Raw genomic sequence first — 230,686 nt, 5'->3', positions numbered from 1 at the left:
TATCAACCGATTGGGGCAGTACTTTCATAATATTGTGCTGACTCAGGATTGGCATCCGGCAGAGCATATTTCCTTTGCAGACAATCATCCTGCCCAAGCAGCCTACGACACGATTCAGCTGGATTATGGTTCTCAAGTCCTCTGGCCGAGTCATTGTGTACAAGGAACAGAGGATGCTGAATTCCATCCGGAGCTGAACCTTCCACAAGCCCAAATGATTATCCGTAAAGGCTTTCATCAAAATATCGACAGTTACTCCGCCTTTATGGAAGCTGATCAAAAAACCAGTACCGGTCTGGCCGGCTATTTACGTGAGCGTGGTATTGATACCGTGTTTATCGTAGGCATTGCGACTGATTTCTGTGTGGCCTGGACTGCGATGGATGCGTGTAAACTCGGCTTTAAGGCCTATGTCATTGCGGATGCTACCAAAGGCATAGATCTGAATGGTTCGCTACAACATGCCTGGCAGGACATGCTGGCACAGGGCGTAAAACGGATTTATCTGAAAGATATTATTAATGCTGCCTAAGCGCTGACTTAAGGCGATTAGGGCCATTTGCCATTATGCAATGGTTGGTTTACTTTGAGGCATCCACAGATGCCTTGATTTCTTTTTCATGACACTTGGATTTCCCCATGTCAGCACTTCTTCAATTTAGCCAGTTTGTCCAAAAGACCTTTGCTCTGTGGGTCATTCTATTTTCAGCCATTGCTCTGATGCTGCCGGATCTTTTCGTCTGGTTACGTGCATACATTCCCTGGATGTTGGGTCTGATCATGTTTGGCATGGGTATGACCATGACACCAGGGGATTTTAAAAGTATCTTGCAAAGTCCTAAGGCCGTCGCGATTGGGGTCGTGGCTCAGTTTATGGTGATGCCAGGGTTAGCCTTTTTGCTCTGTCAGCTATTCCAGCTTCCTGCTGAAATCGCGATTGGTGTAATTCTGGTGGGCTGCTGTCCAGGTGGCACGGCATCCAATGTGATTACCTATATGGCCAAGGGCAATACAGCCCTTTCTGTAGCGTGTACTTCGGTATCAACTTTATTGGCACCGCTTTTGACTCCGGCAATTTTTTATCTGCTGGCCAGCCAATGGATTGAAATTAATGCCTTGTCCATGCTGATTTCGATTCTGCAAGTGGTGCTTTTTCCAATCATTTTAGGTTTGATTATCCGCGCCCTTCTAAAAACCAGGGTAGAAGGCTATATCCAGGTAATGCCAGTAATTTCGGTGATTGCCATTGTCGCAATTGTGGCGGCAATTATTGCCGGCAGCAAAACCCAGATTCTGGAATCTGGTTTAATGATTTTAGGGCTTGTGGCTTTACACAATGGAATGGGCTATTTACTGGGTTATTGGGCCAGTCGTATATTTCACTTGGCAGAAATTGACTGTCGTGCAGTATCCATTGAAGTGGGGATGCAGAATTCTGGTCTGGGTGTGGCCTTGGCTGCGACCCATTTTGCCGCGTCTCCCATTACTGCGGTTCCAAGTGCCATTTTCAGCCTATGGCATAATATTTCAGGACCTGCTTTAGCCACTTATTGGGCTGCCAGACAAACTGAAAAAACGGACACTTAATTGCAGTTTGATGACGGTGCCCAACGAGCCATAGCATGATTTTTTATACGGTGAAAAATTAAAATATTAATTTATATGGATTTATCGAGCTTTGTAACATAAGTGTCATGAAGTCTGCCTAAGATCGCCCCTCAATGATGTGAAACAACAGACTGTAATCAGCAGCATTGAGAGGGCATGGAACAATTTCAGCATTCGTCAGCGACCTATTTTAATCGGGAACTTTCCTTATTTGAATTTCAGCGTCGTGTCTTGGCACAAGCACTCGATCCGAATTTACCGATTTTAGAGCGCTTAAACTTCCTGATTATTTTTTCCCGTAACCTGGATGAGTTTTTTGAAATCAGGATTGCCGGGCTGATGAAACAGCAAGATCTGAATGCGACTACCCGGACGCCTGATGCTGTACCCACCGAGCTGATTCTACAAGAACTGTCCCAGTCCATTCATGCCACAGTGAACAAACAGTATGAGGTTCTGAATCATGCAATTTTGCCTGAACTCCAGGCGCAGGGGATTCAGTTTCTTCAATACCAGGATCTTCTGGAAAAACATAAGGCCTGGATTGCAGCCTTTTTTGCCAAAGAAGTGCAACCGGTACTGACCCCGATCAGTCTGGATCCTTCACATCCTTTTCCACGTTTGGTGAATAAAAGTCTGAACTTTATTATCAGCTTGGAAGGTAAAGATGCCTTTGGCCGTGAAATCGAGATGGCAATTGTGCCGGCACCACGTTCCTTACCCTGCCTGATTAAAATTCCGGAAGATGTCACCGGAAACAATACCACCCAGATCTTTCTGACTGCGATCATCCAGCAGCATATCAGTGATTTGTTTCCCGGCATGAAAGCGACCGGATGTTATGCCTTTCGGGTTACCCGCAATGCCGATCTGGTATTGTCGGAAGATGTCGATGATCTGGCGGTGGCTTTAAAAGATGAACTGTGTTCGCGCCGCTTTGGTCGTGCAGTACGTCTGGAAATTGAAAATGACTCTCCACAGAACATCATCGACTATTTGCTGGATGAATTTGATCTGACGGAACAGGAGCTGTACCGGATTGATGGACCGATCAATTTGTCCCGCCTGAGTACCAGCTTTGAGCGTCCGGAATTAAAGTATCCGCATTTTAGTCCGGTCATTCCGAAAATTTTCCGTAAACAGAAAAGTATTTTTGAAATTTTAAAGGCACAGGATGTGCTGCTGCATCATCCTTTTGATTCATTCCAGCCGGTGATTACTTTACTGCGCGAAGCGGCCAAGGACCCGGCGGTGCTGGCGATCAAGCAGACGCTATATCGCAGTGGTCCGGATTCGGAAATTGTTCAGGTGCTGGCAGAAGCCGCACGGAATGGCAAGGAAGTCACGGCCGTGATTGAATTGCGGGCGCGTTTCGATGAAGAATCCAATATTATGGTGGCCAATATCCTGCAAGAAGCCGGGGCAGTGGTGGTCTATGGCATCGTCGGTTATAAGACCCATGCCAAAATGATTCTGATCGTCCGGCGTGAAAATCAGGAACTACTGCGTTATGCGCATCTAGGTACCGGAAACTATCATGCCGGGAATGCCCGTATGTATACCGATTACGGCCTGATGACCACACAGCCGGATATCTGTGAAGATGTGCACCGCATGTTCCAGGAACTGACCGGCATGGGCAAAATGGCCAAACTGAAAGCCTTGCTGCATGCACCGTTTACCCTGCATAGCGAACTGCTGAAACTGATTGAGCAGGAAAAGGCATTTGCCCTAGCTGGAAAAGCCGCGCATATCATCATCAAAGTGAATGCGTTGACTGAACCGCAATTGATTGCTGCCCTCTATCAGGCGTCACAGGCCGGGGTGAAAATTGACCTCATTGTGCGTTCAATCTGCTGCCTGATTCCACAAGTCACCGGCATGTCAGAAAATATCCAGGTCCGTTCAATCGTTGGACGTTTCCTGGAACATACCCGGGTTTATTATTTTGAACATGGCGGCGCCAAGAAACTGTATTGTGCCAGTGCCGACTGGATGGGGCGCAACCTGTTTTCCAGGGTCGAAACCTGTTTCCCGGTGCTGGATCCAGAGCTGAAAAAACGGATTTATAAAGATGGCCTGATCAGCTATTTAAAAGATTGTCAAAATGCATGGGAGTTAGATGCCGAGGGTCAGTGGCATAAAGTCCCCTGTCAGGATCCGGCCCAGCCTTATAATGCCCAGCAATATCTGCTGGAACAAAAACAGTTAAAAATTTAAAGGGTAGTCCAAGACACGCTGGCGTATTTGTTTTGTACCCATCAAAAAGCCGGATATTGGATCCGGCTTTTTTTAATTGCAACATTCAGGGACATTTATGAGGCTTTGGATTGTTTGGATTTTAGAATTTCGGTTCTAAAAGTCTGTGCCAGCTCGGCGCTTTCAGCATCCATCCCATTCACCACAAAAGCATGACGGGTCAGGACATTGGTCGGATTGGGCATGCTGACCAGCTCAAAGTGGTCCGCGATTTGTTTCAACAGGGCATTAGGAACATGCAGTGCACTTTCCTTAGCGACCAGTTGCTGAACCAGACGTTCTGCGGCTTGAACTGAATTAAGCTGCATTTCTTCAACAGCTGAAGAAATCGCACTACGTGTCTGCAGGACAAAACGTTTTTCTTCACGATAACGCTTATACAGGACTTCCGAAAGTAACTGGAATACTGAACTGATCATGGTCAGACAGACGAGGGCATCTGGCTTGTCTGCCGCAATACTGATACTGGCACCTTTTTCATCAAACTTGTGCACGGTACAAATATCCGTGCTGTTCAGTTTGTAGTGCTGGATGCACAGTTCAGTGGCTTTGTTCAGGAAAATCTGGCACAAATTGAAATAAGGAACCGATACCGTTTTATTCACACTATCCAGCAACTGTTTTGGATCATAGAACTGAATGTTCAAGCTCAGGCTATCGGTATCCAGTACCACCGGTTTGCTGTCTTTTTCTTTCGGTTTGTTTTTCAGAGCTTGCTGTGCCTGGGCAATGGCGAGGGCGGCATTATGCTTTTCCTGTTCCAATGCCTGAGTCAAAGTCTGAATCTCGAATTTCAGTCGCGATTCATTATTGATACGTGCCAGATACTCGGTACGGCTTGGACGCGCTACCGCACGATAACCGACCCAAAGCAGACCATGAATAATAAAAGAAAACAGAATGGCAAGCCATTGAGTCCGCAGAATTTCACCAATACTTGGCTCAATCAGGGTGATTTCAATCACACCGACTTTTTTCTCGTTTTGTAGGGCATCACGGACAAAAACTTCCCCATTACGGGTCTTGGTCAGCCCACCAGTGGCTAAAACCTGACCATTCGCATCCAGGATGCGAATTGAAGCAACGCTTGGGTTAGTCGCATAACGGTTGGCCAGAAGTGCCAGAGAAACGCGGTTCGCCGGTTCAAGCTCCGCCAGGCTGTCTGTGACCAGTTGGCTCGTCATGAGCTGTCCCTGGTTGACACGGTTATCATTCAGTTGGTGAGTCGTTGCCAATACCAGTAAAAAGGTATGCAGAGCAAAACTTACAATCAGTAGGCTAGCAAATAGCCCTTGTCTAGGCGCATTCAACGTAAACTTCCAAGGCAATTCTGTTCAATTTCGATTATGATTCTAACAATAGTTGTAGCTCAGACCCGAGTCAATTCATGCGAGAAATCATTCTTATATCATTCTTAGGACCCGACCAGCCTAATCAATTTACACGATTAATGCAGGTTTTGTCCGCTCATTCCTTACAGATTCTAGATGTGGGGCAAGCGGTCATTCATAATCAACTGACCTTAGGTATTGTTGTATCGTCTGATGACCAAACTGCAACAGCATTAGCCATGAAGGAAATCCTGATTCTAGCACATGATATCGGGTTAACAGTGCGCTTTAAACCAATCTCTGCTGCTGAATATGAACAGTGGGTAAGAGAGGGCGGCCGCACGCGTTATATCGTAACGGCATTGGCCCCGGAATTAAATGCCTCTCATCTGCAAGCCGTGACCCAGATTGTGTCGAGTCAGGGCTTCAATATTGAAACCGTGACCCGTCTTTCTGGCCGTCCTGAGCTGGATGGTTCCAATACTGGCCCTAAACGTGCCTGTGTACAGTTTGGTCTGAAAGGCCAGATGCTGGATGCAGCAGCCATGCGTGCAGCCTGCTTAAGCCTGTCGAATAACCTGAATGTCGATGTGGCAGTACAAGAAGATAATGCTTACCGCCGTAATCGCCGTCTGGTCTGCTTTGACATGGACTCGACCCTGATCGAGCAGGAAGTGATTGATGAGCTGGCGATCGAAGCAGGTGTGGGTATTCAAGTCTCTGAAATTACTGAACGCGCGATGCAGGGCGAGCTGGACTTCCAGCAAAGTTTCCGTGCTCGTGTTGCTTTATTAAAAGGCATGGATGCATCGGTATTGCCAAAAATTGCAGAACGTCTGACCGTGACTGAAGGTGCAGAACGTCTGATTTCAACCCTGAAAGCACTGGGTTACCGTACTGCGATTCTGTCTGGCGGATTCCAGTATTTTGCAGAATATCTGCAAGCCAAACTAGGAATTGATGAAGTTCATGCCAACATTCTGGATGTGCAGAATGGCGTGGTGACAGGCGAAGTCAAAGGTCATATTGTGGATGGCGCACGCAAGGCTTTATTGCTCCGTGAAATTGCCGACAATATGGGAATTTCTCTGGAGCAGACCATCGCTGTGGGTGATGGTGCCAATGACCTACCAATGCTTTCAATTGCGGGTCTAGGGGTGGCTTTCCGTGCCAAACCTTTGGTTCGTCAGAATGCCAATCAGGCCATTTCCAGTGTGGGGCTGGATGGCGTGCTCTACCTGCTCGGTGTACATGATAAAGATCTGAGCCGCGCGTAATACATAGCTTTGCGGTAAAATCCAACGCGGCCTTAGGGTCGCGTTTTTTTATATTTTTAGCTTAACTTTTATCGAGGGACGGCGCAGCTTGTCTATAAATACCCCGATCATCTTAAACGGAAAATATTTTTTTTAAGTCGATGAAAGGGCATATGATTTTGTAATGACACGCCAACATCGACGCAGCAATTGATCCACAAATACTGTGAAAATAAAAAATGTAATGACAAAATAATATCGCGACAGAGTATGTCGTAACGGGAGAAAACAGGACTTTTTTTATGCAAAAAACTCAGCATAATGCATGCATAGAGATACAAATCAACACATTCCATTTTATTGATTTAACGAAATTCAATAGGTAGTACGGTTGCAATATCAAGCATACACACTATCCTTTTGGATGGAGGGGTTTATATGGTAACAGCGAATCTAGCAACTCTCGTAGGCTTTAGTTTAGTCGCCGCGGCTGTGCTTGCTGTTTTCTTCTCGCCTTATCGTCGCTGGTTAAGTTTTATGGCTGCGGGAATGCTGGCCTGGGGCCTGATCGAAGTGATTCGAGTAGGTACTCAAGCCTTGTTTGAGCTCCCGATGACATATAGCTATCTGACAGCTTTAACGGCCGTGATGGTCGTAGTGACCTTACTGTTATTGCGTGAAGATCGACGTGCAGAGCGTGCTTTGGCTAAACGCCGTTATATCGAACATACACCAGTGTATGAAGATGACCAGCAGCAGCTATCGAGCCGTTAAGTTCTCTAATATCAGCGAAATAATGCACCTGCGGGTGCATTTTTCGTTTAGAAATATGATACAAAGTCCTGCATCTGCCTAGCTTTGATCTATGCTAGGATATTTGTCAATTTTCGTACAATTAGAATAGGCATAATTCCATGAAACTGTCCTCCATTCCTGTGCTCAAACTTCCTCTGGTTGACCTCAGTACCGATCCACTTGATTTGCTGGTCGCAGGTCTTGCATTACGTATGAAGCAGTTAGCACGCACCAGTCCGAAATTTATTGAATTGGTACATGAACGCCAGTTCCGTATCCAGATCGGAACAGATGAGGGAATGGCACGTCAGATCGTTGTGAATAATGGTCATATCGATACCGTTTCAGGTGATGCAGAGAAAGCTGATTTTGTGCTGCAATTTGCTGATAGTGAACAGGGTGTAAAAACGTTACTTAAAGGTGATCCGACTGCATTCATGACCGGTATGCAAAGTGGCACGATTAAAATGGAAGGTGATTTTGGTCTGCTAGTCTGGTTTAACCAGGTTGCGAAAATGATTCCGCCTAAACTGCCAAAACCGGTCAAAGATAAAGTGAAAATGGCACGTCAGTTTATTAAAGAGAAAACTGGTAAATAACTCCTAATTCCCCTGCTTTAATTAAAGGAGGGGTTAGGGGAGGATTATCATATAAAAGCCCTCATTTAGAGGGCTTTTTTTCATTCTGAAACAATGACGGTTTATTCAACTTCCAGATTAAACGTTACCGGTCCATCATTGACCAGATGCACTTTCATATCAGCTGCAAAAATACCGGTTTGTACATTTTTGAACTGGCTCTGCGCATATTCAACCAGCTGTTCATACAAGGCCTTGGCATCGCTTGGCGGCATGGCTGGGCCAAAATCCGGACGTAAGCCTTTTTGGGTTTGCGCCATTAAAGTAAATTGGGACACCAGCAGTAAACCGCCATTGGCTTGACTGACATTCCAGCCCATCTTGCCTTGCTCATCATCAAAGAAGCGATATTTCAATATCTTATCAATCAGCTTTTTGCCTTTTTCCAGATTATCTTCTTTACCTAAGCCCAGAAAAACCAGAATACCTTTGCCAATTTCTCCGGTGGTTTCACCATCGACCACGACTTGGGCTTCCAGTACCCGTTGTAATAATGCACGCATAATCAATTTCAGTCAGATTTAAAAATGCCGCCATTGTAGCAAGATCAGACTCCTCTATTATTAAATTAATGTCTAAAAAACGGGCTTAATTTATTGATTACCATTGATAATATTTTAAACTATCTAAAAACACGATCGTAATAATAAAAATTATCTGTTTTATCTATTTTTTACTCTCAAGTATCTTAGCTGCATGCAGGAAAGGTATTAAATTGAGAGATTTAGAAATGTTTAAGCGTTCATTACTTGTTGCAATACTTGCAACGGTGACAGCTGTCCAAGCTGCGCCATTAACCAAAGATAACGGGGCACCAGTTGGCGACAACCAGAACTCGATCACTGCGGGTCCACAAGGTCCAACTTTGCTGCAAGATGTACAACTGGTTCAAAAACTGCAACGTTTTGGTCGTGAGCGTATTCCTGAACGTGTGGTTCACGCACGTGGTACAGGGGCCTATGGTGAATTCGTTACGACGAAAGATCTGTCTGATTTAACAATTGCTTCTTTATTCAAGGTCGGTACCAAAACTCCAGTTTTTGTGCGCATGTCTACCGTCATTCATGGCAAAGGTTCACCAGAAACTCTACGTGACCCGCACGGTTTCGCCATCAAATTCTATACTCAGGAAGGTAACTGGGACTTGGTCGGTAACCAGACGCCAGTCTTCTTTATCCGTGATGCGATTAAATTCCCGGATTTCATCCACGCGATGAAACCAAGCCCGGTCACAAATGTACAAGATGCCAACCGTGTGTTTGACTTCTTGTCTAGCCAGCCTTGGGCAACCAACATGCTGACTTATGTTTATGGCAAGCAAGGTGTCCCAACCAGCTACCGCGAACAGGACGGTTTCGGTGTACATGCCTACAAACTGTATAACGACAAAGGCGAATACAAGTACGTAAAATTCAACTTCCGCTCTAAACAGGGTGTGAAGGGCCTGAACGTCAAAGAAGCGGCTGTTCAACAAGGTAAAGATTTCAACCACTTGACCAACGATCTTTATAACAACATCTATGCAGGTAATTTCCCGAAATGGGATCTATATATTCAGGTGCTTGATCCTAAAGATCTGAACAGCTTTGATTTCGATCCGCTAGATCCAACCAAAATCTGGCCAACCAATCTGGTTCCAGAAGTAAAAGTCGGTACATTGACGCTGAACCGTATGCCGAAGAACTTCTTCAATGAAACTGAACAGGCTGCATTTGCACCAGGTAATCTGGTACCAGGTATCGAACCATCTGAAGACCGTTTGCTTCAAGGCCGTATCTTCTCTTATTCAGATACACAAATGTACCGTCTAGGTGTGAACCATCAGCAAATTCCGGTCAACCGTCCTGTGGTGAATGTGAACAACAACAACCAGGAAGGTCACATGAATGTGTCTGAACGTGACTCTGATGTGAACTACGAGCCAAGCCGTAAAGAGCCTAAACCGGCGACTGAAAAAGCGCGTGCAGTTGAAACTCCATTGACTGGTCATGTTCAGCAGATCGGTACCAAAGAGCAAAACTTCAAGCAAGCCGGTGAACTTTACCGCTCTTATACTGCCAAAGAGAAAGATGACCTGATCATGAACCTGGCGGCTGACCTGGGCAATGTCAAAGATTCAGAAACCAAGCACATTATGTTGTCTTACTTCTATAAGGCAGATGCGGACTACGGTATGCGTATGACCAAAGCTGTAAATGGCGACATCGCCATCGTTAAGGCCAAAGCTGCAAAATTAAAAGACTAATTCCGATTGGTCTTGAGGAACTGGTGACTAGGGCATAGCGCATCACCTCCAAAAAGTCCTGTAATACTCCAAACCTTTCCTGCACCCTAGGGGGAGTTTTACAGGCACTCCGTTTTTTATTTCATCTCAGGTCAATTGAGTCTTTCAAGACTTAAATTTTCCTTTCGATTTCTGTTGGAGTTCATCATGAAAGTTCTGCCATATGCATTTTTAGCCAGTATTCTTGCCTTTAGCTCCGCATTCGCAACTGCTGCTGAAGTGAAGAATGTCTCCCCTGCAAAAACTGCGGCAAGCGTTCAGATGACCTCACAACAGGAATTGATCGATCTGTTTTTTGCTGCTGCTAAAATCGGCAATAGCGAAGTGATCAATGAATTTTTAAAACATGGCTTTCCAGTCGATGTACGTAATCAAGATGGTTATACCCCATTGATGATGGCGACCTATTATGGCCATCAGGATATTGTGACCACCTTACTGGCCAAAGGGGCAGACCGCTGCGCCCGGGACAACCGTGGCAATACGGCCTTGATGGGCGCCTTGTTTAAAATGGAATTTGCCATTGCCAAACAGCTGCGTCAGGTAGACTGTGATGCCCAAGCCAAGAAAACCGGGCAAAAAACCACAGCTGAATTTGCCAAGGTGATCGGTCAGGAAAAGCAGCTACAGAAAATTATCAAGGAACAGGAAAACGGGCTGAAAGCAGTCAAATAACCGAGCAGGAAGCAGTTTATTTTCTTGAACTTTTGTCGATAATTCAGCTAGCTGTACGTAAATCCTGCAATATTGCCTAAACTTTTATGCTTTAATGCGGGATAAGCACAGCGATATTTCCCTTAGTTATGGCTCCAATTATCCACTCTTTGTTAGATACTGACTTGTATAAATTCACCATGCTACAAGTGGTATTACACAAGTTTCCGCAAACGCATAGTGTCTATCATTTCCGTTGTCGCAATCTGGAAGACACGGAATATCCACTGACGGACATTCTGGATGATTTGAATCACCAACTGGATTTGCTGTGTCAGCTCAAATTTAAAGAAGACGAATTACAATATTTACGCAGCCTGCGTTTTATCAAAAGCGATTTTGTGGATTATTTGGAACTATTCCAGCTTAAACGCCGTTTTATTAAGGCCACCATCGACAATGAAGGCCGCCTGGATATTACTATTGAAGGTCCCATGGTTCAGGCAATGATGTTTGAAATCTTTGTACTGGCCATTGTGAATGAACTGTATTTTAGCCGCATTCGTACACCTGAAGTGCTAGCCGAAGGTGAACGCCGTTTAAAAGCTAAAATTGAACTTTTAAAACAGTATGATGGCGCGCAGAACCCGAATGATCCACCATTCCTGGTCTCGGACTTTGGTACCCGTCGTCGTTATAGTTTTGATTGGCAAAAGCATGTCGTCGAAGAATTCAATAAAGCTGCACCGCACGTGTTCCGTGGGACCAGTAATGTGTATTTAGCCAAAGAGTTGGGTATTACCCCGATTGGCACCATGGCGCATGAATTTCTGCAAGCCTTTCAGGCGTTAGATGTGCGTCTGCGTAATTTCCAGAAAGCCGCCCTGGAAACTTGGGTACAAGAATATCGCGGTGACTTAGGAATTGCCTTGACTGATGTGGTCGGGATGGATGCTTTCCTGCGTGACTTTGACCTGTACTTTGCCAAACTGTTTGATGGCTTGCGCCATGACAGTGGTGATCCCTATGAATGGGGTGACAAAGCTTATGCGCATTATAAAAAGCTGAAAATTGACAGCAAAACCAAAATGCTAACTTTTAGTGATGGTCTGAATCTGGAAAAAGCCTGGAAATTGCATCAATACTTTAAAGATCGCTTCCAGGTCAGTTTTGGGATTGGAACCAATCTAACCAATGATATGGGACAGACACCGCTAAATATCGTATTGAAACTGGTGGAATGCAACCGTCAATCCGTGGCGAAAATTTCCGATAGTCCAGGAAAAACCATGACGGATAATGATACCTTCCTGGCGTATTTGCGTCAGGTGTTCAATATCTCAGAACCTGCCTAAAAATATCTGCTTTATTCAAAAAAACGCTTCAATCATGAGGCGGTTTTTTCTTAGAGGATGGTCTTTCTTGAATTAGCTTTAGCTAAAATTATGCTAAGGATCTAGATAAAAACAACATAATTGAAAAAATGAGCTGTGCTAAGATCAAAAGGATTTGACCGCAATGACAACTACTAAGATGACAGCTTCCGCCTTTGACTTTGGTCTGCTGATTGAAGCAGAAGATTGGGTTCCACATTTGGGACACGAAAAACTTCGAATTGTTGATTTAAGCCGGGCGTCGGTTTATGAACAATTGCATATTCCACATGCCTTACATCTGCAACCCAAGCTGCTGGTTCGTCAGGAGGAAACAGCCATGGGCCTGTTACCGGATGCGGAAGGGCTGGAAGCTTTAATTCGTTACCTGAACATTTCTCCTGACCATCATGTCGTGGCTTATGATGATGAAGGCGGTGCGTGGGCAGGGCGTCTGCTCTGGAACCTGCATTGTTTGGGCTTTGAAAATACCAGTTTACTCAATGGCGGTATCCATGCCTGGCTGGGTGCAGGACTACCGACTTCATCAGATCAGGAAACGTTTACACCTGTCGATCATCTGGTTCCGGTTAATCTTGAAAGAAAGGCTGAATTTCAGATCGATTATAATGAACTAAAACAACTCATTGAAAATGAAAATATTCAGGTATGGGATTGCCGTACAGAAGATGAATATACTGGCCTGCGTCTAGCCGCGCGACGCGGTGGTCACATCCCGGGCGCACGTCATTTTGAGTGGAGTACTGCCCTTAACCGGCAAAATCATTTAAAATTACATCCTTTACCACGTACTCAGCAGCGTCTGGAACAACTGGGATTTGATCTGGATCAACCAGTTGTGGTGTATTGTCAGTCCCATCACCGTTCAGGTCTGGCTTATATTCTGGGTCGCTTATTCGGCTGGAAAATTCGAGCCTATGATGGTGCGTGGAGTGAATGGGGCAACCGCCTCGATAGTCCAATCGCTACAGGAGAGGTGCCATCTTGAGCATCACATCGCGTCTAAAACAACAACTGTTTATCCAGGCCCAAAAAGTGGTGCCACAGCATCGCCTGTCCCGTGTGGTGGGAAAAATTGCAGCCAGCGAAAATCCGATTGTAAAAACAGCCGTGATCGCAGCGTTCAAGACCAAATACGGGATTGATATGTCGATTGCCGAGCAGACCAATGCCTTAAAATTCAAATCATTTAATGATTTCTTTACCCGTGGACTAAGAACCGGGGTGCGTGCGGTCGATGCTGATTCAACTGCGATCGTATCTCCGGCAGATGGCGCGATTTCCCAACTGGGTAAAATTGAAAATGGCGATGTGTTCCAAGCCAAAGGTCAGAAGTTTACGGTTGAAAACCTGATTGCTGATCCACAGCTGGCACAGCCATTCAAGAATGGTGAGTTTGCGACAGTGTATCTGTCACCACGTGACTATCACCGTGTCCATATGCCATTTTCCGGGACTCTGACTGAAACTTTATATGTACCGGGTGAACTGTTCTCAGTCAACCAGACCACGGCCGAAAATATTCCGGGCCTGTTTGCCCGTAATGAACGTATGGTATGTCTGTTTGATACCGAACTTGGTCGTATGGCAGTGGTTCTAGTTGGCGCGATGATTGTGGCTGGCATTGAAACTGTAGCGACTGGCAAAGTAAAACCCTCTGGCCGTATTGAGCTAAACCAGCATAATCTTTTCTTAGAAAAAGGTGCCGAGCTGGGCCGTTTTTACCTAGGTTCAACCGCTGTTATTCTGTTTGAAGAAAACAAGATGCAATGGGATGAGAAGTTTAAAGCCAATTCAACCGTATTGATGGGTGAGGCGCTAGGTAACACTATTTAAGTTCCCAAAGCCTCCCTTTTTTAAAGGGAGGTTGGAGGGATTAAATATTTGCTGACTCAGAATAAGTAAATTCCCCTCATTCCCCTTTTATTAAAGGGGGAGATTTTCTCTCCTTTTAGGAGAGGGAAAAAAAGCGCCATCTGGCGCTTTTTATATTTAAACCTTATCGTTTGACCACGATCGAATCAATACCACTATGCTGTAAGGTTTGCTGTGCAATAATCGCAGATTCTGCTGAATCATAAGGTCCAGACACGACACGATACCAAACCTTGCCATTTTCCACGCTGCGGACTACATCTGCAGATAAACCGTTGAGAATAATTTCTGCACGGCGGGCATCTGCCTGATCCGGGTCATCAAAACTACGAACTTGTAAAATATAGCTTGCAGAAGCAGGAGTTGGGGCTTCGGTTGCATCCAGACCTGGCTCAGTTGCTGTTTCTGATTCATCAACTTCAGGTCTTGGTGCCTCTACAATCACCACTGCTTCCTGATTTTTTGCTTCAGGAACCGCCTTTTCAGGAATCGGTGTCACTTGCTGCTGTGGCAACAGATCATAAAAACGGTAGTCTTTATTGGTATCTTCTTCTTGAGAATGCTCAGCCGTAGCCTGGTTTTTAGGTTTAACAGGTTCCCATGGCTTCCACAGCATGAGTGCCATTAAAAAACTTAACACGATTAAAATGATCACGAGTGTGCCGAGCCAGGTAGGAATAAGTGGCTTTTTGGGCTTATTCGGTCTTTCAGATACACCGCGCTGCGTTTTTCCAAACACTTGGGATTTCCTCTTATTTATCGGGGCAAATAGAAAAGGCATAACAGCAGTTATGCCCCTACTATAACTTCATCCTATGTGATCATGATAGAAAAGTCATTATCTAGATCACAAATCACACAGAATTTTAATTTATCTACATCTTCAAGCACATAGCTAACGTTACAAAATGTTTATTCAGCAGATAAACGGCAATGACTAGCATGCTTACTTTAAGCACAGCTCTCACCTTGCGAGCATGCAAAACAGTGTTTTGCTTACATGCTCACTTCGAGCAGAGCTCTTCGTCTTGCGTCAATGTAAAAGCAGTGCTTTACATTGACTCAGGCGCAGATACACCAAGCAGTTCCAGACCGTTACGCAGCACTTGGCGAACATTTACAGATAACAATAAACGTGCCTGAGTTAATTCTGCATCATCGCCCAGAACCTTGTTGTCGTTGTACCAGCCATGGAACAGCGCAGCCAGCTCTTTCAGGTAGTTACCAATCTGATGCGGTTCATAGCTGTTTGCAGCACGAACAACAATCTCTGGATAAGCTGCCAGTTTTGCCAGAATTTCAGTCTCCGCTTCCAGCTCAAGTTTGGCTGCCAGACCACGTGCAGTGGCTGCATCAAAGTTCACACCTGTAGAGGCTGCCTTTTCTAACATACGGCAGATCCGCGCATGCGCATACTGGATGTAATACACGGCATTGTCCTTGCTTTGAGATACGGCAAGATCAAGGTCGAAGTCAATGTGCTGTTCAGATTTACGCATGACATAGTAGAAACGCGCTGCATCATTCCCGACCTCTTTGCGCAGGTCACGTAAAGTCACGAACTGGCCTGAACGAGAGGACATCTGTACCATCTCGCCACCACGCCACAGGCTGACAAACTGAACCAGAAGTACAGTCAGTTTTTTCGAGTCATAGCCCAGAGCATCAATCGCGGCTTTTACACGTGCGATATAACCGTGGTGGTCTGAACCCCAGATATCTATAATATCGGTATAGCCACGTTGTAATTTGTTTAGGTGATACGCAATATCAGAGGCGAAATAAGTGGTTTGACCATTACGGCGTTTAACCACGCGGTCTTTTTCATCACCAAATTCAGTTGACTTGAACCAGATGTTGCCATCTTTTTCATACAGGAAGCCACGCTGATCTAGAGTTTGTAGCGCTTCATCAATTTTTTCAGTTAAAGTCGCTTCACTGAACCATTGATTGAAAGTCACCCCGAATTCACCGAGGTCATCTTTAATATCATCAAGAATGGCTTTTAACGCAGCCTGATGGAAGACGCGGTAACCTTCATTTAATAAAATTTGTGAGTTAAAGATCAGGCCATCAATGTGTTTTTCTTTATCACCTGAAACAACCACTTTATTGCCTTCAGCATCCGATTCGGCAGCATACTGTACGTCTTCAGGGACATCTTTATAAACGTCTGCAACAGGGCGAACATAGATATCGCCGTCTTTATCAATAATGCTTTGTGCGATTTCTTTGACGTAGTCACCTTGATAGGCATTTTTCGGGAACACCAGTTCCTGACCCGTCAACTCTAAATAACGTAAATAAGTTGAAGTCGCCAGAATATCCATCTGACGGCCAGCGTCATTGACATAATATTCACGGTCAACTTTGGCACCTGTCGCTTCAAGCAGATTTGCAACAGTCATACCATAAGCAGCGCCACGACCATGACCTACATGCAGGCTAGAAGTCGGGTTCGCAGAAACAAATTCAACCTGAACGCGTTTTTCCGCATTGGCCTGGGTACGACCATACGTTGCCTGTTGAGCCTGAATCTGATCCAGCACAGCAAAACGCTGGTCTGCATTTAAAAAGAAGTTAATAAAGCCTGGGCCTGCAATTTCTGCCTTGCTGATATCCGCCACTTCAGGCAGGGCAGCAAGGATTTTTTCTGCTAAATCACGCGGTTTCATACCCGCAGCTTTAGACGCGATCATGGCAATATTTGATGCAAAGTCACCGTGGCTGCGGTCTTTGGTACGCGTCAAATTACTTGTATTGTTCCAGTCAGAGGGGAGTACGTTTTGTGCCTGTAAAGTTTGCACTGCATGATCGAGAGCTGCTTGGATTGCCGTATTCATAATCAGTCGAAAATAGATATCGCAGAAAAACAGCAAATATAGCAAATTTCCGACTCTTTAGGTAAAACCATTTATGGGGAATAAAAAATATACGATTAACAGCCTATGGTTTCTATCCATCGGTCGGTCATCAATGAAGGATCACATGAGAAAGAGCAGAATAAATAAGTTGCAAACTTTGCTATAAAAAATGAATCATCCAGCAATCAAAATGGCCTATATTAGCCTGATTGAAACAATAAAAAGAGTCAGCATGGATTCAAAACAGCACCCGACCATCATCGGCAATATTCCCAAACTTCCAGCCAAATGGGCCTTGGTCATTGTGCCTTTTATCTTGTCCTGTCTGATGAGTGGGATTATTTCCATGATCAACATGCTGCGCAATCTGGGCTGGATTGAAGGCTTCATGGCGCTCTGGTTTCATAACTGGATGATTTCCTGGGCAATTGCTTTTCCAATTGTGGTAACGCTTTTGCCTTTTGTACGCAAATTTGCCGGATTGCTGGTCGATATGTCAGGAAATCAGCCACCCAAATAATTGTTTTCTATCAATGAGAATTAAGAAAGAAGTTTTAGAAGGTAAAAAACATTCGCTAACAGATGGGATCTCTAGCTAAAACACCAATTAAATCAGATGCTCGACTGCAGCGCGGATGATCCCAAGGATCAGACCAATACAGGCTCCGACCACGACACCATTGACCCGGATCATATGTAGGTCACCACCGACTTCGTTTTCAATCTTGTCGATCATCTCGGTCGAATCCCATTCATGAATACGTTCACTGATAAAACGAATCACTTTCTCACTGTACTGGTCACTTAAGTCTACAGCGATACCACTGAGACGTTTATTCAGTAACTCACGCACTGAGGTATTTGAAATAATATTCTCACCGACTTGCTGAATGGCAACTCGCAGATTCTCTGCAATCCCTGAATCCGACTTTTGCAAATCCGCCTTGATGGCATCGCATAAAATGACCACTGCACCACTGATAAAATTCAGCACTTGTGGACTGTCGAGCAGGGCATCTTTGGTTTCATTAAGTCGCTGGCTGGCCATACTTTCAGAATCTGCCAATTGCTGCATCAGTTCTTGAGCAGTTTCTTCAATTTTAAGCCGCCAAGGATGGTCGGGATCTGCCAACATGGCTTCCACCCGCTGAATCACGGAATCGATACTGCGCTGCTGCACATCAATGCCGATCCAGCTGGCGCCTTTGGCCAGTCTCCAGACCCCTATTTCCTTGAATAAAGTGCGGGTCAGCTCACGAGTCTGTTCGGGATGTGAGGTCATCCAGGCATGCACCACATCCAGGCCGCGTTGCAGCACATCCTGATGGAAATCATTTTTTAAAACAGCGCGTAACATTTCGCTGGCCAAGGTATTGATCTGGGTATTTTTGACCCATTGCACACTGTTGCTCTGAATAAATCCGGCGATCTGTTCCTGCCCGACAAATTCAAATACTTTAGGTACAGTCTGCTGAATCACTTGTGTGACTTGAGCATTATTCTGTGGATTGGCCAGCCAGCGGCCGGCAGCCAGACTTAAATCGGTACTGGCCAGGCTGCGCTGCACGATTTGCGGAGAAAGGAAATTTTCCTGCACAAAACGACCCATAGATTCGGCAATCCGGGCTTTATTGCGTGGAATAATTTCAGTATGGTCACGTAAAAATTTTGGAATCGGCAGCCGGCCAAAAGGATTACGGAACAGTACGGTAATTGCATACCAGTCTGCCAGACCACCGACCACACCCGCCTCAGCAGAGAGCATCAGGATATGAATCAGCCAGACATATTCAGGCAGCAGTTTGGCAGTAATCATCAGCGCCAGCCAAGCCAGTACTGCAACGACCAGTGCAATGGTCGCGAAGCGTTTACTGCGTTGTAAGCTTGATGACGGCTGCTCTTTCTGCATAAATCATCCTGTTATTGAGGCGTGGCCGGCTGTGGTTGTAGTACTTGGCCGGATGGACTTACTCCATATTTAGCGCCAAGTGATTGTAAAATCAAGCGGGCATCAAAGGCATCTTTCGGTTCCTGACCGGCTTTAAAGCACTCAATGGTATAAGCCACTTGAGCAGGATCTAAAGTAACAGTATAGGGCTGATCATAGAATGGATCAGGCCAGAATCCCGGATAGCGTCGGGAATAACCATAAGGACGATAATAGCCGTATGGATAGATGCTAGGCGCCGGATAGACAATTGCCTGACGCGGTGGTTGCTGGGTACGGTTACTAGGATCGTTCAATACCTGGAAAAACTGGAAGCCATTTTGTACCGTAGTTTGAGCGGCTTTCAGCAGGGTGATTTCTTCGGCCGTACCGAAACTCATATTAGGTCGCGCCTGAAAACTGATGCGGTAGGTGTTGGCGTTCAGTGGGGTGGTGCTGTACTGGCCGAGCTGGTCAAAGGTCAGCGGCTTAGACGGAGTCGTTGCACAGCCAGAAAGCAGGGCTGCCGTCGCAAGGGTCAGGGCAATGACAGTTTTTTTCATCTTCGTTCTCCTGATAGGATGATCCAGCGAATTACAGACCTTTAGAAGCTGCTATCTGGCTGGGTCAGGAAACTCAATTCTTCCTCGGTGGATTCACGACCCAGAATCTGGTTGCGATGTGGGTAGCGTCCGAAACGGTCAATAATGATTTTATGCTTAATTTCATATTCGAGGTTTTCTGGATTGCCGAGGCGCTGAAATAATTTTAGCGCAAATTCATGGATTAATTTAGATTCGCTATGCATGAAAGGCATATAAAGGAAGGAACGTTGATCCGGGCTCAGCTGCTTGTCCAGATCCTGGCTGATGGCTTCCTGAGCCAGTGCCAAAGCCAGACTGTCTTGGGCAAAAGCACCCGGCGTATCCCGAAAAATATTCCGTGAAAACTGGTCCAGAACAAGGATTTCTGCTAACCGGCCGTCAGCATTCTTACGCCATGACCATAGTTCAGCCTTACTCGCCTGTTTCAGAATATCGCCAAATTTTTCCTTCAAACTTTGGTCGAACTGGTCACTTTTGGCAAACCAGTTGGGTTGAGTCTCAGGACTAAACCAGAAATCTAAAATATCTTGATAATTCATAATGTTTACAATTTATTAGCATTTATTTGTCAATAAAATCACAAATTTCACATGTCTTATAGAGAAACTTTGTGTTAAAAATTTGCCTAACTAAAAATCAATGGTTTGCTTGAAAACTAGGCAGGGCAGCATGTGCTGTCTGGAAATCGCGGTATACTAAGCTAAACCGATGATTCTATTTTAATAGTTACCCCCCATTAAGCGAGATTGTAATGAGTCAACCTGAATCGACTGCCCATGATGTATTACCGGAATGGGTAGATTCGTCGCTCATCAAAGGAATGCTGCGCGGTATCGAGCGTGAGAGCTTGCGTATGCAAAGCAATGGTTTCCTGTCACAGGAACCGCATCCTCATGCCTTAGGTTCAGCTCTGACACATCCGCATATTACGACCGATTATTCTGAAGCCTTGATGGAGTTTATTACTCCACCGAAAGAGAGTATTACTGAAGCCCTCAACTATCTGACTGACATTCATGCCTTTGTACACCGTCATCTGAAAAATGATGAAAAGCTCTGGCCGATGTCTATGCCGTGCATGCTCGACAGTAAGGATGAAAATATCCCGCTGGCGCAATATGGCAGCTCCAATATTGGCTTATTTAAAACGCTGTATCGTCATGGTTTAGGCGTGCGTTATGGTCGCCGTATGCAGACCATTTCCGGGGTTCACTATAATCTGTCTTTCCCGGATCATTTCTTTATAGCGCTACAAGAACAGGAAACTGATGAAGAGCTGCGCGCTTTAAGCTTGCAGGATTATCGCAGCCATCGCTATATGGGGCTGATCCGTAACTTTATTCGTTTAACCCCGTTGGTGATTTTCCTGGTCGGCGCCAGTCCAGCAGTTTGCCAGTGTTTTATGACTGGACGCGATCACCATTTATTCCCGCTGGTACGCGGTACTTTATATACGCCTTATTCGACTGCATTACGGATGGGACGTTTTGGCTACCAGAATTCAGCACAGAAACAGCTGGGTATTCACTACAATAATCTGCAGGATTATCTGGAAGGTCTGCAAAAAGCGGTTAAAACACCGTACAAACAGTTTACCCGTCTGGGTCTGGATGATGCCAATGGTCAGCCAATTCAGATCAATGACCATGTGCTACAGATTGAAAATGAATACTACAGTCTGGTGCGTCCAAAGCAGGTACCTCAAGAAGGCGAAACTCCATCACAAGCCTTGCAAAATCGCGGGATTGGCTATGTCGAGCTGCGTGCTGTCGATGTCAATCCGTATAGCGCGATCGGGATCAATGAAGATACTGCCGGCTTCCTGGAAGTAGTGGCACTGTACTGCTTATTGCAAGACAGCCCGGCGCTGTTGGATGCCGAACAGGAAATCATTGACCAGAATCAGGCTGAAGTGGTCAACCGTGGTCGTGCCTATAACGCTGCGATTATGGAAAATGGCCAGCGCTATATGATTGAAGACTGGTGTAATCTGCATTTGCAACGTATGCAGCCACTGGCTCAATTGCTCGATCAGGCTTATGAAACTAATCTATATAACAATGCTATGCAAGCCATGCAGATCCGTGTTGATGAAGTTGATGCGACCTTGTCAGCCCTGATTGTCGGAGATATCCGTAGTCACAGCAGCATGTGGCAATTTGGCCAGCATTTGGCCCATCAGCATAGCAATCTCTATGAATCACATCGATTAAGCAAAGAAACACTTAAATATTTCAATGAATTGTCACAAAAGTCATTGCAGCAACAACAGCAGCTCGAGCAAGATAACACGATCAGTTTTACTGAATATTTAGCCCAATATCGATAATAAATAAGAGGATTAACCATGCAATGGGGTTATCGCTTCGTGAGTGGTGTGTTGTTTTTGGCATCTGTTGCCGGGATGGCATTTGCTTTGTATCTTGAGCATGGACAGGGGCTGAATCCTTGCCCATTGTGTGTGTTTCAACGAATCGGATTAATCGGACTGGGGATTATCTCCCTGATTGCTTTGCTGCATAATCCGAAATCCAATGCCATGAAGCGTGGTTATGCTTTCTTAGGCTCGCTCAGTATCTTATGGTCAGTCGGTGTCGCTGCACGGCATGTCTGGTTACAGAATCTGCCCCCAGATCGAGTGCCGAGCTGTGGCCCAGGTCTGGATTACTGGCTGGAAACTTTGCCGATGAAATCGGTATTACAGCAGGTACTGAATGGGTCAGGTGAATGTGCTGCCATTGACTGGACGTTCCTGGGGCAATCTTTACCGGTCTGGTCATTGGTGTTCTTCAGTATCTTATTGCTGATCAGCCTGTGGCAATTATTCCGCAAATATCAGACTGCGCCCGTCAAACGTCTAAGAGATAAATACTGATTTTCAAAATCTGAATCAAAAAAAGCCAGTCTACAGACTGGCTTTTTTTATTACTCTCTTAGAGGCGAACCAAATTTTTTACCTTCGATCAGGTCAGGGCAATGCCTTCAATACTGTCCAGATCGGTCACATATTCATGAATTTGCGTATAGGCTTCATCTTCCACACCTGGATAGAACCAGCGCACAATCTGTTCAGCTACCAGTGGATGATACTGAATTTCAAAATGATTTAGGCCATAGAAAATCGCCTTATGGGCATCAGGTACTTTCAGGTCAAAACGCGGATGGGAATGTTCGCCCAAGGCACTTTTGACACTGACCAGATAATCGCCGATCACATTAAGCGTTTTGTTGGTATGGTGTTCAAACTCGATCGTACCTGCCACCAGATAGGCATTGATATGCGCAGGAATCGGTGCAGGTTTACGGTTATCGTCCATAAAGCCAATCCGTACCGGATTATATTCCCAGTCATCATCCCGAACACTGCCATGACGTAAGTCCAGAATCCCGTTACTGCGAATATTCACCACATGTCCCACAATTTTCACTAAAGGAAAATGTCCAATTTTTTCCTGCAAGCTAAAACCAAAACGTTCCAATACCGCACCATGATGCGGTGAACCTAGACAGACCAGATTTTCCACCATCGGAATCCAGTCATAGACATTCTGTTTGCCATAGAATAGGGCACTGCGTGACACCAGACCGCCCATACTGTGTCCGATCAGATCAATACTGGTAATTCCCGGATTACGTTTGACCAGATCTTGCAAGGTATTGGCCAGACTGCGGCCATTGGCTGAAATGCGGCGTCCGGTATTATAGTTCAGGTACAGCATGGTGTTATGGTCGCGCTGAGCCAGCAATTTTTCCCCAATACCCGGGTATTTACGAGTTGACCAGTCCAGATGGTTCATGCACAGACCATGCACAAATAGGGTAATGCGTCCGGTTAGCTCACCTTGTTGCAGAGAACCATAATGATCGTAAATAAGCATCGGCAAGGCGAGAGGATTCTGATATTTCAGCAGATAATCGCCAATAATCCCGTTCAGGGCACTGACCATAAAATGCATGGTCGGGGTCAGGGGTTTATTATGTAATTTGGGAAATCTTTCAATAATGCGGCGCAGTCCAGGCGCGATCAGGGTATTGCCATAATGAAAGATCATGTCATAAGACATTTGATACAGACGTACGATATAAGGAATATTCTGGAAAGTTTTGGAATTTTTTTCACTCAGCCCGAATACGCTCATTAAAATTTCACGCTGAATCGATTTAATCAGCTCCTGTACTACATCACTAAAGCGCATGGTGACCAATTGTGCCAGGCCTTCCAGGACATCTGCCTGGCTAAGCGGAGTTCGGTCCCATCGACAATAGGTTTCATGCAATGGCGTTAAACTTGGCATTTGATCCTATCCTTTATATGAGCCGTAGACATCTTTCTTTTTTGAGCACTTCACGGTATAAATTCTTTTTTCAGTATTCTTGATTCTCAATTTATTCGGAATACTCTTAAAATAGCGAGAATTGCATAACATTAAAGGCTTTTTTGTCAGACAATTTAAGCAATTAAGTTAAGCGGTTATAAAATGAAGTGTATTTCACACTTTTAAATTAAATTTTGACATTTTGTTTGTTTTTTATTTATTGCCGATGAATATCATTTACCTGCATGGGTTCAAGAGTAGTAGCAGCTCGATTAAAGGCCAGTTATTGGAACAATACTGTGCCAAGTACCCGGATATTCAGGTGCATTTACCCGATTTGAACATGCCGCCGATGGCTGCAATTCAGAAGATTTCTAAATTGATCCAGTCGATGGATCAGGTGGCATTGGTCGGCAGTAGTCTTGGGGGATTCTATGCGACATATCTGGTCGCTCAAGCGCATGTGCCGGCTGTACTGATCAATCCGGCAATGCGACCATGGCAACTGTTTCGTGAACTGTTTGATGATGAATTGCCCCTGCAGGTTCATCCGAACTGGTGCCTGAATGACGCAGATCTTGGCCAGCTCGAAGCCATGGCACTACCAACTGCGCAAGATGCAGACAAAATATTAGTGCTGTTACAACAAGGCGATGAAGTTTTGGATTATCGTGAAGCACATCGCTATTATAGTTCAGCTCGTCCACCTGCACTGCTAATGACCGAGGCCAATGGCAGCCATGGCATGGATGATTTTGCGGAGAAAATTCCGCTGCTCTTACAGTTTTTATCCGACTGCATAAAAAAGGAAACCGAATAACGTGTCTCAATATACGGCTCAATCTCTTGAAGTTTTATCTGGTCTAGATCCGGTGCGTCGTCGTCCGGGCATGTATACCGATACCTCTCGTCCAAACCACTTGGCGCAGGAAGTGATTGATAATGCGGTCGATGAGGCACTCGCGGGACATGCCAATAAAGTCACGGTCACGGTGTATAAGGATGGTTCATTATCAGTTGAAGATAATGGCCGTGGTATGCCTGTCGATATTCACCCAGAATATGGTCAGAGCGGGATTGAAATTATCCTGACCAAACTGCATGCCGGTGGTAAGTTCAGTACCGATAATTATCAATTTTCTGGCGGTCTGCACGGGGTGGGGATCTCGGTCGTCAACGCGCTTTCTAGCCGCGTAGAAGTTGAAGTTCAGCGTCACGGCAACCTGTATAAAATGGCCTTTGAAAATGGTGAACCGACTGCACCGTTAGAAGTGTTAGAAGGTAAGGCACCGAAACGTGCCACAGGGACAACTGTTCATTTCTGGCCGGAAACCAAATATTTCGATTCTCCAAAATTCGCGCTTAAAGCCCTAAAACATAACTTAAAAGCTAAAGCGGTATTGGCTGCTGGTCTGCAAATTAACTATATCGACCAGATCAATGATGAAAAGATCACCTGGCAGTTTGAAAATGGTCTGGTCGACTATTTGATGGATGAGCTGGAAGACCGTGAAATCATTCCGGCTCCTGCTTTTGTGGCGACAGGTGACGCTGAGCGTGCCAGTGCAGAATTTGCCATCTGCTGGAATGTGGAAGGTGGAGAAAGTATTCAGGAATCCTACGTCAACCTGATTCCAACCGCCCAAGGTGGTACTCACGTGAATGGCTTACGTTCTGGCGTGACCGATGCCATGCGTGAGTTCTGCGAACTGCGTAGCCTGTTGCCACGGAATATGAAACTGTCTGCAGAAGATGTCTGGGACGGGGTGAACTACATCCTGTCACTGAAATTCCAGGAGCCACAATTCTCTGGTCAGACCAAGGAACGTTTATCCAGCCGTGAAGCTTCAGGCATTGTACAGAATATTGCCAAAGATGCGTTTGCACTGTGGCTGAACCAGAATTCAGACATCGCTATGCAACTGGCAGAAATGGCGATTTCCAAAGCAGGTCGCCGTCTAAAAGCGGCCAAGAAAGTTGAGCGTAAGAAAATTGTCGCTGGTCCAACTTTACCTGGGAAATTGTCAGATTGCGTCGGACATGATCTGGATCAGTCTGAACTGTTTATTGTGGAAGGGGACTCTGCGGGTGGTTCAGCCAAGCAGGCACGGGACAAGAATTTCCAGGCGATTATGCCGATTCGCGGAAAAATTTTAAATACCTGGGAAGTCTCTTCGGATGAAGTGCTGGCCTCTCAGGAAGTTCATAACATTGCAATCGCGATTGGCGTCGATCCAGGTTCAGATGACCTGTCTGAACTGCGTTATGGCAAGATCTGTATTCTTGCCGATGCCGACTCGGATGGCTTGCATATTGCGACTTTGTTATGTGCACTGTTCGTAAAACACTTCCCGATTCTGGTCGAAGAAGGGCATCTGTTTGTGGCGATGCCACCCTTATTCCGTATCGATGATGCTAAAGATGTGCACTATGCGCTGGATGAAGATGAACTGGAAGGCATCCTGAAAAAATGTAAAAACAAGAACCCGCAAATCACCCGATTCAAAGGTTTAGGTGAAATGAATGCCAGCCAGCTTCGCGAAACGACTTTAGATCCAAATACTCGTCGTCTGGTGCAACTGGATCTGGATGATGTGCACCTGACTTCAGGTTTACTGGATAAACTGCTAGCAAAAAAACGCGCCAGTGACCGTAAAGACTGGTTGGAACAGAAAGGTAATCTGGCAGATATCGTTGTGTAAACTGATTTGCTGCTAATACCTATTAAAAAGCCCGCAATCGCGGGCTTTTTTAACAACTCCATTTAGGACTCAACTTTTAAATAATGTCCATCTGCATAGACATTATGTCCAAAGCCACAACCTGAACTGCCACTGTCCTGTTTTAAAATCACCTGCTGCCCCTGTTTAGGATCAAAAGCAAAATTGAGGTTAATTTTGCAATCATCTGATCGATAGGCCGTTTGATTTTTATTAACAGGCATTGTGGTTTTAAATTCACCTATATTTGGACCATAAATCATGCTATTTAGTCCCATATATAACCCATTAAAATGAATCTGATAAGAATTTTTAATCCGTTTGACTTGAATGGTATTCCAGTGACCAAAGCCAGCATGCTGTATATAGATGCCAGCCAAGTTTTGAGTTTTTTGCGGGGGAGGAAGCTGTTTTAAATTAAATTGACTGCTTTTGGCCTGAGGAAAGACTGAAAACCAGGCCCGTGCCCATTGTGGCTTTCCTGATTTAAAATAGCTTAAGCCGACATTATTAAAAGCAGTGGTAATGGCATTTTCGGAAAAAGATACATCGCTATTTTCACTATGCATTGCACAAAAGGCAGACCAGGAAGCTTGCTGTTGAAATTGTCCTAGCGCATTTTGATACTGTTTCTGATCATAAAATTTTCTTCCCGAGTTGGCATAGCTTTTCACCTTGGCACATTCGGATCGGAGTTCAGTTTCAAAGTCTGAATTGGCGAAACTAAAACTACTCAGAGGGAGAATACTGATAAAGATAAGCCATTTATTCATAATTTTACTCAACTGACATTATTCTGGTTTTAATAGAAAATTTTATCTATCCGCAATTTTTCTAACAGATTATTGACCTGTTTATATTAAGTTTTACATAAAAAATAAAATATTTTGGTTTAGTTCAGGTTGAGTTGCATTAATACCAGATCGCGCCATTGTCCAAATTTCTGTCCAACTTCCGGCATATAACCGGTTTGTTTAAAGCCTAATTTCTCATGTAAGGCAATCGATGCCTGATTTTCATGGTCAATGGCACCGACCATAACATGGATTGCATTTTGCTGGGCATGTTCAATCAGCTTGAGCATCAGGGCTTTGCCCAGACCTTGCCCAATAAAATCTGCATGAAGAAAGACAGAATGTTCAACAGTGTGTTTAAAGCCCTGGATGGGCCGAAAAGTAGAATAATCCGCATAACCTGCAATTTGCTTGGATGCTGAATGTTCAGCCACCAATAAAGGAAATTGCTGAGCACTTAATTCACTTAGCATGTTCTGAAAATCCTGAATTGTCTTTGGCGTGCTATTCCAGGTTGAGGTTCCGTACAAGATTTCAGCATTGTAGATCGGGAGTAGATGTTCCAGATCTTGAATTTGAGCAGGACGAATAATAAAGCTCATAAGCAGATGCCAAAAAAGAAAGAGAATATCTAACCATAACCTGAATTTAGGCAATAAAAAAGCAGAACCGAAGTCCTGCTTTATTCATTCTAAAAACTTAGAAGTGGTATTTAACCAATGCGCTGACATCGTGTTGATCAACGTCAGTACCAAATTTGTTATTCCAAATAGAATGTTCAATACCGAGGTAAAGTTTAGTCTCAGGAGAGATATGCTTACCAACGTTCCATTTGTATTGTGAAGTCCAGTTCAATTCGCTTTTGTGATCAGGACCTTCAGCGGTTGACCAGTCCAGGAAAGCATCTGCCAGGAATTCTTCGCCACCAATTTTAAATGGAACTGCATAAGTGATCGTCATTTGATAATCATCTTTTTGCAGGTCATTGTCAGCTTTGTAGAAGTTAATATTTGCATAGCTAGTATATGGAATATTAAGTGCAAAACCGATCCCGTATAGGTAGTTATTAAAGTCACTCGCACCGCTATTGCCCTCCCAAGTGGTGGCAATAAGTACGTCTTTAATTGGGCCAAGTTCAAGCTTTTGACCAGTGACTGCACCTAAACTTAAACGCGGTGCAACTTCGAAGTAAGTTTCATTACCGAAGTCATTATTGGTACGGTCAGCAAAGGCGAAGATATCACCATATTTTAAACCAGCTGCATATTCAGCAGTAATGGTTGATTGATCAATTTTTTCATTACCCGCTGCAAATGGTGCTTTATAGTTTTCACCATATAAAGCTGACAAACTAAAATCTTGCCAAACTGCTGCCTGAGTGAAAGCTGCTGTTGAAGCTAATGCACAAAGTGCCGCGATTTGTGTAAATTTCATTTAAATATCTCCCCCGAGAAAGCAGCTTAAGGATACAGATTAATAAGTAAAAATAAAGTCAAAATTGATCGCTGACAGAAATATTTCATCGTCTTGAGCTGATGATAATTTGAGATATTGGGAGAAGAAGGTTTATAGGATATTTAAATGAAGTTAAGTTTTTATATTTAAATTAGATCTCTTGCGAAAGTCATTATTGCAAGTTTATCCGGTTTACGAGTGCAGCAATTAAGTTAATGCGTAAACCGAATCTTTTCCGTCTATTTTGATGGCGTTCACTTAATATTCTAAATGTTTTCAATTGACTATTGATGTGTTCGATCACAACTCGTATTTTTTCCAAGCATTTTATTGTACTTTTTCTCAGCATCAAATAAAGGTAACTTCTTCTTTTTCTTGATTGGCATCAATAACTTAAATCCCTCTTGTTATAATCCATAGTACCCTGAATCCGTCAGAACATATTCACAATGTTTAAACTTCTTAACCGTTTTTCTTGCCAGTTTAATATCATGCTGACTGCCATTTGATACATCGATCCCTATGATTTGTTTGCTCTGCGGATGATAAATCACTTGGGTTTTTAGTGTATGTTTCTTCTTTTTACCACTGTAGAACTTATTCTGGTTTTTTTTCGGGCGTTCTATTGAACATTCTGTCGCATCAATAATGACCCAGTTAAAGTGTTCGTCTGCTGTGGTAATACTTCGTTTTGGCAGTAAAACATCTCGATTTCATCAAAGCATCTTCAACCTTTTTAATGGTTCGACTCACATTACTTTCAGCGATATGGTAGTATGCCGCCAACTCTAGTTGAGTGCTGTAGTTGCGTAAGTAATTGAGCGTTAATAACAACTGATCCTCTATAGCTAAAGTATGAGGACGACCTGATTTCTTTTTAAGTGATTCTGCTTTTTCTAAAACATCGACCATTTCAGTAAAAACTTATCGAGGTACGCCAACCAAGCGTTTGAATTCAGAATCTGAAAAACGATTTAATTTCTGATATCTCATGAAATTTATATTGAGGTGGTTTTTACTTTCGCAAGAGGTCTATTAATTTTAAGAATAGAAACTCAATTTTGAAGCTAGTTAAAGTAAAGACATAGATCCTCTATGAACAGGGCAAAGACTGCTTTAATTTTGGGAAAGTCATGTGAATAGTATTTCGATTGTCCCAAATCTGGAAGGTCAATCATGATCCGGTAAGCAGTTGTCACGATCGGTTGTCCTTTTGCTAAAAAAATCAAAATATCACTTGCATATTTTCAACAGAGGACCGATATTCGAAGTAATAGGAACACGGTTCTGCAGACTCAAAAATGTGTTCATCATTCAATCTGGAGGGTTTTATCCAAAGCGATTTGAAGATGTGAAATGCAATATAAAACAGCAAGCTATACACGTGCCAAGATAAAAATTCTGCACTAAAAAGTTAAAATGATTTGAGGATGGTATTTTATGAACATTGAACTCCGTACCGATAAAAACATTCGCAATAGTGATCGTCTAATTACTTACGTTCGTACCGAATTAAATCAGGAATTCCAGCGCCACAGTGAGCGTATTACCCATTTCTCAGTGCATCTTAGCGATGAAAATGCCGCCAAAGGAGGCGATGACGATATTCGCTGCATGATCGAAGCACGTCCTGCCGGCTTGAAGCCAATTGTCGTGAACCATCATGGTCATAATATTGATACTGCCATTCATGGTGCTATTGACCGTTTAAAACGCAGTCTGGAACATGTGATTGAGAAAAAAGATAACGTACGTAGCACTCCGCTAAAACTTGCGGAAGAAGATACAGGTACAGATCTAGAACAATAAATAATTCGCAGATGAAAAAGGCCCTACGGGGCTTTTTTCAATTTTAGATAAAATAAACGAATGAGAACAAAACAAATCCTGCTTTATTCGGCATAATAGTGAAAAACGAATTTGAAGTGAGCTCCATCATGTTAACTGCGCAACAACAGCTTTTTGTGCAAGCACTCGAAGAACTTAATCTGGGTCAGGTCAAACAGCTTTTGGCAGATGGACTTAACCCGAATTTTATTGATCTGGAAAAAGGTCCAGTCATTTCCATCTGGTCGGATGGTCTGTTCAAATGGTGGGAAGAAGTGTGCGAAGCTTATGAAGCGGGTAGTCCATTAACTGCCGAAGAAAAACAGCAACGTCTGGATGTACATTTACAGATTCTGGAAGCGCTGATTCAGGCCAAAGTCAATTTGCATCTCTGGGATGCTGAAGAGGTTTATGGCCCGCTTTGGGATGCGGCCAGTGCAGCCTGTGTACCTGCAGTGCAGCGCCTATTAGAAGAAAAAGTCAATCCAAACAGCAAGGATGAAGAAGGTTTAACCATCCTGTCATCGATTAGTGATTTATTCTTTGATTGTGATTTTGATGAAATTAACTGGGCAGAAGCACTGGAAGAAGAAAAACAGACCCTAGAATTATTGCGTAGTCATGGCGCAAAAATGACCAAGGAATTACATTAAATTTTAAGAAAGAGCTCCAGCAAGATGAAGACAACTTTAAGAATATTGGGTTTGATGGCACTGATGGGTGTGAGTGCACAGCTTTGTGCAGCGGTAGAGTTTGACCGACCAGGTGAAGGTCTGGGCACCAGTACAGTTCCAGTGGGTCAGTTAGCTTGGGAACAGGGTTTACCGAGTTTCTCCTATAGCGAAGCGACTGCGGATGGAAGCAAGCTGAAAAAAACCACTTTAAATGCCGACGTCTTGTTGCGTACCGGTTTGACTGATGATCTGGAATTACGTTTAGGCTGGGCCGGTCCGGCTTGGTCACAAACCAAGTTCAATGGCCAGACTGAAGAGGATGACGGTCTAGGCGATGTCAGTATTGGCCTGAAAAAAGCCATTGATCTGGATGATGAAAAACTCAGTATGGCGCTGATGGCTGAAGCCATTATTGCCACAGGTAATGCTAATTTTAGCAATGAAGAAGATATTTACAGCCTGAGCTCAGCAGTTGCTTATCAATATAATGATTTGGTGAATACTGCACTGACCATGCGTTATGAATGGCAGGATAGCAACTGGGCGATTACTGCGATTCCGACTTTAGGCTATCAGATTGCTGATCGCTGGTCAGGTTATTCAGAACTGATTTATCGCAAAGCCGAAAGTCAGGATAATGAATATGCGCTAGGCACTGGCGTTATGTATGTATTGAATGATCAGGTACAGCTTGATGCCAGTGTCGGGGTGGATCTGGAAGGTCAGAATAAAGGTTACTTCTCAGGCTTGGGCGTATCGTTCCTATTCTAAGCTGCTCTTATTTCGATATGACCAAAGTACTACGATTTAAGATCGGGAGAAAAGTATTTTCTCCAGTCTTATTGGGCACAGTGTTGCTTAGCAATATTGCTCAGGCAGAAGCACCTTTGCTTTCGCCTGAGCAGGCTTTCCCTCTGAGTATCAGTTCAGTCACTCAGCAACAGGCTGAACTTAGCTGGGAAATTCCGCAAAACTATTATCTTTATCAGCATAAGGTAGAGCTAAAGCAGGGAAGTCAGCCGATGACCTTGCAATTACCACCCGCTGAAGATCTATATGATGAAAACTATGGTCATACCCAGGTTTATTATCAGCAATTAAAAGTTCAGATTCCGACACAGGCGGGTCAAACTTATCAGGTCAGCTGGCAAGGCTGTGCCAAAGACAGGCTTTGTTATCCTCCTCAAACCATTGAATTCAAGACTGACTTATCCGGTCTGGTGCAATCTGAATCTACTAGCTCGGGTAATAAAAGGTTACTAGATCTAAGCAGCTCTTCCTCGCAACACAACCGGATTATGGCAAATTCTGCTGATGATCTAGAATCAGGAAATACAGACAGCAAAATCGTCGAAGTCATTTCTACACGATCCAGCAGCGACTCGGCACAAGATCAGCAATGGTCTGCACGTCTCGCTGAAAGTTCGCTAGCTTATGGATTACTATTGTTTTTTGGCTTGGGCATTTTGCTGGCATTTACGCCATGCTCTTTGCCGATGCTGCCAATTCTGACTTCACTGATTGTTCGTGATAGCAAAGGCATCAAGGCTTGGATGATTGCCCTAAGCTTTGTAAGCAGTATGGCCACAGTCTATGCGGTACTGGGCTTGATCGCGTCTTCAGCCGGACTCAACTTTCAGCGCTGGTTACAGCAACCTGCCACCCTGATGGCATTTAGTGCACTATTTGTGGTATTTGCCCTCAACCTGTTTGGCCTGTTTGAAATTAAAATGCCACAGCGTCTGACACAGCGTCTGGACCGGGTTCAGGCGATGCAGCAAGGGGGAACTCTGGTCAGCGCTGCGGTCATGGGATCTGTTTCTGCCTTGCTGGTCGGGCCTTGTATGACGGCACCATTAGCCGGTGCATTATTATTTATTTCCCAGACCCAGAACCAATGGCAAGGCGCAGTGCTCCTATTTACTTTAGGTTTCGGTATGGGTACCCCGTTGCTGCTGGCCAGTATTATGGGGGCACGCATTCTACCCCGAGCCGGGCACTGGATGAATCAGGTGAAAGTGCTTTTTGCTTTCATCATGCTGGCTCTGGCCTTGTATTTTATCCGTCCGTTGATTTCAGAAGCTGCATTGCAGTGGCTGTCGCTAGGGCTGGGCTTAAGCTTTGTTGCCTATGTTCTGGCACGATTATTCTGGAAAAATACCGGACTGCGCTGGCTTTATATCATCTGTTTGGCTATCGCCGTGCCTTATATTACATATAGTCAGTATCAGCATAGTCAGCGCTTTTTTGTTGAAACTGCCCAACAACAGGCGAGTTGGCATATAGCAAAAACAGCTACTGAATTTGAACAGTTACTGGCTACAGTACCGAAAGGGCAGAAGGTCATTATTGATGTCTATGCTGATTGGTGTGTGGCCTGTCAGCCGATTGAACATAAAGTATTAAAGGCAGCTGCTGTTCAGCAGGCCTTAGCCCCTTATTTTCTGATCAAGCTTGATCTTAGTCAGTATGATGCTACCCATCAGACTTTACTTAACCGATGGGAAATTCTGGGACCACCGACTTATTTATTTCTCGATACTCAGCAGCAGGAAATTCGCAGCTTACGTTTGACAGGTGCATTTAGTGGAGCAGAGTTATTGGCACAGCTACAGCGTTTAGAACAGCTCTAACATTCACTTTAAAACTTTTCTGATACATGCTTTAAAGTGAATAAAGCCGAAAATATCAGGCCGGTTGAACTTTTAGAGGTTCAAGATAAGATTTCACCTGATTCCGTCCACCGGCTTTGGCCTGATAAAGGGCCTGATCGGCCTGGCTCAGGAGTTGCTGCGGGCGTAATTTTGGTTTTGAAATAGCAATACCAAAGCTGGCAGTCACCGGAATTAACTGTCCTTCATCACTAAAAATCTGTAGTTGCCGGATCGCGCTTCGGCAACGCTCTGCAACCTGCTGAGCTTTTTCCAGGCTGGAATTATTCAGGACCAGAATAAATTCTTCACCACCGAACCTTCCGACGACATCACTTTCACGTAATTGCTGGTTCAGTACCGCACTGACTTGTACCAGTGTTTCATCGCCCTTGTGATGTCCATAGTAGTCATTGATCTTTTTAAAATGATCCAGATCCAGCAGCAGCACCAGGGCATAGTTAAAAGTCGCAGTACTATTTAACTGATCCAGACACTAATTAATGCTGCGGCGATTAAACAAGTTGGTCAAGGGATCAATCTGGCTGAGATGGTTAATCAGCTGTTCACGATAGCGCCATTGACTGAGTAAAATATCAAATAAAATCATGCAGAAAGCAAGAATCGGCAGGATAAAATACAGCATTGATAATAGCCAGAAGCTATTATGGAAAAACTGGTCCTGAATATTAAAGAGTGGTGAATAAGGCAGTTGTTGGTTAAAGCTTAAATAGGCACAAGTCACCAGAAACAGTGAGGCCGGAATCAGCATGCTATAGATCAGTCTCCGGTGAAACAGGACCAGTCCTACCGTCATCAGGCAGACATAGGCAATTGTGGCTCCGGACTAATCATGCCTACGATATACGCATCCCGACACAGGGAAACCACAAAGATACCCACTGCCAGATAGGGAAAATATCGTTCTATTAGCGCATTACCCTGAAATTTATAACAGGGATAAATCAAAAGAACCAGCGCCAGTAAAAACAGGCCATTCATGTGAACCTGGGAACGAACAACGTCAATATGGACATGCTGCCAGTATTGTGGATGTGACAGGACAAACAGATCCCAACTTAGCCAGCTTATATGTATGCCACAGCCAAGTGCCAGCATCAGGATACACTTTTTCAAAATCCCCCAGCTCATCACTACTTCATCTTCGATCAGATATTTCTTGAGTCGATGATTCTGGAATTTTTGTAATACTGCTGACATTCGCTTCATACAACAGGTCTGACCTTTATTGTTATTGCTAAGTTTTTAAAAGATAGAAAAAAAATATTGCTTTAATTATTTACAGAAATACAACATAAAATTAATTCATTGATAATCAGCAATATTTATCAAAAATTAAAAAAAAGGAGAAAAATTAAGTTGGGAATTTATTGTTCTAAATACGCAATGAAGTGTTTTATTTAAACCCATTATTTCATTATTTAAAATTTATTAAGCTATGTCTATTCCCGAACAATGAACGGACCAAATTAAGCAATGAAAATTTTACAGATCGATTCCAGTATTTTAGGTGATGCCTCTATTTCCCGTCAGTTGACTCAAGCTATTGTGGGACAGCTTCAACAGAAACATGGTGAAGCAGTTGAGCTCGAATATCTGGATTTGGCTGCACAGCCGATTCCACATTTAACTGCTGAAATTTTGATGGGTCAGAATCTTGAGCAGGCGGCTTTAGGTGAACAGATTTTACAGCAGTACTTACAGGCGGATATCGTGGTAGTTGGGGCCGCTATGTATAACTTCGGCCTACCTTCTACCTTAAAAGCCTGGATTGACCGCATTAGTGTGGCAGGGCGTACTTTTAAATATACAGAAAATGGCCCAGTGGGTCTGGCAGGTGAAAAGAAAGTCTATATTGCCAGTAGCCGTGGTGGTGTTTATGGCGAACAAAGCCCAGTCGATTTCCAGGAAGCTTTCCTGAAAACTGTATTTAACTTTACTGGCGTAACTGATGTGCACGTGATTCGTGCTGAAGGCGTCAATATGGGCGATGCTGCGAAACAGCAGGCAATTGAAACGGCGATGGCGCAGGTAAGCCAGATCTAAAAAGCGATAGAAAATTAATGAACAAAAAAGGTCAGTAATTGCTGACCTTTTTTATGGCTTCTTCTAAATTTCTAGTCTCGATCTAGACGATGAGCAAACTCTGAGAGATCCGCCAGCGCTTGTCGAGCCTCTTCAAACCAGGCACTAAACATCTGAAAATTATGCCACATGCCGGTATATAACTTGAATTCAACCTCGACACCCGCCTGTTCCGCTTTTTCCTTGAAGCGTGTGGCATCATCCAGCAGAATCTCTTTAGATCCCACCTGTACATGTATCGGCGGCAAACCACTGAGATCGGCAAAAAATGGGGAAATCTCTGGATCGCCACGATCCATTGCACTCGGTACATAATACTCAATCCCGGTTTTCAGGGTTTCAATCGACAGCAGAGCATCATGTTTCTGATTATAGCGTAGTGATTCACTGGTCAGGGTCAGATCAAGGAAAGGGGAAAGTAGAATTAGCCCACTCACTTGGGGCAGGCCTTCCTGCTGTAATTTGAGTGCCAATGCCAACGCCAGATTAGCACCACACGAATCTCCGGACAGAATAATATCCTTAGCCTGAATGCCCTGATCTAATAACAGATTATAGACATCAAATAGGGCCTCCAAAGGTTCAGGATAAGCAGATTCAGGAGCCAGAGGATAATCAATATGCAGTACCTGCATCTGGGTGCGAGCGGCAATCTGGGTCATAAAGGCACGATGGGTATTTAAGGAACCGAGATAAAAAGCACCACCATGAATATGGAAAATCAGCTGGCTGGATTCCTGCTGTGGTTTGATTTCCTCGGCATGTACACCTGCCAGCCGGAGCGAACGGATTTGTACGGACTTATCTTGCGGAAAAATCTTGCACATCTGCTCCAGTGCGACCCGTAAGGAGCTTGGAGGAAGATTGAACCGACTAGGCGCGCGGATGGTCGCTTTTAAAAGACTTTCTGTAATTAATTGTTTCGTCACGGGGCTCATCTTCATCTTCTTTCCATCTTTTTCTGCTTTTATTGATTATGTTGATTATTTACCAACAATGTTTACAAGGTTACACTAAATAGTCACAGGTAAAAATTGCAAAAATGTTGTGACTTTTTAATACTACATCGGTCTATCTCAGACTAGGGAAATGAAGAAAAATGAAAAAAATTACGCTAATGTTAGGACTACTCGGCTTATCTGCGCTGGCCAATGCTGCAGATCCTTTAAATGGTACCGTTTGGAAAACGATTGACGACGAAACCAAACAACCAAAGGCTATAGTAAAATTTACTGAGCAAAAAAATGGGACATTATCTGCAAGCATCCAATCGGTATTAACACCGGGTGAAGAAAATGCTTGTACAAAATGTGAAGGTCCGTATCACAATAAATCGCTGAAAGGTTTGACGATTGTGAAAGGCCTGAAAAATACAGGCGGAACCAGCTATGACAGTGGTTCGATCCTAGATCCAAAATCTGGTAAAACTTACAAATTGAAAGGCAACCTGACAGATGGTGGCAAGAAGCTTGAGCTACGCGGTTATATCGGCGTGTCTGCTTTAGGTCGTAACCAGACCTGGATTCGTGCCAAATAATGGATCAGAACCGTTCTCTAAAAACTACCATAAAAAAAGCCTGACCTCTGTCAGGCTTTTTTTATTCTTCCCATTTATCGAACGATTAGTTTTTTAACTCCCGATAAGCGGCTTCGTCAAAACCAGCGATAAAACCAGTTGCGGTCTGTAATACTGGACGTTTGATTAAGCTGGTATGAGTAGTTAAAGTGGTAATCAGATTATTTTCATTGGCAAGCGCATTTTCCTGCTCTTCAGTAGTAAGTTTACGCCAGGTGGTGCCTTTCTTATTCAGGACTACATCCTGACCCAAGGCATCCAGCCAGGTTTTGATAGTTTCAGCATCGATGCCCTGTTTTTTATAATCATGAAATTCGTAGGCCAGTCCCAATTCATTAAGTAAATCAAAAGCTTTCTTCATCGAACTACAATTTTTAATTCCGTAAATTTTTAACATAGCTGCCATCTAAAAAATTTAAATCATGAACTAGCTTAACCAAATTGGCAGCAGCAGACCATGCAAAAGCAAATGAAAAAAAGGAAAAAATTTTAAATAGCAGAAAAGTCATGTCATCAAAATGACATCAAGCAGCTTTAATATGAGCAGCAAGAAAAAGAACAATCTAAATAATAAGAAAAATAAAAATTTGGGAATGATAGAAATAGAAAACCCGCATTTAATCATCCTGATCATGCGGGTCTCAATCCAACGTCCAATGTCACATCCATGCAAAACAAGCTAAATCTATAGTCTGTTTTATTTTCGTCCTACGGCGTCCTGTCCTTATGTTGTCGTCCTGACATGTCCTTGTGCCGTAGCGCTATAATGCTATGTTATTACATTGAGATAAACCCAAAAAATACGTCATGTCATGTAAGAGATAAGCTTTAATTGAGTGAACAACTGTTCACTAAATTAAATGATGAGGCTTTATAATTTGTAGTCGATAATCACGGGAGCATGGTCGCTAAACCATTGTTCTTTATAGACCCAAGCATTCAAAGTGCGCTCTTTCCAGTCTGGAGAGCAGGCCTGATAATCAATCCGCCAACCGACGTTCTTGGCACGTGCTTGTCCACGGTTTGACCACCAGGAGTATAATTCGGCTTCTTTGCGGACTTCACGGAACGTATCGACATAACCCAGTTCATCATAGATATGATCAAGCCACGCACGTTCATGCGGTAAGCAGCCCGATGCTTTCTGGTTACCGGACCAGTTTTTAATATCGATACGTTTATGCACGATGTTGTAATCACCACAGACAATGATGGATTTGTCTTCATCGCGCCATTGTTTCAGGATCTTTTTATACTCTTCCAGAAAGTGATCTTTACGTGCCTGCGCTTCATCGCCCGAAGAACCTGAAGGTAAATACAGGGAACAGATATGCGCTGTTTTTTCCAGACCCAAGTCAAATTCTGCCGAGATAAAACGGCCTTGAGAATCAGCTAGTTCAAAACCCAGCCCATCGGTAATCGAAACAAAAGGCAGACGGCTGTAAATCGCTGTACCGGCATAACCTGGACGCTCGGCAGGGAACAGGTGAGTATACCAGCCTTCAGGCTTGAATTTGTCAGTCCACTGCGCATGGGTAATCCGGCTTTCCTGCATGCAGATCACATCGGCATCAGACTGTTCGATCCACTCTAGCAAGCCCTTGCTGACAGAGGAACGTAAACCGTTGACATTAATTGAAACGACACGAAGAATTTTTTGATCACCTGGATAGCTACTCTTTGGTATCATGCGCAAGTCTTACCCTTAATTAATGGATTTAGGAGCACCTCATGTCAACGCTAGCTCAGTTTAACCCGCAAGCTTTTATCGAACTCGCATTATCACGTGGTGTGCTTAAATTTGGTGAGTTTACTTTAAAATCAGGACGTGTGAGTCCTTATTTTTTTAATGCTGGCTTGCTCAATGACGGTGAAGCCTTGTCATTACTGGCTTCTGGCTATGCTGCAAAATTAACTGGATGTGACAATGTTGAAGTGATTTTTGGACCAGCATACAAAGGCATTCCTTTTGTAGCAGCTACAGCAGTGGCACTGTCTCAAAATCATGGCGTGAGCGTGCCGTGGGGCTTTAACCGTAAAGAAGCCAAAGATCACGGTGAAGGTGGTGTGCTGGTAGGTGCTTCAGTGGAAGGGAAAAAAGTCTGGATCATTGATGATGTGATCACAGCTGGTACTGCGATTCGTGAAGTGGTCACTATCCTGAAAAATGCTGGTGCACAAATTGCAGGTGTACTGGTTGCTCTTGACCGTCAGGAAAAAGGCCAAGGTGAATTATCCGCCATTCAGGAAGTGCAAAAAGAACTAGAAATCCCAGTACATGCACTGATTACCATGAAAGATTTAATGAATTACCTAGATGCAAAAGGCGATAATGATGCATTGGCGAAGATGGAAGCTTATCGTGTGAAATACGGAATCTAAGACCTGATTCACCAGATAAAAAGTAAAGTCTTAGTAATCTAAGGCTTTACTTTTTATGGGAAGAAAAATTCTGTTCAGGCGACTGTATTTGAAAGAAATAATAAGATAGAAATTTTGATCTAGATAAACTTTAAATTCGATAAGTTATATTATCTTCTTCAAAATTAAATTCTATCTAAATATTCTTCTCAATATATAAATCTTGATCAAAATTTTTCTATCAAAAAAGAACAATATTTTTAAAAGGAACTCATTAAAGCATGAATTAAACCTCATAAAGTCTCTTTACAAATAAAATGAATAAGATAGTTATGATCATTGTTTAAAAATTGTAATCCGTCTATATTAAAATAAACATTAAGTAATTAATTATAAGAATTTCATAATTTTAATTAATTTAAAATAAGAGTGCTAGGAATGGATTACTGGAACAGTGTTTTATTTGTATCGATTATAATGGTGGTAGGTTTAGCCATTATTGTCATGCTAGTGGGCTACAAGATGTGGAAAAACCTAGTGGTGACTTTACTAATCTCTACAACAATTGGTTTTCTGATTATATGTACTATTAACTTTATCTTTGGGGAAAATTTGCATTTGCCTTGGACTCCCGATCAGAGCTGGCATCATAAAATCACCTTGGAAATTGCCCTGATGAGTTTACTGATTGGTGGGGTCAGTACCTTTATTATTATGCTGGGAACCATGATTTCGAAAAATAATCGTTAAATTATAAAATTAGATGCATTTGCAAACAAGGTATTATTATTTTTTATTCAGGTTTTTAATCAATTTTATATCAAGATAAAATACTCAGGGTGAGTATATATACTGATTTGATTTAGAAGATATTAATCTTCGTGTATTTCACATTTTTTGCAGTCCAATAAGACGCCCAGTTTTTCTTTACGGCCTTGTTCGGTCATGACCCAAGGACGGTTTTGCCAAGGTGGATCATGCCGCACATGCTGACCATGACCACAGGCCAGTTCAGCGACCCAATGATTTTCTTCATCCAGATGAAAGCCGACAATTGCCTGCTGCATGATAAATGCTCTTGTTGATTAAAGTATTTAAGCATTTATACAAAATTAGTCATGCAAAATCACCATAAACAAAAGAAACTGCACAGGCTATACTCCTTGCTAATGTATTTTTAAGAAAGAGCACACAGACATGCGCGTACTTGTTGTGATGGATCCCATCGAAAATGTAAACCTGAAAAAAGATTCAACCATGGCCATGTTATGGGCAGCTGCACGCCGTGGACATGAACTCGGTTATGCATTACAGCAAGATTTATATATCGACCAAGGTAAGGCCTTTGGTCTGATCTCGCCTTTGCAGGTATTTGAAGACTATAACCATTACTACGAACTGGGTGAAAAGAAAAAAGAGTCGATTGCGGCTTATGACGTGGTGCTGATGCGTAAAGATCCGCCATTCGATATGAATTTTGTTTATACCACTTATATTCTGGAACAGGCAGAACGTGAAGGGGCATGGATTATCAACAAACCGCAAAGCCTGCGCGACTGCAATGAAAAGCTGTTTGCTACTCAGTTCCCGCATCTGCAAGTTCCGACTTTGGTAACGTCGCAACAAAGCCTGATCCGTGAATTTTTAAAAGAACATGTTGATGTGATTGTAAAACCATTGGATGGTATGGGCGGCACCGGAATTTTCCGTATCTATCAGGATGGTATTAATATCGGCTCAACCATTGAAGTTCTGACCAACAATGGTAACCAGCCGATTATGGCACAGCGTTATATTCCTGAAATTGTAGAAGGGGATAAGCGTATTCTGATGATCAATGGCGAACCAGTGCCATATTGTCTGGCCCGTATTCCGCAAAATGGTGAAGTGCGTGGCAATCTGGCAGCAGGTGGCTTAGGTCAAGCGCGTCCATTAACTGAGAATGATAGAGCCATTGCAGCGCAAGTGGGTCCTTATCTCAGAGAAAAAGGCTTGGTATTTGTTGGTCTGGATGTGATTGGTAATTATGTCACTGAGATTAACGTCACCAGTCCAACCTGTATCCGTGAAATTGATACCCAGTTTGGTACCTCCATTGCAGATGATCTGTTTGATGTACTGGAAGCCGGTCTGGATCAAGCCTAAGCTTTCAATAATAAAAAAGATCCTCATCCGAGGCTCTTTTTTATTGGGCATAACGCTTGAATAAAAACAAGGTCATTAAGATTCCTAATATGGAGAGGCTGGCGGTAACTGCCGCGATATAAGCCCAATTCTGTGTGGTCGAAACCAGTGCTGCGCTCAAAGGCGGCCCAAAAAATTGAGCACAGGCTGAAAGCTGTAAAACCAGACCCATACTGGCTGCTACGGCATTGGCGCGTGGGGCATGCTGCAAAGTAATAGCAAAAACAGTGGTCGGGATGATTCCACCAATGATAATCTGCCAGAATGAAGTATTTGATGGTGCTGGTTGAGTCGTCCTGTTGGGTGCACATGCTGCTGAATCTATTTGTAGATATCGTTTAATGATGCCTGCAATAATCAAGCATAGACTGCCGAGAATGGCCCAAATATTTTGCCAGTTCAGGTATTCGAGTAAAACAGGAATAATAAAAACAGCCAGACTGACACCCACGCCCATATAGGAACTCCAGAGTCCCATTTTAAAATTCAGTGTTTCAGGCTGGCTGATCCGTTTTACAATTGCAGCGCACACAAGGAAATAGTTAAAAATCCGATACTTTCGGTAAAGCGGAAGAAATATAAGGCTGTGGCATGCTGAATCCAGAGGCCAGCGATACTGCTCAGTCCTAAAATGATTAACGCCAGAATCAGGCAGCGCTTTAAACTCACTTTTTCCGAAAAAGCACCAATACAAAGGGCAAACAGCATCCCAGCCCCTTGCACTAAAGATAGAGAAAACCCGGTTTGTGTAAAACTTAAGCCTAAATCCTGTTGCAGAATGGGAATAACAGCAGACAGTTTACCGACATGCATGGCCGCCAGATAACCGGCTAAAATAATCCATAAGTCACGAATTGATATTTTTGACATCTATAATGCTTGAATCCATTTAAGGAATATGCAGATCAATTTGAAAAAATTTATTTAGATATAGGGATAACATAAAATTTTATTCAGATTTATATGATTTAGGCATAAGTTAATAGGATGAATTAAATGGAAAAACGGACAGTAAATAGTGAAAAATATATAGATTTAGGGGATAGCTAAAAAAAGATCAAATGAAAAATATTCAAAAATTATGCTGATATTTCACTTAAGTCTAAGGAAAAATGCAGACCTTATAATAAAACTAGTTTAAACTTCAAATTAGTATGAAAAAAACAATGAAACGCTTGTTGAAATAAGGTAAATAAACTTTCAAGGGCAAGCGTTTGTGATTACAATTGATGACTTAAATTAGACCTCCTGTTTCATTTTTAAAATTGAAGAATTAGACCGTGACCGACGCTCAGCAAAAACAGCCTAAACATGTCATGATGATGGCCGCAGGTACGGGTGGACATGTGTTTCCAGCGTTAGCCGTTGCAAAAGATTTACAACAACAAGGAATCGAAGTGTCCTGGTTGGCAACACCAGCAGGCATGGAAAACCGATTATTAAAAAACCATAATATTCCAATTTATCAAATCGATATTCAAGGTGTGCGTGGCAATGGTTTTGTGCGTAAAGCCTTGGCCCCCTTTAAAATTCTAAAAGCCACTCTTAGTGCCATGAAGCATATGAAACAGCTCAAAGTCGAAGCTGTTGCAGGCTTTGGCGGTTATGTGGCAGGACCGGGTGGTCTGGCAGCGCGGATCTTGGGTATTCCTGTGATTATTCACGAGCAGAATGCAGTCGCGGGTTTTACCAATACCCAGTTGTCACGGGTCGCTAAAATAGTATGTCAGGCTTTTCCTGATACTTTTCCGGCACAAAATAAAGTGGTGACCACTGGGAATCCGGTACGTAAAGAAATTACAGAAATTTTAAATCCGTCCTGGCGTTATCAGGAGCGGGAAAAAGCTGGCCAGCCGTTACGAATTCTGATTGTTGGTGGTTCACTTGGGGCACAAGCCTTAAATGAACGTGTGCCGGAAGCCTTGAAACAGTTGAATGTGCCGTTAAATGTTTATCACCAGTGTGGTCAAAATCATGCTGAAGCAACGCGCGCACGTTATGCAGACAAACCAGCCTCCTTGCAGGTTGAAGTTCAGCCTTTTATTGAAGATATGGCTCAAGCTTATAGCGATGCCGATCTGGTCATTTGCCGTGCCGGTGCACTAACGGTTACTGAAATTGCAACTGCTGGCGTAGCTGCAATTTTTGTACCGCTACCAAGTGCGGTTGATGACCATCAGACTGCGAATGCCAAATTCCTGGCCAATCAGCAGGCAGCCAAAATCTGCCCACAGCCCACCTTGACGCCAGACAGTTTAAAAACCTTATTAGAGCCGATGCTTGACCGTCAGGTATTGATGGAAATGGCGGTAAAAGCACGCCGTCAGGCTCAACCCGATGCGACCCAGCATGTGGTCCGTTTAATTCAAGAATTGTAATCCGAGTAAATTATGTCTCCAGTAACCCCAGCAGACCAAGCAAAGAAATTAATTAAAGTCCCGGAAATGCGCCGGATCAAGCATATCCATTTTGTAGGGATTGGTGGTGCAGGGATGTGTGGGATTGCAGAAGTACTGAAAAACCAGGGGTATAAAGTTTCTGGTTCAGACATCAAAGCCTCTAAAACTACGGCTCAATTAGAAGAAAATGGTATCAAGGTCTATATCGGCCATGCAGCCAGCAACATCAAAGGTGCCAATGTCATCGTGGTATCTACCGCGATTGATAAGGAAAACCCGGAAATCAAGGCAGCCCTTGAAACCCGTACACCGGTAGTCCGCCGTGCAGAAATGCTGGGTGAGCTGATGCGCTACCGTCACGGAATCGCGGTTGCAGGCACTCACGGTAAAACCACAACCACCAGTCTGATCACTTGTATGTTAGCAGAAGAAAATCTGGATCCAACTTATGTGATCGGCGGCTTGCTGAACCGTACTGGTGTGAATGCCGCTTTGGGTGCGAGCCGTTATATCGTGGCAGAAGCCGATGAGTCAGATGCATCATTCCTGTATCTAGAACCAATGGCTGCCGTGGTAACCAATATTGATGCTGACCATATGGATACTTATGGGGGTAGCTTCGATGTCTTGAAAGACACCTTTATCCAGTTCCTGCAAAAACTGCCATTCTATGGTTTGGCGGTTGTGTGTGGTGATGATGCCAATATCCGTGAAATCATGCCGCGTATTGGTCGTCCATTACTGACTTATGGTTTTAATGAAGACAATGACATTCGTGCTGTCGATGTTGTACAAGAAGGTATGCGCAGCCACTTTACCGTATTACGTAAAGATCGTGAGCCGCTACGTGTTACTGTAAATCAACCGGGTCTGCACAATGTACTCAATGCCTTGGCTGCAATTGGTATTGCGACAGATGAAGGCGTATCCGATGCAGCTATTTGCCGCGCACTGGAAGGCTTTAGTGGTGTAGGTCGTCGTTTCCAGGTACAAGGCCAATTCGAGCTTGAAGGCGGTGATGTGAAACTGGTCGATGACTATGGTCACCATCCAAAAGAAGTAGAAGCCACTATTAAAGCCGCTCGTGCCAGCCATCCAGATCGCCGTCTGGTGATGATGTTCCAGCCGCACCGTTTTAGCCGTACCCGTGACTGTTTTGATGACTTCGTAGAAGTGCTTTCACAAGTCGATCAACTGCTCTTACTTGAAGTGTATCCGGCAGGGGAAAAGCCAATTGTAGGTGCAGATAGCCGTGCATTGGCTCGTAGTATTCGTTTACGTGGGGAAGTTGAACCAATTCTGATTGATCCGGTCGAGGGGAACCTGAGCCAGGTGATGAAAAAGGTATTGCAAGCAAATGACTTGTTATTAACCCAAGGCGCAGGTAATGTTGGAGCAATCTCAATCGAACTTGCTCAAAATCATTTATATGTAAAGTAAAATAGTCATGTTATGACTAATTGAACAGATTCAAAAAGTTTAAGGATATAAACGTGTCAAATGCTTCAAAATTCGGAAAAGTTGCCGTATTGCTGGGTGGTAAATCTGCAGAGCGTGAGGTTTCGCTAGATAGTGGAACCGCCGTACTTGAGGCATTAGTGCGTTCTGGGATCAATGCAGAAGCGTTTGATCCACAAGAGCGTAGTGTTACCGAGCTGGTAAATTATGATCGTGCGTTTGTGGTATTGCATGGCCGTGGCGGTGAAGACGGCCAGATTCAGGGCGCGCTGGAATGGTTGAATATTCCATATACCGGTACAGGCGTACAGGGTTCTGCCATTGGTATGGATAAAGTCAAAACCAAACAGGTTTGGCAGGGTTCAGAATTACCTACTGCGCCATACCGGATCGTGACCAAAAACTCGAATGCTCAAGAAATTGTATCTGCTCTAGATTTGCCGCTGATCATTAAGCCTGTACACGAAGGCTCAAGTATTGGCATGAGTAAAGTTGAAAAAGTAGAAGACTTTGCCGATGCGATTGCCAAAGCGACTGAACATGATGCCGTGGTTATGGCAGAGAAATGGATCACAGGCCGTGAATTTACCATTGTGATTCTGAATGGTCAGGCTTTACCTGTCATTCGTCTGCAACCGCCAGAAGATGTGGCTTTCTATGACTATGAAGCTAAATATCAGCGTAATGATGTGGAATATGGCATTCCATGTGGCTTGAGCGAATCTGAAGAGAAAGAATTGCAAGCCTTGGCCCTACATGCTTTCCAGGCAGTGGGTGCAAGTGGTTGGGGCCGTATTGATGCAATGCAGGATGAGCAGGGCAAGTTCTGGTTACTGGAAGTGAATACAGTTCCGGGTATGACCAGTCACTCTCTGGTACCAAAAGCGGCTGCAGCAATTGGCTATAGTTTTGATACGCTCTGTGTAGCGATTCTGGAACAAACATTAAACGGTGCGGCATACTAAGTTATGGCTCAACTCCCAGCAACCATGCGCCGTAAACGTGCTGCGATTACCTCAATTCACGACAAGCCGCCGACACGCAAAGAGAAACTGACCAACCTGGGTGGTTGGGCCTTGTTGTGTGTCGCGCTGGTGGTGCTGGCTTTTGGGATTTTTGGCCTGTACAAGGTGATGACTGATGCTCAGGTAGCAGAGTTGAAAGTGGCAGGAACGCGTTCAGCAGCTGAAGAGCGCCAGGTCATACAGTACGTATCACCGATTGTGACTGAAAACTATTTCACTTCGGACCTGGAATCGATTCGTGACCGCGCACTGGAATTGTCTTGGGTGGACCGTGTGGTGGTATCTCGTGCCTGGCCAGACAAGATTCATGTCCGGGTAATGCCGCATCATGCTATTGCCCGATGGGGTACAGGACGACTGCTGAGTGATAGTGGCATTATTTTCACTGAAGTCAGTCCTAAAGATTATTCAGCTTTACCGTTGCTGCATGGACCCTCTACTCATGCAAATACCATGATGCGACGTTATAATGAAATCAACCAGTTATTTTTACCACAAGGTATTCGTTTAAAAGAATTATATTTAACTGAACGAATGACATGGTTTATGCAGTTTGATTCAGGTTTGCGTGTGATTGTCGATAAAGACCAGACCATGAGCAAATTGCAACGTTTGAGTCATCTGTCCTATAGCGACCTAAAACCGGTATGGTCAAAAATTTCAGCGATTGACCTGCGTTATCGTAATGGATTGGCGATTCAATGGAAAAATTCAATTCCGCCTAAAATTGTAAATGGTCAATTTATTGTAACCATTAATGACACGGGCGTTGAGAATAATGTAACAGTAAAGCCATAATGACCGGCTTTAAAAACTAGAGGCCTTATAAAGCCATAAATCTAACAAACACGTAATGGTAGTAGTTAATAATGAGTGAAGCTGTTCCCTCGGTTGTGGCGATTGACATTGGGACACACAAAGTTTCAGTTTTGATTGGTAAGGTACACGCGCCAGACAATATCCAAGTGATTGGGATGGCGACCGCTCGTAACCGAGGCATGAATAAAGGAAAAATTGTCAGTCTCGATAAAGTCATTACCGCCATTAAAAACGCCGTACAAGAAGCGGAAGATATGGCTGAATGTCGTGTGCATTCTGCGTGGATTTCGATCCCAAGTGCTGAATTAAAAAGCTTTTATGCCTCGGGTAGTACTACCATTGATAATAGTGAACATTCAATTACGACCAGTGAAGTGGTGCGGGCACTTGAGCTGGCCAAAGCCAGTCATGTCACCTCAGATCATTATCTGGTCAGTGCGGTGCCTTTGGGCTTCGAGCTGGATGATGCACCGGAATGGGTACTCAACCCGATCCGTATGTCGGCACATAGCATGACCGGGCATTATCATTTGATGATGTTACCGATCAGCACCATGCAGAATATTGACCGCGCTTTAAAAGGGGCCAATATTGGTGTGGAGAAAATGGTGGTGTCCTGTCTGGCTACCGCTGAAGCCAGCCTGCTCAAAGATGAAAAAGAATATGGCGTGTGTCTGGTGGATATCGGTGCGGGAACCACCAATGTCGCTGTTTATCTGGATGGCCGTCTGGCGCTAACCCATACCATCCAGCGTGGTGGTGAACATGTCACCCGTGATATTGCAGCGGTTTTACAGACGACCACAGAAGAAGCAGAACGTCTGAAATTGCTCTATGGCTGTGTTGATCTGAAAGTGGTTAAACCAGAGCATATGATTCAGTTCCAGGGCATTGATGGACCACAAACTATCAGCCGGATTGAACTGACTGAAATTATCATGGCACGTTATGAAGAAATCATGGGTCTGGTGCGTGATGAACTGGTGAACCATGGCGCAATGCAGGGCCTTTATCATGGTGTGGTGCTGACTGGTGATGCCAGTCAGATTGAAGGTATGGTCAGCTTTGTACGTCGTACCTTGGGTGTGTCCGCGCATCTGGGCAATCCGCCGGTACAGGTCTATGCGGATGAACAGCACCAAGCAGCTTTACGTCGTTCCCAGTACGCAACAGTGGCTGGTTTGCTGATGTTTAGCCAGAGTGATACCCAGGAAACCCTCGTTGAAACTGAAGACGGGGATAAGTTATCAGTTACACAGCGCATTAAACGGGCATGGTCAGGTTTTAACGAAACGTTAAAAGCGATCTTTTAAGCGATTTTTATTGTGAATATTGTTGGGAAGTTGTAGTTAATCGGGCTTGTACTTGACAAGTGCCTGCTTGAGCAGCATTCTTAAAAACAATTTTTATCAAGATTAAGGCAGTATACGGGCTTAGTGACTGCCAATTATGAATTAGGAATTTTATAGGTCATGGCCTCATTTGAATTTTTCGAAGAAGATCATAGCGATAGCAATGGTCAAGCCCGTTTCACTGTATTTGGTGTAGGTGGTGCGGGTGGTAATGCTGTACAGCATATGTTGCAGTCCGATATCCAGGGCGTAAAGTTCGTCTGTGCCAATACAGACAAACAGGCACTGGATCGCATGGAAGCCGAATTTAAAATTCAGCTGGGCGAGCAAAGTACACGTGGTCTGGGTGCTGGAGCAAATCCACAGGTCGGTCAAGCGGCAGCAGAAGAAAGCCGTGAACTGATCCGCCAGCAGCTTGAAGGTACCGATATGGTATTCGTTACTGCCGGTATGGGTGGCGGTACAGGTACCGGTGCTGCGCCAGTCGTTGCTGAAATTGCCAAAGAAATGGGCATCCTGACTGTTGGTGTCGTGACTACGCCATTCAACTTTGAAGGTAAACGCCGTTTGCAATCTGCCGAGAAGGGGATTGAAGCGCTAGAACAGCACGTAGATTCTCTGATCATCATTCCAAACCAGCGTCTATTGAAAGTCTTTCGTGATATTTCAATGAAGGATGCGTATAAAAAAGCGGATGATGTACTGTTGAATGCAGTACGTAGTATCTTTGATCTGGTGGTACGTCCTGGTCACATTAACCTTGACTTCGCCGATCTGAAAACTGCAATGAGTACGCGTGGTTATGCCATGATGGGTGTAGGCTTGGGGCGTGGTGAAAACCGTGCACGTCAGGCAGCAGAGCAGGCGATTCGCAGCCCATTATTGGATAATGTCACCATCATGAATGCTAAAGGTATTCTGATTAACGTGACTGGCGGTGATGACGTAACCTTCGGTGAAATTGAAGAAATTACTGATGTTGTAAACCAGATCGTGGATCTGGACGAAGGTCAGGTCTTCTACGGTACAGTATTTGATCCGGATGCTCGTGATGAAATTAGTGTAACGGTGATTGCGACTGGTTTGACTCGCCATGCTGCAGATTCGGTTGAGCCAACTAAACGCGCGAATGTACAGGCAGCACGTCCATCATCATCTCCGGCAGTAGTTGAAGATGATGATGTACCGGCAATTCAGCGTCAGCAAAATGAAGCAGGTGCAGCAGCTAATCCTGCAGCTTCAGTTTCTAGCCCACGCCCAACACCAATGAGCATCCAAGATTACCTTAAAAATCAACAGCGTAAGTAATATGTAACAGCATGTGTTTACTATGATTGCACAGAAAAGGTGGCTTCAGAGCCACCTTTTGTTTTTTATCAATGGCCAAATATGCTAACGTATAGCGGTTTTATTGGTGAACAGATGATAAAAAGCATGTTGAAACAACGTACCCTGCAACGTATCGTGAAAGCGAGCGGAATCGGTCTTCATAGTGGGCAGAAGGTTATGATTAACTTTGTGCCACACCACGCCGATGGGGGCATTGTGTTTCGTCGTATTGATCTGGCGCCACCTGTCGATATTCCTGCGGATGCCCTATTGATCCAGGAAGCCTTCATGTGTTCAAATCTGGTTCAGTCAAATGCCAAAGTCGGTACGATCGAGCATGTGATGAGCGCCATTGCGGGATTAGGTATTGATAACCTGATTATTGAAGTGTCAGCTTCAGAAGTTCCCATTATGGATGGCAGTGCCGGACCTTTCATTTATCTGCTCATGCAGGGCGGCTTGCAAGAACTAGATGCACCAAAGAAATTTATTAAAATTATTAAACCTGTTGAAGCCCTGATCGATGATAAACGGGCAATTTTTAGCCCACATGACGGCTTTCAGCTAAATTTCACTATTGATTTTGATCATCCTGCCTTCAAAAAAGAGCATCAGTCTGCCAGCATCGATTTTTCTACAGAAACCTTTGTTTATGAAGTCAGTGAAGCGCGTACATTTGGCTTTATGAAAGACCTTGACTACTTGAAAGCCAATAATCTGGCTTTGGGTGCAAGCTTGGAAAATGCGATCGGTGTAGATGAAACCGGCGTGGTCAATGAAGAAGGTTTGCGTTTCTCGGATGAGTTTGTACGTCACAAGATTCTGGATGCAGTAGGTGATTTATACCTGCTAGGCCACCAGATTATTGCCAAATTTGATGGCTACAAATCAGGGCATGCTTTGAATAACCAACTATTGCGTAACGTGAAAAGTGACCCAAGCAGCTATGAAATTGTAACATTTGATGACGTAACTCAATGTCCAATTAGTTATGTAACTGTGACATAAGTCCTTGTCTTTGTGTCTTTGCGTTATAACTTAGCCGCATCTAATGTGATACCTGTCACATAAAAACAACATTGGAATTTATTACATCTCATTGCAATGTTACTTTTTATTGCTTGCCAAACGTAGTAAAGCTTGGCTAAGCTTAGGGTCGCTTATAAAGTCAGCAGCACCGCGGAGTAATTCCTGTGTTTCTGGACTCAAGGCTCTTTCAGATTTTTCTGGAACCGGTTGAACAGGGGATGGATTCCTTAAGCAAACTTGGATTTTAGTGAGATCTTTTAATTCGTTTATTTGAGAGAGTTGTGAGATGTATTGCTTTTGAAGATAGGCCAATTGAGAAATCATGGCTTGGTTTTCACCGGTAATCGTTAACACACCATTTTGATAGCAGGCAACTTGCCATTGTTCGGGTTGAGGCAATAGCGGTTGTACGAGTTTCGTAAGCTTCTGCCATGCAGAAACTTGTGATGAGAGAAACGAAAAGTTTCCTGTTTTTATCTGTTTTCTTGTTTTTTGAAAAACGTTGACAGGTTCCGACATACATAATTCCTACATGTTTATGTCTTAATCTTATGCGCTTCTTAAAGTGGATATCAAGGAAGAGATCTTCAAGAAACTCGATTAGCAGTTTAGAGAGGTTTTTTATGCATATGCCTATGCGACGTATCCTATTGGCATTTTCTATTTCGGTTTCAGCTGCTTCAGTAGCTTTTGCAGATTTAGTGGATCTGAATCAACAAGATGCTACACCTGACCGTCTTGAGCAGTTAACACGTACTTTATCGCAGGGTTCTTATACCCATCCTGAAGATATTGATATTCCCGCACAAACCAAATTAAATGTTCAGCTACGTGAAAAACCGGTTGAACTGAATAATCAGACCATTGCCCAAAAATATGGCAATTCTTCATCCAGCAAAGTTGCATCTTCAAATAACCCTTATTCATGGCTAGTGGCTCATCCATTACCAGACATGAAACGTGTCAGCTCAAGTTTCGGTGGTCGTACCATGGGTGGCCGTGCTGAAAATCACTCAGGCCTGGATCTGGCTGCTGCAAGCGGTACACCGATCTACGCAACTGGTCCTGGTATCGTAACCAAATCGGGTTGGGGTACAGGTTATGGTCAGTATGTCGAAATTAACCATGGTAATGGATACCTTACTCGTTATGCCCATGCTTCACGCTTGATTGCACGTGTGGGAGATCAGGTGCAAGCCGGTGATCATATTGCGAATGTAGGTTGTACAGGTCGTTGTACAGGTCCTCATCTACACTATGAAGTAGTAAAAGACGGTCAACGTAAAAATCCTTCAACTTATTTAGCAATGTTACCTTAAACGTAGCTTTGCTCAAAATAACTGAAATACTTTAATGCGTCTGATACTTGATACTCATAAAATATCAATCAAACCGCTTTTAAGGCAATTAGGCTGAACATTTCTTCCAGGGAGTAGAGAAGGAGTTCGGTCTAATTGCTTTTAGATATTATATTATCACCGAGAATTATAACTGTCGTATAAAAAATCGCCATCATTGACTTCTTTTTGTTACTTTGTGTAATAAAGTGTCAATGGATATTTAGATAATAAATAGTACTCCAGAACCGCATTCAGCCAGAGCCATACCTGCATAAGCCGTAAATATGATACATATAAGTGATCAATTTGGCTTTCAGGAACTGTAGATTATGGCGTTTTATGGAGATACCGACGCTCAAGAAACCCAAGAATGGCAAGACGCTTTTGACTCCGTTTTGCAGCACATGGGAACCGAGCGCGCCGCCTTTTTACTTGAAAAACTTTATCAACGCGCAATTGCCAAACATGTTCCTATTCAGCGTTTAAATACTCCCTACTTAAACACTATTTCTGTAGAAGAACAACCTGCGATGCCGGGCGACCAGGATATGGAGCGCCGTATTCGCGCGCTGATCCGCTGGAATGCTTTGGCAATGGTGCTTCGCGCAAATAAAACCGGTGATGACTTAGGTGGTCACTTGGCCAGTTTTGCTTCATCTGCCACTTTATATGATGTGGGTTTTAACCATTTCTTCCGTGCCAATAACGACAGCTTCGGTGGCGACCTGATTTACTATCAAGGTCACTGTGCACCGGGGATTTATGCCCGCTCATTTTTAGAAGGCCGCTTAACTGAAGAGCATCTCAATAATTTCCGTCGTGAAGTCGGCGGTAAAGGCCTGCCTTCTTATCCTCATCCTTACTTGATGGCAGACTATTGGCAGTTCCCGACGGTATCGATGGGTCTCGGTCCAATCATGTCGATCTATCAGGCTCATATTCAAAAGTACCTGATGAACCGTGGCCTGATTAAGGAAGAAGACCGTAAAGTCTGGGCGTACCTGGGCGATGGCGAAATGGATGAGCCGGAAAGCTTGGGTGCGATCTCACTGGCGGGTCGTGAGAAGCTGGACAACCTGATCTGGGTGGTGAACTGTAACTTGCAGCGTCTGGATGGTCCGGTACGTGGTAATGGCAAGATCATTCAGGAACTTGAGTCATTATTCCGTGGTGCTGGCTGGCGCGTGATTAAAGTTGTCTGGGGTCGTCACTGGGATCCGCTACTGGATAAAGACAAATCTGGTGCACTCAAAGCGATTATGGAAGAAGCAGTGGATGGTGATTACCAGCGCTATCAGGTGAAAGGTGGTGCCTACGCACGCGCACATTTCTTTGGTAAATATCCAGAAGCAGAAGCTTTGGTCAAAGACCTGAGCGATGAAGATATCGATAATCTGAACCGTGGTGGTCATGATCCATACAAAGTCTTTGCTGCCTATGCAGAAGCGACCAAGGCCAAAGGTCAGCCAACGGTGATTCTGGCGAAAACCGTAAAAGGTTATGGTCTGTCTGATGAAATTGAAGCGGTGAACAAGACGCACCAAATCAAGAAAATGCAGCTAGAATCATTGAAATACGTACGTAATCGTTTCAACTTGCCTTTTACTGATGAACAACTGGAAGAAATTCCATTCTACCGCCCAAGCGAAAACTCGCCTGAAATTAAATATATGAAGGCACGCCGTGAGGCACTGGGTGGTTATCTGCCAGCACGTCGCAAAGAAAGCGAATCTTTACCGATTCCTGAGCTCTCTGTTTTTGATGCTGTGCTTAAAGGTTCAAACGGTAAAGAACAGTCCACCACCATGGTCATGGTCCGCTTAATCTCTGCCTTATTAAAAGAGAAAGCAATCAAGGACCGTGTGGTCCCGATTGTTCCGGATGAAGCACGTACCTTTGGTCTGGAAGGGATGTTCCGTCAATTGGGGATCTATGCAGCGCATGGTCAACAATATACCCCTGAAGATCAGGAACAGTTGATGCATTACCGTGAAGCCAAAGACGGTCATATGTTACAGGAAGGGATTAACGAAGCCGGTGCAATGAGTGCATGGGCAGCCTTGGCGACCAGTTATTCAACCAATAACTTGCCAATGATCCCGATGTACATGTACTACTCAATGTTCGGCTTCCAGCGTATCGGCGATATTGCTTGGGCAGCAGGTGATGCACAGGCGCAAGGTTTCTTGCTAGGTGCAACCGCTGGCCGTACTACCTTAAATGGTGAGGGCTTGCAGCATCAGGATGGTCATTCGCATATTCTGGCCAACACCATTCCAAACTGTGTCTCTTATGACCCGTGCTTTGGCTATGAGCTTGGCGTAATCGTGCATGATGGTCTGCAACGTATGTATGTGAATCAGGAGCGTGTGTTCTATTACCTGACTCTGATGAACGAAAACTATGAACATCCACCAATGCCACAAGATGCAGAAGAAGGCATCAAGCGTGGTATGTATCTGCTGGAAGAAGACGAAAAGGCGACGGTTCAGTTGATGGGTTCAGGCGTTATTCTGCGTGAAGTCATCAAGGCCGCAAAAATCCTGCGTGAGGAATATCAGATTCATGCCAATGTCTGGAGCGTGACCAGCTTTAACGAACTGGCTCGCGATGGTATGGCATGTGAAGAATATAACCGCCTGCATCCATTGGCTGAAGAAGCGAAAGAGCCATGGGTATCTCAGCAGTTACGTGACAAGGACGGTATTGTGGTATCGGCCACCGATCACATGCGCGCCTATAGTGAACAGATTCGTGCCTATCTTCCAGACAGTCGTCCGTTCGTAGCCTTGGGTACCGATGGTTATGGCCGTTCAGATACACGTGGCAATCTGCGTAGCTACTTTGGTGTCGATGCTGCGCATATTGTCGTGGCAACCCTGAAAAAACTGGCAGATGAAGGTGAAGTCGATGCACGTTTAGTGAAAGACGCGATCTCTAGCTTTGAGTTAGATACTGATCGTCCGGTGGCTTGGGCACCTCAGGCGACTCCTGAATTGCATCCAGTTGCTGACTACAAAGAGGAGAACTAATCATGCAAATTACGACTCCAGATATTGGTGTAGATAAGGCAACTGTGGCAGAAATCCTGGTGAAGGTGGGTGACACCATCGCTGTAGATGAAAGTATTGTGCTGCTGGAATCAGATAAAGCCTCTGTTGAAGTGCCAAGCACTTCAGCAGGTGTAGTTAAAAGCATCCTGATCAATCAGGGTGATGAAGTATCTGAAGGTATTGTCCTGATCGAACTGCAGGCTGAAGATGATGCCGGTACGGTAGAAAGTCAGGAAGCTGATGCTGCTGACAAAACTTCGGAAAATACCCCAACTGAATTGCCTGATGAGGAAATCCTGCAGGAAGTGGCGACACATCAGCCCAAAGCCTCTAGTCAAAATGAACAGTCCTCTCAATCGACTTCTACATCTACTGTAGAAGTGAAATTGCCGGATATTGGTGTAGAAAAGGCCCTGGTGGGTGAAATTCTGGTTCAGGTTGGCGATGAAGTTGAAGTTGATCAAAGCCTGGTCGTGGTTGAATCTGATAAAGCGACAGTTGAAGTACCAAGTACAGTTGCTGGTACTGTAGAGGCGATTCATATTCAGGAGGGCGATTCAGTCAAAGAAGGAGTGCTGATTCTGACAGTGAAAACTACAGATTCGGCACCAGCTGCTGAGCAAGCAGCGCCTCAAGCGGAAGAAAAGCCAAAAGCTCAAGCAACACCTGAAGTCAAAACTGAAACAGCACCACAACAGGCGGCATCCCCTGCAGGCGATATTGAAGTAAAAGTACCTGACTTGGGTGTAGACAAGGCAGCTGTAGCAGAAATTCTGGTACAGGTCGGTGATACGGTTGAAAAAGATCAGAGCATCATTGTGGTCGAGTCAGATAAAGCGACAGTAGAAGTGCCAAGCACGACTGCCGGAGTGATTAAGGCGATTCATGTTGAGCTGGGCCAGAATGTTTCTGAAGGCGTGGCACTGATTACGATTGAAGCTGAAGGACAAGCAGCACCTGCTGCTCCAGCGGAAAAATCAGAAGCACCTGCAGCTAAAGCTACGCCTGCACCAGCCGCAGCGCCAAAAGCTGACACTGCTGCTGTGACGCCTGAAATGCATAGTGCAGACAAGCTTAGCAAAGAGCAGAATGCTGCCAATGCCAAAGTTTATGCCGGTCCTGCTGTGCGTAAACTGGCTCGTGAACTGGGTGTGGTATTGGCAGAAGTGAAAGCTTCTGGCCCGCATGAGCGTCTAATGAAAGAAGACCTGTTTGCGTATGTGAAAGATCGTCTGACTGCACCGCAAACAACAGCTGCACCTGCGGCAGCTGCAGCTCCTGCAGGCTTGCCAAAACTGCCTGATTTCAGTGCTTTTGGTGGGGTAGAAGAGAAAGCTTTGACGCGTCTGCAACAGGTTTCGATTCCGCAGTTATCGCTAAATAACTATATCCCACAAGTGACCCAGTTTGATGCAGCCGATATCACTGAGCTGGAAGCTTGGCGTAATGAGTTGAAAGGCAACTTCAAGAAAGAAGGTATTGGCCTGACCATTATGGCTTTCATTATCAAGGCTGTGGCTTATCTTCTCAAAGAAGAGCGCGAGTTTGCCGGTCACCTGTCTGATGACGGTAAATCGGTATTGCTACGGAATGAGATCCATATGGGCATTGCGGTTGCGACACCAGATGGTCTGACTGTTCCTGTATTACGTAACCCGGACCAGAAGTCGATTAAGCAGATTGCTATTGAGCTGGGTGAGTTAAGCCAGAAAGCGCGTGACAAGAAATTGTCACCTAAAGATCTGCAAGGGGCGAATTTTACCATTACCAGCTTGGGTTCAATTGGTGGTACAGCATTTACGCCGTTGGTGAACTGGCCACAAGTGGCGATCCTGGGTATTTCTCCAGCAACTATGCAACCGGTATGGAATGGTGAGAGCTTTGATCCACGTCTGATGCTGCCATTGTCGTTATCTTATGATCATCGGGTAATTAATGGCGCAGATGCTGCACGCTTTACCAATAAGCTGACCAAGCTATTAAAGGATATTCGTACACTCTTGATCTGATTCATGAATGTATAAAAATAAAAACCCTGCTCCGGCAGGGTTTTTTATATGACAATTTGTAAATATAAACACGGTTGGCTATAATGGGCGTACTTCATTGGGGAGTAGCCGCCTTTTGCGCAATGCAGAAGGGTGATGGTCAACATATTTGCTCAACAGGGCATGGTCATCATAGCAAAGAACCAAATGAGCTTCTCGAAGCTTTCTTTTGTTGGCAAGACCTTTGATTTACCACTCTGCAGATATGGCTGGCAGGAGGGGTGAGTCATAGGTATGTAAATTGCTGGCCAGAGAAACACATCATGCTTTCTGCTTTTCTGATCTCATTAGCTGTTGTTGCCTTATCTGAAATGGGCGATAAAACGCAACTGCTTGCTTTATTACTTGCCGCACGTTTTCGTAAACCTGTTCCAATTCTCTTCGCAATCTTTTTGGCGACAGTCGTCAACCATGGCGTTTCCGCAGTCTTAGGTCAATGGATCACCACAGTGCTTAGCCCAACAGTCTTGCTGTGGATTGTATCGCTTGGTTTTATTGCGATGGCGGTGTGGATGTTAATTCCCGATGAATTGGATGATGAATCAGAAAGTATCAATAAATGGCAAAAATATGGGGTATTCGGTGCCACATTTGTGTTGTTTTTCTTGGCAGAAATCGGCGATAAAACTCAAATTGCAACAGTCGCTTTAGCCGCGCGCTTTGACAGTATTGGTTGGGTCACTTTGGGTACTACGATCGGTATTATGTTGGTAAATGCACCAGCGGTATTTATTGGTAATAAATTGGCAGAAAAATTACCAATTTCGCTCATTCATAAAATTGGCGCTTTGGTTTTCTTAATAATTGGTCTGGCAGCATTGGCACAACACTATTTATTTTGAGTGTTAAAGATATTGTAAATCCTGAGCTAATTGCTCGGGATTTTTTGCCTAAAAATGTGGCTTAATTAACTGATATTATAGATAATATTAATCTGATTTTTATTGTAAGTTTCTCTAAATAAATATATGTTATTCACCTATAGAATATACATTTTTTACATAAAAATTTTGGGGAATGGGCATGGCTTTTGAACGTACTACATCACAAGTACTTTATGATGATGGAACGCATAAATGCATCAGTTTTACCAGCTTGGTAAAAGGTGAAGGTGTACAGGCAAACCAATTCCTGATTATTGATAATGAGCGTGCTGCAGTACTTGATCCAGGTGGTGATTTGACCTATGTACCGTTGACCATGGAACTGAACCGCTATACCCGGTTAAGCAATCTGGATTATGTGATGGCATCGCATCAGGATCCGGACATTATTACGTCCATGCCGCGCTGGCTGGTCTATACCGAAGCCAAAGTCGTAGCTTCCAAGCTCTGGGCGCGTTTCTTACCGCATCTGAATTCAGCCTTTATGAGTGACCGTATGAAAGGTAACTGGCTGGATCGTCTGGTTGAATTGCCGGATCATGGTCAGATCATTCCACTCGGTCAATCCAGCATTATTGCCATTCCAGCACACTTTTTACATTCAGTCGGTAATTTCCAGTTTTATGACCCGATTGCCAAGATCCTGTTTTCTGGTGATATGGGCGCGTCAATGGTTGAGGATGCTTCAAAGCCACTGGAAAATTTTGCGGCGCACATTCCGAAAATGAAGGGATTTCACCAACGCTACATGTGCAATAACAAGGTGATTCGTTTATGGGTGCAGATGGTACGTACCATGGATGTCGACATGATTGTGCCGCAGCATGGAGCACCATTTGTGGGTAAAGAACAGATTAACCAGTTTCTGGACTGGATTGAAACACTGGAATGTGGCACTGATTTAATGGATGAAACTGTTTTTACTTGTCCTGAATAGTTCAAGAAAATTTTAAATTTTTTCTTGAGTAGAAAAACAACATTTTTTATATTTTCCACCTGCAAAAAATTGTTTTTGATGACGAGAATTTATAAGAAATGTTGTCTCAAGTTCCTACACAAGATGCATGTTTAAGTTGTGGCGCATGTTGCGCCTATTTCAGGGTTTCATTTTATTGGGCAGAGGGGATTCCCATGCCTGAGCACTATACTGAACCTGTCACTTCCGTCTATTCATGCATGGCGGGAACCAATCAAAAAAATCCGCATTGTATTGCGCTCGAAGGTAGCATTGGCGAACAGGTGAGTTGTGGCATGTACGAACTACGTAGCTCATCCTGTAAAGAAGTTCAGATTGCTGATGCCCAGTGCAATAAGGCACGGATGGCACACAATATGATTCCATTCATCCAGATTGAGCCGGATGAAGCCGAAAATGATGATAATTTCGAACGGGTGAGCTAAATCCAAACTCAAGATTTAAAAAGCAGGGTATGGACTCTGCTTTTTATGGGAGAAAAAATTAGTAGGGGATTTTGTAAACCGAATAAATATGATGACTGCTCTGGCATATTTAAATTGTTGATTGAATAGTCAAATTTACAGGTTTAGATATTCGGATTAAATCTAAGTCCAGATTTAGACAAAATAAATTTTGCAATTGCAATGAAATTTAGAGCTAAATTTGTTTATAATAGCGCACGGAAATTACCAGTGAGACTGTTATGTTGACCATCGTTCAAGACGCGTTAACCTTCGATGATGTCCTATTACTCCCTGCCTACTCTACTGTTCTCCCAAAAGATGTCTCTCTAAAGACACGCCTGACTCGCGGCATTAACCTGAATATCCCACTTGTTTCAGCAGCTATGGATACTGTGACTGAGTCACGTATGGCAATTGCGATGGCACAAAATGGCGGTATCGGTATTTTGCACAAGAATATGGATATTGCTGCCCAGGCCGCAGAAGTACGCCGTGTGAAAAAATTTGAAGCCGGTATGGTGAAAGATCCGATCACAGTTACCCCAGAAACTACAGTACGTGAACTGATCGCTGTGACTCAAGCGAATAACATCAGCGGTGTGCCCGTAGTTAAAGACGGTAAAGTGGTGGGTATCGTGACAGGCCGTGATACACGCTTTGAAACCAATCTGGAACAGCCGGTCAGTAATATCATGACAGGTCAAGACCGTCTGGTGACTGTGCGTGAAGGCGAATCGAAAGAAAACATTCAGGCCTTATTGCAAAAAAACCGTATTGAAAAAGTGATCGTTGTTGGCGAAAACAACGAATTAAAAGGCTTGATCACGGTGACTGATTTCCGTAAAGCGGAACTTTATCCAAATAGCTGTAAAGATGATTTAGGTCGTCTACGTGTAGGTGCAGCAGTCGGTACTGGCGCTGAAACACCAAGCCGTGTAGAAGCACTGGTTGATGCTGGTGTAGATGTGATTGTTGTGGACACTGCACATGGTCACTCTGCGGGTGTGATCGAGCGTGTACGCTGGGTGAAACAGAACTACCCACAAGTTCAAGTGATCGGCGGTAACATCGCCACTGGTGATGCTGCGCTTGCATTACTTGATGCGGGTGCGGACGCAGTGAAAGTAGGGATCGGTCCTGGCTCAATCTGTACGACTCGTATCGTGGCTGGTATTGGTATGCCACAAATCTCTGCAATTGATTCTGTTGCACGTGCATTGAAAGAACAGATTCCATTGATTGCTGATGGTGGTATCCGTTTCTCTGGCGATATGGCCAAAGCGATTGGCGCTGGTGCAAGTACCATCATGGTAGGTTCATTAATGGCGGGTACTGAAGAAGCACCGGGCGAAGTTGAATTCTTCCAGGGCCGTTACTACAAGGCTTACCGTGGTATGGGTTCTTTGGGTGCGATGGCTGGTGCGACTGGTTCTGCTGACCGTTACTTCCAGGACTCTAAAGCCGGTGCTGAAAAACTGGTTCCTGAAGGTATTGAAGGTCGCGTACCGTACAAAGGCCCAATGGGCAATATCGTGCATCAGATGATGGGCGGTCTGCGTTCTTCTATGGGCTATACCGGTTCTACAACCATTGATGATCTGCGTCAAAATGCCAAGTTTGTGAAAATCACATCTGCCGGTATGTCTGAGTCTCACGTGCATGATGTAACCATCACTAAAGAAGCGCCAAACTACCGTATGGGCTAACTTTCGCTGATTGTTTACTCTAAAAAAGCCGTCATCCTCATGACGGCTTTTTTGTTTTGGTGTACAGTGTTGCACAATGAAAAAGGATGATGTAAATCACCCGCTAAGAAGTGAGACAAAGCATGAGTTATTTTGGTACCGATGGAATTCGTGGAAAATTTGGTGAGTTACCGATTACACCTGAATTTGCCCTGAAATTAGGTTTTGCGGCAGGAAAAGTATTAAAACGAAATAGCAAAAAAAACAAACCATTGGTGGTACTGGGTAAAGATACCCGTTTATCGGGTTATATTCTGGAATCTGCGCTACAGGCAGGACTCAATGCGGCAGGTGTTTATGTGCATCTGCTTGGACCTTTGCCAACGCCGGCCATTGCCCATTTGACCCGTGCTTTGCATGCCAGCCTCGGCATTGTCATTTCTGCGTCACATAACCCATATTTTGATAACGGGATTAAGTTTTTCTCGAGTGAAGGCAAAAAACTGCCTGATGCTTTGCAGGATGAGATCAACCAGGAGCTGGAAAAAGAACTGGTGATAGAAGATAACGCGAACTTGGGTAAAAGTTTCCGCGTGAAAGATGCCAATGGCCGTTATATCGAATTCTGTAAATCAACCTTCCCATACCATTTAGACCTGAATGATTTAACCATTGTTGTTGACTGTGCCAATGGTGCAGCTTACAGCGTTGGCCCTGCGGTTTTCCGTGAGTTGGGTGCAAAAGTCATTTCCATCTATGACGAACCGACTGGTCTGAATATCAATGAGAACTGTGGTTCGACTCATCCAGAAAATCTGCAAAAAGCAGTGGTTGAGCATGGGGCTGATTTAGGCATAGCCTTCGATGGTGATGCAGACCGTGTGATCATGGTCGATAAAAACGGTGAGCAAATTACCGGCGATCATATTTTGTATATCCTCGCGACTCAGGCAAAAAACAAGCCGGCGGGTATCGTCGGTACCTTGATGAGCAATATGGCGCTGGAACTGGCGCTGGAAAAAGCCGGAGTAGAGCTGCTACGTGCTAAAGTCGGTGACCGTTATGTACTGCAAGGTCTGGAAGAAAAAGGCTGGTCGATTGGTGGTGAGCCATCAGGCCATATCCTGACTTTAGACAAGAGCACCACAGGCGATGCGATTATTGCTGCGCTGCAAGTCTTAACCGTGATGGTCGAGCAGAAGAAAGCACTGCACGAGTTAGTGGCTGATTTTAAATTATTGCCAAATGTCTTGGTGAATGTACGTCTGAATACCATGTTTGACCCGTACTCAGTGCCTGCTTTGACCGCAGAATTTAACAAAGCTGAAGAGCAGCTCAAAGGCCGTGGCCGTTTACTGATCCGTAAATCAGGGACTGAACCGGTGATCCGTGTCATGGTTGAGGGTGAGGATCTTGCAGAGGTGACCACACTGGCAAATTCATTGGCTGATGCGGTACGTGCCAACGCCGCTTAAATGGGGGAAGAGTAAATGAGCGATCTGATTAAGGATCTAAGCGAACTGCGTCTGAACTATCAAAAAGGCGAGCTACACGAAGATCAGGTCAATCCCAACCCGCATATGCAGTTTTTGCAGTGGTTTAACCATGCACTTGCTGCACAGCTGCATGAACCCTATGCCATGTCATTGGCAACCGCAAATGCACAGGGTCGTCCGCATGTACGCACAGTGTTGCTACGTGGTGCCACTGAAGCGGGTTATGATTTCTATACCAATTATGACAGTCAGAAAGGTCTGGATCTGGCCGAAAATCCCTATGCAGAATTGCTGTTTTACTGGCAGGAACAGGAACGTCAGATCCGGATTAGCGGAAAGGTAGTTAAAATTTCGGAAGAAGAATCAACTGACTATTATCATAAACGTCCGCGTGAAAGTCAGATCGCTGCACATATCAGTACCCCGCAAAGTGGTGTGGTTGCGAGTCGTGAAGAATTACAGCAACGCTTCTGGGATCTGCATCAGCAGGTTGCTAATAAGGAAGAGCTGGATAAGCCGGGATTCTGGGGCGGCTATCGTTTGCAGCCAGATTATTATGAATTCTGGCAGGGCCGTCCGAACCGTTTACATGACCGCCTGAGTTATGAAAAAATCGATGGGGCGTGGAAACTACAGCGATTGATGCCATAATGCCTAAACTTGAAATCAAGCAGCGACCATTACTAACACGCCCTGAATCCTTTCAGGACGTGCCGTCTTTTATTGCGGAAATTCTGGCACGCCGTGGGGTGGAGTCGCAGCAGGAGCTTGAGCTTAAACTCAAGCATCTGCTGGCACCGACCATGAAAGGCTTACCGGAAGCGATCCAGTTGATTGATCAGGCTATAGATACTGGCCAGAAAATCGTAATTGTCGGTGACTATGATGCTGATGGGGCGACCAGTACAACATTAATGGTACTCGCTCTGCGAGATATGGGTGCCCATGTCGAATATCTGGTTCCTGACCGGTTTAAGTATGGTTATGGCCTGACACCTGCGATTGCGGATCTGGCTTTTGCCAATTTTACGCCGGATCTTTTAATTACAGTGGATAACGGGATTTCCAGTCATGAAGGTGTGAAGCAGGCGCAAGATCATGGCATGCAGGTGATTATTACCGATCACCACTTAACTACCAAGCCTACCCCTGCAGCAGAGGCTGTGGTCAATCCCAATCAGCTGGGCTGTGATTTTCCAAGTAAGGCCTTGGCGGGTGTAGGGGTAGCTTTTTATGTTCTGGCAAATCTATCGACTCATCGTAAAAAGCTCGGTAAATCTTCAACGGTTATTACCAATTATCTGGATCTGGTCGCTTTAGGCACTTATGCAGATGTTGCAAGTCTGGACTATAACAACCGTATTCTGGTGGATGCTGGCTTAAAACGGATTCAGCAGCATCTTTGCCGACCTGGCATTAGTGCCTTGCTGGAAATTGCTGGTCGTGATGCTGCCACGCTCAAAGCGCAGGATCTGGGTTTTGTGCTTGGTCCACGTATTAATGCGGCAGGTCGTATGGAAACCATGGATATCGGGATTGAGTGTTTGCTTGCTCCGGATCTGGCAACCGCTTATCCACTCGCAGAACAGCTGAATCAGCTCAATGTCGAACGTCGTCAGGTAGAAGGAAAAATCAAGCAGGAAGCTTTGACTGAACTGGAAAAAATCCAGCTGGATGAGAATACTTTGCCAGCCGCGCTGATCATGTTTGAACAGCACTGGCATCAGGGCGTGATCGGGATTGTAGCGGGGCGCTTAAAAGAACAGTTTCATCGTCCAAGTATTGTTTTCGCGGCAGATGAAGATGGTATTCATATCAAAGGTTCGGCACGTTCCATCGAAGGGATTCATATCCGGGATAGCATTGAACGGATAGCAGAGCAGTATCCGCATCTGGTCAGCCATTTTGGTGGGCACGCGGCCGCAGCGGGATTAACCATTAAAAAGCAGCATTTTGCTGAATTTAAACAAGTCTTTGAACAGCTGATTGCCGAGATGGATGAAAGCCTATTTACAGCTACGCTGTGGACTGATGGTGAACTGCCAGCTTCAGCTTTCCAAATTGAAACAGTCGATTTACTGCAAAACTTAAGTCCATGGGGACAAAAGTTTCCTCAACCAATTTTTGAAGGCATTTTCAAGGTTCTAGATTACCGTTGGCTCAAGGATGTACATCTGAAATTACGTGTTGCTTTAGAGAATGGACAGGTTGTGGATGCGATTGCCTTTAGTGCCATCGATAAATACAAGTTTGATCCGATGAAACAGCATGTACGTCTGGTCTATGAACTGGATAAAAATGTCTTTAATGGCAATGTTAGCCTGCAAATGCGAATTGCTCATCTGGAACAATAAATTATTCAAATAAAAAAACCGCCCAATTGAGCGGTTTTTTAACTTTTAATCTTGCAGATTAGAAGCGGTATGCACCACGTACGCCAAAGATATTGCCTTCGTCAGCAAAATCAATTGAACCTTCTAGGCTAACTTGCTGATTGAAGAATTTCTTCGCGCGAATAGTGAAGACATCACTATTATTAATATCGGAATCAGAGTAGCCCAAACCAACACTAAAAGTTTTGTCTAAATATAAATCTGCACCAAGGCTATAAGCATCAAGGTCACCGAAGCTTGCGCCACCTTCAAAGTTCATGTCATATTGACCGACTTGAGTAACATATTTGGCACGTAAGGTTGGATCTACATCATCGCCTTCGTCATTGTCATAACCAGCTAGGCCAACAGCCAGTAATAGACCAGGAACCGGTAAATAACCTAATTCTGCTGAGTAAAGAGTTGTGTCATCATCATCAGTAGATGATTGACCAATATTACCACTTACATAAAAATCTGAATTTGGAACAAAATATTCAACACCTACATTAAATGTAGTCACATCAAATAAATCGTAATCAATATAAGAAACCGCTGCATTGATATTACTTGCACGATTTAAAAATGCTGCTTCATTAAGAGGCGAGTTTTTAACTTGAACTGGATTGAAGTAGTAAGTTCCATCAATTGCGAAACCAGTAGAAGTATCCCCATTGTCTGGATCAACCAGAGCAATCGTACCGCCCACTTCAGCTTGATAAGCATGAGCAGTTCCTAGACCAGCAATAAGAGCTGTAGCAAGAGCAAGTTTCTTAAGCATTTAGAGTTCTCTCTTTGTTATAAAATATAGCTGTATTATTAACAGTTGTAACAAATTGTACAGATAATAATCGCCCCGTCAATGTGCAAAAACTACCTAAATGCTTGTTTAAAAAATGCAATAAAAAACCCATCCGAAGATGGGTTTTTTATATTGAAATTTCTTAATCTAAATTAGAAGCGGTATTTTGCAGCCAAACCGAATGAGTTGTAATCTCGGTTAAACTGTTCGCCAAAGCCTACACGACCTTCTAAGCTTACTTGTTCATTAAAGAATTTACGAGCGCTTACACCAAACTCACTACGATCTGTCAGATCATTGTTATGGTAGTCAGCACCAACACTTAAAGTTTTATCGATGAAGTAGTCAGCTTTTAAGTTGTACTCATCTAGGTCGCCAAAGGCAGCACCAGCTTCAAGGTTAATGTCTTTACCATTGCTCAAGGTAGTCACATATTTAGCACGTAATGTTGGATCTACACCGTCGTCCTGGTCATTATCCCAACCTTTCACACCTGCTGCAATTAACAGACCTGGTGCAGGTAAATAACCTACTTCTGCAGCATAAGTAGTTAGATCGTTATCAAACTCATCATTATCTTGCAGATCATGGCCACTTACTTTACCACTTAAGTAAAAATCTGAATTTGGTACGAAGTACTCTGCGCCTACACCATAACGATGCGCTTCAGAATCACCAACTTCTCGGTATTCATACTCAGCTCTCACATTACTTGCACGGTCAAGGAAGGCTGCTTCGGCTAATGGTGCATTACGTGTTTCAACTGGATTAAAGTAATATGTGCCATCAACACCAAAAGAGCCGCTTGAGCTACCATTATCCGGGTCTGTTAGGCCTGCAGATGCACCCACTTCCGCTTGATAAGCATGAGCTGCTGTACCTGTAAGAGCTACGGCTGAAAGTAATGCTGAAGCGATTGCTAGTTTTTTCATGCGGATACTCCCCTCTGAAAATATGGCTAAAATTAATACACTTTTTGTTACAACTTTAAGTCTAGACCAATTCCAATAATCGTCAATCAAAGGAAAGTTACTACATTGTGAGTAAGGTAATATTATGTAATTTTCATTTAATAACGAATTGAATTTAAAGACTAAAAATGAAATGTTTTGTTTTATTAAAAGTGTGTAGATATTGTGGAATGTATTGAAAATGCTATTTTTTATCTTGTTTTGTAGAGGTTTTAGGGTTTTAAAATGAATAGAAAAATGAGTATAAAGATAGAACGAAATATATTTAAGAATAGAATGAGAAAGTATTAAAAATAATATTTAGCTATTTTATCTGGCTGACAAATTTTGTAATAAAAAATGTGTGAGTGACATTTTCTTGCTTAGCCTTAAAGATGGATTTATCGCTATAAATTGGCGAAATAGACTGTGATATAATATTGGCCTAAGAATTTATACCTAATTTTGATTGAGAGAAATTCACGTGGAAATTAATCCGTATCTAAACCAATTAAAAGACTTAAACGAACGTGGTCAAACACTACGGGGGTATCTTTGACTACGATCTGAAAAAAGAGCGTTTAGAAGAAGTCCTACGTGAATTAGAAGACCCGGCAATCTGGAATGACCAAAGTCGTGCTCAGGCCATGGCCAAAGAAAAAGGCGAGCTTGAAAATGTACTCAATGTACTGGACGGCTTAACGACCCAGCTTGAAGATGCTCAAGCGATGCTTGACCTTGCGGTTGAAGCAGATGAAGAAGCGATGCTGGAAGATGTGCAGGCTGAGCTGAATGCAGCTGAAGAAGAACTGGCGAAGCTTGAATTCCGTCGTATGTTCAGCAACCCGATGGATCCAAACCCTTGCTATGTAGAGATTCAGGCAGGTTCCGGCGGTACTGAAGCACAGGATTGGGCGTCTATGCTGTTACGTATGTACATGCGCTGGATTGAACGTCATGGTTTTAAAGCTGAACTGATGGAAGAATCTGATGGGGATGTGGCCGGGATTAAATCTGCGACGATTCGTGTCGAAGGTGAGTATGCTTATGGTTGGTTGCGTACCGAATCTGGGGTACACCGTTTAGTGCGTAAATCACCATTTGACTCGGGCAACCGTCGTCATACGTCATTTTCTGCCGTGTTTGTCTCACCTGAAGTGGATGACAATATCGAAATTGAAATCAATCCTTCAGATGTCCGTACCGATACTTATCGTGCCTCAGGCGCGGGTGGTCAGCACATTAACAAAACTGACTCTGCCGTGCGTTTAACCCACATTCCAACCGGTATCGTGGTGGCGTGTCAGAACCAGCGTTCACAACATGCCAACCGTGACCATGCCTGGAAGCAGTTGCGTGCCAAGCTGTATGAGCTGGAAATGAATAAACGTAATGAAGCTGCACAGGCATTGGAAGATTCCAAGTCCGATATTGGCTGGGGTAGCCAGATCCGTTCTTATGTTCTCGATGATTCACGTATCAAGGATTTGCGTACAGGGGTAGAAAATTCCAATACTGGCGCAGTTCTGGACGGTGATCTGGACAAATTTATCGAAGCAAGCCTGAAACAGGGCCTGTAAGAAATCGTTTAAAAGCTGGCGTAACAAAGCTTTAACAGACTGTGACTCTTATATCTAAATTATTCGATATATAAATCGAAAAAATACGATATAATGACCGTAGATGCTGAATGAAGTTTCGTTGCGCCACTGATTGTGATGTGCCTATGGACCTTGATCTAATTTTTAAAGCCTTAGCCAATCCGACCCGTCGACAAATTCTGGAGTGGTTAAAATCTCCGGAGCAATATCTGTCTGCGGAAGAGTGTGGTGGCTTTCAACGTGGGGTCTGTGCAGGTCAAATTGAATGTTTGGGCCAGGTTTCCCAGTCCACCATGTCCAATCACCTGTCGGTGTTACAGCAGGCTGGCCTGATCACTGCGACCAAGCATGGACAGTGGTCATATTTCTCCCGCAATGAAACTTTGATTCAGCAATTTATCGAACACCTACAACAACACCTTTAACAGGTGGGAGTAACGATGGCTGAATTAAATTCTCCTTTAACGCTCGGTGCGTTAGAGCTTAAAAACCGTGTCATCATGGCGCCGCTGACCCGTAGCCGTGCAACTGCTGATCGCGTTCCAACCCCAATGATGGTTGAATACTATGCGCAACGTGCAAGTGCTGGCCTGATCATTTCTGAAGCTACAGTGATTTCCGAAGAAGCCAATGGCTATTTGAATACCCCAGGACTGTTTACCGATGCTCAGGTCGAAGGCTGGAAAAAGGTCACTCAAGCGGTTCATGAGAAGGGCGGTCTAATCGTTGCCCAGCTTTGGCATGTTGGTCGTGTATCGCATCCGGATCTGTTAAATGGTGAAACACCAGTTTCTGCAAGTGCAGTACAACAGGCAGGTCATGTCAGCTTGTTACGTCCAAAACGTCCGTACGTTACGCCACGTCCCTTAGAAGTTTCTGAAATTCACGAGATTACCGAGCAATACAAGCAAGCTGCGATTCGTGCTAAAGAAGCCGGTTTTGACGGTGTTGAATTACATGCTGCCAATGGTTATCTGATTGACCAGTTCCTGCAAAGCAAAACCAATCAGCGTGAAGATGAATACGGCGGTTCAGTGGAAAACCGTACACGTTTCCTGCTAGAAGCAACTGATGCACTGATTGAAGTATGGGGTGCAGATCGTGTAGGAGTGCATTTTGCTCCGCGTGGTGATGACCATGACATGGGTGATAATGATCCACGTGAAACATTTGGCTATGCCATGGAGCAACTGGGCAAGCGCAAGATTGCCTTCTTCTTTACCCGTGAATATCTGGCTGAAGACAGCATTTCCGAATATATGAAAGAGCGTTCTGGTGGAGTGCCTTATATTGCCAATATGCAACTGAGTCGTGAAGATGCGATTGAGCTGTTGGCAGCTGAAAAGGCAGATGCAGTCGCATTTGGTAAAGCCTACATTGCGAATCCTGATCTATACGAACGTCTGCTTCACAATGCACCACTGAATGAGCTGAAAATGGAAAATATGATCGGCAGTCAGGTGGCTGAAGGTTATATTGATTATCCAACTTTGGCAGAAGTTAAGGTATTAAGTACCATAGAATAATTCGAAATAAGAGCCACATCGATTAACATGTCGATGTGGCTCTGTTATATTTTGCCGATTGAATCTGTTTTGGGGCGCAATGTGGCTACTCCATTCTGGTATAACGCAGCCTTGGCGCTAGCGAAACCGCTTTATCAATCCCGTATACGTAAACGTGCGACCAGTCCGGAACAATTACAACAAGAATTGCTGGAACGTTTTGGTCCTTTCCAATCCCCTAAAAACCTGCAGGCAATCTGGTTTCATGTAGTATCCGTAGGGGAAACCAATGCCGCTCAACCTTTAATTGAATATTATTTAAAACTTGGGCATCCGGTTCTGGTGACCAATACCACCAAGACCGGGCAGGCACGAGCTAAATCTCTCTTCTTAAAAGAACCTTATTTAGACTTATTCCAGGCTGTATATTTGCCAGCTGACCAGAAAACCCTGATTCGTGATTTTTATCAAAAATATCAGCCTAAATTGCTGTTATTGATGGAGACCGAGCTCTGGCCAAATCTGATTGATCAGGCACCGAATTTTAATGTGCCTTGCCTATTATTGAATGCCCGTCTTTCTGAAAAATCCGCCAAAGGTTATGGCAAAGTCAAAGGCCTAACCCGTGGCATGCTTAATAATTTAACCGGCCTTTTGGCTCAGGATACAGCGACCCAGCAGCGTTATATTGATCTAGGTATAGCTTTAGAAAAAACTCAGGTCTTGGGCAATATTAAGTTTGATATCACGGCACCGCAGCAATTTATTGATCATGCGGCAGGGTTGAGACAAAAATGGTCTCTGCAAGGCCGGAAGATCATTACTCTCGCCAGTACGCATGCGCCAGAAGAGCAGCAATTAATGACCGAGCTTAAGACCGCAGTGGGTGCAGATTCGTCATTCCTTTGTATCGTGGTGCCACGCCATCCAGAACGCTTTGATGAGGTGTTCCAAGCTGCACAATCCTTAGGTTTAAGAACCCAACGCCGTAGCCTGGGACAGCGCATTGAAGCAGATACTCAGGTTTATCTGGCAGATTCCATGGGCGAGATGTGGCTCTGGTATGCCTTGAGCCAAGCCTGTTATGTTGGTGGTTCTCTAAATGAACCAGGTGGTGGTCATAATATTCTGGAACCAATTGCGCTAAATCTCCCAACGATTCTGGGTAAAAATTATTTTAACTTTCAGACGATTGTGGATGAGTTTGTCCAGGCGCATGCCGTAGAAGTGGTGCAGGATGCTAAACAGGCTGCTGAGAGTTTGCTAGAAATTCTGAATAATTCAGCTAAAGCTGAAAGCTTGAATACTGCTGCACAAAAGATTATGCAGCAAAATCAGGGTTCACTTGAAAGGCATATTCAGGCGATTGATCAATATCTTTGATTATATTCTGATTTGTGAAGAAGCTGATTTTCATGGATTGACTGTATAAGGTTAAAACTAAGCCTTATCTTTATAGATTTAATGCCAGGGACTCTTCTTTCTTTTACTTTTATTTCGGCAAAAGTAACAAAACCATTTTTCATCCACAAAACTCGTCATATACCATCTTTTTGCAGAGATATCGCAGAACCTATATCAGGCAAAAAGAGTCCTGCCTCGGACAGTTGTGGATGACGTTTCCGCGTATCCAATGATGGATTTGTTGAGTTAATTTTTTATGAATATCGTCCTCCTTGATCTCCGCCAAACCGAATCTGATCTATGGTCAATTACGTCAAAGCGGCAGCTGGAACATTTGCAACAACATCTTGAGGTTCAGGTCGGTGACACATTAAAAGTCGGAATTCGGGAAGGGAAACGGTATTTAACTGAAGTTGTCGAAATCTCTGAAAAGGCAGTTTTATTGAAGCCGATTCAAGAAGAAGCAGTTCCTGCAAAGCTGCCTGTTACTTTAATTGTAGCTTTACCACGTCCTAAAGTTTTGCGTCGTCTGATCATGGATGCTGTGACCATGGGCGTAGAGAAAATCATTTTATTGCATAGCTATCGGGTGGATAAAAGCTATTGGCAGACACCATTTTTGCAGCAGCTGAATCATTATGTAGATCTTGGTTTAGAACAGGCAGGGGATACGCTTGCTCCGAAAATTGAGCTGTATAAACGGTTTAAACCTTTTGTCGAAGATATCTTGCCGGGACTCATTACAGCTGACCGTCCAGCCTTTGTTGCACATCCTTATGCGGAACAGCCGATGCCATATGCACTTCAGCATCCTTGCACGATTGTCATTGGCCCCGAAGGTGGCTTTATTCCGTATGAAGTTGATTTGCTCATAAAAAACGGCTGCCAGGCAGTGAGCCTTGGCAACCGTATTCTCCGTACTGAAACGGCGATTTCCTATGTTTTAGGTCGACTGTTTAGCGCGAGCTGAAGCATCCTCATGGCCATCGCCACGATAGACTTTCACTTCCTGCACCGGATATGGAATCGAAATGTTATGTTCAGCAAAGGCTTGAATTACCCGTTCCTGAACTGCACTGATTGAGGTACCTATACCTGTTTCAGTGGTATTGACCCACCATAACGCTTTGAGGGTAATCGAGAAGTCTGCCAGTGCAATCACATTGACGCTAAATGCAGGTTGACTCAGGATGGTCGGATCTTTATCCAGAATTGCAGTAATAATATCCTTGGCTTTCTGGATATCATCTTCATAACCAATACCGACCGAAAATTCACAGCGGCGGCGGGTATAAGCGGTATTCACTGTCACTGCACTGGTATAGACCGTAGCATTTGGAATTACGATACGACGACCATCTGGCGAGCGTAAAAAGGTTGCACGAATCTGGATATCTTCTACGGTACCTTCCAGACCATTCACGATAATGTCATCGCCAATCTTGAAAGGTTCACTCAGCAAAATCAGTACACCTGAGAGCAGGTTCTGGAAAATATCCTTAAATGCGAAACCGATCGCCACCGAACCAATCCCAAGCGCACTCATCAGCTGACCCGGGGTGAAACCTGGAATCGCAATCACCAGCCCGATTAAAACACCGAAGAAAACAATCACGGTACTACCGACACGGTTCAGCACCAGCACCAGATTCTGTCGGGTATAAGTACGGTTTTCTAAAGTCTTACGGACAAAAAACTTAAACAGTTTTGACAGTAACCAGAAAATGACAATGACTGCCAGCGCGATGCAGAAATAAGGCACACGTTCCCAGAAACCCTCCATGATCTTATCAATGGTGCTATAGGCATCATTATACTTGGAGGTATGTTCGATCACGGTTTTGGCAGTTTTTTCAGTCGCCTGATGCAGGAGCTCAGTCGTCCCTTCAGTTACCTGGCTTAAAGTATTCTCTTGCTCAGCCACAAAAACTCCACAATTTAAATTTCGCTTATTTTGCCTCAACTCCAGCAAAAAATTAACAACAGTGAAGTTTATACACAATATATTTATGCAAAACAGACACAACTGCCTTAAAAGAACTCAGTCGTTTTTTGTTTCACTTCACTTGGGATTCTTGAAGGTTCACCTTTACTCATATAAGAGAATAACGCAGTCGTCGCCAACAGGCTGAGTACGGTAAAAATGATTACTAGCCAAGCCACAATCTTTTCCCAGACGGGGCTTGTACGTATCGGACCATACTGATTGCTGCCTCTTGTTCCTGGAAAAAGCAGGATATAGATCCAGACAAACAGATTGATCAAAGGCACGAAGAATAGCAACATCCACCAGCCACTACGGTCCAGATCATGTAAGCGTCGTACCGTAATCACAATACCGAAATACAGATAGACCAGCATGATCGCTAAGGCAAACAGGCTGGACAGGCCGTGCAGGGAAATTTGCCAGTTTGAATCTACCGATAGGCTGGCAATGTTCACAATATCAATACTTAAACCTAGCGCAATACTGCTGCATAAGAAAATAAACTGTAAAAATGCAGACCAGGCAATAAAACTCAAACGTCCAAATCGGCCCCTGATCGATAAGGGATGATCTGCTGCAGGAAAAGGAGGAGGGAAATAGGAAGGTTCAGTTGAATTCATGGGCAAGATCCTAAGCCTGTATAAAATACAGCGAGAGTGGGAGACTCATTTTATTTGACGATAGCAATATCTAGCTGACTTTGGCCATAGTTGAGCATTATCCGAAGTTATTCTGATTGAATTTGAATAAATAATCTACGACGAAAGCATGATTGTCGGATTTGAAATATGCAGTACATACTGCCATTATGCATAAAAAACAATCAACAAAATGCCATCAAGCTCTCGTGATGAGATAGAACAAGATCAAGGAAGCGAACAATGAAAGAAATCTATCCAGTACCAGCAGAATTTAAGAAAACCGCACGTACCACTGATACAGAGTATTTTGAGCGTTATCAGCAATCCATTGAACAACCGGATCAGTTCTGGGCTGAACAGGCACAACGCCTGGACTGGATCAAACCTTTTACCCAGGTTAAAAATACCAGTTTTGATAAAGACAATTTTAAAATTGAATGGTTTGCAGATGGCCAGCTGAATGTCAGTGCCAACTGTCTGGATCGCCATCTTAAGGAACATCCTTATAAACCGGCGATTATCTGGGAAGGGGACCATCCGTCCCGTCACAAGATTATTTCTTTTCACGAGCTTTATGATGAAACCTGCCGTTTTGCCAATGTACTGAAAAAGAACGGGATTAAAAAAGGCGACCGGGTGGTGCTGTATATGCCAATGGTCTCGGAAGCCGCAATTGCCATGCTAGCCTGTGCCCGGATTGGTGCAGTGCACTGCGTAGTGTTTGGTGGTTTCTCACCTGATTCTCTGGCTAGCCGGATTGAAGACAGTCAGGCCAAAATGGTGATTACCGCAGATTCGGGTATGCGTGGTGGCAAAGCTATTCCACTGAAAGCCAATGTGGATGAAGCCCTGAAAATTGCTGGCACCGAATCGGTTGAACATGTCATCGTTGTACATCGCACCGGTAATCCAGTGGAAATGCAACAGGGGCGTGATCTCTGGTATCACATGGAAATCATGACCGTCAATGAGATCTGTCCGCCTGAACCGATGAATGCGGAAGATCCGCTGTTTATTTTATATACCTCGGGTTCAACCGGAAAGCCTAAGGGCGTACTGCATACCACAGGCGGTTATCTGACTTATGTGAATTGCACCTTCCGTGAAGTTTTCGACATCAAACAGGATGATGTGTTCTGGTGTACTGCCGATGTCGGCTGGATTACCGGGCATTCCTATGTGCTGTATGGTCCGCTCTCTAATGGTACGACTACGGTCATGTTTGAGGGGGTGCCGCAATATCCGAGCTGGGCGCGTACCGGACATATCGTCGACAAGCACAATGTGACGATTCTCTATACCGCACCAACTGCCATCCGCGCCATGATGCGGGAGGGGGATGCCTATGTGCGGGAAAGTGATCGTAGCAGCCTGAGAATTTTAGGTTCGGTCGGTGAGCCGATTAACCCGGAAGCCTGGAACTGGTATTACTCGGTAGTTGGTGAAAGTCGCTGTCCTGTGATTGATACTTGGTGGCAAACCGAAACCGGTGGCTTCATGATTACGCCTTTACCGGGCGCGACCGACCTGAAACCAGGTTCTGCAACCCGGCCATTCTTTGGTGTGCAACCAGCCATTGTCGATGCAGAAGGCAAGGAAATTGAAGGGGTAGCGGAAGGTAATCTGGTGATTAAGGATTCCTGGCCCGGTCAGATGCGCACTATCTGGGGTGATCCGGACCGCTTTATTGAAGCTTATTTCTCGACCTATCCGGGAACCTATTTTACTGGTGACGGCGCACGTCGTGATGAAGATGGCTATTACTGGATTACTGGTCGTGTCGATGATGTACTCAATGTTTCCGGTCATCGTTTGGGTACAGCAGAAATTGAAAGTGCACTGGTTGCCCATGAAGCGGTTGCCGAAGCTGCCGTGGTGGGTATGCCGCATGACATCAAAGGTCAGGGGATTTGTGCATTTGTCACTTTGCAGGCAGGAACTGAAAGTACGGAACAGCTGCGCGGTGAACTGGTAGCTTGGGTACGTAAAATTTTAGGGCCAGTGGCAACGCCAGACGCCTTGCACTGGGCACCGGCTTTACCTAAAACCCGTTCAGGTAAAATCATGCGCCGGATCTTAAGAAAGATTGCTGCCAATGAGCTAGATAGTCTGGGCGATACCTCGACTCTGGCTGAACCACAAGTCGTGGATCAGTTAATTGCTGAAGTGCAGCGTAATCAGGCATAAGTTTAGGACGTTCAAATACCGGCATTGCCGGTATTTTTGTCTCAGGAATAAGCTCTGCATGCTTTCGAATATAGTGCCAAGCTGCAATCTGCTAAGCTAAAACTATGCTGAACTTAGGTCAAAAGAATGAATGTACGACAACAATATCTAGATCAATCTCCCCTGCAAATTGCCCAGCAACTGACAGAAACTTTTGCCCAAACAGCCGCAGCTCGTGACAAGCAGGGCGGTAATCCTAAAGCCGAGCGTGATCTGATTCGCCAGAGTGGCTTACTGGGCCTGTCCATTCCGAAACAGTATGGCGGTCAGGAAGCAGACTGGCAGACGATTTTTAAAACCATTCAAATCATTGCCCGAGTCGATAGTTCATTAGCACATGTTTATGGGTTTCATCATTTGCTGATTGCAACGGTTCAATTATTTTCCCAACCGGAACAATATGGCCCATGGTTTGAACAGACCGCTCGGGAAAACCTGTTCTGGGGCAATACTTTAAATCCACTGGACCGTCGAACTACCGCAACGAAAATTGCTAAAAAAGAATATATTTTTGATGGACATAAAAGCTTCTGTTCTGGCTCTATTGATTCCGATATTTTACTGTGTTCAGGCTATAACGATGCTGGAAAATTACTGATCGGGGTAATTCCAACAGCACGTAAGGGCGTAAGTTTTCTCGGCGACTGGAATAATATGGGTCAACGTCAGACTGATAGCGGCACCAGTCATTTCGAGCAGGTCAAAATTCATGAAGATGAATTGCTGTTAAATCCGGGTCCACTGAGTACACCGTATTCCAGCCTACGTCCTTTGATTGCCCAGTTGATCTTTGTACACATGTTCCTCGGTGTAGCAGAAGGCGCATTTGAAGTGGCCAAACAAACCGTACAAACCCAAAAAGCCTGGTCAAAATCATTGGTAGAAGATGCAGTGAATGACCCCTTTACCCAGAAGCATTTTGCCGATTTTTATGTGCAGCTGGAAAGCGTGCGTTTGCTAGCTGATAAAGCGATTCAAACCTTACAAGCTGCTTGGGATCTGGGCAATGATCTCACTGCTGAACAGCGTGGTGAAGTTTCAGTTGCGATTGCCATAGCCAAAATCGCGGCCACCAATACATCTCTCTATATCACCCAGAATATTTTTCAGGTGATGGGCGCGCGTGCGACCACGGCCAAACTGAATCTGGACCGTTTCTGGCGTAATGTTCGCACCCAGACCTTACATGATCCGGTAGATTATAAATATCAGGAAGTTGGGGAGTGGATCCTGACCGGGAAAGTGCCTGATCCAAGTTTTTATTCTTGATATGAAAATAAAAAGCCTCTGATACTGGAGGCTTTTCATATTAGATGAAGTGATAGTTTCTTCTAAATCTGCTTAAAGGCTTCTATGGCTCGTACACGAGAGGCTTTTAAATCGACAATCGGTTTTGGATAATCCAGTTCCAGATCAGGATTTTTGGCATAAGGTTCATGAATGGATTTGACATCCAGATGCGCCAGTTCAGGCACCCACTCGCGGATATAGTCTCCATTGGGATCAAACTTCAGGGACTGGCTGACCGGATTAAAAATCCGGAAGTAGGGCACGGCATCCATGCCAGTTGACGCACACCATTGCCAGCCACCGTTATTCGCAGCCAGATCGCCATCAATCAGATGCTGCATAAACCAAGCTTCACCCAGTCGCCAGTCAATCAGCAAGTTCTTACATAGGAACATCGCAGTAATCATCCTGACCCGGTTATGCATCCAACCTGTCGCTAGCATTTGCCGCATGCCAGCATCGACAATCGGAATTCCGGTCTGGCCTTGCTGCCAGGCAACTAGATCTTCGGGAGCATTGCGCCACTGGATCTTATGGGTATTTTGCTTAAATGGTTGGTGTTTGGAGACACGTGGAAAATCAAACAGAGTCTGTAGATAGAATTCTCGCCACAAGAGTTCATCCAACCAGGTCTGTTGACCCACATCCTCAATCTGGAAATAACCATCCTGAAAAAGTGCCTGCACACATTGACGAATGGAAAGAATACCGATATTCAGATAAGGGGAGAGACGGCTGGTGCCATCAACTGCAGGCAGATCACGGTCGGTTTTGTAATGAGCCATTTTGTCATCGATAAAATCATCGAGCAGGTCCAAGGCAGTTCGATCTTCCGCAGACCAAAGTTGGGCAGCATGCTCTACTACATAATCTGCCGAGAATTTTTCCAGATCAACATTGATGAAATCAGTAGGTAATTGGATTGGATCTTGAGTTTCAATCTCAGGATAGCAGGCGGGTACATCCAGAATTAGCCGCTCATAGCATTTTTTCTTAAAGGCACTATAGACCTGATACGGTTGATTGGACTGGTTCCGGATACTGCCGAGGGGAAACAGGGTGCGGTCATGATAGAGCTCGACCCTGATTTGCTGCTGTTGCAGCAATTGCTGTACGTGAGCATCACGTTCCAGCTCATTGACGCCGACTTCTATATTGGTATGCAGGTTTTCAATCTTCAGGTTTTGACATAGATTCAATATTTCTGGCGCCAAATCTTCCCACAAAGGAATATTCAATATGATAAGTGGGATATTCAGTTGCTGTAGCTGCTGTTTTAAATATTTGAGCCGTCGCAGATAAAAATCAGTTTTGATCCGGGCATCCTGATGCAGTTGCCATTGTTCGGGAGAGAGGACTGCTAATGCAATGCAAGGACCTTGCTGGGTCGCATGCCAGAGTGCGGCATGGTCATGAATACGGAGGTCTTGGCGGAACCAGATCAACTGCATGGGAATAACGTTCTGAATTGGAATCAGATTATTTTATTCATTCCACCTGAAAATTCTGTATAGAAACGTAGACGTAGGCAGAATGATCAGTTAAAAAAACCGCCTATGGTATAAGCGGCTCTTTCATTTTAACGCTGGTGAATATTTTCTAAGGTATCTACCAAGGTACGCGTGGTCTGGTCAATTTCATAATTGACTTCATCACCTACTTTGGCATTTTTCCAGGTGGTCAGACGCAAAGTTTCGGGAATCAGATCAATCGAGATTTCACTATTGGCACGATCGACGCGATTGACGGTCAGGCTGCAGCCGTTCAGACCAATAAACCCTTTTAAGAAAAAGTATTTGATATTGCCATCCGGGATCTGAATGTCGATATGGTAGGTTTCACCGCGATATTCCAGATTTTTAATGATCGCTGTACCTTCGATGTGTCCATACAGATTATGCCCGCCATTTTCTGCACCGACTTTGGCAGAGCGTTCGACATTCACTTCATCACCCACTTGAAGAGATTTTAAGGTAGTGAGAGCAAGGGTTACATCGGAGATATCAAAGTGAATCTGATTTAGCTTCTGATCAATGGTCGTTACGGTGAGGCAGACGCCGTCGATCGCAACACTGGCGCCAATAAAGACATCCTGAAAAAACTGATTTTCGTTGCTCACAACAATAGTAATGAAGCCATTGTCCTGGCGAATATCCACGACTTTTTCCAAGCCTTGTACGATACCGGTATACATAATTTAAATTTCTATCTCATCGAGTTTGGCTTCATTCTAGTCAAGAATAAAGCAGACGGCTATCTTTATGCCGAGAACACTGTGTTGCATAAAAAAAATCCCTCAAGCCGAGCCTTGAGGGAATGAATCGTTATGCTGAGCATTATTATAGTTTAAACGAGCTCAGCTTCTTGTTCTTTTTGTTGCTGTTCAGCTTGCTGCGCTTCGAGTTCACGCACGAGTGGCAAGACTTTTTTACCGAAGTATTCCACTTCTTCAATAAAGTGCAGGAAGCCTGAAAGAACCAGATCAACACCGACTTTTTTCAGTTCGATGATACGTTCCGCAATCTGCTGTGGCGTCCCGATCAGGTTGGTACGGAAGCCATCGTTATATTGCACCAGATCTTCAAACGTAGATTTGGCCCAGTTACCTTCACCTTCCTTACTGGCTGCACCCGCTTCACGCGTTGCCTCACCGAAAGATTTCACCGCCTGAACATTGGCCTTAGCGATGATTTCTTTTAGTACTGCTTGCGCTTCCTCTTCGGTATCACGTGCAATCACAAACGCATTCACGCCAATCTTTACAGAGTGTTTGTTCGCTTTGGCTTTTTCACGAATATCATCGATCTGTTTTTTTAGCTCTTCTGGCGTATTGCCATTGGTGAAGTACCAGTCAGACACGCGAGATGCCATATCACGTGCTGCCCGGGAACTTCCCCCCTGCAAGATTTCAATATGCGGTTTCTGTAGCGGTTTTGGACTCAAGGTATAGTCTTTGAACTGGTAGTATTTACCATCAAAACTGAAATTATTTTGAGTCCAGACCCCTTTCAGGCTGCGAATAAATTCTTCTGAACGTGCATAACATTCGTCATGTTCCGGCCATTCTTCACCAATTGCATCAAACTCGCCACGGAACCAGCCACTTACGACATTAATCGCAATTCGGCCGTTGGTGAGATGGTCAATGGTGGCCAGCTGCTTCGCTGCCAGCGCAGGCTTCCATGGGCCCGGCAAGATCGCGGCAATCACTTTTAAGCGTTCAGTTTTTGCCAGGATGCTGTGACTGAAGCTGACTGATTCATGCTGGTTTTCAGCGTTATAGCCCGCAGTAAAACGGATCTGGGTCAGGGCATAATCAAAACCTGCTTTCTCAGCAGTTTGCGCCAGACGGGCATTATAGTCGTAGCTCCAGTCAGTACGCTGTTCGATGTCGCTGACCACCAGACCGCCACTAACATTTGGAACCCAGTAAGCAAATACAATATTTTTATCTTGAGACATTATTCTTACCCTCTGAATGAAGCGGCTATTAAGCCACTTGAGTCTTTGGCGCTTTCTTGCTGTGCAAACGGGATTCTGCGGCATCCAGACTTGGCACTGCAGCTGAAGGTAAAACTTCTTCCTGTTCGATTTGCTTGTTGATGCCTAGGTTCTGGTTGGCTTGCTGAGATTTTTCTTTAATGACCTCAGCACGCTGCCCCTTTGCTGGTGCCCATTCAAGGATTGGTAGGGCACGAGCCACTGCCAGAGTAATACGGGCACGAAGTAATTCACTGTGAATGGTGTATTCAGGCGTAAAGTCACGATCTGTGGCATATACCCCGATTGGTAAGGTTTGTGCCTGGAAGAAGCTGAATAATGGGCGTAATTGGTGCTCAAGAACCAGCGCATGACGGTCACTACCACCAGAAGCTGCTAAAAGAACCGGTACATCTACCAGCGCTGTTTGTTCTACGAAGTCAAAGAAATGCTTGAACAGGCCCGTAAATGAAGCGCGGTAAACAGGCGTACCAACAATCAGGGCATCTGCTGCTTCAACGGCTGCCAGATCATCCTGCACGCGTTGCGGTAACTGGTTACGGTAAATTGCACCACCTAAAAGCTGGCCGATTTCGCTAAATTTAATGAAATGTACATTGATTGGCGTCGCTTCACCCAGTTCATCCAGAATGGCTTGAACCAATGCTTCGGTTTTAGATGGGTGATTCAGGCCGCCAGAAACAGCCACGATGTTTAAAGGTTTTTGCTCGGAAAAATGGGACATGTGAAGTACCTAAAAATGGTTAAGCTCGGAATGACCCTATTAATCCCGATTGCCGCAGTAGGTGTAAAATAACGAAATGCTGAAAAGTTATCTGATTTTTCTATATAAGCGGAAAATGTGCTTCTGAAACGGATAGAGCTGGATAAATGACTGATAACTATATTTATATTGAATAAAGATAAGCTATGCAGAATAGGAATAAATCATATATAAAAAAGTGATGAGAATTAAAGAATTATTGAAATAAGCGAAAATTTAAAAAAATTAAAGAAAAACTCCACATTATTTAAAAAATTGGCGATCTTGCATATCCATAAACTGGCTTGTGTGGTTAGAATAGGAGCTACTGTGCACAAGATCTCTCTCACGTCCTATGAATATTTTAATCGTTGATGATCATCCACTGTTTCGTCATGCTCTGATCCAAGCTGTTCGTTATAGTCTGCCACAAGCGCAGATTCATGAAACTGCAGCAGTCAATGAATTTTATGAACGTCTAGAAAATGGTCCTGAGCCTGATCTTGTCCTTCTGGATTTAAACCTGCCAGGTGCATCGGGCTTTTCTGCTCTGGTCCACGTTCGCGCACAATATCCTTCGATTCCAATTATTGTCGTTTCTGCTCACGAAGAAGCTAGCATTATCCAGCGCGCGATTGCACATGGTGCGATGGGCTATATTCCAAAATCGGCACATCCAAGCCATATTGGTGAAGCAATTCGCGAAGTCCTCGAAGGAGAAATCTGGTTACCACCCAATCTGCCAGCCAACATGAACTTCGATCCGCGTGCTGCAGATGAAACTGCATTGGCAGAACGGATTCAGTCTTTAACACCACAACAGTTCCGTGTCTTGATGATGGTAGCCGAAGGCTTGCTGAACAAACAGATTGCTTATGAACTGGATGTTTCAGAAGCCACCATTAAAGCGCACGTGACAGCAATCTTCCGTAAGCTGGGTGTACAAAACCGTACCCAAGCCGTGCTTGCTATTAATGCCTTGAATATTGAAGAAAAGAAAATGTAAGTGATGCAGCTTACATAATAAAAAAGACCTCAGAGGAGGTCTTTTTTATTGAGAGAATATTGCGGATTAAGCAATATAATCCTGTTTTTGGGTAACATCAGTACAGAACATGGGATTCAGTGCGGATTGCAATTCATCAATTTGTTCTTGAGTGACATAGCCTTTGGAGATCAAATATTCTGCCACGCGGTCATCACGCAGACTCAGGAAAGTCGCATCATAAACACCAAGATCAACAAACAGGGCAGCGGTTTCCAGACTATTGAAACGGTCCAGATAAACTTCATCCTCATACATCAGGAACACATGCTCGTCTGTGCTATTCGGATCGACCTGTAGGTGCTCTGCCAGTTCATGCGGGCAAGTTTTGATAAAGAGCAGATCAGAGAGTTCATCAAATTGGGTCGTGTCCAGACAATCTTCTTCATTCTTTACTTTACCGAGCCACGCTTTAAAGACCAGAACAGCGCCACCACGCAGCAGCATACTCCAGATCTGATGACGGGTTTTTGCTGGTAAATCTTCGGCTTCCGCTTCCAGAGATTCAATCAACTTGTTTTCCTGTTCAGCCAGACGTTCAAATAAACCTAAACCTTGCGGTTTATAGGCATAAGGTTCAAAGACATCAAAATGCAGTTCATCAAAAACTTGCAGGGCTAAAGGAACTGCATGCTGATACAGGGTTTCAAGTGCCTGAATCTGGGTATCGTCGAGTTTGCTGTATTTAAACATTTGTGCCCAGTCGATGCTGGGTAATAAGGCATTAGCACCATATTGGCGATGGAATTGCTGAGTCTGTGCGGGAAGCTGAGCAATTGATTCATCGAGTTTCATTTTATAACTCCTATCTAGCAGTGCAAATAGACCAGCTGCCAAAAGGATGTAGGCATTGTCAGATGGAAACTGATCGTTTCTTATATTGTCTATTTTTAGAGCTAAGCCTGTTGTATTAAAAATACGACCAAAGTTCTATCTACCATAAAATAGGATTAAAAATTAATTTAAACAGTAACTTAAATAATTGTAACTAGTTGTACACATGTATATTAATAGATTTGGTGGCTTTTGCCATAGAGAATGCTGAAATGATAATTTTGAGCAATTTATCAGCAGGAATTATGTGAAATTTGGTGCTTTTAGCACATTGGCCTGATTTTTTTGCCACTCAGGTAAAGAAAGGTATTTATTCAGTATAAAAAATGCCCATTTTTAACTCATTAAAATGGGCATTGAGAGGGAAATAAAAAGTTCTAGCTACCTGAGATTTTCAGACCGGATAACCAGGAACGGAGTGAAGCAGGCTTCAACGGTTTTTTCAGCAGGACAATATTTAAATCCTTCAGGCGCTGTGGCAGTTCCGGATCAGAATCTGCGGTAATCAATGCCACCGGAATACCACTACTACGATGTTCCAGAATAAAGTCCAGACCGATCTTGTCCTGGTTTAAATGCTGATCGACCAGCCAGACCTGAATATTTTCCTGCTGGATCATTTCAGCAGCCTGTTCTGGTTCGGTGGCTTTAAAGACCTGATAACCCCATTTGGTCAATAAGGTCGACATGCCTTCAAGAATAGTTTCATCATTGTCCAGACATAGAATCTTAAAGGCCTTGGACTTCAATGGCACAGCCTGAACAGGGGCGGCAACGACTTTCGGTGCTGCGGTCAACGGTACTTCAATCATGAAGCAGGAACCTTTGCCCAGTTCGGAAGAAACATGAACTGGATAATCCAGTAGTCCGGTCATACGTTGCACGATAGCGAGGCCAAGCCCCAGACCCTGTTCACCCCAAGGCGAAGTATGGCCACAACGCTCGAATTCCTGGAACAGCTTGATGCGCTGTTCTTCAGCAATACCGGGACCGGTATCCCAAACCCCGATCCGGATATGATTTGGCCGGTTGCTAGAACGCAGTACACCGACCACGACCTTACCTTTGGCGGTATAACGTAGGGCATTGCTGACAAAGTTCTGGATAATCCGGCGAATCCATTGTGGATCGGTGTCAATCCAGAACTGGGCATCATGCACTCGCAGTTTGATGCCACGCTGTGCCGCAATGGATTTGAATTGCAGTTCCAGATCACTTAATAAATCATGCAGTGGATAAGCCTGGCGTTTCGGCTGAATCGTACCGCCCTCCAGTCGGGCAATATCCAGCAGGGCTGAGAGCATGCTTTCTGCACCATGCAAAGCACGATCTAGTTGCTGCAGGGTCTTGCGATCTTCTTCGCTTTGTACGCTTTGCTCCAGCGCCGTACTGAACAGACGTGCAGCATGCATTGGCTGTAACAGGTCATGACTGGCGGCAGCAATAAAGCGGCTCTTGGACATATTGGCTTTATCGGCCTGTTCACGCGCCAGTTGCTGTTCAGACAGGGCATCGGCGAGCTGCTGGGTACGATCCTGAACCCGGGCTTCTAGTACCGCTTCATTTTCGCGGAAGGCAGTAATGTCGGCAAAGGTCGTCACGAAACCACCACCTTCAATCGGATTACCCCGCATCTGAATCACGCGGCCATCTTTACGGATCCGTTCAAATTCATGCGCGCTACCGACCTGCATCCAGTGAATCCGTTTACGCACATGTTCTTCAACCGAACCTGGACCACATTCACCGCGTTCAGCGTTATAACGGATCAGATCAGCGATTGGACAACCGACATAAACAATATCTTTTGGGTAGTCGAACAGTTTCAGATACTGGTTGTTCCAGGCGACCAGACACATGTTTTCATCAACCACACTCACCCCTTGGGTCATATGGTCGATCATGGTCATGATCAGGTTCTGGTTAAAACGCTGCCATTGTGATGCCTGATCCAGAATATTGGCGACCTGACCAAGCGCCAGGCCATTATTGACCATCGCTGTAGTCAGCAAGGTACGTGCCGATGCTGCACCAATGGTACCGGCCAGATACTGCTCGGTGAAACGCCACCACATGCCATTGGCACTGCTATTTTCATTCAGTTCCACACTGTTTTGAGCACAGAACTGCTGGAAGGCCTGCATGGTCGGGCCTTCACCGGTAATGCGCTTGGCCAGCGTAATCAGGTCACCAACTTTTAAACGGGCCACATCCTGATGCGAGTAGCTGACATCAGTCGATGGACTTTGTGATGGAAGTGGCTTGGTTTCATAGTAGAAGAAACTTTCCGCCTGAATCTGTTCAGCCACACTTGGGCGGAACATCCGGGAGACCCAGATATATAGGAATGTGTTCAGGCCTAGTGCCCAGACCACACCATGCGTCAGAGGATCAAAAGATTCGAAACCGATCAGGGCTTCAGGGCGTAACCAGTTCAAGCCCAAAGGCCCTTGTTCCAGAAAACTCTGGCTGAACTGCTGATAGGCTTCTGGCAGGCTGCGCAAAATCGTTGGTAATAGCAGGGTATAAGACCACAAAGCAAAACCGGTCAACAGACCCGCATACACGCCTTGCTTACTCCCACCACGCCAATACAGACCACCAATCAGAGCAGGGGCGAACTGTGCCACAGCACTGAAGGCCAGCAGGCCAAAAACAGAAAGCTGGTCAATATCATTAAAGAAGTTGAAGAACAAAAAGCCCATCAACATCACGGCCAGAATACAGATCCGGCGGGTAAATTTGAGTACCAGTGGTAAACGCTTGTCATGCCGTGAGATCAGGTTTAAACGCCAGAGCGCTGGCATGATCAGGTCATTACTTAGCATGATGGATAAAGCGACTGAAGATACCAGCAGCATGCCGGTCGAGGCCGAAAAGCCCCCTAAGAAGGCCAATAGAGTCAGCCAGTCCTGATTATAGCTAAGCGGTAAAGACAGCACTGCGACATCAGGAATCGCTAAGTATTGAGGAGCTGCATGTAATGCCCAGCTGGCAATCGGGATAATTGCTAGTGTGGTCAGAATCAGATAAATGGCAAACCAGCGACGTGCACCACGGATATGTTTTTCATCCCGTAATTCAACCACAGCCACATGAAACTGACGCGGTAAACAGATAATCGCCAGTGCAGCCAGCAAAGTCTGTACCCAGAAGCTTTCCGGTACACCAAACAGCTGTACATCATGGAAGGTAGACTGAATATCGCTACTGATCTGAGGCAGATTTTCTGGTGCTTCAAAAATGAAGAAACAGGCTACGGCCAGCAGGGCAAATAGCTTGACGAAAGACTCAAAGGCGACAGCCAGCATCAGACCGCCATGCTGTTCAGTGTTGGCAATCTGCCGGGTGCCGAAAATCATCGCCAGAATCGCCAGGACGCCAGTCAGGAACAGTACGCTATTGGTGGTACTGGCAATCCCTGCGGAGGGTTCCAGAATGACCGCCGCACTCAAGGCAATTGCACGTAACTGCAAGGCCAGATAGGGAATGATGGCAATCACTGCCAGAATGGTGACTAGTGAAGCCAGAGGCCCACTTTTACCATAACGTGCAGCGACAAAGTCCGCGATTGATGAAATGGCATGATGCTGGCGTACCCGTCCCAGACGGCGCCAGATATCGTAACCAATCGCGACAAAGAGCAGGGGACCAAGATAGATCGGCAGGAAAATAATCCCTTCACGAACCGCAGCACCGGTCGCGCCATAAAATGTCCAGGAAGAACAGTAGACGCCTAAAGTTAAACTAAACAATAGCATGCGGCCACGGGTACTGAGCCGACTGGCATGTTTTTCCCCATAGAAAGCGCAAGTAAAGAGTAAAGTGATATAGAGGGCGAGCACCCCTATGATGAGCCAACTGTTCATATAGCCTGATGTGTACTGTGCATGATGCTATGATACCGCATCATGCACTCAGCAGTTTAAATTGATCATTTTTTAACGACCAAAGTCTAAATTACAAGTCATTCTAAATGTTGTTATTTTGCAACAGTGATAATTCGAATTAAAAAATAGTAAGCCCATGGTGGGGCTACAGGAGTGTAACTATGGATGAGGCACAAGTAGAAAGAATTCTACAGAATCCCAAATTCAAAGAAATGGTACGTAGAAAAAGTACGCTGAGCTGGACCTTAACCGGCATCATGCTATTTGTCTATGTCGGTTTCATGTTGCTTGTTGGCTACAACAAAGAATTTCTATTGTCTTCAATTTCTGGCGGTGTAACGACCTGGGGTGTACCTCTAGGTATCGGTATCATTATTTTGTCTTTTATATTGTGCTGGGTGTATTCCTACATTGCCAATAATAAACTTGATCAGCTGAACAGAGAAGCAATTCAGGAAGTGGAAGCGATTACAAAAGAAAAGGGGCAACACTAAGATGAAAGGGATTTCATATCAAGCGCTTGCAGCGGCAGCGCTGACCTTGCTCAGCTCGGCAATGGTATTTGCTGGACCAGATCTGGGTGCTGCGGAGCAGCAAGCGACCAACTGGCACGCAATTATCATGTTTGTGATTTTCGTTGGAGCAACCTTATTTATTACCAAATGGGCTGCCAAACAAACCACGAATACCAATGATTTCTATACTGCCGGCGGCGGGATTTCTGGTTTCCAGAACGGTCTGGCTATTGCTGGTGACTTCATGTCTGCAGCATCTTTCCTCGGTATTTCCGCGATGGTGTTCCTGTCCGGTTTTGACGGATTGCTGTACTCATTAGGCTTTATGGTGGGTTGGCCAATCGTTTTATTCCTGGTGGCAGAACGTTTGCGTAACCTGGGTAAATTTAACCTGTCTGATGTAGTGTCGTTCCGTCTGGAAGAAAAACCGGTGCGTACTTTAGCAGCATTAAGTTCACTGGTTGTGGTGGCGTTCTACCTGATCGCACAGATGGTGGGTGCAGGTCAGTTGATCAAGTTGCTCTTCGGTCTGAACTACAACATTGCTGTGGTGATTGTTGGCCTGCTGATGATGGCTTACGTAATGTTCGGTGGCATGCTGGCAACGACCTGGGTACAGATTATTAAAGCAGTAATGCTGCTGTCTGGTGCGACGTTTATGGCTTTCATGGTCATGAAAGGCGTAGGTTTTAGTTTCACCAATATGTTTGAACAATCGATTCAGGTTTTCTCTAAAGTACATGACCTGAGCCTTGCAGATGCAACCAAGATTATGGGTCCAGGTAACCTGGCTTCGAATCCGGTCGATGCGATTTCTCTTGGTCTGGCGCTGATGTTTGGTACAGCAGGTCTGCCACATATCCTGATGCGTTTCTTCACGGTAAAAGATGCCAAAGAAGCACGTAAATCAGTGGTTGTTGCAACAGGCTTTATCGGTTATTTCTACCTATTAACCTTCATTATCGGTTTCGGCGCGATTCTATATGTAGCGAATAACCCGCAGTTCCTGGACATTGCGAAAATGGCAATTACAGGCAAGCTAGAGCTGGTGGGTGGTAACAACATGGCTGCGGTTCACCTGGCAGATGCTGTTGGTGGTGACCTGTTCATGGGCTTCATTTCTGCAGTAGCATTCGCAACGATTCTTGCGGTAGTTGCAGGTTTGACCCTATCAGGTGCTTCAGCAATTTCACATGACTTGTATGCAAACGTATTCAAGAAAGGCCGTACTACACCTGAATCTGAACTGCGCATGTCTAAAATTGCGACTCTTGGTCTTGCGATCTTTGCGATGATCCTGGGAATCCTGTTCGAGAAGCAAAACGTGGCTTTCATGGTAGGTCTGGCATTCTCGGTAGCCGCATGTGCCAACTTCCCGGTACTGGTACTGTCTATGTTCTGGAAAGGCCTGACTACACGTGGTGCTGTCATTGGCGGCGTGGTTGGTTTGGTGACTGCAGTAGTACTGATCGTACTGTCTAAAGCCGTTTGGGTAGATACTTTCGCAATTTCAGATACACCAGTCGTTCCATTTAATGGTCCTGCATTATTTGCAATGCCATTGTCTTTCTTCTGCTGCTGGTTCTTCTCCATTACAGACCGCTCAGTGAAAGCACAAGCAGAACGCAAAGCTTTCGATGCACAGTTTGTTCGTTCACAAACAGGTATTGGTATCTCAGGTGCATCTGATCACTAAGATCTGATGTCCTAAAAAGCCTCCTGATGGGGGCTTTTTTTATAGCGATAGAATACTTGAGCTACTCAATGAAGAAGACTTTAGGATAGTTTATCTAAAATTAAATACGGCCATTTTTGACTAAGATTTCAATAATTTTTATACAATCCTGTTTCTAACCATTGGCTAGATCATGCTATGTTAAGCCAGCGATAAAAATAATGATGTGCGATAGGACATCAAGACAAATCTCATGAAGCACTCTCTGCTACGATTCTGGACCCATTTTAAGTATCTGCCTTCTGCGTGGCTGCTATGCCTACAATTACTGATTCTGACCCTGTCGATGCTGAGTTATGACAGTGTGTCTTATCGCGCGGGTACATGGATGCTAGGGGTGGTGGTCTTGCTGGTAATTGCCAAGGTGATTCGTCAGACTCCGATGTTTACCATTCTGGGACTCATCTTTGTCGCAGGCGCCATCTTCTTTTCGTCATTGATTGTGCTGGGGCTACGCTATACCTGGATCATGATCGTTGCTCATCTGTTTGAAGCCAGCGCCTATTTCAGTGCAGCATATGGCTTGTTACGTTATATGTTTCATGACCGTTATCTGACCAAGGATGAGCTGTTTGCAGCAGGAGCAGTCTTTACACTACTGGCTTGGGGATTCGCTTTTCTCTATAGCATTTGCCAGTTATGGGTGCCTTACAGCTTTTCAGATCCTGAGTTGCAGGCTTATCAGCCGTGGCTGGATCTGCTCTTTCTGAGCTTTAGTGTACAGTCTGCTACAGGATTATCTGATGTGATGCCGGTCAGCCCGGTCGCACGGATGTTGGCCATTATCCAGATGTTTGTCGGGGTGATGTATCTGGCCTTGATTGTTTCCCGTCTGATTGCCTTACAGTATATTTCCCATCTTCCTAAACAGACTCATATACAACATAAGCATAGAAAGCCTGAGGAATAGAACGTACAGAGCTGCATAGCTTGGTTACAGTAACTTAACGGCTTTATTTTCCTGAATATTTTAAAATATTAAGGTCCAAAACGTATCTTTGACCGTAATTCTCTCGATCAGAATGTTTTTACTTATCAATAATGATTCAAGCCTCCCGGCATTCAATCTATTAAAAAAATGGGGGATGTATGCCTTCCAAACCTTCATCCTGGTTTGCCAATATCAATCCGAATGTCTTTATTAGTACAGTGGTGATTATCGCCATTTTTTTGGGACTGGTAATACTGGCACCTGATTCATTCCACCTGTTGACCGAGCAAATGAATGCGTGGATTACCACTTCATTTAGCTGGTTTTATGTCCTCTCCGTGGCGATCTTCCTGATTGTTCTGATTTATATTGCCCTGTCTGATATGGGGAAAATCAAACTCGGGCCCGACCATAGTCAGCCAAAATACAGCCAGGCATCCTGGTTTGCCATGCTGTTTACCGCAGGCATGGGGATCGGCCTGATGTTTTTCGGTGTTGCCGAACCGGTTATGCACTATGTCACACCACCTGCTGGTGATCCGGAAACTGTACTAGCCGCACAGCAAGCTATTCGCGTGACTTTCTTCCACTGGGGCCTGCATGCCTGGGCGATTTACACCATTGTGGGTCTGTCATTGGCCTATTTTGCGTATCGACATAATCTGCCTTTAAAAGTTCGCTCCGCCTTATATCCACTGATCGGCAACCGGATTCATGGTCCAATCGGAGACGGGGTAGATACTTTTGCCACCTTAGGGACAGTATTTGGGGTTGCGACAACTTTAGGTTTTGGGGTGACTCAGATTAATTCGGGTCTGAATTACCTATTTGGAGTTGAGCAGACCCCCAGTACTCAGGTCATTTTGATTATTGCCGTCACTGTAATGGCATCAATGTCCGTATTTTTTGGTTTGGATAAGGGCATCAAACGCCTAGCTGAACTGAATCTGCTGCTTGCCTTATTGCTACTCATCTTTGTTTTTGTTGCCGGTCCAAGCATCTATCTTCTGCAGACCACCATTCAAAACTCTGGCCAGTATGTTGCAAACCTGTTCAGTATGACCTTTAATCTGTATGCCTATCAGCCTAGTGGCTGGATTGGTGGCTGGACCATTATGTATTGGGCCTGGTGGATTTCCTGGTCGCCATTTGTCGGGATGTTTATTGCCCGAGTATCCGAAGGCCGCAGTATCCGCGAGTTTATTGTTGGGGTTCTACTGATTCCTACCGGATTTACCCTGATCTGGATGGGCTTTATGGGTAATGCTGCATTATTCAGCATCATGCATGAGGCCAATACCAACCTGCTTGAGGCAGTACAACGTGATTCTTCTGTAGCGCTGTTCGAATTTTTAGGTAATCTGCCATTTAATTCATTCACCAGTATTATCGCTACGGTATTGGTTATTCTGTTCTTTGTCACTTCAGCAGATTCAGGATCATTAGTCACGGATTATCTTACTGCTAAAACCGAGAATTCACCGACCTGGCAGCGTCTGTTCTGGACCGTGTTAATGGCTTTATTGGCCATCATTCTGTTACTGGCAGGTGGGCTGGAAGCCTTGCAGTCGGCTACAATTATGAGTGCTTTGCCGTTTACATTTATTATGCTGCTGATTTGCTGGGGACTGATTAAGGCCCTGCATCTGGATGTAACGAAAATGCATGCGCTACAAGCTGCACGCATTACCCCACGAGCCATTCAGAACCCGCGTAGCTGGCAACAGCGACTCGGTTTAATTATGCATTATCCGCATACGCATGATGAAGTACGTGATTATATTGATACGATGGTCAGCAAAGCCTTTAACAGTTTTCAGGCTGAACTGAAACGTCGTCACATCCAGGTGAAAATCTTTAAACTAGAAGATGGGATCGGGTTACGTGTCGATCATCAGAATGAAATGAACTTCATTTATCAGGTCATTGCTACCCAAACTTTAGCACCGAGCTTTATGCCAGATGCAGATTCTCCGCAGTCTTATCAGGCAGAAGTCTTTTTAAGGGAAGGAGGACAAAACTATGATGTGATGGAATGGACTCAGGAAGATTTAATCCAGGACATTATTGACCAATATGAACGCCATCTGCATTTTTTAAGTCTGGTCCGTTCCCCAGAGTAAATATTTGATCCAATAAAAAAGGACGCTGATGCGTCCTTTTTTTATTCAGTCACTAATTCAGAAATTAGAAACGGAATTTAGCATTTAAGCCTACAGTTTGTGTATCACGAACTACAGCATTTTGAGCAAGGTTTGCTTCGTAGTTTGAGTTCACATAGCTAGCACCTACAGCAACTGCTGGAGTGATGAAGTAGTTTACGTTTGCGCCCCAAGCTTTGTCTGGAGAGTTAGCGTAGCTAGATTCCATATAAGATGCACCAACGCTTAATTTAGGGTTGATGTACAAAGTAGTACCTAGGTTGTAAGCAGTATCTTCACCATAAACCAAGCCGCTTTCGAAGCCAAGTGACATGTTAGTGCCGTCAATTGCGCCTACATATTTAGTACGTGCAGTGATTGCATCTTGGTCTTCATCGATTGTGCGAGACTCAAGAGCAGCTTTAGCAACGCCGTTGTTGAACATATTGAAAGCGTCATAAGAAGTTTGGTCTGCAACGCTTGTGTAACCTACAGCTACCAGGAAGTTAGGAATAGGAAGTACACCTACTTCTAATGCATAACGGTCGCCATTGTCATCTGGGTTACCAGCTTTGTTATCAGTGATGGTATGGCTATAAGAAGCGCTTGCATAAGCAGGAACAACTTTAGTTGGGATGTAAGCTTCACCTTTTGCACCAAAAGTGTGGTGTACAGTACGATTACCAAATTCTTGTCCGTTTTCGCCGTATGTATAAGCAGCAGAAACATTAGATGCCTGGTTGATGAAAGCAGCTTCAGCTAAAGGGCCTTTAGAAGCGTCTACATCTTTGAAGTAGTAAGTACCTTGAACAGCGCCAGTGAAGTCTTTGTCATTCGCAGTGTTGTCGATGTACTCTGACTGACCTTGAACTTCGAATTGATATGCTTGAGCACCGGTCATGGCTAATAATAAAGCAGTGGCTAAACCGAGTTTTTTCATGATATTTACCATTTTGTTACAAAAGATGTACAACAGAAACGTATTGTATTGTAACAATTTATTAAGTCAATCTGATTTAAAATCGCTATTTTTTTGTGCAAAATCATTGTATTGATTTTGTTTAATAGTCTTTTAATTAGAAAATTTAGTTATTTTAGAAAAAAGCTTAAATAACAATGTAGTATACAAAATAAATTGTTAGATCTAATCAGAAAAATGAATTAATAAAGGATTTTTTGATTGTTTAATTAAGTTGAATAGTGGATTTTAATTCAAAAAACCAATTTATTTATCATGAAAATAATCATGTTTATTACACTGAATTTAAGAAAGGCGTAAAAACTATAATATAAAACAAATTTATGAAAGAATTGATCGGTTTAGCGACAAAATCAGGGTTATAATGTGATATATTTCACTGTTTTGTCTATAAATTGTGATATGTCATAAATCCTAGTAAATTAATGTGCTTTACATTGTTACCAAATTGCCTGATAATAAAAAATCAGGTTAGAGTTCATGTTGTTACATGATAATTTGACTGATTCTCCACATATTTTTGTTTTTATCGGCCCAGCTTTCCCCAAGGTTGGGCTTTTTTTTTGCCTGAATTTTTTAGAAGCATCAGTCTACGGATTACTTCATAAAAGAAGATTAGAAAAACTAGTATAGAAAGCCGTCAAAGATGATTCTTAAGTGCACCTTAATGGTGCATTATTTCAATTTAAAAATTGCTTCGTTCTATAAAGTTGCAAAAAAAAACCTCAATTTCTATATAAAATTGAGGTTTTTTCGCCAAAATTTGCGGGTAAATCAAAAAATCTGCTGAGGAATAATTTAACTCGCCCTAATGCAGTGCATTATGCACCTAATTGTTGCACGTGTAAATAGTTCAGAAAGCGAGTTTTTTAATTTTCTTATATTTTAAATTATGAAATTTTCATTCCTATTTATATTTTAGTGATAACAGATGAAAAATCCTGAAAATATAAAGAGCTAAAACCTTTAAGAACATAAGAAAAACCTTCTGAAAATCAAAGCAATTGGGAAGAAATATTGATGATGAGTAGGCGTTTATTTGTATAATCTATCTACTATTAAATGGGGAGTCCTTGATTCATGTGAAGGACTAAAAATCAAGATGAATACTTTGCGCTCTGAGAAAATCAGCAAACATCTGTACTGGTCTATGTCGATCATTATTTTATGTTTGTTGTGTATTTGTATTCCCTTAATTATTGATAGTACTCAACATTATTTAAAATCAAAACAAACCTATCAGCAGCTTGATGCTTTACAACAGGTCACCGATCTTGCCAATAAGATCTCCCGGGAACGGGCACCCGCCAATAAAGTTATGTCCAGTTCGGTTGAGGAATTCGCCAAACATCAGCAGGAGTTAAGCGATTACCGTCAGGAAGTCGATCAGCAGATGCAGATTACAGCTCAGGCACTCGATCAGGTTGGTTTTAATCACCTAAGCCAGCAACTTTTATCTGAATTGAAACCGAGCTTGCAGAATGGACGTCAGCAGGTCGATCTCTATACTCAAATACCTCGCCCGGAACGTACTGCACAGGAAATGGATCAGGCTATTCTCGCCATGTTTACTGCCTGGGATAGCAGCCGTAAAATTCTGAAAGGAGTAGTGATTGCCTCTGCTACGCCATCTGCCCGTTTGGATAATTACATGAGTGAAATCCTGTTTTTATCTGATCTCAGGGATCAATCGGGTCGGGTAGCGTCAAATGTTATGGCTCATGTGACATTTGGAACCCACATTCCAGAGCAAAACATTACCCGTTCCTTACAAGTCCAGCATCAGGTACGTTATCTCTGGGATATCATTGATACGCTACAGCCTGTTCAGGACAAAACTGATGAATTTATTCGTTTACATCAGCGGGTCGGAACTGAATTTATCCAGCAAGGTTTACCGATTGTGGAGCGACTGATTGAAGATAGCCGCCAGCAGCGTTCTTATTATTTAACTGGAACCCAGCTGACTGAAGCTATTGTAGATAAATTTACAACAGTGATTGATTTGCAGAACTATTTACTGCAATACACCAAAGATGTGGCTATTAAGGAAATGCGCCACAGTCTGAATCATTTGATCTGGACAGTGGCCTTATCTGGAATTTCCCTGATTACGGCAATTTTGACCATGATTTTTGCGCGTAAACACATCTTTATTCCTTTAATTCGCGCACGTAAAATTTTATTTGATTTGTCCACTGGGTCTGAACGGAAGCAAGCCCAATCAAAACTAAAAACAGACCGGCCTACTGAATCCTTATTTACAGCAATTCAAAAACTGCAGCATACGCTGCAAGAGCGTGAAGCATAAGAATTTCGACTGAAAAATATTGCCCATTCCGATTCCCTGACTGGACTGGCTAACCGTTTTGCGCTCGATGAATATATCCGTTATATGGAAACGCATCCGACCCAGTTTAAGCGAACCTGCCTGATGATTATTGATATTGATCACTTCAAACAGGTCAATGATCAATATGGGCATATTATTGGTGATCAGGTTATTCAGCTGGTTGCAGAACGCTTAAAAGCCAATGTTCGAGCTTCGGATCTGCTGGTTCGCTATGGTGGTGATGAGTTTCTGGTCCTGATTGAAAATATCGAGATGCAGCATGCTTTCATGCTGGCGAATAAAATCCGGACCGAAGTCGCTGAACATTCTATTCTGACCGCAGCTGATGAAGATATTCATGTATCGGTGAGTATTGGGGTAGCGATTGGTGCAGAGTCATGGATTGCTTTACTGGAACAGGCTGATGAGGCGCTATTTAAGGCCAAAGCGAAAGGACGCAATGTCGTGGCTGAGGTTTGATTTTAGGAGATATAAATCATCTTATAAACCATCATCCCACTCATTAAGGAAATGAGCAATGATATCTCCGTGGCAGTCATGAGGCTTACAGAAACAGCCTAATCTTTTCCCTGCTAAATGATAAACATCCTCTCTTTTGGCTTTCATTAAAATATCTTTATCAAAATCATATTTAAATTTATTAATAACTTCCTCACGACTTTCTTGTTCAGCGCCATTCATCGCATAAGGATTTCCCCAAATTGAACCTCTTCCAATATATTCATATTCCTCAGATTTTTTTATATTTTTAAATTTTGGGTGGTGATGAATATTAATTACTCGAGTAATTTTAATGGGAATCACCCTCAAAGGTATTTTATTTTTTTGGAAAAAACTCACTTCCTCTGAAAAAACTTCTCCATCATCAAAAATTACAACATGTGTATATTCTAAATTTTTCCATTCTTCACAAATAATAAGATCTGTGCAGTTAGTATTTTGCGCAAAATATTGCTTTAAAAGCGAATGAGGATCATGAGGGCAAGAAAGTTTGAAATTTGAGAAAAAACTCGTTATACGAGTTAGTTTTCTAGCAATTTTAGAATAGCAATTAAATTCCTGAGGAAGAAATACTAGAACATTTGACATAATCAATAGAGGTGCTTAATTTCACTTATAGTTGTCTGTGACTGTGCTAAATAGTCTAATACAAGACGACGATGGCATTGATGTGGTAAATGTTCACTGCATAATAAACATTGGTCGTTAAAATCATCTAAGTTAAATGATTTTTCAATATTACGTTTAGACATTAGGCTCATAAATTTTTCTTCGTAATTTTGCCAACTGATTTCACCTTTTTTGTAAGGTTTTAATATTTCGTCAATAGGTGCTAGATCTGGAACATGCTCATATTCGCAGTTACATATTTCCTTTAAAAAATAAATTAAATCATCTCTTTTAGCAAATCCTGCTAATTGTGAGACATTATTAAGACGAACATCAATTATTTTTTTGACCTGATTTTTTTTGAGCAGATTAAAAAAGATCTGAGCTTTTTTTTGAGTAAAGCCAATTGTATAGATATTCATAATAAGTAGATCGCTGCAATTAATTTATAACAATCGCCATTCCACGGTTCACCTAAGCTAATACATAAAATAGCACTTTTAATATCAATATGACTTCGATTTTGCAAAATATTATCAAAATTAGGATCGGTGCAAGCAAAATTGTAGGATGTATGATTATAGATAAAAGTACCACGTCTTTTATTGTATTGAGTATATAAACGTAGGTCATTTACATGTATGAGATATAAAGAATTACTTATAATTTTATTGAATTGAATAAGATAAAAGTTAACGCGATCTCCATTTCCCCATAAATCGTTAGGATAGTCTAAGAATGAGAGGAGTTCTCTTGTTTGAATTCTAAACTTATCTAACCATTGTGAGCCATCAATTAAATAATTTTCTGGTTGGTTAACTAAAGGTGCATGAGCAGAAAAACTAATTTCAGCCTTTTGCAAAGTTTTTAGCTGCCAGATTTGTCCTTTCCAATTTTTTACTGTAATTTGACTATTTGTAAGTGCTTTACCCTGTGCATCGCCTACAGGTCTAATCCATTGTTTTGTTGAGGTGCATTTTCCGGCTACGCATCGTGCTTGATTCTTTAAAGAATTAGCTAGAATGACAATTTCTTTTTTCATTATTTAAATAAAATTTAAAATTAATTTTTTTATTATAAATAGTTAGCTGCTAGTCATAAATATAACTAGCAGCTAACTTTAGTATAATTTTAGCTTATTACTTCAATAATGGCTTTAAGAATTTCCCTGTATGTGAAGCCTTAACTTTCACAACATCTTCAGGAGTACCTTCCGCGATAATCATACCGCCACCCGCACCACCTTCAGGGCCAAGATCTACCACCCAGTCTGCAGTCTTGATCACATCCAGGTTATGTTCAATCACCACAATGGTATTCCCTTTATTACGTAGCTCATGCAGGATGTCCAGCAGCTTGGCAATATCATGGAAATGCAGACCAGTGGTTGGCTCATCCAGTACATACAGGGTTTTGCCGGTATCCCGTTTGGCCAGCTCACGTGCCAGTTTCACGCGCTGCGCTTCACCACCAGAAAGGGTTGTCGCTGACTGACCCAAACGGATATAACCCAGACCGACCTGATGCAAGGTTTCCAGACGACGATGAATCACTGGAATCGCATCAAAGAAATGCATGGCATCTTCAACGGTCATCTGCAATACATCAGAAATATTCTTGCCTTTGTAGTTCACTTCCAGCGTTTCACGGTTATAACGCTTGCCATGACAGGCGTCACACGGCACATACATATCCGGCAGAAAGTGCATCGCTACCTTAATCATGCCATCACCTTCACAGGCCTCACAGCGTCCGCCTTTCACGTTAAACGAGAAACGGCCAGCGGTATAACCACGCGCTTTGGCTTCCGGAGTCTGTGAAAACAGTTCACGAATTGGAGTAAACAAACCGGTATAAGTTGCTGGGTTCGAACGTGGCGTACGACCAATCGGGCTCTGGTCAATATCAACCACTTTATCCAGAAATTGCAGACCATCAATTGAATCAAACTTCTCGGCAGTCAGTGTGGTTGCACCATTCAGCTGAGTCGCTGCCAGTGGCAACAGAGTCCGGTTAATCAACGTAGATTTTCCAGAACCTGAAACACCGGTAACACAGGTCATGATTCCCAATGGAATGGTCAGATCGACTTTCTTCAGGTTATGCCCGGCAGCACCCATCAATTTGATCTGTTCTTCCGGTTTTGGTGGCTGAACCCGTTTTTTCGGCACTTCAATTTTCAGTTTGCCAGACAGATATTTACCGGTCAGGGAATCTTTATTTTCAGCGAGTTCCTGATAGGTTCCTTCTGCAATCACATGGCCACCATGCACACCGGCACCCGGACCAATATCAATAATATGGTCAGCGGCACGAATCGCATCTTCATCATGTTCGACCACTAAAACGGTATTACCGAGGTCACGTAGACGAATCAGGGTTTGTAACAGGCGATCATTATCACGCTGATGCAGACCAATCGAAGGTTCATCCAGCACATACATCACGCCCATGAGACCAGCACCAATTTGTGAGGCCAGACGGATACGCTGTGCTTCACCACCAGACAGGGTTTCAGCAGAACGGGACAGGCTCAAATAGTTCAGACCGACAGATACCAGGAAGTGCAGACGCTCACGGATTTCCTTGAAAATCTTGTCCGCAATTTCACCACGCGCACCTTCCAGATTAATACCTTGATAATAGCTCTCGGCATCGCCAATCGACATGCGGGTAACGTCGGCAATGGTCTTGTCCAGAATTTTCACATTACATGAGATTTCATTCAGACGTGAACCATCACAAGCATCACAGGCAGCATTAGAGAGATACTGCGCCAGATCATCACGCACATAATTGCTTTCGGTTTCGCGGTAACGGCGTTCCAGATGCGGCAAAATACCTTCAAATGGCATCACCCGGTTATGACGACGACCACGTTCATCAATATAGCTCAGGTCAATTTTTTCTTTGCCGGTACCGTAAAGGAATTTCTTCTTGGTGTTGGCATCCAGTTCATTCCAAGGCGTTTCTAGAGAAAAACCGAAATGCTCGGCTACTTTTTGCAGCATGCCATAATAATACGGACGCTGACGATCCCAGCCACGAATCGCACCTTGGCTGATACTAACTTCCTGATTGGGAATCAGTTTGTCCGCACTGAAATGGCTGCGGGTACCCAGACCATCACAGACCGGGCAGGCACCAAAAGGATTGTTAAATGAAAACAGGCGTGGCTCCAGTTCTGCCACAGCGCGGTCACATTCCGGACAGGAGTGTTTGGCAGAAAATACGCGATCATCATTTTCACCTTTCATCCAGGACAAAATCGCAATATCTCCACCGAGACGCAGCGCAGTTTCAAAACTTTCTGCAATCCGGTTACCGAGATCATCACGCACCTTAAAGCGGTCAACCACGACTTCAATAGTATGTTTTTTCTTTTTGTCCAACTCAGGTGGCGGATCAATTTCCATGATCTCGCCATCGACACGTGCACGCACAAAGCCTTGGCTTTGCAGTTGCTCAAATAACGCTGTGTACTCACCCTTACGTTCACGCACGACAGGCGCTAACAATAACAGCGCAGTGCCTTCTTCCAGTTCTTTAACCGCATCGACCATTTCAGTTACGGTCTGTGCCACCATGGGCAGATCGTGTTCCGGACAGTAAGGTGTACCTACGCGTGCATAGAGCAGACGTAAATAGTCATAGATTTCGGTAATGGTACCTACAGTCGAACGCGGGTTATGGCTAGTCGATTTCTGTTCGATAGCAATGGCTGGGCTTAAACCCTCAATCGAATCAACTTCCGGCTTTTCCATTTGCGAAAGGAATTGACGCGCATAGGCAGACAAAGATTCTACATAACGACGTTGACCTTCCGCATATAACGTATCGAATGCCAATGAGGACTTACCTGAACCAGACAGTCCCGTAATCACCACAAACTTGTCGCGTGGAATATCAAGGTTCACATTTTTCAGGTTATGGGTACGTGCACCTCGAATACGGATGTGACTTTGGCTCATGCAATGATCCTAGAAAATTCATCAAAAACCTTTATATGATACCGAATGAAAAATGTTCAAGTGCAAATAAAAGTATTTTAAACGTCAAGTTGTGTCGGATATTGGTCAAAAGATCAGTACTAAAGCAACTGGGGGAAAACGTAGATTAGATTTGCTCTTTTCCAAACATCTAATAGATAAAATTTCATGATGCATAACTCCATCGAAATTAGCTTCACTTTCCATCATTTAGGGTTTGGCTTAAAAATAAAAAAGCCCTGTATTAAACAGGACTCAGTCAATAGAAACTAAAATTAATCATCCAGACCTAGCCATTGGCGTTGTTCATAAGCACTATCCCAGAACAGCCATTCCAGACGTGCTGCATGGGTATAGGCCTGATGCATTTTTTCCAGAGTATCAGCATCGACCCGCGCTGCCACCCGATCTACAGTAGCAATTACATTGCGTACCGCTGTATGAAAATCTTCCCCAGCATAGGTATCAATCCAGGCCTGATACGGATTATTCGGCGCTGCCTTATCGACAATATCCTTACCCACTTCTGCATAGATCCAGAAACACGGCAGTAGGGCAGCCAGAACCACTGGATAACTTTCTGCCCAGGCCGTTGCCTGTAAATAAGCGGTGTAATGATGGCAGGCCAGAGTCAAAGGTGTATTTTCAAATTGGGTTTTGCTGATGCCAAAATCCTGCATAAAGCCATCATGCAGGCTACGTTCGACCACAATGGCAGTTTTAGCGGCTTCACTAAACTGGATCACGTCATCTGCTTCAAAAGCTTTGGCTGCACACACCGCCAGCGCACGGCCATAGGCCAGCAGATAATGCGCATCCTGAATCACATAATGACTAAAAGCTTCACGGCTTAATGTTCCCTGCGCCAGTTGCTGGTTAAAAGGCAGCGCCAATGTCTTTTGATAAAGTCCGAGATTACGTTGCCATACGTCTTGAGAGAAACTCATACTGAAATCCTTAGCAGTTGAAGTCAAAACATCCAGCACTATAGCAAAGATGAATCTGTTTAAAAAATCAGCAAATCTGAAAAGCAGAAAATACCTAAAAATGGTTCAGGAAGTGCTTTGGTTTATGCGGCAAAAGTTTCATAATTGGGACAACTTTTAGTTTTAGTATTTCTCTACATTTAAAGAAATGCATTTAATGAAATTTATCTAAGGTCGATATATATGTTGAAACACTTTGGTTTCTCAATCGTATTTTCGATCGTGTGCCTTGGTTTGTCTGCTTATTGGGGATTTACCCATGGTCCGGAAGCGGGCCTGCAAACCATGTTCACAGCACTGACCATCACCGCTATTCTGGCGATTATGGAAGTGTCGTTGTCGTTTGATAACGCGGTTGTCAATGCATCCGTCCTGCGCGGTTGGGATCATTTCTGGAAAATGATTTTCCTGACGGTCGGGATTCTGGTTGCAGTTTTCGGGATGCGCCTGATTTTCCCGGTGGTCATTGTAGCCGTGACTGCGGATATGGGCTTTATGGAAGTGGTGCAGCTCGCCTTAAATGCACCGAAAGAATATTCGGCCAAACTGATGGCACATCATGCCGAGATTTCTGCCTTTGGTGGTGCTTTCCTGATGCTGGTATTCTTGAACTTCTTCCTGGATGAAGAAAAAGATACCCACTGGTTCCGCATGCTGGAACGCCGTCTGGCACATCTGGCAAACGTTCCGGCGATGTCAGTCTTTATTACCCTGATTGCTTTGTTGATCATGGATTTCCAGGTCGAAGAAGCGAAACGTCTGGATGTTATTCTGGCGGGGATCTGGGGGATCGTGATTTATATCGGGGTACAGGTCCTAAGCCATATGTTAGGTGGGGAACCGGAAGTAGACGAAGAGGGCAACGCCGTTCGTCATGATGCTGAAGGCGTACCGACTGGCGTGGTGAAAGCCGGCTTTGGTGGTTTCCTTTACCTAGAAGTACTCGATGCATCTTTCAGTTTTGACGGTGTAATCGGTGCCTTTGCGATTACGTCTGACGTGGTGATCATCATGTTGGGCTTGGCCATCGGTGCGATGTTTGTGCGTTCGATGACCATTTACCTGGTCGATAAAGGCACGCTGGATGCCTATATCTATCTGGAACATGGCGCGCACTATGCGATTGGTGCTCTGGCATTTATCATGCTGGCAAGCAGTACCGGTGTGCATATCCCTGAAGTAGTGACCGGTCTGATCGGTGTAGCTTTCATTATCTGGGCAGTCATTGCTTCGATTCAATATACCAAGCGTCAGTTATTAAAAGCAGGCAAATAGCCCCGTGATCGCTGAACAGAAGCGTAGCTCCGGCTACGCTTTTTTATCCATTGGAGCGTAAAACCTCGTGGTTCAGCACGAGGATATAAGCGACTGGAGTAAACCACATGAACGACACGAAATGTCGTTTTAAATACTTGTACTATAGTCATAGGACTTACGCATTGACGGATTCAAAAAAGTATTAAAATACTTTATAAAGTATCTGTGATCAGACGAATTAAACATGCTTCTACAGCAACTTGTACATTACCCATTTATATGGGCTTTCTCATGACAGAACCGAACTCTATTAGCTGCACACAACTTGCCGAGACTTATAATATCTCGCATGATAGTGTAAATCGCTTTCTAGAGCGTGAAGACTACACACCTCACGACCTATATCAAGAATCAATTCAACATATTGATAATAATAAACTTATAGTCAGTATTGATGATACTGTTTTAGATAAACCATATAGTCAACATATGGACTTGGTTAGCTATTTTTGGTCAGGCAAACACCACCGATCCGTCAAGGGTATTAATCTCATTACCTTGTATGCGACAGATCAAAATGGTCAAAATATTCCAATTAATTTCCGAATTTATGACAAATCTGAAAGTAAAACCAAGAATGATTACTTTATGGATATGTTAAGTGAAGTACTCAGTTGGGGTGCAAAGATTCAATTTATTACAGGTGATAGTTGGTATTCATCGACTGGAAATCTAAAAACCATAAGAAAATATGGTATTCGATTTATGTTTGGTATCGACTGTAACCGTAAGGTTTCCCCAGAAAAAGGACAATGGTTTCAACTGCGTTTATTGCCAGATTTCCATCAGGGTCAAGTGGTCTGGCTCAAAGATTTTGGCTTTGTACAATTATTTAAGACTCAGTTAAAAGAACAGCAGAGGTTTTATATTGTGCATCAAGATGAAGATGATTTATTGTCCTTTGAGGGTTTTCATGAATTACATTCAAGTCATTGGAAAATAGAGCAATATCACCGGGTGATTAAACAGGTTTGTCATATTGAAAAGTTTCAAGTAAGACGATCTAAACTGATTTTGAATCATATTTTTTCAGCCTTGATGGCCTACGTTGAGATACAAAAGAACCAGTTTGAGCGGATCTTTGAAAATGTATATCGTTGGCAGAAGAAATTATTTAGACCAGTTATCAAAAACTTCATTGATGACTTTATTCTCGATAAAAATCATCTGCTACCACAGAGAATCTATAAGTAATAGTGCGTAAGTCCTAAGTCACTATTAAGAAAAATACTGTTAAAATAATTGGATGAAGACACTCAAATTACGCATAAAAGACAAACATTGCAAGGTGCTAAATCAGTTAGCATCCGAAGTAAATTTTGTTTGGAATTATGTCAATGATTTGTGTTTTAAACATCTTCAAAAAAAACAACAATTCTTTTCAGCATACGATATTGCAAAATACACGAAAGGCACATCGAAAGAATGCAACTTGCACAGTCAAACTATTCAGGCAGTGACAGAAGAATTGGTCACAAGACGCAAGCAGTTCAAAAAAGCAAAACTAAAATGGCGTGTCAGTAATAAAAAATCAGCTAGACGTTCACTAGGTTGGATACCGTTTAAAAAGGTTGCAATCAAATATGCTGATGGCTGTGTTCAATATGGTAAACACCAATTCAAGTTATGGGATAGTTACGGTTTAAGTCAATACAGGGTTAAAACAGGCTCATTCGTTGAAGATAGCCGAGGCCGTTGGTATGTATGTCTTGTAGTTGACAATGCTAAAACAGAGAAAACCACCGCTAAAACCTCAATTGGCATAGATTTAGGTTTAAAAGATTTAGCCACTTGTTCAGATGGTGTAAAACTTAAAGCCCCTCAAATCTATCGGAAATATGAACAAAAACTTGGTATTGCTCAACGTGCAAAAAATAAAAAACGAGTGAAAGCAATTCACGCCAAGATTAAAAATGTAAGACAAAACATGCTGCATCAATTCAGCCATAAACTAGTAAAAGAACATGCAGCAATCTTCGTTGGCAATGTGAATGCCAAAGCATTAGCGCAAACCAAACTAGCCAAGTCTGTGTTAGATGCCAGTTGGACAACACTAAGAACCATGCTCAAGTATAAATGCGAGAACGCAGGGGTATGGTATGAAGAAGTCAATGAAGCCTATACCACCCAAACTTGTTCGTGCTGTGGCTCACGCTCCAGTAGTCCGAAAGGTAGAGCAGGTTTAGGAATAAGAGAGTGGCAGTGTGGTGAGTGTGGTAGCTCATGGGATCGGGATGTAAATTCCGCACTGAATATTCTTGCGCTCGGGCATGAGCGTCTAGCAGTAGGAATCCCCTTGCTTTAGCTGGGGGAGGATGTCAATTTTCAGATAGTCCTCATCTTTATTTCAAATAAAATTCATGCATTCCTTTGAGCGGAATGGCCTATAATCTACGCATCAAGATTAACTAACTCGATCGCCAGACTTTATGATGAATGCCTTAGAACGTCGCTCGACCTTTGCCCTGAGCAGTATTTTCGCACTGCGCATGCTGGGGTTGTTTATGATCATCCCTGTATTCTCGGTAGCAGGGCAGTCATATGAATATGCTACGCCGGCACTGATTGGTCTGGCGGTGGGTATTTATGGCCTGACACAGGCCATTTTACAGATTCCGTTTAGCCTGATTGCAGACCGCTATAGCCGTAAGCCACTGGTGGTTTTGGGCTTGTTGCTATTCGCTCTAGGTGGTGCGATTGCTGCAATGTCTGACACCATTTATGGCGTGATCATCGGTCGTGCGATTGCGGGTGGTGGAGCAGTTTCAGCAGTGGTAATGGCCTTACTGGCCGATGTGACCCGCGAAGAAAACCGCATGAAAGCCATGGCGGTGATGGGCATGAGTATCGGCCTGTCCTTTGTGGTGGCCTTTACCATGGGGCCATGGGTGACAGGACTGGTCGGCATTTCCGGTCTGTTCTGGGTGACCACCGTAATGGGCTTGGCTGCGATTGCGATGTTGTTGATGGTCCCTAAAGTTACCCGTCATCATAAAAATTTTCAGCAGGGCTATCTGGAGCAGCTAAAACAGGTCCTGAAAATGGGGGATCTGAACCGTCTGCATATTTCAGTATTTACCCTGCATTTGCTGCTCACAGCCATGTTTATTTATGTGCCATCGCAACTGATTGAAGTTGCTGAACTGCCATTATCGAGCCATGGTTGGGTCTATCTGCCGCTGCTGGTCGTCAGTCTGTTTTTTGCCTTCCCGAGCATTGTACTGGCAGAGAAATATCGCAAGATGCGCAGTATTTTCCTGACAGCGATTGGCGGGATTATTCTGGGTCTGTTGATCATGATTTTTGGCTTTGAATCCAAATATGTGCTGATCGGTGGATTAGGTTTATTCTTTATTGCCTTTAACGTCATGGAAGCCTTATTGCCCTCATGGTTGTCCAAAGCAGCCCCGATTCAATCTAAAGCCACTGCGATGGGCGTGAATGCCAGTAGTCAGTTTCTGGGCGCGTTTTTTGGCGGGATTATCGGTGGACAATTGTTGTTACTCAACAACACTTCGCTCGGTTGGAGTATTTTATCGGCAATTGCTATAATTTGGCTACTCATGAGTTTTGGGTTGGCTCAACCACGCTATCTTTCATCGCTCGTGCTTCGTCTGCCAGAGAGTAAACAAACAGATGAATGGACTTCTCAACTTTTGGCGATTCGTGGTATTGAAGAGGTTGTGGTCATGTCTGAACAGCAAGTCGCCTTTGTCAAGGTCGATAAACAGCAGGTTGATGATGTTTCGCGACAACAATTAACGCACTTGTTAGGTAAAGAGGTAGCCATTTAAACATAACTCTTATAAAGTAAAATATAGAAATAAATAGGAAGTGTACGTCTGATGCGTGGTGTTAATAAGGTCATTTTAGTTGGTACTTTAGGTCGAGATCCTGAGACCAAAACTTTCCCAAATGGTGGTTCTCTCACTCAATTCTCTATCGCAACCAGCGATTCATGGACTGATAAAAATACGGGCGAACGTAAAGAGCAAACCGAATGGCACCGTATTGTGCTGCATAACCGTTTAGGTGAAATTGCACAGCAATATCTGCGCAAAGGTTCTAAAGTTTATATCGAAGGTTCATTACGTACCCGTCAATGGACAGATCAAAGCGGTCAAGAACGCTATACAACGGAAATCCGTGGTGAGCAAATGCAAATGCTGGATTCTGGTCGTCCACAAGGTGAGCAGGGCGATAACGGGTTTAACCAGCCACGTTTTAATAACAATAACCAGGGTGGCGGTTATAGCAATAATCCACAAGGTGGTTATGGCTCAGCGCCTCAGCAAGGCGGTTTTAACAATAATCAAGGCAGTGGTTATGGCAACAATAACCAAAATAACCAGGGTGGTTATGCGCCGAAGTCTACACCTGCTCCAGTAGCAGCACCGGCAGCCGATCTGGATGATGATCTTCCATTTTAATCCCGATATTAGAAAGGTAAATCATCAACAAAACCCGCCATTTGGCGGGTTTTTCATATCTGGATTCTTCTATTTTTTCACTGAAACCCACATGGTGATCACCGCCCGGAACACGACTTCTTATGCAATATCTTTAATTTCTACATTGACCAGATAATCGCTGCCTTCATTCCATATAAAGTTAGGCTCGGCGGGTGTTGCAATCGCAACTAGGTCAGTGGTAGCTTTTTTGACATATTTGACCTGCATACCCTTGGGAATCCAGCGATGGGTCTTTGGAACGGTTGCATCGGTCATGGTGCCGCCTGCCAGTTCAGCCATATTGCACATGGCAATCGCGTGTACAGTGCCTAAATGATTCAGCACGGCACGATGTTTCTTAATGCTCACTGCGCAATATCCAGGCTTTAAATCTTCAAACAGTGGAGAAATACTGCCGAAATAGGGTGCTTTTAGACAAAGTAATTTAGAAAAAAGATACTTACCGGCTGGCTTATTTTCTAAGCTGTTCCAGATTTTTAGGGCTTGGCTCATCTATAACTTCCTGTATATTATTTTAATCAGAATAATATTCTCATACAGAATATTATTCTGTATTGGCACATCTGACAAAAACCAGACATCAGGTTGCCAGCCTGCTTTTAAAAATAGAGAGGATTTAAATATTAAAAATGCAAAACATGGAATTGCTGGAAAGGATTCTTAAGGGAAGACGGGCTTTACTCAAACGTCAGATTCTGGAATGCGCATTGACAGAATTTCTGCGTACCGGTGTTGCTGCGACTACGATTGAAATGATTCGTGATCAGGCCGATACCAGTATTGGGGCGATCTACCATCATTTTAAAAACAAGGAGGGGATCATTGCGGCACTATATATTGCAGCACTTACGGATCAGTCGAAGCAGCGTTTACAGGCTTTGTCACAAGTTCAGGGTATTGAACGAGGTATACAGGCGGTGATTCAGAGTTATATCGATTGGGTTGTAGCGTATCCTGATTTTGCCCGCTTTCTTTATGCCGCGCATCATACAGTTCAAAGCAGTGACTTCGGAGAAGAATTGCAGCAGTCGAATCAGCAGCGCAATCAGGACTTACAACAATGGCTGGCTCAGCAGGCAGATATCGGGCAATTACAAGCTGTTCCCTTAGAACTGCTTATGTCACTGATCATTGGACCCACTGAAAGTTATTGCCGGAGCTGGTTATCTGGTCGAGTTCAAACCTACCCTAAATACTATGCAGCAGCCTTAGCAAAATCGGCCTGGCAATCTATACAGCATTTTCAAGAAAGTGAAGCCGCCAAAATCGATTAAACAAATCAGAAAGATAAAAATAAAAGGAATTATAAATCTAAAAAACCGATAGTTTTTATGAAAAGTTACGGTTTTACCTGTTGGTGGTTTTTGCGTATTCTTAACTACATCAAATGAACACACACTTTCACGAATAGATAGGAATAGACTTATGAGTTTAATCAATACTGAAGTTAAGCCATTCAACGCAACTGCTTACCACAATGGCCAATTTATTGAAGTGTCTGAGCAAGACATGAAAGGCAAATGGTCTGTAGTATTCTTCTATCCTGCTGACTTCACATTTGTTTGTCCAACAGAATTAGGCGATCTTGCTGATCAGTATGCTGAATTCCAGAAACTGGGCGTAGAAATCTACTCAGTATCTACAGACACGCACTTCACGCACAAAGCTTGGCATGACACGTCTGACGTAATTGGTAAAATCCAGTATCCAATGATTGGCGATCCAACCTGGACTTTGGCGAAAAACTTTGAAGTTCTGATTGAAGCTGATGGTCTGGCGGACCGTGGTACTTTCGTGATCGATCCAGACGGTAAAATCCAGATCGTTGAAATCAACGCGGGCGGTATCGGTCGTGACGCACAAGAACTGCTTCGTAAAGTAAAAGCGGCTCAATATGTACATGCTCATCCAGGTGAAGTATGTCCTGCAAAATGGAAAGAAGGTGAAGCGACTCTTGCTCCTTCAATCGACCTGGTCGGTAAAATCTAATTCGATAACACTTTATCGAAATTGAAAAAACCCAGCCCTCAGCGCTGGGTTTTTTATTATCTACTGCTCATGACTACCTAAATTAACGTCTTATAGCAAAGCTAAAGTTATAAGTAGCTACACAGAAATCTAAGAGTCGAATCGTCTTATATTTGAAATACTGCATTCTAGAAGTACGGTATTGATGACTGCTGATAAAGCTTAAAATGGCTGCATGTTGATCCTATTGTGTATAGGAGTAAAAGATGAAAAAAATTATTGGTGTTTACCGTAATCAAAACATGCACTGGGTCGGTGACGGCTTCCCGGTGAAAAACCTGTTTTCTTATGATCGTCTGGGGCAGGCCATTAGTCCATTTCTACTGCTGGACTATGCAGCGCCGTATCATTTTGCATCGACTACTGAGCAGCATGGTGTAGGTTCGCATCCGCATCGTGGTTTTGAAACTGTAACCTTGGCTTATCAGGGTGCAGTGACCCACCAGGACTCCAGTGGCGGTGGCGGTACGATACAGACCGGTGATGTACAGTGGATGACCGCAGGCGCAGGTGTAGTGCATGAAGAATTTCATTCTCCAGATTTTGCTCAAAAGGGTGGCCTGTTTGAAATGGTTCAACTCTGGGTCAATTTGCCAGCTAAAGACAAAATGACCGCGCCACGTTATCAGGCCATTGCTGCAGCTGAGATTCCACGGATTGAAATGGATGAAGGCGCAGGACATATTCGGGTGATTGCCGGAGAGTTCGGAGGCCATCATGGGCCAGCACATACCTTTAGTCCGGTAAATGTCTGGGACGGCGAGCTAAAAGCGGAGTATGAAACTACGTTGCATGTGCCTACCGGACATAATGCTTTGCTGGTTGTACTGGCGGGTGAGCAGATGGTAAATGGCAGTCAAAAAGTCCTGGATAGCTCTATTGTCATGTTTGCGCGCGATGATGATCCTGAAATTCAGCTACAGGCCTATCAGGACACTAAATTTCTGCTCTTGACCGGTGAGCCGCTGAATGAACCTATTCAAGGCTATGGCCCATTTGTGATGAATACCAAGGAAGAAATTATTCAGGCATTTCAAGATTTTAATCAGGGTAAATTTGGTGAAATCGTGGTACAGGCCGAATAATACAGGCAGTCTTAAAACAAAGAAGCCTCTGCACAAGCAGAGGCTTTTTTTCTAATGCGCTGGAATTTCTTGTCGTTTTTACGAGTTTCTGAAATAAATTCATTTTGTTTATCTCTATGAATTTATCTCTTTCTTATGCTGCATATTATAGGGTATTTCGCAGTCTTTGTAAACCGATGATTAAAAAATCGGTTAATTAAGCCATTTGTTTTTTAAAGATTTATTTTTAAATATTTAAATATGACGAGAGTTTAAGTCACTCTATATAAAGACGTTTTTTGCTATTCAAAAAATGTAATTTATTTGTAAAGTTGCGTTAACCTAGACTTACGAAAAAAAAGTATTCTGGAAGATTTTAATAACCTATTTGCCGAAAGCATGGTTCATAATTTCTTTTAGTTTTTCAATGACGGATGATCAGATTGGATATCGCAGTAATTGGTAGTGGCATGGCTGGACTGGCTACTGCCAGAATTCTTCAGGACGCAGGACATCGCATTACTATTTTTGAAGCGCTTCAAGGTCGTGGCATGGACAGTCATAGTCTCGAATTTGAAGGAGGCCTCATTGACGCACCTTTACGTGTGATGAATCCTTATCTGTGGAAAAATACCTTAAGTCTGGCGACTCATCTGGGCATTAAAACTTACCCGGTACGTACTTATATGGCCTGTAGCTGGCTGTTTGAAGACCGGGTAGAAACCTGGCTAACCACGTCACGTAGCCGGATTGGCAATATTCCGATTATCAATAACCGCAAAGGCATCCAGCAATATGGCTGGCGTCTGGTCAAAGGTTTGTTACAGCTCAAAACAGCCTTGGCAAAATTCTTTAAATCTAAAAATCAGGACATTAGCCTAGCAGAATTTATCAATCGTAACGAGATTGAAGAAGTGTTCTGGCATGGTGCGGTGATGCCGGTGCTGTATACCATCTGTACCTGTAACCCGAAAACTATTGGTGAATGGCCAGCCAAACCGCTATTGATTTTCCTGCGTCAGCTAACGGATGGTGATGCCTTGTTACGTATGCAGGGTGGAACTCCAGCTTTGGTAGACAAACTGATTGAAGGCATTCACATTGAAAGTGGTGTGCCGATCGTATCGGTGAAAGAGCAGGGTGACAAAGTACTGGTAGAAAATGCAGCCGGCTTGTCGAAAACTTTTGATCGTGTCGTGGTTGCGACACCAACCAATCATATTGATGAATTCCTGGATCATGAGCAGTTTGGCCGTGATATAGAGCTGTTAAAGAAATTCAAATTCGAACAGGGCGAATTGGTCATTCACCGTGATAGCAGCGTGATGCCTCCAAAGCGTAAGGACTGGGCTGTACTCAGCTATATGATGGATCGCAAGTTTACCCGTCAGCAATTTACGGTTTGGCTGAATGCGGTTGAACCGAGTCTGGTGGGTAAATCTCCGGTATTCCAGACCTGGCGTCCTGTGACTGAGATTGATCCGAAAAAAGTGATTTCCTCAGTGACCTTGACCCGTGCGGTAGTGGATGCCAATACTATCGCTCTCAATAAAGAATTACAGCATCGTCATCTGGAAATGAACCGTAAAGTCTTCTACTGCGGTTCGTGGTCGTCGGACGGTTTGCCAATCCTGGAATCTGCAGTGACATCTGCTATGAAAATTGCCGCAATTATGGGGGCACCGTTGCCATTTGAAGGGCTTAAACCTAAGATCGAGGTAGCACCCCAACTCGGTTATTGATTGATGCAATGGTTTCAGGCACTTCGTCAGCGTCTTCCTCAACACAAATATGCAATTGATGCATCGTTGCTGGGAGACCAGTCGCAGTTGCCCTGGAGCAATCTGGGTTATTGGCAGGCAGGGCAGCAGGATTATGTAGCTGCCTGTCGAACTTTGGCTGACCATCTGGCAGAAACGGTTGGTTTAAATTCAAAAGACAAATTGCTGGATCTGGGCTGTGGCCAAGGTGCCAGCCTGTTGCACTGGCAACAACACTATCAGGTGCAATATCTGGCCGGTGTGGAACTTCAGCCAGCTTGTGTGGCGAATATTCAACAGCATTTACCTGATCTCAATGCCATCTATCCGGCTTCTTTCCTGCGTTTAAACGACATGCATTTTTCCCAGCGCTTTGATGTGGTGCTGTGTCTGGATGCTGCCTATCATAGTCCCGTTCCCGAACTTCTCGAACAGGTATGCAGTGTATTGAACGCCAATGCACGGATTGGCTTTCATCATCTGATCTTGTCTGAAAAATGGAACAGCTTGAATGCGCTGCAAAAGCGTAAATATCAGTTTTTGCTGAAATCCGCCGATGTCGATTTAAAAAACCTGATGTCGAAAAATGAGCTTTATCATTGTCTGGAAAATTCTGAATTCAAGAATATTCAGGTTGAAGATCTGTCCGAAGCGGTATTTTCAGGTTTTGCTAATTAACCTGAGTTCGATGAAATCCACTTAACCTTTTAGCATATTTTGGAAAGTTGGCTTATTGGGGTTCAAACAATAAGCCACTACAGCAGCCATGATATTCACCATGAAGTTATTTACCGAACGATGACGTGAATGTTCAAGTTGATGTAAATTTTTTAATTGATCATTCACTGTTTCGATCAATCCTCTTCTGCAAAGTAATTGTTTTTCTTCTTCAGTTTGGATGGGTTTATTTTTCATATTCCGACGTGATGGGGTCAATATTTTCAGTCCTCTTGCTGCTAAAGCTTCGGCTTTTGCTTTGCTCAAATAGCCTTTGTCTCCGAGTAGGATCCCTTTTAATTCTTGAGTTAAAGATTCTAATATAGCAACATCATGAACATTTCCCGATGTCAGCTTGAGATTAATAATTTCACCTAAATTATTGATAACGAGATGTAATTTAAAACCATAAAACCAACCCGTACTACTTTTTCCACGACCGGCCAAGCCTTTAAATACACGATGCCTTTTAATCCGAAGATTATGGCAAACTACCAATTTAGTGGAGTCAATGATACTGATTCCCGTATCTTTTCCTTTCACCTGATGGAAGAAACTACTCAGAGCTTGCAAACAACGGGGCATGATTTCAATAAATCGGTTGTAGCTAAGCAGTTTAGGAAAAGCAGATTTCCAGAATGGAACGATCATTTGGCAATAAAAATATTTGAAGAATCTAAAACCGGATTGATGAAATAAAATGACAATGGTCATTGCTTCGGACAAGCTTAAAGCTGACTTTTTCAACTTGGTTTTTTGATTAGAAATTAAAGCTTTCTCTAAAGATTCATTAAATTTTTTGCAGAAATCATCCAAAATACAAAATAATTCGGTAATATGATCCATTGAGAAGCCTTGTTTTATAACATTTTGTCTTGAGAACCAATATGTTACAAAAACAGGGCTTTTTTTCTACTCTTTTTTTATATCGAACTCAGGTTAATTATGTAAATCAGCATTTAAATTCAAAGAACTTGAAACAAAAAGGCAAAGGACTGGATCAGTTTAAAATCCGGATGACGGCAAAGCTTTGCCAGAAGTTATATCAGGAGGGGATTGTAAAATATGTGCAGGTGACAGCACAGGCGATCTAAAGACTAGAGACAAGCTAGATAAAAATACCAAGCCCAGAAACATCAAAGCCTCACTAAAAAGCGAGGCTAAGAAAATGGTGCCGGCACACGGATTCGAACTGTGGACCTACTGATTACAAGTCAGTTGCTCTACCAACTGAGCTATGCCGGCGTTGTGGAGTGCATTTTACAGATTTTTCTTAAGGGCGCAAGCCAAAAAATAACCGTTCAATCTTATAACGAATTTTTTATTGCTGATCATTAAGCATCTTCACTCAGGCATCTACATTTAAATCATGAAATTGCCCACATCAGGGATATGGGCAAGGGTAAAGGGCTGATATTTAAAATCTATTATGAGTGAGTTAAAAGGGAATTATCTGCTTTTGAGTATCCGATCCAGGTCTTGTGCGCATTCCTCTAAAGTAAAGGCCATATCAAACTGCATTTGAGGTTTGAGTTCTTGAGCGAGACTTCTCCACTGTTCAATTAGTTTTAGGGCTTTTTGAATCTTATGTTTGTTGACGTCTTTGGCAATGGTTGGGGTATAACCGCCGCGTTTGGCATTTTTTATCTGTTTCATGTAGTTTGCGCTGTTATTCATGTCCACTCTCCGAATAGCAGTGTTTCCACTTTTTTCTAACCCAAATAAGGAAGACTCAAGCAATAACGTTTTCTATCTTTTGGTTTTTATTCTCCTTTTATCCTGTTTTGATTCCACCATAACATAGCGATGATGACAATTAAATTAAGCTATTTTTATGCCAGTTTTTGTCTTCATCATATAAATAAACTAAAAGAAGAACATAAAGTTAAGAAAGTAATAAAAATGGATATATCATGGTTTTATCCAGAAAATTTATTTAAATATATCTCAGCCTATATCCTTACATCTTTAAATCTATCAAAAGAAAAGGCAAGCAATACTCACCTCAAAAATAATTAGTAAAACGAATTATCCTTTTTCAACTCATCTGTCCAAAGTGCTCACTCTTAGTATTCTAGACTATAAAAAAGCCCAATATAAAATTGGGCTAGGGCTTAAGGCTCGACTTCTAGCGGATCACCATCTTCAGGACGAAGATGACGTGTGCCATCATCCGCAGGATCTACACTTGATCCATCCTTGGTGATCGGGTTGTACATTTCATCCTCTTTTTTATCATCAGTGAACTCCTCATCTTCGAAATCCAGAGGCTCATTATCATCATCAAAATTTAGGGGTTTTTCATCATCTTTCATAGCGATCTATCATTTGTTACCAAGATAAGATCATGCTCGAATATTCCTCAGTGTCATTCAACAGCCATCCGGCATCATTTATGTAACTTGTATGGTTATTCTTTTATTTTTAACGCATCACCTCATAATTTAGGCAAAAAAAAAGGCTCAAATCCTTTAGATTTAAACCTTTTAGGATATCATGTGACTACATGATTATGAATTTTGGCGGTGAGAGAGGGATTCGAACCCTCGATACGCTATAAACGTATACACACTTTCCAGGCGTGCTCCTTCAGCCACTCGGACACCTCACCATGGCCGTGGATGATATAGAAAAAAAGCCAGTCTGCCAAGCTTGAAACAATTGATTTGCGGAAAAACTTTGAGCGCAGTGCTATGATTCGCAAAAATACTTGTTAAAAACGAAGACGATATATGCAAAGCACTGCACAGAAAGCAGCTCTCCCGGTAATTACACTGGCTGCGCTTGGGGTTGTTTTTGGAGATATTGGAACCAGTCCATTGTATGCACTACGCCAGTGTTTTCTGACGTCGCACCTTGCCATTAGTGAAGCTTCGGTGTTGGGCATTTTGTCCTTGATCTTCTGGTGCATCATGCTGACGGTGAGCTTTAAATACGTCACCATTATCATGCGTGCCGATAACAACGGTGAGGGCGGAATCATGTCCTTGCTGGCCCTTAACTTGCGAACCACACGCATTTCTGATGACAAGAAAATTTACCTAATTGCGCTCGGCTTTATTGGGGCATCGCTGTTTTTTGGTGATGGAATTATTACCCCGGCGATTTCCGTATTATCTGCGGTTGAAGGGCTGAGTATTGCCACGCCTGTGTTTAATCAATGGTTAGAGCCTTTATCGATCGGGATTATTGCGGGACTCTTTCTGGTGCAACGTCATGGTACCGGAACCATGGGTAAATTTTTTGGTCCACTGACCTTACTCTGGTTCCTGTCGATTGGTGGTTTTGGTTTATGGAGCATTATCCAGACCCCGACAGTACTGGCCATGGTGAATCCATACTGGGCCTATCATTTTGTGGTCGATCAGCCTTTTGTAGCCTTCTTGACCATGGGCGCCGTGATTCTGACCATGACCGGGGGTGAAGCTATTTATGCGGATATGGGGCACTTTGGTCGTCTGCCGATTCGTCTGGCCTGGTTCATTATTGTGTTGCCCTGTTTGTTACTGAATTATGCTGGGCAGGGCGCGTTGTTGCTGCGCCGTCCTGAAGCACTGGAAAATCCTTTCTATATGCTGCTTCCGGAATGGGGCTTATATCCAATGATTGGTTTGGCGACAGCAGCTGCTGTGATCGCCTCACAGGCCGTCATTACCGGAGTATTCTCTATGGTGAATCAGGCCATTCAACTGCGTTATTTGCCACGCCTGAGCGTAAAGCACACATCAGCCGAAGAGCGTGGCCAGATTTATCTGCCATTCATTAACTGGATGCTATTTATTTCCGTAGTGATTCTGATTTTACTCTTTGAAAATAGTGCCCGCTTAGCGAGTGCTTATGGGGTCGCAGTCACCATGACTATGCTGTGTGGCACCATTTTAATCAGCATTCTGGCTTATGGTTTCTGGCGCTGGCCAATCTGGAAAGTAGTGTTATTTGCCACACCATTCCTGATGCTGGATCTGGTTTTTGTAGCCTCAACTTCTTTAAAAATTGCCTCAGGTGGCTGGGTACCGATCCTGCTCGGGGCGGCATTATTTACGATTCTGATGACCTGGAAAGATGGTCGTGCACTGGTTCTGAACCGTCTGGAAAAAGATGCGCTACCGATTGACCTGTTTATTAAGAGTATTTCAATTGGAGGAGGCACCAAGTTTGTGCCGGGTGAAGCGATTTTCCTGACCGGAACCCCGACCATTGTGCCGCATGCGATGCTGCACAATATCAAGCACAACAAGGTGCTACATGAGCGCAATATTCTGGTGACGGTTATTACCCGGGATATTCCTTTTGTAGGTGATGAAGAACGCATCAAACTGGAAAAACTCAGTGAGCATTTTTATCGAGTCACGATGTATTACGGATTTAAGGATCAGCCAAATATCCCGGAAGCATTGCAGCATGCGTATGCAGAATGGGGTTTTGAATATGACCTGATGCAGATCAGTTTCTTTATCTCCCGGGAACGGATTATGCATACGGTGGGAGAGGGAATGGCACCCTGGCGGGAAAAACTGTTTGTTTCCATGCAACGTAATACCAGTCCAGTCAGCGACTTCTACCAGATTCCGACCAACCGGGTGGTTGAACTGGGTAGTCAGATCGAGATGTAAAAATAAAAAACCAGAGCTAGGCTCTGGTTTTTTAGGGGAGAGAATTTAGAAAGCTTTATAACAAATTATTGTTCTGTTGCTTCTGTCTCAGCCGGCATTTCAGGGGCTGCGTTTAAAGGTGCATCTACTGCAGGATCGGCTTCAGCGTCTACCGCAATTTCAGTTTGCTCAGTCATCGCAGCTGCTTCAGGTGCAGCAGCTTGCTGTTCTTCAAGAGCTGGTTGCTCTACAGCTTCACCCATGGTCATTTCCTGTTCTGTAGCAGGCGCTGCTGGTTCAGACTCAAGATTGGCTGGAGCTGGATTGGTATCCGGCATTTCTGGTTGTGCAACAGGTGCATCAGGCATGCCTGGTGTTGGCATTGGCTGATTTGGCATTGATTGTTGTGGCTGCTGGCCTGGCTGAGCGGGTGCAGACATTGGCTGGTTTACCAGACGGATCTGTCCAGAATTCACCAGGCTTTCCAGTGAGGCTTGCTGACCATTTACAGTGGTACTAATTTTAGCTTTAGACAAGCTTTCAAGTGTTTCACCCGCTTGTACAGGAGGCTCAGCGAATGCGCCGGCACTGATCACACTTGTAAATATTCCGAGACCTAATAACTTAGATAGTTTGGAATTCATAAATTAACTCCATTGCTAATAATTGTACGTAATTTGAGTAGTCAAATAGCTTTGCACACTCAAGAAGAGGTCACAATCAAAGCTACTTAAAGGTTAAAAAACCGCGCTGAAAGCTCACTAAAAAAACGACACTTTGTTACAAGATTTAAGAATATAGGGGTGGATTGTGTAATTATTAGGCAAATAAAGAGGGTAAGATATACTTCATATACATGGCTTGTTAAGCTCGCAAAATCCCCGATTTTGATCTTAAAAGCACGTGTAGCATGGCAAAGAAGCAGCGTAAGTCGAAGAATTCAGTTTTTCAGTTTTTTAATGAAAATAGCGTGAAAGTGATCCTGGCAATGGTCGCTTCCGGGAGTTTTGCGATTGCGTTTGGCCAGGAAAAAATCAGTCAGTGGATTTCTCTGCCTTCTACATCGAATTCGAGCTGTCTGGAACAGTTTTACCGGGACATCCCGCCTTACTTAATGAAAGACAGCCTGAAAAAAGACAGTTATTCACTGTGTTTTAATGGCTTTAATGTGGGTTATTCTGGGGTATCCAAAACGCCACTGTGGGTGGCGGAGGCTTTAACACCGAAGCGTCTAAGCCAGAAAATTCCACGTGAAGACAACTTCCATGAAGAAACACGACTAAATGCTGCTCATCGTGCGACTTTGGCTGACTACCGGGGTTCCGGCTATGACCGTGGTCATATGGCACCAAATGCGGATATGCCAAATAAAGCTGCACAGTCTGATAGTTTCTCTCTGGCCAATATGGTCCCGCAGGCACCAAAGAACAATCAGCAGGTTTGGCGTGAGCTGGAAGAAGCGACCCGTGCAATTGTGACCAAGCAGAAGCAGGACGTATATGTAGTGACTGGGCCAGTCTTTGCTGCCAAAAAACTGAAAACTATTGGTAAGGGTGTGATTGTACCGACTGCCGTGTACAAAGCGATCTACATGCCGAAAACTGGTGTCATTGGTGCCTACTATGCACCTAATGATAATTCGCTCAAGGTTCGCATTGTCAGTGTCTGCTATCTGGAAGAGCAGCTTGGCATTAACCTGTTTCCTCAGTTAACTGAAGAACAGAAACGCAATACCTATCATCTGCCGTTAACTGCAAATGCTGTGAAGGCCAACCAGAAAATTGCCTATTCCAACTGGGATGCAGAAAGCCAGTGTGCTGAAGACGTACCTAAAGAAGATCTGGAAAAACTACAGCGTGAGTTCAAACCGTCGGCCTCAAGTTCGGCCAGTACAAGCAATACCAGCTCATCAGTTAATAAGAACGGGATCGATCATGATACCCAGGATACGATTGTTAAACAGCTGATTGAGGCTTTACTGCAATACATCTTGCAGCTGCTGAAATAATGAAAAGGAGCTTGCTGTAAAAAGCAGGCTTCAGGTAGCATGCTGAAGACAGGTGAGTAAAAATAATAAAACAGAGTAGAAATTAATGTTTAAAGCTTTTGAAAATGGAACCGAATCGCATGCGATTCATGATCTGACAGTTGAGAATGATCTGGACTGTGTCAGTTTGTATGGCAATCTGCAAATTACCAAAGACCAGACCGGTCTCAAGGCAGCCAAAGTTTTACAAGCACTGTTAAATGATATTGTGCAGCAGCTCGAAGAAACACCGGATCTGCCAGAAAAAATTGAACGCAATGATGCAGATGAAATTGAAAATCCATTTTTATAGAAATTTCTTAAATCACTATTCCTGATAGAAAAAGCTCCTTTAATGAGGAGCTTTTTTATTTTATTCAAATGTCCCGTCCTGAAATAAGTTTACACCTTAAGAGACTTATTTTATGGAACATGCACGAGAACAACGAGTTAAGCGCACACAACGTGATTATAGCTTCGCCTTTAAAATGATGGTGGTACATGAAGTAGAAAAAGGGCAAATTACTTATAACCTGAGTTCGACGAAATCTGCTTAGCCTTTTAGCATATTTTGGAAAGTTGGTTTATTGGGATTCAAACAATAAGCCACTACAGCAGCCATGATATTCACCATGAAGTTATTTACCGAACGATGACGTGAATGTTCAAGTTGATGTAAATTTTTTAATTGATCATTCACGGTTTCGATCAATCCTCTTCTACAAAGTAATTGTTTTTCTTCTTCAGTTTGGATAGGTTTATTTTTCATATTCCGACGTGATGGGGTCAATATTTTCAGTCCTCTTGCTGCTAAAGCTTCGGCTTTTGCTTTACTCAAATAGCCTTTGTCTCCGAGTAGGATTCCTTTTAATTCTTGAGTTAAAGATTCTAATATAGCAACATCATGAACATTTCCCGATGTCAGTTTGAGATTAATAATTTCACCTAAATTATTGATAACGAGATGTAATTTAAAGCCATAAAACCAACCCGTACTACTTTTTCCACGACCGGCCAAGCCTTTAAATACACGATGCCTTTTAATCCGAAGATTATGGCAAACTACCAATTTAGTGGAGTCAATGATACTGATTCCCGTATCTTTTCCTTTCACTTGGTGGAAGAAACTACTCAGAGCTTGCAAACAACGGGGCATGATTTCAATAAATCGGTTGTAGCTAAGCAGTTTAGGAAAAGCAGATTTCCAGAATGGAATGATCATTTGGCAATAAAAATATTTGAAGAATCTAAAACCGGATTGATGAAATAAAATGACAATGGTCATTGCCTCAGACAAGCTTAAAGCTGACTTTTTCAACTTGGTTTTTTGATCAGAAATTAAAGCTTTCTCTAAAGATTCATTAAATTTTTTGCAGAAATCATCCAAAATACAAAATAATTCGGTAATATGATCCATTGAGAAGCCTTGTTTTATAAAATTTTGTCTTGAGAACCAATATGTTACAAAAACAGGGCTTTTTTCTACTCTTTTTTTATATCGAACTCAGGTTACTTATAAACAAGCTCAGGCAAAATATGGTATTCAAGGAAGATCAACTGTGCTGGTATGGTTACGCAAGCACGGACAACAGGATTGGACTTCGAATATGCCGACTTCTTCTAAACGCCAATTAACCCCCCAACAACGAATCCGCCAATTAGAAAAACAGTTAGCCGCAGAAAAGCTCAAAACTGAATTTATACAGGATGTGATTTATCACATTGATAAAGAGTGTGGGACTGATCTTGGAAAAAAGTATACCGAGCACGTTTCAAAGATTGGCAAAGCCAAAGAAGACTAAGCGTTTCACGTTATTGTCAGTGGTTAGGAATCACTCGACAAGCTTATTATCAAGCAGAAAAACGTGCTCAAATGACTGCACAAGTAACAGAACAAATACTCGAGTTGGTTATGGAGTATCGCTGTCTCATGCCAAGTATCGGAACACGTAAGCTGTATTGGCTTATTAAAGGCAAATTGTTGCAGCGTGGTTTAAAGTGTGGACGGGATCAGTTATTTAAAATATTGAAAGAAAATAATTTATTGATTCGCCCCAAGCGTCGTTATACAAAAACTACGGATAGCAAGCATTGGATGAAGAAGCATCCAAATTTATTAAAGGATTATTCAGCAGTGCAAGCCAATGAAGTCTTTGTCAGTGATATTACCTATGTTGAGAGTGCTGAAGGCGTACATTATTTATCCTTGGTGACAGATGCTTATACCCGCCAGATTAAAGGTTATAAGTTATCGAATGATATGCGTGCAGAGAATGTTGTGCAGGCACTACATATGGCGATGCAGCATGTGACAGATCGGGCAGCCAGGATGATTCACCATTCAGACAGAGGCTCTCAGTATTGCTCTGAACTATATCAATCGGCATTACGCCATTATGGGGTATGTCCTTCTATGACAGATGGAGGCCTTGCGAAACAGTGTTTCTCATACCAGAATGCATTAGCAGAGCGGATTAATGGAATATTAAAGCAGGAGTTTTTAACTACACGATGTCAAACCATGAAAGAGTTAGATCACTTAATTGCGGAATCTATCATGATTTATAATTGTTATAGACCACATTTAAGTTTAAATATGAACACCCCGAATCAGACGTATGAGCAAACTAAAACCGAGCTAATTGCTTAACTCGGTTTGAAGTGGAATACTGTCAATCTATTTCAGGACAAGACAAAATTTTTAAATCTGATATGGGACATTAATCTCTGCGGTAGCAGGATAGTCCAGAAATTTTTCTTGCACCTGGGTTTCCAGATATTCTGAGCGCCATTGTTGTGGGGTCTGAGCCGTCCACTGCTTGAAGGCACGCTGAAATGCACTCTGTTCAGAATAGCCGAGCAGCATACTGATTTCCTGCAAACTCAGATGAGGATCTTTCAGATATTGCATGGTCATCATGCAGCGGATTTCCTGCATACGCTGCTGATAGGTCTGACCCTGTTTTTGCAGGTAGCGTTGTAGCTGGCGTACAGAAAAATTCATCTGTTTGGCAATATGCTCAATCTGGAACATATTTTTCTGCAGACCGACCAGAATCGCCTGTTGCAAGCGTTGATCAATCTGGGTGGAGTTCGGAAGTTTTTCCAGCACCGCTTCTGCCTGTTGCATCAGTAATTTCTGTAAGGTCTGATCACCTTTCTTTAAAGGAGTCGACATTTCACTCACAGGAATCAGTACCTGGTTTCTGGCCTGACCAAATCGAACTTTGCAGCGGAAATACTGTTCATAGACCGCAATATTTTTATTGACCGGATGCTGAAAATGGACTTCATGCAGATGCAGTTGATGCTGGTCAAGAATGCTTGAGCGAATAAATTCAGTCATGAGCGCGATAGCAATCTCATCTGTGAGTTGCGTACTCACTTTAAACGGAATCTCGCTCCAGGAAATGGACAGGTAGTCTCGATCCAGACTGACCTGTAAAGGACTGCCATCATAGATCAGGCGATGATAGTCATGATAACGCATAAAGGCTTCACCCAGCGTTTCACTGGATAATGCCAGATAGCCAATAATACCCAGATGTTTGGCCTGCACCAGTTGCGCGATTTCCAGGCCGAGTGCTGGCCGCTGCAACTCCTGGTCCAGCTGGCTGAGCAGATCGCGCCAGAGAATATAATCAAAACGCTCCAGGTTCTGGATCGCAAATAATTTCTTGGGAATGTCCAGTTGTTTGAGCTGGTAATAGTCCAAAAGCAAATGTCCTAAACCACCATATACCGAACCGACATAATCTTGGGGAACGTGCATTTTTTAATTCTTTTGTTCTGTCGTTTTTTGTCAATGATATTGAAATTATCGGTCAATATCTAGCCCTTTGTTTGACCTATAGTGTAAACAAACAGGGAGGAAAAGATCATGTGGAAAGGCTTTCTAGCAGGACTGGTCGTAGCCAATGGCTTTGAATGGTTTGCGCATAAATATGTGCTGCATGGTACGCATCGAGCAGGGCAGACGCGTTATAGCCCAGTGCCGGACAGCATGCGTTCACATTGGGAACATCATCGTGAAGTTCGCAAGACCAGATTTTCTGATTATGCCTATGTGGAAGGTTTGAAAAACTGGCGAATCCGTAATGAAATCGGTTCACTGGCCGTCGCAGCGAGCGTATTCGGGCTGGCTTTTTATCCCTTGTCCAAAGGCATGTTTTTGGCCACGCTATATAGTGCAGGCAATTATTTTTATATGCATCGGCGGGCACATCTGCAACCAGAATGGGCCAGAAAAAAAATTCCCTGGCATTATGATCATCATATGAACAGTAACCAAGATGCCAACTGGTGTGTAACCAAGCCCTGGTTTGATTATTTGATGGGAACCCGGGTGATTTCTTCAGCAGATTTACAGGAAAAAAATCCCCTTGGTATTGCCTTGCCGGAGCAGATCTCTACGCGCTTAACCCACTTAACCCAGCGTTATTTCCCGGCTAAATGGGCTAAAGATCGTGATTAAATAACTTAAAATTCGAGTAATCTGCCACATAAAATGTTAACCATTTCTCACTTTGGTTAGCCCTGTCGTGATTTGTCAATAAATTCTGTATATATTGTCAATATTGTGCTCAGGATTTCACCTATATTTGCGTCTGTTGATGATTGAAAGTCTTATCAACCTGCATACAGATTGAGTTATATTGTAAATGTCAAAAATACCAAGTGCTGTAGTTCTTCTTGGTTTTTATAGGGAGTCGCAAGACTCCTTTTTTTGTCCAGAATTTAAATGATTCCTAAGAATAATCCATAAAAAAAAGAGCGTGATATTCACGCTCTTTTTCATTTGAAGGCTGTTGTTTAGAGACGCATTTCAATGCCTTGAGCAGCTAGATAAGCCTTGGCTTCAGGAATGGTATGCTGGCCAAAGTGGAAAATAGAGGCGGCAAGTACTGCATCGGCACCACCATGGATAATCCCGTCAGCCAGATGCTGCAAGTTGCCTACGCCACCAGAGGCAATCGTCGGTACAGTGACGCGGTCATTGATAGCACGCATGAGTGGAATGTCATAACCTGCTTTGGTGCCATCGGCATCCATAGAGGTAATTAACAGTTCGCCTGCGCCGTAGCTGGCCATTTTCTCTGCCCATTCCAGGGCATCAATACCGGTCGGTTTGCGTCCGCCGTGGGTAAAGATTTCCCATTTATTCTCGCCAGTTTTTTTGGCATCAATCGCCACCACGATACATTGCGCACCAAAACGCTGTGAGGCTTCCTGTACAAACTCAGGGTTAAAGACTGCTGCCGAGTTAATACTGACTTTATCCGCACCTGCATTTAACAGTAAACGAATATCTTCGACTTTACGCACGCCACCGCCTACGGTAAGCGGTACGAATACAGATTCAGCCATACGCTCAACGGTACGGTAAGTGGTGTCGCGTCCATGATGTGTAGCGGTAATATCAAGGAAAGTGATTTCATCGGCACCTTGTTCATTATAACGGCGTGCCACTTCTACCGGGTCACCCGCATCACGAATATCAAGGAACTGAACACCCTTGACTACGCGACCGTTGTCGACGTCCAGACAAGGAATAATACGTTTAGCTAGCATAAATTTTTCCAATTATTACAGCCGATTATGAAACTCACCCACGCAAGCGCTACACCTTGGTAGATGGAAACGGTATTCTAGCAAAAATATGTAAGTTTTTTCGCAGGTTTTCTATGTCGGTTTATACCACTTTGACTTTAAAGGAAGTTCAGGATTTCGCAGCACCTTATGGACTTGAGGTGATTGATCTGATTCCCATTCAAGGAGGTATCCAGAATACGAACTATTTTCTGGTCTGCGAAAACCAGCAATATGTGCTGACCGTTTTTGAAGATATGGATGAACAGGCCGCCGGAGAACTGGTGCCGGTCTTGCAGCATTTGGGGCAGGCAGGTCTGGCCGTACCGGTGCCTTTATCCCACTCAGGTAAAGCCATTCACACGCTAAAAAATAAGCCCGCACAAATTGCGCCACGTATGATGGGTGAGCATCCGATGCCATCTACCGTTGCGCATGTGGAAGCGATTGCCATTGCTCAGGCCAAAATGCATGTGGCATTGAAAGATTTTAAACTTGAGCGTGCCTTTGTCCGTGACCATGCCTACTGGTATAACGTAGCACAGGAAATTAAACCAAGCCTGAACGCAGCAGATAAAGTCTTACTAGGCAAACTTCTGGGCCTGTATGAAGCTTTAACCGCAGTATATCCAGATCGTCCACGTGGCTTTATCCATTCGGATCTGTTTCGTGACAATACCCTGTTTGAGGGTGATCAGCTGAAAGGAATTCTGGACTTTTATGAACTGAATAAAGATGAATTCCTGTTTGATATCGCGATTACTTTAAATGACTTCTGTACCAATTATCCGGAGGTTACTTTAAATGAAGAAAAGGCCAATGCCTTTTTAAAAGCCTATGAAACTATTCGCCCTTTAACTGCAGATGAAAAATCATGTCTGGAGCTTTACCTGGCAATGGCTGCGGGTCGTTTCTGGATGATGCGTTTACAAGTGGCACAGAAAAATGCGGCTGAAGGTCGTACCGGTGAAGATATTCTGCAAAAAAATCCGGAAGAGATGCGTAACATGCTGATTGAACGTTTAAAATTCGTGACAGCTTAACTTTAAAATAAACAGGAACAGGCAAAATGCGCGATCAGGGACGTTTAGTGGAATGGTTTGATGACAAAGGCTATGGCTTTATTCAGCCCAATGATCCGGCCAAAGATCGCGTGTTTTTGCATATCAAGGATTTTGCCCGTCCCGGTCCACGGCCAATTGTCGGCTGTGCGCTGGATTATCTGGTGATTCTGGACGAGCAGGGCCGTTATCGTGCCCAGCAGGTTATGTACCTGAAAGCATCACAAACCAAAACGGCAAAAACAAAAACTAAAACATCAGGCCGAAGCCAGCAAGAAAAACTACAGCCGATGCAGGTTGCTTCTGTGGCTTATATTCTGGTATTAGTGGGACTAAGTTTAGCCGGCTTGTTGAGTGGAATGATCCTGTTGCTGGTGAGCCTGATGAATGTTCTCAGTTACTGGCTATATGCCCAGGATAAGGAAGCGGCACAATTGGGCAATCGCCGTATTCCAGAAAATACCCTGCATCTGGTGGCATTTCTAGGAGGGTGGCCGGCAGCTTGGCTGGCACAGCAAAAATTACGGCATAAAACACAAAAACAACCCTTCCGGCAAATTTATTTTTGTACTATAGCTTTTAACATCATTTTGATTATATGGCTGATTTCTCCCTTCAACAGCCTGAATATCTAGAAACAACCACAGGAGCGTAGATGAACTATTCAATTGATAAAGACTCAAATCGCACGCTAACCCTGATTCTTTATATCTTATATATCGTGGCCATTTTTAGTGGTGGCTTGCTGGCAGTGATTGCACTGATTATTAACTATGTGAAGCGCTCGGATGTACGAGGTTCGATTTTTGAAAGTCACTTTACCTGGCAAATCCGCAGTTTCTGGTGGTATCTATTCTGGAATATTGTAGCCTTTGTGCCATTCCTATTCCTGTTCTTTACCCATGAAGATCCGGACCTGTTTGCAGGCGTCGCTTTTGGCGCATCCACTTTCTGTCTGGTTATAGTCTTTGTTTCCTGGATCTGGATTGTCTATCGCGCGATTCGCGGCATTATGCGTCTGAATGACAATCGACCGATGTATACCAAATAAAGTTAGCTATATTTCTTTAGATAAATAACTCCCCCTTTTTTAAGAGGGGGAGTTCATAAGCTTAGGAAAGATCTTCCTTCAACTCTTCTATTTTTTCTTTTCTGAAAAATTTTGGTTTCCATTCGCTGGCAATCACCCCAAGTACCACCATCAATCCGCCTAGAAGTGCCAGCGCAGGCAAACGTTCTCCCGCCATACGTCCAAATAAACTTGCCCAGATCGGTTCACCCGCATAAATGATCGCAGCTTGAGAAGGATCTACCATTTCTTGTGCCCAGTTCATCACCAGCTGAATACAGGCACTGACAATACCGAGGCCGACCAAAATACCTGCCAGATGCCAGTGAAAGTCAGGTAACTGAGTTTCACCCAGCATCGGTGCCATCAGAAAACAAAATAGCGAGGCAAAAATGAGTTGTAGCACGGTGACACGCCGGGTATTCACCTTTGGAGCAAAATGACTGATAAAAATAATCTCAAGCGCAATGGCAATTGAACCAAGTAAAGTCAGCGCCTGACCAAAATTCAGCTGAATGGCACCAAAGCCATTGCCCGTCAAAAACACCAGACCAAGAAAGGCAAATAGAGCCCCGATCCAGGTCATAAAATGCGGTTTCTTACGGAACAGCAGCCAGAGTAGTAGGGGCACCAATGGAACATATAGTGCAGTCAGAAAGGCCGATTCACTACTGCTAATCGTTTGCAGACCCACCGTTTGTGTTCCATAACCGATTGCAATCACCGCCCCGATGAGGGCACCCGCTGCCACTTCTTTGAGTGTTATGCCTTTCAGATGCTTCAGCGAAAGCAAGGTAACGGCAATTGCCGCCGCTGCAAAGCGTAGCCCGACGAAGATCACGGGACTGCTAAAATGCAGGCCATATTGTACGGTGATAAAACTGCCGCCCCAGATGATGGTAATCAGGATCAGAGCAAGTTGAGGAACTTTCGTTCTCCAAGTAGAGGGAGTTTGGGAAACAGGTGTCGACATGGGAGAGAGGATCGAAAAATTGAACAATAAAAAAGAGGTCCACAGACCATTGCTGTCCCACAATTTTTCACAAGAGGAAGCTCATTTGAGCTTCCTCTTGTTTTATGGGTATTTTATCGGGTGAAAATAAAGCTTTTAAAGTTCTTCTTTCAAACAAATTCACTTGAATTATTCTGAGTAAACGTTGAACTGTCCAACCTGTTTTTCCTAAATGTTGAGCGAAACTCACCAATAAATAGGCGATCATCGCAATCCAGATTTGTGTCTGAATTGCGTTCCTGCTGCGGCCTAGAAACGCTTTTAATTTGAGATTCTGCTTAATCGCCTTAAAGAACAGCTCAACTTTCCAACGATCTTTATAAATCGCCGCAATGGTAGAGGCGGCTAAATGAAAGTTATTGCTGAGAAAGCTAAAGTGCTTGCCACTTTGCTGATCTCTATATTCAATTCTTCTTAACACTGGGGCTTTTCTTTTTAGGGCATGTGCGCTATTCAGCTGAATGGTTTCATCTTTTAGAATACCTTTGGATTCAAGCACTGGATGTTGCTGGATCACCTGATACACAGATTTAGGCCTAAAACGTGTGACAAATCCAATGTTTTGAGCAGTCAGATTTGCATACCATTGGTAATCGACATAGCCTTTATCAAAAACTACAATGCTGCCAGCAGGAAACTGGAATTTGCGGCCTTGTACCATGTCATTTTCTTTGCCATTTTCAACTGCAACAAACTCAGGAATATCATTGCTGTGATTCAATCCTATACTGAGTTTCATGCTGGCTTTTGAGTCGTGAACTTTGGCCCATTCACATAAGGAAAGCGACAGGTCAATATGACTGGCATCCAAGGAATACAAGGGATTCTTAAAGCGAAATTTATGAGCTACTTTTGAGTGTTCATAGTATTTAAGCAACTTGTAAAATAGCTGTTGATACAAGGCAGCAGGCTGCTGCTCATTGATTCGTGCCAGCGTGCTTCGGGGAATAGACTTTGCTCCGAGATGACTTAGCTTTTCCTGTTGGCACTCCAAATTGGATTGAATATCTCTCAGACTTTGCCTACAAGAGAATTGAGACATCAATATGGCAATAAACTGATCCCACCGGGAAGCCGCTCTAAATTTCTGTCCAACATGGTGTACTTTAGCAAGTTGTTCAAAATCCTGTCGCACAACAGGTTTAATTAGCTCATGAAATACGGTATTCTGATGTGACAAAACCTGAGTCCTGGTCGTTAAAGTGTTTGTATGCACTCATATTTTAACTGTTAGGACTCAGGTTTTTTTATTTAAAGCAAACTATGGGACAGCAGTGGTCCACAGACCTCTTTTTCAGCAGACGCTATTATAGCGCTTCTTGTTCATCCAGCAATAATTGTGCTTCACGCAGATTCAAAGTGCCTTCATAGATCGCACGACCAGTAATCGCACCTAAAATACCAGGCTGGTCTTTCAGGTTACGCACGTCATCCATATTTGTTACACCACCTGAAGCAATCACAGGCAGACCTGAATATTGTGCCAGATGTACGGTTTGCTCGATGTTGACACCCTGCATCATGCCGTCACGAGCAATATCGGTATAAACAATACTAGACACGCCTGCATCCGCAAAACGTTTTGCCAGATCAGTCGCTTTTACATCAGTGACATTCGCCCAGCCATCAGTGGCTACCATGCCGTTCATGGCATCAATACCCACAATAATATGGCCTGCAAATTTCTTGCATGCTTCTTCTACAAATTCAGGATTTTGTACTGCTTTTGTACCAATAATCACAAAAGACACGCCTGCTTCCAGATAGTGCTCAATAGTTTCCAGTGAGCGGATCCCGCCACCAATCTGGATAGGCAATTCTGGCTGTGATTTAGCAATCGCTTCTACCACTGGCTTATGAATCGGTGTACCTGCGAAAGCACCATTTAAATCTACTAAATGCAAGCGGCGAGCGCCTTCATTTACCCAATGCTGTGCTGTTGCCACTGGATCGTCAGAAAATACGGTATCGTCTTCCATACGACCTTGTTTTAAACGGACACATTTGCCATCTTTCAGGTCAATTGCAGGGATGATCAGCATGCTTTCGCTCCTTGCTCAATCTTTAGAATGAATTTCAGTGAGTTCATCTTAGCAAATAAAGTCGAAATTTCTAACTCTTAAACGGTATGAAAAAAGAAAACCTGTCTGAAGATATGCTGGAGTGACAAGATTTTATTCTTCAATTTTTTATTCTTTGCAATACTCCTGAGGGAGTCTGATATCAAAATGATATTTCGCTAGAAAACTGATCTTCTGTTCATTCAAATTTTTGAATGCGGGCGAATTTTCAATTTTAGTGAAGTATTGGGAACTTCCTTGGGACTCAGGCCACGGTGCAGCAATTCTTCAAAGACCAGTAAAGGTGCATAGGCATCTGCAGCCGCATATTCAATCTGTGCCTGACTGAGATGTTTTTTCGCCCAGTTCGATGTCGTAACCCGTTTCGATTTAGGAAAATTCACCTGAAATAGCAAAGCCATCGCATTTTTTAATCCAAGAGGATTTTTAATGCCGAACGCACCAAAGCACTTTGACAGTTCAATGACACTGTTCAGCTCAATGCCTCTTTTACGGAAGAGATGCGCATCATTTTTCAGGCCAAAACCGACTTTGATCTGGTCTCGATTGGCAAAAATCGGTTTCAGAAAATCCCAAATGGCAGCATTCATCTGAAACAGGTAAGCTTTTTCTAGAGTGGCCAGCTGAACCAAATGCGGACCAGTGGAAACTTAGAGGTGGTCCCACTTGTTTGAACAACTAAAAGCGTATTTATAAGTGATATTCCGCTCTAGTTAAGCCACCTTGTTTTGTTGGGGTAGCTGATCATAGTAAAACTCATTTGGTGTCATTTTGTCTAGACTCGAATGAGGTCGTTTCAAATTATAAAACTCAAAATATGCACTTAATTGCTTTTTCGCATCTGTGACACTGCTATAAGCTTTGAGATACACCTCTTCATATTTAACGCTCCGCCATAATCGTTCAACCATCACATTATCTACCCATCGACCTTTACCATCCATACTGATTTGAATGCCATTTGATTTCAATACATCAATAAATGCATCACTGGTGAACTGACTGCCTTGGTCTGTATTCAATATTTCAGGTGATCCATATTTTTCAATCGCTTCATTTAAAACCGAAATACAAAAATCCACCTCCATACTAATCGATACCCTATGCGCAAGTACCTTGCGGCTATGCCAATCAATCACAGCACATAAATAAACAAAGCCTTTTGCCATAGGGATATACGTTATATCCGTAGACCACACTTGATTACTGCGCTGAATAGCCAACCCTTTGAGCAGATATGGATATTTACGGTGAGCTTGATTAGCCTGGCTTAAATTTGGTTTGCAATATAACGCCTGAATACCCATTTTCTTCATTAAAGTACGTGTATGACGTCGTCCTATATGATGCCCTTGACGATTCAACAAATCACGCATCATACGACTGCCTGCAAAAGGATATTGCATATGTAATTCATCAATACATCGCATCAGCTTCAGATCTGATGAGCTAACAGGTTTTGGGCGATAATAATAACAACCACGGGAGACTTTCAGCAGCTTAGCTTGCTTAGATACTGAAATCTGAAGTGAGTCGTCGATTAACTTTTGTGGTTGAAGCGGCCCAGTTTCTTCAACACACCTTCTAAAAAATCAATTTCTAATGCCTGCTCACCGATTTTTGCATGTAACTTTTTAAGATCAATGGGGGGTTCTGATGGAGCTTTTGATTGATCGAAAGCTTGCGAGGAAGCTGAGATCAATTGATTTTTCCAGTCAATAATTTGGTTTTGATGAACATCAAATTCAGCACTCAATTCAGCAAGTGTTTTTTCTGCTTTAATCGCAGCAAGTGCTACCTTAGCTTTAAAATCATTTGAATGATTTCTTCTTGGTCTACGTGCCATAAAATACTCCATATATTGATGTTTATAACATCATTTGAGGAGCAGAATATCACTTATAGGAGTTGTTCAAATTTACGGATCCATCTCTCTTCACCGACCTTGAAAGTCGGTTTGGACTCAGTGTCCAGACCAAAGACCGAAATCTGCTCAAGTTCTTCACGTAGAGCTTCACATTGCTGAATGCTGTTAATCACCACAATATTTTCAGGTGCGATATTTTGAAAAGGTGGAAAAGTCGCTATTGTCTCTTTACTCGGTATGACATCATTTGGCTGTGTATCCATGATTAAAGAATCTTCCATTGATGAATATTCAGGTTGAATAGAGCATACCTTAGAGAAGGAAGCTTGGATGTGAATTATTTTTCAAAAATAAAATTTTAAACTGTAGCCCATAAAAAAGCCCGCATGATGCGAGCTTTTTGAATATATTGGATTAGATATTCCAATCCACAAAGTTTTTTAGCAATTGAAGGCCTGCAGTATGGCTCTTCTCCGGATGGAACTGAGTCGCAAACAGGTTGTCTTTATGCAGGGCAGTACAGAAATCAATACCGTAGTTACAGGTCGCTGCCACGATGCTTGGATCTTGCGGTTCTACATAGTAACTGTGCACGAAATAGAAACGTGCATCCTGAGCAATGTCTTTCCACATTGGATGGCTTGGATCGGCCTGATGTACCTGGTTCCAGCCCATATGCGGTACTTTCAAACCTGCCATTTCAGGGAAATGTTTGACTTCACCTGCAAAAATACCCAGCGCATCCGCACCGCCATTTTCTTCGGAACGTCGCATCAGGGCCTGCATGCCGACACAGATGGCCAACACCGGTTTGTTGAACACGGCATTACGCACGACTTCATCAATTCCGGCTTCATGCATGCCTTGCATACAGTCACGCATCGCACCCACACCCGGAAAAACGATTTTGTCGGCTTGGGCGATCAGTTTTGGATCATTGGTTACATCTACCGTTGCACCGACGTGTTCAAGTGCTTTGGCTGCTGAGTGTAGGTTTCCCATGCCATAGTCAAGAAGGGCAATACGGGTCATTACAAGGTACCTTTGGTTGAAGCAACAGTATTCGCAGCACGTGGATCAACTTCACATGCCATACGCAGTGCACGGGCAAATGCCTTAAATACACTTTCGATCTGGTGGTGACTGTTTTTACCTTTTAAGTTGTCAATGTGTACAGTCATCAGCGAGTGGTTGACAAAGCCCTGGAAAAACTCAGAGAACAGGTCTACATCAAAACGGCCAATCATGGCGCGGGTAAATGGAATGTCCATAAACAGACCCGGACGACCAGACAGATCCACCACCACACGGCTTAAAGATTCATCAAGCGGCGCATAGAAGTGTCCATAACGACGTAAGCCTTTTTTATCACCCAAAGCCTGAGCGAACGCTTGACCTAAGGTAATACCACAGTCTTCTACGGTATGATGGTCATCAATTTCCAGATCTCCATCACAATGAATATCAATATCAAACAGCCCATGTCGCTTGATTTGATCAATCATATGATCTAAAAATGGAATACCAGTGTTTAAAGTGCCTTGACCAGTACCATCGAGGTTCAAACGAACTCGAATTTTGGTTTCGTTGGTATTTCTTACCACTTCACTGATACGATCTGTCATAGACACGTTCCTCAAATACGTCAAAATGATTGATGTAGAAAATATTTTCGCCGTGACGACGTCACCGCATATTAGATTGCTCAGGAGGGTTTATCAATGCCTATTACCGTACATGCTTATACTTCTCTAGAAAACGACGAAGTGCGCAGCCAGCTTGAGCGACTGTATGACACTAGCCCTGAATTTAGTGATGGGGCAGATGCCATTGAACATCTAGAGCAAAACCTTGCACAGTATACCTTACTTTATACCGCAGAATTTAACACCAAAATCATCGGCGCCATCTGGTGCACGGGACAAGGCGAAAGCCGAACCCTGGAAAATATTGTGGTGCATCCGGCCAACCGTGGACGCGGGGTTGCAGAAAGGCTGGTGAGTGAGGCATGCCGAATGGAAGAGGAAAAAGGAGTAAAAGCATTCGTACCGGGATGTGGGGCCATTCACCGCTGTCTGGCAAATCTTGAAAAAATTTAAATACAGATAAATTTCAAGCAGCCTTCGGGCTGCTTTTTTTGTAAATAACAGATTCAATTTGTTTTATTAGTCAGGTATTTGCTGAGAATATTGAAAAATATTGCTGTATAAACATGCAAATCGATGGAAAAGTAAACATTTGGTGATTTTTATACGTTATGTACTTGACGATTAAGAGCTGAAACTGTTTAATACGCGACATCGGCGTGATAGCTCAGTTGGTAGAGCAACGGATTGAAAATCCGTGTGTCCCCAGTTCGATCCTGGGTCTCGCCACCATATTCAAAACGATTTTAAAGTTTTCAATCCCTGATCCCATCAGGGATTTTTTTTTAGGCCAAAATTCAGACACTCAATCTTTTTTTTCATAATTTTGATTGACTAATGTGTCCAGATACGGCTTAATACACCGCATCGGCGTGATAGCTCAGTTGGTAGAGCAACGGATTGAAAATCCGTGTGTCCCCAGTTCGATCCTGGGTCTCGCCACCATATTCGAAAAAACCTCAAACATTGTTTGAGGTTTTTTTTTGCCTGTAATTTTTGATTCAGCCCAAGAATTAACTTGTTTTGCCATCCATCTGAACAGGAATGAGTTCTCTAAATAATCAAGGTAATCTAATAGATAACTAGATTAAATACAGACTTTAGCAACCGATGAAGGCATTCAGGTTGTGAAATTTGAAGTAGGGGAAAGCCCATGAATAGTATAAAAACATCTTTATTTGGGATTCTGTTAGGTACATTGAGCATAGGAGTACACGCGGAAGAACAGAAACCGGTGCTTATCCTTGCCGACGATGACCATTATGGCTGAACCTGAAATGAGTAATGAAACTGGCTATGTTCCATTTATTGAGAATGAAGCCAATCGTCTTGCCTTGCAGCATCAGGTAATCCGAGGAACCAAGGATGCAGAGAATTTCATGGTCAATCCAAATGTGCTGGCAAACCTCGATATCAAGCCGACCCAAGCTCCAGATTTGAGTCTACTGTCACCTGCACTGCAACAGTATGTGATGACCATCGCCCAAGGCTTACAATCTAGTGATCCAACCCAAGGGCTGTATACACTGCTGGAGAATGTCGGGATCGATCGTAGCAGCAGCATGCAGCCAGGGCGTGGCCTTCAATTACAGATCAATCTGGACAAGGTGAATCTGGGCTTATTAGAAAACTACAACAATCCATCCCCTGTAGCACAATTTCCAAGATCTCCTTAAAGGACGAGCCAGTAATGCAGATCGATCCCCGCAAACCGGGGATTTTTGCTTTTTTTAAATTTAACCTTTGATTAATTTATGTTTTTTAGGAGCTTTGTTCCTGATTTGATGGTTGGTTTTATCAGGGTGTAATGGGTTCGATTGACCGTTTATCAAACTTAACAATAAGAAGCTGTATTACTTGTAAGATTTAATCTGACGCTTTCCCTTTTCCAACCGAGGGGTAATAAGATGAATCTCCTAAAATCCATTCAAAGCTTGGGCCTGATGCTGACCTGTACTGCTTTTACTCTCCCTATATTGAGTCACGCAACTCCTGCTCATTCTGAAACAACGGTACTTCCCACCTTAACTGTCATGGCAGAGCCTGAAATGCGTGCTGTGACGGAAATCACGCCTTATCAGGAAGGTGCCAGCCAGCGTAAGGCTTTGCAGATGCGCCTGATGAAAATTGAACGCGATATCCAAGCTTATAGTGTCGATGGTGATGTTGTTGCAAATATTGACATAGGGGCAGCAGCGCCTAATCCTGATCTGGACAGTTTGCCTACTGTGTTCCGAGAATATGTACTGGCAGTAGCGCAAGGCTTGCAGTCTTCAGATCCAAGAAACGGAATCTATGTAATTCTGCAACCTTTCGGTATTGACCGGAATGCCACCAATGTCCAGATCGTCCGGGAACAGTTTGATCCGAATCGGCTTGAGCTCAGTCTGCCTTTTGGTTCGCGCTAGCACACAATCCGGTGGGCCAGGCTGATCAGGTCAGTCAGTTTCGGTATAGCCAGATCACGTCATGGAGAAAGGGTGGGTTAAAAACTTATTTCCTTTCTTCAGGCTTTTTACTGGATTCATTTTTCAGTATTGAGAAAGCACATTCACAAATGTGAAAAGTTCTATGTCTTGAATTATGCTGGAAAAATAAGCATAGTGTAAAAAATCAATAAGATCTGGATGACAGACCTGGAGCGTGTAGATGCCCCGTGTTTTTATGATTATCGCTGGAGTGGTACTGGTAATTTTGATCTGGTTATTTTATCAAAATTCTGTAGAGCAAAAACAGCAGGCCGATTTGCAGGAATATGAAACGGTACTGGAAGAAAAAACCGGATCTATTTTGCAGCAGGCACAGGATTGGTCTAAACCGATTCAGATTGATCTGGAAGATAATCGCCTGGACGGGGATTATGCTGTGATGGCTCAGTTTATTTTGGGTCAGATGCGTGATCGTGCCGAGGCTCGCAATCAGTATTTACGTGACCTCAAAGCAGCGGACTGGGATCGTTTTCTGGATATTGACCGCTTAGCCAAAGATCAGGCTCAAGACTATAAAGAAACCGAAGCCATGCTGAAGCGTGTGCATGAAATTGTCGATGGCTATGAACAGATAATTCAACAGCGGGCAACCCAGCAGTTAGAGCAGGTGAAACAGCTGGACATTAAAAGCCGTTATCGTCAGCAGCTGGCAGATAATCTGAAAGCCAATCAGCAGCAGGATAATGCCCATGCAATTTTTGAAATTGAGAAACAGAGTCTGGCCAAAGCAGACCAGTTATTTCTGGTGCTGAAAAACAATAAATGGGAAAAGAAAAACCAGACCTTTATGTTCTATGAAGATGCACCCTTAAAGCAATTCAATAAGCTCTATCAGGAAATAGTGCAGCTTAACCAGCAAATGACTCAAGTGGATCAGCAGGCTCTTAAAGAAGCAGAGAACAAACTCTAAATATAAGGGTCTTATGGATTTTTATGAGCTAAATTGTATTGAGGTTTTCTTGCTAGATCGATCAGTCTTACTGCATTGCTTACATCAAAGATGTACCAGTTCTCATCTGTAATAGAACCAACTATGCTTGAGAAAAATGAATATCCAGAAGCATACTTGCAGACGGAAAGAGAAGATAGGGAGCACAAGCTTTTATGCAACAACTGAGATGTTATAAAGAATTTCCGGTCTGGTCACAGCAAGCTATTCCACAAGGGTTCAAGCAGCCACATAATACCAAAGCGGGGACTTGGGCAAAGCTGACCGTTCTTAAAGGTGAGCTGCATTTTGCCATGCTGGATCAGTCAGGTCATATACAGTCTGAACATGTATTTACGCCAGAGCAGCAACCACCGTTTATTGAACCACAGGTATGGCATAAGATTATTTCTGCCAGTGAAGATGCAGAATGTCAGCTGCGTTTTTACTGCAAACCTGAGAATTACTTCAGCAAAAAATATCAGCTAAGCCCGACTCATTCGGAAATTCTGGCGGCTATGCCGTATTTAAAGGGTGGCCGTGCGCTGGATGTCGGTTGTGGTTCAGGCCGCAATTCGCTGTATTTGAGCCAGAACGGTTTTGAAGTTGATGCCTGGGATGTGAATGAAAATAGTCTGCAGACCTTAAGACAGATCATTCAGGCCGAAGAAATCGGGAATATTCAGGTTCAGCAACGAGATTTAAATCTTGACCCAAGTATTCAGGGCCAATATGACTTTATCTGCTGTACGGTAGTGATGATGTTCCTACAGGCCGATACCATTCCACCTCTTATTGCACAGATGCAGCAGGCGACAGTGCCGGGCGGTTATAACCTGATTGTCTGTGCGATGGATACCGATGATATTCCGGTACAGCCAGACTTTCCGTTTAGTTTTAAGCCGGGACAGCTTAGTGCCTATTATAAAGGCTGGAATCTGGTGAAATACAATGAAAATGTAGGTGAATTACATCGTGTAGATGAACAGGGCAACCGGATCAAGCAGCATTTTGCGACTATGCTAGCCCAAAAAGTCGAATAAGAGATTTATACAGTTTTTAGATTTTTGGCTTTAAATCAGAGAGAGCCAAAAATAAAAAAAGATGTCACCCGGACATCTTTTTTTATGCTTAAAAAATCTTAAGCTGCTTTTTTAAACCAAGAGAACCAGCCTTTTTTCTCGGCTTTTACTTCTGCTTTTTCAGCAGCCGTATCTTTGGTTTCTACTGCTTCAGTTTGCGCAGCTTCAACGTGTTGTTCTGCTGTAGCTTGAGCCATTTCTACTTGAGTCGTTGCTTCTGTTTTTACTGCTTCAGCTTTAGTTTCAGCCGCTTGTTGAGTTGCAGCAACAGTCGCTTGAGCAGCTTCAACTTTCGCTTGTACAGGTGCAGCAGTTTCTTTAGCAATAGTTTGGGTTGTTTTGGTTACAACAGTTGCTGGCGCAACTTGAGCTTCAGTTGCCATTGCAGATGCAGAAGTCGCTACGATTGCAGTTGCGATCATTGTTTTAAGCATGTTCATATAAACCCTTTTAAGGAAATAGGAAAAAAGAGGCTTGATCATACACGTATGAAATTTAAGTGATTAATAAATATTATTTTATTGGTTGAATATTCAACTAAAATTACAAAGGGATAACATATATTTCTACTTATAATTTTGATTAATAGTGGAGATGTAAAATGAGAGTGACAAGCTGGGTCGCACATGTTAAAAAGAAACTAAGGAAAAAGTTATTTTCTCTTTATAAAAATATAAAAACATAGATAAGACCTCTTTCATAAATCATTTTTGCTCAGTTCCAAGTTGTAGATTCCAGCGATTAAATTGAATCTCAAACCAAGCCTTTTACCTCTATTTCGATAACGCTCAGCAAGGATTTTGAAGGTTTTCAGGCTGCCAAATACATGCTCAATTCCGATTCTTCTTTTATTGATTTCCTGATTATAGATTTTCAATTCAGGATCCAATTTACAGTGTCTTTTGGCTTTTAAGGGCAACAGGCTATTCGGATACAACACATAAATCCCCTGATAGCCTTTATCCGCAAGAACAAAGGCTCCTGAAGGAATCTGGTTTAAATTGCGTTTGAACAACTCGAAATCATGCACTGCACCGCGACTGGTACATAAACTCAGAATTTGCTGAGTTTTGTAGTGAATCATGGCCTGTACTTTAAAGGTATGCGTCTTTTTCTTGCCGCTATAGCTTTTCTTCTGTTTTTTTAGGCCTTTGGATTGGAATTTCCGTGGCATCCACGATCACAACATTCCAGTCGATGCCTTCGCCCTCGGGTAAATCTTTGGGTAAATTAAACAGATTGGACCGAATCAGGCAGTCTTCAATATGACGGACAATTCTTGAGGCTGTAGGCTCTGAAACCCCGTAACTCGTCGCAACGTGAAATAAGGTTCGGTATTCCCGCCAATAGCTCAGACAGAGCAGAACCTGATCCTCCAGGCTTAACTTGGGCGGTCTGCCTTTGGCAGAGACATGCTTTTGCAATTGCTCAACCATCAAATAGAAAGTTGACCATGAGATGCCTGTGTATCGCTTGAACTGAAGATCAGAAAGCTTGTTTGAATCGATGTATTTCATCCGCAGATTATGCACGAATGCCAAGAAATCCGGAGTGCAAATATTAACCAAAAAGAAGATCGTTTTTTGATTTATGAAAGAGATCTATAATACGGCGTAAATTAATTATGGGTAATTTAGTGGAGGTATGACATGAATGCTCTAAACTTTGCTAACTATATTATTTGGTATGTGAATCAGAAATTTCCAAATACTAGTTTTACTCACGTTAAACTTCAAAAAATTCTTTATTATATTTATTGTGATTTTTTGAAGAAAGGTATTCCACTTTTTGAGGATAAAATCGAAAAGTGGCAATATGGGCCGGTAGTTCCTAGTGTTTATAATAGTTTTCGTTCGTATGGATTCAACCGAATTAGTACACCAGAAACTTCTGTCCGACTAATTAATGATGAAAATGGTTTCCGCTTTGAGCGCGATGATTTTAACCCCAATATTTTAAATTTGAGTACTGAGCAAAGAGATAGACTAGATTTTATAATTCAAAACTTAGTGGAAAAAGAAGCTTTTGAGTTAGTTAATCTTACTCATAAGGAAAAATCTTGGATCAGAGCTGAGCCTAATATTAAAAAAGGCGAAAAAAATATTGTATATTCAGAAGAAGAACTACGTCTTGAAAGTACTGATATCGAAGAACTAATTGGTTAAATTTTTGTGAATAATACATCCATAAAGCTTCTTACTCTTAATGAATTAATAGAATCACATTTAATACCACTTGAAATGACTGCAGAACTGCAACAGCAAATTCTGCAGTCGTTTCTTTTTTTATGTAATGAAATAAATATGATTGATAATAGTACTGGGGAAACTTTTTACCCTATGCCATATCAAGAGATTACAGAATGTATTTATGAACTTGAATTTGAGTTCTCAGCTGAATTGAACAGTGTTATAGAGGGATTAATAGAACCTTTAAAAAAATTGTTAAAATTAGATGGGCTTCCAATAGAAGAAGCAAAAACAGAATTAAATAGAAAATCTGTACACATATTAAATGCATATAAAAGATTTGTATCGCACAATAACTACTGATCAAAAAACCTAAAGAAAACCCCGCAATAAGCGGGGTTTTTTATCTCGAAGTATTTAAGAATTAAACACGTTCGATCACTGTTGCAATACCTTGACCTAGGCCGATACACATCGTCGCAAGACCGATTTGTGTATCTTGCTGTTCCATCACGTTTAACAATGTTGTTGTGATACGCGCACCAGAACAACCCAATGGGTGACCCAATGCAATCGCGCCACCGTTATGGTTCACGATGTCTTGCTTATCATAAATGCCTAAGCCTTTAAGAACAGACAGACCTTGTGCTGCAAATGCTTCGTTCAATTCAAAGGTTTGAATATCAGCAATTGACAGGCCAGCGCGTTTCAACGCTTTTTGTGTTGCCGGAACCGGACCATAACCCATGATCGCAGCATCACAGCCTGCAACCGCCATAGAGCGAATTACAGCACGTGGCTTAAGACCTAAAGCTTGAGCACGTTCAGCAGACATTAGCAACATTGCAGATGCACCATCAGACAAGGCTGAAGAAGTTGCTGCAGTTACTGTACCGCCTTTCGGATCGAAGACTGGACGCAAAGATTTGAACGATTCAAGGTTCGCATCCGGACGGATCACTTCATCGATATCGCACAGAACTTTGTAACCGTCAGCATTATGACCTTCAATGCCTACGATTTCATTCTGGAACATACCATTTTCAGTCGCAGCCCAGGCACGGCGGTGAGATTCTACACCAAACGCATCCTGTTCTTCACGAGTAATGCCGTTCATGCGACCCAGCATTTCAGCAGTCAGGCCCATCATATTTGATGCTTTTGCATAGTGCTTAGATGCAGCAGGGTTCAGGTCGATGCCGTGCATCATGCCTACGTGGCCCATATGCTCTACACCACCGATGATGAAGATATCACCCTGGTTAGTCGCGATCTGTGCAGCCGCAGTGTGGATTGCCTGCATAGAAGAACCACACAGACGGTTAACCGTTTGACCTGCAACAGTCTTAGGAAGATCAGCTAACAATGCGATATTACGCGCAATGTTCATCCCTTGTTCCAGAGTCTGGTTCACACAGCCCCAGATCACATCTTCAACTTCATTCGGGTCAAATTCGTTACGAACCATCAACGCACGGATAAGTTCAGCTGACATGCTGTCGGCACGTACATTGCGGAACATACCGTTTTTCGATTTGCCCATGGCAGTACGTACGCCATCAACAATCACAACGTCACGTGGATTTAAAGTAGCCATTCACGTCACTCCTTAACCGTAGAATTTTTTGTTGTTAGCAGCCATGTCGCGCAATGATTGCGGCGCTTCATAAGCCTTACCTAAGTGCGCGTATTTGTCGCAAAGTGCAACATACTCAGCTACACCAGTCTGGTCGATATAACGGCATGGACCGCCACGGAATGGAGGGAAACCTACACCCATGATCATCGCCATATCTGCTTCAGCTGGAGTTGCAACAATGTTGTCTTCCAGGCAACGAACAGTTTCGTTACAGAAAGCCAGCATCATACGGTCAATGATCTCTTGAGGATCAAATTCGCGTTTTTCAGCAGTTGCAACAGATGCCACAAGCTCGTATGCAGTTGGATCAACCACTTTGGCTTTTTTGCCTTTACGGTCAAGTTCGTATTTGTAGAAACCAACGTCATTCTTTTGACCCAGACGGTTGTTTTCGTACATTACTTGGATTGAACCTTTGAAATCAGGTTTCATACGATCCGGGAAGCCTTCAGCCATGACTTCTGCACCGTGAACGCCAGTATCGATACCAACCACGTCCATCAGGTAAGCAGGACCCATAGGCCAGCCGAATTTTTCCATCACTTTGTCAATTTGCTGGAAGTCAGCACCATCTTTCAGTAACAGGTCAAATGCACCGAAGTAAGGGAACAGTACGCGGTTTACCAGGAAGCCCGGACAGTCATTGACCACGATTGGTGTTTTACCCATTTTCTGAGCAAGAACAACAGTCGTTGCAATCGCTTCAGCAGAAGTCTTCTCACCACGAATCACTTCTACCAGTGGCATCATGTGTACCGGGTTAAAGAAGTGCATACCGACGAAGTTTTCAGGACGTTCCAGATTTTCAGCCAGACGCGTGATTGAAATCGTAGATGTGTTAGACGCAATAATCGTGTTTTCACGTACTTTGGATTCAGTTTCTTTCAGTACGATGCCTTTCACTTTCGGGTTTTCAGTTACTGCTTCGATCACGATGTCGACTTCTTTAAACTCGTCATAGCTTAAAGTAGGACGGATGCGGGCAAGGGTTTCACCCATTTGCGCCGGCTTCATCTTCTTGCGTTCAACCTGCTTGGTCAGCAGTTTGTTTGCTTCAGACATACCCAGTGCAAGTTGCTGGTTACCGATGTCTTTCATGATGATTGGAGTGCCTTTGCTTGCCGCCTGGTAAGCAATACCACCACCCATGATTCCTGCGCCTAGAACGGCAGCCTGGTTCACTGGATGTGCACCTTGTTCATATTTCTTAGAAGTTTTCTTCACCACCTGGTCGTTCAGGAACAGACCGATTAACGCACCCGCTTGTGGAGTTACCGCAGCTTTCGCAAAGCCTTGAGCTTCAACTTTAAGCGCTTCATCGCGGTGTAAGCTTGCACCTGCCTGAAGAGAATCAAGCAATAGTTTAGGCGCTGGGTATTGAGCAGGGTTTGCTTTTGCAAGAACCGCACCTTTCGCCGTATTGAACGCCATCATTTGCTCAAGCATGTTCAGCTTGATTGGATCCAGTTTTTCCTGGCGTTTTGCCTGCCAGTCTAAACGGCCGTGAATCGCCTGTTTCACCAGGTCAATCGCAGCATCTTTCAGTTTGTCTGCAGCAACAACCGCATCAACCGCACCATCTTTCAGTGCAGCAGCCGGTTTTTTCGGAGTAGCCATGGCCATCCATTCAACTGCATTGTCGATACCGATCAGACGGCTTAAACGAACCGTACCACCGAAACCAGGGAAGATACCAAGTTTGATTTCAGGCAGGCCGACTTGCGCCTGTTCTGACATCACACGGTAGTCACAGACTAAGCACATCTCGAAACCGCCACCTAGTGCCATACCGTTAATCGCGGCAACTTTAGGAATGTCCAGGTCTTCGAAGCTGTTAAAAATTTCATGAACTGGTAGTGCCCAGTCAACAATTGCCTGTTCGCCTTGAGCAAAGTTATCGCCGAATTCAGTAATGTCAGCACCTACAATAAATGTAGACTTACCTGAAGTCACGATTAAACCCTGAATGTCAGCAGCGGAAACTGCGTCAATCGCAGCCTTGAAATCTTCAATCGTTGCACGGTTGAATTTGTTAACCGACTCACCTTGTAAGTCAAAGCGGAATTCTGCAATTCCGTCCTCAAGCATTTGGACGGTAATGGCATTGCCAGCGTGGATCATGCCCTGATCTCCTTTATTTTGGAGGACTTCTAAGTTGATGTTGTGAAGCAAGCGCGCATTTCCCGCGCACTTTTTTACTTCGCTAATCTTACGATAACTATATCCAAAAAGAACAACACAAGTTGTATCAAGCCGTGACGCAAGGGTCATCAATTTTTATCGCTCAATCAAGGTGTTGTCATATCAGGAATACAGTGAACCGTTATCGCAGTGTAATGAAGTTATTGTTTCAATTTCACTTTTTTATTGCTGTCGCGGTGTTTTTATAACGCAAATTGACCAGATAGGGAATGTTTGTTGTGTGGTGTTTTGGTCAAAATAGTCAATTGAGATTCAAATCAGCCGCTATGGATGTAAGAAAATGTATGCAACGCTGTGTTCTACAAGCGGGTAGGGAGAGCAAAAGCAGCTTTGTTATAATGCGGCTCAGATGTGACTTTTTTATTTTTTCCCCGTTCTTTTTGGGTATTGATATGTTTAAGTGGATTATTTTGGCCATCTTTGTCATCTCAGCGTTATATATTCAGCGACGTGGCACAGTTCGGCATTCTTTTTATCGCCAGTTTTTTGACCATTCGACCCTGTTTGCACCGATCAATTTTCTGATGTACGCCTTTTCACGCGTACCGAATCAGCCTTATATCGATACGCAGCATTTTAAAGACCTAAAAGTGCTGGATGAAAACTGGGAAATGATTCGTGACGAAGCACAGGCGCTCTATCAGAAAGGTGGGATCAAGGCTTCGAGTAAATATGATGACCTAGGGTTTAACTCATTTTTTAAGACGGGCTGGAAACGCTTCTATTTAAAATGGTATGACTCGGCGCATCCCTCTGCAGCAGAACTCTGCCCAAAAACTACCGCCTTGCTCAAAACCTTGCCAACGATTAAGGCGGCCATGTTTACCGAGCTGGCACCTGACAGCCGTCTGGTCCGTCATCGTGACCCGTATGCCGGTTCATTGCGTTATCACTTGGGCTTAATGACCCCGAATGATGACCGCTGCTTTATCGATGTCGATGGTCAGCGTTATTCTTGGCGCGACGGCGAGAGCGTGGTATTTGATGAAACTTATATCCACTATGCCGAAAACAAGACTGACCAGAACCGGATCATTTTCTTTGCAGATGTCGAGCGACCTTTAAAAACCCGCTGGATGGAACGCTTTAATCACTGGTTTGGCAAAAAGGTAATGACGGCAGCCAGTTCACCGAATGAAGTCGGAGATCAGACCGGTGGCTTAAACAAGGTCTTTGGTTATGTTTATCAACTTCGTGTCAAGGCTAAGGCTTTAAAAGCACAAAACCGCCAGCTGTACTATTTCCTGAAATGGTTCCTGATGCTAGGTATTTTCTTCCTGATCTTTGTTCGTCCTTATCTGTTTGCCTAAGCTGCAAAACAAAATATAGAACGCCCCTCAGGGCGTTTTTTATTACTTATAGAGATTCACCACATCATTCTGATTTTGTGTAAGATAAAACAAAATAGGGGGAAGATGATGCGTGTATTTCGTTCCAAAAAAGACTGGTGGCTGCTGGCATTCTTGATTTGTATGAGCGGTTTGTTATTGCAATTACTACTGACCATGCAGGCCAAAGGGACGATGGCTCAATATCCGGTACATACCGCAGTTTATATACTCACAATCATCTTGGTCTGGTGGCCGGTTTGGAGTACCCGTTATATCGTCCAAGATGGGCAATTGACCATTAAAAGCCTATGGCTGAGCTGGCAAATTCCACTTGGTTCGATTCAAAATATCCAGCCTACAGATCACTCAGAAATTGCACCTGCTTTGTCTTTCAAGCGTTTAAAAGTCAGCTATACATTGGCAGATCGGCAAAAATATGTCCTGATTTCACCTAAAGACCCGGATGCATTGATTCAGGCGATTCGAGCGCATCAAACAGTTTAATTGGAATTGGATGATTGAGGCTGAACTAGCAATTGACCATTAATGCAGTCCAGATGGAGTTGCAGTTGTTCTGGATGGTTCAGGAAATAAATCGCTAAGATTGGTTCCAGTTCAGTCCGTATTTTTCGGCCCAGATGACGGGCTCCATAACGGATGTCATGGCCTTGATAAAAATGAGCCTTGGCTGCATCAGTGAGGTGAATCTGTCGTTTCTGGTGTTGTAGACGTTGATTTAATTTATCCAGCTCAATCTCAACCAGTCGTGGCAGGACATCATTTTGGATGGCCTGATAGTGCAAGGTACGGTCAATCCGGTTCAGGAACTCTGGATCAAACTTGCGCTGCATGACTTTTTCAATGATCTGCTGGGTCGGTACTTTTTTTAGACACAATTGCTGCATTTTCTGCGGCAGATAGCTGAGTTTTTCCAGATATTGTTGCGCGGCCTGTGCACCGACATTACTGGTCATAAAAATCATGCAGTTACGAAAATCGATGGTTTTGGTACCAGCAGTCAACGTCAGTCGGCCGGTATCCAGTACATTCATCAGGCCACGAATTACTTCAGTACTGGCTTTTTCCAGTTCATCAAATAGCATGATGCCGGGGCGGGTATGGCTTCCGGCAATAGCGGTTTCATCAAACAGGCTATGGCCTTCTTTAGAGCCCACATAACCCGGAGGCGCGCCGGTCAGGGCAGCTGCATAATGTTCCTGCGCTAAAGTATTCATATCAATCCGGCAGAAAGCATCTGGACGGCCATAAATCGCTTCGGCAATCAGGCGTACCGTCTCAGTCTTGCCGACACCGGTCGGGCCAAGCATTAAGGTAACCGAAAGCGGACGTTCTGGACTGGAAAAGTCAGCCTTGACCACATGCAGCATTTTTTCAATTTCATTTAAGGCGGCATCCTGACCGATGATCCGTTCCCTAGCAACTGCATCACAGTCTGAGGTTCAAAATGAAAACGCGGTTTCCCAATCAAACGGTCACGCTCAGACTGGCTATGGCTAGAGGTGGCAGGTTGCACAACATGAATACCGGATTGGGAACTTGTCATCTTGGATCATCTCGAGATTGAACCTGTCGAGCATAGCATAGTTAGTTCAGGCGACTTATAGCTTTTAGCAATCACACCATATTGGGTTGCTTATAAATACGGCGGTCTGGGCATAACCTGTTTCACTTTGGATGACAGTTCGGATGAATTTTGTGTCATCGCTTGAAAATGACACATTAAACATCACATATATCTGCATATTGCAGGTGAAAAATAGGTTTTAGGTGAACGAGAACGCACGCCCTCATATTGAAAAAATCTTGGCCAATATGACCACCTTACCCGGGGTCTACCGGATGTATGGCAAAGATGGCGAACTCTTATATGTGGGAAAAGCCAAAAACCTGAAAAATCGGGTGTCCAGTTATTTTGTCAAAACCCTTGATCATCCCAAGACTCAAGCTTTGGTGGCACGGATTTATGACATTCAAACTTTGGTGGTGCGTTCAGAAACTGAAGCTTTACTCTTAGAGCAAAACCTGATCAAGCTGCATCGTCCGCCGTATAACATCATGCTGCGTGATGACAAATCCTATGTCTATATTTTTGTTTCTGCAGACAAGCCTTATCCGCGGATTGCCAGCGGTCGCGGCAAGGGCAAACATCAGGTCGGCAAGTTTTTTGGACCTTATCCGAGTGCTTACAATGCTCGCGATACTTTGGTTATTCTGCAAAAATTATTCAATGTACGTTCCTGTGAGAATGGTTTCTTTGCCAATCGTACTCGACCTTGTTTGCAATATCAGATCAAGCGCTGTTCCGGCCCTTGTGTCGGCCTGATTTCACCTGAGGATTATCAGGAAGATGTTAATAACTCGATTCGCTTCCTGCAAGGCGATACTAAAGAGCTGAATCAGGAACTGATTGCCAAGATGGAAGCAGCCGCAGAAAATCTGGAATTTGAAAAAGCGGTATTTTATCGTGACCGGATGGCGTTACTGCGTGATGTACAGGCCCAGCAAGCGATTTATAAAGTCAAAGGTGAGGCAGATATTCTGGCGATTGCCTATCAGGCAGGGGTGACTTGTGTGCAGATCATGCATGTGCGTAATGGCAAGATGCTCGGCGGTAAAGGCTATTTTCCGGATATGCTGAGTGATGATCTGGGGCAAATGCTCTCGGATTTTATTGCCAATTTCTATTTTCAGGTTGCTGATGAAATTCCATCTGAACTGATCGTGAATATTGAAATGCCAGATCGGAAGGAACTTGAAGCCGCACTTTCTCAACATTTTAATAAGAAGATTCAGATCAAGTCCAAAGTCCGGGAAACCCGTGCCGAATGGCTGGAACTGGCACAGATGAATGTGCAGCATGCCATTCAGGGCAAGCTGGCTAATCACTTTGAATTGAATGAACGTTTCCATCAGTTAGAAGAGGTGGTGGGACGGCCGGTAGATCGGATTGAGTGTTTCGATATCTCGCATACCATGGGTGAAGATACGGTTGCTTCTTGCGTAGTCTTTGATAGTGGAGGCGCGCGCAAACGCGATTATCGTCAGTTTTCTATCAATGATATTCAGGCAGGTGATGACTATGCCGCGATGCGTCAGGCCTTAACCCGTCGTTATAAAAAAGCCATGCTGCCAGATTTGCTGCTGATTGATGGTGGTAAAGGGCAGTTGCATATGGCGATGGAAGTCATGCAGGAACTTGGACTGGATGCCTTTATGGTTGGTGTGTCTAAAGGTGAAGGGCGTAAGCCAGGTTTGGAAACTCTGCATTTTACCGATGGCAGCAAGATTCAGCTTCCAGAAGATCATAAGGCCCTGCATCTAATCCAGCAGGTACGTGATGAAGCCCACCGTTTTGCTATTACCCGGCATCGGGCCAAACGCGATAAAAAACGTGGCTCATCGGTATTGGAGGTGATTCCGGGACTGGGGCCGAAGCGCCGTCGTGATTTATTGACCCATTTTGGCGGGATTCAGGGCGTGCTTAAAGCTTCAGAAAAAGACCTGCAACTCGTACCAGGTCTGGGTTCTGTGATGGCCCGGATGATTTATAAAGTTCTGCATGAGTAATCGTTTTATATCAATTACAAGTGCAAAAATGCACATTGACCTTCGAGTCAAAGGTCATTTCTATTCATAGATTTTTCCAGCAATATATCGGTTCATCAGACAAAGTTGAAGGATCGATATGTCGTTGCAAGCACTGTACGCACAAATTGCGCAGCAAGAATGGATTGAAATGCCGACAGGCTGGGAGCAAGGGAGAACCATCTACGGCGGACTTGCGGCTGCAGTCATGATGCAAAAAGCCGTGGTAACAATCAATGATCCTGCTAAACGTCTGCTGAGTACCAGTGTGACTTTTGTTGGCCCGGTACAGGAAGGCAAAGCACGCCTGACTGAGGAAATTCTGCGTGAAGGCAAATCGGTCACTACCATCGAAGTGCGTCTATGGCAGGATGACGCTGTTCAAAGCATTCTGATTGCCAGTTTCGGCGTAGCGCGCGATTCTAGCATTCAGGTACATCAGGAAATCCAGGCTCCGGATTATGCTCCTCCTGAAATCCTGTTCCAGATTCCTGCACAGTTCAAGCTTCCAAAGTGTTTTGATCATTTTGAACTCAGATGGGCGGATTTGAATCTGCCGTGCAGTTCAAGTGTACGTCCTGATTTTGAAGGCTGGTGCCGCTTCCATCCAGATCAACATTCTGACCGTGAATTTCAGTTAGCTGACCTGATGGCCATTTTTGATATCTGGCCACCTGGGGTGTTACCGATGTTTCAGACACTGGCCCCGGCGAGCAGCCTGACCTGGACTGTAACCTATGTGCATCCAGTGCAGCATCAGCTACATGATTGGTTTAAATATAAAGTGATTACCGACCATGCGGCTGATGGTTATTCAACAGAACATGCCTATCTGTGGGATGCAGAAAATCGGCTGATTGCGATGGCCAGACAGACAGTGACGGTGTTTGCCTAGTGACACTTCAAGTCAATTCGTATAAAGTGAAGCGTATTAATGATGGATTAAACCTCGAAAAAAGTGTGCATTTTCATCGTACATGAGGGGAACAATTGGCGGTGTCTATGACTACAGGTCGTATCCTGAATATTCCAAATATCTTGACCTTGGCTCGTATTATCCTGATTCCGGTTTTTTTATTGGTCGCATATTGGCCACCGGCAATGGGATTTAATGAAACCAGTCCTGATGTGACTCGGCATATTATCTTAACGACAATTTTTGTAGTGGCTGCAGTCACTGACTGGTTTGATGGTTATCTAGCGCGTACTCTGAATCAGACGTCTGCTTTTGGTCGCTTTTTAGATCCGGTTGCAGACAAGTTGATGGTCGCTGCTGCACTCATTGTATTGGTACAATGGCAACCTTCAGTTTCTATGGCTTTTGCAGCCATTGTGATTATTTCACGGGAAATTACAGTTTCAGCTTTACGTGAATGGATGGCTGAACTTGGTGCGCGTACCAGTGTGGCGGTGTCTACAGTGGGTAAATACAAAACCGCGTTTCAGATGATTGCGATTACAGTATTTCTGCTGAACTGGCCACCGCTAGAAATGCTGGCTTATGCGTTGCTATATACAGCTGTGGTACTGACCTTATGGTCGATGTTTATTTACCTAAAAGCAGCTTGGCCATATCTGAAACAGCCTTAATCAATAAAAGCTCCTTAAAAGGGGCTTTTTTTATAGCTAAAAATAGAGAATATAAAAATAACAGGCAAAAAAATACCCAGCCTTTGGGGGAAGAACTGGGATGAAATCGGGGGTATTTCTCAGTTATTATTATAGTTATTCAAAGATATCTCATCTTCTTGCTAGTCATTATAGGGAGCGCCTTACACAAAATCATGTGGTTTCTTGTAGCTGAATGTTGTGTTTTGTGAGAGCAATGTATACAGAATTTACAATTGATTATTTTGATACAAATCTGATTGCTTTTCAGTAAGATAATAGCTGCTTAAATTTAAAAAACACGGTAGGAAAATGACAGGTTTTAAGCCTGTTTTTTAGCTCAATAATTTTCGATTTCATGAAAGTTAGAATAGTTTTTAGAGTGCTTTTAAGAGAAATAGAATATCTATAGAAAAAGAATACTCGAGGAGTCTCTTGCCAGGGGTAATGTTCCCTAAAAATAATTGAACTTAAAAGTAGAAAATCGAATAGCCTTGATCTAAGGAGATTTTCTATGAAAATAACTAAATATTCGGACAGCTTAATCATGAGTATTTTGAAGCAAGCTGAAGCAGGTACTCCAGTGCCTAATCTATGCCGAGAACATGGCATGAGTTCTGCCACTTTTTACAAATGGAAGTCCAAATATGGCGGCATGGATCTTTCCATGATGACTCGACTTAAAGAGCTAGAGACAGAAAATGCCCGCCTAAAGCGCATGTATGCGGATGAACGTCTTAAAGCAGACATTCTTCAGGATGCACTGTCAAAAAAGTTATAAGGCCAACGCAACGCAAGTCACTTGCTCAACAAGCCGTTGAGCAATATAAGATATCAGTGAATAAGGCCTGTCTCATATTCCAAGTCAGTCAAACCTGTTATCGCTATATAGCTCAATTGAAGGAGCAGAATATGGTTATTGCAGATTGGCTGATTAAGCTCACCAATGAGAATAAGACTTGGGGATTTAAGCTTTGCTTTTTGTACCTGCGTAATGTCCGAGGCTACCCTTGGAATCACAAGCGTATTTATCGCATCTATAAGGAGCTTGAGCTTAACCTTCGGATTAAACCCAACAAACGCATTAAACGGATAAAGCCTGAAACTCTTGCAGTACCGGAAGCGCAGAATGAATCATGGTCAATGGATTTTATGCACGATCAACTCAGTGATGGCCGCAGTTACCGTGTGCACAACGTCATTGATGACTATAACCGTGAGTCATTAGATATCTTGATTGACTTCTCCTTACCCGCCGAACGAGTACTTCGAGGGTTGAATCAACTCATCGAATGGCGAGGTAAACCAAAACGAATCCGAAGTGACAATGGACCAGAGTACATCAGTGATTTAATGGAGGCATGGTGTAAGCAGCATGAAATTGAGCATGTATTTACCCAGCCTGGTAATCCACAACAAAATGCGTACGTAGAACGCTTCAATCGGACAGTACGTTATGAATGTTTAAATCAATATTTATTTCGAGAACTTGAAGATGTTCAAGACTATACAACAGCATGGCAACACTTTTATAATCATCAACGACCTCATATGTCAGTTGATGGTAAACCACCTAAATTTAAACAATGATAAAGGCTTCGGTTTTTCTACTCATTAACTCAATTAAAAATGGGGGTATTACCCAGGTATTTAACTCATGTTCTGGTGAAGAAATAATTTTCAAATTAAAAAGGGAATTCTTTTTATAGGTTACTTTTTTTATGGCATTCGAAGTGATACCTTTCGCTTAATTTACGTAAAAGAAAAGCTTGAGCTTAGATAAAAAAATTTCCATGTAAGGAGTTTTTTATTCTATGAACTCATAGCTGCTTGTCTTGCGTAATTTTTAGAGCAGTACTCTTTCCAATAAAAAAAGAGCCTTAAAAGAGACTCTTTTTAAATGCTTGCCTACGCGGACTTTGTCCTTGTCTTGCGTAAAAAAGAAAAGCAGTGCTTTGTTTTTTACTCAGGCTTTAGCCCTTCAGCTTTTTCCAATGATTCATCATTGTTAAAGAACTTCTCGCGTTGCTCTTCAAGGAACTTTTTCGCATCCGGTTCAAACACGTTTAAACGCTTTTCATTGATCAGCGTGGTCTGGTGTTTCAGCCATTCTTGCCAAGCCTGTTTAGATATCGTATCAAACAGTTCCTGACCCTTTGCACCCGGGAATGGTGCAAAGTCTAAACCTTCCATTTCTTGTTGATACTTACGGCAAAAAACTTGTCGAGACATATCAATACTCCAATTTAAAGCGAAAGCAATTAAGCGTAAAGTTTCTCTAGGCGAGCATGCGCACGTTCGATCGCAGCTTCAACCTGTGCAGGTGCAGTACCACCAATGTGATTACGTGCATTCACAGATGCTTCTAAAGTCAGGGCTTTTTCAAATACATCTGCCTGAATCAGATCAGAGAACTGTTGCAGTTGCTCAAGTGTTAGTTCAGACAGATCTTTACCTTCCTGTACGCCTAGAGCTACCGCTTTACCCACAATTTCATGAGCATCACGGAAAGCCACGCCATTTTTTACCAGATAATCTGCCAGGTCAGTCGCCGTTGAGAAACCGCGAAGTGCAGCTTCACGCATGATTTCAATATTTGGAACCAATGCAGGAATCATGTCAGCGAATGCCACCAATGAACCACGAACGGTATCAATCGCGTCAAATAATGGCTCTTTATCTTCCTGGTTATCTTTGTTATAAGCAAGTGGTTGACCTTTCATTAAGGTCAATAGGCTCATCAGATCACCATATACACGGCCGGTTTTACCACGGATCAGTTCAGGTACATCCGGGTTTTTCTTCTGTGGCATGATCGAAGAACCAGTGCAGAAACGGTCTGGAATATTTACGAACTTGAACTGAGCCGATGTCCACAGGATCATTTCTTCAGACATACGTGATAGGTGCATCATAATTAAAGATGCCGCAGCATTGAATTCGATACCAAAATCACGGTCAGAAACGGCATCTAAAGAGTTTTCAGCTACAGCTTCAAAACCTAGAAGCTCAGCGGTATAAGCACGGTCAATTGGGTAAGTCGTACCTGCCAGAGCAGCAGAACCGAGTGGCATACGGTTAACACGTTTACGGCAATCAATCAGACGCTCAGAGTCACGTACCAGCATTTCAAACCAAGCCATTAAGTGATGACCAAAAGTCACTGGCTGTGCAGTTTGCAGATGGGTAAAACCTGGCATGATGGTATTGGTATTTTTCGCTGCCAGACCCAGGATGCCTTTTTGCAATTTTTTCAGTAATTCCAGGATCGCATCGATTTCATCACGTACATACAGGCGGATATCTGTGGCAACCTGGTCATTACGGCTACGGCCCGTATGCAATTTTTTACCGGTAATGCCGATACGCTGAGTCAGGCGCGACTCAATGTTCATATGCACATCTTCAAGGTCAATGCGCCATTCGAAGTTACCTGCTTCAATATCTGCTTTAATGGCAGTCAGACCTTCGATAATGTCATCACGTTCCTGTTCGGTCAGTACGCCAACTTTTGCCAGCATAGTTGCATGTGCAATCGAGCCTGCAATGTCTTGTTTATAAAAACGTTGGTCAAATTGAACAGATGCTGTAAATTCAGCAACAAAAGCATCAGTCGCTTCAGAGAAACGACCGCCCCACATACCCGAAGTCTGGGCTTGTGATGGATTTGAGGAATTAGAAGATGTGGTCATGTCGGCTCAATCAGATTAAAAGCAGTAGAACGAAAAAGAGTATAACAAATTCAAAGCCCGTTGCCGAAGTCCAAGTCGATCAATCTTTTACATCTCCGACTGGATCAGCGCAAAGCTCCTATTTTTTTAGCCAGATTGGCAAGCTGCACTATTTACTGGAAATGTTTATTGGCGGCAATGTGCTGGCCATGGTCTTAGCCTTGGCAAAAGTACAGTCCTGGCAGGCGCTCAATCTGGTAGATCTGCTTCAATATATGCTGTATATCAACTGGATACTGTTATGCTTTGCAGCGCTAGTCGAACTTTTTCATCAGCATTTTCAGCGCATGGGGATTAAGCTGGCATTAATCTGCGGATTTCTGCTGTTGCAGGCGATTGTTTTGGTGACTACGACCAGTCTGAATGTGCTGACTTATTTTGGCAGTAATTTGAATTTTCAGGGACTGAGTCTGGCAATCGCACTGGAACAAGTCGGCCTACATCTGAGTTTTGGTATCCTGTTAGGTATGTTCTGTTTTCGCTATTTGTATTTGCGTGAACAATGGGCGCAGCAGCAGCACAGTGAATTAAATGCACGGATTCAGGCCATGCAGGCTAGGATTCATCCGCATTTTCTGTTTAATAGTCTCAATAGTGTAATCAGCCTGATCAGTATCGACCCGGACAAAGCCGAACAAATGTTGCTGAATTTGTCCCGTTTATTTCGGGCCAGTTTTCAGGAATTGAAACTGGTCAAATTGCAGGAAGAAATTGAACTCTGCCAGCGCTATCTGGAGATTGAACAGATTCGTCTGGGAGAGCGTTTACAGGTCGAATGGAAATTAGAAAACAAAGACTTATACTCACAAGTCCAAATTCCATTATTGACTTTACAACCCCTAGTGGAAAATAGTATTTTCCATGGAGTTGAAAAAATTTTGACAAAGAGTACCATAAGCATATTGATTGAAATCTTGCAAAATCAAATTAATATCATCATAACAAACCCTTATACGCAGGATAATAAAACATTAAAAAAGGGACATGGTATTGCAATTGAAAATGTCAGACAGCGTCTGGAAGCTTATTACGGACCTACGATGACGTTTCAGACTTTCGCCGGTGGAGGGGTGTTTACCACGGTTGTGCAATATCGCTATAAATAAAAATAAATCAAGGAAATCACAGTTAACTTATAATCAAATGAATAATGTTGACTGGATTAAGGAGGAGAAATGGACGTCCTGATTTGTGACGATGAGCCTTTGGCTGTCGAGCGACTATCACGTTTAGTCTCTCAACTGGGGCATGATGTGGTTGCAACAGCTACACATGGTCGTCAAGCAATTGATCTGGCTCATCAGCATGAACCTGATGTCATCTTATTAGATATTCAAATGCCTGAAATGGATGGTTTGACCTGTGCGCAGCATTTGCGTCAGCTCGACCCAATGCCGGCTATTGTCTTTTGTACGGCCTATGACCAACACGCGCTGGATGCATTCAAGTCTAATGCAGACGGCTACCTGCTTAAACCGGTGATGCAACAGGAATTGGCACAGGTTTTAGAGCATTTAATTAAACTTACCCAAGCTCAAATGAGCCAACTAAAACAAAAAGAAAATATGGAAGAAATCAATATCAGCCGCCATCAAATTGCGGCAAAGACCTATCGCGGGGTCGAATTGGTGCCAGTTGAAAATATCTATTATTTTCTGGCGGATCAAAAATATGTGACTGTACGCCATAAAAACGGCAGTGTCCTGATTGATGAAACCCTGAAGGAGTTGGAACAGGAGTTTGGACATCAGTTCATCAGGATTCACCGTAATGCACTGGTTTCGGTTCACTATCTGGAAGGCTTGGAAGTGGTAAGTTCCGGCCAGTATCAGGTGCGTTGTCGTGAACTGGAAGAGCGTCTGGCGGTCAGTCGGCGTCATTTGCCATTCTTGCGGGAACGGATTCAGAAACTCTAAACGGATCAATGAGTTCGTCTGGAACAGCATTGAAACTTGCATAAATTCGCTTGCATTTTCAAGTGAGCAGGTTAAGTTTAGACTATTGTTCTCATTGACTGTTTATTGAAATTTATGAAGACCCTAAAAATTGCTACTCGACAAAGTCCACTTGCGCTCTGGCAGGCGGAACATATCCGTGCACGCTTACAGGACCTGCATGCTGGACTTCAGGTCGAGTTAGTCACTTTTGTTACACAGGGCGATAAAATTCTTGATACGCCATTGGCTAAAATTGGCGGTAAGGGCTTATTCGTAAAAGAATTAGAAGCAGCCTTACTAGATGGTCGTGCCGATCTGGCCGTCCATTCAATGAAAGATGTCCCGATGGCCTTGCCTGAAGGCTTATCTTTGGCAGTTATCTGTGAACGTGAAGATCCACTGGATGCTTTTGTCTCAAATACTTATGCCAGTTTCGACGAATTGCCTCAAGGTGCCAAAGTCGGAACTTCGAGCTTGCGCCGTAAAACGCAGATTTTAAAACAGCGTCCGGACCTTGAGATTATCGATTTACGCGGTAATGTCGGTACACGCTTATCCAAACTGGATGCAGGTCAGTATGATGCAATTATTTTAGCTAGTGCCGGTTTAAAACGCTTGGGCCTTGCAGATCGTATTCGTCATAGTATTGTGCCTGAAGTAAGTTTACCCGCAGTAGGACAGGGTGCATTGGGCCTGGAATGCCGGAGTGGAGATCAAGCGGTATTAGATTTAATCCAGCCTCTATTACATGCAGAAACTGATGCCTGTGTCCGTGCCGAACGTGCCTTTAATGCCTATCTGGAAGGTGGCTGTCAGGTGCCAATTGCGGGCTATGCCACTTTAAACGAAGGTGTCATTTCGATTGAAGGCCGAGTCGGTAGCGTAGATGGCGCAACTTTGCTACGCGCACAGCAAAGTGGAACCATGGCAGATGCAGAACAATTGGGTGTTCAACTGGCCAAAGATCTGCTAGATCAGGGTGCAGGCGAGTTGCTAAAAGCGCTTTATTCAAAATAATGTTGTTCATTAATACCCGTCCGAGTGATCGTGCTGCAAATTTAACGCAAGCCCTACAGACAGCGCAGATTCCGGTGATAGAGTTGCCCTTGCTAGAACTGGTACAGCAGCCTTATACGGATGAGCTGGCCAGTTTATTTAGGCAGCTATCCCAAGCAATACTGATTGTCGTCGTGAGTCCGACTGCTGCCCAGATTGGCATGCAATATTTGCAGCAAGCGGGTCTATCATTGAATGATCTTGGAAGTGTCCAGTGGGTCGCTGTAGGTAAAGCTACCGAGCAGGCTTTAGCAAGCTACGGTATCCAGAGTTATGTGCCTGATGTGGAGACTTCGGAAGGGATGCTGCAATTGCCTGTGCTACAGCAGTTAGCTACCGGATCAACTGTCGCCTTTTGGCGAGGTGAAAGTGGGCGTCAATTTATGATGCAGCATTTAAAGAATCAGCAAATTCATGTATTGAATTTCATTTTATATGATCGTCAGTGTCCGCCAGTGACTTCCGAGATATTAGCTAAACATTTGACGAGTCTTGAAGCTAATCCCTGTTATGCAGTCTTGGTCAGCAGTGAAGCGAGCTGGCTTAACTGGCTAGCCTTGATGCAGTCGTATCCGCATCTCATTAATCGGGCATTGTATTTGGTTTTGGGGCCGCGTTTGGCTGCCATGCTTGGGGAATATCAACAGCAACATCAGGCTGGTTTTCAATTCGCTCAGTTAGAGGACTTAAGCGGATCGACGATTTTGCAGCAGCTACTGATGTACTAGGAAACGCATGAAAAAATTATTCATTGTTTTTTTCATCTTGAGCTTGGCGTGGATTGCCAAGCTGAGCTATGACCTGTTTGGTTTGAATTCAGCACAGACTGAATTGACCCAGAATTTTAAGCAGCTGCAACAGCAGAATGCCAATCTGAATGATCAGCTAGTGGCTTTAAAACGTCAGGTTGCTACGAGCCAAGCAGCAAACCCTGAAACACCGAACAAGGGGACAGTTCAGTATACTCCTGTAGCTGATTTGCAGGATGATCTGCCTTTGGTCGAGCAATATCTGGATCTGGTTGAGTTTGCCTTGCAGCAGCAACAATATGCAATGGCTATGGAAAAGTTGAATCAATTATCCAATCAGCTTGAACATCTAGAACTGGCACCTACTCTTCTGGGTAGCCTGAATCAGGCGATTGACAAAGATCGGGAAGTCCTTAAGCAGTTCATCAACAATCGTTTAGTACAACAGAATAAATTAAAAGAATTACTGCAACAGATTGATGTTGAGATGGAAAAGGAAATCCAGGTGCAGCATCAGAACCGCGCTACATCCCAAAGCTCATTCTGGCAGCGCTGGATTCAGATTGAATCAGTCGAGAAGCCGAGTGCAGTCTTAATGCAGCGTAATCTGGTCTTAAAAGAAGCTCAGCTGCGTTTACTGATTGCAGAAAATAGTGTGCAACAAGGACAACAGGTAGCTTTCCAGCAAGCCCTGAAAAGTGTGATCGAGGTATTGGCTCAACTTCCGGATGCGCAAAGCAAACAATGGATTCAACGACTGGAGCAAATTAAGGCAGCACCTCAGACGCCTACTCCTCAGCTTAATACGCGTACCCTGATCGGTTAATTGCTTATGAAACAGATTTTACTTGCTTATTTACTGGTTGGTTTGCTGGGCTTAGCAATCTTGAGTGTACTGAGCTATGGTTATGGTGCGGGCTATGTGTACTTGTACTGGCGCGAACTACAGATCCAGACCACTTTGTGGTTTCTGGTAGGCTTGCTTATCGCAATCAGTTTCCTGATGCATATGCTGTGGTATGCGACCAAGCGTTATCTCAGTTTTAAACAGCGTAAGCATGAAACGGTATTCAGCTTTGCCCGCCTGCATCCTTATGAGCAGTTAGCTGTGGTTTGGTTATTAAATGCTGCACAGGATCAACGGGATTTTATCCAGCAGTCTTTTAATCAGTCGGGATTGCTCAAGCATATTATTGATGCCCGATTATCTTGGGGACAGCAACAATATAGCGAAGCATTGAGTAGTTTAAATCAGTCTAATCCTATGGCATTTGAACTGGCAGAATTACAGCGGATTGAAATCTATTTATCGCAGCAGGATGGTCAGCAGGCATTAACACATTTAGAGTTTTTAAATCAGCATGAGTTATCTCCTTGGTTAAGACGGGTAAAAACCGCTTATGAGCAGCGTTTAAATGCTTTATGGGGGCAATTTGCCTTACAGTTTCCCTGGTTATATTTACGTTCAACCAAATATGGGCATTTAGACCAAGAAGTAAAAAAAATATGGCTGCAGCAATTATTAATAGCTTATGACCAGGCTACTGAAGATGATTTGGAATATTTAAAACAACGTTATCTTGATTTAAAACAGGACATATTTAACCGTGACTATGAAGTCAAGCTATTATGGTTGAAACTGTTATTTAGAATGTCGGAAATGAGTGTTGAGCATGAAAGCCTTGCTAAACATTTACTGGAACTCCAATTTAATCAGGATGTATTTTATTTATGGTTCCAGCAGCAGTTATTAAAGCAGTTTCCAGGTTATGCAGATATAGAGCAGCAGATCTCAGTTTGGGGTGCAAAATATACTGCACTGCCTATATTAAGTTTTGCCAAATGGCATATTCTACAGGCGACTGGCCGGGTAGAAGAAGCTCAGCAATTGCTGGATCTCTATCCAGATGACATCCGCATGAGCTATTTAAGAATTAAATCTGTATTACAGGGGAGAGAGGATTTAATACAGCAGTTAAATGCCGTATTTGAATCGAATGTTAATTTTATCGAAATCAGAATTTGAGGAAATAATGTCAGAATTACAACAATATCCAGTGATTTATTCGCAAACTGTTGCATGGGGAGACATGGATGCGTTTGGGCATGTTAATAATGCCATGTATTACCGTTATATAGAAAGTGCCCGTTTGGCTTATTTGGGTAAATTAAATATTTTTGATGAAGATATTTTAACAGTGGTGGCTTCAAATCAATGCCGTTATTTAAAACCTGTAGTTTATCCAGATCAATTAAAAGTGGCGGCACGAATTGATGAAATTCGGAATAGTGCAGTCAGAATGCATTATTTATTATGGAGTGAACAGCAGCAAAGTATCGTGGCCACTTCAGAAGCAGTAATTGTATGTTTAAATAAAAATATGCAGAAAACTGAAATACCTGAACATATTCGAGAAAAAATAAAAGCGCTGGAATTAACTGTACAACATGCCATTTAATATTAGTGTTTCATCTATAATTTAATGATTAATTTTGTAATGACCTTTAAGTTTATTGTTATACATTTAAAATTCTATATTGAATATTACGCTTAATATAAATATGATGGGTCTGTTATTTATTAAAAGAAATAATGCTATTTATTGGAGAACATGATGCCAGACATTACAAATTTATCAGTTGAAGAGTTAAAACGTTTACAAGCAGAAGCTGAGTCTTTAATTGCTTTGAAAAAAGATCAGGAAATTGAAGATGCTTATCATCAGGTATTGGAAATTGCCGATAAGGTAGGCTTAACGATTGAACAGCTTCTTGAATTTGGTGCTTCTAAACGTAAAAAAACTGCACGTAAGTCTGTAGAGCCACGTTATCGCAGTAAAAGCAATCCGGAAGACACCTGGACTGGTCGCGGTAAACAGCCACGCTGGTTAGTTGCTGAATTAGAGAAGGGCGCAAAACTGGAAGATTTTGTAATCTAATCCTTCTGCCTTATTATTCATCATCAGGTTATTTACAAACGGCCTGTGATTGATCAGCCAAGCACATCCTGCTTGGTTTTTTTATGCCTATGAATTGGCGTCAGAGAAAAAGTGTGCATAATGTGATTATAAAATGACAAAACTATAAATTTAGGGGTTTCGATTGGATAGGTTGGTCGTGGCGGGATGAGCAATAAGCCGAAAACATTAAAATGGTTGATATTTGCAATTCTAGCCTTTTTTGTCTTTGTAATTCTGCAAGTTCCTGCAGCTTGGTTAATTTCAAAATTTTATAAGAATAATCAGGTCTTACATAATGTAAGCGGGAATATCTGGCAGGGAAGTGCGGACTGGAAAAAAGGTAATCTTCGGGGAAGTCTGAACTGGCAGGTTCGTCCTTTGGACCTGTTGTTGCTGAGATTAGGGGCGAATATTGATCTGCATAGCGGTAATACCCAGTTTTCGGGTGTGATGGGCTATGGTCTGAATAAAACTTTAACCGTCAAAAATCTTGAGGGACAGCTTGCACCTGAAACTTTAAAGAAGATGGCTGACTGGCAATGGCCTACCAACCCGATTCAGTTTAAAGAACTTGATTTTAAATATAAAAAAGAGCAAGGCTTTAGCCATGTAGATGGCCAGATGCAGTGGAGCGGTGGTGAGCTCATTTACACGTTTGCCCAGCGTCAGGAGCGTATGAATGTACCGGTTCTAAGTGGTCAGTTATCCGATGAGAATGGTCAGTTGCTGCTGGACGTGCGCGACGATCGCGATCAACGTATGTTGAATATTAAACTGGATCCAAGCCTGATGCTGGATATTCAACTGACACAGCGCTTTTTACTCAATGCCCCTTCTTATACCGGTAAAGCTGGACTGGATACTTATGTGATTAGTACCCGTCAGCCTTTAATGGGGGGCTTCAACTGATGGCAAGCCCACTTGATTATTTTAAAAATATTGATTTGAAACAGACAGAGCGTATCGCTCCAATTTTACTGTTTCTGCTGATTCTGTATTTATGCTGGAAATTGGCTGCTTTATTCTGGCTTCTGGTGGCTCCACCACAAGCGATGCAGATTGATCAGTTAGAACTGGGGTCACAACAGGCTCAAGTGCCGAACATTAGTGCCTTTTCACTATTTCAGGAAAATACTTACGCAACGAATACTGCTGAAACTGCCAATATTGTCTTGCAGGGGGTTGTGGTAGCGAGCCCAAGCTATAACTCTTCAGCAGTCTTGAAAATTAATGACCAGTCTGACCGTTATCGGGTCGGAGAGGTATTGGGGAATAGCGGTTTTACGCTGGCTGAAGTGTACTGGGACCGGGTGATTCTGCGTAAATCAAGCGGTGCTACCCAAGAAATCCTGTTTAAAGGACTGGAAAATGGTTTAAACCAGCCAATCGTGTCGGATACCTCAGCAGCATCTGCAAATTCGATGCCTCCAATACATACGGAAAGTGGTATGCCCGAACAACCTTCGCCACAAAGTGAAATCAATCGGGCCATCCAGCAGATGCAGGAAAATAAGGGCCAGTACTTACAGAATATGGGGGTAAGTGCAGCAGAGGGTGGTTATGAAGTCACTTCACGGACACCGGCTGCACTGCGTAATCGCTTGGGATTAAGACCGGGAGACCGGATTTTGTCTTTGAATGGTCAGACCCTGTCACAGGGACAAACCGAAGCACAATTACTGGAACAGGCTCGACGTGAAGGTCAGGTCAAACTCGAAATAAAACGTGGTGATCAGGTGATGACCATACAACAGGATTTGAAGTGATGTGTCATCACGCATAGGGTTAGGAAACACAAAAGTTTATGGCTTTATTTAATAATAATCGATCAGCATGGGCATTCTGTGTAGCCGCACCATTGGTTGCTATGGTCAGTACGGCAAGTTATGCGCAAACCTGGAAAATCAATCTTCGGGATGCAGACTTAACCGCATTCATTAATGAAGTGGCGGATATTACCGGTAAAAATTTTGCGGTAGATCCCCGGGTTCGAGGCAATGTCACGGTCATTTCCAACAAGCCACTGAATAAAAATGAAGTTTATGACCTGTTTTTAGGGGTCTTGAATGTCAATGGTGTGGTGGCCATCCCTTCAGGAAATACTATCAAGCTGGTTCCAGACAGCAATGTCAAAGGCTCCGGGATTCCCTATGATGCACGTCATCGTGCGACCGGTGACCAGATTGTCACTCGCGTGATCTGGCTGGAAAATACCAATCCGAATGACCTGATTCCGGCCCTGCGTCCGTTGATGCCACAGTTTGCCCATTTGGCTGCCGTTCCGGGCACCAATGCACTGATTGTGTCGGACAGGGCGACCAATATCTATCAGCTGGAAACCATCATCCGTAATCTGGATGGCACGGGTCAGAATGATATTGAAGCCATTAGCCTGCAATCCAGCCAGGCCGAAGAAATGATCGAGCTGATTGACTCTATGGCAGCAACAGGTGCAGCTAAAGATCTGCGTGGTTCACGGGTGCGGGTCATGGCAGATGTGCGTACTAACCGGATTCTGATTAAGGGTGATCCAGCGACACGCAAGCGCATTCGTCAGATTATTGAAACACTGGATGTGCCTGCAGCAGACCGTCTAGGTGGCTTAAAAGTCTTCCGTTTGAAATATGCCAGTGCCAAGAATCTTTCGGAAATTTTGCAGGGATTAGTGACAGGGCAAGCAGTCAATACTGGTTTGGATAATTCTTCTTCTAGTTCGTCTTCATATAATTCGACTAATAACCTGAATAACAATAATACCACTAGCTCAAACAGCTTAGGTGCATCCAATATTCAGCTAAATACTGGCATGAAAACCGAGCAGGGCGGAATTAGCAGCTTTAATGCCAATGGTGTCAGCATTATTGCGGATGCCACACAGAATTCTCTGGTGGTTAAAGCAGACCCGCAACTGATGCGTGAAATCGAATCTGCCATTGATCAGTTAGATGTACGCCGTCAACAGGTTCTGATTGAAGCTGCAATTATTGAAGTAGAAGGGACAGATGCGGATCAGTTGGGTGTGCAATGGGCCCTGGGTGATATCAGCAGCGGAATTGGTCTGATCAATTTTGATAATTTTGGCACCAGCCTGAAAAATATTGCAGCGGGTTATCTTACTGGCGGTGGTACGGGTGCAGCGAGTACCGTAGGCGCAGGCAGTTCGCTAGTGATTGGTGATTATCGTGAAGGCAGTGATGGTTCACGCCGTTTATACGGCGCGATGATTCAGGCCTTAAAAGAAACCACCAAGTCTAATCTGCTGTCTACACCGTCGATTGTGACCATGGACAATGAAGAGGCTTACATCGTTGTCGGTGAAAATGTACCCTTTGTGACAGGTTCAGTTTCTACAGGAGCCGCAGGTGTTGCCAATCCTTATACCACCATTGAGCGTAAGGATGTCGGCGTAACCTTAAAAGTCGTGCCGCACATTGGTGAAGATGGTACGGTACGTCTGGAAGTTGAACAGGAAGTTTCAGATGTAAAAGCCAATAAGGGTCAAGCGCAAGATCTGGTCACTAGCAAACGTGCGATCAAAACCTCGATTCTGGCAGAACATGGACAAACGATCGTATTAGGTGGCTTGATTTCGGACAATACCAGTTATGGACGCCAGGCAGTACCAGGTCTGGGAGCAATTCCAGGGGTGGGACGTTTGTTTCGCTCAGAAGGTAAGTCTAATCAGAAACGTAACTTATTGATCTTTATCCATCCAACGATTGTGGGGGATAGAAATGAAGTGCGTAAACTGACGCAGCAACGTTATGGTCAACTCTATAGCCTGCAATTGGCACTCGATTCAGACGGTAATTTTGCCAAGCTACCGGAAAGTGTTGAAGATGTGTATCAACAGCGTATTCCAGTTTCCAAGACACCACTGACGAATTCGTCCTACCAGAATGTTCCGAGTGCGCCAGCGTCAACGCCATCAGCTGCAGCAGTGGCTACACCGGTAGCAATTGAGCCGGGGATTCAGCGACAAGTGGTAGAGCAGCCAGTCCAGCAGGTTGAAAAAAGTAGAAATACCGTTACAACAACCACACTTAGACCCAAAAGCTAGACCATTCGCATTTGCATACAGCATGTTATGATAATGTCAAAGAGAATAGAGAAGTAGATTTCATGACTTGGAAAATACAGGCAATTACCGACGATTTGACCGGACAGGAAATAGCGATTGACCGTGACATGCTGGTGGGGCGTCATCAGGCGGCTGATATTGTGCTGCAGGCTGCGGAAATCTCGCGTAAGCATGCTGCTTTTCTACTGAAAGACTATGCACTGTGGGTACAGGATCTAGGCTCATCTAATGGCACTTTCGTGAATGACTTGCTTATTGAGCAGGAAACGCGATTAAAACAAGACGATGTAGTCCAGTTTGCCAGCTTGAAATTTCTGGTTCTTGAACCTGTAGCGCCTGTTGAAGTGGCGCCAGAAGTTGAAGAAACAGCAGAGCAAGTGGTTGAAGAAATCGAAACGGTTGAGAAAACCCCTGCCCAGCAGATGAATGATCAGGGCATTCCAGAATTGAAAGAGCGTGATGCTTCAGTCAACTTGACCCGTGATGGTATGCCGACCAATGTCGGTATTCCAAAACCTGCGCCTATTGCTGAAGGGATAGACCTGAGCTCGGTTAAGCCAGAACCAGCCCCAATTCCGGTGGAACAGCCTGTTTCTCGTGTAGAACAGGAAAAAGAAGCACAGAAAAATGCATCTGTTGGGCTGATTTCACTAATCGTTCTGATTATTTTGGCGATTATCGCCTGGGTGTTGTTTAAATAAGCCCATGATTGGTTACAATCAAGGCATGCATTACGCATGCCTTTTTTATGGCTGCAAATAAAGAAAATGAGGGTCAGGATGTCAATTGCACAACTGGAACAACGTAAGCTGATTTTATTCGATCTGGATGGCACCTTGGTGGATTCAGCCCATGATCTGTATCGGGCCATGAATATGAGCCTGAATGTCTTGCAGCTACCACTGGTGACTGAGGAACAGGTACGGGTCTGGATCGGTAAAGGAACGTCCAAGTTCTGTGAAAGTGTACTCCAGCATCTGGTGGGAGAAGTATTACCTGCCCAGCATCAGGAATTACTTACGACGTTCCTGGAAATTTATAATGCCGATCCTTGTGTAGATACTAAGCCATTTAACGGGATTATCGAGTTTCTGGAATGGGGTAAGGCTAACGATAAAAAACTGATCTGTGTGACCAATAAACCAGAAGAACCGGCACGCAGTATTCTGGATATCCTCGAATTGGCGAAATACTTTGATGACACCATTGGTGGTGATCGCTTTGCCGAGCGTAAGCCAGATCCGCGTCAGTTGTTGCATTGTGTGGAACATTATAGTGTGACCAAAGATCAGGTGCTGATGATTGGTGATTCGGTCAATGACATTGAAGCTGCGCGCCGTGCGGGTATAGATTGTATTGTAGTCAGCTATGGCTATAATCATGGTGAAAATATAGCAGACTGTGATCCTCAAGAAATTGTCGATGATCTACGTGAGTTGCTTGCTTGAATAGGGTACGAAGGAAATAAGATGAATAGTTTTAAGGTTTTTCGATGGCGTCGCTCAGTCCAATTCCATTTTCATACTGAGTAACTCCAATTTAAAGAGAAAAACCGAATGACAACTTCAGCTCAATTCCAGCAACTTGCATCTCAAGGCTACAACCTGATTCCTGTATACCGCCAGCGTCTAGCCGATACAGATACTCCTTTATCTATCTTTGCCCGTCTGAAACAATACCAACAGGCTTATCTGTTCGAATCTGTTGAAGGGGGAGAGAACTGGGCACGCTATTCAATTATCGGTCTAGGTGAATCCACTGTATTCTCCTGTAATGCGGGTGAACTGACTGTTCAGCATCCAGATGGCTCTATTGAAAAACAGCACTGTGCCGATCCATTCCAGTATATCCGTGACTTTCAAGCACAGTTTAAAGTACCTACTCAGGTGGAACTTCCAGCCTTACCAAGCTTTACTGGTGGTCTTGTCGGTTATTTTGGTTATGACTCAGTACGTTATATCGAACCTAAGCTAAAAAATGTGCCTGAAGCCGATCCTGTAGGCTTGCCAGATATCTGGATGATGCTGTCCAAAACCGTCATCGTATTCGATAACCTGAAAGATACTCTGTTCCTGATTGTACATGCCGATGCAGCTGATCCGGCAGCTTATGATAAAGCGCAGCAGCAGCTGGATGAACTGGAAAATATTCTGGCGACACCGGTAAGCCTGAAAGTAGAAAAACATACAGCACCGCATTTTGAGTCTTTAACTGGACATGACAACTTTATTGCCTCTATTGAAAAGGTAAAAGAGTACATCCGTGCCGGAGATGTGATGCAGGTGGTGCCAGGCCATCGTATGGTTTCTGATTTCGATGGTGAGCCTTTACAGGTCTATCGCGCATTACGTCACCTTAATCCATCGCCTTATTTGTTCCTGGTACAAGGGCAGACCCTAGAAAACAATACGCCGTTCCATATTGTGGGTTCTTCGCCTGAAATTCTTTCTCGTCTGGAAAATGGCATTGCGACTGTTCGTCCACTGGCGGGTACGCGTCCACGTGGCAAGACCAAAGAAGAAGATCTGGCACTGGAAAAAGATTTGCTGTCTGATGAAAAAGAAATTGCTGAGCACTTAATGCTGATTGACTTGGGCCGAAATGATGTCGGTCGTGTATCCAAAATCGGTAAAGTACAAGTCACTGATCAAATGGTGATCGAACGTTACTCGCATGTGATGCACATTGTGTCGAATGTACAAGGTGAAGTACGTGATGATGTCGATGCACTGGATGTTTTTAAGGCAACTTTCCCTGCGGGAACACTTTCTGGTGCGCCAAAAATTCGTGCCATGGAAATTATTGACGAAGTTGAGCCAGTAAAACGCGGAATTTTTGGCGGCGCTGTCGGTTATTTAGGCTGGCATGGTGAAATGGATATGTCGATTGCCATTCGTACCTGCGTGATTCGTGAAAATAAGGTCTATGTTCAGGCCGGAGCAGGGCTGGTTGCGGACTCAAATCCTGAGTCAGAATGGAATGAAACCCAAATAAAAGCTCGTGCAGTGATCAAAGCGGTTGAATTATCATCAAACGGATTGATTTTGTGAGTTTTTGGCGTTTTTTTTGAAAAAAACACTTGCATGGATTCTGAGTTTTGCTAAACTGCACACCGTTCCGATACGAAACGTACGAAACACTAAGAAACGCCGGCATAGCTCAGTTGGTAGAGCAACTGACTTGTAATCAGTAGGTCCACAGTTCGAATCCGTGTGCCGGCACCATCTTAGAGAGTTTGGGGTGTGAAGTAAAGAACGACACTGATGTAAGTGTAAAAATGGTGAGGTTCCCGAGCGGTCAAAGGGGGCGGACTGTAACTCCGCTACGAAAGTTTCGAAGGTTCGAATCCTTCCCTCACCACCAATTTTAAGACTTCAAAGTGGCAAGTACCAACATCGTGCGGGAGTAGCTCAGTTGGTAGAGCGGCAGCCTTCCAAGCTGCATGTCGCGAGTTCGATCCTCGTCTCCCGCTCCATTGTTTGAAGTGCTAATATTTGCTCTTATAGCTCAGTGGTAGAGCACTCCCTTGGTAAGGGAGAGGTCTCGAGTTCAAATCTCGATAAGAGCTCCAGATTACAGTTTGGCAACGTGGTTGCAAAAATATTTCAAAAGCAGGCTATTTAGTCTGCTTTTCAAGTATTTGGTGTTTGGTTTTTTTTAAACGATATGTCGGAGCTGGGTTTTACTCAGAATTGTGTTCGACGTAAACGAGGAAGATTAACATGGCTAAGGCTAAGTTTGAACGTAATAAGCCACACGTTAACGTGGGCACAATCGGTCACGTTGACCATGGTAAAACAACTTTAACAGCTGCGATTGCAACTGTATGTGCTAAAAAATTCGGTGGTGAAGCGAAAGACTACGCTGCAATCGACTCTGCACCAGAAGAAAAAGCACGTGGTATTACAATTAATACTTCACACGTAGAATACGATTCTCCAACTCGTCACTACGCTCACGTAGACTGCCCGGGCCACGCCGATTATGTTAAAAACATGATTACTGGTGCTGCTCAGATGGACGGCGCGATCCTTGTATGTGCTGCGACTGACGGTCCAATGCCACAAACTCGTGAACACATCCTGCTTTCTCGTCAGGTAGGTGTACCTTACATCGTTGTATTCTTGAACAAATGCGACCTTGTAGACGACGAAGAGCTTCTTGAACTGGTTGAAATGGAAGTTCGTGAACTTCTTTCTACTTACGACTTCCCAGGTGATGACACTCCTGTAATCCGTGGTTCAGCACTTGCTGCACTGAACGGTGAAGCTGGTCAATACGGTGAAGACGCGGTTGTAGCTCTTGTTGAAGCGCTTGACTCTTACATCCCAGAACCAGAACGTGCAATCGACCAAGCATTCTTGATGCCAATCGAAGATGTATTCTCAATTTCTGGTCGTGGTACAGTTGTAACTGGCCGTGTTGAAACTGGTATCATCAAAGTTGGTGAAGAAGTTGAAATCGTAGGTATCAAAGACACAGTTAAGACTACTGTAACTGGCGTTGAAATGTTCCGTAAACTTCTTGACGAAGGCCGTGCTGGTGAGAACTGTGGTATCTTGCTTCGTGGTACTAAACGTGAAGACGTACAACGTGGTCAAGTACTTGCTAAACCAGGTTCTATCAAACCGCACACTAAATTCGATGCAGAAGTATACGTACTTTCTAAAGACGAAGGTGGTCGTCACACTCCATTCCTTAACGGTTACCGTCCACAGTTCTACTTCCGTACAACTGACGTAACTGGCGCGATTTCTTTGAAAGAAGGCGTTGAAATGGTTATGCCTGGTGACAACGTAGAAATGTCAGTAGAACTAATCCACCCAATCGCAATGGACCCAGGTCTACGTTTTGCGATCCGTGAAGGTGGTCGTACGGTTGGTGCTGGTGTAGTTGCTAAAGTAACTGCATAATCATAGAATAGAAAATAAGCTGGAGTTTCGGCTCCAGTTTATCTACAGGCCAGTAGTTCAATTGGTAGAGCGTCGGTCTCCAAAACCGAATGTTGGGGGTTCGAGTCCCTCCTGGCCTGCCAAGTTTTTTCAAAAGACGCTTGATGTCGGCAAAACTGGTCATATAATAAGTCGCGAAACCTACGACGAGTACAAAAATGTCGAATGATAAATCACGCGACGCATTAAGCGAAGCGGCAATTCCTCAAAGAAATAATCCTGCTGTAGATGTAAGTTCTGGTTCTCCATTAGACATTGTTCTATGGGTTATCGCCTTGATTTTATTGGTCGGTGCTATGATGGTAAACCAATATTTACCTGCATACTGGGCGCCTGCGAATGATATTTGGGTGCGCGTTGGGGTAATTTTGACTTGTATCGTTGTGGCATTCGGTTTATTATACGCCACCCATCAAGGCAAAGGCTTTGTTCGTCTTCTTAAGGATGCACGAATCGAGTTACGTCGAGTGACCTGGCCTACTAAACAAGAGACTATGACCACATCTTGGCAAGTCCTTGCTGTTGTAGTGATTGCAGCCATTGTTCTATGGTGCTTTGACTATGTTTTAGGCTGGTTAATGAAGTTTATTATCGGGTAAGAGAGCTATGAAACGTTGGTACATTATTCATGCCTATTCGGGTTATGAAAAACAAGTGATGCGTTCGCTTAATGATCGAATCCAGCGTAGCGCTGTTGCCGATAGCTTTGGTGAAGTCCTTGTTCCTACCGAAGAAGTGGTAGAAATGAAGGATGGCAAGAAGCGTAAATCAGAGCGTAAGTTCTTTCCTGGCTATGTATTGGTCGAAATGGAAATGAACGATGACACTTGGCATATTGTGAAAGAATGTCCAAAAGTGCTGGGCTTTATTGGCGGTACGGCTGAAAAACCGGCTCCAATTACGCAAAAAGAAGCTGATGCAATCCTTGCACGTGTACGCAATACTGGTGAAGCACCGCGTCCTAAGACCATGTTTGAACCAGGTGAAGAATTACTCGTAATTGACGGTCCATTCACTGACTTTAAAGGTGTGGTGGAAGAAGTGCTTTACGACAAGTCACGCTTAACGCTGACTATTAACGTATTTAACCGACCAACTCAGGTTGAACTGGAATTTCGTCAAGTCGAAAAAACAGTTTAATTTGTTCGGGTTGAAAACGCCTGATTTGCGTGCAAATCAGGCATTGTTATTGTAACGGTATCGTTACTTGAAATCATTGGGGAGCCTAGCGGCGTTTGCACCCAGAGGTAATTTGAAATGGCTAAGAAGATTGACGGCTATATCAAGCTGCAAGTTCCAGCTGGTAAAGCGAATCCATCTCCACCGATTGGTCCTGCACTAGGTCAACGTGGTGTTAACATCATGGCATTCTGTAAAGAATTCAATGCTGCTACACAAAAAGTTGAAGCTGGCCTGCCAATTCCAGTCGTGATCACTGTGTACAACGACAAGTCGTTCACATTTATCATGAAAACTCCACCTGCTGCTGTTCTTCTTAAGAAAGCTGCTGGTATCCAAAAGGGTTCTTCTGTACCTAACAAAACTAAAGTTGGTAAGTTGACTCGTGCTCAATTGGAAGAAATCGCGACTACTAAAGAACCAGATTTAACTGGTGCTGATTTAGACGCGCGTGTACGTACCATCGCTGGTTCTGCACGTTCTATGGGCTTGGAAGTGGAGCTATAAGACATGGCAAAGTTAACTAAACGTCAAAAAGCCATTGCTGCTGCTGTAGAAGCACATAAAGTTTACACTTTAGAAGAAGCTGTAGAAGTTCTTACTAGCCTTCCAGCTGCGAAATTCAAAGAATCTTTGGACATCGCTGTAAACCTAGGTGTTGACCCTCGTAAATCTGATCAGGTTGTTCGTGGCGCGACTACTCTTCCTGCAGGTACTGGTAAAACTGTACGCGTAGCTGTTTTTGCTCAAGGCGCTGCTGCTGAAGCTGCGAAAGAAGCTGGTGCAGACGTTGTTGGTTTCGACGATCTTGCTGAAAGCATCCAAGGCGGAAACCTTGACTTCGACGTAGTGATTGCTGCTCCTGATGCAATGCGCGTTGTTGGTAAACTGGGTACGATTCTTGGTCCACGTGGTTTAATGCCAAACCCTAAAGTGGGTACTGTAACTCCTGACGTTGCGACTGCAGTTAAAAATGCAAAAGCTGGTCAAGCACGTTACCGTGTAGACAAAGCGGGTATCATTCACGCTGCGATCGGTCAAGTAGGTTTCTCTGCTGAAGCTGTTCGTCAAAACGTTGAAGCTCTTGTAGCTGACCTTAAGAAAGCAAAACCTGCTACTTCTAAAGGTGTTTACATCCAGAAGATCACTCTAAGCTCTACTATGGGTCCTGGTCTGATCGTTGATGTAGCAAACGTTTCTAAATAAGTTTTAAACTTATACAGAATTTTAAAGCCCTGAGTAAAAATCAAAGCGCTGCTTTGATTTTTACGCAAGAAACGCTCCGTCTCTTGCGAACTTAGGCAGACTTTGAATTGATAAATGTAAATTTATCAGCGTCAAAGACCTCAGGCGAGGGGAGTTTTATGCTTCTTTCTTAATATTCTAGCCTGCGTAGACGCGGTGGTGTGATTTGTTCATCCTCCGCGTGTGATTTCAGAGATGAATTCACGAATTGGGAGTGTGCTTGTATCAGGCACATAAATCACCGTTAGGAGGTTTTACAATGGCTCTTCTTATTGAAGGCAAAAAACAGATCGTAGCTGAAGTAAGTGAAATTGCTTCTACTGCATTTGCCGCTGTTGTTGCTGACTACCAAGGTTTAACAGTTGAGCAATTAACTGCTCTTCGTGTTGAAGCTCGTAAACTAGGTGTTAAAACACGTATCGTGCGTAACACTCTGGCTAAACGCGCTCTTCAAGATACTCAATTCAATATCTTGAACGACAGCCTTGTTGGCCCAACAATCTTAGCTTTCTCGACTTCTGAAGACGACATGGGTGCAGCTGCACGCTTGTTCGAAGAATTCGCAAAAACTAACAAAGCATTCGAACTTAAAGCTGCTGCATTTGATGGCAAAGTTTACGAAGGTGCTGAAGTTAGCGTAATCGCGAACCTTCCGAACCAAGAAAAAGCGCTTACTATGCTTGCAAACGTTCTTCAAGCTCCTATTTCGAAATTGGGTCGCCTTATTACTGCGCTCAAAGAGAAAAACGAGTCAGAAGCAGCTTAAGCTTAAATTTATTTCCACACCATTCAATTTCCATTTGGAGTTATTCTCATGGCTTTAACTAACGAAGAAATCCTAAACGCAGTTGCAGAAAAAACTGTTCTTGAACTTGTTGAACTAATCTCTGCTTTCGAAGAGAAATTCAACGTATCTGCTGCTGCTGTTGCTGTTGCTGCTGCTCCTGGCGCTGCTGCTGCTGCTGAAGAACAATCAGAATTCAACGTTGAGTTAACTTCTTTCGGTGCTAACAAAGTTGCTGTAATTAAAGCAGTTCGTGAAGCTACTGGTCTTGGCTTGAAAGAAGCTAAAGACATGGTTGAGGGCGCACCTACAGTTCTTAAAGAAGGCGTTTCTAAAGAAGAAGGCGAAGAGCTTAAGAAAAAACTTGAAGAAGCTGGTGCTACAGTTACTCTTAAGTAATTTCTTAAAGGAGCCGGTTTTTTATAATCGGCTCCAAAAATTGGCTGATGGCTCTTGGGTCATCAGCCTTTTTGCGTTACAATAATCGGCTCGATTTTTGTTTGCATGATATAAAATTCATACAAATTAAAAATAAACATAATGAACAAACGCTTACCAATATTTTTCATTAAAAAAATATTGTTAAGCGTTTTAATACCACTAAAAATTGCAGCATTTGTAAAGAGTGGTGGCCATATCGGCCAGCGTAATTCCTTCTGAGCCCGTTCTGCAGGCGGGCTTGGTTTACACTTTCCGAGGACTCCAGATGGCATACTCATATACCGAAAAGAAACGGATCCGTAAGAATTTTGGTAAATTGCCTAGCGTCATGGATGCTCCGTACCTGCTCGCGATTCAAGTCGACTCGTACAGAACATTCTTACAAGATGGCAAATCACCAAAAAACCGCGAAGATATCGGTCTCCAAGCCGCATTTCGTTCAGTTTTTCCTATTGAAAGTTATTCTGGCAATGCTGCTTTAGAATTCGTTGAGTATAGTCTTGGTAAGCCTGAGTTTGATGTACGCGAATGTATCCTTCGTGGCTCAACTTATGCAGCACCAATGCGCGTAAAAATTCGTTTGATCCTGAAAGATCGCGAAACTAAATCAATCAAAGACGTACGTGAACAAGAAGTTTACATGGGCGAAATGCCGCTTATGACAGACAACGGTACTTTCGTGATTAACGGTACCGAGCGTGTAATTGTATCGCAATTGCACCGTTCACCGGGCGTATTCTTTGACCACGATAAAGGCAAGACTCACTCAAGCGGTAAAGTCCTTTATTCAGCTCGTATCATTCCTTACCGTGGTTCATGGTTAGACTTTGAATTCGATGCCAAAGACCTGGTCTACGTACGTATTGACCGTCGTCGTAAATTGCTTGCGACTGTGGTGCTTCGTGCGTTGGGTTATGCCAACGAACAAATTCTCGACATGTTCTACGAGAAAGTACCTGTGTATCTGGACATGGGTAGCTATCAGATTGACCTTGTTCCAGAGCGCCTGCGCGGCGAAATGGCACAGTTCGACATTGCTGACAAAGACGGCAAAGTCATTGTTGAACAAGGTAAACGTATTAACGCACGTCATGTACGTCAAATGGAAGCATCTGGTCTTGAGAAGCTTTCTGTTCCTGATGAGTACCTGTACGAACGTATCACTGCTGAAGACATCCCACTGAAAGATGGTGATGTGATTGCAGCCAATACTGTTCTGAGCCATGAAATCATGGTGAAAATTGCAGAAGGCGGCGTGAAACAGTTCAATATCCTGTTTACTAACGATATCGACCGTGGTCCGTTTATTGCGGATACATTACGTGCGGATACCACAGTAAGCCGTGATGAAGCGCTTGTAGAAATCTACAAAGTCATGCGTCCAGGTGAGCCACCAACAAAAGAAGCTGCTGAGAATCTGTTCAACAACCTGTTCTTCTCTTCTGAGCGTTATGACCTGTCTCCAGTGGGTCGTATGAAGTTCAACCGTCGTTTGGGTCGTCCTTACGAAGTGGGTACTGACCAGAAGTCACGCGAAGTTGAAGGCATTCTCTCGAACGAAGATATCACTGATGTATTAAAAACATTAGTAGAAATCCGTAACGGTAAAGGTGAAGTCGACGATATCGACCACTTGGGTAACCGTCGTGTTCGTTCTGTGGGTGAAATGACCGAGAACCAATTCCGTGTAGGTCTGGTTCGTGTAGAGCGTGCGGTTAAAGAACGTCTGTCTCAAGCTGAAACGGATAACCTGTCTCCGCAAGACCTGATCAATGCGAAGCCAGTGGCTGCTGCAATCAAAGAATTCTTTGGTTCAAGCCAGTTGTCTCAGTTCATGGACCAAAACAACCCGTTGTCTGAAATTACACACAAACGTCGTGTATCAGCACTTGGGCCTGGTGGTTTGACTCGTGAACGTGCGGGCTTCGAAGTACGTGACGTACATCAAACTCATTACGGTCGTGTATGTCCAATTGAGACTCCTGAGGGTCCAAACATTGGTTTGATCAACTCGCTGTCTGTTTATGCGAAATGTAACAACTTCGGTTTCCTAGAAACTCCATACCGTAAAGTGGTTGATGGCCGCGTAACTGATGACGTTGAATACCTGTCTGCGATTGAAGAAGTAGGTACTGTGATTGCACAGGCCGACTCTGCAGTAGATAAAGATGGCAACCTGTCTGAAGAATTCGTTTCTGTACGTCACCAAGGTGAATTCGTACGTATGCCTCCTGAAAAAGTGACGCATATGGACGTATCTGCTCAGCAGGTTGTATCTGTAGCAGCATCACTGATTCCGTTCCTTGAGCACGATGACGCCAACCGTGCATTGATGGGTTCGAACATGCAACGTCAGGCTGTTCCTACGTTAATTGCTGACAAACCACTGGTTGGTACCGGTATGGAAGCGAACGTAGCACATGACTCTGGTGTATGTGTAATCGCGAAACGTGGTGGTCGTATTGAATTTGTTGACGCTTCGCGTGTTGTAATTCGTGTCAACGAAGACGAAATGGTTGCAGGCGAAGCAGGTGTAGATATCTATAACCTGATCAAATACACACGTTCTAACCAAAACACTTGTATCAACCAGAAAGTTCTTGTGAACCTGGGCGATAAAGTAGGTCGTGGTGACGTTCTGGCTGACGGTCCATCAACTGATGGCGGTGAGCTTGCGCTTGGTCAAAACATGCGTGTAGCGTTCATGACCTGGAATGGTTACAACTACGAAGACTCGATCTTATTATCTGAGCGTGTTCTTCAAGAAGACCGTTTAACGTCTATTCACATCCAGGAACTTTCATGTGTTGCACGTGATACCAAATTGGGTGCTGAAGAAATTACTGCCGATATTCCGAACGTGGGTGAAGCAGCGCTTTCTAAACTGGACGAGTCAGGTATCGTTTACATCGGTGCTGAAGTGACTGCGGGTGACATCCTGGTAGGTAAAGTAACGCCTAAAGGTGAAACTCAGTTAACTCCTGAAGAAAAACTGCTTCGTGCAATCTTCGGTGAAAAAGCGGCTGACGTAAAAGATTCTTCTTTACGTGTTCCATCGGGTACTAAAGGTACTGTGATCGACGTTCAAGTGTTTACACGTGACGGTCTTGAGAAAGACGAACGTGCTCAGGCAATTGAAAAAGCTCAGCTTGATGCTTACCGTAAAGACTTGAAAGAAGAATACAAAATCTTCGAAGAAGCAGCACGTGAACGTATTGTACGTCTGTTGAAAGGTCAGGAATCTAACGGTGGCGGTACCACTAAACGCGGTGACAAACTGTCTGAAGAATTGTTATCTGGTTTAGAGCTTGTTGATCTGCTTGATATCCAACCAAGTGATGAAGCAATTGCTGAACGTTTAACTCAAATTCAAGTGTTCCTGAAAGAGAAGAGTCTTGAAATTGATGAGAAATTTGCTGAGAAAAAACGCAAACTTTCTACAGGTGACGAACTGACAACTGGCGTATTGAAAGTTGTTAAGGTTTACCTGGCAGTTAAACGTCGTATCCAGCCTGGTGATAAGATGGCGGGTCGTCACGGGAACAAGGGTGTAGTTTCTAACATCCTGCCTGTTGAGGACATGCCGCACGATGCCAATGGTGTACCAGTAGATATCGTACTGAACCCGCTCGGTGTACCATCACGTATGAACGTGGGTCAGATTCTGGAAACTCACTTGGGTATGGCTGCTAAAGGTCTTGGCGATCAAATCGACAAGATGCTGAAAGAACAGCGTACAGTTCTTGAACTGCGTGATTTCCTAGACAAGATTTATAATAAGGTTGGCGGTCAGCAAGAAGATCTTGACAGCCTGACTGATGAAGAAATCTTGAAACTGTCTGGTAACCTGCGTAAAGGTGTTCCTCTGGCAACTCCAGTATTTGATGGTGCTGAAGAAGGTCAGATCAAAGAATTACTTGAGCTTGCTGGCTTGTCACGTACGGGTCAAACTGTATTGTACGATGGCCGTACTGGTGAACGTTTCGATCGTCCTGTAACTGTAGGTTACATGTACATGCTGAAATTGAACCACTTGGTTGACGACAAGATGCATGCGCGTTCTACTGGTTCTTACTCTCTAGTAACGCAACAGCCGCTGGGTGGTAAAGCACAATTCGGTGGTCAGCGTTTCGGTGAGATGGAAGTCTGGGCACTGGAAGCATACGGTGCAGCATATACGCTTCAAGAAATGCTTACTGTGAAGTCGGATGACGTTGAAGGCCGTACCCGTATCTATAAGAACATTGTAGATGGTAACCATTATATGGACCCAGGTATGCCTGAATCGTTCAACGTATTGACCAAAGAGATCCGTTCTTTAGGTATCAACATTGAACTGAAAAATGGTGACTAATTAATCCCCCCGGCCCCCTTTTTCAAAGGGGGAGTTCCTTTCTTTAGTAAAGAGGGGTTAGGGGAGATTCCAAATTTCAGTTAAAAAACAATATTTGTGACCCAGTCGGGAAGTGAAAATCTCCCCGACACACGGAGAAAAAAATTGAAAGACTTGCTCGATATCATGCGCAAAAAGACGGATTCCGACGGTCATGCTCCAGTAGAGTTTGATCGCATCCGTATTGGTCTTGCGTCACCAGAAATGATTAAGTCGTGGTCTCATGGTGAAGTTAAAAAGCCAGAAACCATTAACTACCGTACGTTCAAACCAGAACGTGACGGTTTATTCTGTGCCAAAATCTTTGGTCCAGTAAAAGATTACGAATGCTTGTGTGGTAAATACAAGCGTATGAAATACAAAGGCGTCATTTGTGAAAAATGTGGCGTTGAAGTAACAACTGCGAAAGTTCGTCGTGAGCGTATGGGTCACATCGAGCTTGCGTCTCCAGTTGCGCACATCTGGTTCCTGAAATCACTGCCTAGCCGTATCGGTCTTTTATTAGACATGACACTACGTGATATCGAACGCGTATTGTATTTCGAATCTTATGTTGTCACTGACCCAGGTATGACTCCATTTGAGAAATACCAACTTCTTAACGATGAAGAATATTTCAATGCGTTAGAAGAACACGGTGACGAATTCACCGCGAAAATGGGTGCAGAAGCAGTTCAAGACTTGCTTAAAGATATCGATCTTGAAGCTGAAATTGCGCGTCTACGTGAAGAAATTCCAAATACAACTTCAGAAACTAAGCTTAAAAAAGCCTCTAAGCGTCTGAAATTGATGGAAGCATTTAACGATTCGAACAACAAGCCAGAATGGATGGTGATGAACGTACTTCCAGTACTTCCACCAGATCTTCGTCCGCTTGTACCACTTGAAGGTGGTCGTTTCGCGACTTCTGACCTGAACGACCTTTACCGTCGTGTGATCAACCGTAACAACCGTTTAAAACGTCTTCTTGATCTTGCGGCTCCAGACATCATCGTACGTAACGAAAAACGTATGTTGCAAGAATCTGTAGATGCATTGCTGGATAACGGTCGTCGTGGTCGTGCGATTACTGGTTCTAACAAACGTCCGCTTAAATCTTTGGCAGATATGATCAAAGGTAAACAAGGTCGTTTCCGTCAAAACTTATTGGGTAAACGTGTCGATTACTCTGGTCGTTCGGTAATTACCGTAGGTCCAAGCCTGCGTTTACACCAATGTGGTCTTCCTAAGAAAATGGCGCTTGAACTGTTCAAGCCATTCATCTTTGCGAAACTGCAAGCATCTGGTCAGGCTACAACCATTAAAGCTGCGAAGAAAATGGTTGAGCGTGAAACTCCAGAAGTTTGGGACGTTCTAGCATCAGTCATTCGTCAGCATCCAGTGATGTTGAACCGTGCGCCGACGCTTCACCGTCTAGGTCTTCAAGCATTTGAACCTATCCTGATTGAAGGTAAAGCGATCCGTCTTCACCCACTCGTATGTGCTGCGTTCAACGCCGACTTCGATGGTGACCAAATGGCGGTACACGTACCATTAACACTTGAAGCTCAGTTAGAAGCTCGTGCGTTAATGATGTCGACCAACAACATTCTGTCTCCAGCGAACGGTGAGCCAATCATCGTACCGTCTCAGGACGTTGTCTTGGGTCTTTACTACATCACTCGTGATGCGGTAAATGCTAAAGGTGAAGGCATGGTGTTCGCGGATACTGACGAAGTAAACCGTGCGCTTGCGACTGGTCAGGTGGATATGCACGCTCGCGTGAAAGCACGTGTACACCAAACCGTGATCAACGAAAACGGCGAGCGTGAACAGCAAACGATTATCGTAGATACGACTCCTGGTCGCTGTCTGCTTTGGGAAGTTGTGCCTGAAGGTATGGACTTCCAGCAAATTAACGTTGAGATGACCAAAAAGAACATCTCTAAGTTAATCAACTCTTGCTACCGTAAACTGGGTCTGAAAGACACTGTTATCTTCGCTGACCAATTGATGTACCTTGGCTTCCGTCAAGCGACTCGTTCTGGTGTTTCTGTTGGTATGGAAGACATGGTCATTCCACCACAAAAACAAGCGATTATCGGGAAAGCAGAAGCTGAAGTTCGTGAAATCGAACAACAGTTCGAACAAGGTTTCGTAACTGCTGGCGAACGTTATAACAAAGTGGTCGATATCTGGGCGCGTACTAACGACCAGGTAGCGAAAGCGATGATGGACAACTTGTCATTCACAACTGTTAAGAACAAACAGGGTGAAGACGAGAAACAGAAATCATTCAACAGCATCTACATGATGTCTGACTCTGGTGCCCGTGGTTCCGCAGCTCAGATTCGTCAGTTGGCTGGTATGCGTGGTCTGATGGCGAAACCGGATGGTTCGATCATTGAAACGCCTATTAAAGCGAATTTCCGTGAAGGTCTGACAGTACTTCAGTACTTCATTTCAACACACGGTGCGCGTAAAGGTTTGGCCGATACAGCACTGAAAACAGCGAACTCTGGTTACCTGACTCGTCGTCTGGTAGACGTTGCGCAAGATTTGGTCATCACTGAGCCGGATTGTGGTACGTTGTCTGGTCTTGTCATGACTCCGTTCATTCAAGGCGGTGACGTGATCGAGAACCTGGGTACTCGAGTACTAGGTCGTGTAGTAGCTGAAGATGTGAAACGTGCGGGTACTGAAGAAGTTATTCTGCCGCGTAACACATTGATCGACGAAAAACTTGCAAACTACCTGGAAGAGCAAGGTGTCGACGAAGTTAAAGTACGTTCAGTGGTATCTTGTGAATCTACTTTCGGTGTTTGTGCGAAATGTTACGGTCGTGACCTTGCACGCGGTCACTTGGTAAACCCAGGTGAATCTGTAGGTGTTATGGCTGCTCAGTCGATTGGTGAGCCGGGTACACAGTTAACCATGCGTACCTTCCACGTCGGTGGTGCTGCGAGCCGAACTTCTGCTGCAAACAGCGTACAAGTTCGTAATAAAGGTACTGTACGTTTCCACAACGTGAAAACTGTACAACATGCCAAAGGTCACTTGGTATCAACTTCACGTTCAGGTGAAATCGGTATTGCAGATGACTTAGGTCGTGAACGTGAACGTTACAAACTGCCATATGGTGCGTCTATCTTGCTGAAAGATGGCGAAGCTGTAGAAGCAGGCGGTATCGTAGCGACTTGGGATCCGCATACACATCCACTGGTTACAGAAGTTGCCGGTAAAGTTCGCTTCAGCCAAATCGCTGATGGTGTAACTGCAACATCGAAAACTGATGATGCAACTGGTATGACCACTGTTGAAATCTTGCCTGTAACAGCACGTCCTGCTTCTGGTAAAGATTTACGTCCAGCTGTTGTGCTTGACACAGTAGATGGCGGCGAACAGTTCTACTTCTTGCCACAAAACACCATTCTTTCTGTCCGTGATGGCGAAACTATTGGTGTGGGTGACGTAATTGGTCGTGTACCACAAGAATCTTCACGTACTCGTGATATTACCGGTGGTCTACCACGTGTTGCTGACTTGTTCGAAGCACGTAAACCGAAAGAACACGCAATCCTTGCAGAAGTATCAGGTGTTGTAAGCTTCGGTAAAGAGACTAAAGGTAAAAACCGTCTAGTCATTACTCCGGATGATGGTTCTGAGATCTACGAAGAACTGATTCCGAAATGGCGTACCATTAACGTGTTCGAAGGTGAACATGTGAACCGTGGTGAAACCATTTCTGATGGTCCACAGAACCCGCATGACATCTTACGTCTGAAAGGTGAAGTGGCGTTGACCAACTACATCGTGAACGAAGTTCAGGACGTTTACCGTCTGCAAGGTGTAAAAATCAACGACAAGCATATTGAAGTGATCGTACGTCAGATGCTGCGTAAAGTGGACATCACTGACGGTGGCGATACAAGCTTCATTAAAGGTGAACAAGTGGATTACATCCGTGTGATGCAAGAGAACCAAGCTGTTCTTGCGCAGAACAAGTTCCCTGCGAAGTTTGAACGTCAATTAATGGGTATTACCAAAGCCTCGCTTTCTACTGACTCGTTCATCTCTGCTGCATCGTTCCAGGAAACCACTCGTGTGTTAACTGAAGCGGCTGTAACAGGTAAAGAAGATGATCTACGCGGTCTGAAAGAAAACGTAGTTGTAGGTCGTCTGATCCCAGCGGGTACAGGTCTGGCTTACCACTTAGAGCGTCGTCGTCAAGAAGCAGAAGCTGCAGAATTTGAACTGCACAATGACTTCTCTGATGTAGACCAAGCGTTGAGCCAAGCATTCAGCGATGAATTTAACGGTCTGTAATTAGCCGCTAAATCATTTTAAAAAGCCACCTTCGGGTGGCTTTTTTATTTCCCAAATTATTCATATTTATATCGCTAGAAAAGGTCAAATGATCTGGAAGTTACTTATCCTAAATATAGAGAAATCATCAATAGAACATGATCTTTCATGCGCTCTTTACAAAATAAATCATGAGGGGTAAGCATCCGGCTAACACAGCCTTACCAAGCGATCCTATAAGCCTTAATTTAGTTCCCACCTAAAAACAAGTGGGGACTTAATCCATGAACATGGATATATATTCAGCAACACCTCCTGTTGCTAAAAAACGCCGAAAATACAGCAAAGAATTCAAACTCAGTATTGTCAATGCCTGAAAAAATCCTAATACCTCGATCGCTTCGGTCACACTGCAACATAGTATTAATGCCAACCTTGTCAGTCGTTGGATCAGGATCTTCAGCCATCATGAGGGTGCCGTGCAGGATCCTACTCATGTGAATCCAGCATTTATTGCTTTGCCTTACACTGCTGCAATCAGCCAACCTATTGATGAGAGGATCACGTTGTGTATCACCGTGCCTCATACGAATAATGATATTCAGCTAAAATGGCAGACATCAGAAATACCTGCCTTGGCAGAATTACTCAAGGCACTTGCAACATGATCCGCATTGATGAAATCTGGTTGTCTACTCAGCCCATGGACATGCGTGCAGGTATGGATACGACCATGGCTCAGGTGGTGAGAGCCTTTGGCTACATCAAACCGCATTGTGCTTACCTGTTCTGTAATAAACGTGGCCATCGCATGAAAGTGCTGGTACATGATGGATTGGGCATCTGGCTGTGTGCCCGGCGGCTGGAACAGGGCAAATTTCACTGGGCTCAAGTTCACCAAGGTGAAACCGTGGCCCTCAGCCCGGAACAGTTACAGGCACTGATCCAAGGTTTGCCCTGGCAGCGCATTGGACGACAGCAGGTGGTGACGATGCTTTAAACCAGGCTCGACCATTCTGCTATTCTCCAAACGTTCTATTTCATTCTTCTCATGACCTCAGGCATACTGCGGTCATGAATACGCTGCCTGACTTAAGCCAACTGACCCATGAACAACTGCTGGAATTCACCAGGCAGTTGGCGCTGCAGCATCAGTCTCTAGCACAATCAAACCAACAATTGGATGCCAAAGTTCAACATCTTTCTATTCTCAATCAAAAATACGAGCATGAACTGGCGCTGTTTAAAAAGCACAAATTCGCCCAAAAGAATGAACACTTAACGGCAAAACAAATCCATCTCTGGGATGAAGCGGTTGAAGAAGATATTGCCGCGGTTGATCTAGAACTGGAACGGCTAAATGCAGATAAAACCAATGCAGCGACACAGAAAGCCAAAACCAATAAACCTAAACGTCGACCACTGCCAGATCATCTACACACCATCCGTATTGAGCATGAACCTGCATCAACCCAATGTGCTTGTGGCTGCCAACTCCGTCGTATCGGCGAAGATGTCAGTGAAAAACTGCATTTCAGACCGGCACAGTTCTATAAGGAACAGCATGTGCGTGGTAAATGGGTCTGTGATCAGTGTGACACTCTAACTCAGCAAGCGATGCCCGCCTATGTGATTGATAAAGGCATTGCTTCACCTGAATTGCTCAGCCATGTGCTGGTATCGAAGTATGCCGATCATTTGCCGCTGTACCGTCAGCGCCTGATCTATCAGCGGGCTGGCATTGATCTGTCCAGATCCACTTTATCTGATTGGATAGGTCGCTGCGGTGTAGAACTGGAACCTCTGGCCAATGCCTTAAAAGAGGTGGTGCTGCAACAGCGGGTGCTGCATGCAGATGAAACACCGGTCACCATCATGCGGATGGGTGAGAATAATAAAAAACCGAAGAAAGGTTATGTCTGGGCCTATGCCACCACACAGTATAATCCAGTTCAGGCGGTGATCTATGACTTTCAGGATAGTCGTTCAGGCCAGCATGCTGAAGAGTTCTTGAAAGGCTGGCAGGGCTATCTAGTCTGTGATGATTACAGTGGTTATAAAGCACGTTTTAAATCAGGCCAGGTGATTGAGGTGGGGTGCATGGCCCATGCACGTCGTAAATTCCATGAACTGCATGTAACTGGGAAAAGTCAGGTTGCTGAACAGGCCTTAGTGCTGATTCAGAAACTGTATGCGATAGAAGCAGAACTCAGGAAAAAGACCGATGGTACAGCGGAAGACCGCCGCGAATACCGACAACAGCATAGTCAACCAGTGATGCAACAACTATATGAATGGCTCAACCAACATCATCTGACAGTGCCATCGAGTTCTCCCACCGCCAAGGCTATCAATTACACTCTGAAGCGTTGGCCAGCCTTAAGCCGCTATCTGGATGATGGCAATCTACCGATATGCAACAATTGGGTAGAGAATCAGATGCGTCCCTGGGCGTTGGGACGCAAGAACTGGCTGTTTGCAGGTTCGCTGCGCAGTGGTCAGCGAGCGGCAAACATCATGACTTTAATCCAGTCAGCAAAGCTGAATGGCTTGGATCCGTATGCCTATTTAAGTGATGTGCTGAAAAGGTTACCGACACACAAAGTGACCCAAATTGAAGAATTGCTGCCGCACTGCTGGAAACCTAAATCGAATTAAAAAATAGGTATGGGATTCAGCGGACGCTTACCATGAGGGTTTCAAGATTTAACATCTTGTTATGAATCGCTCCTTAAAATCAGGTTAATCTTAAGTCAAAGCACGAAGGAAGGCCAAGATCATGAAAAAGTTAATGAGCGTAATGGCTGTTGCAACTATCTCTACTTTTATGTTGGCAGGCTGTGAAAATATGTCTGCTAAAGATCAGCGTATTGGCGCAGCTGCGCTTGGTGGTGCAGTGGGTGGTGGTGTAGGTAACAGAGTGGGTGGTGGTGTTGGTGCAGCAGTTGGCGGTGGTGCGGGTGCAGCAGTCGGCAGTAAAGCTCAAGGCGGTTCAAACCGTAATGCGACCTATAGCGGTGTCGGTGGTGCTGTAGGTTCTGCTGTGGGTAAAAGCATCTTTGGCGGTACAGGTGGTGCTGCAATTGGTGGTGCCATCGGTGGTGGTGCTGGTGCAGCGATCGAACAGAATAACCGTCGTCGTTAATCGACAGAACTATCCTCCAGATAGATTTAAAAGCGCCTCAATGGCGCTTTTAGTTTATTCAATTTCGTTATTTAGCTTCTCGAGGCTCGAGGTTTGCCTTTACTCTGTTTAAGGCGGATATAAACGGTCTTTTGTACCTCAGCGATACGCACACCGGAATCATCATAAATATTGAGCTGATACTGGCGATAAACCGGCCTATGGTCAGCTGCCAGTTCTTTCACTGTTTGCACTTCCTGCCTAGAAATCCGGATGTCCGCATAGACCGTTCCACGTCCTGGCGCTAGAAACTGAATGGTAGAGCTTTTATCCCAGACAATGTATTTCGGGCCCAGATGGTGCATCAGTAATAACATATAAAAAGGGTCGACCATGGAATACAGGCTACCACCAAAATGTACTCCGACAATATTCTGATTCTTGCGAGTCAGTGGCATTTTCACGCGAACGTGATAATTGGCAAAGTCCATTTCATCAATGACAATTCCTGCTCCACGATAGGGGGCATAGCGATTCAGGATAAATTTGGATAACAAAGGCAGTTGCTGAATTTTTCGTAATAGGCTCATGCGGATATTCTTTTTTCTGGTCTTGTATGCATACTAGAACAACAAAAATAAGCTGGCATTGATAAATCGTGCCTATTTCAACAATAAAAGAGTCAATCAGCGAATAAGGATGCATCTATGCAAAGACATAGCCAGTGGGTAGATACCAGCGATCATCAACGTCTCTATGTAAAAACCTGGGGCGAGCCTGAACAGCCGGTTTTGGTGCTGGTTCATGGTTATCCTGACCATCAGGATGTTTGGGAAGCGGTGATTTCTCACCTCGTTCAGGATTATTTTGTAGTGACTTATGATGTACGCGGAGCAGGAGACTCCAGCGTTCCCAAGAAAATTCGGGATTATCGTCTGGAACGTCTGTGTGCAGATTTAGAGCAAGTGGTTGATCAGGTCCTGCCGGGACAAGCTTTCCACCTCGCGGCTCATGACTGGGGTTCAATCCAGGCTTGGGAAGCAGCCACCGAACCTAAATTTAAAGGTCGGATTTTGTCTTTTAGCACCATGTCAGGCCCATGTCTGGATCATGCGGCTTTCTGGATGCGTGAACAGTTTAAACAGCATAAGGCCAAGTTTTTTAAACAGATGACCCAATCCTGGTATATCGCGGTATTCCAGCTACCTTTTATAGCACCTATAGCATGGGATTTCTTTAATGCAGAACGTTGGGGCAAAATGATCAGTCAGCTGGAACAGCAGGAAAATCTGCCCCTAAACCAGAATATTGTCAAAGACGGCAAATATGGCGTCAATCTGTATCGGGCGAACTTTTTGCCGCGTTTATCTCGACCTAGACAGCGTTTTGCGGTCTGTCCGGTACAGGCAATCGTGCTCAAAAAGGACCAGTTTGTTGGTCCGGATCTGATTGATGAAATGCCAAAATGGGTAGAAGATTTTTCCCGGGTAGAACTGAATGCCAATCACTGGGCGATTTTGAGCCAACCGGAACAGGTGGCTCATCTGATTCATAATTTTATTCAGCAAAAATTAACAGCGGCCACTTGATACGGAGATTGGGAATGTGACTAGGCAAGGGATAAGTGGAAGAATTTTTATCCGGATTTTCTGATAAAATAGCCGTTTTCTCTCATTCCCAATTCATTATGTTCGCAATTCTTGCTGCTATTGGAGTCATGTTTGGACTCTCATTGGCACGTGTACCTGTGGTTTTTGCCCTGGTCATTGGTGCTGTTACGGGTGGTTTGCTGGCAGGTCTTGGCCTCCAGGGAACTTTAGACGCATTTAACAATGGTCTGGGTGGTGGCGCTAAAATTGCCTTGGCTTATGGCATCCTGGGTGCCTTTGCTTTGGCCTTGGCACGTTCCGGTCTGCCTGACTTGCTGGCCTACAAAATGATTACTACCTTAAAAGGTGAGGCATCAGAAAAGGCACAGAACAAGGTTAAATATCTGATCTTCTGTACCGTGGCATTGGCTGCCGTTTTCTCGCAAAACGTGATTCCGGTACACATCGCCTTTATTCCGGTTCTGATTCCACCGTTATTGCTAGTATTTAACCATCTGAAGCTGGATCGCCGTTTGGTGGCCTGTCTGCTGACCTTTGGTTTGGTGGGAACATATATGCTGGTTCCAGTCGGTTTTGGTGCCATCTTCCTGAACGATATTTTGGGCCATAACATCAATACCTTTGGTAAGCCCTATGGCTTTGAGATTACTTATGACCAGATTCCCGCTGCGATGGCGATTCCGGTCTCAGGTATGTTCGTGGGTTTGCTGGTGGCCATGTTTATCAGCTACCGTAAGCCGCGTCTGTATAGAGATATCCATGTGGAACAGCAGCAAAGTATCTCTGCTGAACTGGGTGTAGAACAAAAATCAGCAAAGCCACAAATTGCTAAATTCACTATCTGGATGGCAGCAGTTGCTGTCTTTGCAACCCTTGCAGTACAGCTCTATTCAGATTCGATGATTCTTGCCGGTCTGGTCGGTGTAGCGATCTTAAGCTGTGCCGGAATCTTTAAATGGAAAGAAGCAGACGATGTGATCATTACCGGTATGCGTATGATGGCCCTGGTTGGTTTTATTATGATTGCCGCGCAAGGTTTTGCTGCCGTAATTGAAGCGACTAATCAGGTACCAGCCTTAGTCGAAGCTTCGGTGAACTGGATTGGCGATAGCCAGGCACTGGCTGCTTTCCTGATGTTGTTGATTGGTCTGTTAATTACATTAGGGATCGGTTCATCATTCTCGACTGTTCCAATTCTGGCGATTATTTATGTACCGCTCTGTATTCAATTTGGTTTTAGTCCTGCGGCAACTATTGCGATCATCGGGACTGCGGCTGCTTTGGGCGATGCCGGTTCTCCAGCATCAGATTCAACCCTAGGCCCAACATCCGGTCTGAATATGGATGGTCAGCATGACCATATGAAGGATAGTGTGGTTCCAACCTTCATTCATTTTAATATTCCACTTATGATTTTTGGATGGATTGCAGCCATGGTTCTGTAAGTCAATTTTAATCTGCTCTGATATAAGTCGGAGCAGATTTGCCTAGATTTAAAATAAATTATAAGATGTATTTAAAATATATATTTAAATATAAAATTAATATAAACCTGATTATTTTACTCTGAATATTATTATATTAACCTGATTAATTTACTGGGTATTTAAAACCAACCAATATAGTAGATTTAAAATAAATATTTAATAATTACATATACTTAAATAATAAATAAAATTTAGTTTTATAATCTCTATTGCATATTAATTTAAGCCATGTTTATTATTAGTTAAGAAATATTTTCTTAATAATTATTCTTCCCTTGGGGTATTTTAAAATGTTAAAGCAAATAGCTCTAATTGCATTAATGGGTCTTTCAGCATCTGCGATGGCAGGGCAATGGCAAGTGAAAGTGGGGGCTTCTGTATTAGCACCTACTCAGGAAACTGACCTGATTCCTGGTGTAGTTGAAGATGCTAAAGCAAGTAGCGAACTCAATTTTACTCCTTCAGTCGAATATTTCTTCAATGACAACATTTCAGCCGAATTATTATTGGCTACCCCATTTAAACATGATGTTGAGATGGCGGGTGATGTGAAAATTGCATCATTAAAACATCTACCACCAACAATCACAGCCAAATATAATTTTAAAAATTCAAGCCGCTTTACTCCATATATCGGTGTAGGTGCTACAGTATTCATTCCATGGGATGAAGAATTTAGCCAAACTGCAAAAGACGCATTAGGTGTAGCAAAGCTTGATGCAGATGTTGCTTATGGGGTAGCTGGCCAAGTCGGTTTTAACTTCCAGCCAGCGGATGCAAAAAACTGGGGTGTCTTTGTTGATGCACGTTATGCAGACTTAGATACAGATCTGGAAGCAAAGGCTGCTGATGGGACAAAAATTAATTTAGGTGAATTTGGAATCGATCCTTGGGTTTATACGATCGGTTATAGCTATAAATTCTAAGCTCCAATTTTTGGGTTTACTTTTTCCAAAAGCTTCATCAAGAATGGGGCTTTTTTCAAAATAACAACGATTTATAACGTATTGAAATTGAGCAGATTGGCAATACTCAAATATATTAAAACGAATAAATTAAATATTAATTGAATACGACTTAATAATAAGGAAGATCAAAGCATGAGTTTTTTGTCGAAGAGTCTTTTGATCTTCAGCACGCTGTTTATTTCACAGAGTTATGCTGCCAGTTTTAATTGTCAGAAAGCGACAACCGCGACTGAGAAAACAATTTGTGAACATCGTTTGCTGAATGATGCGGATGTCAAAATGAGTACCAGCTATAACATCTTGCGCCGTATGGTGCCGATGGGAACACGTTCGGTGATTCAACGCGATCAGGTGAAATGGCTGCAGTTTCGTGACCGCTGTCAGGAATCTGTATCCTGCTTGAGTCAGGTCTATAATATGCGTCAGCAACAGCTGGATCTGCATTTTGATCGTATCTATAAAATGGGGCCTTATTAAGTCTTGTCCATCCAATCAATTAAATTGATAAAAATAAAAGCCATAAAAATATTTTTTGCGAAAAAATTATTTTGAGGCTATTGAAAATTATTGAACTCACTCCATTCATATAGGCAGCAGTTAACGTCTGTATCTAAAATAATAGGAGTGATTCATGAGCGATTTAAGCGTACAAAAACACAGTTTCCAGGCTGAGGTAGCGCAGTTACTGCACCTCGTGACCCATTCGCTTTATTCAAATCCTGAAATTTTCCTGCGTGAATTAATTTCTAATGCTTCAGATGCGTGTGACAAATTACGTTTTGAAGGGATCAACCATCCTGAATATTATGAAAATGATCCTGACCTCCGCGTACGTGTCAGCCTCGATCCAGAAAATAAAACTATTACCATTTCAGATAACGGGATCGGTTTAAGCCAGCAAGAAGCCATTGAAAATCTGGGGACGATTGCCAAATCAGGGACCAAAGACTTTATGTCAAAACTGACGGGTGATCAGAAAGCTGATGCGCAGCTGATTGGTCAGTTTGGTGTCGGTTTCTACTCAGGCTTTATTGTGGCTGATAAGATTACTGTAGAATCACGTCGTGCCGGTACGGATGCCTCAGAAGGGGTACGCTGGATCAGTGGCGGTACTGGTGAATTCGAAGTTGAACAGATCACCAAAGAAGGTCGTGGTACCGATATTATCCTGCATCTGCGTGAAGATGCGCTGGATTATCTGCAAAGCTATAAAGTCAAACAGATCATCAATAAATATTCAGATCACATCAGCCTGCCAATCCAGATGCAAAAAGAAGTCTGGCAGGAAGAAGAAGCTGCTGAAGGTGAAACACCAAAAGGCGGTCAATATGTGAAGACCGATGAGTGGGAAGCGATTAACTCAGCCAGCGCACTGTGGACTCGGAATAAATCTGAGATTACTGAAGAGCAATATACCGAATTCTATAAGAACCTGACTCATGATTTTGCTGCACCATTGGCTTGGGCGCATAACCGTGTTGAAGGTAGTACTGAATATACCCAACTGCTTTATATCCCAAGCAAGGCGCCACAGGATATTTTCACCCGTGAAGCCAAAGCCGGTATCAAGCTCTATGTGAAACGTGTCTTCATTATGGATGATGCGGATAACCTGATTCCAAACTATCTGCGCTTTGTACAGGGTGTGGTGGACAGTGCCGATCTGCCATTAAACGTGAGCCGTGAATTGCTACAGGAAAGCCGTGATGTGAAAACCATCCGTGAAGGCAATACCCGCCGTATTCTGACCACTTTGGATAATCTGGCAAAATCTGAAGATGAAAAAGATCAGGAAAACTTCAAAACTTTCTACCGCGAATTTGGTGCGGTACTGAAAGAAGGTTTGGGTGAAGATTTCGGTAATCGCGAACGTATCTTGAAACTGCTGCGCTATGCAACTTCAACGAATGATGAAGTAAGCACTTCATTGGCGGACTATAAAGCACGCATGAAAGAAGGCCAGAAAGCGATTTACTACATTACTGCTGAAAGCCTGAATGCTGCGAAAAACTCACCGCAACTGGAAGTGTTCAAGAAAAAAGGCATTGAAGTATTGCTGATGTCAGAGCGTGTTGATGAATGGGCAATGAACTTTGTGCATGAGTTTGATGGTACGCCATTGCAAAATGTTTCTAAGGGTGCAGTCGATCTAGGTGATCTGCAAGATGCAGAAGAGAAGAAAGCACTTGAAGCTGCTGCTGAACAGTTCAAACCTGTGGTTGAAAAGCTGACAGATTCTTTGAAAGATAAAACTAAAGAAGTACGTGTAACGACTCGTCTGGTTGATTCACCAGCCTGTCTGGTCACAGGGGAAGGGGAGCTTTCTCCACAACTGATCCGTATGTTGAAAGATGCAGGTCAGCCTGTACCGGATGTGAAGCCGATTCTGGAGATTAACCCGGAACATCCATTGGTGAAAAAACTGGAAGGTTCTGCTCAGTTTGATAATCTGGCCAATGTAATCTTTGATCAGGCAATGATTGCAGAAGGTGGTCTACCAGAAAATCCGGCTGAGTATGTAAAACGTATTAACAGTCTATTATTGGGTTAATTTTTTATACTTCAAAAATCCCTCTACGGAGGGATTTTTTATGTTCTGAATCTAGTGTTTAAAACTTCAATTTTTCCTTAATGATTTAAAAAAGCGATAGCTAGAATAAAAAAATACCTTTAAGTTTTAAATCTATAAAACAGATAATAATTAAAATATTAATTTATAATAACGATTATTAAGTTAAGAGAATTCTCCCATGAAAAAATCACTGATGATGAGTCTGAGTACAATCATTCTGATGTCAATGAGCGCAGCCACAATGGCTGATACTGAGTCCAAAAAAGTGACTCGCAGTGATCGTATTAGTTTTCAGGCACCAATAAAAAAAGAAGCACCAAAAGTAAAACGAATTCAGCGTACAGACCGCGCAGTATGGAATATGCCACAGATGGAACAACCTTCTTTGCAGCAAAAACGTGTGATTCGTAGTGATCGTATTGCTTTTACAACGGTTGAGCACCGCCAATAAAAATTCATTTGATTCAGACATTAAAAAGCCCATATTTTATGGGCTTTTATAGTTTCGGATTTGTTCAAATTTAGAAAATGGCCTCAAGACGTACCATCGCACCCAGATAATGGCTGCGGTCCAGTCGGTCATCATTCAGATAGTTTAGGTCGCCTTGCACAAAGAACCATTCACGTAAGAAAGGCTGTCTCCAGGACACATAAGGTCCCCAGCGATTTAAGCGTAAATCTTTATCATCCAGATAGCCGCCCGTATAGATACCATAGTTAAAGCGGTTGCCTTGGAAAAATTGATGCTGTCTGAAGGTATAGTTATCCCAAGTCAGATCGTCTTCCTGCTCATCTGCATAGGTCAAACTTAACTGATTGGAAAAAAAGGCCTCATTGGGACGAGCATGGATCAGTTCCAGGTTGGTCCGCAAATAATTTTCACTCTGCAATCCATAGCGATAAATCTGTTCGGCATGAAAAGAGAAGTCATTCTGCATCGCCCAGTCTTTACTGATTTTGGCCCGTACATAGATATCATCCCCAGAACGTACCCCCAGATCCAGATCGCTATCGAAAGGTAGACCTTTCGAAAATTCTGACCAGCGGAGTGCAAACGAGCTGTTGTTCTCGCGGGTACGGCGAATATCCAGATTTTTATCCCGGGCATTGCCAGGATTTTCATTGGTAATCGCGACATTGGTCTCCAGTTCGTTATCCAGACTGTCATCACCAAAGACCAGACTTAACTTTTGTTCCAAGGTTGGAAGCTTGATTTTTCCTCGAATCCTTGGCTTGATTTCATAGTTTTCATATTTGTCCCAGCTATTATCCAAGATGATTCGCAAAGTCGCAGTTGCTGGCTCATCCGGGTTGGTCTGGCCAAACCAGTTATCAATCTTATGTGCGGTGCGGTCTGCCCATTCACGGATTCTTTTCTGCTTTTTGTCAGCCCAAGATTTATCTTCTGTTTCCTCAGTAGTGGGCACCATCGCTTCGTCTGACTGTTCAGGTAAAATCGTGGGCGTGGCATCGATCAAGCGTGGAATCTGATCTAAAATACCTGTACCTGTACCTGTACCTGTACCTGTACCTGTACCTGTACCTGTACCTGTACCTGTACCTGTACCTGTACCTGTACCTGTAGGCTGTTCTGTTTCTATAGGTTCTGTAGGAGATACTTCTGCCCAAACTGGGCTACTACTTAATCCCACGCCAAATGATAGCAATAAGATTCGAGTAATTTGGTTTATTCGCATGAGTTGATTCTTGCTCTTATCGTATTTTATTTACTGCACTAGTTTTCTAAAAAATAAGGAAAAAAATCAAGGATAAACTACATAACTACATCAATTATTTAATGATTTGTGCCTGAATTGCCATATAAAGATCTAAAACCTGTACCGGCTGTGACAATCCTAAAACAATTTGATGAATTTTTTGCCAATTCAAATCCTTATCACGCTTGAATATTAAATAAGGATAAGCGATTTCCTGATTGGACAATGCCAGGCGGCGTTCCCCATGAATCACCCGAATTTTCTGATGTTCCTGTAGTAATAGAATTGGAGTGGAAAAATCAGCGGGTGCTTCCTCAAAATTGATAAATTTCCTTTGATGAATACGCCGAGCCGGAATATAGGCGTAGCTTTCCTCAGGCATCCAGACCGTTTCGGCGTGTTGCAGATACATTTCACTGAAAAGGTCTATCTGATCAAGGCAGGCACCTAAAGCTGCCCATGATATGGATTTTATCTCTATACAACGCCATCCACGCTGTGTGCCCCAGTGCTGGATACATGAATTGGCCTGCAAGAGACTCGGTGCACCCAAGAGCATCAGATATTTCAAACCTTGCCCTTGCTGATCGGTCTGCATGGCAAGATAAACAGGGCGTACCTGCCAGTGGTCTTCCTGAGCATAATATAGCGCCATTTCAAGATCAGCCGGTTGGGAAGCAGCCGGTTGCAATTCTAGGGCACAGAGACGCCGTATAGTCGCTCCAGCATGTTCTAATGGATGCAGCAGGGCAGAGAATTCACCTAGCTCTATAGATTCAGGGAAAGTAATATTTTCATCTATTATCAAAATAGAGGATGAACTATCCGTATTGTCTATTTCTATAGGCAGTTCAGCTGTTTTGGCTTCTTCTGTTTCGCTAGTTGCTCTGTCTAAATCAGGTTTAATTGTTTCAGATAGTTGAGGTACAGTGATCTTGGTCTGAATCTGCAAACTGCCCTGATGATAACGCGCGATTTCCAGGGTAAGCGTATCGAATTTGGCATCCTGAACAGATAAAGCCGGAATATCCAGTTGGGGATCGAGAGGAAAATATGCGCCTTGTTGCTGTTGCTGCAAAAGCCAGTGATGGCAATTTGCTAATTCATCCCATTCACCATGTAAAAAATCAGATTGTTCTACAGGACCCAGCCAGATTTGCCAGCCTTGTTGTGGCTGATGCAAAAAGGCCCAGCCTGTTTCTCTATGCATAGTCAGTGCCTGTTGCAGCTGGACAGGATCCTTAAAATAACCGCGATAACAATGATGAAACTGGGTGCTTGCTGCAAACTGATGTGCTGCCAGCTCAGGCTGAACACGGGATTTAAAACTTAAAATCTGATTTTTAAAAACAGGTTCATCACAGAGATGAAAAATATCCCGGAGTCGTTTTTTGGTTCGGGCGGCTTCATATAAACTGAGGGATTTATGTTCTAGTTGCTGCCCCAATTCATTTAATTCTTTAATTAATTTTGCTTTTTCTAAAGCATTCATTTTAGCTCTCTAGATATATTTGAGTGCTTTATCCAGTGACTTGGCCATGATCATGTTGACTGCAAGTTCTACCAGTTTGTATTCGGTAGAGTTGGGATCTGGATAACGCTCAGCCATTTCAATCAAAAAATCCACAGAAATTGCTTGCGGAGAAATTTTTCCCTGTATTAATGCTTGAAGCTGGTTCATAACAAGAAAGTCTGAAATCCATAAAAGGTCAGGTTCTGATTATAAGCATCTGATTGACAAAATTCTTGATTATTTTGAGTATTTTTTAAGCGAATTTGGCAGTTGTTTTTGAATAAAAAGTGAACGAAATCAAAATAAAATAAAAAATAATGAGGTTTTTAATGCTCTTTAAATAGAAGAACAAGTTAAATTTTCGAAGCCCTGAAATAAAAACAGGCTGAATAATTCAGCCTGCTGGGAGATTTTGCTTAAAGACTTAAGCCGCTTTTTCAGTTTCTGCAGTTGCAGTATCTGTTGCTACAGTTTCAACTGGTGCTTTGCTTACAGGGAAATCTGGAAGATAAACCACTTGAGCCATTTGTGCTGAAGCTTGTAGAGAAAAAGCCATCACAGTTGCTGCGCATAAAAATTTAACAGTTTTCATAACATGACCTTTTGATATCTGGGTGTTCAAGAGCTTGAACAAGGGAAAAGTTAGTCCTAAATCACGTGAAAAATAATATCAAATGGCAATTAATAAAAAATGATCAAATCGGCAATAAAAGCAACTAAATTTAGATAAAATACTCTATAAAACAATGTATTAGAATATTTGCTCTAGATGGTTTTGGATTGTTTTTTATACATTTTTTAGATGTTTTAGAAGCTTTTAAGCAAACATTTATTTGTTGATTATCTAAAACTAGAGAACTAGATTTAAATTTTTTTAAAGCAGTAATGACAGATTAGTATTTGTTCATTCCCTGTAAGTTTTTGCTATTGCTTGTTTGCTAAGAGCTGTAGAGAAATTTAAATCAACTAAGATGAATGTTTCTATCTTCACAGAGTGAGTGTTAAATCATGGCAATTGCAAAAGTGGTAGAAGTCAATTCAAGCAGTAGTAAAAGCTTTGAGGATGCAATTCAGACTGGCATCGCGAAAGTCACAGAGACGATTAAAAATGTTCAAGGTGCTTGGATCAATGAACAGAAAGTTGTGATTAATGACAATAAAATTACCGAATATCGTGTCAATCTAAAGATTAGTTTTCTGGTTGAATAGTTCATATCATTCATAAAAAATCCCCATCTTGAATGGGGATTTTTTGATTTGATTTAATTTTTATTCAGGCTTTGCCGGAACATCACAAGCATCTGTAGAACACTGATCAGCTGTTGGCTGTTCCTGTGGCTCCTCTAAAGCTTTTTCAAGAACTTGCAAGAAAACTTCCTTCGGCTGAGCACCTGCCAAAGCAATGCGTTGATCAAATACAAAGAACGGAACACCGGTAACTTTGAGCTGGTCACGCGCTACTTCCTGGTCAAATTTAACAAAGTCCGCAAATTCATCCGAGTCGAGTAAATCATCTACTTCAACCGGGTTCAGGCCAATACGCGCTGCGACATCTTCCAGCGTTTCACGTTCACCAATTGGCAGGCCTTGCGTCATATAGCTGTAGAAAAAGGCTTCCTGAGCTTCATTGCCTAGACCTTTGCTTTGTGCCAAGTGAATGATGCGATGCGCATTCAAGGTATTGCCAGAATTGGCACCTTCCCAGTTAAATTCAATGCCTTCCTGTTTAGCCATGGCTGCAATATTGCGCTGCATGTCTTCAACTTCTGGCACTGAGCGGCCATATTTTTGTGCCAAACGCTCAGAGTTAGAAACTTCCTGACGGACTGGTGCTTCAGGATCTAGCTGAAAACTATGCCAATGGACTTCAAGTTCAATCCCACTTTCCTTTGCAGCAGCTTCCAGACGTTTTTTACCAATATAGCAAAAAGGGCAGACCACATCTGACCAAATATCTACGCGCATGTCATGTCTCTAATCTTTGTCTTGGTAGAAGTATGAGGGTGAAGAACTGGAATTTAAAGCCCTACATCCAGACTAAGTGCAGTTTAATCATTCAAAATATTTAAGAAGTTAATCTGATCAGATTTTTATAGATGGATTTGTCCTTGTTTATTTATTATGTTTCCATAAAAAAACGCCCCGTAGGGCGTTTTCTGAAGCAGTCAATTAAGCAGTTTTGACTGCAGCTTCTACTGCAAGCATATGACCATTTTCTTCAAAGTTAGAGTGCCAAGATAATGCTTCACGAAGCAGGTGAGGTGTATGGCCACCTTTCGCACATGCACGGTCGAAGTAGTCATTCAATGCATCACGGTACATTGGGTGGGCACAGTTGTCGATGATCGCACGAGCACGTTCACGTGGCGCCAGACCACGAAGATCTGCCAGACCTTGTTCTGTTACCAAGATATCTACATCGTGTTCAGCATGGTCTACGTGAGACGCGAATGGAACTACTGAAGAGATGTCGCCACCTTTCGCGATTGATTTGGTCACGAAGATTGCTAGGTGCGCATTACGTGCGAAATCACCTGAACCACCAATACCGTTCATCATTTTGGTACCACAAACGTGAGTTGAGTTCACGTTACCGTAGATATCGAATTCAAGCGCAGTGTTGATACCGATAATACCTAAACGACGTACCAGTTCAGGGTGGTTAGAGATCTCTTGTGGACGCAATACCAGTTTGTCTTTGTATTGCTCCAGGTTGTTAAATACTTTCTCGCCATATTTAGCAGAAAGTGTAATTGAAGAACCTGAAGCAAACTTCATCTTACCTGCGTCGATCAATTCAAAGGTACAGTCTTGTAGTACTTCTGAGTACATGATCAAGTCTTCGAAGTTTGAATCTTTCAGACCCGTCAATACCGCATTTGCGATTGAACCAATCCCTGCTTGAAGAGGCCCGAGGTTTTTCGGTAAACGGTCTTCAGCCACTTCTTTTTCAAAGAAAGCGATCAAATGGTTGGCAATGCTTTGAGTCTCATCATCTGGTGCGGTCACAGTAGATGGAGAGTCATGCAATTCGCTGTTAAATACGATACCGACAATTTTAGATGGATCGATATTGATCGCATGCGTACCGATACGCTCATCCACTTGAGTTAATGGAATCGCTTGACGCGTTGGACGATATGTCGGGATGTAGATATCGTGCAAGCCTTCAAATGCCGGGCTTAGGTTGGTATTGATTTCTACAATCACTTTTTCAGCAAAAATTGCAAAACTTGCAGAGTTACCTACAGAAGTTGTTGGAATGATGCCGCCATCTTCAGTGATCGCAACTGCTTCAATTACCGCTACATCAGGTTTTTTCAACTGCTGGTTACGCATCTGTTCAACTGTTTCAGACAAATGCTGATCGATGAACATCACTTCGCCTTTATTGATCGCTTTACGTAAAGTGTTATCGACCTGGAACGGTAAACGGCGTGCCAATACACCAGCTTCAGTCAATTGTTTGTCTAGATCGTTCCCTAGTGATGCACCAGTAATTAACGTGATCTTTAATGGATTTGCTTTTGCGCGTTGTACTAAAGCTAAAGGAACCGCCTTCGCTTCACCAGCGCGAGTAAAGCCACTCATACCCACAGTCATACCATCTTCGATGAATTCAGCAGCTTGTTCAGGGCTGATGACTTTGTTGTGTAGGGAGGCTAAACGGATACGATCTAAAGACATTTCAACTCTCATAAATTCTTAAATAATGATACGGATTGTACCGATCAAAAAATGTATTTTGCATAGGTGTTAGGCTAAGGTCTAATTTTTTAGCTAAATGTAGGTATAATGAAAAATGATGTTTTTTAAATAATTGAATTATTGAAAATTAAAATGAATTGTATAGAAATACTAAAAAGTCTTTTGATGCTTTTGTGATCACTTACTAGAAGTGATCAGTGAGCGTTTGACGAATTTTATCCAAGGTGGTTGGGGCAGTAGGTGCCTCTGAATCTGCTGTTTTCAGAGGTAAGGCAATAATGGCTTCCAGACCGCCTTCAGGCCGATTCTGGATATGCAGCTCACCTGAGTGAATATCTACAATACGTTTGACAATGGCCAGACCCAGACCACTGCCTTGTACGGTACGCGCAGAATTTCCACGAACAAAGGGTTGCATCAGCGCTTCAATCTGGTCTTCTGGTATCCCTTCACCATGATCGGCCACACTGATCATCAGTTTATGGTCCTGCACATAGGCAGCAAGCTCAATCGGTTCCGCACCATAGCGTTTCGAGTTGTTGATCAGGTTGCCAATCAGGCGTTTCAGCGACATACTGCGTACTTCAACCAGTGGTATCTCTTGAGGTGTAAAGCGAATATCGAGTGGCTTAAACTGCTTGACCAGTTCCTGCAACAATACATTGACATTGGTTTCTTGCAGCTCTTCATCGGAGCCATCCCGCATATAGGAAATGAACTGGTTCAGAATGGCATCCATATCCTCGACGTCATAAATCAGACCTTCCTTGAGAAAGTCTTCATCCGGCATCATTTCTGCGCTAAGACGGATACGGGTCAACGGTGTACGCAGGTCATGTGAAATCCCCGCGAGCATGATTCGACGATCACGCTCGGTTTGATCCAAGGTATAAATCATCTGGTTAAAGGCATGATTCACCTGACGGATTTCCAGCGGACCATGATTGGTATCCAGATAAGGAGCAGAGCCATTTTTACTATAGCTGTTTGCTGCATTCTGCAATCGGCGTAAAGGACGGTTCAGCTGACGCACCAGGGTCAGAATAATAATACCGGCAATGAGTGGTGTACCAAGCAGCCAGCCTAGAATCAGTTCAGGGCTATAGTTGGCATAGGTCTTAAGAGGTTCACGTACCCAGTTGCCATTCATTTCAGGGGTTTGAATCCAGATGCGTGGACTTGGCTTGAACTGGAAATAAACGGTTGCCTGTTCGATTCTTAATTCTTTGGCTAGTTTGGTTTCAATCTGATTGGTAAAGAATTCGGCAATGACCTTGTCTTTTACATTGGGGTATTCAGCAGGATTGGTGACATATTCGATTCCGATCCGGTTTTTGAGCCAGGTATCAATATCGACTTCCTGTTCTTTATGATAAAGACGCAGGTCCGGATTGTTGAGAATCTCCAGCTCCATAGCCAGATAACGCGCGTGTTGCTGAATTTCGGGTAGATAAAGTGTGCGCCAGAAAAACCAGATTGACATGAACAGGCTGAAACAGACCACAAAGACCACCAGTACAGTGGTTCGCATTGCTGCAGAGCGCGGTTTGATTTTGTCCAGAAGGCGTTCCCAAGGGGTACGTTTTTTTTCTGAATAGCTGACAAAATCGGTAAATTTTTGTGGGTCGATGGGGTCGAGTTTCACTGAGCAATCCTGTGCTATGACTTCAGCAAATTATTATGAGTTGATTAAAAGGCCTTATCACACCGGAGTCAAACCATCTGTAATTTAGATATAGGTTAAAACCTTCGGTTCGACCTACTTTTGTTTCGGCAAAAGTAGGCAAAACCATTTTCATTCGCAAAACTCGTCGAATTGCGGTAAGTAATCAATTTATCGCAGAAACATTAGAGATGAATACCTCTTGCCTCAGACAGTTGCGAATGAATTTGTCACGTAATTCAAAACTAGATTTATAGACGGACAAATATTTTACTTTCTTCTAATAAGAAAATTATTCAGCACCATCTGGAACAAACACATAACCGACACCCCAGACGGTTTGAATATAACGCGCACGGGCAGGGTTTTCTTCAATCAGTCGACGTAAGCGTGATACCTGAACGTCAATTGAACGTTCCATCGCACCCCATTCACGGCCACGTGCCAGATTCATCAGCTTGTCACGAGTTAAAGGTTCACGTGGATGTTGGACTAAGGCTTTCAATACGGCAAATTCACCGGTAGTTAAGGTGACGACCTGTCCTTCACGAGTCAGGGTACGTGTCGACAGATCCAGTGACCATGGGCCAAAGGATACCACTTCCATTTGCTGGCTAGGAGCACCTGGAACTTCACGGACTTGACGACGCAAAACCGCACGGATACGTGCCAGCAATTCATTTGGATTAAATGGTTTAGGCAGGTAATCATCTGCACCGGCTTCCAGACCTGCAATACGATCTGAATCGCTGCCACGTGCGGTGAGCATAATGATTGGAATATCCATATTCGATTGGCGTAGGCGACGACAGATGCTGAGGCCATCTTCTACAGGCAACATAAAATCGAGCACAATCAGAGAAAACAGTTCCCGCTGTAATAATCGATCCATCTGGGTGGCATCGTGCGCAGTTTTAACGACGAAGCCTTTATCTTCAAGGAAACGTTGTAACAGGGTACGCAGACGCACATCATCATCGACAACCAGGATGCGCTCGACCCGGTCGGTTTCGGTATGTACAGCATCGGGTTTTTCAGCAGGTACCACTAAACTCATGAGGTGCTCCTTTATTCTTTATTGTCGTCATAAACAAAAAATGAAATATGCTTTGAGTATACGATTCATTACTATTAATTGACTATGCTCTAAAGCATCAAATATTGCAGTTAAAATCAAGACATAGATACCAAATATATACATCTATATGCGAAAAAAATCGTCCTGGAACAAGAATAAAATGCAAAGTTCATGCAAACTTTAGTGGAAAAACTGGAAAACGATCGTATACGGTTATCTGAAGCTTATATAAATTAATAAAAACAATGGTGGATTTTATAGACCTGGTCTTTATAATCATGCCATTTAGTACTTATCCTTGTGGGATCAAACACGATGACTGACTTAGTTCAGCAGTTGGCAAAAGAACTTGCCGTACGTCCAAATCAAGTAGAAGCTGCCATCAAACTGATTGATGAGGGTGCCAGCGTTCCTTTCATTGCACGTTACCGTAAAGAAGTAACGCAGGGCTTAGACGATACGCAACTACGCCAGCTCGATACACGTTTATCGTATTTGCGTGATTTGTATGAACGCCGTGAAAAGGTGATCGAATCACTAAAAGAACAAAATAAATTATCTGATGATTTATTGGCGCGGGTGAATGCGGCAGAAACTAAAAATGCCCTAGAAGAAATTTACGCACCATACCGTCCAAAACGTACCAGCAAATCGTTTAAAGCGAAAGAAGCCGGTTTAGGTCCGATTGCAGAAAAAATCTTTACTGAAGCCGTGGATCCAGCAGAAGCTTTAGCGGGCTTTAGCCATGAAGATTATCCAGATCAGGAAAGCCAGCTCGATGCGATCCAGCACATCCTGATTGATGACTGGGCACAGAATATTGCGTTGACCACTGAACTTAAAGCAATGTTTGCTAGAACTGCTGTGCTGAAAAGTCTGGTCGCTAGCGAAGAGAAAAAAGAAGTTGGTAAAAAATTCCGTGATTACTTCGATTTCTCTGAAAATCTGAACAAGGTACCTTCACACCGCTTATTGGCAATGCTACGTGGCCGCCAGGAAAATGTACTGGGCCTTAAAGTAGATGGTGAAGATGATGCACCATTGGCACGTATTGAAACTGAATACAACCTGGATACCATTCAGCCGCTATCCCGTCAGGATTTCTTAAAGCAAACTGCGAAACTGTTCTGGCTTGGTAAAGTTCGTCCAACGATCGAACATTCATTATTGACTGAAAAACGTCTGGCTGCTGAAGCTGAAGCAATGCAGGTCTTTGCTGAAAACCTGCGTCATTTACTGCTTTCTGCGCCTGCAGGTGCCCGTACAACTCTGGGTGTAGACCCTGGCATCCGTACCGGCGTGAAACTGGCGGTGGTGAATGAGTCTGGTGATGTACTGGCACATAGCACCATTTACCCGTTTGCACCGAAAGATGATAAAGAAGTTTCACTGACTGAATTAGCACGTCTTTGCCGCGAATTCAATGTTGACCTGATTGCAATCGGTAATGGTACGGCAAGCCGTGAAACTGAAGCATTGGTTGCTGAAATGATGGCTGCAAATAGCGATCTGAAATTGACTCGTGTTTCTGTTTCAGAAGCGGGTGCTTCTGTTTACTCAGCATCTGAACTGGCTTCTCAGGAATTGCCTGAACTGGATGTATCGATCCGTGGTGCAGTATCAATTGCACGCCGTCTGCAAGATCCATTAGCTGAACTGGTGAAAATCGATCCTAAATCCATTGGTGTAGGTCAGTACCAGCATGATGTAAACCAGACCGGTCTGGCAAAAACTCTTGAAGCAGTGGTTGAAGACTGTGTGAACTCGGTCGGTGTGGATGTAAATACTGCATCTGCTGCGATTTTGGGTTATATCGCAGGTCTGAACAAATCAATCGCGCAGCAAATCGTGGACTTCCGTAAAGAAAATGGCCGTTTTGACAATCGTCAGGATTTGAAAAAAGTGCCACGTCTAGGCGAGCGTACTTTTGAACAGGCAGCGGGTTTCTTGCGTATTCAGCAAGGTTCAGAACCACTAGATGCATCTGCAGTTCACCCTGAGTCATATACGCTTGTGTCTAAAATTGTTGAAGCGAAAGCAACAACGGTAAAAGACATTATTGGCAATACTGAAATCATTCGCCAGGTCAATGCAGAAGAATTTGTGGATGATAAATTTGGTTTGCCAACCGTTCAGGACGTTTTGGCTGAACTGGAAAAACCAGGCCGTGACCCGCGTCCAGAATTCCGTACCGCAAAATTCCGTGATGATATTACTGAAGTGGCTCAATTGACTGAAGGCATGCAGCTGGAAGGTGTAGTCACCAATGTGACTAACTTCGGTGCTTTCGTGGATGTCGGTGTACATCAGGATGGCTTGGTACATATTTCTGAATTAGCCAATGAATTTGTGGCTGATCCGCATAAAGTGGTGAAACCAGGTCAAATCATACAAGTTCGTGTACTGAACGTCGATGTTGAACGTAACCGTGTCAATCTGTCGATGCGTCCTGAAGGTTCCGAAGCGCCAGTGAAAGCACCACGTCAACCACGCCGTGACAATGAGCAACGCGGTGAGCGCAAGCCACAAGGTAAACGTCCACAGCATGCGCGTCCGCAAGGTGATCGTCCGCATGGCAAGAAACCTCAAGCGGCTAAACCACAAGAAAATAAAATTGGTGGTTTAGGGGCATTGTTATTGCAAGCAGGAATTAAAGGTTCGAAATAAACTGATGAGTTTGTTTGAGAAGTAATTTAATATAAAAAGAGCCGAAAGGCTCTTTTTATATTTTGGGGTGGTTTGTGAATAAAAAGCTTAATGTTATAGTAAATTTTCATCGTTATAGAGCAGAAATAAAAAATTTATTACAACAAAACCTTGAGAGTGCTGAAAAAGTAGATTTTAATATTTTTTTATTAGATATTGATAAATTGTTAATTGATATAAGAAATGAAAAGCAGTCTCTTAAAAAAGGTCTTTATGATCAAAAAAATGATGATTTTTATAAAAATATAGATTTTTTATATAATGAAGAAGATATTGATAATAATACTATAAAAAAGGAAAATCATTTAAAGTTTTGTTAGTTACAAGAAAAATACTTTAAAAATATTAGAAGTATTGTTTTAATATATAGGGTGTTGGAACTCAAAATAAAGAATGAAATCAATGAAGATGAGTTTTTTAATATAATTAATAAAATAGATTTTAGAAGTGGAGTTTATTTTTATAATTTAACTTATTATCTATATTTAATAAATTTCTACTCAATAAGATTTAATGATTTAGATTTTATTGAAAAGATTTTTTCCGATTTTCTAAATTAGACTTCTTGCGTTAGTCAAAATTTAAACAGCCCAAAGCTACATTTTATAAGGTTTTAGCCAATTCAAAAATTAGGTAAAACGATACTTTCGCAAGAGATCTATTATAAAGTTTTAAATATATCTACACACTTTAGTGATGATTATTTTAAAGTATATTACTTCCCGGATAGATTTTATGATCAGAACTTCACCTCTATACTGTTAAATTATAATGAAAATTTAAACAATAGGGTGAGAGTTAGAAAAGACTTAGATTTTGTTCTTTTTTTAAAAAATGTTGCTAATATAAAAATGCTAGATCTTCAAAATCATGTTATTGAAATGCTAACTAATCTTTTAGTTGATTTTGATAGTGAATATGAAAGAAAAGTTGCACATTATACTAATTTTAGTGTTGCTCAATTGCTAGGAACAAATAAAACTAAATTTAGACTAAACTCAACTGACTTTATGAATGATCCATCTGAAGGGAATATTTTATTTGAATACTTGCATCTTAATAAAATTGAATATGATTCACATAATAAAACTTTTTTAAGTTGTTTTACTTTTAATCATAATAGTTTAAATCAATTCAGGTTATATGGTCTGCAGGATAATAAACCGTGTACAGGTGTAAGTTTAGTTTATAACTCAAATTTTTTCTTTAATACCGATACTATGATTATTGATTCTATTAACGAAAATAACTTAGATTCTGTAAATAAAGAAGATTTTAAAAATGGTCTTAAAATTCCTTTATTTCGCTGTGTATATTTAGATTCTTTTACTGGATATTTTGAGGTTGCTAAGAGAAATAAATTTACTTTTTTTCAAGAGATTCAAGATAAATCTTTAAGTGTCAAAAGCTGGGAAGACTATACGAGAAAAATGTCGGGTATCGAAGAAAAAGTAAATAATTCAATGGGTTTTATATTGGTTACATTAAGTGCTATAAAAGGTGAAAATCATAATCTAAAAGTAGATGATCTAAAATCAGCTAATAAAATTATTTCACCTATAAGTTTTCTTTTTAAACATTTTGCATTTCAAGAAGAACAAGAATGTAGAATGGTTGTAATAGATAAAATTGAAAGCGATCATGTAATTTTAGATGAAAATGATAAAACTAAGTCGTATATCGAATATAGTCAGCCCACTAATAGAGATATAAGAAATATTTATATTGGACTTGCGTCTTCATATAAAATGTCTGATTTATTGAAAAAAATGAAAGATTCAGGAGTAAAAAAACTACCCAAAACAATTATCTCTGAAAATCCATATCGTATTTAAATAAAAAACCTCCCGATGGGGAGGTTTTTTATTGGATATTTATGAGTTAATTATCGGAACAATCCAGCTGGTAATAATCAATAAAATACCCAGATGTCCCAGTTTACGTGTCACATAAACCAGTTTAGACGGTGGCTGTTCCAGCTGTTTGGCATACTCTTCCATGGTGATGCCTTGTTTACCTTTACTGGTATATAAAAACACACCCAAATCCAGACAGATCAGAATGGTGCCAATATCTGCCACCAGTTCCATCAGCTCAAATTGCTGGATATAGAGCGACATGCTAACGCTATAAATCAGATAAAGTCCAAAGGCTATACATGCATATTGCAGGATCACTAAAAATTTCTGCATAAATCTCAACAGTTCAAAAAATTAAGGCAATTATACAAACAATTCGGACAGTCTGCGCCCATTACAAGCTTTGCATCACATCGGCAAAACTCTGCTTCTCGACCAGCTCCAGAAATTCGTCTCCCAGGCGCTGACTTTCAGCAATACATTGCTTCCAGAGCTGAATCCGCTGGGCTTGATCCAAACCTTTCAAAGTGAAGTCCTTACGATCCGGTAAACGACCCAAAGGCAAACTTTGCAGATATTCCTCAGAGGGTGAAATTAGCAAAGTTCGTGCCTGATTTTCTGGGCTTGCCGTGCGTTTAAACAGTTTATCGAACCAGCCAGGAGTAATGCTGTCAGTAAAATGCGGATACAGCACGATGCCTTTGCTCTGAAATGGCAGGTCAATATGATAGTCAATCAGACCGCCATCGCGATAATAACCTTGCGGTGCATCCGGAATATTATTGACCGCTGCCATGACGCCCGGAATAGAGGCAGAGGCCATCAGCCAGGACAAAACACTTTGCTCAGTTAAAGCATGATAGTGTGTGGTAAATCCATCATCGGCAATTTTAAACTGTTCACCTGCATTCGGCTGGCTGATCACACGTTGCATAAAATGGCGACTATGTTTGCGCGCCACAGCGGTAGTTCCAACAATTCCGGCTACAGAGGCGAGCAGGGGGAGCGCCTTATCACTCTGAAAAATGTGTTGGGCTTTAATCGACAATACCGTCAGATGATAATCTGGATGATTCACCAGATCGGTTTCTTTGCCTTGTACCAGATCCAGCAGCATGCCACGACAAACGTCACTGACTTCTTGGCGAGTCATTTTCTTGTGAAAGTATAAATGGGTATACAAGTCGGCAAGACGTTCAGTGCCTGCTTTGGCTCCCCAGGCCGCGACACTGGCAAAACGCCAGCTGCCAATGGATGAACCGACTAAGGTTCTACGCTGAGGAGCGCGTGGGAAAAACTCGCCAAAAATGGCCTGATCCAGTCCCTGAATACCAATACCTTTGGGTCCACCTGCGGCACCTGGCACGATATCAATCTGTTCGGGTTGCAAACCTTCTTTCAAAATCAGCTCACGAGCCTGATGCCCAGCGCGAATTTTCAGAGCAGGCGCATGTTTTTGCAAAATCTGCATAAAAGGTTCAACCCATATTTGACCAATGAGGACATATTTTAAGCATCTGGTCACAGAGCCCAATGGCAAGATATACCCTAAGGTGACTTAGGAGTCATAGCATCGGGTTAATATAAGTCAGCATAAGTTTTTTATTACGTGAGCGTATTAGAGCAAGACTTGAGCTCACAAGAATTAAAGTCGATATCGGGTAATTTGCAACAGTATAGTTATTGACCAAATAAAAACTAAACCCACAAAAAATCCATACCGCCAAAACTACTATGAGTTTTTGTTGCTTTATGAGAAATAAGCAGAAAAAGGGCATGAGATTGAATAGCATCATCAGCCAAAAGGATGGGCTATTGATCATGCGGAATGATATTGAGTCGGTAGTGGGTATCTCAGTTAGCCATCGAAATTTATAGTTGAGATAAGTTATCAAGTCTAAGAGGGGTAAGAAACTATAAAGCAAACCATACAAAAAGGCCGACAAAGGTTTTTCGCGATAAATAGCCCACAAGAAACTATATTTCATTTGGATGTTCTTATTGTATTATTTTAATAATTTAAGCATAAAAAAGCCTGACGAATCAGGCTATTTAAAAATTATTTCGCGATCCGCCAGACCGCGAGTATGCTTGCTAGCACAATCAGAATCACTGACACAAACCATGGTGAAATGATCGCAATCGAAAGCAGAATGGCCATGATACTGCCAAAAATCCAGCTACGTTTTTGCTGGTGTTCCATTTGCAGGCGCATGCTTTGTAATTCATTGAGTTGTTTGGCATGCCAGGCGGACTGGTTTTTCAGACCGTTCAGGCTGTCGATCATCAGAGTCGGTAAGTCCTGCGCACCCAAAAGCAGATCCGGGATTTTTTGCCCCAGTTCTTTAATATTCTTTTGCGGATTCATCTGGGCTTTGACCCAATCGGTGAGGATGGGTTTAGCCAGACTCCAGATATCCAGCTCAGGATACAAGTCTGTTCCCAGACCTTCTACATGAACCAGCGTTTTCAGTAATAACATCAGTTGTGGCGGGATTTCCAGATGGAAACGACGGGCGATGTCCATGACCTGAATCAGAATCCCGGCAAAATCCAGTTCATGCATCGGTTTGGAAACCATTGGACCCACAGTGCGGCGCATTTCACGGGCCAGGGCATCCTGATCGGTTCCCGGTGGAATCCAGCCTGCCTGATGCACAATCTGGATCAGCTGCATGAAGTCGCTGTTCATGACCGCCAGCAGCATACGTGCCACGGTCATCTGATCGTGCTTGGACAGCTCGCCCATAATCGCGCAGTCCAGCGCAATAAAGCGCGGATTGGCCGGATTGATAGTTTCGACAAAGACATTGCCCGGATGCATGTCTGCATGGAAGAAGTTGTCACGGAACACCTGGGTAAAGAAAATGGTCAGACCCTTACGCGCCAGATCAGCACGATCCATACCCAGCTCATCAAAGGTGGCAATATCCGAAATCGGAACACCGGTAATCCGTTCTGCTACCAGCACGTCCTTACTGTCCATATAGACTTCAGGAACATACATCATGCTGGAGCCAGTGAAGTAATGACGCATCCGGCGAGTATTATCTGCTTCCAGAGTCAGGTCTAGCTCATTCAGAATGATCTGACGATAATCCTGAATGATTTCCGACAAATGTAGGGCACGTGCTGCTTCCAGACGCTTTTCCAAAAAATCACCTAACCAGGTGAGAATCTCAAAATCCTGCAAAATCTGATTGCGGATATTCGGACGCGTGACTTTGACGACGACTTCACGACCATCATGCAGGGCAGCGGTATGCACCTGCGCAATAGATGCAGCAGCCAGGGGCTGGGCATCAAAACGGGCGAACAGGGTATTTACATCGGCTTTCAGCGATTCCTGAATGCGCATCTTGGCGACATCGTTGTCAAAGGGCTTAACGCGATCTTGCAGTAATACCAGCTGTTGCAGTACTTCAGGTGGAATCAGGTCACGGCGGGTCGAAAGTAACTGTCCCAGTTTGATCGCCAGTGGTCCCATTTCCTCTAAAGCTTCTTTGAGCTTGAGCGGATTTTTACGCTCACGGCTGGACCAGGCTGCCGGATGCATACGGATCAAAGATAAAATATGTCGGGCTTTCTCAGGAAGTTCTTCCGCAGGAAACAACGTGTCGAGTCTATAGTGCGCGGCGATGCGCCAAAGTTCGAGTAAACGTGAAACATGCGGAATCATAAAGCGGTGTACCTAGTATTGAGAAGGAATATGAGGTGTAACAGGAGTAAATGGATGATCAGTAGAATCGTCAGATTCAATCTGTGCCTGAAGCTGACGGATTTTGGCTTCAACGCGATCCAAATTCTGGTTCAGGATACGAGTATCCTGATTCAGGTCATCCATTTGCCAGCGCGGGGCAAAGAGACCACTATCTTCTTTCAGGGCATCTTCAGCAAAAAATAACTGGCTTTGTAAAGTGCGTTTTAAATGCTTCGGAGCCAGCTGCAACTTGCCAATTTCATGTGCCAGAGCAGGGCCAATCCAGGGACTTAAATGCGCCGCCAGATCAGGCTCAGCCTGCTGCATGATGCGCTGGATTTCTTGTAGAAGTTTATAGTCACCTTGCAGCGGAATATTGCCGACTTCATCAGCAAGCAGCAGCTTAAGCAGCTCTACGACATTATTCACCTGTAGCGTCGCCGTTGCTTCAAGAGTCTGTCTGTTATTGGCTTCATAAGGGCGCTGTTCAAATATCGAAGATTCTTCAGTATGGCCGGTTGGCGTGGGTTCTAGACGAACCTTGCCCTCATCAAAGAAGACATCGACGGACAGCTGCGGTGAAGCAATGACCACCCGCAGCATTTTGCCAGCCAAAGCATTGAGCTGAATGCGGGTAATCGCATCCAGATCAATCATATGATGAATCAGGCGTTCAACAGCACCGAGGGCGAGAAGTGACCACATATCGGGTACAACCCTTAAAGCTTGAAGCCACGGTGAACGGCAACGATACCGCCGGTCAGATTGTGGTAATCACAGTTCTGGAAGCCAGCATTTTCCATCATGCCTTTTAAAGTACGTTGGTCTGGATGCATACGGATTGATTCAGCCAGGTATTTATAGCTTTCCGAGTCATTCGCCACGATTTTACCCATGATTGGCAAAGCGGTGAATGAATATAGGTCATACAGTTTTGAGAATGGCTCAAAAACTGGTTTAGAGAATTCCAGAATCAGTAAACGACCGCCTGGCTTAAGCACGCGATACATGGCTGCCAGTGCTGCATCTTTATCGGTCACGTTACGCAGACCAAAAGAAATCGTTACCAGGTCAAAGCTGTTGTCGGCAAATGGCTCTAGAGTTTCTGCATTCGCCAGAACGAAATCAACATTGGTACAGCCGGCATCAATCAGACGGTCACGGCCAACATTCAGCATGGATTCGTTAATATCAGACAGCACCACATGACCGGTAGGGCCCACTTCACGGCTAAATACTTTGGCCAGGTCACCTGTACCGCCCGCAATATCCAGCACATGCTGGCCACGGCGCACGCCTGACATATTAATCGCAAAACGTTTCCATAGACGGTGAATACCGAATGACATCAGGTCATTCATGATGTCGTATTTGCTGGCTACCGAATGGAATACTTCAGCCACTTTCTGGGCTTTTTCATCACTGCTCACGGTCTTGTAGCCGAAGTGTGTAGTTGGACCGACGTTACCGGTATTGGCACCGCGTGGCAGGTTATATTTAGGGACAGTTCCAGTCACAGGCGTATCGGTCAGGCGTTGTTCTAGAGATTGTTGCTGACCTTGTGGAGCGCCTTGCGGAAGCGGAGTGGTTAAGAATGGGCTCATTTTGTCTGTCTGTTGTGCCGACTCGGGTGTAGGGGTAGGCGTTTGATTTTCATTCGACATTGGAGTCACTCCTAACATATCAATCGGGTTAATCTTGCATTGCCTGCATAATGACAGATTCTTGGATGTTATTCAGCAATCATGATGCAATTGTTATGAATAATATACAGAAAAATAGGAATATGGGCGGAAATCTTCACCGCCAGTGATCGAATAATTCATATGATTTATCACTGGCAATGTCCTGCCATACAAACCCGAAAATATCAGGATCAGGCAGGACCGCAAGCCTTCCTCATCATGGATGGGAAAGGAGTGTATTATTGGAATGGTGTTGGATCGCCTGAATGCACCTTATCAATAATACCGCGTTCAATCGCAGTAAAGTCATGCACGAATTTTTCTGCCGATTTTAAGGGTTTCATGGCCTGGAAACCGTCCTGCATAAACTCATACATCACCTGAAAATGATATTTATTGGCTGCACCTTTACACATCTTGAATGCCGTATAAACCACAAAGGAACGCATATATTTATCCAGGCTGACACCCAGCTGATCCAGCAATGCCAGCTGTTTCAAGCGTGCTTCCCCCTGATCCAGTTTTAGATAGGTCACACGCATCATTTCATCGGTCAGTGGTGCGTTGGCAGGATAATCCTCTAAAAGCTGGATTGCGACCTGTTCATCCAGTTGTACCGCCAGAATCGCCAGCTCGACGCCTGAGGTTCCGGTTTTCAGGGCATTTTCCGGAATCATTTTTTCTGCTTTATGCGCATATTTCATCAGTCGGGCAATCTGCTCGGCCAGTGCGTCAAAGTCCGGGCCACCGTAGAGCCGGTTCAGGAAATATTCGGCCATCAGCTGGTTATTTTTTTCAGAAAAATGCTGATGATGGCTACGCTGCATCCGTGCCTTTTGCCATGCCTGCACATCCTGTAAACGGCTTAAAATTTCAGGCTGAGTGTGATACTTCAGCTGATAATACTGTTCTAAGAGTTCATCTAATCGGGCAAGTTTGGACATGTATTTTCAAATATGATTTTTCGATCTCAGAATCTTAGAGGGTGTGGAGCAATCTCGCTATGACAAATTGATCAATGATTCCTTATTTGAATGTCAATTTGCTGTTTAAACAGACAATCTAATCGTGTGAAAAACGTTGCTAACGCTATTTTTGCGTTCAGACTCCTCGCTATACTGTCCACAAGAATAAAAGATGAGGGGTCTCCATGCATACAGAAGATCAAATTTTCCAGTTAATGGATGAAGACGAGCTATCCCTTGCGCTGATCAATGCCCAGTATGATCTGAGAAAAACCCAAGGTCAGAAAAATGGCAAAAGCCTGATTGTTCTGGTCAATGGAATTGAGCTGGCAGGTAAGGGCGAAGCAGTCAAACAGTTACGTGAATGGGTAGATCCTCGTTATTTGCAGGTGAAGGCCGATCAGCCGCAAGTATTAGGAGAAAAACAGACCTTCTGGCAACCCTATACACGGTTTATTCCTGCCCAAGGCCAGATTATGGTGCTATTTGGCAACTGGTACAGTGATCTGCTCAGAACCACCATGCAGACTGGTGCCATTGATGATGCCCAGTTTAATGTCTATCTGGAAGATATGCGTGTCTTTGAGCAGGATCTAAAAAATAACTATGTTGATGTGATCAAGGTCTGGTTCGACTTGCCTTGGAAAACATTACAAAAACGCCTGGATCAGATTGATCCGAGTGAAATGCAATGGCACAAACTGCATGGCCTGGACTGGCGCGACAAAAAAAAGTACGACACCGTGCAGCGTTTGCGAGAGCGGTTTACTAAAGACGAAGACTGGCTGATCATTGATGGGGAAGATGAAAAACAGCGTGACCAGCAGTTTGCGCAGCATATTTTGCAGGCGCTAAAACATTGTCCCAATCATCCGGTTCGGGCCAAGGGACGATGGAAACAGGCCAAAATTCCAGAATTATTGCAGCATCCTTCGCAAGAGCTTGCCAAGACAGAGGAATATAAGGCGGAACTGAAAAAACTGTCTCCTCAGGTGGCCAAGGCGCTGCGCTCAGGTCCACGTAATGTGATTTTGCTGTTTGAAGGGATGGATGCAGCAGGCAAGGGCGGAGCGATCAAGCGGATTGTGAAAAAGCTGGATCCCCGTGAATATGAAATCCAGACCATCGGGGCGCCGGAAAAATATGAACTGAATCGTCCTTATTTATGGCGTTTCTGGAACAAGCTGCAGACCGATGATGATATCTGTATTTTTGACCGCTCCTGGTATGGACGGGTGCTGGTAGAACGGGTAGAAGGCTTTGCCAGTCCGGCAGAATGGCAACGGGCCTATGATGAAATTAACCGATTTGAACAGAGCCTGATTAATCATCAAACCGTGATTATTAAATTCTGGCTGGCGATTTCCCAGGAAGAGCAGGCCGCTCGTTTCAAGGCGCGTGAAGACACCCCGCATAAGCGTTTTAAAATCACCGATGAAGACTGGCGTAACCGGGAACGTTGGGATGATTATTTAAAAGCGGCAGCTGACATGTTTGAACGTACATCGACAGAACAGGCGCCATGGCACATTATCGCCACTGATGATAAAAACACCGCTCGGGTTGAAATTTTAAAAACAATTTTAAAGCAGCTTCAGGCAGATTAATCTGCCTGAGTTTTGAAAAGTTTGGGGATAAAAAATGAGGCGGGAAATTTATTTGCTTTGAGCAATCTGTTTTTGCTGAATATTTTTTGCAGTACGATAGCAATCTTCAACATGTGCTTCAGCAATTTTTTTCATGACAAAATAACCGAGGCTCGCAGCTACCAGTTGACCACCGAGTGGAATGAATTTTGTGACTTGCTTTGTGATCACTTTCGCTGCAACATTGTTCAAAGATTTTTTGACTGCTGTACGTGCCACCACCAGGCCGGAAAACTCGATTCCGCGTTTACGCAGTTCATTCCAGTGCACCTGTTTGGTTGCAGGATCAAACACACTGATCTGTTCAGGGGCCAAACCAAAGCGGGCATTGATCTCCGGGATCAGTTGCGACAGAATGCCGACATCAATGACCACGTCCAGAAATGGCACCGGAATCACGGCTGCTCCGGCAGAATAGTAGGCACGTTTTTTGGTTAGCTCTAAGCACTCGTTGCGAATTCTGTCTAAATCTAAACTTGGATCGATACGATCTGGAATTTTGTCTAATTTCATGGGCATTACCTAAAGCTAGATGTTGTTTTTTTCTGTTAAAACATCAATAAGATGCTTTTTTCAAAGAACTTTTTTGACTGAAGTATGAGTTTTAAAGTGACATAGACAGTTCGGTAAGTATAGTAAATAATCTTTATCATTTTGTAGTACTGCTCCATCTCATTTTTCAGGGGAAACGATGGCAATTCATGTTATTCAGAGTCAACGCATTGATGTGCTTTTGGATAGTATGCTGCGTATCGTCAACCAGAGCGCAAAAAATCCCTTGGCCGTGTTACAGCCGCGGCATTTTATTGTGCCGTCTCCTGCAGTCGAGGCCTGGCTCACTCAAAAAATTGCCGAGAAAAAAGGTATCAGCGCCAATACCCAGTTTCATCACCGGATCCGTGCCTTTCAATGGACCTCCTATCAGTGGGTGCTGAATAATCCCAAAGAAGTCGAACAGGTTCGTGAAGCCAATATTCCCAGAATTATTATTAAATGGCGGGTATTTCAGGCACTACGTAAATGTATTTTGCCTGAGCAGATTCCATTAGAGATCGATCATCCGCTGTATTCGATTATCAAACGGATTTATGACAGTGCAGATCGCCTGGAGCAGGGCACAGAAAAGCAGCTGAAAAAACAGAGCATGCTGTATTGGGTATCCGAACAGGTCTCGCGCCTGTTTAGCCATTATATGGATTATCGTGGTTATTGCGCGCGGAATTGCCCGCCACAAGAATGCCGTTGTCCCACCAACTGGCTAACGTCTTGGGGGCAGGATATCGCGCTCGATCTTGAGCAGATGATCTATATTCCTAAAGATGAAAATGGCTATGAAATTCCGGTGGCAGACTTCGTCAAGATTCAGGCACGCGAACTGGAAGCCTGGCAGCGTTGGCTGTGGCAGCATGTCTTTCAGGATGATTATGCCAAGATTCTGGACATCGAACAGATGTACTGGGAACGTCTGGAAAATGAAGATACTCAGGCACAGGCTTTAAAACGTTTGCCACAACAGGTCGTGGTATTTACCTTGCTAGAATTGCCACCGAGTCAACTGGATTTCTTGCGCCGTCTCGGTCAATACATCGATATTTATATTTTCCACTTTAACCCATCACAGGAATACTGGGCCGATAGTGTCGATCCGGACTGGAAAGCACGTTATGACCTTGGCGTGCAGGAACGTTTCATCAAGAAATTTGAAAAATCTCAGGGACGTTTGCCGACTGATACCGAAATCCAGCATTTCTTTGCTGCCTTTCAGCTGAACTTTAATGCCGAAGACCGGGAATCGCGGCATCCCTTGCTGACCCGCTTTGGCAAGCAGGCGCGTGATCATTTCTCGTTATTGTCCAAACTATCTTCGGGTGAAGAAGGTCTCTGGGCGGATGCTTTCGTGGATGAGTATCAAGACAAATTGCTGGCCAAAATCCAGTCGGATATTCTGTACCTGCTGGAACCGGAAAAATACCAGTATCCGCTCAAACCCGACGATGATTCGGTGCAGATTCATGTCTGCCATTCTTCACTGCGCCAGCTGGAAGTTTTAAAAGAACAGATGATTCACTGGCTGGCTCAAGGTACCGAAGATGCCCCACGTCAGCCGAGCGATATTCTGGTGCTGGCCCCGAACTTGAAAGAGCTGGAGCCGGCGATTCGGAGTATCTTTGCACCACCCCCACGAGAACGGGAAGGCCATAGCCAGCGTTTGCAAAAAGACAGCCTGTATCTGCCAATCCAGATTGCCGGGGTGTCCCGACTCGATGTCAGTAATGCCTGGCGTGCGGTACTGGGCCGGATTCAGCTGGTGCATCGACGTTTCAGTATTGAAGATTTTGCCGACTGGCTCAGCCTGAATGCCACCCAGCAACTTTATGCACTGGACTATACCCAAGTTGAGCGCATGTTGCAGTTACTGGGTGAAGCGGGCTTTAAACGCGGTCTGGATCAGCAGCATTTACAGCAAAGCCTGACTGCCGGTGATGAAGACTACCGCTTCAGTTTTAAGTTTGCGCTGGATCGGCTGGCACTCGGACTTGCAGTGCCAGAACATGCTCTGTTTCAGGACACCTTAAGCTATGCTCAGGTCTTTAGTAGTGATTTTCCTCTCATTTCGACTCTGATCCAGATTTATCAGGATCTGGTTCAGCGCCGTGACTGGCTGATTTTGCATGAACAGGGACAACGTACCCCGGTAAAAACTTGGCTGGAATATCTGCGTGAAGACTTGAATGAGTTCCGTGAAGCCGGGGTTGAGTCCTTAAAGACGGTCGCAGAAATCATTGACAAGCAGATGCGGATGCTGACGTTGGCCGATTACCATGATCAGGATGATCCGCAGGCCAGCCAGGAGCTGGTCGCCTTAAGTCTGCCATTGCCTTATGTACTGGAAGAAATTCAGAATACGCTGGAGATGCAACTGGATCAGGCCGAGCCGACCGGACAAATTACCTTTAGTCAAATCGGTCAGATCCGTCCGTTGCCGTATAAGCTGGTGGTGATGCTGAATCTGGATACCGGTAAATTCCCGAGCCGGAATCAGCAGGTGCCATTTGACCTGATGAACAGTTTGAAGCCGCAACTAGGGGATCGTTCCCGTCTGGATGATGACCAAGGCGCTTTTCTGGATGCATTGCTACTGGCGCAGGACAATTTATGGCTATTCTATAATGGTTTTGATGTTGATGACGGAGAAGCACGTGATCCATCCACTTCATTGCAAGAACTGATCCAGCATATTGCCTTGATTTGTCACTCAGACCAGCCCGATGCTGAAGTCGATGAAACGGTTGAGCTCAATGGTTTGAGCGTGGCCAAGCATATCCGTCAGCTCTATCATGTGCATTCATTACAGCCTTTTGACCCGATCGGTTATGTGGAATCTCATACTCCACGTTATCAGACTCAGTGGTTTGCTGTAGCAGAATATATTCGCAGTGCAGAGGGCAAGCGCAGCAGCTGGATCAATGCCCATTATCCGGCACTGATGCAGAAAGAAATCCGGGTGCTCAAAGGGGATGAGTGGATTCGTGACATGATTTTCCCGGCACGCCTATTCCTGAAAAGTGTCGGTATTTCCAGTGTGAGATATGCCGATCTGCCAAGTTCACGAGAACCCTTATTGCTGAATAAACTGGAACAGTATCAGGTTCGGGATTTTCTGCTGCAACAGGATCAAAAGATTGAGCCACAGCTGATGCTGGACCGCTTGCCGGTCGGAAAAACTCAGGAAGCGACTTGGCTCAGCAGTCAGCAGGAACAGCAATCGCTGAAAGAACGTTTATTGCAACTAAATAAAGAACTGACACCTGTAACGCAGCAAACCTGGCAATATAATCCTGAGCTGCTGATCCATATTACCTTGCCACAAGTGCCGCACAGCAGTTACTGGCTCAGCATGCAGTCTTCTTCGGCTTCAGAGAAACGTCGGGCACAGGTCTGGCTGGAATATCTGCTCTGGCTGGCCTATCTGAATAATGACGAGTTGTCGCCACAGCTGGAGCGGATTGTCATTTTTAGTAATAAAACCCTGAAATTTTCTGGACTGCGTTCTAGTCAGGCACGTCATCATTTACAGGCTTGGTTGAACGCTTGGGAAGTCGGACAGACCCAGCCGCTGGTATTACCAGCCGAATTGCTGATGAAAAAGGCCTGGGAATGGACCGAAAATGAACAGGGGCAGATCACCATTGCCGAGATGCAGGAACTGCTAAAGGCTTGGAATAATAGTTACCACCCTAAAGAAGCCAAGCCATTGACCTCAGATGAATCTAGTCAGCTACATCAGGACTGGCAGTTTATTTTGCAGGATCAGGACCCGGATCTGGCCTTGCAACGCTGCTGCCATGACTTTGCCCATGCGTTATATGCACCGATTCATGAATATCTGGAATGGATAAAAGAATAATGACCATGTTACCCAACCAGAACAAAAAGATTTCAACCAATCCGATTCAGGACATGCGCTTTAGCGGCCTGCACTGGATTGAAGCCTCAGCGGGGACTGGTAAAACTTATACCTTATCCAGTTTGATGGTACGGATTTTTCTGGATCAGTATTATCCGCATCAGGTCATTGCCACTACCTTTACCCGTAAGGCTACAGCTGAACTGAAAAACCGGGTACGTCTCAGAGTCGAGGAAACGTTGGCCTTCATTCAGCGTCATCAGGAGCTGAATTCAGTCGAAATCACCGCCAAAATCCAGGCTGAATCGGATCCGCTGTTCCAGCAGGTGTTGAAAGATTATGGCTCACGCATGGATTACGCCCGGCGCCGTTTACGTCTGGTTCTGAACCAGTTGGATGAGCTGTTTGTTGGAACACTAGACAGCTTTAGTCAAAAATTATTGCGTGAATTTGCTTTTGAAAGCGGCAGGATTGAACGGGCTGAACTGACTGAAGATCAGGACCTGTATATCCAGCAGCTGATTCATGATGTACTGCGGGAATGGATCCAGCAGCAGCCGCAATATATGGTCAATCATCTGTATCTGCAAAACCTGTTAAAACCAGTGGAGCACTATACCGGGCTGGTCCGTGATGCTCTAAATTTCCGTGTGCAATACTTTCAGAAGGTAGAAAAAGTCGAATGGGATCTGGCTGAACTAGAGCACTGCATCCAACGCCTGTTCGATGTACATGAACATGAAATTGAGATCATTCGGGAGTATTGCCAGAATTCTCCGAAGTATTTTCATAAGAGTTTTTTCACCAGATTAAGTGACGTTTGTGAAAACTTTATGACCTGGATGGCGGCACTGAAAACTAAAGGTGTGATGAGCTTTTTTGATCCAGAACTGCATGCGATCTTATTGAACCTATGTTATTTGCGTCGTAAAAAAACCGATTTTCAGCCGACGACACAAGTGTTTAACAAAAGCTGTCCGGAAGCAGAGCAGCAGCAGATTCTACATAATAATCTGATTCAAGCCATTGATGGATTGTGCGAAGTCAAAGAGAAGATGGATGCCCAGCTGAAGCAGCTGACCACCTATCTTGAATATCATATTATTCGCAGTGTGCAGAACCGTCTGCCGCAAACCTTGCAAAAACAGGGCGAAACCACATTTTCTCAACAAATCCGTACTCTTGCTGAAGCTTTACAGGGACAGCAAGGTCAGCGTTTTGCCCAGTTTGTACAGGCGCGTTATCCACTGATTCTGGTGGATGAGTTTCAGGATACTAATCAGGATCAGGATGATCTGCTGGCTAAAATCTGGCGTGATCCGAATCGGGTCAAAGCCGGCTGTATGATCATGGTCGGGGACCCGAAGCAGGCGATTTACGGTTTCCGTGGCGGCGACATGCTGACCTATAACAAGGCGCGTGCCGACGTGCGGCAAAAGCAGGGCCGTGAATACACTCTGATCCAGAACCATCGCTCGGTAAAGCCTCTGGTCGAGGTGGTGGACGCGCTGTTTCAACGCCAGATGGATTTTGGTGAACAGGTGCATTACACCCTGATTCAGGCGGGAAGCCGGCCACATCCGGATTTAATCGATAAAACGCTGAGTAATCCGTATCCACTACGCTGGATTCAGCTCAGTGAGCAGGACGTTGAAGCCGATCAGGTGGTCTGGAAAATTCGCCAGTTATTAAATCAGTCTGAACAGCAGCAGCTATATTTTCAGCAAGGTGACAACGTTCAGCACTTAAAAGCGGATGATATTGCAGTCCTCAGTTTTGGTCATTATACGCTGGAACAGGTCAAGCAGCGTCTGCAACGCATGGGGATTCCCTGTTATAAGGAATCCAAGCAGAGCGTCTTTGCCAGCCCAGTGGCTCAGGATGTTGCAGCTGTTCTGACCGCGATCATGGAGCCTTTTAACGAGGCCAAAGTCAAACGTGCCTTATTGACCCGTTTATTGGGTTTTAACCTGAAAAAGCTAATTGAACTGCAAGAGCAGAGCGAAGGTCTGAGCCGCTATATTGCCGACTTTGACGCCATCCGGGAAATATGGTTTGAAAAAGGGTTTCTGACGGCCTGGAATTATGCCTTAAACCTGTTTCAGGTCTGGACCAATCTGGTTGCAGGCCAGAGTCTGGACAATGAACGGGTAGTAGTAAATTTACGTCACCTGACCGAAATTCTGTGCCAGCAAAGCGAATATTATCAGGGTGCTCAAAAGCTGTATCACTGGTATCTGCGTCAGTTGCAATCACCTTCAGGCAAGGACAACGAAAAAGAACGCAAACTCTCTGGCGATCATGGGGTACAGCTCTTAACCATCCATGCTTCCAAAGGCCTAGAATTCAAAGTGGTGTTCCTGTTGGGTGCCGATGCACCTTTTGATGTAAATAAGGGGAATCTGAACTTTTCCCTGTCAGCCGCGGAAAATGTACTGGAACAATCCCGGGTGATTGCGGTTAACCATAAGGACTTGCATGAGCAGGCGATTTTGCAAAATGCGGCTCGGAATGCCGCAGAAAATCACCGGCTTTGGTATGTGGCACTGACCCGGGCCAGTCACCGGGTTTATGCCATGCTGCAAGATCAGAGCGGACAAGCGGATTCAGGTCTGGCGTTCTGGCGTGGACAAGGTGAGGCGGTCTTTCAGCATGCCTTAAGTCTGCTTGAACCACCTCTGGCTTCTGAGCCGCCTAGAATTGTGGCAAAACAGACAGAAGCACCGTTACAGATGCAGGCTCATCCTTTACCGGAGCGACAGTTCTATCCGCGGACCAAAACCAGTTTTACTGCACTGTCAAAGCATCTCCCGCATCAGGCAATATTGCAGGATGATCTGGTCATCGCTTCTGAACGTCCAGACAGTGCCGCAGATGAAATGAATCTGCTGGAACTAGAACAGCAGGTAGCCAGTCAACCACTGGACTGGATCAAGCTAAATTTTCCAAAAGGCACGGTGGCGGGAACTTTCCTGCACAGTATTTTTGAGCATATCGATTTTCAGGATCGCAGTTACTGGAATCTGGAAATCCGTCGCCGTTTTAAAAATACGGCACCACAAATCTGGCAAGAACTGAAAGAGAAATTTCATCAGGCCTTTCATGTTCGTCCATTGTTACAGCAAGCATTTACTCCGGGCTATCAGACGGCCTGTGTGAATTTACAGACCCTGTTCAGTCAGGTGGCCCGTCAAGGTCAAATGCAGCCGGAGAAATTGCAGCAGAGTATGCAAAAAGTACTCTCCAGCCTGAATTATAAAATCCTGACCGGAATTCGCCTGCATGATCAGAGTGAAGCTTATCGTCAGGAATGGCAGCAGTTTTTCCGTTCCGCTCAAACATTCGATCACTCTGAATGGTTGAACTTCTTAGGGCAGTTTCAACGCTATGTTACAGAACTTGATGATGAGCCTTTTATCCAGTTTTTCGAACAGGAAATGGCGCAGATGACGCCTGCTGAGACAGCAGCACAACTGGATGTAGAAACCGTTTTTCAGCAGGCATTCGATCATTTCATTGATGAGATGATTGAAGATCTTCTGCTCAATCGGGTTCATGACTGGCTCAAAGAAATTCTGGCTGCACCCCTACAGGCAGAGTTCAGCCTGGAGCAGTTGCAGCAAGGTACTTATTTGTCTGAATTCCCGTTTTATCTGTCTTTAACCGATGCGCCGTTACAGATTCGTCAGATCCAGCAACTGTTTGCCGAGCATGATATTCTCATGCCTGATTTTAATGAGGCAAAATCAGCACGCTATCTGACCGGGTCTATCGATTTGGTTTATTTTGATGGCCAGCGCTATCATATTGCCGATTATAAAAGCAATTTTCTCGGGCCGGATCAGCAGCATTACACGGCCGAAGCCATCCAGCAGAATATGACTCACTCCAGTTACTGGCTGCAAGCGGCATTATATCTGGTGGCACTGCATCGTTATCTAAGCGTGAACATGCAGGGATATGACATGCAGCAGCATCTAGGTGGAGCGACTTATCTGTATCTGCGCGGTATGAATGGTCAGGCTGAACAAGGCGCTTATCACTGGCAGTCTAGTCTGGAATTTATTCTAAAACTGGATGAAATTCTGGGCTATTTTGAGCAGAAAAAATCAGCATAATTTTGATGATTTATAAAATTTTAAGAGTTTAAACAGAAGATTATCCTGTGGATAACTTTGAGGATAACTGTGTGGAAAATGAGCAAATTCACGTGTCTCAGCAATCAGCCCATTTAATGGCCTGGATTGACTATCTATGTCAGCCACCATTCAGTTCGGCGACTTTTGATGCTGCCGCAAAATTGCTGATTCAGCAGCTCCTTGAGGCGATGCAGGAGGGCAATAGTTGTATTCCGGCCAGTGCCGAGCAAACAGCTCTATTGCATCATCTGGTGCTGGATCGGAGTCAGCAGGCTCAGGGTATTGCACCCTTTATTTTTGAAAACCAGCAATTGTATTTATACCGCTACTGGCAGCTGGAGCAGGCGGTCGCCACCCAGATCGCCCGGATCAAGTCACAAGCCATCACGCCAGTAAATTTAAGTGAGCGTGATCATAACCTCCTGACAGATCCACAGCAAAAGCAAGCGCTGGAAATGGTCGCTAAGCAGGGACTGAATATTATTACTGGTGGGCCAGGAACAGGTAAAACCTATACCTTGGCACATATGATTGCGGTACTGCATGAAGCCTTACCCAATATCCGGATTGCGATGGCCGCTCCGACGGGTAAAGCGGCGCAGCGGATGCAGGAAGCCTTGCAGAAAGCTTTACATAGTGAAAAATTACAAGCTTTTGAGCTGGAGACTTTAAAGCAGGTTCAACCTGTTACTTTGCACCGCTTACTGGGCTTGGGGCGGTTGGGACGCCCCCGGTTTCATGCCAAGCAGCCTTTGCCTTATGATGTGATCGTGGTCGATGAAGCATCCATGCTGGACTTAAGCCTGTCACAGATGCTCCTTGCTGCAGTGCCAGATTCAGCCCGCTTAATTCTGTTAGGCGATGCAGACCAACTGGCCTCGGTGGATGTCGGCACTGTACTGGCAGACTTGCAGCAGACTTCTGTTCTGGCAGATAACTGGGTCAATTTAATCACGACGCGCCGTTTTGCCTCAGGCGCCCGAATTGGTGCGATGGCACACTTTATCCAGCAGGAGCATGTTCCAGCATCAGTTTTAAACCAGTTTGAACAGCAAGTGGTTGCTGCGAGTGAGCTGCAAGTAATTGCACTGGACCAGGTAGAGATTGACCAGCTGCAACTGCAATATCTGCCAGAAATAAACCCAACTACAGGTCTCCAATTAGACCCATATTATGATCAACTGATGTATGGCTATCAGGCTTATGCGGACGCGATCAAACAGGCTCAGGATCAGACTGATTTCGAGCAATATGTGCAGCAGGCAATTCAGCACTTTGATCATTACCGGATTCTCACCGCAATCCGGCATGGTGATCTGGGTTTGAATAAAATCAATCAGCAGATTGAACAGCGTTTTCTGGCCAGTGTAGGCAAGTTAAAACAGGGCGACTGGTATACCGGCCGACCAGTGATGATGACTTATAACGATTATCAGCTGGGTCTGTCCAATGGTGATATTGGAATCTGTTTCTGGAGAGAACAAGAAGGACAATCACAATTTGAAGTATATTTCCCGAGTCTGGAAAAATGGGTGCTGGCGACACGCCTGCCAAAAAGTATAGAAACAGCTTTTGCTTTGACGATTCATAAATCGCAAGGTTCAGAATTTACTCATACGGCTGTAGTACTTGATCAACAAGCCAAAAATTTACTGAGTAAGGAACTGATTTATACAGCGATTACTCGAGCTAAAAAAGTCGTGAGCTTGCTGGTAGATCGTGATGCGTTTACACAAGCGCTATGTGTAAGAACCACACGAATAAGTGGTTTAAGCGAAAAAATACTTGAACAATGTAACAATGTATTGGCAAAAAATAAATAACTTTTGTAGGTAAATGCTTACATGGATTCAGGAAATTGGCGCATGGAGCTTTTAATCGGTTTTTGAGAAGATTGGTCACACAAAAGAACTCAACACGGAAAGTTGGGTATAAATCGCATAATAAGAACAAGAATGTCACCAGACAGCGAACTTACAGTGAAGTAAGTGAAAGAGGAAACTTACAGCCGCTAAGCCTTGTAGTTTTGGGAGAGACTACAAGGCTTTTTTATATCTGCCGTTAATGGAATTTTGCCGTAATCTTATAGAACGATAAAATTGGCAGAATAAGTAAATTTAAGTAAATAGCGTAATTAAAAGATATATAAGTGTAACATTTTGCAAATTTCGATGATAATTTTGTACGCAATGGCTTACAGCGAGTGAGGATAAATGCCTCTATGAGCATTTCGACAATATGGCAAAATCTACCACACAAGGAAGTTATTTTTAGTCAGGAAGATTTGAAAATAATAAAGCGTAAAACGCACTAAAAAAACAATAAATAAAAAATGATAATAGAAGAAACTACAGCGCGAAAAAGCCCGAGTTTACTCGGGCTTTTTTTTATCATTTATTTCTAAGCGCGATCAGAAATATTTTAAATATAAAAAGATCAGTTAATTTCTGCAGTTATCTAAACAGCTACTCATAAGCCAGATCAAGTCCAATTCCTGAAATTATGTGTAAATTGAACCATATGGAATTTATTCATATCAGTAAATAAGCCAAGGCAGCTTGGCAGCCAATACCATCAAAATTCATGATCTATTTTTGCAATCTGACGCAATTTCCCTTAAAATATGCAACTTGCTGTAGTGATGCACGGCAGTCAATGTATTGAATTCTCATTACTTTGATTTTTATCAAGATATATAAGCATCTCGGAGAAATCGAATGGCTTTAACAAACGCAGATCGCGCAGAGATCATTGCTAAATTTGCTCGCGCTGAAAACGACACTGGTTCACCAGAAGTTCAAGTAGCTCTTTTAACTGCTCAAATCAATGACTTACAAGGTCACTTCAAAGAGCACAAACACGACCACCATAGCCGTCGCGGTCTGATCCGTATGGTTAACCAACGTCGTAAGCTTCTTGACTACCTAAATGGTAAAGACCACGGTCGTTATGTTGCATTGATCGGTGCTTTAGGTTTACGTCGTTAATTCGATTTAAACTTTATTTTCGGGTTTATTGCATGCCTTGTGCTTTATTACTGAAAACTAAAGTCGGTTTAGCCTTTGGCTAGATCAGGGGAAGGGGCGAATGTTCGCTCCTTCTTTGTGTTTAAAAATAGTGTTTATTTCTGGTGAGGTCGGCTTCTAAGCTTTGTCATTTACCCGTCCATTTGGATGTGAATGCCAAACCTTAGGGGTCTCCACTAGAATAAAATCAGGAAAAAATAAAACATGTCGATGTTTAATATTGTTCGTAAAGAATTCCAATTTGGCCAACATCAGGTTGTCCTAGAAACAGGTCGTGTTGCGCGTCAAGCCAATACCGTATTGATTACCATGGGCGGCGTAACTGTATTAGTTGCTGTTGTTGCTCAACCCACTGCTAAAGCAGGTCAAGACTTTTTCCCGCTGACTGTTAATTATCAAGAAAAACAATACGCAGCTGGCCGTATTCCTGGTGGTTACGGTAAACGTGAAGGCCGTGCATCTGAAGCTGAAACGCTGATTTCACGTCTGATCGACCGTCCAATTCGTCCATTGTTCCCAGAAGGTTACTATAACGAAATCCAGGTGACTGCGACTGTTGTGTCTTCTGACAAGACTATGGAAGCTGACATTGCAGCAATGCTGGGTACTTCTGCAGCACTTGCGATTGCAGGTACACCATTCCGTGGTCCAATCGGTGCGGCACGTGTGGGTCTGATCAACGGTGAATACGTTCTAAACCCAAGCTTTGAACAATTGAAAGAAAGTGATCTTGATCTTGTCGTTGCAGGTACGGAATCTGCAGTACTGATGGTTGAATCGGAAGCGAAAGAACTTTCAGAAGACCAAATGCTGGGTGCAGTATTGTTCGGTCATGATGAAATGCAAATCGCGATCCAAGCAATCAAAGAATTCGCGACTGCAGCTGGTGCGAAAGAATCAACTTGGGTTGCACCTGAGAAAAACGAAGACCTTCGTGCAAAACTGAAAGAAGCATTCGAAGCGAAAATCTCTGAAGCATATACCGTTGCGGTGAAACAAGACCGTTATGCAGCACTTGATGCACTTCAAGCAGAAGCGCTAGCTCAGTTCGTTCCAGAAGGCGACGAAACTGGTCTTGCTGATGACGTAAACGAATTATTTGAAGATCTTAAATACCGTACCGTACGTGACAACATCCTGTCTGGTAAACCACGTATTGACGGTCGTGATACTAAAACTGTTCGTGCCCTTGATGTACAGGTTGGCGTATTAGAGCGTGCTCATGGTTCTGCATTATTCACACGTGGTGAAACTCAGGCATTGGTCACTACTACTCTGGGTAATACTCGTGATGCGTTGATGGTAGATACCCTGGCTGGTACCAAAACTGATAACTTCATGCTTCACTACAACTTCCCTGCATACTCTGTAGGTGAAACAGGTCGTGAATCTGGTCCTAAACGTCGTGAAATCGGTCACGGCCGTCTAGCTCGTCGTGGTGTTCAAGCCGTGCTTCCAGCAGCTGACCGCTTCCCGTACGTGATCCGTATCGTATCTGACATCACTGAATCTAATGGTTCATCTTCAATGGCGTCTGTATGTGGTGCTTCTCTATCATTGATGGATGCCGGTGTTCCACTTAAAGCACCAGTTGCGGGTATTGCAATGGGTCTGGTGAAAGAAGGCGAACGTTTCGCAGTTCTTTCTGACATCCTGGGTGACGAAGACCATCTTGGTGATATGGACTTTAAAGTAGCGGGTTCTGCTAACGGTATTACTGCGCTACAAATGGACATCAAGATTGAAGGTATTACCGAAGAGATCATGGAAGTTGCATTGAACCAGGCTTATGCAGGTCGTATGCACATCCTGAATGCAATGAACCAAGTGATTTCACGTGCTCGTCCAGAAATTTCTATGCACGCACCAACTTTCCAAGTGATCAACATCAACCCTGACAAGATCCGTGACGTGATTGGTAAAGGTGGTGCAACGATTCGTCAAATCACTGAAGAAACTAAAGCTGCGATTGACATCGAAGATAACGGTACAGTACGCGTATTTGGTGAAACTAAAGCTGCTGCACAAGCTGCGATTGCAAAAATCCAAGCGCTGACTGCTGAAGTTGAGCCAGGTACCATCTACACAGGTAAAGTGATTCGTATCGTTGAATTCGGTGCGTTCGTGAACATTCTGCCGGGTACTGACGGTCTGCTTCACATTTCTCAAATCTCTAACGAACGTATTGCCAACGTGGCTGACGTATTGAAAGAAGGTCAGGAAGTGAAAGTACAAGTTGCTGACGTTGATAACCGTGGTCGTATTAAATTGACAATGAAAGACATCGAACAAGCATAATTCGATGACTTTTTAAGTCTGAAAAAGCCCGCATCATGCGGGCTTTTTTATTTGGACAGATTCTTTATTTAAGAGCCAAGATCATTTAATAATCACATTTTAAGTAAAACGGATGATTAAGCCTTGTATTGAAACACTCTTGGTTGAGAAAGCTGTTCTCATTCAGGTAAGCGGATCGGCTTCAGAATTTTTTAACATGCGATAAATCTCGTCTTTTAATTTCAGTTTTTTGCGTTTAATCGCATCGATATCATCATTGATATGATTGACTGGATCGAGTTCAAGCTGGCTAATCTGTTTGTCCAATTCACTATGTTCCTCAAACAGTCGGGCAAAGTACGGATTTTCCTCACGTAATTGCACAATTAAATCACGGTATTCTGGGAACATATATTTGATCTTTTTATTGCAGTCTTTGGTTTTCATAGGGATATTTATCACTCAAAAAATAAAAGAAAAAAGCAAAATATGCCCTAGTCCGCATTGATTTAACTCAAGCAGACCGGACATTAAAAGACATTACTTGAAATGCAGATGTTTCACCTCGCGACGTAATTCCTGCACTTCATCAATGAGATCCAGCATCATGGCAACGGCACTAAAGGAAGCATCAAAATCACGCTG

199 protein-coding genes, 9 tRNA genes, 10 pseudogenes and 1 riboswitch (2 of these 219 only partly in view) are annotated in these 230,686 nt (G+C 43.7%); of the genes and pseudogenes, 138 read left to right on the top strand and 80 right to left on the bottom strand.

Annotated elements, in window-relative coordinates; translation table 11 throughout:
* The 3 genes from pncA to ppk1 form a co-directional block, all read left to right on the top strand.
* Positions 1 to 532 carry the 3' portion of a bifunctional nicotinamidase/pyrazinamidase gene (gene pncA / locus C3F22_RS14060; RefSeq protein ID WP_104426760.1) on the top strand. It extends 98 nt beyond the left edge of the window, so only the last 532 of its 630 coding nucleotides appear in the window; its start codon lies beyond the left edge, outside the window; it ends in the stop codon at positions 530 to 532.
* A 107-nt stretch (positions 533 to 639) separates the two neighbouring features.
* A complete protein-coding gene (locus C3F22_RS14055; RefSeq protein ID WP_104426759.1) occupies positions 640 to 1,587 on the top strand; it encodes a bile acid:sodium symporter family protein in 948 nt (315 codons plus the stop codon).
* A gap of 177 nt (positions 1,588 to 1,764) precedes the next feature.
* Positions 1,765 to 3,828 (top strand): polyphosphate kinase 1, encoded by a 2,064-nt coding sequence (gene ppk1, locus C3F22_RS14050; RefSeq protein WP_005232769.1) that lies wholly within the window; start codon positions 1,765 to 1,767, stop codon positions 3,826 to 3,828.
* Between the two features lie 95 nt (positions 3,829 to 3,923).
* Here ppk1 and C3F22_RS14045 read toward each other — a convergent pair whose 3' ends face one another.
* A complete protein-coding gene (locus C3F22_RS14045; protein WP_004781411.1) occupies positions 3,924 to 5,177 on the bottom strand; it encodes a hypothetical protein in 1,254 nt (417 codons plus the stop codon).
* Positions 5,178 to 5,254: 77 nt separating this feature from the next.
* Here C3F22_RS14045 and serB point away from each other — a divergent pair, with 77 nt between their 5' ends.
* From serB to C3F22_RS14030, 3 genes are all read left to right on the top strand, one after another.
* Complete coding sequence (serB, locus tag C3F22_RS14040) at positions 5,255 to 6,475, top strand: phosphoserine phosphatase SerB (RefSeq protein WP_004781413.1); 1,221 nt, start codon at positions 5,255 to 5,257, stop codon at positions 6,473 to 6,475.
* A gap of 417 nt (positions 6,476 to 6,892) precedes the next feature.
* Positions 6,893 to 7,228, top strand: coding sequence for a ciprofloxacin tolerance protein AciT (aciT, locus tag C3F22_RS14035; protein ID WP_034703185.1), 336 nt, complete (start codon positions 6,893 to 6,895; stop codon positions 7,226 to 7,228).
* A gap of 140 nt (positions 7,229 to 7,368) precedes the next feature.
* Complete coding sequence (locus tag C3F22_RS14030) at positions 7,369 to 7,848, top strand: SCP2 sterol-binding domain-containing protein (RefSeq protein WP_004781417.1); 480 nt, start codon at positions 7,369 to 7,371, stop codon at positions 7,846 to 7,848.
* 101 nt (positions 7,849 to 7,949) lie between these two features.
* Here the strand turns inward: C3F22_RS14030 and dtd are convergent, their stop codons facing one another.
* Positions 7,950 to 8,390, bottom strand: a complete 441-nt coding sequence (dtd, locus tag C3F22_RS14025) for a D-aminoacyl-tRNA deacylase (protein WP_104426758.1) — start codon at positions 8,388 to 8,390, stop codon at positions 7,950 to 7,952.
* Between the two features lie 227 nt (positions 8,391 to 8,617).
* Between dtd and C3F22_RS14020 the strand changes: the two genes are divergently transcribed.
* The 5 genes from C3F22_RS14020 (at position 8,618) to asd (ending at position 14,055) form a co-directional block, all read left to right on the top strand.
* Positions 8,618 to 10,132, top strand: coding sequence for a catalase (locus tag C3F22_RS14020; protein ID WP_104426757.1), 1,515 nt, complete (start codon positions 8,618 to 8,620; stop codon positions 10,130 to 10,132).
* Positions 10,133 to 10,318: 186 nt separating this feature from the next.
* Positions 10,319 to 10,846: an ankyrin repeat domain-containing protein gene (locus C3F22_RS14015; RefSeq protein WP_034170259.1), complete on the top strand. Its 528-nt coding sequence runs from the start codon at positions 10,319 to 10,321 to the stop codon at positions 10,844 to 10,846.
* Between the two features lie 128 nt (positions 10,847 to 10,974).
* Complete coding sequence (gene pncB / locus C3F22_RS14010) at positions 10,975 to 12,180, top strand: nicotinate phosphoribosyltransferase (RefSeq protein WP_104426756.1); 1,206 nt, start codon at positions 10,975 to 10,977, stop codon at positions 12,178 to 12,180.
* Between the two features lie 178 nt (positions 12,181 to 12,358).
* Positions 12,359 to 13,207 carry a sulfurtransferase gene (locus tag C3F22_RS14005; RefSeq protein WP_104426755.1) on the top strand — a complete coding sequence of 283 codons (849 nt, stop codon included), beginning with the start codon at positions 12,359 to 12,361 and terminating at the stop codon, positions 13,205 to 13,207.
* Positions 13,204 to 14,055, top strand: coding sequence for an archaetidylserine decarboxylase (gene asd / locus C3F22_RS14000; RefSeq protein ID WP_005232744.1), 852 nt, complete (start codon positions 13,204 to 13,206; stop codon positions 14,053 to 14,055). The genes C3F22_RS14005 and asd overlap by 4 nt, the downstream gene beginning before the upstream one ends.
* 163 nt (positions 14,056 to 14,218) lie before the next feature.
* Here asd and C3F22_RS13995 read toward each other — a convergent pair whose 3' ends face one another.
* Both C3F22_RS13995 and argS read right to left on the bottom strand, forming a co-directional pair.
* A complete protein-coding gene (locus C3F22_RS13995; protein ID WP_005232743.1) occupies positions 14,219 to 14,833 on the bottom strand; it encodes an SPOR domain-containing protein in 615 nt (204 codons plus the stop codon).
* Between the two features lie 313 nt (positions 14,834 to 15,146).
* On the bottom strand, positions 15,147 to 16,937 hold the full coding sequence (argS, locus tag C3F22_RS13990; protein ID WP_005232742.1) for an arginine--tRNA ligase: 1,791 nt from the start codon (positions 16,935 to 16,937) through the stop codon (positions 15,147 to 15,149).
* A gap of 253 nt (positions 16,938 to 17,190) precedes the next feature.
* Here argS and C3F22_RS13985 point away from each other — a divergent pair, with 253 nt between their 5' ends.
* Positions 17,191 to 17,478 carry a DUF2798 domain-containing protein gene (locus tag C3F22_RS13985; RefSeq protein WP_005232741.1) on the top strand — a complete coding sequence of 96 codons (288 nt, stop codon included), beginning with the start codon at positions 17,191 to 17,193 and terminating at the stop codon, positions 17,476 to 17,478.
* Positions 17,479 to 17,565: 87 nt separating this feature from the next.
* On the opposite strand, the gene C3F22_RS13980 is transcribed toward C3F22_RS13985, so the two are convergent.
* Genes C3F22_RS13980 through C3F22_RS13970 form a run of 3 tightly spaced genes read right to left on the bottom strand, consistent with a single transcriptional unit; the run spans position 17,566 to position 20,029 of the window.
* Positions 17,566 to 18,867: a DUF445 domain-containing protein gene (locus tag C3F22_RS13980; RefSeq protein ID WP_104426754.1), complete on the bottom strand. Its 1,302-nt coding sequence runs from the start codon at positions 18,865 to 18,867 to the stop codon at positions 17,566 to 17,568.
* An 11-nt stretch (positions 18,868 to 18,878) separates the two neighbouring features.
* Complete coding sequence (locus tag C3F22_RS13975; RefSeq protein WP_005232738.1) at positions 18,879 to 19,448, bottom strand: CC0125/CC1285 family lipoprotein; 570 nt, start codon at positions 19,446 to 19,448, stop codon at positions 18,879 to 18,881.
* Between the two features lie 41 nt (positions 19,449 to 19,489).
* Entirely contained in the window at positions 19,490 to 20,029 is a 540-nt protein-coding gene (locus tag C3F22_RS13970; protein WP_104426753.1) for a DUF924 family protein, read from the bottom strand.
* A 212-nt stretch (positions 20,030 to 20,241) separates the two neighbouring features.
* On the opposite strand from C3F22_RS13970, the gene gshA reads away from it, so the two are divergent.
* Together gshA and C3F22_RS13960 are read left to right on the top strand one after the other, a co-directional pair.
* A complete protein-coding gene (gene gshA, locus C3F22_RS13965) occupies positions 20,242 to 21,819 on the top strand; it encodes a glutamate--cysteine ligase (RefSeq protein WP_004781436.1) in 1,578 nt (525 codons plus the stop codon).
* Positions 21,820 to 21,837: 18 nt separating this feature from the next.
* Positions 21,838 to 22,365 carry a disulfide bond formation protein B gene (locus tag C3F22_RS13960; RefSeq protein WP_004781437.1) on the top strand — a complete coding sequence of 176 codons (528 nt, stop codon included), beginning with the start codon at positions 21,838 to 21,840 and terminating at the stop codon, positions 22,363 to 22,365.
* 88 nt (positions 22,366 to 22,453) lie between these two features.
* Here the strand turns inward: C3F22_RS13960 and C3F22_RS13955 are convergent, their stop codons facing one another.
* Complete coding sequence (locus tag C3F22_RS13955) at positions 22,454 to 23,785, bottom strand: alpha/beta hydrolase (protein WP_104426752.1); 1,332 nt, start codon at positions 23,783 to 23,785, stop codon at positions 22,454 to 22,456.
* 247 nt (positions 23,786 to 24,032) lie between these two features.
* Here C3F22_RS13955 and C3F22_RS13950 point away from each other — a divergent pair, with 247 nt between their 5' ends.
* Together C3F22_RS13950 and parE are read left to right on the top strand one after the other, a co-directional pair.
* Complete coding sequence (locus C3F22_RS13950; protein WP_005232728.1) at positions 24,033 to 24,626, top strand: YqiA/YcfP family alpha/beta fold hydrolase; 594 nt, start codon at positions 24,033 to 24,035, stop codon at positions 24,624 to 24,626.
* A 1-nt stretch (position 24,627) separates the two neighbouring features.
* Positions 24,628 to 26,508 (top strand): DNA topoisomerase IV subunit B, encoded by a 1,881-nt coding sequence (gene parE / locus C3F22_RS13945; protein WP_104426751.1) that lies wholly within the window; start codon positions 24,628 to 24,630, stop codon positions 26,506 to 26,508.
* A gap of 62 nt (positions 26,509 to 26,570) precedes the next feature.
* Here parE and C3F22_RS13940 read toward each other — a convergent pair whose 3' ends face one another.
* The 4 genes and pseudogenes from C3F22_RS13940 to C3F22_RS13925 form a co-directional block, all read right to left on the bottom strand.
* The gene (locus C3F22_RS13940) at positions 26,571 to 27,299 is read right to left on the bottom strand and encodes a hypothetical protein (protein ID WP_005232724.1); all 729 of its coding nucleotides are present in this window, start codon (positions 27,297 to 27,299) and stop codon (positions 26,571 to 26,573) included.
* A 119-nt stretch (positions 27,300 to 27,418) separates the two neighbouring features.
* Positions 27,419 to 27,922, bottom strand: a complete 504-nt coding sequence (locus C3F22_RS13935; protein ID WP_004781446.1) for a GNAT family N-acetyltransferase — start codon at positions 27,920 to 27,922, stop codon at positions 27,419 to 27,421.
* 97 nt (positions 27,923 to 28,019) lie between these two features.
* Positions 28,020 to 28,754, bottom strand: a complete 735-nt coding sequence (locus tag C3F22_RS13930) for an outer membrane protein OmpK (protein ID WP_004781448.1) — start codon at positions 28,752 to 28,754, stop codon at positions 28,020 to 28,022.
* 193 nt (positions 28,755 to 28,947) lie between these two features.
* Positions 28,948 to 29,768, bottom strand: a pseudogene (locus tag C3F22_RS13925) (IS5 family transposase).
* Between the two features lie 447 nt (positions 29,769 to 30,215).
* Here C3F22_RS13925 and C3F22_RS13920 point away from each other — a divergent pair.
* The 4 genes from C3F22_RS13920 to dsbD all read left to right on the top strand — a co-directional run bounded on the left by C3F22_RS13920 (position 30,216) and on the right by dsbD (position 33,909).
* A complete protein-coding gene (locus tag C3F22_RS13920; RefSeq protein WP_004781451.1) occupies positions 30,216 to 30,584 on the top strand; it encodes an HPF/RaiA family ribosome-associated protein in 369 nt (122 codons plus the stop codon).
* 128 nt (positions 30,585 to 30,712) lie between these two features.
* Entirely contained in the window at positions 30,713 to 31,255 is a 543-nt protein-coding gene (locus C3F22_RS13915) for an ankyrin repeat domain-containing protein (protein ID WP_004781453.1), read from the top strand.
* Between the two features lie 24 nt (positions 31,256 to 31,279).
* Positions 31,280 to 32,047 (top strand): transporter, encoded by a 768-nt coding sequence (locus tag C3F22_RS13910; protein ID WP_034170253.1) that lies wholly within the window; start codon positions 31,280 to 31,282, stop codon positions 32,045 to 32,047.
* A 17-nt stretch (positions 32,048 to 32,064) separates the two neighbouring features.
* Positions 32,065 to 33,909 (top strand): protein-disulfide reductase DsbD, encoded by a 1,845-nt coding sequence (gene dsbD, locus C3F22_RS13905; RefSeq protein WP_104426750.1) that lies wholly within the window; start codon positions 32,065 to 32,067, stop codon positions 33,907 to 33,909.
* Between the two features lie 55 nt (positions 33,910 to 33,964).
* Here the strand turns inward: dsbD and C3F22_RS18785 are convergent.
* Positions 33,965 to 35,157: pseudogene (locus C3F22_RS18785) on the bottom strand (GGDEF domain-containing protein).
* 267 nt (positions 35,158 to 35,424) lie between these two features.
* Between C3F22_RS18785 and C3F22_RS13895 the strand changes: the two are divergent.
* Positions 35,425 to 35,994, top strand: a complete 570-nt coding sequence (locus C3F22_RS13895) for an FMN-dependent NADH-azoreductase (RefSeq protein WP_004781461.1) — start codon at positions 35,425 to 35,427, stop codon at positions 35,992 to 35,994.
* A 71-nt stretch (positions 35,995 to 36,065) separates the two neighbouring features.
* Here the strand turns inward: C3F22_RS13895 and C3F22_RS13890 are convergent, their stop codons facing one another.
* The gene (locus C3F22_RS13890) at positions 36,066 to 36,977 is read right to left on the bottom strand and encodes an alpha/beta hydrolase (RefSeq protein ID WP_104426749.1); all 912 of its coding nucleotides are present in this window, start codon (positions 36,975 to 36,977) and stop codon (positions 36,066 to 36,068) included.
* Positions 36,978 to 37,132: 155 nt separating this feature from the next.
* Between C3F22_RS13890 and C3F22_RS13885 the strand changes: the two genes are divergently transcribed.
* Positions 37,133 to 37,570: a DUF2147 domain-containing protein gene (locus tag C3F22_RS13885; RefSeq protein WP_004781465.1), complete on the top strand. Its 438-nt coding sequence runs from the start codon at positions 37,133 to 37,135 to the stop codon at positions 37,568 to 37,570.
* Positions 37,571 to 37,655: 85 nt separating this feature from the next.
* Here C3F22_RS13885 and C3F22_RS13880 read toward each other — a convergent pair whose 3' ends face one another.
* On the bottom strand, positions 37,656 to 38,006 hold the full coding sequence (locus C3F22_RS13880; protein WP_034705449.1) for a Spx/MgsR family RNA polymerase-binding regulatory protein: 351 nt from the start codon (positions 38,004 to 38,006) through the stop codon (positions 37,656 to 37,658).
* Positions 38,007 to 38,480: 474 nt separating this feature from the next.
* The gene (locus C3F22_RS13875; RefSeq protein ID WP_004781469.1) at positions 38,481 to 39,299 is read right to left on the bottom strand and encodes an exodeoxyribonuclease III; all 819 of its coding nucleotides are present in this window, start codon (positions 39,297 to 39,299) and stop codon (positions 38,481 to 38,483) included.
* Positions 39,300 to 39,340: 41 nt separating this feature from the next.
* Here C3F22_RS13875 and pyrE point away from each other — a divergent pair, with 41 nt between their 5' ends.
* Positions 39,341 to 39,991 (top strand): orotate phosphoribosyltransferase, encoded by a 651-nt coding sequence (pyrE, locus tag C3F22_RS13870; protein WP_004781471.1) that lies wholly within the window; start codon positions 39,341 to 39,343, stop codon positions 39,989 to 39,991.
* Positions 39,992 to 40,408: 417 nt separating this feature from the next.
* Entirely contained in the window at positions 40,409 to 40,720 is a 312-nt protein-coding gene (locus tag C3F22_RS13865; protein WP_104426748.1) for a hypothetical protein, read from the top strand.
* A gap of 122 nt (positions 40,721 to 40,842) precedes the next feature.
* Here C3F22_RS13865 and C3F22_RS13860 read toward each other — a convergent pair whose 3' ends face one another.
* Positions 40,843 to 41,037: a DUF3565 domain-containing protein gene (locus C3F22_RS13860; RefSeq protein WP_004781474.1), complete on the bottom strand. Its 195-nt coding sequence runs from the start codon at positions 41,035 to 41,037 to the stop codon at positions 40,843 to 40,845.
* A gap of 130 nt (positions 41,038 to 41,167) precedes the next feature.
* Between C3F22_RS13860 and gshB the strand changes: the two genes are divergently transcribed.
* Positions 41,168 to 42,115, top strand: a complete 948-nt coding sequence (gene gshB / locus C3F22_RS13855) for a glutathione synthase (protein ID WP_004781477.1) — start codon at positions 41,168 to 41,170, stop codon at positions 42,113 to 42,115.
* Positions 42,116 to 42,155: 40 nt separating this feature from the next.
* Here the strand turns inward: gshB and C3F22_RS13850 are convergent.
* Positions 42,156 to 43,024, bottom strand: a pseudogene (locus tag C3F22_RS13850) (MFS transporter).
* Positions 43,025 to 43,434: 410 nt separating this feature from the next.
* Here C3F22_RS13850 and murG point away from each other — a divergent pair.
* From murG to lpxC, 7 genes are all read left to right on the top strand, one after another.
* A complete protein-coding gene (gene murG, locus C3F22_RS13845) occupies positions 43,435 to 44,532 on the top strand; it encodes an undecaprenyldiphospho-muramoylpentapeptide beta-N-acetylglucosaminyltransferase (protein WP_005232694.1) in 1,098 nt (365 codons plus the stop codon).
* 12 nt (positions 44,533 to 44,544) lie between these two features.
* Positions 44,545 to 45,993 carry a UDP-N-acetylmuramate--L-alanine ligase gene (murC, locus tag C3F22_RS13840; protein ID WP_005232692.1) on the top strand — a complete coding sequence of 483 codons (1,449 nt, stop codon included), beginning with the start codon at positions 44,545 to 44,547 and terminating at the stop codon, positions 45,991 to 45,993.
* Between the two features lie 53 nt (positions 45,994 to 46,046).
* The gene (locus tag C3F22_RS13835; RefSeq protein WP_104426747.1) at positions 46,047 to 46,976 is read left to right on the top strand and encodes a D-alanine--D-alanine ligase; all 930 of its coding nucleotides are present in this window, start codon (positions 46,047 to 46,049) and stop codon (positions 46,974 to 46,976) included.
* A gap of 3 nt (positions 46,977 to 46,979) precedes the next feature.
* Positions 46,980 to 47,834 (top strand): cell division protein FtsQ/DivIB, encoded by an 855-nt coding sequence (locus C3F22_RS13830; protein ID WP_004781485.1) that lies wholly within the window; start codon positions 46,980 to 46,982, stop codon positions 47,832 to 47,834.
* Between the two features lie 71 nt (positions 47,835 to 47,905).
* Entirely contained in the window at positions 47,906 to 49,168 is a 1,263-nt protein-coding gene (gene ftsA, locus C3F22_RS13825; RefSeq protein ID WP_004781486.1) for a cell division protein FtsA, read from the top strand.
* A 159-nt stretch (positions 49,169 to 49,327) separates the two neighbouring features.
* Positions 49,328 to 50,515 carry a cell division protein FtsZ gene (gene ftsZ, locus C3F22_RS13820; protein WP_004781488.1) on the top strand — a complete coding sequence of 396 codons (1,188 nt, stop codon included), beginning with the start codon at positions 49,328 to 49,330 and terminating at the stop codon, positions 50,513 to 50,515.
* Positions 50,516 to 50,641: 126 nt separating this feature from the next.
* Positions 50,642 to 51,544, top strand: coding sequence for a UDP-3-O-acyl-N-acetylglucosamine deacetylase (lpxC, locus tag C3F22_RS13815; protein WP_034580446.1), 903 nt, complete (start codon positions 50,642 to 50,644; stop codon positions 51,542 to 51,544).
* Between the two features lie 99 nt (positions 51,545 to 51,643).
* Here the strand turns inward: lpxC and C3F22_RS13810 are convergent, their stop codons facing one another.
* Positions 51,644 to 52,084 carry a DciA family protein gene (locus C3F22_RS13810; RefSeq protein ID WP_004781492.1) on the bottom strand — a complete coding sequence of 147 codons (441 nt, stop codon included), beginning with the start codon at positions 52,082 to 52,084 and terminating at the stop codon, positions 51,644 to 51,646.
* Positions 52,085 to 52,194: 110 nt separating this feature from the next.
* Between C3F22_RS13810 and C3F22_RS13805 the strand changes: the two genes are divergently transcribed.
* The 10 genes from C3F22_RS13805 (at position 52,195) to recJ (ending at position 65,847) form a co-directional block, all read left to right on the top strand.
* Positions 52,195 to 52,884, top strand: a complete 690-nt coding sequence (locus tag C3F22_RS13805) for a M23 family metallopeptidase (protein WP_034589860.1) — start codon at positions 52,195 to 52,197, stop codon at positions 52,882 to 52,884.
* A 350-nt stretch (positions 52,885 to 53,234) separates the two neighbouring features.
* Positions 53,235 to 55,937, top strand: coding sequence for a pyruvate dehydrogenase (acetyl-transferring), homodimeric type (aceE, locus tag C3F22_RS13800; RefSeq protein WP_104426746.1), 2,703 nt, complete (start codon positions 53,235 to 53,237; stop codon positions 55,935 to 55,937).
* A 2-nt stretch (positions 55,938 to 55,939) separates the two neighbouring features.
* Positions 55,940 to 57,967 carry a 2-oxo acid dehydrogenase subunit E2 gene (locus C3F22_RS13795; protein ID WP_004781497.1) on the top strand — a complete coding sequence of 676 codons (2,028 nt, stop codon included), beginning with the start codon at positions 55,940 to 55,942 and terminating at the stop codon, positions 57,965 to 57,967.
* Between the two features lie 87 nt (positions 57,968 to 58,054).
* Positions 58,055 to 58,252: riboswitch (yybP-ykoY riboswitch) on the top strand.
* 17 nt (positions 58,253 to 58,269) lie between these two features.
* On the top strand, positions 58,270 to 58,848 hold the full coding sequence (locus C3F22_RS13790) for a TMEM165/GDT1 family protein (RefSeq protein ID WP_004781499.1): 579 nt from the start codon (positions 58,270 to 58,272) through the stop codon (positions 58,846 to 58,848).
* A gap of 181 nt (positions 58,849 to 59,029) precedes the next feature.
* Positions 59,030 to 59,827 carry an MBL fold metallo-hydrolase gene (locus C3F22_RS13785; protein ID WP_004781500.1) on the top strand — a complete coding sequence of 266 codons (798 nt, stop codon included), beginning with the start codon at positions 59,030 to 59,032 and terminating at the stop codon, positions 59,825 to 59,827.
* Positions 59,828 to 59,925: 98 nt separating this feature from the next.
* The gene (locus tag C3F22_RS13780; protein WP_081400914.1) at positions 59,926 to 60,291 is read left to right on the top strand and encodes a YkgJ family cysteine cluster protein; all 366 of its coding nucleotides are present in this window, start codon (positions 59,926 to 59,928) and stop codon (positions 60,289 to 60,291) included.
* A 260-nt stretch (positions 60,292 to 60,551) separates the two neighbouring features.
* On the top strand, positions 60,552 to 62,018 hold the full coding sequence (gene guaB / locus C3F22_RS13775) for an IMP dehydrogenase (protein ID WP_004781504.1): 1,467 nt from the start codon (positions 60,552 to 60,554) through the stop codon (positions 62,016 to 62,018).
* 122 nt (positions 62,019 to 62,140) lie between these two features.
* On the top strand, positions 62,141 to 63,472 hold the full coding sequence (gene glmM / locus C3F22_RS13770; protein WP_004781506.1) for a phosphoglucosamine mutase: 1,332 nt from the start codon (positions 62,141 to 62,143) through the stop codon (positions 63,470 to 63,472).
* Positions 63,473 to 63,487: 15 nt separating this feature from the next.
* Positions 63,488 to 64,144 carry a pyridoxamine 5'-phosphate oxidase gene (gene pdxH / locus C3F22_RS13765; RefSeq protein WP_104426745.1) on the top strand — a complete coding sequence of 219 codons (657 nt, stop codon included), beginning with the start codon at positions 63,488 to 63,490 and terminating at the stop codon, positions 64,142 to 64,144.
* Positions 64,144 to 65,847 carry a single-stranded-DNA-specific exonuclease RecJ gene (recJ, locus tag C3F22_RS13760; RefSeq protein WP_104426744.1) on the top strand — a complete coding sequence of 568 codons (1,704 nt, stop codon included), beginning with the start codon at positions 64,144 to 64,146 and terminating at the stop codon, positions 65,845 to 65,847. Before pdxH ends, recJ begins: the two co-directional genes overlap by 1 nt.
* 58 nt (positions 65,848 to 65,905) lie before the next feature.
* Here the strand turns inward: recJ and C3F22_RS13755 are convergent, their stop codons facing one another.
* Both C3F22_RS13755 and C3F22_RS13750 read right to left on the bottom strand, forming a co-directional pair.
* A complete protein-coding gene (locus tag C3F22_RS13755; protein ID WP_104426743.1) occupies positions 65,906 to 66,646 on the bottom strand; it encodes a putative porin in 741 nt (246 codons plus the stop codon).
* Positions 66,647 to 66,819: 173 nt separating this feature from the next.
* Positions 66,820 to 67,599 carry a putative porin gene (locus tag C3F22_RS13750; protein WP_104426742.1) on the bottom strand — a complete coding sequence of 260 codons (780 nt, stop codon included), beginning with the start codon at positions 67,597 to 67,599 and terminating at the stop codon, positions 66,820 to 66,822.
* A gap of 502 nt (positions 67,600 to 68,101) precedes the next feature.
* Here C3F22_RS13750 and prfB point away from each other — a divergent pair.
* The 5 genes from prfB (at position 68,102) to C3F22_RS13725 (ending at position 73,097) form a co-directional block, all read left to right on the top strand.
* A protein-coding gene (gene prfB / locus C3F22_RS13745; protein ID WP_104426741.1) for a peptide chain release factor 2 occupies positions 68,102 to 69,197 on the top strand; the annotation gives its coding sequence in 2 pieces (ribosomal slippage) (positions 68,102 to 68,173 and positions 68,175 to 69,197; 1,095 coding nt in all).
* A gap of 146 nt (positions 69,198 to 69,343) precedes the next feature.
* Positions 69,344 to 69,643 (top strand): ArsR/SmtB family transcription factor, encoded by a 300-nt coding sequence (locus C3F22_RS13740; protein ID WP_034170237.1) that lies wholly within the window; start codon positions 69,344 to 69,346, stop codon positions 69,641 to 69,643.
* A 15-nt stretch (positions 69,644 to 69,658) separates the two neighbouring features.
* Positions 69,659 to 70,744: an alkene reductase gene (locus tag C3F22_RS13735; protein ID WP_104426740.1), complete on the top strand. Its 1,086-nt coding sequence runs from the start codon at positions 69,659 to 69,661 to the stop codon at positions 70,742 to 70,744.
* Between the two features lie 81 nt (positions 70,745 to 70,825).
* Positions 70,826 to 72,106, top strand: a complete 1,281-nt coding sequence (locus C3F22_RS13730; protein WP_171284759.1) for a 3-deoxy-D-manno-octulosonic acid transferase — start codon at positions 70,826 to 70,828, stop codon at positions 72,104 to 72,106.
* Positions 72,107 to 72,383: 277 nt separating this feature from the next.
* Complete coding sequence (locus tag C3F22_RS13725; RefSeq protein ID WP_104426738.1) at positions 72,384 to 73,097, top strand: 16S rRNA (uracil(1498)-N(3))-methyltransferase; 714 nt, start codon at positions 72,384 to 72,386, stop codon at positions 73,095 to 73,097.
* On the opposite strand, the gene C3F22_RS13720 is transcribed toward C3F22_RS13725, so the two are convergent.
* Both C3F22_RS13720 and C3F22_RS13715 read right to left on the bottom strand, forming a co-directional pair.
* Entirely contained in the window at positions 73,071 to 74,051 is a 981-nt protein-coding gene (locus C3F22_RS13720) for a mechanosensitive ion channel family protein (RefSeq protein ID WP_104426737.1), read from the bottom strand. The genes C3F22_RS13725 and C3F22_RS13720 overlap by 27 nt on opposite strands.
* 107 nt (positions 74,052 to 74,158) lie before the next feature.
* Positions 74,159 to 74,734, bottom strand: a complete 576-nt coding sequence (locus tag C3F22_RS13715; protein WP_104426736.1) for a DUF805 domain-containing protein — start codon at positions 74,732 to 74,734, stop codon at positions 74,159 to 74,161.
* A 261-nt stretch (positions 74,735 to 74,995) separates the two neighbouring features.
* Here C3F22_RS13715 and acs point away from each other — a divergent pair, with 261 nt between their 5' ends.
* Positions 74,996 to 76,942: an acetate--CoA ligase gene (gene acs / locus C3F22_RS13710; protein WP_104426735.1), complete on the top strand. Its 1,947-nt coding sequence runs from the start codon at positions 74,996 to 74,998 to the stop codon at positions 76,940 to 76,942.
* Between the two features lie 126 nt (positions 76,943 to 77,068).
* Positions 77,069 to 78,250: an acyl-CoA dehydrogenase family protein gene (locus C3F22_RS13705; RefSeq protein ID WP_104426734.1), complete on the top strand. Its 1,182-nt coding sequence runs from the start codon at positions 77,069 to 77,071 to the stop codon at positions 78,248 to 78,250.
* 62 nt (positions 78,251 to 78,312) lie between these two features.
* Here C3F22_RS13705 and C3F22_RS13700 read toward each other — a convergent pair whose 3' ends face one another.
* The 4 genes from C3F22_RS13700 to msuE all read right to left on the bottom strand — a co-directional run bounded on the left by C3F22_RS13700 (position 78,313) and on the right by msuE (position 82,496).
* Positions 78,313 to 79,722 (bottom strand): cryptochrome/photolyase family protein, encoded by a 1,410-nt coding sequence (locus C3F22_RS13700; protein WP_104426733.1) that lies wholly within the window; start codon positions 79,720 to 79,722, stop codon positions 78,313 to 78,315.
* A gap of 128 nt (positions 79,723 to 79,850) precedes the next feature.
* Positions 79,851 to 80,465, bottom strand: a complete 615-nt coding sequence (locus tag C3F22_RS13695) for a riboflavin synthase (protein WP_005232650.1) — start codon at positions 80,463 to 80,465, stop codon at positions 79,851 to 79,853.
* A gap of 152 nt (positions 80,466 to 80,617) precedes the next feature.
* Positions 80,618 to 81,733, bottom strand: coding sequence for a dimethylsulfone monooxygenase SfnG (sfnG, locus tag C3F22_RS13690; protein ID WP_104426732.1), 1,116 nt, complete (start codon positions 81,731 to 81,733; stop codon positions 80,618 to 80,620).
* 28 nt (positions 81,734 to 81,761) lie between these two features.
* On the bottom strand, positions 81,762 to 82,496 hold the full coding sequence (msuE, locus tag C3F22_RS13685) for an FMN reductase (protein WP_005232646.1): 735 nt from the start codon (positions 82,494 to 82,496) through the stop codon (positions 81,762 to 81,764).
* Between the two features lie 373 nt (positions 82,497 to 82,869).
* On the opposite strand from msuE, the gene C3F22_RS13680 reads away from it, so the two are divergent.
* A complete protein-coding gene (locus C3F22_RS13680) occupies positions 82,870 to 83,520 on the top strand; it encodes a response regulator (RefSeq protein WP_004781530.1) in 651 nt (216 codons plus the stop codon).
* A 66-nt stretch (positions 83,521 to 83,586) separates the two neighbouring features.
* On the opposite strand, the gene C3F22_RS13675 is transcribed toward C3F22_RS13680, so the two are convergent.
* Positions 83,587 to 84,354 carry a hypothetical protein gene (locus tag C3F22_RS13675; RefSeq protein WP_005232645.1) on the bottom strand — a complete coding sequence of 256 codons (768 nt, stop codon included), beginning with the start codon at positions 84,352 to 84,354 and terminating at the stop codon, positions 83,587 to 83,589.
* A 416-nt stretch (positions 84,355 to 84,770) separates the two neighbouring features.
* Positions 84,771 to 88,262 (bottom strand): PAS domain-containing hybrid sensor histidine kinase/response regulator, encoded by a 3,492-nt coding sequence (locus C3F22_RS13670; RefSeq protein ID WP_104426731.1) that lies wholly within the window; start codon positions 88,260 to 88,262, stop codon positions 84,771 to 84,773.
* Positions 88,263 to 88,444: 182 nt separating this feature from the next.
* Here C3F22_RS13670 and C3F22_RS13665 point away from each other — a divergent pair, with 182 nt between their 5' ends.
* From C3F22_RS13665 to C3F22_RS13650, 4 genes are all read left to right on the top strand, one after another.
* Entirely contained in the window at positions 88,445 to 88,777 is a 333-nt protein-coding gene (locus tag C3F22_RS13665) for a DUF485 domain-containing protein (RefSeq protein ID WP_004781535.1), read from the top strand.
* 61 nt (positions 88,778 to 88,838) lie between these two features.
* Positions 88,839 to 90,494: a cation acetate symporter gene (locus C3F22_RS13660; RefSeq protein ID WP_416332518.1), complete on the top strand. Its 1,656-nt coding sequence runs from the start codon at positions 88,839 to 88,841 to the stop codon at positions 90,492 to 90,494.
* A 232-nt stretch (positions 90,495 to 90,726) separates the two neighbouring features.
* A complete protein-coding gene (locus C3F22_RS13655; RefSeq protein WP_004781539.1) occupies positions 90,727 to 91,443 on the top strand; it encodes an ion channel in 717 nt (238 codons plus the stop codon).
* Between the two features lie 179 nt (positions 91,444 to 91,622).
* Positions 91,623 to 93,587 carry a BCCT family transporter gene (locus C3F22_RS13650; protein ID WP_104426730.1) on the top strand — a complete coding sequence of 655 codons (1,965 nt, stop codon included), beginning with the start codon at positions 91,623 to 91,625 and terminating at the stop codon, positions 93,585 to 93,587.
* Between the two features lie 64 nt (positions 93,588 to 93,651).
* On the opposite strand, the gene omp33-36 is transcribed toward C3F22_RS13650, so the two are convergent.
* The gene (omp33-36, locus tag C3F22_RS13645) at positions 93,652 to 94,545 is read right to left on the bottom strand and encodes a porin Omp33-36 (RefSeq protein WP_104426729.1); all 894 of its coding nucleotides are present in this window, start codon (positions 94,543 to 94,545) and stop codon (positions 93,652 to 93,654) included.
* Positions 94,546 to 95,686: 1,141 nt separating this feature from the next.
* Here omp33-36 and C3F22_RS13640 point away from each other — a divergent pair.
* Positions 95,687 to 97,396, top strand: a pseudogene (locus C3F22_RS13640) (diguanylate cyclase).
* A gap of 21 nt (positions 97,397 to 97,417) precedes the next feature.
* Here C3F22_RS13640 and C3F22_RS13635 read toward each other — a convergent pair.
* The 5 genes from C3F22_RS13635 to tenA form a co-directional block, all read right to left on the bottom strand.
* Positions 97,418 to 98,026 carry a DUF4326 domain-containing protein gene (locus tag C3F22_RS13635; protein ID WP_104426728.1) on the bottom strand — a complete coding sequence of 203 codons (609 nt, stop codon included), beginning with the start codon at positions 98,024 to 98,026 and terminating at the stop codon, positions 97,418 to 97,420.
* A 2-nt stretch (positions 98,027 to 98,028) separates the two neighbouring features.
* On the bottom strand, positions 98,029 to 98,469 hold the full coding sequence (locus C3F22_RS13630) for a DUF488 family protein (protein WP_104426727.1): 441 nt from the start codon (positions 98,467 to 98,469) through the stop codon (positions 98,029 to 98,031).
* Positions 98,466 to 99,089, bottom strand: coding sequence for a dual OB domain-containing protein (locus tag C3F22_RS13625; RefSeq protein WP_208461711.1), 624 nt, complete (start codon positions 99,087 to 99,089; stop codon positions 98,466 to 98,468). Before C3F22_RS13625 ends, C3F22_RS13630 begins: the two co-directional genes overlap by 4 nt.
* Positions 99,090 to 99,186: 97 nt before the next feature.
* The gene (uvrA, locus tag C3F22_RS13620; protein WP_104426726.1) at positions 99,187 to 102,018 is read right to left on the bottom strand and encodes an excinuclease ABC subunit UvrA; all 2,832 of its coding nucleotides are present in this window, start codon (positions 102,016 to 102,018) and stop codon (positions 99,187 to 99,189) included.
* Between the two features lie 293 nt (positions 102,019 to 102,311).
* Entirely contained in the window at positions 102,312 to 102,983 is a 672-nt protein-coding gene (gene tenA, locus C3F22_RS13615; protein ID WP_104426725.1) for a thiaminase II, read from the bottom strand.
* A 222-nt stretch (positions 102,984 to 103,205) separates the two neighbouring features.
* Between tenA and C3F22_RS13610 the strand changes: the two genes are divergently transcribed.
* The 5 genes from C3F22_RS13610 to ssb all read left to right on the top strand — a co-directional run bounded on the left by C3F22_RS13610 (position 103,206) and on the right by ssb (position 108,769).
* The gene (locus tag C3F22_RS13610; protein WP_004781554.1) at positions 103,206 to 104,297 is read left to right on the top strand and encodes a DUF475 domain-containing protein; all 1,092 of its coding nucleotides are present in this window, start codon (positions 103,206 to 103,208) and stop codon (positions 104,295 to 104,297) included.
* 207 nt (positions 104,298 to 104,504) lie between these two features.
* On the top strand, positions 104,505 to 105,533 hold the full coding sequence (locus C3F22_RS13605; protein ID WP_079255106.1) for a transposase: 1,029 nt from the start codon (positions 104,505 to 104,507) through the stop codon (positions 105,531 to 105,533).
* A gap of 52 nt (positions 105,534 to 105,585) precedes the next feature.
* Entirely contained in the window at positions 105,586 to 106,644 is a 1,059-nt protein-coding gene (locus C3F22_RS13600; protein WP_004781556.1) for an RNA-guided endonuclease InsQ/TnpB family protein, read from the top strand.
* A gap of 124 nt (positions 106,645 to 106,768) precedes the next feature.
* Complete coding sequence (locus C3F22_RS13595; protein WP_034170221.1) at positions 106,769 to 108,133, top strand: MFS transporter; 1,365 nt, start codon at positions 106,769 to 106,771, stop codon at positions 108,131 to 108,133.
* A 51-nt stretch (positions 108,134 to 108,184) separates the two neighbouring features.
* Complete coding sequence (ssb, locus tag C3F22_RS13590; RefSeq protein ID WP_104426724.1) at positions 108,185 to 108,769, top strand: single-stranded DNA-binding protein; 585 nt, start codon at positions 108,185 to 108,187, stop codon at positions 108,767 to 108,769.
* 120 nt (positions 108,770 to 108,889) lie between these two features.
* On the opposite strand, the gene C3F22_RS13585 is transcribed toward ssb, so the two are convergent.
* Entirely contained in the window at positions 108,890 to 109,303 is a 414-nt protein-coding gene (locus C3F22_RS13585) for a hotdog fold domain-containing protein (RefSeq protein WP_104426723.1), read from the bottom strand.
* A 137-nt stretch (positions 109,304 to 109,440) separates the two neighbouring features.
* Between C3F22_RS13585 and C3F22_RS13580 the strand changes: the two genes are divergently transcribed.
* The 5 genes and pseudogenes from C3F22_RS13580 to C3F22_RS13560 form a co-directional block, all read left to right on the top strand.
* Positions 109,441 to 110,085 carry a TetR/AcrR family transcriptional regulator gene (locus tag C3F22_RS13580; RefSeq protein ID WP_104426722.1) on the top strand — a complete coding sequence of 215 codons (645 nt, stop codon included), beginning with the start codon at positions 109,441 to 109,443 and terminating at the stop codon, positions 110,083 to 110,085.
* 151 nt (positions 110,086 to 110,236) lie between these two features.
* A complete protein-coding gene (gene ahpC, locus C3F22_RS13575) occupies positions 110,237 to 110,800 on the top strand; it encodes an alkyl hydroperoxide reductase subunit C (RefSeq protein ID WP_005232609.1) in 564 nt (187 codons plus the stop codon).
* A 245-nt stretch (positions 110,801 to 111,045) separates the two neighbouring features.
* Positions 111,046 to 111,924: a pirin family protein gene (locus tag C3F22_RS13570; RefSeq protein ID WP_104426721.1), complete on the top strand. Its 879-nt coding sequence runs from the start codon at positions 111,046 to 111,048 to the stop codon at positions 111,922 to 111,924.
* 413 nt (positions 111,925 to 112,337) lie between these two features.
* Positions 112,338 to 113,645, top strand: coding sequence for an FAD-dependent oxidoreductase (locus C3F22_RS13565; protein ID WP_004781572.1), 1,308 nt, complete (start codon positions 112,338 to 112,340; stop codon positions 113,643 to 113,645).
* A gap of 3 nt (positions 113,646 to 113,648) precedes the next feature.
* Positions 113,649 to 114,338, top strand: a pseudogene (locus C3F22_RS13560) (SAM-dependent methyltransferase); the annotation flags it as partial.
* A gap of 24 nt (positions 114,339 to 114,362) precedes the next feature.
* On the opposite strand, the gene C3F22_RS13555 reads toward C3F22_RS13560, so the two are convergent.
* Positions 114,363 to 115,226, bottom strand: coding sequence for an IS982 family transposase (locus C3F22_RS13555; protein ID WP_002122622.1), 864 nt, complete (start codon positions 115,224 to 115,226; stop codon positions 114,363 to 114,365).
* A gap of 95 nt (positions 115,227 to 115,321) precedes the next feature.
* Here C3F22_RS13555 and C3F22_RS18610 point away from each other — a divergent pair.
* Positions 115,322 to 115,474: pseudogene (locus tag C3F22_RS18610) on the top strand (SAM-dependent methyltransferase); the annotation flags it as partial.
* A 75-nt stretch (positions 115,475 to 115,549) separates the two neighbouring features.
* On the opposite strand, the gene C3F22_RS13545 reads toward C3F22_RS18610, so the two are convergent.
* The 4 genes from C3F22_RS13545 to C3F22_RS13530 all read right to left on the bottom strand — a co-directional run bounded on the left by C3F22_RS13545 (position 115,550) and on the right by C3F22_RS13530 (position 116,991).
* Positions 115,550 to 115,625: transfer RNA gene (locus C3F22_RS13545), tRNA-Thr, on the bottom strand.
* Between the two features lie 204 nt (positions 115,626 to 115,829).
* Positions 115,830 to 116,057, bottom strand: coding sequence for a hypothetical protein (locus C3F22_RS13540; protein WP_004781576.1), 228 nt, complete (start codon positions 116,055 to 116,057; stop codon positions 115,830 to 115,832).
* 437 nt (positions 116,058 to 116,494) lie between these two features.
* The gene (locus C3F22_RS13535) at positions 116,495 to 116,695 is read right to left on the bottom strand and encodes a hypothetical protein (protein WP_004781578.1); all 201 of its coding nucleotides are present in this window, start codon (positions 116,693 to 116,695) and stop codon (positions 116,495 to 116,497) included.
* Between the two features lie 205 nt (positions 116,696 to 116,900).
* Positions 116,901 to 116,991, bottom strand: a tRNA-Ser gene (locus C3F22_RS13530).
* 121 nt (positions 116,992 to 117,112) lie between these two features.
* Between C3F22_RS13530 and C3F22_RS13525 the strand changes: the two genes are divergently transcribed.
* Positions 117,113 to 118,993 (top strand): potassium transporter Kup, encoded by a 1,881-nt coding sequence (locus C3F22_RS13525; protein WP_104426719.1) that lies wholly within the window; start codon positions 117,113 to 117,115, stop codon positions 118,991 to 118,993.
* Between the two features lie 65 nt (positions 118,994 to 119,058).
* On the opposite strand, the gene C3F22_RS13520 is transcribed toward C3F22_RS13525, so the two are convergent.
* Complete coding sequence (locus C3F22_RS13520) at positions 119,059 to 119,616, bottom strand: hypothetical protein (RefSeq protein WP_034170212.1); 558 nt, start codon at positions 119,614 to 119,616, stop codon at positions 119,059 to 119,061.
* Positions 119,617 to 119,882: 266 nt separating this feature from the next.
* On the opposite strand from C3F22_RS13520, the gene C3F22_RS13515 reads away from it, so the two are divergent.
* From C3F22_RS13515 to C3F22_RS18745, 3 genes are all read left to right on the top strand, one after another.
* Positions 119,883 to 120,980, top strand: a complete 1,098-nt coding sequence (locus tag C3F22_RS13515; RefSeq protein ID WP_104426718.1) for a DNA/RNA non-specific endonuclease — start codon at positions 119,883 to 119,885, stop codon at positions 120,978 to 120,980.
* 85 nt (positions 120,981 to 121,065) lie between these two features.
* Positions 121,066 to 121,311: a hypothetical protein gene (locus tag C3F22_RS13510; protein WP_104426717.1), complete on the top strand. Its 246-nt coding sequence runs from the start codon at positions 121,066 to 121,068 to the stop codon at positions 121,309 to 121,311.
* A gap of 112 nt (positions 121,312 to 121,423) precedes the next feature.
* Positions 121,424 to 121,555 carry a hypothetical protein gene (locus tag C3F22_RS18745; RefSeq protein WP_265735202.1) on the top strand — a complete coding sequence of 44 codons (132 nt, stop codon included), beginning with the start codon at positions 121,424 to 121,426 and terminating at the stop codon, positions 121,553 to 121,555.
* Here the strand turns inward: C3F22_RS18745 and C3F22_RS13505 are convergent.
* Positions 121,552 to 122,415 carry an IS982 family transposase gene (locus C3F22_RS13505; RefSeq protein ID WP_034705383.1) on the bottom strand — a complete coding sequence of 288 codons (864 nt, stop codon included), beginning with the start codon at positions 122,413 to 122,415 and terminating at the stop codon, positions 121,552 to 121,554. The two genes, C3F22_RS18745 and C3F22_RS13505, sit on opposite strands and share 4 nt — an antisense overlap.
* Positions 122,416 to 122,503: 88 nt before the next feature.
* On the opposite strand from C3F22_RS13505, the pseudogene C3F22_RS13495 reads away from it, so the two are divergent.
* A pseudogene (locus C3F22_RS13495) lies at positions 122,504 to 123,648 on the top strand (IS3 family transposase); the annotation flags it as partial.
* A gap of 51 nt (positions 123,649 to 123,699) precedes the next feature.
* On the opposite strand, the gene C3F22_RS13490 reads toward C3F22_RS13495, so the two are convergent.
* A complete protein-coding gene (locus C3F22_RS13490) occupies positions 123,700 to 124,770 on the bottom strand; it encodes an AraC family transcriptional regulator (RefSeq protein ID WP_104426714.1) in 1,071 nt (356 codons plus the stop codon).
* Positions 124,771 to 124,878: 108 nt separating this feature from the next.
* Between C3F22_RS13490 and C3F22_RS13485 the strand changes: the two genes are divergently transcribed.
* Complete coding sequence (locus C3F22_RS13485) at positions 124,879 to 125,472, top strand: hypothetical protein (protein WP_005232599.1); 594 nt, start codon at positions 124,879 to 124,881, stop codon at positions 125,470 to 125,472.
* 338 nt (positions 125,473 to 125,810) lie between these two features.
* Here the strand turns inward: C3F22_RS13485 and hisF are convergent, their stop codons facing one another.
* Complete coding sequence (gene hisF, locus C3F22_RS13480; RefSeq protein WP_004781588.1) at positions 125,811 to 126,569, bottom strand: imidazole glycerol phosphate synthase subunit HisF; 759 nt, start codon at positions 126,567 to 126,569, stop codon at positions 125,811 to 125,813.
* A gap of 113 nt (positions 126,570 to 126,682) precedes the next feature.
* Between hisF and C3F22_RS13475 the strand changes: the two genes are divergently transcribed.
* From C3F22_RS13475 to C3F22_RS13465, 3 genes are read left to right on the top strand one after another with little or no spacing between them, the layout of a single operon-like run.
* The gene (locus C3F22_RS13475; protein ID WP_005232598.1) at positions 126,683 to 127,630 is read left to right on the top strand and encodes a homoserine kinase; all 948 of its coding nucleotides are present in this window, start codon (positions 126,683 to 126,685) and stop codon (positions 127,628 to 127,630) included.
* A gap of 26 nt (positions 127,631 to 127,656) precedes the next feature.
* Entirely contained in the window at positions 127,657 to 128,283 is a 627-nt protein-coding gene (locus tag C3F22_RS13470; protein WP_005232597.1) for a DUF1294 domain-containing protein, read from the top strand.
* A gap of 20 nt (positions 128,284 to 128,303) precedes the next feature.
* Positions 128,304 to 128,699 (top strand): DUF4870 family protein, encoded by a 396-nt coding sequence (locus C3F22_RS13465; protein ID WP_005232596.1) that lies wholly within the window; start codon positions 128,304 to 128,306, stop codon positions 128,697 to 128,699.
* 61 nt (positions 128,700 to 128,760) lie between these two features.
* Here the strand turns inward: C3F22_RS13465 and C3F22_RS13460 are convergent, their stop codons facing one another.
* The 8 genes and pseudogenes from C3F22_RS13460 to hisB all read right to left on the bottom strand — a co-directional run bounded on the left by C3F22_RS13460 (position 128,761) and on the right by hisB (position 135,302).
* Positions 128,761 to 129,690, bottom strand: a complete 930-nt coding sequence (locus C3F22_RS13460) for a DMT family transporter (RefSeq protein ID WP_005232594.1) — start codon at positions 129,688 to 129,690, stop codon at positions 128,761 to 128,763.
* A 67-nt stretch (positions 129,691 to 129,757) separates the two neighbouring features.
* The gene (locus C3F22_RS13455; RefSeq protein ID WP_004646736.1) at positions 129,758 to 130,909 is read right to left on the bottom strand and encodes an IS4-like element ISAbe18 family transposase; all 1,152 of its coding nucleotides are present in this window, start codon (positions 130,907 to 130,909) and stop codon (positions 129,758 to 129,760) included.
* Between the two features lie 127 nt (positions 130,910 to 131,036).
* On the bottom strand, positions 131,037 to 131,771 hold the full coding sequence (gene hisA, locus C3F22_RS13450) for a 1-(5-phosphoribosyl)-5-[(5-phosphoribosylamino)methylideneamino]imidazole-4-carboxamide isomerase (RefSeq protein WP_005232592.1): 735 nt from the start codon (positions 131,769 to 131,771) through the stop codon (positions 131,037 to 131,039).
* A 221-nt stretch (positions 131,772 to 131,992) separates the two neighbouring features.
* Positions 131,993 to 132,460: pseudogene (locus C3F22_RS13445) on the bottom strand (3'-5' exonuclease); the annotation flags it as partial.
* A gap of 63 nt (positions 132,461 to 132,523) precedes the next feature.
* Positions 132,524 to 133,668 (bottom strand): IS3-like element ISAba14 family transposase gene (locus tag C3F22_RS13440; RefSeq protein ID WP_100834114.1). Its coding sequence is split into 2 segments (ribosomal slippage): positions 132,524 to 133,404 and positions 133,404 to 133,668, totalling 1,146 coding nucleotides; the frame shifts between segments, so codons are not numbered across the junction.
* Between the two features lie 41 nt (positions 133,669 to 133,709).
* On the bottom strand, positions 133,710 to 133,940 hold the full coding sequence (locus C3F22_RS13435; protein ID WP_228203549.1) for a hypothetical protein: 231 nt from the start codon (positions 133,938 to 133,940) through the stop codon (positions 133,710 to 133,712).
* A gap of 151 nt (positions 133,941 to 134,091) precedes the next feature.
* Positions 134,092 to 134,709: an imidazole glycerol phosphate synthase subunit HisH gene (gene hisH / locus C3F22_RS13430; RefSeq protein WP_005232590.1), complete on the bottom strand. Its 618-nt coding sequence runs from the start codon at positions 134,707 to 134,709 to the stop codon at positions 134,092 to 134,094.
* Positions 134,709 to 135,302, bottom strand: a complete 594-nt coding sequence (gene hisB, locus C3F22_RS13425; RefSeq protein WP_005232589.1) for an imidazoleglycerol-phosphate dehydratase HisB — start codon at positions 135,300 to 135,302, stop codon at positions 134,709 to 134,711. Before hisB ends, hisH begins: the two co-directional genes overlap by 1 nt.
* 96 nt (positions 135,303 to 135,398) lie before the next feature.
* Here hisB and C3F22_RS13420 point away from each other — a divergent pair, with 96 nt between their 5' ends.
* The 7 genes from C3F22_RS13420 to tehB all read left to right on the top strand — a co-directional run bounded on the left by C3F22_RS13420 (position 135,399) and on the right by tehB (position 139,783).
* Entirely contained in the window at positions 135,399 to 135,776 is a 378-nt protein-coding gene (locus C3F22_RS13420; protein ID WP_004781604.1) for a GNAT family N-acetyltransferase, read from the top strand.
* A gap of 203 nt (positions 135,777 to 135,979) precedes the next feature.
* A tRNA-Phe gene (locus C3F22_RS13415) sits at positions 135,980 to 136,055 on the top strand.
* Positions 136,056 to 136,192: 137 nt separating this feature from the next.
* Positions 136,193 to 136,268: transfer RNA gene (locus C3F22_RS13410), tRNA-Phe, on the top strand.
* 317 nt (positions 136,269 to 136,585) lie between these two features.
* Entirely contained in the window at positions 136,586 to 136,999 is a 414-nt protein-coding gene (locus C3F22_RS13405) for a hypothetical protein (protein ID WP_224213982.1), read from the top strand.
* Positions 137,000 to 137,230: 231 nt separating this feature from the next.
* Positions 137,231 to 137,731: a hypothetical protein gene (locus C3F22_RS13400; protein WP_005232586.1), complete on the top strand. Its 501-nt coding sequence runs from the start codon at positions 137,231 to 137,233 to the stop codon at positions 137,729 to 137,731.
* Between the two features lie 241 nt (positions 137,732 to 137,972).
* The gene (locus tag C3F22_RS13395) at positions 137,973 to 138,722 is read left to right on the top strand and encodes a hypothetical protein (RefSeq protein WP_005232585.1); all 750 of its coding nucleotides are present in this window, start codon (positions 137,973 to 137,975) and stop codon (positions 138,720 to 138,722) included.
* A 194-nt stretch (positions 138,723 to 138,916) separates the two neighbouring features.
* The gene (gene tehB, locus C3F22_RS13390) at positions 138,917 to 139,783 is read left to right on the top strand and encodes an SAM-dependent methyltransferase TehB (RefSeq protein WP_005232584.1); all 867 of its coding nucleotides are present in this window, start codon (positions 138,917 to 138,919) and stop codon (positions 139,781 to 139,783) included.
* Positions 139,784 to 139,881: 98 nt separating this feature from the next.
* On the opposite strand, the gene C3F22_RS13385 is transcribed toward tehB, so the two are convergent.
* The 3 genes from C3F22_RS13385 to C3F22_RS13375 all read right to left on the bottom strand — a co-directional run bounded on the left by C3F22_RS13385 (position 139,882) and on the right by C3F22_RS13375 (position 141,339).
* Positions 139,882 to 140,262 carry a hypothetical protein gene (locus C3F22_RS13385; protein WP_005232583.1) on the bottom strand — a complete coding sequence of 127 codons (381 nt, stop codon included), beginning with the start codon at positions 140,260 to 140,262 and terminating at the stop codon, positions 139,882 to 139,884.
* A gap of 257 nt (positions 140,263 to 140,519) precedes the next feature.
* Positions 140,520 to 140,996 carry an IS5/IS1182 family transposase gene (locus C3F22_RS18425; RefSeq protein ID WP_005232582.1) on the bottom strand — a complete coding sequence of 159 codons (477 nt, stop codon included), beginning with the start codon at positions 140,994 to 140,996 and terminating at the stop codon, positions 140,520 to 140,522.
* The gene (locus tag C3F22_RS13375; protein WP_081400878.1) at positions 140,944 to 141,339 is read right to left on the bottom strand and encodes a transposase family protein; all 396 of its coding nucleotides are present in this window, start codon (positions 141,337 to 141,339) and stop codon (positions 140,944 to 140,946) included. The genes C3F22_RS18425 and C3F22_RS13375 overlap by 53 nt, the downstream gene beginning before the upstream one ends.
* A 132-nt stretch (positions 141,340 to 141,471) precedes the next feature.
* Between C3F22_RS13375 and C3F22_RS13370 the strand changes: the two genes are divergently transcribed.
* Together C3F22_RS13370 and C3F22_RS13365 are read left to right on the top strand one after the other, a co-directional pair.
* Complete coding sequence (locus tag C3F22_RS13370) at positions 141,472 to 141,987, top strand: Panacea domain-containing protein (protein ID WP_005232581.1); 516 nt, start codon at positions 141,472 to 141,474, stop codon at positions 141,985 to 141,987.
* A gap of 6 nt (positions 141,988 to 141,993) precedes the next feature.
* On the top strand, positions 141,994 to 142,374 hold the full coding sequence (locus C3F22_RS13365; protein ID WP_158651683.1) for a hypothetical protein: 381 nt from the start codon (positions 141,994 to 141,996) through the stop codon (positions 142,372 to 142,374).
* 61 nt (positions 142,375 to 142,435) lie between these two features.
* On the opposite strand, the gene fadA is transcribed toward C3F22_RS13365, so the two are convergent.
* Both fadA and fadB read right to left on the bottom strand, forming a co-directional pair.
* Positions 142,436 to 143,608, bottom strand: a complete 1,173-nt coding sequence (gene fadA, locus C3F22_RS13360) for an acetyl-CoA C-acyltransferase FadA (RefSeq protein ID WP_005232579.1) — start codon at positions 143,606 to 143,608, stop codon at positions 142,436 to 142,438.
* Between the two features lie 12 nt (positions 143,609 to 143,620).
* Positions 143,621 to 145,771: a fatty acid oxidation complex subunit alpha FadB gene (fadB, locus tag C3F22_RS13355; RefSeq protein ID WP_005232577.1), complete on the bottom strand. Its 2,151-nt coding sequence runs from the start codon at positions 145,769 to 145,771 to the stop codon at positions 143,621 to 143,623.
* 473 nt (positions 145,772 to 146,244) lie between these two features.
* Here fadB and lpxO point away from each other — a divergent pair, with 473 nt between their 5' ends.
* Both lpxO and C3F22_RS13345 read left to right on the top strand, forming a co-directional pair.
* On the top strand, positions 146,245 to 147,162 hold the full coding sequence (gene lpxO, locus C3F22_RS13350; RefSeq protein ID WP_034580362.1) for a lipid A hydroxylase LpxO: 918 nt from the start codon (positions 146,245 to 146,247) through the stop codon (positions 147,160 to 147,162).
* 108 nt (positions 147,163 to 147,270) lie between these two features.
* The gene (locus tag C3F22_RS13345; RefSeq protein WP_005232573.1) at positions 147,271 to 147,687 is read left to right on the top strand and encodes a PH domain-containing protein; all 417 of its coding nucleotides are present in this window, start codon (positions 147,271 to 147,273) and stop codon (positions 147,685 to 147,687) included.
* Here C3F22_RS13345 and C3F22_RS13340 read toward each other — a convergent pair.
* A pseudogene (locus C3F22_RS13340) lies at positions 147,684 to 148,747 on the bottom strand (AAA family ATPase). The gene C3F22_RS13345 and the pseudogene C3F22_RS13340 overlap by 4 nt on opposite strands.
* Before the next feature lie 224 nt (positions 148,748 to 148,971).
* On the opposite strand from C3F22_RS13340, the gene uvrC reads away from it, so the two are divergent.
* From uvrC to C3F22_RS13310, 4 genes are all read left to right on the top strand, one after another.
* Positions 148,972 to 150,771: an excinuclease ABC subunit UvrC gene (gene uvrC, locus C3F22_RS13335; protein WP_005232569.1), complete on the top strand. Its 1,800-nt coding sequence runs from the start codon at positions 148,972 to 148,974 to the stop codon at positions 150,769 to 150,771.
* Positions 150,772 to 150,889: 118 nt separating this feature from the next.
* Positions 150,890 to 151,684 (top strand): thioesterase family protein, encoded by a 795-nt coding sequence (locus C3F22_RS13330; RefSeq protein ID WP_005232567.1) that lies wholly within the window; start codon positions 150,890 to 150,892, stop codon positions 151,682 to 151,684.
* Between the two features lie 107 nt (positions 151,685 to 151,791).
* On the top strand, positions 151,792 to 152,379 hold the full coding sequence (gene pgsA, locus C3F22_RS13325; RefSeq protein WP_034580359.1) for a CDP-diacylglycerol--glycerol-3-phosphate 3-phosphatidyltransferase: 588 nt from the start codon (positions 151,792 to 151,794) through the stop codon (positions 152,377 to 152,379).
* Between the two features lie 532 nt (positions 152,380 to 152,911).
* Positions 152,912 to 153,987, top strand: a protein-coding gene (locus C3F22_RS13310) for an IS3 family transposase (protein ID WP_104426711.1) whose coding sequence is annotated in 2 segments (ribosomal slippage) — positions 152,912 to 153,164 and positions 153,164 to 153,987 — 1,077 coding nt in all. Because the reading frame shifts where the segments join, the coding sequence is not laid out codon by codon here.
* 372 nt (positions 153,988 to 154,359) lie between these two features.
* On the opposite strand, the gene C3F22_RS13305 is transcribed toward C3F22_RS13310, so the two are convergent.
* The gene (locus C3F22_RS13305) at positions 154,360 to 154,629 is read right to left on the bottom strand and encodes an oxidative damage protection protein (RefSeq protein ID WP_005232563.1); all 270 of its coding nucleotides are present in this window, start codon (positions 154,627 to 154,629) and stop codon (positions 154,360 to 154,362) included.
* A gap of 29 nt (positions 154,630 to 154,658) precedes the next feature.
* Positions 154,659 to 156,089 (bottom strand): argininosuccinate lyase, encoded by a 1,431-nt coding sequence (gene argH, locus C3F22_RS13300; RefSeq protein WP_051069682.1) that lies wholly within the window; start codon positions 156,087 to 156,089, stop codon positions 154,659 to 154,661.
* On the opposite strand from argH, the gene C3F22_RS13295 reads away from it, so the two are divergent.
* The 26 genes from C3F22_RS13295 (at position 156,080) to rplL (ending at position 175,470) form a co-directional block, all read left to right on the top strand.
* Positions 156,080 to 157,234 carry a sensor histidine kinase gene (locus C3F22_RS13295; protein WP_104426710.1) on the top strand — a complete coding sequence of 385 codons (1,155 nt, stop codon included), beginning with the start codon at positions 156,080 to 156,082 and terminating at the stop codon, positions 157,232 to 157,234. The two genes, argH and C3F22_RS13295, sit on opposite strands and share 10 nt — an antisense overlap.
* A gap of 69 nt (positions 157,235 to 157,303) precedes the next feature.
* Complete coding sequence (locus tag C3F22_RS13290) at positions 157,304 to 158,044, top strand: LytR/AlgR family response regulator transcription factor (protein ID WP_005232557.1); 741 nt, start codon at positions 157,304 to 157,306, stop codon at positions 158,042 to 158,044.
* Positions 158,045 to 158,158: 114 nt separating this feature from the next.
* Positions 158,159 to 159,082, top strand: a complete 924-nt coding sequence (hemC, locus tag C3F22_RS13285; RefSeq protein ID WP_034171569.1) for a hydroxymethylbilane synthase — start codon at positions 158,159 to 158,161, stop codon at positions 159,080 to 159,082.
* Positions 159,082 to 159,849, top strand: coding sequence for a uroporphyrinogen-III synthase (locus tag C3F22_RS13280; RefSeq protein WP_104426709.1), 768 nt, complete (start codon positions 159,082 to 159,084; stop codon positions 159,847 to 159,849). The genes hemC and C3F22_RS13280 overlap by 1 nt, the downstream gene beginning before the upstream one ends.
* A gap of 7 nt (positions 159,850 to 159,856) precedes the next feature.
* Complete coding sequence (locus C3F22_RS13275; RefSeq protein WP_104426708.1) at positions 159,857 to 160,696, top strand: hypothetical protein; 840 nt, start codon at positions 159,857 to 159,859, stop codon at positions 160,694 to 160,696.
* A gap of 6 nt (positions 160,697 to 160,702) precedes the next feature.
* Positions 160,703 to 161,896 (top strand): hypothetical protein, encoded by a 1,194-nt coding sequence (locus tag C3F22_RS13270; RefSeq protein WP_104426707.1) that lies wholly within the window; start codon positions 160,703 to 160,705, stop codon positions 161,894 to 161,896.
* Positions 161,897 to 161,903: 7 nt separating this feature from the next.
* A complete protein-coding gene (locus tag C3F22_RS13265; protein WP_104427025.1) occupies positions 161,904 to 162,329 on the top strand; it encodes an acyl-CoA thioesterase in 426 nt (141 codons plus the stop codon).
* Positions 162,330 to 162,482: 153 nt separating this feature from the next.
* Entirely contained in the window at positions 162,483 to 162,809 is a 327-nt protein-coding gene (locus C3F22_RS13260) for an H-NS family nucleoid-associated regulatory protein (protein WP_104426706.1), read from the top strand.
* A 186-nt stretch (positions 162,810 to 162,995) separates the two neighbouring features.
* Entirely contained in the window at positions 162,996 to 163,739 is a 744-nt protein-coding gene (gene gspN, locus C3F22_RS13255) for a type II secretion system protein N (RefSeq protein WP_104426705.1), read from the top strand.
* The gene (locus C3F22_RS13250; protein ID WP_104426704.1) at positions 163,739 to 164,596 is read left to right on the top strand and encodes a type II secretion system protein N; all 858 of its coding nucleotides are present in this window, start codon (positions 163,739 to 163,741) and stop codon (positions 164,594 to 164,596) included. The genes gspN and C3F22_RS13250 overlap by 1 nt, the downstream gene beginning before the upstream one ends.
* 38 nt (positions 164,597 to 164,634) lie before the next feature.
* On the top strand, positions 164,635 to 166,890 hold the full coding sequence (gspD, locus tag C3F22_RS13245) for a type II secretion system secretin GspD (protein WP_104426703.1): 2,256 nt from the start codon (positions 164,635 to 164,637) through the stop codon (positions 166,888 to 166,890).
* A gap of 62 nt (positions 166,891 to 166,952) precedes the next feature.
* Positions 166,953 to 167,612 carry an FHA domain-containing protein gene (locus C3F22_RS13240; RefSeq protein ID WP_104426702.1) on the top strand — a complete coding sequence of 220 codons (660 nt, stop codon included), beginning with the start codon at positions 166,953 to 166,955 and terminating at the stop codon, positions 167,610 to 167,612.
* Positions 167,613 to 167,690: 78 nt separating this feature from the next.
* Entirely contained in the window at positions 167,691 to 168,359 is a 669-nt protein-coding gene (gene gph / locus C3F22_RS13235) for a phosphoglycolate phosphatase (RefSeq protein WP_104426701.1), read from the top strand.
* Between the two features lie 108 nt (positions 168,360 to 168,467).
* Entirely contained in the window at positions 168,468 to 169,961 is a 1,494-nt protein-coding gene (trpE, locus tag C3F22_RS13230) for an anthranilate synthase component I (RefSeq protein WP_104426700.1), read from the top strand.
* A 98-nt stretch (positions 169,962 to 170,059) separates the two neighbouring features.
* Positions 170,060 to 170,135, top strand: a tRNA-Thr gene (locus tag C3F22_RS13225).
* Positions 170,136 to 170,190: 55 nt separating this feature from the next.
* Positions 170,191 to 170,274: transfer RNA gene (locus tag C3F22_RS13220), tRNA-Tyr, on the top strand.
* A gap of 36 nt (positions 170,275 to 170,310) precedes the next feature.
* A tRNA-Gly gene (locus C3F22_RS13215) sits at positions 170,311 to 170,386 on the top strand.
* Between the two features lie 21 nt (positions 170,387 to 170,407).
* Positions 170,408 to 170,482: transfer RNA gene (locus tag C3F22_RS13210), tRNA-Thr, on the top strand.
* Between the two features lie 151 nt (positions 170,483 to 170,633).
* A complete protein-coding gene (tuf, locus tag C3F22_RS13205; RefSeq protein WP_004781663.1) occupies positions 170,634 to 171,824 on the top strand; it encodes an elongation factor Tu in 1,191 nt (396 codons plus the stop codon).
* A gap of 46 nt (positions 171,825 to 171,870) precedes the next feature.
* Positions 171,871 to 171,946: transfer RNA gene (locus C3F22_RS13200), tRNA-Trp, on the top strand.
* Between the two features lie 75 nt (positions 171,947 to 172,021).
* The gene (secE, locus tag C3F22_RS13195; RefSeq protein WP_104426699.1) at positions 172,022 to 172,462 is read left to right on the top strand and encodes a preprotein translocase subunit SecE; all 441 of its coding nucleotides are present in this window, start codon (positions 172,022 to 172,024) and stop codon (positions 172,460 to 172,462) included.
* A gap of 7 nt (positions 172,463 to 172,469) precedes the next feature.
* Complete coding sequence (gene nusG / locus C3F22_RS13190; RefSeq protein WP_005232530.1) at positions 172,470 to 173,003, top strand: transcription termination/antitermination protein NusG; 534 nt, start codon at positions 172,470 to 172,472, stop codon at positions 173,001 to 173,003.
* Between the two features lie 117 nt (positions 173,004 to 173,120).
* On the top strand, positions 173,121 to 173,549 hold the full coding sequence (rplK, locus tag C3F22_RS13185) for a 50S ribosomal protein L11 (protein ID WP_004781668.1): 429 nt from the start codon (positions 173,121 to 173,123) through the stop codon (positions 173,547 to 173,549).
* Positions 173,550 to 173,552: 3 nt separating this feature from the next.
* Positions 173,553 to 174,248, top strand: coding sequence for a 50S ribosomal protein L1 (gene rplA, locus C3F22_RS13180; RefSeq protein WP_104426698.1), 696 nt, complete (start codon positions 173,553 to 173,555; stop codon positions 174,246 to 174,248).
* A gap of 298 nt (positions 174,249 to 174,546) precedes the next feature.
* Complete coding sequence (rplJ, locus tag C3F22_RS13175; protein ID WP_004781671.1) at positions 174,547 to 175,053, top strand: 50S ribosomal protein L10; 507 nt, start codon at positions 174,547 to 174,549, stop codon at positions 175,051 to 175,053.
* A 48-nt stretch (positions 175,054 to 175,101) separates the two neighbouring features.
* Positions 175,102 to 175,470, top strand: a complete 369-nt coding sequence (gene rplL, locus C3F22_RS13170) for a 50S ribosomal protein L7/L12 (protein ID WP_004781672.1) — start codon at positions 175,102 to 175,104, stop codon at positions 175,468 to 175,470.
* Between the two features lie 62 nt (positions 175,471 to 175,532).
* Here the strand turns inward: rplL and C3F22_RS18290 are convergent, their stop codons facing one another.
* Positions 175,533 to 175,784 (bottom strand): hypothetical protein, encoded by a 252-nt coding sequence (locus C3F22_RS18290; RefSeq protein WP_034170979.1) that lies wholly within the window; start codon positions 175,782 to 175,784, stop codon positions 175,533 to 175,535.
* Between C3F22_RS18290 and rpoB the strand changes: the two genes are divergently transcribed.
* The 6 genes and pseudogenes from rpoB (at position 175,778) to C3F22_RS13135 (ending at position 187,334) form a co-directional block, all read left to right on the top strand.
* On the top strand, positions 175,778 to 179,866 hold the full coding sequence (gene rpoB, locus C3F22_RS13165) for a DNA-directed RNA polymerase subunit beta (protein ID WP_004781674.1): 4,089 nt from the start codon (positions 175,778 to 175,780) through the stop codon (positions 179,864 to 179,866). The two genes, C3F22_RS18290 and rpoB, sit on opposite strands and share 7 nt — an antisense overlap.
* A gap of 144 nt (positions 179,867 to 180,010) precedes the next feature.
* Entirely contained in the window at positions 180,011 to 184,210 is a 4,200-nt protein-coding gene (rpoC, locus tag C3F22_RS13160; protein ID WP_004781676.1) for a DNA-directed RNA polymerase subunit beta', read from the top strand.
* Positions 184,211 to 184,473: 263 nt separating this feature from the next.
* Positions 184,474 to 184,857, top strand: a pseudogene (locus C3F22_RS18605) (transposase).
* On the top strand, positions 184,854 to 185,189 hold the full coding sequence (gene tnpB, locus C3F22_RS13145) for an IS66 family insertion sequence element accessory protein TnpB (protein WP_000618091.1): 336 nt from the start codon (positions 184,854 to 184,856) through the stop codon (positions 185,187 to 185,189). Before C3F22_RS18605 ends, tnpB begins: the two are co-directional and overlap by 4 nt.
* Before the next feature lie 74 nt (positions 185,190 to 185,263).
* On the top strand, positions 185,264 to 186,847 hold the full coding sequence (locus tag C3F22_RS13140; RefSeq protein ID WP_005080957.1) for an IS66-like element ISAba25 family transposase: 1,584 nt from the start codon (positions 185,264 to 185,266) through the stop codon (positions 186,845 to 186,847).
* A 121-nt stretch (positions 186,848 to 186,968) separates the two neighbouring features.
* A complete protein-coding gene (locus C3F22_RS13135; protein ID WP_034170980.1) occupies positions 186,969 to 187,334 on the top strand; it encodes a DNA transfer protein p32 in 366 nt (121 codons plus the stop codon).
* 71 nt (positions 187,335 to 187,405) lie between these two features.
* Here C3F22_RS13135 and C3F22_RS13130 read toward each other — a convergent pair whose 3' ends face one another.
* On the bottom strand, positions 187,406 to 187,903 hold the full coding sequence (locus tag C3F22_RS13130; RefSeq protein WP_104426697.1) for a DUF4442 domain-containing protein: 498 nt from the start codon (positions 187,901 to 187,903) through the stop codon (positions 187,406 to 187,408).
* 117 nt (positions 187,904 to 188,020) lie between these two features.
* On the opposite strand from C3F22_RS13130, the gene C3F22_RS13125 reads away from it, so the two are divergent.
* The 6 genes from C3F22_RS13125 (at position 188,021) to C3F22_RS13100 (ending at position 194,401) form a co-directional block, all read left to right on the top strand.
* Positions 188,021 to 188,902 carry an alpha/beta fold hydrolase gene (locus C3F22_RS13125; RefSeq protein ID WP_104426696.1) on the top strand — a complete coding sequence of 294 codons (882 nt, stop codon included), beginning with the start codon at positions 188,021 to 188,023 and terminating at the stop codon, positions 188,900 to 188,902.
* Positions 188,903 to 189,000: 98 nt separating this feature from the next.
* Positions 189,001 to 190,368: a Na+/H+ antiporter family protein gene (locus C3F22_RS13120; protein WP_004781683.1), complete on the top strand. Its 1,368-nt coding sequence runs from the start codon at positions 189,001 to 189,003 to the stop codon at positions 190,366 to 190,368.
* 332 nt (positions 190,369 to 190,700) lie between these two features.
* On the top strand, positions 190,701 to 191,336 hold the full coding sequence (locus C3F22_RS13115; RefSeq protein WP_104426695.1) for an OmpW/AlkL family protein: 636 nt from the start codon (positions 190,701 to 190,703) through the stop codon (positions 191,334 to 191,336).
* 174 nt (positions 191,337 to 191,510) lie between these two features.
* Positions 191,511 to 191,855, top strand: coding sequence for a lysozyme inhibitor LprI family protein (locus tag C3F22_RS13110; protein WP_034170983.1), 345 nt, complete (start codon positions 191,511 to 191,513; stop codon positions 191,853 to 191,855).
* Between the two features lie 154 nt (positions 191,856 to 192,009).
* Complete coding sequence (htpG, locus tag C3F22_RS13105) at positions 192,010 to 193,929, top strand: molecular chaperone HtpG (RefSeq protein WP_104426694.1); 1,920 nt, start codon at positions 192,010 to 192,012, stop codon at positions 193,927 to 193,929.
* A 199-nt stretch (positions 193,930 to 194,128) separates the two neighbouring features.
* On the top strand, positions 194,129 to 194,401 hold the full coding sequence (locus tag C3F22_RS13100; RefSeq protein WP_104426693.1) for a hypothetical protein: 273 nt from the start codon (positions 194,129 to 194,131) through the stop codon (positions 194,399 to 194,401).
* A gap of 70 nt (positions 194,402 to 194,471) precedes the next feature.
* Here the strand turns inward: C3F22_RS13100 and C3F22_RS13095 are convergent, their stop codons facing one another.
* The 4 genes from C3F22_RS13095 to C3F22_RS18375 form a co-directional block, all read right to left on the bottom strand.
* Positions 194,472 to 195,647, bottom strand: a complete 1,176-nt coding sequence (locus C3F22_RS13095; RefSeq protein WP_104426692.1) for a hypothetical protein — start codon at positions 195,645 to 195,647, stop codon at positions 194,472 to 194,474.
* Between the two features lie 94 nt (positions 195,648 to 195,741).
* The gene (locus C3F22_RS13090; RefSeq protein ID WP_104426691.1) at positions 195,742 to 197,160 is read right to left on the bottom strand and encodes a hypothetical protein; all 1,419 of its coding nucleotides are present in this window, start codon (positions 197,158 to 197,160) and stop codon (positions 195,742 to 195,744) included.
* 9 nt (positions 197,161 to 197,169) lie between these two features.
* Positions 197,170 to 197,349, bottom strand: coding sequence for a hypothetical protein (locus C3F22_RS13085; RefSeq protein ID WP_004781696.1), 180 nt, complete (start codon positions 197,347 to 197,349; stop codon positions 197,170 to 197,172).
* A 256-nt stretch (positions 197,350 to 197,605) separates the two neighbouring features.
* The gene (locus C3F22_RS18375; protein ID WP_004781698.1) at positions 197,606 to 197,773 is read right to left on the bottom strand and encodes a hypothetical protein; all 168 of its coding nucleotides are present in this window, start codon (positions 197,771 to 197,773) and stop codon (positions 197,606 to 197,608) included.
* 416 nt (positions 197,774 to 198,189) lie between these two features.
* Here C3F22_RS18375 and C3F22_RS13080 point away from each other — a divergent pair, with 416 nt between their 5' ends.
* The gene (locus C3F22_RS13080; RefSeq protein WP_005232506.1) at positions 198,190 to 198,390 is read left to right on the top strand and encodes a dodecin family protein; all 201 of its coding nucleotides are present in this window, start codon (positions 198,190 to 198,192) and stop codon (positions 198,388 to 198,390) included.
* A 60-nt stretch (positions 198,391 to 198,450) separates the two neighbouring features.
* Here the strand turns inward: C3F22_RS13080 and C3F22_RS13075 are convergent, their stop codons facing one another.
* The 4 genes from C3F22_RS13075 to ompR all read right to left on the bottom strand — a co-directional run bounded on the left by C3F22_RS13075 (position 198,451) and on the right by ompR (position 203,609).
* Entirely contained in the window at positions 198,451 to 199,146 is a 696-nt protein-coding gene (locus C3F22_RS13075; RefSeq protein ID WP_034170987.1) for a DsbA family oxidoreductase, read from the bottom strand.
* 204 nt (positions 199,147 to 199,350) lie between these two features.
* Entirely contained in the window at positions 199,351 to 200,868 is a 1,518-nt protein-coding gene (locus C3F22_RS13070; RefSeq protein WP_004781704.1) for an acetyl-CoA hydrolase/transferase family protein, read from the bottom strand.
* 205 nt (positions 200,869 to 201,073) lie between these two features.
* Entirely contained in the window at positions 201,074 to 202,534 is a 1,461-nt protein-coding gene (locus tag C3F22_RS13065; RefSeq protein WP_104426690.1) for an ATP-binding protein, read from the bottom strand.
* A gap of 310 nt (positions 202,535 to 202,844) precedes the next feature.
* Positions 202,845 to 203,609, bottom strand: a complete 765-nt coding sequence (gene ompR, locus C3F22_RS13055) for a two-component system response regulator OmpR (protein ID WP_104426689.1) — start codon at positions 203,607 to 203,609, stop codon at positions 202,845 to 202,847.
* 336 nt (positions 203,610 to 203,945) lie between these two features.
* Here ompR and C3F22_RS13050 point away from each other — a divergent pair, with 336 nt between their 5' ends.
* From C3F22_RS13050 to C3F22_RS13040, 3 genes are all read left to right on the top strand, one after another.
* Entirely contained in the window at positions 203,946 to 206,297 is a 2,352-nt protein-coding gene (locus C3F22_RS13050) for a Tex family protein (protein ID WP_104426688.1), read from the top strand.
* Positions 206,298 to 206,371: 74 nt separating this feature from the next.
* Complete coding sequence (locus C3F22_RS13045) at positions 206,372 to 206,656, top strand: hypothetical protein (protein ID WP_004781710.1); 285 nt, start codon at positions 206,372 to 206,374, stop codon at positions 206,654 to 206,656.
* A gap of 471 nt (positions 206,657 to 207,127) precedes the next feature.
* On the top strand, positions 207,128 to 208,171 hold the full coding sequence (locus tag C3F22_RS13040; RefSeq protein WP_051065355.1) for a DUF2971 domain-containing protein: 1,044 nt from the start codon (positions 207,128 to 207,130) through the stop codon (positions 208,169 to 208,171).
* Between the two features lie 39 nt (positions 208,172 to 208,210).
* On the opposite strand, the gene C3F22_RS13035 is transcribed toward C3F22_RS13040, so the two are convergent.
* The 6 genes from C3F22_RS13035 to C3F22_RS13010 form a co-directional block, all read right to left on the bottom strand.
* Entirely contained in the window at positions 208,211 to 208,528 is a 318-nt protein-coding gene (locus C3F22_RS13035) for a hypothetical protein (protein ID WP_104426686.1), read from the bottom strand.
* A gap of 61 nt (positions 208,529 to 208,589) precedes the next feature.
* Positions 208,590 to 209,666 carry a patatin-like phospholipase family protein gene (locus tag C3F22_RS13030; RefSeq protein ID WP_104426685.1) on the bottom strand — a complete coding sequence of 359 codons (1,077 nt, stop codon included), beginning with the start codon at positions 209,664 to 209,666 and terminating at the stop codon, positions 208,590 to 208,592.
* A 588-nt stretch (positions 209,667 to 210,254) separates the two neighbouring features.
* The gene (locus tag C3F22_RS13025; protein ID WP_104426684.1) at positions 210,255 to 211,874 is read right to left on the bottom strand and encodes an ABC1 kinase family protein; all 1,620 of its coding nucleotides are present in this window, start codon (positions 211,872 to 211,874) and stop codon (positions 210,255 to 210,257) included.
* 12 nt (positions 211,875 to 211,886) lie between these two features.
* Positions 211,887 to 212,600, bottom strand: coding sequence for a ubiquinone biosynthesis accessory factor UbiJ (locus tag C3F22_RS13020; protein WP_104426683.1), 714 nt, complete (start codon positions 212,598 to 212,600; stop codon positions 211,887 to 211,889).
* Between the two features lie 14 nt (positions 212,601 to 212,614).
* The gene (gene ubiE / locus C3F22_RS13015) at positions 212,615 to 213,559 is read right to left on the bottom strand and encodes a bifunctional demethylmenaquinone methyltransferase/2-methoxy-6-polyprenyl-1,4-benzoquinol methylase UbiE (RefSeq protein WP_004781720.1); all 945 of its coding nucleotides are present in this window, start codon (positions 213,557 to 213,559) and stop codon (positions 212,615 to 212,617) included.
* A gap of 260 nt (positions 213,560 to 213,819) precedes the next feature.
* Positions 213,820 to 214,524: an FFLEELY motif protein gene (locus C3F22_RS13010; protein ID WP_104426682.1), complete on the bottom strand. Its 705-nt coding sequence runs from the start codon at positions 214,522 to 214,524 to the stop codon at positions 213,820 to 213,822.
* A gap of 206 nt (positions 214,525 to 214,730) precedes the next feature.
* On the opposite strand from C3F22_RS13010, the gene C3F22_RS13005 reads away from it, so the two are divergent.
* Positions 214,731 to 216,152, top strand: coding sequence for a phosphate--AMP phosphotransferase (locus C3F22_RS13005; RefSeq protein ID WP_104426681.1), 1,422 nt, complete (start codon positions 214,731 to 214,733; stop codon positions 216,150 to 216,152).
* A 48-nt stretch (positions 216,153 to 216,200) separates the two neighbouring features.
* Here C3F22_RS13005 and C3F22_RS13000 read toward each other — a convergent pair whose 3' ends face one another.
* Positions 216,201 to 216,704, bottom strand: coding sequence for a hypothetical protein (locus C3F22_RS13000; RefSeq protein WP_004781723.1), 504 nt, complete (start codon positions 216,702 to 216,704; stop codon positions 216,201 to 216,203).
* Between the two features lie 178 nt (positions 216,705 to 216,882).
* Between C3F22_RS13000 and C3F22_RS12995 the strand changes: the two genes are divergently transcribed.
* The 5 genes from C3F22_RS12995 to pnp all read left to right on the top strand — a co-directional run bounded on the left by C3F22_RS12995 (position 216,883) and on the right by pnp (position 230,062).
* Complete coding sequence (locus tag C3F22_RS12995; protein ID WP_104426680.1) at positions 216,883 to 220,599, top strand: exodeoxyribonuclease V subunit gamma; 3,717 nt, start codon at positions 216,883 to 216,885, stop codon at positions 220,597 to 220,599.
* The gene (locus C3F22_RS12990) at positions 220,599 to 224,717 is read left to right on the top strand and encodes a UvrD-helicase domain-containing protein (RefSeq protein WP_104426679.1); all 4,119 of its coding nucleotides are present in this window, start codon (positions 220,599 to 220,601) and stop codon (positions 224,715 to 224,717) included. The genes C3F22_RS12995 and C3F22_RS12990 overlap by 1 nt, the downstream gene beginning before the upstream one ends.
* 71 nt (positions 224,718 to 224,788) lie before the next feature.
* Complete coding sequence (recD, locus tag C3F22_RS12985; protein ID WP_104426678.1) at positions 224,789 to 226,561, top strand: exodeoxyribonuclease V subunit alpha; 1,773 nt, start codon at positions 224,789 to 224,791, stop codon at positions 226,559 to 226,561.
* An 894-nt stretch (positions 226,562 to 227,455) separates the two neighbouring features.
* Positions 227,456 to 227,725, top strand: coding sequence for a 30S ribosomal protein S15 (gene rpsO / locus C3F22_RS12980; protein ID WP_004637724.1), 270 nt, complete (start codon positions 227,456 to 227,458; stop codon positions 227,723 to 227,725).
* 249 nt (positions 227,726 to 227,974) lie between these two features.
* Positions 227,975 to 230,062 (top strand): polyribonucleotide nucleotidyltransferase, encoded by a 2,088-nt coding sequence (pnp, locus tag C3F22_RS12975; protein WP_171064785.1) that lies wholly within the window; start codon positions 227,975 to 227,977, stop codon positions 230,060 to 230,062.
* Positions 230,063 to 230,224: 162 nt separating this feature from the next.
* Here the strand turns inward: pnp and C3F22_RS12970 are convergent, their stop codons facing one another.
* Together C3F22_RS12970 and C3F22_RS12965 are read right to left on the bottom strand one after the other, a co-directional pair.
* Complete coding sequence (locus tag C3F22_RS12970; protein ID WP_004781728.1) at positions 230,225 to 230,488, bottom strand: YdcH family protein; 264 nt, start codon at positions 230,486 to 230,488, stop codon at positions 230,225 to 230,227.
* Positions 230,489 to 230,581: 93 nt separating this feature from the next.
* On the bottom strand, positions 230,582 to 230,686 hold the end of the coding sequence (locus C3F22_RS12965) for a chaperone modulator CbpM (RefSeq protein WP_004781729.1). It continues 225 nt past the right edge of the window; 105 of the gene's 330 nt are visible here — the last part of the coding sequence; the start codon falls outside the window, past its right edge — the gene reads right to left on this strand; its stop codon occupies positions 230,582 to 230,584.

The sequence above is a fragment of the Acinetobacter sp. ACNIH1 genome (assembly GCF_002934695.1).
Taxonomy (GTDB): Bacteria; Pseudomonadota; Gammaproteobacteria; order Pseudomonadales; family Moraxellaceae; genus Acinetobacter; species Acinetobacter variabilis.
This window is presented reverse-complemented; position numbering and strand designations above follow the sequence as displayed.

Bases quoted from the DNA above. Each gene is read 5' to 3' on its own strand.
- C3F22_RS13005 (WP_104426681.1), top strand. From the start codon at position 214,731: ATGCATACAGAAGATCAAATTTTCCAGTTAATGGATGAAGACGAGCTA.
- C3F22_RS13405 (WP_224213982.1), top strand. From the start codon at position 136,586: ATGGCTGAACCTGAAATGAGTAATGAAACTGGCTATGTTCCATTTATT.
- ompR (WP_104426689.1), bottom strand. From the start codon at position 203,609: ATGAGTTTAGTGGTACCTGCTGAAAAACCCGATGCTGTACATACCGAA.
- C3F22_RS13510 (WP_104426717.1), top strand. From the start codon at position 121,066: ATGTTTAAAGCTTTTGAAAATGGAACCGAATCGCATGCGATTCATGAT.
- C3F22_RS13830 (WP_004781485.1), top strand. From the start codon at position 46,980: ATGGCTCAACTCCCAGCAACCATGCGCCGTAAACGTGCTGCGATTACC.
- C3F22_RS13490 (WP_104426714.1), bottom strand. From the start codon at position 124,770: ATGCACGTTCCCCAAGATTATGTCGGTTCGGTATATGGTGGTTTAGGA.
- C3F22_RS13660 (WP_416332518.1), top strand. From the start codon at position 88,839: ATGGTATTTGCTGGACCAGATCTGGGTGCTGCGGAGCAGCAAGCGACC.
- C3F22_RS13880 (WP_034705449.1), bottom strand. From the start codon at position 38,006: ATGTTAAAAATTTACGGAATTAAAAATTGTAGTTCGATGAAGAAAGCT.
- pdxH (WP_104426745.1), top strand. From the start codon at position 63,488: ATGAGCGATCTGATTAAGGATCTAAGCGAACTGCGTCTGAACTATCAA.
- C3F22_RS13635 (WP_104426728.1), bottom strand. From the start codon at position 98,026: ATGTCAAATGTTCTAGTATTTCTTCCTCAGGAATTTAATTGCTATTCT.
- argS (WP_005232742.1), bottom strand. From the start codon at position 16,937: ATGAATACGGCAATCCAAGCAGCTCTCGATCATGCAGTGCAAACTTTA.
- C3F22_RS13555 (WP_002122622.1), bottom strand. From the start codon at position 115,226: ATGGATCATATTACCGAATTATTTTGTATTTTGGATGATTTCTGCAAA.
- C3F22_RS13470 (WP_005232597.1), top strand. From the start codon at position 127,657: ATGCGCGATCAGGGACGTTTAGTGGAATGGTTTGATGACAAAGGCTAT.
- C3F22_RS13095 (WP_104426692.1), bottom strand. From the start codon at position 195,647: ATGCGAATAAACCAAATTACTCGAATCTTATTGCTATCATTTGGCGTG.
- C3F22_RS13915 (WP_004781453.1), top strand. From the start codon at position 30,713: ATGTTAACTGCGCAACAACAGCTTTTTGTGCAAGCACTCGAAGAACTT.
- C3F22_RS13650 (WP_104426730.1), top strand. From the start codon at position 91,623: ATGCCTTCCAAACCTTCATCCTGGTTTGCCAATATCAATCCGAATGTC.
- C3F22_RS13970 (WP_104426753.1), bottom strand. From the start codon at position 20,029: ATGAATTATCAAGATATTTTAGATTTCTGGTTTAGTCCTGAGACTCAA.
- C3F22_RS13785 (WP_004781500.1), top strand. From the start codon at position 59,030: ATGGCTTTTGAACGTACTACATCACAAGTACTTTATGATGATGGAACG.
- C3F22_RS13525 (WP_104426719.1), top strand. From the start codon at position 117,113: ATGCAAAGCACTGCACAGAAAGCAGCTCTCCCGGTAATTACACTGGCT.
- pnp (WP_171064785.1), top strand. From the start codon at position 227,975: ATGTTTAATATTGTTCGTAAAGAATTCCAATTTGGCCAACATCAGGTT.
- C3F22_RS13610 (WP_004781554.1), top strand. From the start codon at position 103,206: ATGTTGAAACACTTTGGTTTCTCAATCGTATTTTCGATCGTGTGCCTT.
- aceE (WP_104426746.1), top strand. From the start codon at position 53,235: ATGGCGTTTTATGGAGATACCGACGCTCAAGAAACCCAAGAATGGCAA.
- C3F22_RS13290 (WP_005232557.1), top strand. From the start codon at position 157,304: ATGGACGTCCTGATTTGTGACGATGAGCCTTTGGCTGTCGAGCGACTA.
- rplA (WP_104426698.1), top strand. From the start codon at position 173,553: ATGGCAAAGTTAACTAAACGTCAAAAAGCCATTGCTGCTGCTGTAGAA.
- ubiE (WP_004781720.1), bottom strand. From the start codon at position 213,559: ATGTCGAATGAAAATCAAACGCCTACCCCTACACCCGAGTCGGCACAA.
- hemC (WP_034171569.1), top strand. From the start codon at position 158,159: ATGAAGACCCTAAAAATTGCTACTCGACAAAGTCCACTTGCGCTCTGG.
- rplL (WP_004781672.1), top strand. From the start codon at position 175,102: ATGGCTTTAACTAACGAAGAAATCCTAAACGCAGTTGCAGAAAAAACT.
- C3F22_RS13955 (WP_104426752.1), bottom strand. From the start codon at position 23,785: ATGCCAAGTTTAACGCCATTGCATGAAACCTATTGTCGATGGGACCGA.
- C3F22_RS13930 (WP_004781448.1), bottom strand. From the start codon at position 28,754: ATGAAATTTACACAAATCGCGGCACTTTGTGCATTAGCTTCAACAGCA.
- dtd (WP_104426758.1), bottom strand. From the start codon at position 8,390: ATGCGTGCATTATTACAACGGGTACTGGAAGCCCAAGTCGTGGTCGAT.
- nusG (WP_005232530.1), top strand. From the start codon at position 172,470: ATGAAACGTTGGTACATTATTCATGCCTATTCGGGTTATGAAAAACAA.
- ppk1 (WP_005232769.1), top strand. From the start codon at position 1,765: ATGGAACAATTTCAGCATTCGTCAGCGACCTATTTTAATCGGGAACTT.
- gshA (WP_004781436.1), top strand. From the start codon at position 20,242: ATGAGTCAACCTGAATCGACTGCCCATGATGTATTACCGGAATGGGTA.
- C3F22_RS13050 (WP_104426688.1), top strand. From the start codon at position 203,946: ATGACTGACTTAGTTCAGCAGTTGGCAAAAGAACTTGCCGTACGTCCA.
- C3F22_RS13130 (WP_104426697.1), bottom strand. From the start codon at position 187,903: ATGAGCCTATTACGAAAAATTCAGCAACTGCCTTTGTTATCCAAATTT.
- C3F22_RS13240 (WP_104426702.1), top strand. From the start codon at position 166,953: ATGACTTGGAAAATACAGGCAATTACCGACGATTTGACCGGACAGGAA.
- ahpC (WP_005232609.1), top strand. From the start codon at position 110,237: ATGAGTTTAATCAATACTGAAGTTAAGCCATTCAACGCAACTGCTTAC.
- C3F22_RS13435 (WP_228203549.1), bottom strand. From the start codon at position 133,940: ATGGATACACAGCCAAATGATGTCATACCGAGTAAAGAGACAATAGCG.
- C3F22_RS13120 (WP_004781683.1), top strand. From the start codon at position 189,001: ATGTTCGCAATTCTTGCTGCTATTGGAGTCATGTTTGGACTCTCATTG.
- C3F22_RS13630 (WP_104426727.1), bottom strand. From the start codon at position 98,469: ATGAATATCTATACAATTGGCTTTACTCAAAAAAAAGCTCAGATCTTT.
- C3F22_RS14005 (WP_104426755.1), top strand. From the start codon at position 12,359: ATGACAGCTTCCGCCTTTGACTTTGGTCTGCTGATTGAAGCAGAAGAT.
- msuE (WP_005232646.1), bottom strand. From the start codon at position 82,496: ATGTCCCATTTTTCCGAGCAAAAACCTTTAAACATCGTGGCTGTTTCT.
- pyrE (WP_004781471.1), top strand. From the start codon at position 39,341: ATGTCAACGCTAGCTCAGTTTAACCCGCAAGCTTTTATCGAACTCGCA.
- C3F22_RS14020 (WP_104426757.1), top strand. From the start codon at position 8,618: ATGTTTAAGCGTTCATTACTTGTTGCAATACTTGCAACGGTGACAGCT.
- C3F22_RS13755 (WP_104426743.1), bottom strand. From the start codon at position 66,646: ATGCTTAAGAAACTTGCTCTTGCTACAGCTCTTATTGCTGGTCTAGGA.
- gspN (WP_104426705.1), top strand. From the start codon at position 162,996: ATGAGCAATAAGCCGAAAACATTAAAATGGTTGATATTTGCAATTCTA.
- C3F22_RS13935 (WP_004781446.1), bottom strand. From the start codon at position 27,922: ATGAGCTTTATTATTCGTCCTGCTCAAATTCAAGATCTGGAACATCTA.
- gspD (WP_104426703.1), top strand. From the start codon at position 164,635: ATGGCTTTATTTAATAATAATCGATCAGCATGGGCATTCTGTGTAGCC.
- fadB (WP_005232577.1), bottom strand. From the start codon at position 145,771: ATGATCCACGCTGGCAATGCCATTACCGTCCAAATGCTTGAGGACGGA.
- fadA (WP_005232579.1), bottom strand. From the start codon at position 143,608: ATGGCTACTTTAAATCCACGTGACGTTGTGATTGTTGATGGCGTACGT.
- sfnG (WP_104426732.1), bottom strand. From the start codon at position 81,733: ATGTCTCAAGATAAAAATATTGTATTTGCTTACTGGGTTCCAAATGTT.
- C3F22_RS13700 (WP_104426733.1), bottom strand. From the start codon at position 79,722: ATGCAGTTGATCTGGTTCCGCCAAGACCTCCGTATTCATGACCATGCC.
- tenA (WP_104426725.1), bottom strand. From the start codon at position 102,983: ATGAGTTTCTCTCAAGACGTATGGCAACGTAATCTCGGACTTTATCAA.
- gshB (WP_004781477.1), top strand. From the start codon at position 41,168: ATGCGCGTACTTGTTGTGATGGATCCCATCGAAAATGTAAACCTGAAA.
- C3F22_RS13725 (WP_104426738.1), top strand. From the start codon at position 72,384: ATGAATATCGTCCTCCTTGATCTCCGCCAAACCGAATCTGATCTATGG.
- C3F22_RS13280 (WP_104426709.1), top strand. From the start codon at position 159,082: ATGTTGTTCATTAATACCCGTCCGAGTGATCGTGCTGCAAATTTAACG.
- C3F22_RS13250 (WP_104426704.1), top strand. From the start codon at position 163,739: ATGGCAAGCCCACTTGATTATTTTAAAAATATTGATTTGAAACAGACA.
- lpxO (WP_034580362.1), top strand. From the start codon at position 146,245: ATGTTTAAGTGGATTATTTTGGCCATCTTTGTCATCTCAGCGTTATAT.
- C3F22_RS13865 (WP_104426748.1), top strand. From the start codon at position 40,409: ATGGATTACTGGAACAGTGTTTTATTTGTATCGATTATAATGGTGGTA.
- C3F22_RS13715 (WP_104426736.1), bottom strand. From the start codon at position 74,734: ATGAATTCAACTGAACCTTCCTATTTCCCTCCTCCTTTTCCTGCAGCA.
- C3F22_RS13070 (WP_004781704.1), bottom strand. From the start codon at position 200,868: ATGTCTTTAGATCGTATCCGTTTAGCCTCCCTACACAACAAAGTCATC.
- C3F22_RS13910 (WP_034170253.1), top strand. From the start codon at position 31,280: ATGAAGACAACTTTAAGAATATTGGGTTTGATGGCACTGATGGGTGTG.
- C3F22_RS13260 (WP_104426706.1), top strand. From the start codon at position 162,483: ATGATGCCAGACATTACAAATTTATCAGTTGAAGAGTTAAAACGTTTA.
- C3F22_RS13670 (WP_104426731.1), bottom strand. From the start codon at position 88,262: ATGAACAGTTGGCTCATCATAGGGGTGCTCGCCCTCTATATCACTTTA.
- C3F22_RS13275 (WP_104426708.1), top strand. From the start codon at position 159,857: ATGAAAAAATTATTCATTGTTTTTTTCATCTTGAGCTTGGCGTGGATT.
- C3F22_RS13985 (WP_005232741.1), top strand. From the start codon at position 17,191: ATGGATTCAAAACAGCACCCGACCATCATCGGCAATATTCCCAAACTT.
- C3F22_RS13695 (WP_005232650.1), bottom strand. From the start codon at position 80,465: ATGTATACCGGTATCGTACAAGGCTTGGAAAAAGTCGTGGATATTCGC.
- C3F22_RS13920 (WP_004781451.1), top strand. From the start codon at position 30,216: ATGAACATTGAACTCCGTACCGATAAAAACATTCGCAATAGTGATCGT.
- pncB (WP_104426756.1), top strand. From the start codon at position 10,975: ATGGCTCCAATTATCCACTCTTTGTTAGATACTGACTTGTATAAATTC.
- C3F22_RS13305 (WP_005232563.1), bottom strand. From the start codon at position 154,629: ATGTCTCGACAAGTTTTTTGCCGTAAGTATCAACAAGAAATGGAAGGT.
- C3F22_RS13465 (WP_005232596.1), top strand. From the start codon at position 128,304: ATGAACTATTCAATTGATAAAGACTCAAATCGCACGCTAACCCTGATT.
- C3F22_RS13790 (WP_004781499.1), top strand. From the start codon at position 58,270: ATGCTTTCTGCTTTTCTGATCTCATTAGCTGTTGTTGCCTTATCTGAA.
- omp33-36 (WP_104426729.1), bottom strand. From the start codon at position 94,545: ATGAAAAAACTCGGTTTAGCCACTGCTTTATTATTAGCCATGACCGGT.
- C3F22_RS13680 (WP_004781530.1), top strand. From the start codon at position 82,870: ATGAATATTTTAATCGTTGATGATCATCCACTGTTTCGTCATGCTCTG.
- C3F22_RS14055 (WP_104426759.1), top strand. From the start codon at position 640: ATGTCAGCACTTCTTCAATTTAGCCAGTTTGTCCAAAAGACCTTTGCT.
- rplK (WP_004781668.1), top strand. From the start codon at position 173,121: ATGGCTAAGAAGATTGACGGCTATATCAAGCTGCAAGTTCCAGCTGGT.
- C3F22_RS13345 (WP_005232573.1), top strand. From the start codon at position 147,271: ATGCGTGTATTTCGTTCCAAAAAAGACTGGTGGCTGCTGGCATTCTTG.
- C3F22_RS13675 (WP_005232645.1), bottom strand. From the start codon at position 84,354: ATGAAACTCGATGAATCAATTGCTCAGCTTCCCGCACAGACTCAGCAA.
- rpoB (WP_004781674.1), top strand. From the start codon at position 175,778: ATGGCATACTCATATACCGAAAAGAAACGGATCCGTAAGAATTTTGGT.
- serB (WP_004781413.1), top strand. From the start codon at position 5,255: ATGCGAGAAATCATTCTTATATCATTCTTAGGACCCGACCAGCCTAAT.
- C3F22_RS13085 (WP_004781696.1), bottom strand. From the start codon at position 197,349: ATGAACCAGCTTCAAGCATTAATACAGGGAAAAATTTCTCCGCAAGCA.
- C3F22_RS13810 (WP_004781492.1), bottom strand. From the start codon at position 52,084: ATGTCGGAACCTGTCAACGTTTTTCAAAAAACAAGAAAACAGATAAAA.
- ftsA (WP_004781486.1), top strand. From the start codon at position 47,906: ATGAGTGAAGCTGTTCCCTCGGTTGTGGCGATTGACATTGGGACACAC.
- hisF (WP_004781588.1), bottom strand. From the start codon at position 126,569: ATGCTAGCTAAACGTATTATTCCTTGTCTGGACGTCGACAACGGTCGC.
- C3F22_RS13665 (WP_004781535.1), top strand. From the start codon at position 88,445: ATGGATGAGGCACAAGTAGAAAGAATTCTACAGAATCCCAAATTCAAA.
- hisH (WP_005232590.1), bottom strand. From the start codon at position 134,709: ATGACCCGTATTGCCCTTCTTGACTATGGCATGGGAAACCTACACTCA.
- C3F22_RS13420 (WP_004781604.1), top strand. From the start codon at position 135,399: ATGCCTATTACCGTACATGCTTATACTTCTCTAGAAAACGACGAAGTG.
- C3F22_RS13860 (WP_004781474.1), bottom strand. From the start codon at position 41,037: ATGCAGCAGGCAATTGTCGGCTTTCATCTGGATGAAGAAAATCATTGG.
- C3F22_RS13075 (WP_034170987.1), bottom strand. From the start codon at position 199,146: ATGCGCGTAGATATTTGGTCAGATGTGGTCTGCCCTTTTTGCTATATT.
- C3F22_RS13890 (WP_104426749.1), bottom strand. From the start codon at position 36,977: ATGAAGATGAGCCCCGTGACGAAACAATTAATTACAGAAAGTCTTTTA.
- C3F22_RS13515 (WP_104426718.1), top strand. From the start codon at position 119,883: ATGGCAAAGAAGCAGCGTAAGTCGAAGAATTCAGTTTTTCAGTTTTTT.
- tehB (WP_005232584.1), top strand. From the start codon at position 138,917: ATGCAACAACTGAGATGTTATAAAGAATTTCCGGTCTGGTCACAGCAA.
- ftsZ (WP_004781488.1), top strand. From the start codon at position 49,328: ATGGCCTCATTTGAATTTTTCGAAGAAGATCATAGCGATAGCAATGGT.
- C3F22_RS13740 (WP_034170237.1), top strand. From the start codon at position 69,344: ATGGACCTTGATCTAATTTTTAAAGCCTTAGCCAATCCGACCCGTCGA.
- C3F22_RS12995 (WP_104426680.1), top strand. From the start codon at position 216,883: ATGGCAATTCATGTTATTCAGAGTCAACGCATTGATGTGCTTTTGGAT.
- C3F22_RS13370 (WP_005232581.1), top strand. From the start codon at position 141,472: ATGAATGCTCTAAACTTTGCTAACTATATTATTTGGTATGTGAATCAG.
- C3F22_RS13135 (WP_034170980.1), top strand. From the start codon at position 186,969: ATGAAAAAGTTAATGAGCGTAATGGCTGTTGCAACTATCTCTACTTTT.
- C3F22_RS13705 (WP_104426734.1), top strand. From the start codon at position 77,069: ATGAATGTACGACAACAATATCTAGATCAATCTCCCCTGCAAATTGCC.
- ssb (WP_104426724.1), top strand. From the start codon at position 108,185: ATGCGTGGTGTTAATAAGGTCATTTTAGTTGGTACTTTAGGTCGAGAT.
- C3F22_RS13750 (WP_104426742.1), bottom strand. From the start codon at position 67,599: ATGAAAAAACTAGCAATCGCTTCAGCATTACTTTCAGCCGTAGCTCTT.
- C3F22_RS13655 (WP_004781539.1), top strand. From the start codon at position 90,727: ATGAAGCACTCTCTGCTACGATTCTGGACCCATTTTAAGTATCTGCCT.
- C3F22_RS18745 (WP_265735202.1), top strand. From the start codon at position 121,424: ATGGAACATGCACGAGAACAACGAGTTAAGCGCACACAACGTGATTAT.
- recJ (WP_104426744.1), top strand. From the start codon at position 64,144: ATGCCTAAACTTGAAATCAAGCAGCGACCATTACTAACACGCCCTGAA.
- C3F22_RS13960 (WP_004781437.1), top strand. From the start codon at position 21,838: ATGCAATGGGGTTATCGCTTCGTGAGTGGTGTGTTGTTTTTGGCATCT.
- C3F22_RS13000 (WP_004781723.1), bottom strand. From the start codon at position 216,704: ATGAAATTAGACAAAATTCCAGATCGTATCGATCCAAGTTTAGATTTA.
- trpE (WP_104426700.1), top strand. From the start codon at position 168,468: ATGACAACTTCAGCTCAATTCCAGCAACTTGCATCTCAAGGCTACAAC.
- C3F22_RS13940 (WP_005232724.1), bottom strand. From the start codon at position 27,299: ATGAATAAATGGCTTATCTTTATCAGTATTCTCCCTCTGAGTAGTTTT.
- secE (WP_104426699.1), top strand. From the start codon at position 172,022: ATGTCGAATGATAAATCACGCGACGCATTAAGCGAAGCGGCAATTCCT.
- C3F22_RS13895 (WP_004781461.1), top strand. From the start codon at position 35,425: ATGAAAATTTTACAGATCGATTCCAGTATTTTAGGTGATGCCTCTATT.
- C3F22_RS13270 (WP_104426707.1), top strand. From the start codon at position 160,703: ATGAAACAGATTTTACTTGCTTATTTACTGGTTGGTTTGCTGGGCTTA.
- C3F22_RS13265 (WP_104427025.1), top strand. From the start codon at position 161,904: ATGTCAGAATTACAACAATATCCAGTGATTTATTCGCAAACTGTTGCA.
- C3F22_RS13110 (WP_034170983.1), top strand. From the start codon at position 191,511: ATGAGTTTTTTGTCGAAGAGTCTTTTGATCTTCAGCACGCTGTTTATT.
- C3F22_RS13140 (WP_005080957.1), top strand. From the start codon at position 185,264: ATGAATACGCTGCCTGACTTAAGCCAACTGACCCATGAACAACTGCTG.
- glmM (WP_004781506.1), top strand. From the start codon at position 62,141: ATGAGTTATTTTGGTACCGATGGAATTCGTGGAAAATTTGGTGAGTTA.
- C3F22_RS13950 (WP_005232728.1), top strand. From the start codon at position 24,033: ATGAATATCATTTACCTGCATGGGTTCAAGAGTAGTAGCAGCTCGATT.
- tnpB (WP_000618091.1), top strand. From the start codon at position 184,854: ATGATCCGCATTGATGAAATCTGGTTGTCTACTCAGCCCATGGACATG.
- C3F22_RS13535 (WP_004781578.1), bottom strand. From the start codon at position 116,695: ATGAAAGATGATGAAAAACCCCTAAATTTTGATGATGATAATGAGCCT.
- C3F22_RS18290 (WP_034170979.1), bottom strand. From the start codon at position 175,784: ATGCCATCTGGAGTCCTCGGAAAGTGTAAACCAAGCCCGCCTGCAGAA.
- C3F22_RS13975 (WP_005232738.1), bottom strand. From the start codon at position 19,448: ATGAAAAAAACTGTCATTGCCCTGACCCTTGCGACGGCAGCCCTGCTT.
- htpG (WP_104426694.1), top strand. From the start codon at position 192,010: ATGAGCGATTTAAGCGTACAAAAACACAGTTTCCAGGCTGAGGTAGCG.
- C3F22_RS13035 (WP_104426686.1), bottom strand. From the start codon at position 208,528: ATGCAGAAATTTTTAGTGATCCTGCAATATGCATGTATAGCCTTTGGA.
- C3F22_RS14015 (WP_034170259.1), top strand. From the start codon at position 10,319: ATGAAAGTTCTGCCATATGCATTTTTAGCCAGTATTCTTGCCTTTAGC.
- C3F22_RS13025 (WP_104426684.1), bottom strand. From the start codon at position 211,874: ATGATTCCGCATGTTTCACGTTTACTCGAACTTTGGCGCATCGCCGCG.
- C3F22_RS13090 (WP_104426691.1), bottom strand. From the start codon at position 197,160: ATGAATGCTTTAGAAAAAGCAAAATTAATTAAAGAATTAAATGAATTG.
- C3F22_RS13375 (WP_081400878.1), bottom strand. From the start codon at position 141,339: ATGAAATACATCGATTCAAACAAGCTTTCTGATCTTCAGTTCAAGCGA.
- C3F22_RS13735 (WP_104426740.1), top strand. From the start codon at position 69,659: ATGGCTGAATTAAATTCTCCTTTAACGCTCGGTGCGTTAGAGCTTAAA.
- C3F22_RS13385 (WP_005232583.1), bottom strand. From the start codon at position 140,262: ATGAACATGCTTAAAACAATGATCGCAACTGCAATCGTAGCGACTTCT.
- C3F22_RS13980 (WP_104426754.1), bottom strand. From the start codon at position 18,867: ATGCAGAAAGAGCAGCCGTCATCAAGCTTACAACGCAGTAAACGCTTC.
- C3F22_RS13030 (WP_104426685.1), bottom strand. From the start codon at position 209,666: ATGCAGATTTTGCAAAAACATGCGCCTGCTCTGAAAATTCGCGCTGGG.
- C3F22_RS13330 (WP_005232567.1), top strand. From the start codon at position 150,890: ATGTCGTTGCAAGCACTGTACGCACAAATTGCGCAGCAAGAATGGATT.
- tuf (WP_004781663.1), top strand. From the start codon at position 170,634: ATGGCTAAGGCTAAGTTTGAACGTAATAAGCCACACGTTAACGTGGGC.
- acs (WP_104426735.1), top strand. From the start codon at position 74,996: ATGAAAGAAATCTATCCAGTACCAGCAGAATTTAAGAAAACCGCACGT.
- rplJ (WP_004781671.1), top strand. From the start codon at position 174,547: ATGGCTCTTCTTATTGAAGGCAAAAAACAGATCGTAGCTGAAGTAAGT.
- guaB (WP_004781504.1), top strand. From the start codon at position 60,552: ATGTTGACCATCGTTCAAGACGCGTTAACCTTCGATGATGTCCTATTA.
- rpsO (WP_004637724.1), top strand. From the start codon at position 227,456: ATGGCTTTAACAAACGCAGATCGCGCAGAGATCATTGCTAAATTTGCT.
- C3F22_RS12970 (WP_004781728.1), bottom strand. From the start codon at position 230,488: ATGAAAACCAAAGACTGCAATAAAAAGATCAAATATATGTTCCCAGAA.
- C3F22_RS13115 (WP_104426695.1), top strand. From the start codon at position 190,701: ATGTTAAAGCAAATAGCTCTAATTGCATTAATGGGTCTTTCAGCATCT.
- C3F22_RS13485 (WP_005232599.1), top strand. From the start codon at position 124,879: ATGTGGAAAGGCTTTCTAGCAGGACTGGTCGTAGCCAATGGCTTTGAA.
- C3F22_RS13080 (WP_005232506.1), top strand. From the start codon at position 198,190: ATGGCAATTGCAAAAGTGGTAGAAGTCAATTCAAGCAGTAGTAAAAGC.
- C3F22_RS13565 (WP_004781572.1), top strand. From the start codon at position 112,338: ATGATCAGATTGGATATCGCAGTAATTGGTAGTGGCATGGCTGGACTG.
- C3F22_RS13600 (WP_004781556.1), top strand. From the start codon at position 105,586: ATGAAGACACTCAAATTACGCATAAAAGACAAACATTGCAAGGTGCTA.
- C3F22_RS13460 (WP_005232594.1), bottom strand. From the start codon at position 129,690: ATGTCGACACCTGTTTCCCAAACTCCCTCTACTTGGAGAACGAAAGTT.
- C3F22_RS14030 (WP_004781417.1), top strand. From the start codon at position 7,369: ATGAAACTGTCCTCCATTCCTGTGCTCAAACTTCCTCTGGTTGACCTC.
- C3F22_RS13395 (WP_005232585.1), top strand. From the start codon at position 137,973: ATGCCCCGTGTTTTTATGATTATCGCTGGAGTGGTACTGGTAATTTTG.
- C3F22_RS13475 (WP_005232598.1), top strand. From the start codon at position 126,683: ATGTCGGTTTATACCACTTTGACTTTAAAGGAAGTTCAGGATTTCGCA.
- gph (WP_104426701.1), top strand. From the start codon at position 167,691: ATGTCAATTGCACAACTGGAACAACGTAAGCTGATTTTATTCGATCTG.
- C3F22_RS18375 (WP_004781698.1), bottom strand. From the start codon at position 197,773: ATGAAAACTGTTAAATTTTTATGCGCAGCAACTGTGATGGCTTTTTCT.
- C3F22_RS13400 (WP_005232586.1), top strand. From the start codon at position 137,231: ATGAATCTCCTAAAATCCATTCAAAGCTTGGGCCTGATGCTGACCTGT.
- lpxC (WP_034580446.1), top strand. From the start codon at position 50,642: ATGTTGAAACAACGTACCCTGCAACGTATCGTGAAAGCGAGCGGAATC.
- C3F22_RS13020 (WP_104426683.1), bottom strand. From the start codon at position 212,600: ATGTGGTCACTTCTCGCCCTCGGTGCTGTTGAACGCCTGATTCATCAT.
- C3F22_RS13595 (WP_034170221.1), top strand. From the start codon at position 106,769: ATGATGAATGCCTTAGAACGTCGCTCGACCTTTGCCCTGAGCAGTATT.
- C3F22_RS13540 (WP_004781576.1), bottom strand. From the start codon at position 116,057: ATGAATAACAGCGCAAACTACATGAAACAGATAAAAAATGCCAAACGC.
- C3F22_RS13875 (WP_004781469.1), bottom strand. From the start codon at position 39,299: ATGATACCAAAGAGTAGCTATCCAGGTGATCAAAAAATTCTTCGTGTC.
- C3F22_RS13780 (WP_081400914.1), top strand. From the start codon at position 59,926: ATGTTGTCTCAAGTTCCTACACAAGATGCATGTTTAAGTTGTGGCGCA.
- murC (WP_005232692.1), top strand. From the start codon at position 44,545: ATGTCTCCAGTAACCCCAGCAGACCAAGCAAAGAAATTAATTAAAGTC.
- argH (WP_051069682.1), bottom strand. From the start codon at position 156,089: ATGACCACATCTTCTAATTCCTCAAATCCATCACAAGCCCAGACTTCG.
- C3F22_RS13580 (WP_104426722.1), top strand. From the start codon at position 109,441: ATGCAAAACATGGAATTGCTGGAAAGGATTCTTAAGGGAAGACGGGCT.
- C3F22_RS13100 (WP_104426693.1), top strand. From the start codon at position 194,129: ATGAAAAAATCACTGATGATGAGTCTGAGTACAATCATTCTGATGTCA.
- C3F22_RS12990 (WP_104426679.1), top strand. From the start codon at position 220,599: ATGACCATGTTACCCAACCAGAACAAAAAGATTTCAACCAATCCGATT.
- pgsA (WP_034580359.1), top strand. From the start codon at position 151,792: ATGACTACAGGTCGTATCCTGAATATTCCAAATATCTTGACCTTGGCT.
- C3F22_RS13125 (WP_104426696.1), top strand. From the start codon at position 188,021: ATGCAAAGACATAGCCAGTGGGTAGATACCAGCGATCATCAACGTCTC.
- C3F22_RS13585 (WP_104426723.1), bottom strand. From the start codon at position 109,303: ATGAGCCAAGCCCTAAAAATCTGGAACAGCTTAGAAAATAAGCCAGCC.
- C3F22_RS13625 (WP_208461711.1), bottom strand. From the start codon at position 99,089: ATGAAAAAAGAAATTGTCATTCTAGCTAATTCTTTAAAGAATCAAGCA.
- C3F22_RS13010 (WP_104426682.1), bottom strand. From the start codon at position 214,524: ATGTCCAAACTTGCCCGATTAGATGAACTCTTAGAACAGTATTATCAG.
- C3F22_RS13805 (WP_034589860.1), top strand. From the start codon at position 52,195: ATGCCTATGCGACGTATCCTATTGGCATTTTCTATTTCGGTTTCAGCT.
- aciT (WP_034703185.1), top strand. From the start codon at position 6,893: ATGGTAACAGCGAATCTAGCAACTCTCGTAGGCTTTAGTTTAGTCGCC.
- C3F22_RS18425 (WP_005232582.1), bottom strand. From the start codon at position 140,996: ATGCCACGGAAATTCCAATCCAAAGGCCTAAAAAAACAGAAGAAAAGC.
- uvrA (WP_104426726.1), bottom strand. From the start codon at position 102,018: ATGAGCCAAAGTCACATCCGTATTCGAGGTGCACGTACCCATAACCTG.
- hisA (WP_005232592.1), bottom strand. From the start codon at position 131,771: ATGCTGATCATCCCTGCAATTGACCTGAAAGATGGCAAATGTGTCCGT.
- C3F22_RS13520 (WP_034170212.1), bottom strand. From the start codon at position 119,616: ATGAATTCCAAACTATCTAAGTTATTAGGTCTCGGAATATTTACAAGT.
- C3F22_RS13795 (WP_004781497.1), top strand. From the start codon at position 55,940: ATGCAAATTACGACTCCAGATATTGGTGTAGATAAGGCAACTGTGGCA.
- C3F22_RS13295 (WP_104426710.1), top strand. From the start codon at position 156,080: ATGTGGTCATGTCGGCTCAATCAGATTAAAAGCAGTAGAACGAAAAAG.
- C3F22_RS13505 (WP_034705383.1), bottom strand. From the start codon at position 122,415: ATGGATCATATTACCGAATTATTTTGTATTTTGGATGATTTCTGCAAA.
- hisB (WP_005232589.1), bottom strand. From the start codon at position 135,302: ATGACAGATCGTATCAGTGAAGTGGTAAGAAATACCAACGAAACCAAA.
- C3F22_RS13885 (WP_004781465.1), top strand. From the start codon at position 37,133: ATGAAAAAAATTACGCTAATGTTAGGACTACTCGGCTTATCTGCGCTG.
- C3F22_RS13570 (WP_104426721.1), top strand. From the start codon at position 111,046: ATGAAAAAAATTATTGGTGTTTACCGTAATCAAAACATGCACTGGGTC.
- dsbD (WP_104426750.1), top strand. From the start codon at position 32,065: ATGACCAAAGTACTACGATTTAAGATCGGGAGAAAAGTATTTTCTCCA.